This window comes from Luteimonas sp. A611 (assembly GCF_054072715.1).
In genome coordinates, this window is sequence record NZ_JBSVRP010000001.1 from 169,475 (window position 1) to 395,572 (window position 226,098).

191 protein-coding genes and 3 pseudogenes (1 of these 194 running past the window's edge) are annotated in these 226,098 nt (G+C 68.5%); 89 read left to right on the plus strand and 105 right to left on the minus strand.

Annotation, left to right across the window (positions count from 1 at the left end; genetic code table 11):
* Positions 1–138: 138 nt before the first annotated feature.
* Positions 139–744 carry a ribosome biogenesis GTP-binding protein YihA/YsxC gene (gene yihA, locus ACW5EG_RS00745; RefSeq protein ID WP_457016646.1) on the plus strand — a complete coding sequence of 202 codons (606 nt, stop codon included), beginning with the start codon at positions 139–141 and terminating at the stop codon, positions 742–744.
* Positions 745–823: 79 nt separating this feature from the next.
* On the plus strand, positions 824–1,396 hold the full coding sequence (locus tag ACW5EG_RS00750; RefSeq protein WP_457020576.1) for a hypothetical protein: 573 nt from the start codon (positions 824–826) through the stop codon (positions 1,394–1,396).
* Here the strand turns inward: ACW5EG_RS00750 and ACW5EG_RS00755 are convergent, their stop codons facing one another.
* Positions 1,397–2,092, minus strand: coding sequence for a VIT1/CCC1 transporter family protein (locus ACW5EG_RS00755; protein WP_457020577.1), 696 nt, complete (start codon positions 2,090–2,092; stop codon positions 1,397–1,399).
* Positions 2,093–2,367: 275 nt separating this feature from the next.
* On the opposite strand from ACW5EG_RS00755, the gene ACW5EG_RS00760 reads away from it, so the two are divergent.
* The 6 genes from ACW5EG_RS00760 (at position 2,368) to ACW5EG_RS00785 (ending at position 11,190) form a co-directional block, all read left to right on the plus strand.
* Entirely contained in the window at positions 2,368–3,732 is a 1,365-nt protein-coding gene (locus ACW5EG_RS00760) for a glutamate--cysteine ligase (protein ID WP_457020578.1), read from the plus strand.
* A 430-nt stretch (positions 3,733–4,162) separates the two neighbouring features.
* Positions 4,163–6,880: a phosphoenolpyruvate carboxylase gene (ppc, locus tag ACW5EG_RS00765; RefSeq protein WP_457016652.1), complete on the plus strand. Its 2,718-nt coding sequence runs from the start codon at positions 4,163–4,165 to the stop codon at positions 6,878–6,880.
* A 374-nt stretch (positions 6,881–7,254) separates the two neighbouring features.
* Positions 7,255–7,887, plus strand: coding sequence for a glutathione S-transferase family protein (locus ACW5EG_RS00770; RefSeq protein WP_457020579.1), 633 nt, complete (start codon positions 7,255–7,257; stop codon positions 7,885–7,887).
* 223 nt (positions 7,888–8,110) lie between these two features.
* Positions 8,111–9,223, plus strand: a complete 1,113-nt coding sequence (locus ACW5EG_RS00775) for a type 1 glutamine amidotransferase domain-containing protein (protein ID WP_457020580.1) — start codon at positions 8,111–8,113, stop codon at positions 9,221–9,223.
* A gap of 3 nt (positions 9,224–9,226) precedes the next feature.
* Positions 9,227–9,916 (plus strand): response regulator transcription factor, encoded by a 690-nt coding sequence (locus tag ACW5EG_RS00780; protein WP_457020581.1) that lies wholly within the window; start codon positions 9,227–9,229, stop codon positions 9,914–9,916.
* Positions 9,913–11,190, plus strand: coding sequence for a sensor histidine kinase (locus tag ACW5EG_RS00785; RefSeq protein ID WP_457020582.1), 1,278 nt, complete (start codon positions 9,913–9,915; stop codon positions 11,188–11,190). Before ACW5EG_RS00780 ends, ACW5EG_RS00785 begins: the two co-directional genes overlap by 4 nt.
* On the opposite strand, the gene ACW5EG_RS00790 is transcribed toward ACW5EG_RS00785, so the two are convergent.
* On the minus strand, positions 11,191–12,069 hold the full coding sequence (locus tag ACW5EG_RS00790) for an alpha/beta hydrolase (RefSeq protein ID WP_457020583.1): 879 nt from the start codon (positions 12,067–12,069) through the stop codon (positions 11,191–11,193).
* A 158-nt stretch (positions 12,070–12,227) separates the two neighbouring features.
* Here ACW5EG_RS00790 and frmR point away from each other — a divergent pair, with 158 nt between their 5' ends.
* The 5 genes from frmR (at position 12,228) to ACW5EG_RS00815 (ending at position 17,128) form a co-directional block, all read left to right on the plus strand.
* Positions 12,228–12,503, plus strand: coding sequence for a formaldehyde-responsive transcriptional repressor FrmR (frmR, locus tag ACW5EG_RS00795; protein WP_457020584.1), 276 nt, complete (start codon positions 12,228–12,230; stop codon positions 12,501–12,503).
* Positions 12,504–12,570: 67 nt separating this feature from the next.
* Positions 12,571–13,680 (plus strand): S-(hydroxymethyl)glutathione dehydrogenase/class III alcohol dehydrogenase, encoded by a 1,110-nt coding sequence (locus tag ACW5EG_RS00800; RefSeq protein ID WP_457016663.1) that lies wholly within the window; start codon positions 12,571–12,573, stop codon positions 13,678–13,680.
* 10 nt (positions 13,681–13,690) lie between these two features.
* The gene (locus tag ACW5EG_RS00805) at positions 13,691–14,377 is read left to right on the plus strand and encodes an NAD(P)H-binding protein (RefSeq protein ID WP_457021379.1); all 687 of its coding nucleotides are present in this window, start codon (positions 13,691–13,693) and stop codon (positions 14,375–14,377) included.
* A gap of 44 nt (positions 14,378–14,421) precedes the next feature.
* A complete protein-coding gene (gene fghA, locus ACW5EG_RS00810; RefSeq protein WP_457020585.1) occupies positions 14,422–15,252 on the plus strand; it encodes an S-formylglutathione hydrolase in 831 nt (276 codons plus the stop codon).
* Positions 15,253–15,337: 85 nt separating this feature from the next.
* Complete coding sequence (locus ACW5EG_RS00815; RefSeq protein WP_457020586.1) at positions 15,338–17,128, plus strand: methyl-accepting chemotaxis protein; 1,791 nt, start codon at positions 15,338–15,340, stop codon at positions 17,126–17,128.
* Positions 17,129–17,213: 85 nt separating this feature from the next.
* On the opposite strand, the gene ACW5EG_RS00820 is transcribed toward ACW5EG_RS00815, so the two are convergent.
* The 5 genes from ACW5EG_RS00820 to ACW5EG_RS00840 all read right to left on the minus strand — a co-directional run bounded on the left by ACW5EG_RS00820 (position 17,214) and on the right by ACW5EG_RS00840 (position 22,299).
* A complete protein-coding gene (locus tag ACW5EG_RS00820) occupies positions 17,214–17,924 on the minus strand; it encodes a Dph6-related ATP pyrophosphatase (RefSeq protein WP_457020587.1) in 711 nt (236 codons plus the stop codon).
* 46 nt (positions 17,925–17,970) lie between these two features.
* Positions 17,971–18,312, minus strand: a complete 342-nt coding sequence (locus tag ACW5EG_RS00825) for a hypothetical protein (RefSeq protein WP_457016671.1) — start codon at positions 18,310–18,312, stop codon at positions 17,971–17,973.
* A gap of 61 nt (positions 18,313–18,373) precedes the next feature.
* Positions 18,374–19,315, minus strand: coding sequence for a DegV family protein (locus ACW5EG_RS00830; protein WP_457020588.1), 942 nt, complete (start codon positions 19,313–19,315; stop codon positions 18,374–18,376).
* Between the two features lie 162 nt (positions 19,316–19,477).
* Positions 19,478–20,776, minus strand: coding sequence for an amidohydrolase family protein (locus ACW5EG_RS00835; RefSeq protein WP_457020589.1), 1,299 nt, complete (start codon positions 20,774–20,776; stop codon positions 19,478–19,480).
* 143 nt (positions 20,777–20,919) lie between these two features.
* The gene (locus tag ACW5EG_RS00840) at positions 20,920–22,299 is read right to left on the minus strand and encodes an amidohydrolase family protein (protein ID WP_457020590.1); all 1,380 of its coding nucleotides are present in this window, start codon (positions 22,297–22,299) and stop codon (positions 20,920–20,922) included.
* A gap of 122 nt (positions 22,300–22,421) precedes the next feature.
* Between ACW5EG_RS00840 and ACW5EG_RS00845 the strand changes: the two genes are divergently transcribed.
* Positions 22,422–23,198: an AMP nucleosidase gene (locus ACW5EG_RS00845; protein ID WP_457016677.1), complete on the plus strand. Its 777-nt coding sequence runs from the start codon at positions 22,422–22,424 to the stop codon at positions 23,196–23,198.
* A gap of 50 nt (positions 23,199–23,248) precedes the next feature.
* Positions 23,249–23,794, plus strand: a complete 546-nt coding sequence (locus tag ACW5EG_RS00850; RefSeq protein ID WP_457020591.1) for a DUF924 family protein — start codon at positions 23,249–23,251, stop codon at positions 23,792–23,794.
* A 24-nt stretch (positions 23,795–23,818) separates the two neighbouring features.
* On the opposite strand, the gene grxD is transcribed toward ACW5EG_RS00850, so the two are convergent.
* Positions 23,819–24,745, minus strand: coding sequence for a Grx4 family monothiol glutaredoxin (grxD, locus tag ACW5EG_RS00855; protein WP_457016680.1), 927 nt, complete (start codon positions 24,743–24,745; stop codon positions 23,819–23,821).
* A 99-nt stretch (positions 24,746–24,844) separates the two neighbouring features.
* On the opposite strand from grxD, the gene ACW5EG_RS00860 reads away from it, so the two are divergent.
* Positions 24,845–25,618, plus strand: a complete 774-nt coding sequence (locus ACW5EG_RS00860) for a polysaccharide deacetylase family protein (RefSeq protein WP_457020592.1) — start codon at positions 24,845–24,847, stop codon at positions 25,616–25,618.
* A gap of 272 nt (positions 25,619–25,890) precedes the next feature.
* Here the strand turns inward: ACW5EG_RS00860 and ACW5EG_RS00865 are convergent, their stop codons facing one another.
* From ACW5EG_RS00865 to ACW5EG_RS00875, 3 genes are all read right to left on the minus strand, one after another.
* Positions 25,891–26,598 carry a methyltransferase domain-containing protein gene (locus tag ACW5EG_RS00865; protein WP_457016682.1) on the minus strand — a complete coding sequence of 236 codons (708 nt, stop codon included), beginning with the start codon at positions 26,596–26,598 and terminating at the stop codon, positions 25,891–25,893.
* Complete coding sequence (locus ACW5EG_RS00870; RefSeq protein ID WP_457020593.1) at positions 26,591–27,214, minus strand: SGNH/GDSL hydrolase family protein; 624 nt, start codon at positions 27,212–27,214, stop codon at positions 26,591–26,593. The genes ACW5EG_RS00865 and ACW5EG_RS00870 overlap by 8 nt, the downstream gene beginning before the upstream one ends.
* Positions 27,215–27,362: 148 nt before the next feature.
* Entirely contained in the window at positions 27,363–28,631 is a 1,269-nt protein-coding gene (locus tag ACW5EG_RS00875; protein ID WP_457020594.1) for an aminotransferase class I/II-fold pyridoxal phosphate-dependent enzyme, read from the minus strand.
* 178 nt (positions 28,632–28,809) lie between these two features.
* On the opposite strand from ACW5EG_RS00875, the gene rsgA reads away from it, so the two are divergent.
* From rsgA to ACW5EG_RS00890, 3 genes are all read left to right on the plus strand, one after another.
* Positions 28,810–29,832, plus strand: coding sequence for a ribosome small subunit-dependent GTPase A (gene rsgA / locus ACW5EG_RS00880; protein ID WP_457020595.1), 1,023 nt, complete (start codon positions 28,810–28,812; stop codon positions 29,830–29,832).
* A gap of 76 nt (positions 29,833–29,908) precedes the next feature.
* A complete protein-coding gene (locus ACW5EG_RS00885) occupies positions 29,909–31,147 on the plus strand; it encodes a flavohemoglobin expression-modulating QEGLA motif protein (protein WP_457020596.1) in 1,239 nt (412 codons plus the stop codon).
* Between the two features lie 139 nt (positions 31,148–31,286).
* Positions 31,287–33,605: an NADP-dependent malic enzyme gene (locus tag ACW5EG_RS00890; RefSeq protein ID WP_457020597.1), complete on the plus strand. Its 2,319-nt coding sequence runs from the start codon at positions 31,287–31,289 to the stop codon at positions 33,603–33,605.
* Positions 33,606–33,765: 160 nt separating this feature from the next.
* On the opposite strand, the gene ACW5EG_RS00895 is transcribed toward ACW5EG_RS00890, so the two are convergent.
* The 3 genes from ACW5EG_RS00895 to ACW5EG_RS00905 are packed head-to-tail and all read right to left on the minus strand — an operon-like array spanning position 33,766 to position 36,427.
* Entirely contained in the window at positions 33,766–34,179 is a 414-nt protein-coding gene (locus ACW5EG_RS00895) for a response regulator (RefSeq protein WP_457020598.1), read from the minus strand.
* Between the two features lie 5 nt (positions 34,180–34,184).
* A complete protein-coding gene (locus tag ACW5EG_RS00900) occupies positions 34,185–34,625 on the minus strand; it encodes a response regulator (RefSeq protein ID WP_457016692.1) in 441 nt (146 codons plus the stop codon).
* Positions 34,622–36,427 (minus strand): sensor histidine kinase, encoded by a 1,806-nt coding sequence (locus ACW5EG_RS00905; protein ID WP_457020599.1) that lies wholly within the window; start codon positions 36,425–36,427, stop codon positions 34,622–34,624. Before ACW5EG_RS00905 ends, ACW5EG_RS00900 begins: the two co-directional genes overlap by 4 nt.
* A 407-nt stretch (positions 36,428–36,834) precedes the next feature.
* Between ACW5EG_RS00905 and aceE the strand changes: the two genes are divergently transcribed.
* The 4 genes from aceE (at position 36,835) to ACW5EG_RS00925 (ending at position 42,684) form a co-directional block, all read left to right on the plus strand.
* The gene (gene aceE, locus ACW5EG_RS00910) at positions 36,835–39,528 is read left to right on the plus strand and encodes a pyruvate dehydrogenase (acetyl-transferring), homodimeric type (protein WP_457020600.1); all 2,694 of its coding nucleotides are present in this window, start codon (positions 36,835–36,837) and stop codon (positions 39,526–39,528) included.
* Between the two features lie 292 nt (positions 39,529–39,820).
* On the plus strand, positions 39,821–40,813 hold the full coding sequence (locus ACW5EG_RS00915; RefSeq protein ID WP_457020601.1) for a hypothetical protein: 993 nt from the start codon (positions 39,821–39,823) through the stop codon (positions 40,811–40,813).
* Positions 40,810–41,976 (plus strand): hypothetical protein, encoded by a 1,167-nt coding sequence (locus ACW5EG_RS00920; RefSeq protein WP_457020602.1) that lies wholly within the window; start codon positions 40,810–40,812, stop codon positions 41,974–41,976. Before ACW5EG_RS00915 ends, ACW5EG_RS00920 begins: the two co-directional genes overlap by 4 nt.
* A 30-nt stretch (positions 41,977–42,006) precedes the next feature.
* Positions 42,007–42,684, plus strand: a complete 678-nt coding sequence (locus tag ACW5EG_RS00925) for a hypothetical protein (protein WP_457020603.1) — start codon at positions 42,007–42,009, stop codon at positions 42,682–42,684.
* Between the two features lie 256 nt (positions 42,685–42,940).
* Here ACW5EG_RS00925 and ACW5EG_RS00930 read toward each other — a convergent pair whose 3' ends face one another.
* The 6 genes from ACW5EG_RS00930 to ACW5EG_RS00955 all read right to left on the minus strand — a co-directional run bounded on the left by ACW5EG_RS00930 (position 42,941) and on the right by ACW5EG_RS00955 (position 48,992).
* Positions 42,941–43,792 carry a DUF3883 domain-containing protein gene (locus ACW5EG_RS00930; protein ID WP_457020604.1) on the minus strand — a complete coding sequence of 284 codons (852 nt, stop codon included), beginning with the start codon at positions 43,790–43,792 and terminating at the stop codon, positions 42,941–42,943.
* 571 nt (positions 43,793–44,363) lie between these two features.
* Positions 44,364–45,734, minus strand: coding sequence for an argonaute/piwi family protein (locus ACW5EG_RS00935; RefSeq protein ID WP_457020605.1), 1,371 nt, complete (start codon positions 45,732–45,734; stop codon positions 44,364–44,366).
* Positions 45,735–45,780: 46 nt separating this feature from the next.
* Positions 45,781–47,562 (minus strand): SIR2 family NAD-dependent protein deacylase, encoded by a 1,782-nt coding sequence (locus ACW5EG_RS00940; RefSeq protein ID WP_457020606.1) that lies wholly within the window; start codon positions 47,560–47,562, stop codon positions 45,781–45,783.
* Positions 47,563–47,838: 276 nt separating this feature from the next.
* The gene (locus ACW5EG_RS00945) at positions 47,839–48,036 is read right to left on the minus strand and encodes a carbon storage regulator (protein WP_457020607.1); all 198 of its coding nucleotides are present in this window, start codon (positions 48,034–48,036) and stop codon (positions 47,839–47,841) included.
* A gap of 286 nt (positions 48,037–48,322) precedes the next feature.
* Positions 48,323–48,586 (minus strand): helix-turn-helix domain-containing protein, encoded by a 264-nt coding sequence (locus tag ACW5EG_RS00950; protein WP_457016720.1) that lies wholly within the window; start codon positions 48,584–48,586, stop codon positions 48,323–48,325.
* Between the two features lie 148 nt (positions 48,587–48,734).
* Complete coding sequence (locus ACW5EG_RS00955) at positions 48,735–48,992, minus strand: helix-turn-helix domain-containing protein (protein WP_457020608.1); 258 nt, start codon at positions 48,990–48,992, stop codon at positions 48,735–48,737.
* Positions 48,993–49,384: 392 nt separating this feature from the next.
* Between ACW5EG_RS00955 and ACW5EG_RS00960 the strand changes: the two genes are divergently transcribed.
* Positions 49,385–51,832: a TonB-dependent receptor plug domain-containing protein gene (locus tag ACW5EG_RS00960; RefSeq protein WP_457020609.1), complete on the plus strand. Its 2,448-nt coding sequence runs from the start codon at positions 49,385–49,387 to the stop codon at positions 51,830–51,832.
* A gap of 65 nt (positions 51,833–51,897) precedes the next feature.
* Positions 51,898–54,345 (plus strand): prolyl oligopeptidase family serine peptidase, encoded by a 2,448-nt coding sequence (locus ACW5EG_RS00965; protein WP_457020610.1) that lies wholly within the window; start codon positions 51,898–51,900, stop codon positions 54,343–54,345.
* Positions 54,346–54,351: 6 nt separating this feature from the next.
* On the opposite strand, the gene ACW5EG_RS00970 is transcribed toward ACW5EG_RS00965, so the two are convergent.
* The 8 genes and pseudogenes from ACW5EG_RS00970 to ACW5EG_RS01005 form a co-directional block, all read right to left on the minus strand.
* Positions 54,352–56,130 (minus strand): asparagine synthase-related protein, encoded by a 1,779-nt coding sequence (locus tag ACW5EG_RS00970; protein WP_457020611.1) that lies wholly within the window; start codon positions 56,128–56,130, stop codon positions 54,352–54,354.
* Positions 56,130–56,747 carry a lasso peptide biosynthesis B2 protein gene (locus ACW5EG_RS00975; protein WP_457020612.1) on the minus strand — a complete coding sequence of 206 codons (618 nt, stop codon included), beginning with the start codon at positions 56,745–56,747 and terminating at the stop codon, positions 56,130–56,132. The genes ACW5EG_RS00970 and ACW5EG_RS00975 overlap by 1 nt, the downstream gene beginning before the upstream one ends.
* A 112-nt stretch (positions 56,748–56,859) precedes the next feature.
* Positions 56,860–57,006: a benenodin family lasso peptide gene (locus tag ACW5EG_RS00980; protein WP_457016730.1), complete on the minus strand. Its 147-nt coding sequence runs from the start codon at positions 57,004–57,006 to the stop codon at positions 56,860–56,862.
* Between the two features lie 198 nt (positions 57,007–57,204).
* Positions 57,205–57,855: a GntR family transcriptional regulator gene (locus ACW5EG_RS00985; RefSeq protein ID WP_457016732.1), complete on the minus strand. Its 651-nt coding sequence runs from the start codon at positions 57,853–57,855 to the stop codon at positions 57,205–57,207.
* A gap of 92 nt (positions 57,856–57,947) precedes the next feature.
* Positions 57,948–58,124 carry an integrase core domain-containing protein gene (locus tag ACW5EG_RS00990; RefSeq protein WP_457016734.1) on the minus strand — a complete coding sequence of 59 codons (177 nt, stop codon included), beginning with the start codon at positions 58,122–58,124 and terminating at the stop codon, positions 57,948–57,950.
* A 13-nt stretch (positions 58,125–58,137) separates the two neighbouring features.
* Positions 58,138–58,389 (minus strand): annotated as a pseudogene (locus ACW5EG_RS00995) (transposase); the annotation flags it as partial.
* A gap of 323 nt (positions 58,390–58,712) precedes the next feature.
* A complete protein-coding gene (locus ACW5EG_RS01000) occupies positions 58,713–59,297 on the minus strand; it encodes a hypothetical protein (protein WP_457016736.1) in 585 nt (194 codons plus the stop codon).
* Between the two features lie 16 nt (positions 59,298–59,313).
* Positions 59,314–63,186, minus strand: a complete 3,873-nt coding sequence (locus ACW5EG_RS01005) for an RHS repeat-associated core domain-containing protein (RefSeq protein WP_457016738.1) — start codon at positions 63,184–63,186, stop codon at positions 59,314–59,316.
* A gap of 722 nt (positions 63,187–63,908) precedes the next feature.
* Here ACW5EG_RS01005 and ACW5EG_RS01010 point away from each other — a divergent pair.
* Positions 63,909–64,272, plus strand: a pseudogene (locus ACW5EG_RS01010) (transposase); the annotation flags it as partial.
* Between the two features lie 38 nt (positions 64,273–64,310).
* On the opposite strand, the gene ACW5EG_RS01015 reads toward ACW5EG_RS01010, so the two are convergent.
* The 3 genes from ACW5EG_RS01015 to ACW5EG_RS01025 form a co-directional block, all read right to left on the minus strand.
* Entirely contained in the window at positions 64,311–64,637 is a 327-nt protein-coding gene (locus tag ACW5EG_RS01015; RefSeq protein WP_457016740.1) for a hypothetical protein, read from the minus strand.
* Positions 64,638–64,951: 314 nt separating this feature from the next.
* Positions 64,952–66,313 carry a Fic family protein gene (locus ACW5EG_RS01020; protein ID WP_457020613.1) on the minus strand — a complete coding sequence of 454 codons (1,362 nt, stop codon included), beginning with the start codon at positions 66,311–66,313 and terminating at the stop codon, positions 64,952–64,954.
* Between the two features lie 149 nt (positions 66,314–66,462).
* Positions 66,463–67,179 carry a DUF3883 domain-containing protein gene (locus tag ACW5EG_RS01025; RefSeq protein WP_457020614.1) on the minus strand — a complete coding sequence of 239 codons (717 nt, stop codon included), beginning with the start codon at positions 67,177–67,179 and terminating at the stop codon, positions 66,463–66,465.
* A gap of 138 nt (positions 67,180–67,317) precedes the next feature.
* Here ACW5EG_RS01025 and ACW5EG_RS01030 point away from each other — a divergent pair, with 138 nt between their 5' ends.
* Positions 67,318–68,745 (plus strand): serine hydrolase domain-containing protein, encoded by a 1,428-nt coding sequence (locus ACW5EG_RS01030; RefSeq protein WP_457020615.1) that lies wholly within the window; start codon positions 67,318–67,320, stop codon positions 68,743–68,745.
* A gap of 93 nt (positions 68,746–68,838) precedes the next feature.
* Here ACW5EG_RS01030 and ACW5EG_RS01035 read toward each other — a convergent pair whose 3' ends face one another.
* The 5 genes from ACW5EG_RS01035 to ACW5EG_RS01055 form a co-directional block, all read right to left on the minus strand.
* Complete coding sequence (locus ACW5EG_RS01035) at positions 68,839–69,426, minus strand: hypothetical protein (RefSeq protein ID WP_457020616.1); 588 nt, start codon at positions 69,424–69,426, stop codon at positions 68,839–68,841.
* A 420-nt stretch (positions 69,427–69,846) separates the two neighbouring features.
* Entirely contained in the window at positions 69,847–70,677 is an 831-nt protein-coding gene (locus ACW5EG_RS01040; protein ID WP_457020617.1) for a hypothetical protein, read from the minus strand.
* A 451-nt stretch (positions 70,678–71,128) separates the two neighbouring features.
* Positions 71,129–71,362, minus strand: a complete 234-nt coding sequence (locus tag ACW5EG_RS01045; protein WP_457016751.1) for a hypothetical protein — start codon at positions 71,360–71,362, stop codon at positions 71,129–71,131.
* Positions 71,363–71,393: 31 nt separating this feature from the next.
* The gene (locus ACW5EG_RS01050; protein ID WP_457020618.1) at positions 71,394–72,530 is read right to left on the minus strand and encodes an ATP-binding protein; all 1,137 of its coding nucleotides are present in this window, start codon (positions 72,528–72,530) and stop codon (positions 71,394–71,396) included.
* A gap of 73 nt (positions 72,531–72,603) precedes the next feature.
* Positions 72,604–73,473, minus strand: coding sequence for a class I SAM-dependent methyltransferase (locus ACW5EG_RS01055; RefSeq protein WP_457020619.1), 870 nt, complete (start codon positions 73,471–73,473; stop codon positions 72,604–72,606).
* A 92-nt stretch (positions 73,474–73,565) separates the two neighbouring features.
* On the opposite strand from ACW5EG_RS01055, the gene ACW5EG_RS01060 reads away from it, so the two are divergent.
* Complete coding sequence (locus ACW5EG_RS01060; RefSeq protein ID WP_457020620.1) at positions 73,566–73,784, plus strand: DUF4287 domain-containing protein; 219 nt, start codon at positions 73,566–73,568, stop codon at positions 73,782–73,784.
* A gap of 35 nt (positions 73,785–73,819) precedes the next feature.
* On the opposite strand, the gene ACW5EG_RS01065 is transcribed toward ACW5EG_RS01060, so the two are convergent.
* From ACW5EG_RS01065 to ACW5EG_RS01075, 3 genes are read right to left on the minus strand one after another with little or no spacing between them, the layout of a single operon-like run.
* Positions 73,820–74,188 (minus strand): J domain-containing protein, encoded by a 369-nt coding sequence (locus ACW5EG_RS01065; RefSeq protein WP_457020621.1) that lies wholly within the window; start codon positions 74,186–74,188, stop codon positions 73,820–73,822.
* A complete protein-coding gene (locus ACW5EG_RS01070) occupies positions 74,188–74,910 on the minus strand; it encodes a hypothetical protein (protein ID WP_457020622.1) in 723 nt (240 codons plus the stop codon). The genes ACW5EG_RS01065 and ACW5EG_RS01070 overlap by 1 nt, the downstream gene beginning before the upstream one ends.
* Positions 74,907–75,767 (minus strand): DUF2167 domain-containing protein, encoded by an 861-nt coding sequence (locus ACW5EG_RS01075; protein ID WP_457016760.1) that lies wholly within the window; start codon positions 75,765–75,767, stop codon positions 74,907–74,909. The genes ACW5EG_RS01070 and ACW5EG_RS01075 overlap by 4 nt, the downstream gene beginning before the upstream one ends.
* A 316-nt stretch (positions 75,768–76,083) precedes the next feature.
* Here ACW5EG_RS01075 and ACW5EG_RS01080 point away from each other — a divergent pair, with 316 nt between their 5' ends.
* From ACW5EG_RS01080 to ACW5EG_RS01095, 4 genes are all read left to right on the plus strand, one after another.
* Positions 76,084–76,893 (plus strand): hypothetical protein, encoded by an 810-nt coding sequence (locus ACW5EG_RS01080; RefSeq protein WP_457020623.1) that lies wholly within the window; start codon positions 76,084–76,086, stop codon positions 76,891–76,893.
* A 96-nt stretch (positions 76,894–76,989) separates the two neighbouring features.
* Complete coding sequence (locus tag ACW5EG_RS01085; RefSeq protein ID WP_457020624.1) at positions 76,990–77,661, plus strand: SDR family oxidoreductase; 672 nt, start codon at positions 76,990–76,992, stop codon at positions 77,659–77,661.
* Positions 77,662–77,843: 182 nt separating this feature from the next.
* Positions 77,844–78,902, plus strand: a complete 1,059-nt coding sequence (locus ACW5EG_RS01090; protein ID WP_457020625.1) for a hypothetical protein — start codon at positions 77,844–77,846, stop codon at positions 78,900–78,902.
* Positions 78,899–80,320: a hypothetical protein gene (locus ACW5EG_RS01095; protein ID WP_457020626.1), complete on the plus strand. Its 1,422-nt coding sequence runs from the start codon at positions 78,899–78,901 to the stop codon at positions 80,318–80,320. Before ACW5EG_RS01090 ends, ACW5EG_RS01095 begins: the two co-directional genes overlap by 4 nt.
* 63 nt (positions 80,321–80,383) lie before the next feature.
* Here the strand turns inward: ACW5EG_RS01095 and ACW5EG_RS01100 are convergent, their stop codons facing one another.
* The 3 genes from ACW5EG_RS01100 to ACW5EG_RS01110 all read right to left on the minus strand — a co-directional run bounded on the left by ACW5EG_RS01100 (position 80,384) and on the right by ACW5EG_RS01110 (position 82,335).
* A complete protein-coding gene (locus ACW5EG_RS01100) occupies positions 80,384–81,169 on the minus strand; it encodes a hypothetical protein (protein WP_457020627.1) in 786 nt (261 codons plus the stop codon).
* 14 nt (positions 81,170–81,183) lie between these two features.
* The gene (locus tag ACW5EG_RS01105; RefSeq protein ID WP_457016773.1) at positions 81,184–81,399 is read right to left on the minus strand and encodes a hypothetical protein; all 216 of its coding nucleotides are present in this window, start codon (positions 81,397–81,399) and stop codon (positions 81,184–81,186) included.
* 174 nt (positions 81,400–81,573) lie between these two features.
* Complete coding sequence (locus tag ACW5EG_RS01110; RefSeq protein WP_457020628.1) at positions 81,574–82,335, minus strand: hypothetical protein; 762 nt, start codon at positions 82,333–82,335, stop codon at positions 81,574–81,576.
* Between the two features lie 273 nt (positions 82,336–82,608).
* On the opposite strand from ACW5EG_RS01110, the gene ACW5EG_RS01115 reads away from it, so the two are divergent.
* A complete protein-coding gene (locus ACW5EG_RS01115; RefSeq protein ID WP_457016777.1) occupies positions 82,609–83,001 on the plus strand; it encodes a hypothetical protein in 393 nt (130 codons plus the stop codon).
* A 48-nt stretch (positions 83,002–83,049) separates the two neighbouring features.
* Here ACW5EG_RS01115 and ACW5EG_RS01120 read toward each other — a convergent pair whose 3' ends face one another.
* Both ACW5EG_RS01120 and ACW5EG_RS01125 read right to left on the minus strand, forming a co-directional pair.
* A complete protein-coding gene (locus ACW5EG_RS01120) occupies positions 83,050–85,311 on the minus strand; it encodes an HzsA-related protein (RefSeq protein WP_457020629.1) in 2,262 nt (753 codons plus the stop codon).
* A gap of 342 nt (positions 85,312–85,653) precedes the next feature.
* Positions 85,654–86,091: a VOC family protein gene (locus ACW5EG_RS01125; protein WP_457020630.1), complete on the minus strand. Its 438-nt coding sequence runs from the start codon at positions 86,089–86,091 to the stop codon at positions 85,654–85,656.
* Between the two features lie 340 nt (positions 86,092–86,431).
* Here ACW5EG_RS01125 and ACW5EG_RS01130 point away from each other — a divergent pair, with 340 nt between their 5' ends.
* The gene (locus ACW5EG_RS01130) at positions 86,432–88,570 is read left to right on the plus strand and encodes a M48 family metalloprotease (protein ID WP_457020631.1); all 2,139 of its coding nucleotides are present in this window, start codon (positions 86,432–86,434) and stop codon (positions 88,568–88,570) included.
* A gap of 316 nt (positions 88,571–88,886) precedes the next feature.
* Here the strand turns inward: ACW5EG_RS01130 and ACW5EG_RS01135 are convergent, their stop codons facing one another.
* Positions 88,887–90,089 (minus strand): serine hydrolase domain-containing protein, encoded by a 1,203-nt coding sequence (locus ACW5EG_RS01135; RefSeq protein WP_457020632.1) that lies wholly within the window; start codon positions 90,087–90,089, stop codon positions 88,887–88,889.
* A 458-nt stretch (positions 90,090–90,547) separates the two neighbouring features.
* On the opposite strand from ACW5EG_RS01135, the gene ACW5EG_RS01140 reads away from it, so the two are divergent.
* Together ACW5EG_RS01140 and ACW5EG_RS01145 are read left to right on the plus strand one after the other, a co-directional pair.
* Entirely contained in the window at positions 90,548–94,150 is a 3,603-nt protein-coding gene (locus ACW5EG_RS01140) for an alpha-1,6-glucosidase domain-containing protein (RefSeq protein WP_457020633.1), read from the plus strand.
* An 81-nt stretch (positions 94,151–94,231) separates the two neighbouring features.
* Positions 94,232–96,193, plus strand: a complete 1,962-nt coding sequence (locus ACW5EG_RS01145) for an alpha/beta hydrolase family protein (RefSeq protein WP_457020634.1) — start codon at positions 94,232–94,234, stop codon at positions 96,191–96,193.
* An 83-nt stretch (positions 96,194–96,276) separates the two neighbouring features.
* Here ACW5EG_RS01145 and ACW5EG_RS01150 read toward each other — a convergent pair whose 3' ends face one another.
* The 5 genes from ACW5EG_RS01150 to ACW5EG_RS01170 all read right to left on the minus strand — a co-directional run bounded on the left by ACW5EG_RS01150 (position 96,277) and on the right by ACW5EG_RS01170 (position 98,556).
* Complete coding sequence (locus ACW5EG_RS01150) at positions 96,277–96,672, minus strand: YciI family protein (protein ID WP_457020635.1); 396 nt, start codon at positions 96,670–96,672, stop codon at positions 96,277–96,279.
* 22 nt (positions 96,673–96,694) lie between these two features.
* A complete protein-coding gene (gene msrB, locus ACW5EG_RS01155; RefSeq protein WP_457020636.1) occupies positions 96,695–97,162 on the minus strand; it encodes a peptide-methionine (R)-S-oxide reductase MsrB in 468 nt (155 codons plus the stop codon).
* Positions 97,163–97,308: 146 nt separating this feature from the next.
* Positions 97,309–97,557 carry a DUF3297 family protein gene (locus ACW5EG_RS01160; RefSeq protein ID WP_457016789.1) on the minus strand — a complete coding sequence of 83 codons (249 nt, stop codon included), beginning with the start codon at positions 97,555–97,557 and terminating at the stop codon, positions 97,309–97,311.
* Positions 97,558–97,604: 47 nt separating this feature from the next.
* Positions 97,605–97,889 (minus strand): DUF4031 domain-containing protein, encoded by a 285-nt coding sequence (locus ACW5EG_RS01165; protein ID WP_457016791.1) that lies wholly within the window; start codon positions 97,887–97,889, stop codon positions 97,605–97,607.
* A gap of 100 nt (positions 97,890–97,989) precedes the next feature.
* Positions 97,990–98,556, minus strand: coding sequence for a DUF3016 domain-containing protein (locus tag ACW5EG_RS01170; RefSeq protein WP_457016793.1), 567 nt, complete (start codon positions 98,554–98,556; stop codon positions 97,990–97,992).
* Between the two features lie 146 nt (positions 98,557–98,702).
* On the opposite strand from ACW5EG_RS01170, the gene ACW5EG_RS01175 reads away from it, so the two are divergent.
* The 4 genes from ACW5EG_RS01175 to ACW5EG_RS01190 all read left to right on the plus strand — a co-directional run bounded on the left by ACW5EG_RS01175 (position 98,703) and on the right by ACW5EG_RS01190 (position 103,634).
* Positions 98,703–99,665 (plus strand): L,D-transpeptidase family protein, encoded by a 963-nt coding sequence (locus ACW5EG_RS01175; RefSeq protein ID WP_457020637.1) that lies wholly within the window; start codon positions 98,703–98,705, stop codon positions 99,663–99,665.
* 10 nt (positions 99,666–99,675) lie between these two features.
* A complete protein-coding gene (locus ACW5EG_RS01180; RefSeq protein WP_457020638.1) occupies positions 99,676–100,380 on the plus strand; it encodes a M23 family metallopeptidase in 705 nt (234 codons plus the stop codon).
* 93 nt (positions 100,381–100,473) lie between these two features.
* The gene (locus tag ACW5EG_RS01185; RefSeq protein ID WP_457020639.1) at positions 100,474–101,391 is read left to right on the plus strand and encodes an ankyrin repeat domain-containing protein; all 918 of its coding nucleotides are present in this window, start codon (positions 100,474–100,476) and stop codon (positions 101,389–101,391) included.
* Between the two features lie 29 nt (positions 101,392–101,420).
* Positions 101,421–103,634, plus strand: coding sequence for a hypothetical protein (locus tag ACW5EG_RS01190; protein ID WP_457020640.1), 2,214 nt, complete (start codon positions 101,421–101,423; stop codon positions 103,632–103,634).
* Positions 103,635–103,724: 90 nt separating this feature from the next.
* On the opposite strand, the gene ACW5EG_RS01195 is transcribed toward ACW5EG_RS01190, so the two are convergent.
* The gene (locus ACW5EG_RS01195) at positions 103,725–104,357 is read right to left on the minus strand and encodes an arylesterase (RefSeq protein WP_457016803.1); all 633 of its coding nucleotides are present in this window, start codon (positions 104,355–104,357) and stop codon (positions 103,725–103,727) included.
* Between the two features lie 243 nt (positions 104,358–104,600).
* Here ACW5EG_RS01195 and ACW5EG_RS01200 point away from each other — a divergent pair, with 243 nt between their 5' ends.
* The 3 genes from ACW5EG_RS01200 to ACW5EG_RS01210 are packed head-to-tail and all read left to right on the plus strand — an operon-like array spanning position 104,601 to position 108,106.
* The gene (locus tag ACW5EG_RS01200) at positions 104,601–105,332 is read left to right on the plus strand and encodes an ABC transporter ATP-binding protein (RefSeq protein ID WP_457016804.1); all 732 of its coding nucleotides are present in this window, start codon (positions 104,601–104,603) and stop codon (positions 105,330–105,332) included.
* 8 nt (positions 105,333–105,340) lie between these two features.
* On the plus strand, positions 105,341–107,866 hold the full coding sequence (locus ACW5EG_RS01205) for an ABC transporter permease (protein WP_457020641.1): 2,526 nt from the start codon (positions 105,341–105,343) through the stop codon (positions 107,864–107,866).
* 15 nt (positions 107,867–107,881) lie between these two features.
* Positions 107,882–108,106 (plus strand): RNA-binding S4 domain-containing protein, encoded by a 225-nt coding sequence (locus ACW5EG_RS01210; protein WP_457016808.1) that lies wholly within the window; start codon positions 107,882–107,884, stop codon positions 108,104–108,106.
* A 188-nt stretch (positions 108,107–108,294) separates the two neighbouring features.
* On the opposite strand, the gene fabB is transcribed toward ACW5EG_RS01210, so the two are convergent.
* The 3 genes from fabB to ACW5EG_RS01225 form a co-directional block, all read right to left on the minus strand.
* Positions 108,295–109,521 (minus strand): beta-ketoacyl-ACP synthase I, encoded by a 1,227-nt coding sequence (gene fabB / locus ACW5EG_RS01215; RefSeq protein WP_457021380.1) that lies wholly within the window; start codon positions 109,519–109,521, stop codon positions 108,295–108,297.
* 2 nt (positions 109,522–109,523) lie between these two features.
* The gene (gene fabA / locus ACW5EG_RS01220) at positions 109,524–110,033 is read right to left on the minus strand and encodes a 3-hydroxyacyl-[acyl-carrier-protein] dehydratase FabA (protein ID WP_457016811.1); all 510 of its coding nucleotides are present in this window, start codon (positions 110,031–110,033) and stop codon (positions 109,524–109,526) included.
* Between the two features lie 171 nt (positions 110,034–110,204).
* Positions 110,205–110,531 (minus strand): DUF6249 domain-containing protein, encoded by a 327-nt coding sequence (locus ACW5EG_RS01225; RefSeq protein ID WP_457016813.1) that lies wholly within the window; start codon positions 110,529–110,531, stop codon positions 110,205–110,207.
* Between the two features lie 142 nt (positions 110,532–110,673).
* Between ACW5EG_RS01225 and ACW5EG_RS01230 the strand changes: the two genes are divergently transcribed.
* The gene (locus ACW5EG_RS01230) at positions 110,674–111,273 is read left to right on the plus strand and encodes an RNA polymerase sigma factor (RefSeq protein WP_457020642.1); all 600 of its coding nucleotides are present in this window, start codon (positions 110,674–110,676) and stop codon (positions 111,271–111,273) included.
* Positions 111,270–111,713: a hypothetical protein gene (locus tag ACW5EG_RS01235; protein WP_457020643.1), complete on the plus strand. Its 444-nt coding sequence runs from the start codon at positions 111,270–111,272 to the stop codon at positions 111,711–111,713. The genes ACW5EG_RS01230 and ACW5EG_RS01235 overlap by 4 nt, the downstream gene beginning before the upstream one ends.
* A gap of 183 nt (positions 111,714–111,896) precedes the next feature.
* Here the strand turns inward: ACW5EG_RS01235 and ACW5EG_RS01240 are convergent, their stop codons facing one another.
* Positions 111,897–112,154, minus strand: coding sequence for a hypothetical protein (locus ACW5EG_RS01240; protein ID WP_457016819.1), 258 nt, complete (start codon positions 112,152–112,154; stop codon positions 111,897–111,899).
* Between the two features lie 132 nt (positions 112,155–112,286).
* On the opposite strand from ACW5EG_RS01240, the gene ACW5EG_RS01245 reads away from it, so the two are divergent.
* From ACW5EG_RS01245 to ACW5EG_RS01255, 3 genes are read left to right on the plus strand one after another with little or no spacing between them, the layout of a single operon-like run.
* Complete coding sequence (locus ACW5EG_RS01245) at positions 112,287–113,318, plus strand: class I SAM-dependent methyltransferase (RefSeq protein ID WP_457021381.1); 1,032 nt, start codon at positions 112,287–112,289, stop codon at positions 113,316–113,318.
* Positions 113,319–113,329: 11 nt separating this feature from the next.
* Positions 113,330–114,040, plus strand: coding sequence for a pseudouridine synthase (locus ACW5EG_RS01250; protein WP_457021382.1), 711 nt, complete (start codon positions 113,330–113,332; stop codon positions 114,038–114,040).
* Positions 114,037–114,735, plus strand: a complete 699-nt coding sequence (locus ACW5EG_RS01255; protein WP_457016821.1) for an HAD family hydrolase — start codon at positions 114,037–114,039, stop codon at positions 114,733–114,735. The genes ACW5EG_RS01250 and ACW5EG_RS01255 overlap by 4 nt, the downstream gene beginning before the upstream one ends.
* Positions 114,736–114,784: 49 nt before the next feature.
* Here ACW5EG_RS01255 and ACW5EG_RS01260 read toward each other — a convergent pair whose 3' ends face one another.
* Together ACW5EG_RS01260 and ACW5EG_RS01265 are read right to left on the minus strand one after the other, a co-directional pair.
* Entirely contained in the window at positions 114,785–115,369 is a 585-nt protein-coding gene (locus ACW5EG_RS01260; RefSeq protein WP_457020644.1) for a DUF1415 domain-containing protein, read from the minus strand.
* Positions 115,362–115,844, minus strand: coding sequence for a YajQ family cyclic di-GMP-binding protein (locus tag ACW5EG_RS01265; protein WP_457020645.1), 483 nt, complete (start codon positions 115,842–115,844; stop codon positions 115,362–115,364). The genes ACW5EG_RS01260 and ACW5EG_RS01265 overlap by 8 nt, the downstream gene beginning before the upstream one ends.
* A 233-nt stretch (positions 115,845–116,077) precedes the next feature.
* Here ACW5EG_RS01265 and ACW5EG_RS01270 point away from each other — a divergent pair, with 233 nt between their 5' ends.
* From ACW5EG_RS01270 to ACW5EG_RS01285, 4 genes are read left to right on the plus strand one after another with little or no spacing between them, the layout of a single operon-like run.
* On the plus strand, positions 116,078–117,190 hold the full coding sequence (locus ACW5EG_RS01270) for a prephenate dehydrogenase (protein WP_457020646.1): 1,113 nt from the start codon (positions 116,078–116,080) through the stop codon (positions 117,188–117,190).
* A gap of 51 nt (positions 117,191–117,241) precedes the next feature.
* Positions 117,242–118,282, plus strand: a complete 1,041-nt coding sequence (locus tag ACW5EG_RS01275) for an NAD(P)-dependent alcohol dehydrogenase (RefSeq protein ID WP_457016826.1) — start codon at positions 117,242–117,244, stop codon at positions 118,280–118,282.
* Positions 118,282–119,193, plus strand: a complete 912-nt coding sequence (locus ACW5EG_RS01280; RefSeq protein ID WP_457016827.1) for a DMT family transporter — start codon at positions 118,282–118,284, stop codon at positions 119,191–119,193. Before ACW5EG_RS01275 ends, ACW5EG_RS01280 begins: the two co-directional genes overlap by 1 nt.
* A 10-nt stretch (positions 119,194–119,203) precedes the next feature.
* The gene (locus ACW5EG_RS01285; RefSeq protein ID WP_457016829.1) at positions 119,204–119,755 is read left to right on the plus strand and encodes a DUF1453 domain-containing protein; all 552 of its coding nucleotides are present in this window, start codon (positions 119,204–119,206) and stop codon (positions 119,753–119,755) included.
* Positions 119,756–119,886: 131 nt separating this feature from the next.
* On the opposite strand, the gene ACW5EG_RS01290 is transcribed toward ACW5EG_RS01285, so the two are convergent.
* The gene (locus ACW5EG_RS01290; RefSeq protein ID WP_457016830.1) at positions 119,887–120,504 is read right to left on the minus strand and encodes an OmpW/AlkL family protein; all 618 of its coding nucleotides are present in this window, start codon (positions 120,502–120,504) and stop codon (positions 119,887–119,889) included.
* A gap of 373 nt (positions 120,505–120,877) precedes the next feature.
* On the opposite strand from ACW5EG_RS01290, the pseudogene aceF reads away from it, so the two are divergent.
* The 11 genes and pseudogenes from aceF to ACW5EG_RS01345 form a co-directional block, all read left to right on the plus strand.
* Positions 120,878–122,416, plus strand: a pseudogene (aceF, locus tag ACW5EG_RS01295) (dihydrolipoyllysine-residue acetyltransferase); the annotation flags it as partial.
* Between the two features lie 98 nt (positions 122,417–122,514).
* The gene (gene lpdA, locus ACW5EG_RS01300) at positions 122,515–124,683 is read left to right on the plus strand and encodes a dihydrolipoyl dehydrogenase (protein WP_457020647.1); all 2,169 of its coding nucleotides are present in this window, start codon (positions 122,515–122,517) and stop codon (positions 124,681–124,683) included.
* Positions 124,684–125,527: 844 nt separating this feature from the next.
* Positions 125,528–125,839, plus strand: a complete 312-nt coding sequence (locus tag ACW5EG_RS01305) for a hypothetical protein (RefSeq protein ID WP_457016833.1) — start codon at positions 125,528–125,530, stop codon at positions 125,837–125,839.
* A gap of 35 nt (positions 125,840–125,874) precedes the next feature.
* Positions 125,875–126,675, plus strand: coding sequence for a F0F1 ATP synthase subunit A (atpB, locus tag ACW5EG_RS01310; protein WP_457018370.1), 801 nt, complete (start codon positions 125,875–125,877; stop codon positions 126,673–126,675).
* Positions 126,676–126,739: 64 nt separating this feature from the next.
* Entirely contained in the window at positions 126,740–127,021 is a 282-nt protein-coding gene (gene atpE / locus ACW5EG_RS01315) for a F0F1 ATP synthase subunit C (RefSeq protein ID WP_013534007.1), read from the plus strand.
* Between the two features lie 116 nt (positions 127,022–127,137).
* Positions 127,138–127,623, plus strand: a complete 486-nt coding sequence (locus tag ACW5EG_RS01320; RefSeq protein ID WP_457016835.1) for a F0F1 ATP synthase subunit B — start codon at positions 127,138–127,140, stop codon at positions 127,621–127,623.
* A gap of 4 nt (positions 127,624–127,627) precedes the next feature.
* Positions 127,628–128,155 (plus strand): F0F1 ATP synthase subunit delta, encoded by a 528-nt coding sequence (locus ACW5EG_RS01325; protein ID WP_457020648.1) that lies wholly within the window; start codon positions 127,628–127,630, stop codon positions 128,153–128,155.
* A gap of 141 nt (positions 128,156–128,296) precedes the next feature.
* Positions 128,297–129,862 (plus strand): F0F1 ATP synthase subunit alpha, encoded by a 1,566-nt coding sequence (gene atpA / locus ACW5EG_RS01330; RefSeq protein WP_457020649.1) that lies wholly within the window; start codon positions 128,297–128,299, stop codon positions 129,860–129,862.
* Between the two features lie 92 nt (positions 129,863–129,954).
* Positions 129,955–130,818, plus strand: coding sequence for a F0F1 ATP synthase subunit gamma (gene atpG, locus ACW5EG_RS01335; protein ID WP_457016841.1), 864 nt, complete (start codon positions 129,955–129,957; stop codon positions 130,816–130,818).
* A gap of 78 nt (positions 130,819–130,896) precedes the next feature.
* Positions 130,897–132,300: a F0F1 ATP synthase subunit beta gene (gene atpD, locus ACW5EG_RS01340; RefSeq protein ID WP_457016843.1), complete on the plus strand. Its 1,404-nt coding sequence runs from the start codon at positions 130,897–130,899 to the stop codon at positions 132,298–132,300.
* A 42-nt stretch (positions 132,301–132,342) separates the two neighbouring features.
* Entirely contained in the window at positions 132,343–132,765 is a 423-nt protein-coding gene (locus ACW5EG_RS01345) for a F0F1 ATP synthase subunit epsilon (RefSeq protein WP_457016844.1), read from the plus strand.
* Positions 132,766–132,862: 97 nt separating this feature from the next.
* Here ACW5EG_RS01345 and ACW5EG_RS01350 read toward each other — a convergent pair whose 3' ends face one another.
* On the minus strand, positions 132,863–133,246 hold the full coding sequence (locus tag ACW5EG_RS01350) for a GtrA family protein (RefSeq protein WP_457016846.1): 384 nt from the start codon (positions 133,244–133,246) through the stop codon (positions 132,863–132,865).
* 199 nt (positions 133,247–133,445) lie between these two features.
* On the opposite strand from ACW5EG_RS01350, the gene glmU reads away from it, so the two are divergent.
* A complete protein-coding gene (glmU, locus tag ACW5EG_RS01355) occupies positions 133,446–134,813 on the plus strand; it encodes a bifunctional UDP-N-acetylglucosamine diphosphorylase/glucosamine-1-phosphate N-acetyltransferase GlmU (RefSeq protein ID WP_457016848.1) in 1,368 nt (455 codons plus the stop codon).
* A gap of 150 nt (positions 134,814–134,963) precedes the next feature.
* On the opposite strand, the gene ACW5EG_RS01360 is transcribed toward glmU, so the two are convergent.
* The 7 genes from ACW5EG_RS01360 to ACW5EG_RS01390 form a co-directional block, all read right to left on the minus strand.
* The gene (locus ACW5EG_RS01360; protein ID WP_457020650.1) at positions 134,964–136,286 is read right to left on the minus strand and encodes a sensor histidine kinase; all 1,323 of its coding nucleotides are present in this window, start codon (positions 136,284–136,286) and stop codon (positions 134,964–134,966) included.
* Positions 136,287–136,299: 13 nt separating this feature from the next.
* Entirely contained in the window at positions 136,300–137,634 is a 1,335-nt protein-coding gene (locus ACW5EG_RS01365; RefSeq protein WP_457020651.1) for a sigma-54-dependent transcriptional regulator, read from the minus strand.
* Between the two features lie 138 nt (positions 137,635–137,772).
* A complete protein-coding gene (locus tag ACW5EG_RS01370; protein ID WP_457020652.1) occupies positions 137,773–139,005 on the minus strand; it encodes an ABC transporter permease in 1,233 nt (410 codons plus the stop codon).
* A gap of 24 nt (positions 139,006–139,029) precedes the next feature.
* Positions 139,030–140,331: an ABC transporter permease gene (locus ACW5EG_RS01375; RefSeq protein ID WP_457016854.1), complete on the minus strand. Its 1,302-nt coding sequence runs from the start codon at positions 140,329–140,331 to the stop codon at positions 139,030–139,032.
* A 50-nt stretch (positions 140,332–140,381) separates the two neighbouring features.
* Positions 140,382–141,107, minus strand: coding sequence for an ABC transporter ATP-binding protein (locus ACW5EG_RS01380; RefSeq protein ID WP_457016856.1), 726 nt, complete (start codon positions 141,105–141,107; stop codon positions 140,382–140,384).
* 107 nt (positions 141,108–141,214) lie between these two features.
* Complete coding sequence (locus ACW5EG_RS01385) at positions 141,215–141,427, minus strand: hypothetical protein (RefSeq protein ID WP_457016858.1); 213 nt, start codon at positions 141,425–141,427, stop codon at positions 141,215–141,217.
* Between the two features lies 1 nt (position 141,428).
* On the minus strand, positions 141,429–142,724 hold the full coding sequence (locus tag ACW5EG_RS01390) for an efflux RND transporter periplasmic adaptor subunit (RefSeq protein ID WP_457020653.1): 1,296 nt from the start codon (positions 142,722–142,724) through the stop codon (positions 141,429–141,431).
* Positions 142,725–142,904: 180 nt separating this feature from the next.
* Here ACW5EG_RS01390 and glmS point away from each other — a divergent pair, with 180 nt between their 5' ends.
* Entirely contained in the window at positions 142,905–144,734 is a 1,830-nt protein-coding gene (gene glmS / locus ACW5EG_RS01395) for a glutamine--fructose-6-phosphate transaminase (isomerizing) (RefSeq protein ID WP_457020654.1), read from the plus strand.
* Positions 144,735–144,903: 169 nt separating this feature from the next.
* Here glmS and ACW5EG_RS01400 read toward each other — a convergent pair whose 3' ends face one another.
* Positions 144,904–145,143, minus strand: coding sequence for a hypothetical protein (locus ACW5EG_RS01400; RefSeq protein WP_457016864.1), 240 nt, complete (start codon positions 145,141–145,143; stop codon positions 144,904–144,906).
* 232 nt (positions 145,144–145,375) lie between these two features.
* Between ACW5EG_RS01400 and ACW5EG_RS01405 the strand changes: the two genes are divergently transcribed.
* The gene (locus tag ACW5EG_RS01405; RefSeq protein WP_457020655.1) at positions 145,376–147,442 is read left to right on the plus strand and encodes a TonB-dependent copper receptor; all 2,067 of its coding nucleotides are present in this window, start codon (positions 145,376–145,378) and stop codon (positions 147,440–147,442) included.
* Between the two features lie 177 nt (positions 147,443–147,619).
* Here ACW5EG_RS01405 and pdxK read toward each other — a convergent pair whose 3' ends face one another.
* The 5 genes from pdxK to ACW5EG_RS01430 are packed head-to-tail and all read right to left on the minus strand — an operon-like array spanning position 147,620 to position 153,151.
* On the minus strand, positions 147,620–148,498 hold the full coding sequence (pdxK, locus tag ACW5EG_RS01410) for a pyridoxine/pyridoxal/pyridoxamine kinase (protein ID WP_457020656.1): 879 nt from the start codon (positions 148,496–148,498) through the stop codon (positions 147,620–147,622).
* The gene (locus ACW5EG_RS01415; protein ID WP_457016869.1) at positions 148,495–149,265 is read right to left on the minus strand and encodes a YggS family pyridoxal phosphate-dependent enzyme; all 771 of its coding nucleotides are present in this window, start codon (positions 149,263–149,265) and stop codon (positions 148,495–148,497) included. The genes pdxK and ACW5EG_RS01415 overlap by 4 nt, the downstream gene beginning before the upstream one ends.
* Positions 149,266–149,272: 7 nt before the next feature.
* Positions 149,273–150,202, minus strand: a complete 930-nt coding sequence (hemF, locus tag ACW5EG_RS01420) for an oxygen-dependent coproporphyrinogen oxidase (protein WP_457016871.1) — start codon at positions 150,200–150,202, stop codon at positions 149,273–149,275.
* 44 nt (positions 150,203–150,246) lie between these two features.
* Positions 150,247–150,738 carry a hypothetical protein gene (locus ACW5EG_RS01425; protein ID WP_457016873.1) on the minus strand — a complete coding sequence of 164 codons (492 nt, stop codon included), beginning with the start codon at positions 150,736–150,738 and terminating at the stop codon, positions 150,247–150,249.
* A 40-nt stretch (positions 150,739–150,778) separates the two neighbouring features.
* Positions 150,779–153,151 carry a S9 family peptidase gene (locus tag ACW5EG_RS01430; RefSeq protein ID WP_457016875.1) on the minus strand — a complete coding sequence of 791 codons (2,373 nt, stop codon included), beginning with the start codon at positions 153,149–153,151 and terminating at the stop codon, positions 150,779–150,781.
* A 181-nt stretch (positions 153,152–153,332) separates the two neighbouring features.
* On the opposite strand from ACW5EG_RS01430, the gene ACW5EG_RS01435 reads away from it, so the two are divergent.
* The 3 genes from ACW5EG_RS01435 (at position 153,333) to ACW5EG_RS01445 (ending at position 157,944) form a co-directional block, all read left to right on the plus strand.
* The gene (locus ACW5EG_RS01435; RefSeq protein ID WP_457016877.1) at positions 153,333–153,605 is read left to right on the plus strand and encodes a YcgL domain-containing protein; all 273 of its coding nucleotides are present in this window, start codon (positions 153,333–153,335) and stop codon (positions 153,603–153,605) included.
* A complete protein-coding gene (locus ACW5EG_RS01440; RefSeq protein WP_457020657.1) occupies positions 153,598–156,891 on the plus strand; it encodes an ankyrin repeat domain-containing protein in 3,294 nt (1,097 codons plus the stop codon). The genes ACW5EG_RS01435 and ACW5EG_RS01440 overlap by 8 nt, the downstream gene beginning before the upstream one ends.
* Positions 156,892–157,038: 147 nt before the next feature.
* The gene (locus ACW5EG_RS01445) at positions 157,039–157,944 is read left to right on the plus strand and encodes an energy transducer TonB (protein ID WP_457020658.1); all 906 of its coding nucleotides are present in this window, start codon (positions 157,039–157,041) and stop codon (positions 157,942–157,944) included.
* A gap of 269 nt (positions 157,945–158,213) precedes the next feature.
* Here ACW5EG_RS01445 and rho read toward each other — a convergent pair whose 3' ends face one another.
* Entirely contained in the window at positions 158,214–160,004 is a 1,791-nt protein-coding gene (gene rho / locus ACW5EG_RS01450) for a transcription termination factor Rho (RefSeq protein ID WP_457021383.1), read from the minus strand.
* A 363-nt stretch (positions 160,005–160,367) separates the two neighbouring features.
* The gene (gene trxA / locus ACW5EG_RS01455; protein WP_457016882.1) at positions 160,368–160,694 is read right to left on the minus strand and encodes a thioredoxin TrxA; all 327 of its coding nucleotides are present in this window, start codon (positions 160,692–160,694) and stop codon (positions 160,368–160,370) included.
* A 357-nt stretch (positions 160,695–161,051) separates the two neighbouring features.
* Between trxA and rhlB the strand changes: the two genes are divergently transcribed.
* From rhlB to ung, 5 genes are all read left to right on the plus strand, one after another.
* The gene (rhlB, locus tag ACW5EG_RS01460) at positions 161,052–162,860 is read left to right on the plus strand and encodes an ATP-dependent RNA helicase RhlB (protein WP_457020659.1); all 1,809 of its coding nucleotides are present in this window, start codon (positions 161,052–161,054) and stop codon (positions 162,858–162,860) included.
* Between the two features lie 155 nt (positions 162,861–163,015).
* A complete protein-coding gene (gene ftsE, locus ACW5EG_RS01465) occupies positions 163,016–163,705 on the plus strand; it encodes a cell division ATP-binding protein FtsE (protein ID WP_457016886.1) in 690 nt (229 codons plus the stop codon).
* Entirely contained in the window at positions 163,698–164,645 is a 948-nt protein-coding gene (gene ftsX / locus ACW5EG_RS01470; protein ID WP_457020660.1) for a permease-like cell division protein FtsX, read from the plus strand. The genes ftsE and ftsX overlap by 8 nt, the downstream gene beginning before the upstream one ends.
* Positions 164,646–164,649: 4 nt before the next feature.
* Positions 164,650–165,495, plus strand: a complete 846-nt coding sequence (locus tag ACW5EG_RS01475) for a response regulator (protein ID WP_457020661.1) — start codon at positions 164,650–164,652, stop codon at positions 165,493–165,495.
* Positions 165,492–166,190 (plus strand): uracil-DNA glycosylase, encoded by a 699-nt coding sequence (gene ung / locus ACW5EG_RS01480; protein WP_457020662.1) that lies wholly within the window; start codon positions 165,492–165,494, stop codon positions 166,188–166,190. Before ACW5EG_RS01475 ends, ung begins: the two co-directional genes overlap by 4 nt.
* 51 nt (positions 166,191–166,241) lie before the next feature.
* Here the strand turns inward: ung and ACW5EG_RS01485 are convergent, their stop codons facing one another.
* The 9 genes from ACW5EG_RS01485 to cutA all read right to left on the minus strand — a co-directional run bounded on the left by ACW5EG_RS01485 (position 166,242) and on the right by cutA (position 175,565).
* Positions 166,242–167,225 carry a copper resistance protein B gene (locus ACW5EG_RS01485; RefSeq protein WP_457020663.1) on the minus strand — a complete coding sequence of 328 codons (984 nt, stop codon included), beginning with the start codon at positions 167,223–167,225 and terminating at the stop codon, positions 166,242–166,244.
* On the minus strand, positions 167,222–169,042 hold the full coding sequence (locus tag ACW5EG_RS01490) for a copper resistance system multicopper oxidase (protein ID WP_457020664.1): 1,821 nt from the start codon (positions 169,040–169,042) through the stop codon (positions 167,222–167,224). The genes ACW5EG_RS01485 and ACW5EG_RS01490 overlap by 4 nt, the downstream gene beginning before the upstream one ends.
* Before the next feature lie 124 nt (positions 169,043–169,166).
* On the minus strand, positions 169,167–169,556 hold the full coding sequence (locus tag ACW5EG_RS01495) for a CopL family metal-binding regulatory protein (protein WP_457020665.1): 390 nt from the start codon (positions 169,554–169,556) through the stop codon (positions 169,167–169,169).
* Positions 169,557–169,679: 123 nt separating this feature from the next.
* Positions 169,680–171,047, minus strand: a complete 1,368-nt coding sequence (gene accC, locus ACW5EG_RS01500; protein ID WP_457020666.1) for an acetyl-CoA carboxylase biotin carboxylase subunit — start codon at positions 171,045–171,047, stop codon at positions 169,680–169,682.
* Between the two features lie 90 nt (positions 171,048–171,137).
* Complete coding sequence (gene accB, locus ACW5EG_RS01505) at positions 171,138–171,623, minus strand: acetyl-CoA carboxylase biotin carboxyl carrier protein (RefSeq protein ID WP_457020667.1); 486 nt, start codon at positions 171,621–171,623, stop codon at positions 171,138–171,140.
* A gap of 40 nt (positions 171,624–171,663) precedes the next feature.
* Positions 171,664–172,110 carry a type II 3-dehydroquinate dehydratase gene (gene aroQ / locus ACW5EG_RS01510; RefSeq protein WP_457018372.1) on the minus strand — a complete coding sequence of 149 codons (447 nt, stop codon included), beginning with the start codon at positions 172,108–172,110 and terminating at the stop codon, positions 171,664–171,666.
* 184 nt (positions 172,111–172,294) lie between these two features.
* Complete coding sequence (locus ACW5EG_RS01515; RefSeq protein ID WP_457016903.1) at positions 172,295–172,891, minus strand: TlpA family protein disulfide reductase; 597 nt, start codon at positions 172,889–172,891, stop codon at positions 172,295–172,297.
* Positions 172,888–175,230, minus strand: coding sequence for a protein-disulfide reductase DsbD family protein (locus tag ACW5EG_RS01520; RefSeq protein WP_457021384.1), 2,343 nt, complete (start codon positions 175,228–175,230; stop codon positions 172,888–172,890). The genes ACW5EG_RS01515 and ACW5EG_RS01520 overlap by 4 nt, the downstream gene beginning before the upstream one ends.
* A 5-nt stretch (positions 175,231–175,235) precedes the next feature.
* Positions 175,236–175,565 (minus strand): divalent-cation tolerance protein CutA, encoded by a 330-nt coding sequence (gene cutA / locus ACW5EG_RS01525; RefSeq protein WP_457016904.1) that lies wholly within the window; start codon positions 175,563–175,565, stop codon positions 175,236–175,238.
* A gap of 261 nt (positions 175,566–175,826) precedes the next feature.
* Between cutA and ACW5EG_RS01530 the strand changes: the two genes are divergently transcribed.
* Positions 175,827–176,255 (plus strand): acyloxyacyl hydrolase, encoded by a 429-nt coding sequence (locus tag ACW5EG_RS01530; protein ID WP_457016906.1) that lies wholly within the window; start codon positions 175,827–175,829, stop codon positions 176,253–176,255.
* Between the two features lie 168 nt (positions 176,256–176,423).
* On the opposite strand, the gene alr is transcribed toward ACW5EG_RS01530, so the two are convergent.
* Entirely contained in the window at positions 176,424–177,536 is a 1,113-nt protein-coding gene (gene alr, locus ACW5EG_RS01535) for an alanine racemase (RefSeq protein ID WP_457016907.1), read from the minus strand.
* Positions 177,536–178,819: a D-amino acid dehydrogenase gene (locus tag ACW5EG_RS01540; RefSeq protein WP_457020668.1), complete on the minus strand. Its 1,284-nt coding sequence runs from the start codon at positions 178,817–178,819 to the stop codon at positions 177,536–177,538. Before ACW5EG_RS01540 ends, alr begins: the two co-directional genes overlap by 1 nt.
* A gap of 171 nt (positions 178,820–178,990) precedes the next feature.
* Here ACW5EG_RS01540 and ACW5EG_RS01545 point away from each other — a divergent pair, with 171 nt between their 5' ends.
* The 3 genes from ACW5EG_RS01545 (at position 178,991) to groL (ending at position 181,711) form a co-directional block, all read left to right on the plus strand.
* Positions 178,991–179,464, plus strand: a complete 474-nt coding sequence (locus ACW5EG_RS01545) for an Lrp/AsnC ligand binding domain-containing protein (protein ID WP_457016909.1) — start codon at positions 178,991–178,993, stop codon at positions 179,462–179,464.
* Between the two features lie 253 nt (positions 179,465–179,717).
* A complete protein-coding gene (gene groES / locus ACW5EG_RS01550; RefSeq protein WP_149102601.1) occupies positions 179,718–180,008 on the plus strand; it encodes a co-chaperone GroES in 291 nt (96 codons plus the stop codon).
* A 62-nt stretch (positions 180,009–180,070) separates the two neighbouring features.
* Positions 180,071–181,711 (plus strand): chaperonin GroEL, encoded by a 1,641-nt coding sequence (gene groL / locus ACW5EG_RS01555; RefSeq protein WP_457016910.1) that lies wholly within the window; start codon positions 180,071–180,073, stop codon positions 181,709–181,711.
* A gap of 100 nt (positions 181,712–181,811) precedes the next feature.
* Here groL and ACW5EG_RS01560 read toward each other — a convergent pair whose 3' ends face one another.
* The 11 genes from ACW5EG_RS01560 to ACW5EG_RS01610 all read right to left on the minus strand — a co-directional run bounded on the left by ACW5EG_RS01560 (position 181,812) and on the right by ACW5EG_RS01610 (position 199,296).
* Entirely contained in the window at positions 181,812–183,710 is a 1,899-nt protein-coding gene (locus tag ACW5EG_RS01560; protein WP_457020669.1) for a hypothetical protein, read from the minus strand.
* 163 nt (positions 183,711–183,873) lie between these two features.
* A complete protein-coding gene (locus ACW5EG_RS01565; RefSeq protein WP_457020670.1) occupies positions 183,874–186,738 on the minus strand; it encodes a tetratricopeptide repeat protein in 2,865 nt (954 codons plus the stop codon).
* A 16-nt stretch (positions 186,739–186,754) separates the two neighbouring features.
* Positions 186,755–187,297 carry an ECF-type sigma factor gene (locus tag ACW5EG_RS01570; protein WP_457020671.1) on the minus strand — a complete coding sequence of 181 codons (543 nt, stop codon included), beginning with the start codon at positions 187,295–187,297 and terminating at the stop codon, positions 186,755–186,757.
* A gap of 852 nt (positions 187,298–188,149) precedes the next feature.
* On the minus strand, positions 188,150–191,212 hold the full coding sequence (locus ACW5EG_RS01575) for a PKD domain-containing protein (RefSeq protein WP_457020672.1): 3,063 nt from the start codon (positions 191,210–191,212) through the stop codon (positions 188,150–188,152).
* 49 nt (positions 191,213–191,261) lie between these two features.
* On the minus strand, positions 191,262–191,714 hold the full coding sequence (locus tag ACW5EG_RS01580; RefSeq protein WP_457020673.1) for a hypothetical protein: 453 nt from the start codon (positions 191,712–191,714) through the stop codon (positions 191,262–191,264).
* Positions 191,714–192,067: a hypothetical protein gene (locus ACW5EG_RS01585; protein WP_457016924.1), complete on the minus strand. Its 354-nt coding sequence runs from the start codon at positions 192,065–192,067 to the stop codon at positions 191,714–191,716. Before ACW5EG_RS01585 ends, ACW5EG_RS01580 begins: the two co-directional genes overlap by 1 nt.
* A gap of 37 nt (positions 192,068–192,104) precedes the next feature.
* Positions 192,105–192,866: a carboxypeptidase-like regulatory domain-containing protein gene (locus ACW5EG_RS01590; protein WP_457016925.1), complete on the minus strand. Its 762-nt coding sequence runs from the start codon at positions 192,864–192,866 to the stop codon at positions 192,105–192,107.
* A gap of 115 nt (positions 192,867–192,981) precedes the next feature.
* Complete coding sequence (locus tag ACW5EG_RS01595; protein ID WP_457020674.1) at positions 192,982–194,217, minus strand: hypothetical protein; 1,236 nt, start codon at positions 194,215–194,217, stop codon at positions 192,982–192,984.
* Positions 194,218–194,353: 136 nt separating this feature from the next.
* The gene (locus ACW5EG_RS01600) at positions 194,354–196,003 is read right to left on the minus strand and encodes a hypothetical protein (protein ID WP_457020675.1); all 1,650 of its coding nucleotides are present in this window, start codon (positions 196,001–196,003) and stop codon (positions 194,354–194,356) included.
* 97 nt (positions 196,004–196,100) lie between these two features.
* A complete protein-coding gene (locus ACW5EG_RS01605) occupies positions 196,101–198,704 on the minus strand; it encodes a protein kinase domain-containing protein (protein WP_457020676.1) in 2,604 nt (867 codons plus the stop codon).
* Entirely contained in the window at positions 198,694–199,296 is a 603-nt protein-coding gene (locus ACW5EG_RS01610; RefSeq protein WP_457016933.1) for an ECF-type sigma factor, read from the minus strand. Before ACW5EG_RS01610 ends, ACW5EG_RS01605 begins: the two co-directional genes overlap by 11 nt.
* A 197-nt stretch (positions 199,297–199,493) precedes the next feature.
* Here ACW5EG_RS01610 and ACW5EG_RS01615 point away from each other — a divergent pair, with 197 nt between their 5' ends.
* Both ACW5EG_RS01615 and ACW5EG_RS01620 read left to right on the plus strand, forming a co-directional pair.
* Positions 199,494–201,800 carry a hypothetical protein gene (locus tag ACW5EG_RS01615; RefSeq protein ID WP_457016934.1) on the plus strand — a complete coding sequence of 769 codons (2,307 nt, stop codon included), beginning with the start codon at positions 199,494–199,496 and terminating at the stop codon, positions 201,798–201,800.
* Positions 201,797–202,120 (plus strand): GIY-YIG nuclease family protein, encoded by a 324-nt coding sequence (locus ACW5EG_RS01620; RefSeq protein ID WP_457016936.1) that lies wholly within the window; start codon positions 201,797–201,799, stop codon positions 202,118–202,120. The genes ACW5EG_RS01615 and ACW5EG_RS01620 overlap by 4 nt, the downstream gene beginning before the upstream one ends.
* Positions 202,121–202,335: 215 nt before the next feature.
* On the opposite strand, the gene ACW5EG_RS01625 is transcribed toward ACW5EG_RS01620, so the two are convergent.
* The 3 genes from ACW5EG_RS01625 to ACW5EG_RS01635 are packed head-to-tail and all read right to left on the minus strand — an operon-like array spanning position 202,336 to position 209,764.
* Positions 202,336–205,458 carry an efflux RND transporter permease subunit gene (locus tag ACW5EG_RS01625; RefSeq protein WP_457016937.1) on the minus strand — a complete coding sequence of 1,041 codons (3,123 nt, stop codon included), beginning with the start codon at positions 205,456–205,458 and terminating at the stop codon, positions 202,336–202,338.
* Positions 205,458–208,571 carry a multidrug efflux RND transporter permease subunit gene (locus tag ACW5EG_RS01630; protein ID WP_457020677.1) on the minus strand — a complete coding sequence of 1,038 codons (3,114 nt, stop codon included), beginning with the start codon at positions 208,569–208,571 and terminating at the stop codon, positions 205,458–205,460. Before ACW5EG_RS01630 ends, ACW5EG_RS01625 begins: the two co-directional genes overlap by 1 nt.
* A complete protein-coding gene (locus ACW5EG_RS01635) occupies positions 208,568–209,764 on the minus strand; it encodes an MdtA/MuxA family multidrug efflux RND transporter periplasmic adaptor subunit (RefSeq protein WP_457016940.1) in 1,197 nt (398 codons plus the stop codon). Before ACW5EG_RS01635 ends, ACW5EG_RS01630 begins: the two co-directional genes overlap by 4 nt.
* Positions 209,765–210,150: 386 nt before the next feature.
* Here ACW5EG_RS01635 and ACW5EG_RS01640 point away from each other — a divergent pair, with 386 nt between their 5' ends.
* Positions 210,151–211,257, plus strand: a complete 1,107-nt coding sequence (locus ACW5EG_RS01640; protein WP_457016942.1) for a UDP-N-acetylglucosamine--N-acetylmuramyl-(pentapeptide) pyrophosphoryl-undecaprenol N-acetylglucosamine transferase — start codon at positions 210,151–210,153, stop codon at positions 211,255–211,257.
* A gap of 114 nt (positions 211,258–211,371) precedes the next feature.
* Complete coding sequence (locus tag ACW5EG_RS01645; RefSeq protein WP_457016943.1) at positions 211,372–212,985, plus strand: phytoene desaturase family protein; 1,614 nt, start codon at positions 211,372–211,374, stop codon at positions 212,983–212,985.
* Positions 212,986–213,497: 512 nt separating this feature from the next.
* Here ACW5EG_RS01645 and ACW5EG_RS01650 read toward each other — a convergent pair.
* Positions 213,498–213,815: a hypothetical protein gene (locus tag ACW5EG_RS01650; RefSeq protein ID WP_457020678.1), complete on the minus strand. Its 318-nt coding sequence runs from the start codon at positions 213,813–213,815 to the stop codon at positions 213,498–213,500.
* A gap of 26 nt (positions 213,816–213,841) precedes the next feature.
* Between ACW5EG_RS01650 and glnE the strand changes: the two genes are divergently transcribed.
* The 4 genes from glnE (at position 213,842) to hemC (ending at position 219,385) form a co-directional block, all read left to right on the plus strand.
* A complete protein-coding gene (gene glnE / locus ACW5EG_RS01655) occupies positions 213,842–216,631 on the plus strand; it encodes a bifunctional [glutamate--ammonia ligase]-adenylyl-L-tyrosine phosphorylase/[glutamate--ammonia-ligase] adenylyltransferase (RefSeq protein WP_457020679.1) in 2,790 nt (929 codons plus the stop codon).
* Between the two features lie 281 nt (positions 216,632–216,912).
* Entirely contained in the window at positions 216,913–217,599 is a 687-nt protein-coding gene (locus tag ACW5EG_RS01660) for an alpha/beta hydrolase (protein ID WP_457016945.1), read from the plus strand.
* A 70-nt stretch (positions 217,600–217,669) separates the two neighbouring features.
* Positions 217,670–218,407, plus strand: a complete 738-nt coding sequence (locus tag ACW5EG_RS01665) for a LytR/AlgR family response regulator transcription factor (RefSeq protein WP_457020680.1) — start codon at positions 217,670–217,672, stop codon at positions 218,405–218,407.
* A 63-nt stretch (positions 218,408–218,470) separates the two neighbouring features.
* Positions 218,471–219,385 carry a hydroxymethylbilane synthase gene (gene hemC, locus ACW5EG_RS01670; RefSeq protein WP_457016948.1) on the plus strand — a complete coding sequence of 305 codons (915 nt, stop codon included), beginning with the start codon at positions 218,471–218,473 and terminating at the stop codon, positions 219,383–219,385.
* Between the two features lie 96 nt (positions 219,386–219,481).
* Here hemC and ACW5EG_RS01675 read toward each other — a convergent pair whose 3' ends face one another.
* Positions 219,482–220,168 carry a DUF481 domain-containing protein gene (locus tag ACW5EG_RS01675; RefSeq protein WP_457016950.1) on the minus strand — a complete coding sequence of 229 codons (687 nt, stop codon included), beginning with the start codon at positions 220,166–220,168 and terminating at the stop codon, positions 219,482–219,484.
* A 97-nt stretch (positions 220,169–220,265) separates the two neighbouring features.
* Positions 220,266–222,020 carry an SLC13 family permease gene (locus ACW5EG_RS01680; RefSeq protein WP_457016951.1) on the minus strand — a complete coding sequence of 585 codons (1,755 nt, stop codon included), beginning with the start codon at positions 222,018–222,020 and terminating at the stop codon, positions 220,266–220,268.
* 220 nt (positions 222,021–222,240) lie between these two features.
* On the opposite strand from ACW5EG_RS01680, the gene ACW5EG_RS01685 reads away from it, so the two are divergent.
* The 3 genes from ACW5EG_RS01685 to ACW5EG_RS01695 all read left to right on the plus strand — a co-directional run bounded on the left by ACW5EG_RS01685 (position 222,241) and on the right by ACW5EG_RS01695 (position 224,558).
* A complete protein-coding gene (locus ACW5EG_RS01685) occupies positions 222,241–223,209 on the plus strand; it encodes a helix-turn-helix transcriptional regulator (protein WP_457016952.1) in 969 nt (322 codons plus the stop codon).
* Positions 223,209–224,123: a patatin-like phospholipase family protein gene (locus tag ACW5EG_RS01690; RefSeq protein ID WP_457016954.1), complete on the plus strand. Its 915-nt coding sequence runs from the start codon at positions 223,209–223,211 to the stop codon at positions 224,121–224,123. The genes ACW5EG_RS01685 and ACW5EG_RS01690 overlap by 1 nt, the downstream gene beginning before the upstream one ends.
* Positions 224,124–224,219: 96 nt before the next feature.
* Positions 224,220–224,558, plus strand: a complete 339-nt coding sequence (locus ACW5EG_RS01695) for a hypothetical protein (RefSeq protein ID WP_457016955.1) — start codon at positions 224,220–224,222, stop codon at positions 224,556–224,558.
* A 38-nt stretch (positions 224,559–224,596) separates the two neighbouring features.
* On the opposite strand, the gene rpiA is transcribed toward ACW5EG_RS01695, so the two are convergent.
* The 3 genes from rpiA to ACW5EG_RS01710 form a co-directional block, all read right to left on the minus strand.
* Positions 224,597–225,247 carry a ribose-5-phosphate isomerase RpiA gene (gene rpiA, locus ACW5EG_RS01700; RefSeq protein WP_457016956.1) on the minus strand — a complete coding sequence of 217 codons (651 nt, stop codon included), beginning with the start codon at positions 225,245–225,247 and terminating at the stop codon, positions 224,597–224,599.
* A 147-nt stretch (positions 225,248–225,394) separates the two neighbouring features.
* Positions 225,395–225,862, minus strand: coding sequence for an EVE domain-containing protein (locus ACW5EG_RS01705; RefSeq protein ID WP_457016958.1), 468 nt, complete (start codon positions 225,860–225,862; stop codon positions 225,395–225,397).
* On the minus strand, positions 225,859–226,098 hold the end of the coding sequence (locus ACW5EG_RS01710) for a 5-formyltetrahydrofolate cyclo-ligase (RefSeq protein ID WP_457016960.1). Its footprint extends 342 nt past the window's final position; the window shows 240 of its 582 coding nt (coding positions 343–582); its start codon lies beyond the right edge, outside the window; its stop codon occupies positions 225,859–225,861. The genes ACW5EG_RS01705 and ACW5EG_RS01710 overlap by 4 nt, the downstream gene beginning before the upstream one ends.

Sequence of the window (226,098 nt, forward strand, 5' to 3'; positions counted from 1 at the left end):
GGATCGCGACCGGGCTGCCCCGGTCGCAAGGTCCGCGATTATCGCGGTGCGCCGCGTGGACGGTCAAACCGCCGGTCGGCGGCGCCCGCGGGGCGGCGCCCGTGAGAAGCTATCCCGGCCCAGAGTTCCAGGATTCCGATGTCCAATCCATTCGCGCGCGCCAGCTACCTGCTCGCCGCTCACACCCCAGCCCAACTGCCCCCCGACGGCGGCGCCGAGGTCGCGTTCGCCGGCCGATCCAACGCCGGCAAGTCCAGCGCGCTCAACGCCCTGTGCCAGCAGAACGCGCTGGCGCGGGTGTCCAAGACCCCGGGCCGCACCCAGCAGCTGGTCTATTTCGGACTGCCGCCGCACGAGAACAAGTACCTGGTCGACCTGCCCGGCTACGGCTACGCCAAGGTGCCGCTGGCCCTGCGCGAGCACTGGCAGGCCTTCATCGACCAATGGTTCAAGGACCGGGTCGCGCTGCGCGGGCTGGTGGTGGTGATGGATATCCGCCACCCGCTCAAGGAATACGACCTGCAGATGCTCGGCTTTGCCATGCGCCGCGGGCTGCCGGCGCACGCGCTGCTGACCAAGGCTGACAAGCTCTCGCGCGGTGCTGCCGGCAATACCGTGCAGACCGTGCGCCGCCAGCTGTCGGCCAGCTATGGCGACAGCATCGGCGTGCAGGCGTTCTCGGGAGAGACCAAGGCCGGGGTCGACGAGGCGCGGGCGGTGGTCGCGGGCTGGCTGGAGCTGTAGCGCCGCAAACCTGGCACCCGCGGGCGCCGGAATACGGATGCATGGGGACGGAGGCCTGTCGCCGCCGCGGAGCAATCCCATGATCATCCGCACGACCATCGCGCTGGCAATCCTGCTCGCCGGCGCGCCCGCATTGGCGGCGCCGCCGCCGGAACTGGAAGCCGAACAGGTCAACCTCGACGTCGCGGGCAGCTGGCTGGTCCTGGGCGGCTCGGTCCAGCAGCAACTGGCCCAGTCCTTCGAAGTGGTGCAGGCCGGCTACGTCAGCCACGTGATGGTGCCGATGAGCTGCCAGCCCAAGGCCGACGTGCGCGTCACCCTTGAAAAGACCACCGGCGGGATGCCCGACGGCTCGGTGCTGGCCTATGAAGAGCTGCCCGGCTACCTGTTCGACTCCGTGCCGACTCCCGCGTTGGGAATGCGCATGATCGAGTTCAGCGCGCCGCCCCTGGTCGGTCCAGGGACGTATGCGGTGACGCTGCGGGTGAAGGGAAAGTACGACTGCGGGGTTGTGTCCGGTCCGCACGGCGATCCTTATCCGGCCGCCAAAGCCTGGTTCATCGCCCTGGGCAATCCGCCCGGATGGATCGAGTTGTTCGACGCGGGCGGCACCCGCGACCTGGCCTTCCAGGTGTACCTGCGGCCGCTGTAGTCAGCCGGCCACGTTGAACAGCCGGCCGATCAGACCGGCCGCGACCATCGCCAGCACCCCCCAGAATGCGACCCGCAAGGCGCCGCGCAGCGCCGGGGCGCCGCCGATCCTGGCGGCGATGGTGCCCGAGATGAGCAGCCCGGCCAGGGTCGCGGTGGCGACCACCGGCGGCACCCTGGCGGGCGACGACAGCAGCGCGGCGAGCACGGGCAACGCGGCGCCGGCGCAGAACGCCAGCGCCGACGACCACGCGGCCTGCAGCGGACGTGCGCGCAGCGCTTCGGTGATCCCGAGTTCGTCGCGCGCGTGGGCGGCCAGCGCGTCGTGGTGGGTGAGCTGTTCGGCGACCGTGCGCGCCAGCGCGGGCTCGAGTCCGCGACGGCGGTAGATCGCGGCGAGTTCCTCGAGTTCGGCGGCGGGTTCCTCGTGCAGTTCGCGCAATTCGACCGCGAGGTCGGCGACTTCGGTGTCGGCCTGCGACTGCACCGAGACGTACTCGCCCGCCGCCATCGAGATCGCGCCGGCCACGGTGGCGGCCACGCCGGTGACCAGCACTGTTTCGTGCGGGGCGCCGGCAGCGGCGATGCCCACCACCACGCCCGAGACCGAAACGATGCCGTCGTTGGCGCCGAGCACCGCCGCGCGCAGCCAGCCGACGCGGTGGCTGCGGTGGCGTTCGGGATGGCGGCTGGTCATCGCGCTGCTCGCTCGTATCGTTGCCGGCATTGTGGAACACCGCGCCGGGCGAGGCCGGAATGCGAAGCGCATGCATCCGCATGCGCGTCGCCGCACAGCTTCGGTCCAGCTCGATGATCAGTGGCGCCGAGCGAGCCGACGAAGCCGCGCATCGCGCGCACCGGTGGCGCCCCTGCGTTCCAGTGCCGGAATGCCATGCCGGCTCGCGCCGCTCCATAATGCCGCTCGCGAATGCCGGCACGCCCGGGCTCGCGCCCACAGCCAGAGCGATCCGCATGTCGAGTCCCAGCCACACCGGCGATACCCCGATCACCCATCGCGACCAGCTGGTCGCGGTGCTGGCATCCGGCGAAAAGCCGCTGGCCGACTGGCGCATCGGCACCGAACACGAAAAGTTCGGCTTCCGCCTGGATGACCTGCGCCCGCCGGAGTTCGACGGCGAACGCGGCATCGAGGCGCTGCTGCGGGGGCTGACCCGCTTCGGCTGGGAACCCGTGGACGAGCACGGCAGGATCATCGCGCTGTACAAGGACCGCGCCTCGGTCTCGCTCGAACCTGCCGGCCAGCTGGAGCTGTCGGGCGCGCCGCTGGAGGACATCCACCAGACCTGCCGCGAGGTGCGCAGCCACCTGCACGAGGTCAAGACCGTGGCTGACGAACTGCGGCTGGGCTTCCTCGGCATGGGCTTCCAGCCCAAGTGGCGGCGCGATGACATGCCGTGGATGCCCAAGGGCCGCTACCGGATCATGCGCGACTACATGCCCAAGGTCGGCTCGCTCGGCCTGGACATGATGACCCGCACCTGCACGGTCCAGGTCAACCTGGACTACGGCACCGAAGCGGACATGGTGAAGAAGTTCCGCGTCTCGCTGGCGCTGCAGCCGATCGCCACGGCGCTGTTCGCCGACTCGCCGTTCACCGAGGGCAAGCCCAACGGATTCCTGAGCTACCGCTCGCACATCTGGACCGATACCGATCCCGACCGCACCGGCATGCTCGACTTCGTGTTCGAGGGCGGCTTCGGCTACGAGCGCTACGTCGACTACATGCTCGAAGTGCCGATGTACTTCTCTTACCGGGATGGCGTCTACGTCGATGCGGCCGGCAAGTCCTTCCGCGACTTCATGGCCGGCAGGCTGGACGTGCTGCCCGGCGCGCTGCCGACCATGCGCGACTGGAACGACCACATGACCACCGCCTTCCCGGAAGTGCGGCTGAAGACATTCCTGGAGATGCGCGGCGCCGACGGCGGGCCATGGAACCGGCTGTGCGCGCTGCCGGCGTTCTGGGTCGGGCTGCTGTACGACGATGCCGCGCTCGACGCGGCCTGGGACCTGGTCAAGGACTTCACGCGCGAGGAGCGCCACGCGCTGCGCGACGGCGTGCCGCGCCACGCGCTGAACCTGCCGTTCCGCGGCGGCAGCGTGCGTGAGTTGGCGCGCCAGGCCTTGCGCATTGCCGTCGGCGGCCTGGCCCGTCGCGCGCGCCACAACGAGCGCGGCGAGGACGAGCGCGACTTCCTGTCGCCGCTGTTGGAATTGGTCGAGGCCGGGCAGACGCCGGCCGAGCACAAGCTGGCGCTGTTCCATGGTGAATGGAACGGCGATATCGACCGCGTGTTCCGCGACTTCGCGTACTGAGGGGCTGGCGGGCCGCGGTTTGGGTTGTTCTTCGGTTTGGCGGGCGGTCGCCGGGTGTCTTGGCAGGCCTGGACGTCGTGGGCGCGTCGTTGCCGTTCGCGGCTGAAGCCGCTCCTACGGGATGTTGGTCTGCGTAGGGCGGCTTGAGCCGCGATCGACCACAGGATGTCGGTCTGCGTAGCAGCGGCTTCAGCCGCGAACGGACCACAGGATGTCGCTCCCGTAGGAGCGGCTTCAGCCGCGATCGAACGCCACGCCGCCACGCCGCCCCAGAAGCACCCTTCGATCAATCACGCCGACACAGGCCACGCCGTCCCCACCGGCCCTCACGCAAGAAAGCCCCCGCAGCAAGGTCGCCCGCCGCCTCGCCTGTCGGTTGCCGTCGCAACGGTTGCTGCACTGCGGTACGCATTCCGTTAGTGTTTCGCCGATGAATATTCCAGACGGCCCGCTGCGCGACCAACTCGAGTTCGCCGAAACCGACGTCCTGCTGCGCGACGACGTGCGGCGGCTGGGTGCACTGGTCGGCGAAGTGCTGGCCGAGCAGGGCTCGCCAACGCTGCTGGCCGAGGTCGAAGGCATCCGCCGCGCCGCCATCGCGCGCCGCGAGCAGGGCCTGCCGGTCGATGCGCTGGCCGCGGAGATGGCCAAGGTGCTGCCGGCCGATGCCGAGGCCGTGGTGCGCGCGTTCTCCACCTATTTCGGCGCGATCAACCTGGCCGAGCGCGTGCACCGCATCCGCCGCCGCCGCGACTACGAGCGCATCAGCGAGCTGCCGCAGCCTGGTGGTTTCGAAGCGGTGCTGCGCGACCTGCGCGAGGACGGCGTGACCTTCGAGGAGCTCGAGGCGACGCTGCCGCGGCTGTGGGTCGAGCCTGTGTTCACCGCGCATCCCACCGAGGCGGTGCGGCGGGTGATGCTGGAGAAGGAGCGCGACATCGTCGAGCGCCTGGTCGAGGACATCGACCGCACGCGCACCCCGGTCGAGCGCAGCGCCGACATCGAACGCATCCGCGTCGCGCTCACCGCCGGCTGGCAGACCAGCGACACGCCCGCGCACAAGCCCACCGTGGCCGACGAGGTCGAGCACGTCGGCTACTACCTGGCGCACATGCTCTACCGCATCGTGCCGGTGTACTACGAGGCCTTCGCCGATGCGGTGGAGGCGGTGTACGGGCGGCGCATCTCGCTGCCGCAGGTGCTGCGCTTTGGCACCTGGGTCGGCGGCGACATGGACGGCAACCCCAACGTCAATGCCGACACCGTGCGCGCCGCGCTGGACGCGCAGCGCGCGCAGGCGATCGACCGCTACCGCTCGGACCTGCGCGGTTTGAGCAACCTGCTTACCCAGTCGCTGGGCCGCGTCGACGTCGATGCCGCGGTGACCGCGCGCGCAGACGAATACGTCGCGCTGCTGCCGCAGGCCGCGAAGAGGCTGCGCCCGCGCCTGGCCGACATGCCGTACCGGCGCCTGCTGGACCTGATGAAGGCGCGGCTGTCGATCACCGCCGAATCCAGCGCCAAGGGCTACGCGGGCGCGGACGAGTTCATCGCCGACCTCGAGCTGATCGACGCCAGCCTGCTGCGGCACGGCGGCGAATATGCCGGCCGCTTCACCCTGCAGCGCGTGCTGTGGCGCGCGCGCACCTTCGGTTTCCACCTGGCCGCGCTCGACCTGCGCCAGGATTCGGCCGTGCACGACGCCGCGCTCGCGGACCTGCTTGGCGACGAAGGCTGGGCCGCGCGCGAGGCCGACGACCGGACCTCGCGGCTGCAGGCGCTGCAGGCCGATCCACCGTCGGCGCCGGACGCGCCTGGCGACGTGCTCGCCTCGACCCTGGAAGTGTTCCGTACCGTGCTCGAGCTGCGTCGCACGCACGGCGTGGCCGCCATCGGCCTGTACATCATCAGCATGAGCCGCAGCGCCGCCGACGCACTCGCCGTGCTGGCGCTGGCGCGCGTGGCCGGCTGCGTCGAATCGGGCGCGGTGCCGCTGGACATCTCGCCGCTGTTTGAAACCGTCGACGACCTGCAGGCCGCGTCGGCGGTGATGCGCTCTCTGTTCGAGGACCCGGCCTACCGCGCCCACCTGGCCGCGCGCGGCAACGAGCAGACGGTGATGCTCGGCTATTCCGACAGCGCCAAGGATGGTGGCCTGTTCGCTTCGCGCTGGGCGCTGCAGCGCACCCAGGTGGAGCTGACCGAGCTGGCCAACCAGCATGGCGTGCGCATCATGTTCTTCCACGGCCGCGGCGGTTCGGTGAGCCGCGGCGGTGGCAAGACCGAGCGCGCGATCATGGCCGCGCCGCGCGGTTCGGTGAACGGATCGATGCGCGTCACCGAGCAGGGCGAGGTGATCCACCGCAAGTACGGCATCCGCGCGCTGGCGCTGCGCCACCTCGAGCAGACCACCGGCGCGGTGTTGCGCGCGACCCTGCGCCCGCGTCCGCGCGATCCGCGCGAGGACAGCTGGAAGGAGATCGCCAAGGTCCTGGCCGAGACCTCGCGCGCGCACTACCGCGCGCTGGTGCACGAGCATCCGGATTTCCCCGACTACTTCCGCGCCGCTACCCCGGTGGACGTGATCGAGCGCCTGCAGATCGGCTCGCGGCCCTCGCGCCGGCGCGAGGGCGGCATCGACAACCTGCGCGCGATCCCCTGGGTATTCGCCTGGTCGCAGAACCGCTCCGGCCTCACCGGCTGGTACGGCATCGGCCACGCCCTGCGCCACGGCGTGCAGCGCTACGGCCAGGACGCGATGACCGAGATGGCGCGCGACTGGCCGTTCTTCGCCGCCATGCTCGATGACGTCGAGATGCTGCTGGCCAAGTCCGACCTCGCCATCTTCGAGCGCTACTCGCAGCTCGCCGGCCCGCTGCATGAGGTGTTCCATCCGGGCATCGCCGAGGAGTTCCTGCGCACCTGCGACGCGATCCTGATGCTCAAGCAGCGCGACGCGATTCTTGCCGACGACTACCGCCTGCGCCTGTCGATCCGCCTGCGCAACCCATACGTCGATCCGCTGAGCCTGCTGCAGGTGGAACTGCTGCAGCGCTGGCGCGAAGGCGGCCGCGAGGACGAGGACCTGCTGCGCGGACTGGTGTCGACGGTGAACGGGATTTCTGCCGGGATCCAGAACACAGGTTGACGCTTGCCCAGGTGGCAAGCGGCTGGATCACGCCTGCGGCAGGGGTCGTCCCGGGCCGGGAGTTGCTCCCCGGCTCGGTCAGCCCGCTGCGCGGTCCGGCCCGGCGCAGCGCGCCGGGCGTTCGCACGGACGCGCGGCAGTGCCGCGCATGCGTCCGTGCTCACCCATGGCTGACTCGCCGCCGCAGCGCATCCATGCGCTGCTTTACGCAACCCCGCCCCGGAACGACTATCGCCCAGTCACCGATTTGGTTTCGAAACGGATGACCATCGAAGCATCTCGCCAGATCGATGCGGGGCGGCTGCAGGCACGTCGGCGCGCGGCGAGCGGCGAAGGGGCGTATCGTCGCCAATCTGCCCGTCCGGATGCGCGCCATGAGCACCAGCGAACTCGTGTTCCACACAAACCCGATGTCACGCGGCCGGATCGTGCGCTGGATGCTGGAAGAGCTCGGCGTCGAATACCGCACCGTGGTGCAGGAGTACGCCAAGAGCATGAAGTCGCCGGAGTACCTGGCCATCAACCCGATGGGCAAGGTGCCGGCGCTGCAGCATCGCGGCATGGTGGTCACCGAGGCGGCCGCGATCTGCACCTACCTCGCCGACGCCTTCCCGCAGGCGGGGCTTGCGCCCGCTCTGGACGACCCGCTGCGCGGCACCTACTACCGCTGGCTGTTCTTCGCGGCCGGCCCGGTGGAGGCCGCGGTCACCGCCAAGGCCATGGGCATCCTGGCGCCGCCTGAGAAGGCTGCCATGGCCGGCTACGGCAGCTTCGAGCAGACCGTGGACACGCTGGAACAGGCCGCCGCCTCGGCTTCGCCCTGGCTGCTGGGCGAGCGCTTCAGCGCGGCCGATGTCTACGTCGGCAGCCAGGTCGATTTCGGCCTGGGCTTCAAGTCGATCCCGGAGCGCCCTGCCTTCAGCGCCTGGGCCGAGCGCCTGCGCGGCCGCGAGGCCTACCAGCGCGCGAAAGCGCTGGACGACGCGCTGCTGCCGGCGCGCGGCTGAGATTCGTCTGTCCCGGCGAAGCGTCGCCATGCCCGGGCTCGAGGCAACGCTGAAAAGGTCCGGAGCGCGCTCCCCGTGTCCGAGCCAATGGCTGATCATCCATCTTGACCTGGTTGCCGCACCAGCTGCCGCCGCTGGAAAAACACGCCGATCGGCGCGGATGTTTGAAGCCTGATTCACAGCGCCCGCGCACGATCCACGTCCCCGACCCCGGAGACGCGCCATGAAACAGATCCTCGCGACGCTGCTGGTCCTTGCGGCCGCCGTCCCCCTGCAAGCCCCCGCGGCCCCCGCCGACAAGGTCCTCATCGTGGTAAGCGGCGAAGGCCGCGACGGCGGCAAGACCCGCCCCGGCTACGAGTTCGACGAACTGTCCCAGGCCTGGCTGGTGTTCATGGCCAACGGACTCGACGTGGAGGTTGCCAGCCCGCGCGGCGGCTCCGTCGAAGCCGACAGGTACAACTCCGACGAACCGTTCAATGCCGCGCTGCTGGCCGACGAGGCAGCCATGCGCACGCTGGCCGATACCCGCGCTACCGCCGACCTCGACGCAGGCGATTACGCCGCGGTCTACGTGGTCGGCGGCAAGGGCGCGATGTTCGACCTGCCGAAGGATCCTGCACTGCGCCAGCTGCTGGCCGATGCCTGGGAGGGTGGCGCGGTTGTCGCTGCGGTCTGCCATGGCCCGGCGGCATTGGCAGACGTGCGCCTCGCCGATGGCTCGCTGCTGGTGGACGGGCGCGCGATGACCGGCTTCAGCAACGAGGAAGAGACGGTTTTCGGCAAGAAGTGGGGAAAGGAGTTCCCGTGGCTGCTCGAGACCGCACTGCGCGAGCGCGGTGCGCGCTGGAGCAACGCGCCCCTGATGATGCCGCACCTGGTCGTCGACGGCCGCCTTGTGACCGGCCAGAACCCGTACTCCACCACCGCGGTGGCCGAAGCCGTGGTCCGCGGCACCGGGCGTACGCCGGTGCCGCGCGTGCCGTGGCGGGACGAGGCGACCATGGCGCTGGCCGAACGGCTGCATGCCGGCGATGCCGCCGGCGCGGCGCGGTCGCTCGCCGAGGCTCCCGGCGAGTACAACGTCGAACTGCTCGGGGCGCTGGGCCACTACCAGGGCATGGTCGCCACGACCCCGCAGGCCCGGACCAGGGCCCTGCAGGTGATCGAGCTTGCGATGCCGTACTTCCAGAACCCGGAGATGCAGCTCTCCGCCGCCGGGCTGCACATGAAACTCGGACAGACCGCGCAGGCGCGGGCCCTGGTGCTGCAGGCACTGGAGGCCAAGCCGGGCATGGAGCAGGCTGAGGCCCTCCTGCGGCAGATCGATGGTTGAGCGATGAAAGCGAAGGCCCTTCGCGTGCTGGTGGTCGAGGACAACCCCGCGCTGTGCGGGAACCTCGAGCACCTGTTTGTCCGCGCAGGCTTCGATGCCAGCTTCGCGGGAGACGGCTTGTGCGGCCTGGCGATGGCCCTGGCCGAACCCTTCGACGTGGTGGTGCTGGATGTCGGCCTGCCGGGCCTCGACGGCCTGCAGGTGTGCGGGCAATTGCGCGCCCGCGCCGACCGGCACGTGCCGATCCTGCTGCTGACCGCGCGCGATGCGCTGGAGGACAAACTGCACGGGTTCCAGTCCGGCGCGGACGACTACCTGGTCAAGCCGTTCGCTGGCGACGAACTGGTCGCCCGTTGCCTGGCACTGTCGCATCGCCATCTGACAGGGCGCTCGCACCTGGTCCGCATCGGCACCCTGCAGATCGATCGCCAGACCGGCGAAGTCCAGCGCGCGGGACAGCGCATCGAACTGCACAGGACCAGCCAGCGCATCCTGCTGGCGCTGGCTGACGCCTGGCCACGGACGTTGACGCGCAGCGAGCTGACCCAGCGGCTGTGGGGCGACGATCCCCCCGACTCCGATCCGCTGCGCTCGCACCTCTACCTGCTGCGCCAGGCCCTGGACAAGCCCTTTGCCACGCCGATGCTCAGGACGGTGCACGGCGTCGGCTTCCGGCTGGAGGCCGATGCATGAGGGGCGCGGCGGCGTCGCCTCGGCATCGCCTGCGCAACCGGCTGATGCTCGCGTTCGCGGGATTCACCCTGGCGGTGACGGCGCTGTTCGGCCTGTATGCGGTGGTGTTCGCCTACACGGTCGAGGACATGTTCTTCAGCGGCATGCTGCAGCGCGAGGCCAGCGAGCAGTTGCAGCACCATGCCGGCGCGGGCCGCTGGGCCACGCCGCGCGAATCGTGGATGCGGGTGATCGAGGATGCCGATCGATTGCCGGCCGGAATCGGGGACATCCTGCAGGCCGAGCCCGGTCGCACCGAGTTCGCTGGCCCCGACGGCGCCCACTACCACCTGCGCGAGCTGGATGCGCCGGGCGCGCGGGCATGGCTGGTCGCCGAAGTCAGCGGGCTGCTGGTGGTGCGGCCGCAGCGCGCGGCATTGCTGCAGGTGCTGGCCTGGTCGGCGATCGCAATGGCGACACTGGCGCTGCTGCTGGGTTGGTGGCTGGCGCAGCGGACGACGGCACCGCTGTCGCGGCTGGCCCTGCTCATGGCAGGTACCGCGCCCGATCGTTTGCCCACCGCGTTCGCCTGCGGCTTCCGCGACGACGAGGTGGGACTGCTGGCGCGGCGGCTGGAAGAGCTGGTCGCGCGCATCGGCGCCTTCGTTGCGCGCGAGCGCGAGTTCACGCGCGACGCCAGCCATGAACTGCGCACGCCGCTGGCCGTGATCCGCAGCGCGACCGAACGCCTGGCGGCCGACCCGACGCTGTCATCCGAGGCGCGCGACAGCCTGGCCCATATCCGCCACTCCGCCTCCTGGCTGGAGCAGACCGTCAGCGCCCTGCTTTCGCTGGCGCGGGAAGAAGCGCCGCCGACAGGCGACGTGTCGACGCCCGTGCTGCCGCTGCTTGAACGGGTCGTCGTCGACCAGTCGCCGCTGCTGGGAGACAAGGACATCGTGGTCGATATCGACGTGCCGGCCGGGGCAAGCGCGGCGCTTCCGGCGCCGGCGCTGAACATCCTGCTGTCCAACCTCGTCGGCAACGCCTTCGCGCATACCCACGCGGGACGCATCCTGATCCGTGCCGACGCGGGACGCCTGCGCATCTGCAATCCCGGCGCGCGCATCCGCGACGCCGACCTGCTTCCCTTCATCAAGGCCGAGGCAAGTACCGGTTCCGGGCTGGGCCTGTCGATCGCCATGCGCCTGTGCGACCGCTACGGCATCGATCTGGCGATCGAGGAGGTCGAGCCGGGCCGCGTGGCGGTAAGTCTTCCGCTGCGTGCGGCCTGACTACATCGCGTCGCGGAACAGCCACAGCATCGCGCGACGGTAGGCTTCGCCGATGCTCGCGGCATGGGTGCCCTCGGGCAGCACGATCAGTTCAACGTCCCACGGTGCGTCGCTGCGCTCCCCCCATGTCGCGGCCCACTCCGCCGCGCCGCGCACCCGCGCCTCGGTATCGCGCGCGCCGCTGACGACCACCACGGCCAGGTCATCGCGCCGGTGCGCCGCGGGTGCCGCGAACAGCTGCTCGCGCGCCGGGGCGAACGCGGGGTTGCTGGCGATCCTGGCCTGGAACAGGTCCGGATCCTGCAGCGCCGACCACAGCACGAAGTAGCCGCCGCGCGACTGGCCCACCAGCACGCGACGCGTGGGGTCGGCGCGATAGCGGGTCTCCACTGCGGGCAGCAGCTGTTCGCGCAGGAAATCGTGGAACTGCCGGGCCCCGCCCTGGTCGGGCGCGGTGTCGGCGCCGGCGGCGGTGAAGTCGATGTGGCGCTTGTTGATGGACGGGTCGAAGCCGCCGTACGCGATGCCGACGACGATCGCCTCGGGCAGGCCCTCGTCGTAGCCCAGGAACAGGTGCGTGGCGGCAAGCAGCGGGAACAGGCTGTCGCCGTCGAGCAGGTACACCACCGGCCAGCTGCGGGCCGTATCCGCCTCGTAGCCCTCCGGCAGGCGCACGTAGACGTGGTGGGTGCGGCCGGTCGCCTCGGCGACCAGCGGGAAGTAGCCGCCCCTGAGCGCGGGCAGGTGGTCGAGCGGGACGACGGTGGCTGCAGGCTGGTCCGCACCTGACCCGGCCTGCGTGTCCTGCGCGTGCGCGCACGACAGCCATGCCGCAAGCAGCAGGATCATCACGCCAGGCAACAACGGGTTTCGGGTCATGCGCCGGAGTCTACCGCCGCTGCATGGGTCCGGCGGGCGTGTGCGCCGCGGGCTGAACATGGTTCCCGGGGGGCATGAGGCCCTGCAGCGAAGTCCTCTCACAGGCCGTTTAGCTGCTGACTGGTATACTGCCCCCCACTATATCGGCTGCCCCGCCCGTGCCGCATTCTCCCGAAGAAAAAAAGAAGGTCCTCGCCCGCGTGCGCCGCATCCGCGGCCAGTGCGATGCGCTTGATCGTGCATTGGAAGCCGGCGCCGACTGCGCCCCGGTGCTGCAGCAGATCGCGGCGATCCGCGGCGCGGTCAACGGGCTGATGAGCGAGGTGCTGGAGTCGCACCTGCGCGAGCAGTTCGGGCAGGCGGCGCACGACGACGGGGAGCGTGCCGCGCGCGTCGCCGAGATGACGGGGCTGATCCGCTCGTACCTGAAGTGACCCAACCCACATTGGCCGCGGCCGCGCCGCGACCGTTCAACACAACACCGCATTGCAGGAGCAGACCATGAAAACCCGTGCCGCCGTCGCCTTCGAAGCCGGAAAGCCGCTGCAGATCGTCGAACTCGACCTCGAAGGCCCGAAGCAGGGCGAGGTGCTGGTGAAGATCACCCACACCGCGCTGTGCCATACCGATGCCTTCACCCTGTCGGGCGAAGATCCCGAAGGCGTGTTCCCGGCGGTGCTCGGCCATGAAGGCGCGGGTATCGTGGTGGAGGTGGGCGAGGGCGTCACCAGCGTCAAGCCCGGCGACCACGTGATCCCGCTGTACACCGCCGAATGCGGCGAGTGCCTGTTCTGCAAGAGCGGCAAGACCAACCTGTGCGTCGCGGTGCGCGCAACCCAGGGCAAGGGCGTGATGCCCGATGGCACCACGCGTTTTTCCTACAACGGCGAGCCGGTCTACCACTACATGGGCTGCTCGACCTTCAGCGAGTACACCGTGGTCGCCGAGGTGTCGCTGGCGAAGGTGCACCCGGACGCGAATCCCGAGCACGTCTGCCTGCTCGGCTGCGGCGTGACCACGGGCATCGGCGCGGTGCACAACACGGCGAAGGTGGCCGAGGGCGACACGGTTGCGGTGTTCGGCCTGGGTGCGATCGGTCTTGCGGTGATCCAGGGCGCGAAACAGGCGAAGGCCGGGCGGATCATCGCCATCGACACCAACCCGGACAAGTTCAAGCTCGCGACCGAAATGGGCGCCACCGACTGCGTGAACCCCAGGGACCATGAGCGCCCGATCCAGCAGGTGATCGTCGAGATGACCACCTGGGGCGTGGACCATTCGTTCGAGTGCATCGGCAACGTCCACGTGATGCGCGCCGCGCTCGAGTCCGCCCACCGCGGCTGGGGGCAGAGCGTGATCATCGGCGTGGCCGGCGCGGGGCAGGAGATCAGCACGCGTCCGTTCCAGCTGGTCACCGGACGCAAGTGGCTGGGCACCGCGTTCGGCGGGGTCAAGGGCCGCAGCCAGCTGCCGGGCATGGTCGAGGATGCGATGCGCGGCGACATCCAGCTGGCGCCATTCGTGACCCATACGCTGCCGCTGGAGCGCATCAACGAGGCCTTCGACCTGATGCACGAGGGCAAGTCGATCCGCACCGTCATCCATTACTGACGTGCCGGCCATGCGCACCGGCGAGGACATTGGCCAGGCCGCGGACGGACGCATCGCGCTCGTGGCCGGGGCGAGCGGACTGGTGGGGCGCGCGCTGGTGGCGCGCCTGTGCGCCGACCCCGGCGTGGCGCAGGTGCACGCACTGGTGCGCCGGCCGCTGGCGATGGACGCGCCGAAGCTGCAGGTGCATGTGGTCGCATTCGACCAGCTGCCCACGCTGCCGCGCATGGACGAGGCCTACCTGGCGCTTGGCACCACGATCGTGGTGGCGGGTAGCCGCGAGGCGTTCCGGGCGGTCGACTTCGAGGCCAACCTCGCCGTGGCCCGGGCGGCGCTCGACGCGGGCGTACGTCGCATCGGTCTGGTCAGCGCGATGGGCGCGGATGCGGCCTCGCGCGTGTTCTATAACCGGGTCAAGGGCGAACTCGAGGACGCACTGTCGGCGCTGCCGCTCGACGCGCTGGTGATCGCGCGGCCCTCGCTGCTGCTCGGCGATCGTGACCGCCTCGGCCAGCCGCGGCGTCGCGGCGAGCACCTGGCCGCGAACCTCGACCGCTGGCTGCGGCCGCTGATCCCGGCGCGCCTGCGCGGCATTGCCGCGGAGGACGTGGCGGCGGCGCTGGTCGCCGCACTGACGCGGGCAAGCGGGCGCCAGGTCCTGGATTCCCACCGCATGCAGGGCGCGGCGCGCGGCTGAGCGCGTCCCGCCATTCACGACACGAACCCTTTCCGGAGAAACCCATGGAACGCATCGAACACCGCGCCTGTTTTGGAGGCTGGCAGGACGTCTACCGCCACCGCTCCGAAGTCCTGGGCTGCGACATGACCGTCGGCGTGTACTTCCCGCCGCAGGCTGAGCAGGGCCCCTGCCCGGTGCTGTACTGGCTCTCGGGCCTGACCTGCAATGAGCAGAACTTCATCACCAAGGCGGGCGCGCAGCGCTACGCCGCCGAGCACGGGATCATCCTGGTCGCGCCCGACACCAGCCCGCGCGGCGACGATGTCGCCGACGCCGATGGCTACGACCTGGGCAAGGGCGCCGGCTTCTACCTCAACGCCACCCGCGAGCCGTGGTCGAAGCACTACCGCATGTACGACTACATCGTCGACGAGCTGCCGGCCTGGGTGGAATCCGATCCGACGGCCAGCGACGTGCGCGCGATCAGCGGCCATTCGATGGGCGGCCACGGTGCCCTCACCATCGCGCTGAAGAACCCCGGGCGCTACCGCAGCGTGTCGGCGTTCTCGCCGATCGTCGCGCCAAGCCAGGTGCCGTGGGGCGAAAAGGCCTTCAGCGCCTACCTCGGCGACGACCGCGAAGCCTGGAAGCAATACGACGCGGTGGAGCTGGTGAAGTCCGCGCCGGAGCGGTTGCCGCTGCTGGTCGACCAGGGCGGCGGCGACGAGTTCCTCGACGGCCAGCTGCGCCCGCAGCTGCTGCAGGCTGCCTGCGAAGCCGCCGGCCACCCGCTGAGCCTGCGCATCCGCCCCGGCTACGACCACAGCTACTACTTCATCGCCAGCTTCATCGGCGAGCACGTCGCCCATCACGCGAGGGCGCTGCAGGGCTGACCGGTCCAGCGCGATTCCTCCGCCGGATGCCCTCAAGCGCGGCAGCAGCCGGCCGTTACCGAGCGTGCAACCTCGGGGAGGGAACATGCCCGCGTACGAAGACCCAAGTCTTGACTGCCTGCCGGCATTGCCCGACGCGCCGGTCGCCCTGATCCGGCTCGCGGGCGATGGTCGCGTGCGGGCGCTCAACCGCGCCGCCATCGACCTGCTCGACCTGGCCGGTGCCGACCCCGAAGCGCTGTCGTGCAGCTGCATCTGGGGCTTGGCGACTGATGACCTCGCCGGCGACGAAGGCGTGTGGGTGGCGCCGGGCGCCGATCCTGCACGCCGGGTCTGCTACCAGCTCGATCGCGACAGCGGCGGCTGGCTGCTGTCCCTGCCCGATGCCGAAACCGCGGCGCTGTGGCGCGAACGCGCGGCGCCCGTGGTCGTCGCGGCCTCCAGCGACGGTGCCGACCGGGCCGCGCAGCTGCTGGCCCGGGTCGGTGACCGACTCGCCGCCTGCGAACTGGACCTGGCCCTGGACGCCGCGGACGCGCAACTGCCCGAAGCGCGCCGCCTGGCCGCAGGCTTCGGCAACCTCGCCGAGGCGATCCGCCAGGCCGTCGCGCTGTCGCTGCAGGTGGCGGCCGACGTGCCGCACGTGGTCGCCGAAAACGACGAGCTGGTGCGCCAGTCACAGGCCCAGGTCGACGCGCTGGACACCGTGGTGGCCTCGACCCGCGACCTGCTGGCCGGCCTCGACGGCCTCGGCGATGACCTGCGCACCGTCATCACGGTGGCGGCCAGCGCCGACGACAGCGCCCGCGAGGGCGCGGCCGCCGCACGCGCGCTGGCCGAGGCCATGGCGGCGGTGCAGAAGAGTTCGGCGCGCGCCAACGACGTCATCGAAGTCATCGACATGGTGGCGTTCCAGACCAACATCCTGTCGATCAACGCCAGCATCGAAGCCGCCCACGCCGGCCCCGCCGGGCGCGGTTTCGCGGTGGTCGCGACCGAGATCCGGCGGCTGGCCGAACGCGCCGCCGAAGCCGCGCGCGACGTGCGCCGGATCATCGGCGAGAACGGCGAGGCGCTGGGCGAAGGCGCCGCCTCCGCGCGCCGCACCGAGCAGGTGCTGGGCGGCATCGGCGGCCTGCTGGCGCGCGCCAGTGCGGCCATCGACACCGTCGCCGGCGGCATCGCCCAGCAGGGCGAGGCGATCGCCGACATCGATCGCGCGGTCGGCAAGGTCGCCGAACTCGGCCGCAGCAACCTCGAGCACGCCGCCAAGGTCGCCGAGCGCAGCGAAGCGCTTGGCGCCGGCGCCGGCGCGCTGCACGACTGCGTCGGCCTGTTCCGGCTGCCGCCCGATCCGCTGCGCGAACCGCGTCATGCGCGCGTGCTGCAGCTGGCGCGCGAGACGTCCGAAGCCATCGGCGCGAGCTTCGAGGAGGCGCTCGCGCAGGCCTGGATCGAAGATGGAGAGCTGTTCTCGCGCGACTACACCGCGATCCCGGGCGTGGAGCCGGCCAAGTACGAAACCGCCTTCGATGCGCTCTGCGACGAACTGCTGCCGCCGCTGCAGGAGCCGGTGGCCAGCGCCCATCCGTGGATCGTGTTCGCGATCAGCGCCAACCCCGACGGCTACGTGCCCACCCACAACGACCGCTTCTGCCAGCCGCTGACCGGCGACCGCGCCCGCGACCTGGTCGGCAACCGCACCAAGCGCATTTTCTCCGACCGCGTGGGCAGCAGCGTCGGTGCGCATACCGATCCCTACCGGCTGCAGGTGTACCGCCGCGACACCGGCCAGATCGTGTTCGACATGTCGGTGCCGGTGTTCGTCAACGGCCGCCACTGGGGCGGGTTCCGCGTGGGTTACACCCTGGACTGACCACGGGATCCGTCCGCCGGGGGAGGTTGCCGGTCGCGCGCATGCCGCGTTCGACTACCTGCGCAGGCGCTGCGACGCGAGTGCGTCAACCGGGTTCTGAGCGGGCGGCAGTTGCGCCGGACAGCAGGAAATCGGTGACGGCGAAGCGCCCGTCGCGGAGCCAGGTCGCGCCGGGCGACAGCGCCAGCGGCGCGTCGAACATGGGGCCGTCGTGGACGCAGGTGTGGAACTCGCCGTTCTCGCCGCAGGGGTCCACGCCGTCGGGCAGGGCGGCCAGCAGCGCGGCGTCGAACGGGCGCCCGGCAAAGCCGGCATCGAGCTGGTCCGTGTCCACGCAGCACAGCGACGCGCGCAGTCCGCCGCGCAGCATTTCGCGCGCCAGCGCTCCGGTCTCGCTGCCGAACAGCGGCGTCTCGATCCGCCAGCCGATCTGCGCCATCTGCGCTTCGCGCCAGGCGCGGATGTCGGCCAGCAGCAGGTCGCCGAAGGCGACGGTGTCCACGCCAGGCCAGCGCGCGGCCGCGCTCGCCAATGCCTGCGCCATCCGCGCCACGTACTCCGCGTTGCCGACCGGTTCGCGCAGGTCGACTTCGAACAGCGGCAACCCGGCCGCCAGCGCCTGCGCGCGCAACACCTCGCCGGCCACGCCCTGCATCGTGGCGCGGCCGTCTGCAGCCGACACCGTTGCCAGCAGGCCGACCACGTCCACGTCCGCGCGCTGGCGCAGGACGTGCAGCGTCCAGGCTGCGTCCTTGCCGCCGCTCCAGGCGAGAAGCATCTGTTGCCGCGACGCCATCAGCGGCCGCCGATCAGGCAACACCGCAGCGAAGCGCTGGCCGCGTTCAGGGCGTGCGCACGTCGCGCAGTTCCCAGGCGCTGCCGGCCAGCAGGCGCATGCGGTGCTTGAACACCGGGCCGGGGATCGCGGTGTCGGCGACCAGGTCGATATGCAGGTCGTGCGGCAGGCCTTGCACCACCGCCGACGCATCGGTGACGCCGAGTGCGGGGTCGATCGCATCGGGATCGTCCTGCGTGGCCCGCCAGCGCTGGAACAGCGCATCGCCGCGCAGGGCGTCCTGCAGCTCCTGCGCCATGCCTTCGGCGCCATGCGAGTGGAAAGCAAACTCCCCCGAGGCGCGCACGCGCTCGGGATCGGGCAGGCGGATCATGTAGCGGACGGACATGGGCGCTCCCGTGTGTAGGGGCAGGCCAGACTAGCAGCGTCGCGTCGAGGCTGCGTCGTGGTCAGGCGAACGCGTGCGGCTCGGCGGCAAGGCCGACGCAGACCGCGCCCTTGCCCACGTTGACCATGCCGGTCAGGCTCATCACGGCTTCGAACACCTCGATGCCGTGATCGGCGCAGGCGCTGCGCAGCGCCTCGTAGCCGGGCATCGCGCGCATCTCGTCGAGCTCGCCGCCGTAGCACAGGCATAGCGTGGGGGTGAGCAGGCCGGCCTCGACCCGGCGCGCGGCGAACTCGAACAGCGCACGCACGGCCGGATCGAAGCCCTTGATCTTGGCCACCGGGCCGGTGTCGCCGCGCCAGCCGCGCAGCACCGGCTTGATGTCGAGCGCGGTGCCCAGCGCGGCGCTCAGCAGCCCGACGCTGCGGTCGCCCTTGTGCCGGGCGCGGTTGCGGATGTAGTACAGGTCGCGCGGCACCAGGTAGCCATAGGTATGCAGGGCCAGGTGCTCCAGGCGCCCGCGGATCCGGCCCGGTCCTTCGCCGGCGGCGCGTAGTCGCACCGCTTCGACCGGCAGCACGCCCTGCGCCGAAAACAGGTTCTGCGTGTCGATCACGCGCAGCGCGAACGGGGTTGCGTGCCCGGCCGCGGCGCGCACCGGCCTGTATTCGTTGAGGATCGCGTAGCTGGCCTGGCGCGCGTTCTCGAAGATCGGGCTGCGCGTGCTGGTGACGGTGATGCAGAACACGTGGTCGTAGTCGACCACCAGCCGCTGCAGGAACAGGTCGCGGATCTGCTCGACGCTGAAGGGGATGGTCTCGGCGCTCGCGCCGCGCTCGGCGATGTGCGCGTGCAGGAAGGCCAGGGTGTCGGCCTCGTCGCGGTAGTCGACCTGCAGGTCGTCACCGATGCGGACCGAGATCGGCAGGATCTCGACCTCGTGGGCCTTGAGGAAATCGACCGGCAGGTCGCAGGCCGAGTCGACGACGATTCCGATGCGCATGAAGCCTCCCGGGGGCCGTGCCCCGTCAGCGGTCGCACCGCATTGTGGCGCTTGCGGCGGCCTGAAGAGTGAAACAAGCGTCGCATCCAGCCCGCGGTCGTCGCCGGCGGGCTGTGCGGTGCCAGGACCCGCGCCGGATGCCCGGCGCAGACTCGGCTTGGCTCAGTCGATCCTGGCCGGATAGGCGCGCGGCAGGGCGCCGGACTCCGCATCAGGTTCGGCGCGCAGGTAGCGGTCGCGCAGTTCTGTCTGGCGCGAGCGCATCGGGATCGACCGTCCGCCCAGCCACACCTGCCGTGCGGTATGCGCCACGTCGAGCGGGTCGCCGGTCCACAGCACCAGGTCGGCGGTCTGCCCGACCGCGATCGTGCCCAACCGGTCGCCCGCGCCGAAGGCCTGCGCCGGCACTCGCGTCAGTCCGGCCAGGGCCGCGTCCCAGGGCAGACCGTTGGCCACCGCGTTGCCGGCCAGCTGGCGCACCTTGCGCGCGTTGTGCGAGGCATCGCCGGACTGGCTGAAGCCCACCCGCACGCCGGCTGCGTGCAGCCGCGCAGCGTTCTCCAGGGTCGCACCGAGGCGGTCGAAGTTGCCCGGCAGGTTGGCCAGGGTGTCCACGAACACCGGCACGTCGGCGGCGGCCAGCTGCGGACCCAGCTTCCAGGCCTCGGCCCCGCCGGAAATCGCGATGCGGACCCGGTGCTCCTGCGACCAGCGCAGCAGCTGGCGGATGTCGGCGGCGCGGTCGATCTCGACCACCACGCGCCCGCCGTTGCCCAGGTAGCGGCCAAGCGTGGCGCGGCCGGCCGGGGTGAGCAGGGCGAAGTTCGAATCAGCCGGAATGCGGCCGCGGGCTTCTTCGACCAGTTGGTCGAGCAGCATCCACTGCCCGGCGCGCGATGCGCCGCTGAGCCTGGAGGCATTGGCCCCGAGCGACACGAACAGCACCTTCGGGCCCGCGGGATCGGGGCTGCCGTCCAGCCGCACCAGTGCGCCCTGGCCGCCGATGAGCGACCCGCCCGGCGTGGTGCCGGCGCTGAGCAGGGTGAAGCCGATGCCCTCCACGCGCGCAACCGGCAGCAGGATCGACTCGGGGTTGTAGGCCAGGGTGACGTCGAACTCGGGGCGAACGCGCATGTCCTTCGCGTTCTCGCCCAGCGCCAGCGAGGCGTCGCGGGTCGAAGCCTCGCCCGAGACCTCCTCGATGCCGATGCCGGTGATGCCGCCGAAGAACGCTGGCGTCAGCGGCTGGCCCTGTGCATCGACCACCTGCGCCGAACCGGCCGCCAGGCCGGTGCCGACCGCAGCGATGCGCCCGTTCTGCACCAGCACGTCGGCGCCCTGCAGCGTGCCGCGCTCGGTGGCGGTGTGCACGGTGGCATTGCGGATCAGTAGGTCCTGCGCAGCGACCGGGCCGACGATAGCGACCGCGAGCAGGGACACGAGCCCCGCCTTGGCCGTCATCCCAGCGAACGCTGGGATCCACCTTGACTTCAATGTCGACATGGCAGGCATAGGGGCTGAAGAGCAAATGGATGACCAGCCTTTCAGGCTGTTGCAAAGCGTTTCCAGCGTGCGCTGGGATGACGAGCGCAAGCGACGCCCGCTCATCGCACACCTCCCTGCGCCGTCGGCTGCCCCAGCATGAAGTCCGTCACCGGCTGCAGCGATCGATCGTTGCGGTCGTAGACGCGCGCGCCGTCGATCCAGACCTGTTCGGCCTGCGCGTACACGCTGAAGGGATTGCCGTTCCACAGCACCACGTCGCCCATCTTGCCGGCCTCCAGCGTGCCGGTGACGCCCTGCACGCCGAGTGACTTCGCCGCGTTCTGCGTGAGCCAGCGGATCGCATGCTCGGGCGCGATCTCGAGCCCTGCGCGGCGCGCGTTCGCCATCACCTTGGCCGCCTCCTGGTTGAGCCGCTGGATGCCCTCGTCCGAATCCGAATGCACGATCGCGCAGCCGCCCGGCGCGCGGTCGACGATCGCGATGTTCTCCTGGATGCCATCGAAGGCCTCCATCTTGAAGCCCCACCAGTCGGCCCACAGCGCGCCGCACACGCCTTCGGCGCCGAGCCGGTCGGCCAGCTTGTAGGCCTCCACGCCGTGGTGGAACGCGGCGATCCTGAAGTCGAACTCCCTGGCCAGGTCCAGCATCTGCGCCATCTCGTCGGCGCGGTAGCAGTGGATGTGCACCAGGATCTCGCCCGACATCGCGCCGGCCAGCGTTTCGAGCTTGAGGTCGCGTTTGGTGGCGCCGTCCTTCTCGCGCTTGCGCGCGTAGTCCTGCGCGTCGATGAAGGCCGCACGGTAGCCGGCCACGTTGCCCATGCGCGTGGACGGGCCGCCCTTCTGGCCGTAGACGCGCTTGGGGTTCTCGCCGCAGGCCATCTTCAGCCCGTGCGGCGCGTCCGGGAACTTCATCCCCTGGGCGGTGGTGGCCGCCACGTTCTTGAGCGTCACCCCGCGGCCGCCGACCAGGTTGGCCGAACCGGGCAGGATCTGCAGTGAGGTCACGCCGCCGGCCAGCGCCGCGCCGAAACCCGGATCCTGCGGCCACACCGAATGCTCGGCCCAGACCTGTGCGGTGACGGGCGCAGTGGCCTCGTTGCCATCGCTGTGCGCGCTGGCGCCGGGGCTGGGATACACGCCCAGGTGCGAGTGCACGTCGATCAGGCCCGGCGTCACCCACTTGCCGCTGCCGTCGACGCGAATCGCGTCGGCACCCGCCGACAGGCCGCTGCCGACCTGCGCCACCTTGCCGTCCTGCAGCAGCACGTCGGCGTTGTCGAGGCGGCGGCCGTCACCGGTGAGCACGGTCGCGCCGCTGATCAGCACCGGCGCCGAAGCGATCGCGCGATAGGTGCTGGCGTAGGCGTCGCCGCCGGGCTGCGCGCCGCTGGACTGCGGCGGCGGATCGCCGGTGGCGGTGCTTGCGCAGCCGGCGAGCAGGGCTGCGCACAGCGCGGCGGTCAGGGGACGGATCATGGCGGCCTTTCATCGGATGAACCGGCCGACGGTACCCGCTCGCCGGGGCCCCGCCAAGCGGCCGAAAGTCATGCTGCGTGACACAATCGGCGCGAAACCTGCGCGGCAACCGGAGGCCATGCATGAAGGAAAAGGTGGACATCGTCCAGAACTGGCTGCCGCGCTACACCGGCGTGCCGCTTGCCGAGTTCGGCCAGCACATCCTGCTGACCAATTTCGGCGGCTACCTCGGCCACTTCAGTCGCATGACCGGCGCGTCGGTGGTTGGCCTCGACCGGCCGATGCCCAGCGCCACCGCCGACGGCATCACCATGATCAACTTCGGCATGGGCAGCCCCAACGCGGCCACCATGATGGACCTGCTGTCCGCAATCGCGCCCAAGGCGGCGCTGTTCCTGGGCAAGTGCGGCGGCCTGAAGCGCAAAAACCAGCTCGGCGACCTGGTGCTGCCGATCGCGGCGATCCGCGGCGAAGGCACCTCCGACGACTACCTGCCGGCGGAAGTCCCGGCGTTGCCCGCGTTTGCGCTGCAGCGCGCTGTTTCCACCATGATCCGCGACCTCGGGCACGACTACTGGACCGGCACGGTGTACACCACCAATCGCCGCGTCTGGGAACACGACGACGCCTTCAAGGAGCGGCTGCGCGCAATGCGCTGCATGGCCATCGACATGGAGACCGCGACGATCTTCGCCGCCGGCTTTGCCAACCGCATCCCCTCCGGCGCGCTGCTGCTGGTGAGCGACCAGCCGATGATCCCGGAAGGGGTCAAGACCGAGGCCTCGGATGCGAAGGTCAGCGCGGAATATGTCGAGCGCCACATCCAGATCGGGATCGAGGCCTTGCGCCTGATCCGCCGCCACGGAAAGTCGGTGCGGCACCTGAGGTTTGACGAGTAGCCCGGGCGGCCGGAAAGCGAACCAGGCGCCGCGAGCGCTAAGATGGCGGCATGGACGAACAACCCGACATCCAGCAGGTCACCGGCTTCTGGCGAGAGGCCGGATACGCGAAGTGGTTCAACGGCGGCACGGCGTTCGATGCGCAATGCCGCGAACGCTTCACCGATGCGCATTTCGCCGCCGCGCGGCGCGAGTGCGAGGCCTGGATGGACAGCGCTGACGGCGCGCTGGCGCTGCTGATCCTGCTCGACCAGATCCCGCGCAACATCTTCCGCGGCAGCGGGCATTCCTTCGCAACCGATCCGTTGGCCCTGCACTACGCCACGCGCGCCGTTGACGCCGGCTTCGACCAGGAAGTGGACGCCGGGGCGCGCGCTTTCATGTACATGCCCTTCGAGCATTCCGAAGCGATGGAAGACCAGCATCGCGCAGTCGCCCTGTTCACGGCGATGGGCGAGCCGGGTTACATCGGCTATGCGCAAAGGCACCTGGACGTGATCGAACGCTTCGGCCGCTTCCCGCACCGCAACCGCGCGCTGGGCCGGATCAGCACACCCGACGAGCAGGCCTGGCTCGACGCCGGCGGCGGGTTCTGAGGGGCCGGCAACGCGCCGGCAGGCTCAGTACTTCGGGATTGACGGGTCCACCGTATCCGACCAGGCGCCGATGCCACCCGCCACGTTGTGCACATTGCGGAAGCCCATCAGGCGGAATTCCTCGGCATCGCGGCCGCTGCGACCGCCGCCGTGGCACATGAACGCGATCGCCGCGTCCTTGGGCAGCGCCTCGACCTCGGCGCGCCCCGCGTCGAAGGTCATGAACGCCACCGGCACCGACGCGATCGCACGCTCTTCCGGCGGACGCACGTCGACCAGGGTCATCTCGCCTGCGCGCACCCGCGCTTCGACCTCGCCCGGGCTGGTCTGCGACACCGGTGGTGGTGCGTTCGGGTTCTCGATCACCAGGCCCTTGCCGCGCATGTCGTCGGCAAAGTCGATGGTCAGGCCTTCGGCGCGGCGCGCGCCGGCCAGGTCGAACTGCACGCGCACGCCTTCGACCTCGGATAACACGGCGTCGGCGTCCGCAGGACCCAGGTTCAGGCGGGTGCGGAAGTTGCGGTCCACGTCCACCTGCAGCACCACCTCGCCGCCGGCATCGTCGATCGCCTGGCGGATCATCTTCAGCGCGGTGGGCGTGATCGTGATCGACGGCGGCGTGCGGTCCGGCGCGGGCAGGCCCAGCGCGGTATGCAGCTCGCCGCTGTTGACCATCTGCGCGATGATGTCGCTGCCGCCGACCAGCTCGCCGTTCACGTACAGCTGCGGGATCGTCGGCCAGTCGCCGTAGGCCTTGATGCCTTCGCGGATCTCGGCGTCGGCCAGCACGTTCACGTGCGCATAGTCGGCGCCCAGCGCGTCCAGCGCCGATATCGCCTTGGCCGAGAATCCGCACTGTGGCGCGGCCGGCACGCCCTTCATGAACAGCACGGCGCGGTTGGCCTGCAGCAGCGAGTCGATGCGGGTGCGCAGGGCGGGGTCAAGGGACATGGCGGCGATCCTTGGAGCGGGCCTGCCATGGTACCGCGATCGTCCGTGGACGGCCTGCAACACGGCGTTGCGCGCGGCGCGCGGTGGCATCATCCACGCATGGAAATCCTGCACCGTCCCCCACGCCGGCCGCACGCCTGGCTGCCGCTGCTGCTGCTGTCGCAGCTGCTGGTGGCCTGGGCCTGGTGGCGCTGGGGCTGGGCCGTGGGGCTGCCGCTGATGCTGGCCACGCATGCGCTGGCCTGGTGGGGCGTGCTGGCGCCAAATTCGCCGCTGTACGGGCCGGTGCTGTCGCGGCTGCCGTCGCAGGTACGCGAGGTCTGGCTGACGATCGACGACGGCCCTTCCGACGACACGGTGGAGGTGCTCGACCTGCTCGATGCGCACGCTGCGAAGGCGACCTTCTTCCTGGTCGGCGACCGCGCCGCGGCGCGCCCGGAACTGGTGCGCGAGATCGCGCGGCGCGGGCACGACATCGGCAACCACAGCCGCTCGCATCCGCAGGCCTGGTTCTGGGCGCTGGGGCCGCGGCGGATGCGCGCGGAGATCTTCGACGCGCAGCGCCAGCTTGCCGAGGCGACCGGACAGGCGCCGCGCTGGTTCCGCGCCGTGGTCGGGCATGCCAACCCGTTCGTATCGGCGCCGTTGCGCGATGCGGGGCTGGCGCGGGTGGCGTGGAGCGCGCGCGGCTTCGACGCGGTGCACAGCGACGTGGGGCGGGTGGTGTCCAGCATCGAGCGTGACCTGGCGCCTGGCGCGATCGTGCTCCTGCACGAAGGCGCGCCGCATGGGCGCAGCGTCGAGATGATCGGCGGGCTGCTGCAGCGGCTGGATGCGCTGGGGTACCGGGCCGTGGTGCCGCGCGGCGTGTAGGGGCGCGTTGTCGACGTGGTGTCGCGCGGGGCGGATGGATCACGGTTGCGTAGGTCGCGTTCGCGGCTGAAGCCGCTCCTACAGAAGCCACGGTTCACGCCCCTCCTTGTAGGAGCGGCTTCAGCCGCGATCACCGCGCCCAGTAGGCACCGTTCCCGCTCCTTGCAGGAGCGGCCTCAGCCGCGATCACCGCGTCCAGTAGGCACCGTTCCCGCTCTTTGTAGGAGCGGCTTCAGCCGCGATCACCGCGTCAGCCGCCGCACCCGCCCAGCTCAGCCCCGAGCCTCCGGCAACCTCGCCACCACCAGCCAGTTGTTGAACGGCGTGTTGCCGAACCACGGGCGGATGTCCACCGCCAGGCCGGCCACGTCGAACCGTGCGCGCAGTTCATCCACGGTCGGGTAGTGCTTGGGTCGGTCGGGCATCCAGCCGGTCAGCGCGGCAAAGCGGTCGCCGGCGCGGGTGCGGCGGATGCGGGCGCCGCCGTCGTCGAGCGCGGCGCGCATGACCAGGACCGCGCCCGGCGCGAGCATTGCGATCGCGGCATCGAGCAGGGTCGCCTGCTGCTCGCGGGTGAGGAACTGCAGCACGTCCAGGATCGCCACGCTGCCCGAATGCGGCGGATAGCCACTTGCCAGGTCGACCACGTCAAAGCGCGTGTCGGCCAGGCCGGACTGGCTGGCGATGCGGCGCGCGCGCTCGATCTTGGGCGCATCGATGTCCACGCCGACATAGGGCATCGCCTGTCCGTCCACGCGCAGCGCATGCGCGAGCAGGCCGAGTCCGCAGCCCAGGTCGAGCAGCGGCGCGCTGCAGCCGCGCAGCGCATCGAGCACGCCCGGGTACAGCGGGTCGGTGCGCAGCTTGATCAGGGTGTAGTAGTAGTCGTAGCGGTTGCCGAGGGCGTGCGCCGGCAGGAAGGCGCGCGCAATTCCCTTTGCGGTTGCGGCATCGAGCGGCCGCAGGGTCTGGTCAGTCATGCGCGGACAGTAACCGACGCGCCACGGGCAGCGCCAGACGCGTCCACTGCGCGTACATCGCCGCGGACGGATGCAGGCCATCGGCGGCCAGCATCATCGGCTCGGCGCCGCGTGCGCGGCTGACCGGCGTGATGTCGACGAAGGCGATGCCGCGCGCCTTGCACAGCGCCCGCGCGGCTGCGTTGTGGCCGTCGAGTTCACGCGCGATGGTCGCGCGGTCGCGCCCGGTGCCGGCCGCGAATGGCGTCACGCCCCAGTCTGGGATCGACAGCACCAGCACGCGGTCCGCGCGATCGCCGGCAAGGACGGTGGCGCGTGCGAGCAGGGCATCGAACTCCCCGCGATAGTTGGCCAGCGCGCGACCCCGGTACTGGTTGTTGACGCCGACCAGCAGGCTCACGAAACCGAAGCGACCCAGCGGCGCGGCCGCATCGATCGCCACCGACAGTTCGTCCGTGGTCCAGCCGGTGGTGGCGATGATCCGCGGATCGGCCAGCGCGATGCCCCCCTCGCGCAGCGCCGCGGCAAGCTGCAGCGGCCAGCGCCCGGCCTCGTCGATGCCTTCACCGATGGTGTAACTGTCGCCGAGGGCGAGCCAGGAAATCGCGTCCGTCATCGTGTCCGTCATCGGTCCCTGGAAGAATCTTTTTTGCCACGGATTACGCGGATTACGCGGATCAACGCGAATCAAGCCAAGTACATATCCGCGTTCATCCGCGTAATCCGCGGCAAAAAAAGCCGTCCGCCCCTCAGCGTCGCCACCCTCACGCCGCCGGCTGCGCCTTCTTCTTCAGCGGCACGACTTTGCGGTTGGCCACGGCGCGGCGCTCCAGCACGCGGTCGATGCGTGCGAACACCTCGACCAGCATCTCCGGCTGCGGCAGCAGGGTGACGCGGAAGTGGTTGCGGTAGGGCACGTTGAAGCTGGTGCCCGGCACGATCAGCAGGTCCTCGGTTTCCATCAGCTCCAGCGCGAAGCCGTGGTCGTCGAAACCCTGCGCGGCGTCGCCGACCACGCCCGGGAACGCGTACAGCGCGCCGGCAGGTGCAACCAGCTCAAGGTGTTCGCTGGCCGCGCAGGCCTCGATCACCGCGCGTCGCGCTTCGTACAGGCGTCCGCCCGGCGAGCACAGCGGGGTGATGGTGTCGGCGCCGGTCAGCGCGGCCTCGATCGCGAACTGCCCCGGCACGTTGGCGCACAGGCGCAGCGCGCCGAGCAGGTCCATGGCGTTGCGGAACGCGGTGCTGCGCGCCGGATCGCCCGACAGCACCGCCCAGCCCACGCGCCAGCCGCAGGCGCGATGCACCTTGCTCAGGCCGCCGAAGGACAGGCAGGGCACGTCGCCGGCCAGCGGCGCGACCGGCACGAAGGTGTTGCCGTCGTAGAGGATGCTGTCGTAGATCTCGTCGCACAGCAGCAGCACGTTGTGCTTCGCGGCGATCGCGACGATGCGTTCGAGCAACTCGCGCGGATAGCTGGCGCCGGTCGGGTTGTTCGGGTTGATCAGCACGATGGCGCGGGTGCGCGCGGACACCAGCGCCTCCATCTCGACCGGGTCGGGCAGGAAACCGCTGCCTTCGTGGCACCGGTAGAAGACCGGGCGCCCGTCGTTGAGGATGGTGGCCGCCGACCACAGCGGATAGTCGGGCGAGGGCACCAGCACTTCGTCGCCGGGATTGAGCAGGGCGCGCAGCGAGATGTCGATCAGCTCGCTCACGCCGTTGCCGATGAATACGCGCTCGGCCGAGGCCCAGGGTGTGCCGCGCGCGACGTGGTGCGCGGCGATTGCCTCGCGCGCTTCCGGCAGGCCCTGCTGGTGGGTGTAGGGATCGGTGTGGTGGATGTGGTCGGCGATCGCGCGCTGCAGGTGCTCAGGCGCGCGGAAGCCGAAGGCGCCCGGATTGCCGATGTTGAGCTTGATCAGGCTGTGGCCCTGACCCTCGAGCTCGCGGGCGCGCCGGGCGAGTTCTCCGCGGATTTCGTAGCGGACTTCGGACAGGCGTTCGCGGGTGGGCAGGCTGGGAGCGGACATCGGAGCGGCACAAAGGCGGCGGGAGGCCGCGCGAAACGTCGGATCATACGCCGCTGCGGCGGTAGAATCGCGCCATGCACACCATGCCCGCACGCGTTTGAACCCCGTCACCAGTGCGCTGCGTGCCATCGGCTGGCCCTTTGCCGGCAGGCCGGGGCCGGGACCCTGGGCGGAGCTGATGGATGCCCACCCGCAGGCACAGCCGGCGCGGGTGATCGAACAGCACCGCAGCGGCTACGTGGTTGCCGATGCAACCGACCGCGCCTTCACCGTCGAATCCCCGCCCGAGTGGCAGCGCCCGCCCGGCTACCGCAAGGGCAAGGTCGCGCCCGAAGCGCGCGCGGTGGTTGGCGACTGGGTGCTGGTCGAGGACGGCAGCATCGTCGCCATGTTGCCCAGGCACAGCGCGATCAAGCGCGGCGCCGCCGGCGAGCATTACCGCCAGCAGCTGATCGCCGCCAACATCGACGTGGTGCTGGTGGTGTGCGGGCTGGACGGGGATTTCAATCCGCGCCGCATCGAGCGCTACCTGCTGCTGGTCCAGGCCGACGGCGTGACGCCGGTGGTGGTGCTGACCAAGGCCGACTGTCCCGGCGCCGACGCCGATGCCGCGCTGGCGGCGCTGTCGGTCGTGGCGGGGCAGGGCGTGGCCGTGCTCGCGGTCAACGCGCGCGATCCGGACAGCGTGCGCGCGCTTGATCGGTACCTGCCGGCAGGCGCGACCGCGGTGCTGGTGGGATCGTCGGGTGCCGGCAAGTCGACGCTGACCAATTCCCTGCTCGGCGTGGAGAAGATGAAGACCGCCGCGGTGCGTGAGTCCGACGCGCGCGGCCGCCACACCACCACCTATCGCGCCCTGATCCCGCTGCCGTCCGGCGCCTGCCTGATCGACACGCCGGGCATGCGCGAGCTCAAGCCGACCGGCGAGGAAGGTCTGGCCGACGGCGGCTTCGGCGAGATCGAGGCGCTGGCCGAGCAGTGCCGCTTCCGCGATTGCAGCCACGAACGCGAGCCCGGCTGCGCGCTGCAGGCGGCGCTGGCGGCCGGCACGCTCGATCGCGGCCGGCTGGGCAACTACCTCAAGCTGCGCGACGAGGTGGCGGTGGCGGCGGAGCGGCTGGCCTCGCGGCTGGCGCAAAAGGCCGAGGTGCGCCCGGGCAAGCCGGCGACGCGGCGTGACGGGAAGCCGCGCAGGCCCTGAGCGCGTCCACGGCGCTGTTCCGGCCTGCGCCACCATTTTCCGCTAGCGTGTGCGCACCCTTCCGGGGATCACGCAAATGCCCGACTCCATCGCCCACCACGCCGCCCTCGACGCGCGCATGGTCCGCGCCGCGCGCGGCCTGCGCGTGCTGGCGCTGGCCAGCTGGCCGGCCGCGGTGCAGCGGACGTTCCTGGCCGACCTGGCGCGCGGCGTGGAGCGCATGCCCCGGTTCGAGTACGCGGCCCACGATTTCAGCGACGTCCGGCACGAGCTGGACGCGATCGTCGCGGCCGCGGACCCGGGCCACCCGCTGGGCGCCTACCTGATCGATTCGGCACGGCACTGGCAGCTGGCGGCGCGCATGCTCGAAACGCTGGGAACGCGGGAAGCTGGCGCGCTGTCGGTGATGCTCTACGGACATCCCGGCGACCCGCTGCCGGGCGGCACCATCACCACGCGCGAGGCGGCGCGCCACTTCATCGGCATCGCCGACGAACTGGACCGCGAACTGCTCGCGCCCGAAGAGCAGGTGCCGATCTCGGCCACCGCCCTGCAGCTGCAGCTGCAGAACCAGCTGGACGCCTTCTTCGGCGGCCGCGTGGTGACGGTGGAGCTGGATCCGGAGCTGATCGCCAAGGCGGCCGCCGGCGCCTACCGCATCCGCCTGCGCGACGGCGCCGCGTTCAGCGACTACGACCGCGCGCAGCTGCTGCACCACGAGGCGCTGGTGCATTCGCTGACCGCGCTCAACGGCCGCGAACAGACCGTGTTGCCGAGCCTGGCGATGTCCTCACCGCGGATCACCGCCACCCAGGAAGGCCTGGCGGTGCTCGCCGAACAGATCACCGGCAGCATCGACATCGAGCGCATGAAACGTGTGAGCCTGCGCACCGAGGCGATCGCGATGGCGCTGGACGGCGCCGATTTCCTGCAGGTGTTCGGCTGGTTCCGCGACGCGGGGCAGGATGCGGCGGAAAGCTTCGCCTCGGCCCAGCGTGTGTTCCGCGGCGTGCCGCTGGGCGGCGGTGCCGCCTTCGCCAAGGACACCGTCTACCTGCGCGGCCTCGTCGAGGTGCACACCTTCTTCCGCCAGGCGCTGCGCGAAGGCCGCTTGCGCCAGTGCCGGCGCCTGTTCGCCGGCAAGATGACCCTGGACGATGTGACGCGCCTGGACCCCTTGTTCGAAGCCGGCGTGCTCGCCCCGCCGCGCTGGCTGCCCGACTGGGTCGCACGCGCCAACGGCCTGGCCGGGCAACTGGCGTTCTCGCTGTTCGCCAACCGGATCAGGCTGGACCGGCTGCCGGATCACAGCTGAGCCGGGCCGGCCTGCGCTGCCGCCGCTGCGAGCCTGGGGGCGCCTCGCGGCCGGGTTCCGCAGCCCCGCCGCGGCGATCAGCCAAGATCGGTCGCGAGCGTGGGGCTAGAATCAAGCTTCAGTCCACGGCCTGCCCATGATGTCCGACGAAAAGCCCAGCAACTCCGAAAACGCCCAGGCCTTCCGCCAATCCGCCCTCGACTACCACCGCGTGGAGCCGCGCGGCAAGATCAAGGTGATGGCGACCAAGCCGATGCTGACCCAGCGCGACCTGGCGCTGGCGTACTCGCCGGGCGTGGCCTATGCCTGCGAAGAAATCGCGGCCGATCCGTCCAAGGCCAGCGACTACACCGCGCGCGGCAACCTGGTGGCGGTGATCTCCAACGGCACCGCGGTGCTGGGCCTGGGCGACATCGGCCCGCTCGCCGGCAAGCCGGTGATGGAGGGCAAGGGCGTGCTGTTCCAGAAATTCGCCGGCATCGACGTGTTCGACATCGAGATCGACGAGAAGGACCCCGACAAGCTGGTCGAGATCATCGCCAGCCTCGAACCCACCTTCGGCGGCATCAACCTCGAGGACATCAAGGCGCCCGAGTGCTTCATCGTCGAGCGCAAGCTGCGCGAGCGGCTGAAGATCCCGGTCTTCCACGACGACCAGCACGGCACCGCGATCATCGTCGGCGCGGCGGTGGTCAATGCGCTGGAGATTGCCGGCAAGAAGATCGAGGACGTGAAACTCGCCACCACCGGCGCGGGCGCGGCCGGCATCGCCTGCCTGGACATGCTGGTGGCGCTGGGACTGAAGCCCGAGAACATCACCGCCTTTGATCGCGGCGGCGTGATCCACACCAGCCGCGACGACCTGGATGAGGCCAAGCGCCGCTACGCGCGCGACACCCCGCACCGCACCCTGGCGCAGATGGTCGAGGGCGCGGACGTCTTCCTGGGCCTGTCGGCCGGCGGCATCCTCAAGCCGGAGATGGTCGCGACGATGGCGGACAACCCGATCATCCTCGCCCTGGCCAATCCCTACCCGGAGATCCTGCCCGAAGAAGCGCGCGCGATCCGTCCGGACGCGATCATCGCCACCGGCCGCTCCGACTTCCCCAACCAGGTCAACAACGCGCTCTGCTTCCCCTACATCTTCCGTGGCGCGCTGGACGTGGGCGCGACCGGCATCAACGAGGCGATGAAGCTGGCCTGCGTGCACGCGATCGCGGCACTGGCCAAGAGCGAGGCCAGCGACTTGGGCGCGGCCTACGGCGAGGAGATTCCCTGCTTCGGCCGCGACTACATCATCCCGCGCCCGTTCGACCCGCGCCTGCTGACCATCGTGGCCATCGCGGTGGCGCAGGCGGCGATGGACACCGGCGTGGCCACGCGTCCGATCGAGGACATGGCGGCGTATCGCGAGAAGCTCGCGCAGTTCCACCACCGCACCGCGCTGGTGATGCGCCCGCTGTACGACCGCGCCCGCGCCGACCGCCAGCGCGTGGTCTATGCCGAAGGCGAGAACGAGACCGTGCTGCGCGGCGTGCAGACCGTGGTCGACGAAGGCCTGGCCCATCCGATCCTGATCGGGCGCCCGGACGTGATCCAATCGCGCATCGAGCGCCTGGGCCTGCGCCTGCGCGCGGGCGTGGACTTCGAGATCACCAACCAGGACGACGACCCGCGCTTCCACGAATACTGGACCCACTACCACCAGCTCACCGAGCGCCGTGGCGTGACGCCCGAAGCGGCCAAGAGCCTGCTGCGCTCGCGCACCACGCTGATCGCGGCGGTGATGGTCGATCGCGGCGAAGCCGATGCGATGATCACCGGGCTGGTGGGCCGCTTCCACAAGAAGCTGGGCTACATCCGCAGCGTGTTCGAACTCGATCCTGGCGTGCAGAGCACCTCGGCCATGACCGGCGTGATCAACGACCGCGGGCTGTGGTTCTTCCTCGACACGCACGTGCAGAACGATCCCACGCCAGAGCAGATCGCCGAGAGCACCATCCAGGCGGCCTACCGGCTCAAGCTGTTCGGGATCGAGCCCAAGATCGCGCTGCTCTCGCACTCCAACTTCGGCAGCCACGACGACTGCAGCGCACGCAAGATGCGCCAGGCGCTGCAGATCCTGCGCAAGCGCGCACCCAAGCTGGAAGTGGACGGCGAGATGATGGCCGACACCGCCTGGGACGAGGACTTCCGCCGCCGCATCTTCCCCAACAGCACGCTGGAAGGGCGCGCCAACCTGTTCGTGATGCCCAACCTGGACGCGGCCAACATCACCTACAACATGGTGCGGGTGATGACCGACGGCGTGGCGCTTGGCCCGATCCTGATGGGCGTGAGCAAGCCCGCGCACGTGCTGACCACCGCCTCGCGCCCGCGCCGCGTGGTCAACATGACCGCGATCGCCGCGGTCGAATCGCAGATCCGCAAGCAGCGACTGGCCGAACGAGGCAGTTGAGGCGCGCGGAGTCCGGCGCCTGATCTTCTCCCTCCTCCGCTTGCGGGGAAGGGCCGGGGTGGGGGCGAAACCGGTGGCGTGGTCTTGCAGTGGCCTGGCTCGCGTCGAGCGCCCCCATCCCAGCCTTCCCCGCAAGCGGGGGAAGGAGCAAAGTCCGTCTTCAGGCGTCCGGCACCGTGGCGCGGCCCGTCATCAGCAGCCTGCGCAGCAACGCCGGCAGCGCATCCAGGTCGTCCTTGAGCAGCAGGCCGTCCGCAGGCGGCGGGTTGTCACCCGGCGCCGTGCCGCCGGTCACGAAGACGAAGGGCAGGGCCGGATCGTGGGCGCGGGCCAGCGCAAATGCTTCCGCGCCCGAATAGCCCGGCAGGTTGACGTCCGACACCACCACCTGCGGCGCGAACTCCCGCAGCGCCTGCTCCACCCCCGCTGCGGTACACGCGCGCCTGCACTCGACGACCAGCCCACCCTTGCGCAACGCGTACTCGGCAAGCTCCGCGTCATCGGCCGAGTCGTCGACCAGCAGCACGCGCCACGCCATGCCAGGTCCTGCATCCTGCACGGACCACGCGGCCATGCCGGTCAGTCCAGCGCTGGCGGTTCGTTGAGCACGGCCCAGAAGCGGCCAAGCGTGCGCACCGCATCGAAGAACTGGGCCACGTCCACCGGCTTGACCACGTAGGCGTTGACCCCGAGGTCCCAGCTCACCGCCAGGTCGTTTTCCTCGCGCGAGGACGAGAGCACCACGATCGGCAGGGCCTTGAAGCGGTCGTCCCCGCGCAGCTCGGTCAGCACTTCCAGCCCGTCCATGCGCGGCATCTTGATGTCCAGCAGCAGCACCGCCGGATCGCCTTCGGCGCGGTCGGCCCACTTGCCGCGCCGGTGCAGGTAGTCCAGCACTTCCACCCCGTCCTCGACATGGACGATCGGGTTGGCCAGGTGCGCCTCGCGCAGCGCGTCGATCGCCATCTCGGCGTCGTGCGGACTGTCTTCGGCCAGCAGGATGGTGCGCAGTTCGGTCATGGCTTGTTCTCGTTGGATGCGGGGATGTCGCCTGCGCCTGGCAGCGTGACATGGAAGGTAGCGCCCTGGCCCGGCGCGGATTCGGCGCTGATGCGGCCGCCGTGCCGCGTCAGCACCCGGCGCACGCTGGCCAGGCCGATGCCCGTGCCCGGGAACTCGCTGGGCGCGTGCAGGCGCTGGAATACGCCAAACAGCTTGTTCGCGTACTTCATGTCGAAGCCGGCGCCGTTGTCGCGCACGGTGAAGTGGTGCGCATCGTCGTCGCCGCGGCGATAGGCGACCTCGATCTGCGCCGGCTCGCTGCCGCGGCTGTACTTGACCGCGTTGCCCAGCAGGTTCAGCCACACCTGGCGCAGCATGTTCTCGTCACCCACCACCACCGGCAGCGGGGCGACGTGCCATTCGATCGCGTGGCCGGGCGAGTCGGTCGCGTTGTTGGCGTCGAGCATGGCCAGGGTCTCGGAGGCCAGCGACTGCATGTCCACCGTCTGCAGGCGCAGCGCGCTGCGGCCCAGCCGCGAATACACCAGCAGGTCGTCGATCAGCGCCGACATGCGCTGCGCCGAGGACACCATCACCTCGATGTAGTGGCGGGTCTTCTCGTCCGCGCCGTCGCCAAGGTGCCGGCCGAGCTTGTCGCCGAAGCCGGCGATGTGGCGCAGCGGCGCGCGCAGGTCGTGCGAGACCGAATAGCTGAAGGCCTCCAGCTCGCGGTTGACGTCCGAGACCTGCTCGACCTTGCCCTCGAGCTGGCGGTTGAGCTCGCGGATCTGGCGGTCGCTGGCCTTCTGCACGCTGACGTCGCTGGCGGTCACCAGCGCCACCGAGTCCTCGCTGTCGGGCAGCGGCATGCGCCGGGCATTGATCATCATCGTGCGCTCGACCCCGTCGGCCGTGAGCTGCACCTGCTCGAAGTCCCACAGCTCGCGGCCACGGCCCAGCACGTCGGCCAGGCGGCGCAGCATGCGCTCGTCCTGCCACGCGCCATCGCCGATCTCGGCCAGCGGCATGCCGCGCGCGTCGTCCTCGACGCCGAACAGTTCGGCGAAGGCAGCGTTGTGCATCACCACCCGCTGCTGGTGGTCGATCGCCACGATCGGCTCGCGCACCGTGTCGAGCACCACGCCGGCGCGCGCGCTGGCGCGCATCGCGTCGGTCTCGGCGCGCAGGCGGTGGGCGATCTGGCGTCCGGAATAGACGAGCACCCCCCCCAGCAGCAGCAGCTGGCAGCTCATCGCCACCCAGGCCGCGGTGCGCGCGCGCTCGACCACGCGGTCCGCGCGCGCCTGGCGCTCGGCCAGCAGCGTCTGTTCGGCCTGGACGATCCCGGCGATCAGCGCCTGGATCGGATAGCGCGCCACCATCTCGTCGATATCGGCGATGGTGGTGTCCGTGCCCTGGTCGATGATGTGGTCGGCCTGGGCCTTGCGCAGCAGCACATGGGTCTGCAGGCCGCCGATGCGCAGCTGCTGTTCGGGATTGTCGCGCGTCATCTCCTGCAACTGCTGCAGCAGCGGCAGGATCTGCCCCCGGCTGTCGGCGACACGCCTGCGCAGGGCCTCGTTGTCCACGCCGCCGGCCAGCGACAGCGCGCCCGCCTCCAGGTTGCGCATGTGCGAGGCCAGGGTCTGCACCGTGATCTCGACCCGCTGGGTGTGCGCCACTGCCTGCCATGCGTCGTCGGCGTTCTGCGTGGCCTGCCGCAGCAGCACGAACGGCGAGACGATGATCAGCGCGACCAGCAGGCCGAGCGCGATCAGGCGCCAGTTCGACAGCGGGGTTGGAAGGGCAGGGTTCGGCATCGCTCGGGGACAGGTGGGCCGGTCGGGACGCAGGGAACCCCGGCGCCGAGCGGCCCCCGAATCCCCTGCACACCCGGCGATCATTGCCGACCCGGTGGAAAGAGGGCAAGCGGGACGCCGGGAGTTCAACAACCGCCCATCCTTTCGCAGCGGATGTGTACGGGATGCGAAGGAGTCCCGCAGCCCGTCTGGCGGAGCCGGCTTCCGGTGGCCTCCCGTGTCGGTCCGGACAGCCCTTGCCGCAGCGCGAACCCCGGCCCCGCGCGCCCCGAAGGTTGCTTTCGCAACTGCTTCCGCGCCGCGCTCCGCCGCCTGCCCGCGTCCCGGGCCGCGCCGCCGCCCCTGCTAGAATCGGCGGTCCTACCCCACGACTATTGCGCGGCCAGGGGCCGCGGCGGAGCAAGGCGATGAACTGGCTGACCGACGTGCTGCAGAACGACCCCGATCCCACCGAAACCCGGGAGTGGATCGAATCGCTCAAGGCGGTCATCGACCACGGCGGGCCCGAGCGCGCCCACCAGCTGCTGCAGGACATGGTCGAACTGACCCGCCGCGCCGGCGCCCACCTGCCGTTCGCGCCGACCACCGAGTACATCAACACCATCCCGACCCATCTGGAGCCCAAGATCCCGGGCGACCAGACCCTGGAGTGGCGGATCCGCTCGATCATCCGCTGGAACGCGATGGCGATGGTGGTGCGCGCCAACCGCAAGCCCGGCGACCTGGGCGGCCACATCGCCAGCTTCGCCAGCTCTGCCACGCTCTACGACGTGGGCTTCAACCACTTCTTCCGCGGCCCCGAAGGCGACCACCCGGGTGATCTCATCGCCCCGCAGGGCCACAGCTCGCCGGGCATCTACGCGCGCGCCTTCCTCGAAGGCCGGCTCAGCGAATCGCAGATCGACAACTTCCGCATGGAGGTCGACGGCCGCGGCATCTCCTCGTATCCGCACCCCTGGCTGATGCCCGACTTCTGGCAGGTGCCCACCGTGTCGATGGGCCTGGGCCCGATCGCCGCGATCTACCAGGCGCGCAACTGGAAGTACCTCGAATCGCGCGGCCTGCTGCCCAAGTCCGACCGCAAGGTGTGGTGCTTCCTGGGTGACGGCGAAACCGACGAGCCCGAGAGCCTGGGCGCGCTGTCGATCGCCGGCCGCGAAGGCCTGGACAACCTGGTGTTCGTCGTCAACTGCAACCTGCAGCGCCTGGACGGCCCGGTGCGCGGCAACGGCAAGATCATCCAGGAGCTGGAGAGCCAGTTCCGCGGCGCCGGCTGGAACGTGGTCAAGACCATCTGGGGCAGCTACTGGGATCCGCTGCTGGCCAAGGACAGCCAGGGCCTGCTCAAGAAGCTGATGATGGAAACCGTCGACGGCGAGTACCAGAACTGCAAGGCCTTCGGCGGCGCCTACACGCGCGAGAACTTCTTCGGCAAGTACCCGGAGACTGCGGCGATGGTTGCCAGCCTCTCCGACGAGGACATCTGGCGCCTCAACCGCGGCGGCCACGACCCGCACAAGGTCTATGCGGCCTACACCAACGCCATGCAAACCAAGGGCCAGCCCACGGTCATCCTGGCCAAGACGGTGAAGGGCTACGGCCTGGGCAGCGCCGGCGAAGCGCTCAACCCCACCCACAACACCAAGAAGCTCGACGACGATGCGGTGCGCGCATTCCGCGACCGCTTCAAGATCCCGGTCGACGACGAGCTGCTCAAGGACGGCAACATCCCGTTCTACCACCCCGGCGAGAAGTCCGACGAAGTGCAGTACCTGCTCGAGCGCCGCCGCGCGCTGGGCGGCTTCGTGCCGCAGCGCCGCCGCAAGGCCGACGAGTCGCTCACCGCACCCAAGCTCGAAGTGTTCGAGCGCCTGATGAAGAGCACCGGCGAGCGCGAGATGAGCACCACGATGGCCTTCGTGCAGTCGCTCAACATCATCCTGCGCGACAAGCAGGTCGGCCCGCGCGTGGTGCCCATCGTCGCAGACGAGGCGCGCACCTTCGGCATGGAAGGCCTGTTCCGCCAGATCGGCATCTACGCGCCGGAAGGCCAGAAGTACAAGCCGGTCGACCGCGACCAGCTGATGTACTACCGCGAGGACAGCACCGGACAGGTGCTGCAGGAAGGCATCACCGAGGCCGGCGCCTTCGCCTCGTGGATGGCCAGCGCCACCAGCTACTCCACCAACAACCTGCAGCTGCTGCCGTTCTACATCTACTACTCGATGTTCGGCTTCCAGCGCGTGGGCGACGCCGCCTGGCAGGCGGCCGACATGCGCGCGCGCGGCTTCCTGCTCGGCGGCACCGCTGGCCGCACCACGCTCAACGGCGAGGGCCTGCAGCACGAGGACGGCCACAGCCACCTGCTGTCGGGCGCCATCCCCAACTGCCGCAGCTACGACCCCAGCTTTGCCGGTGAGGTCGCGGTGATCCTGCAGCACGGCATGCTGCGCATGATCGAAGAGCAGCGCGACGAGTACTACTACATCACCCTGATGAACGAGAACTACAGCCACCCCGAGCTGCCCGAAGGCGCGGCCGAGGGTGTCATCAAGGGCATGTACCTGCTCAAGGACGCCGGCGCCAAGCCCAAGAAGGGCGAGCTGCGCGTGCAGCTGATGGGCAGCGGCACCATCCTGCGCGAGGCCATTGCCGCGGCCGAGCTGCTGGACAAGGACTTCGGCGTGACCAGCGATATCTGGTCCTGCCCCAGCTTCACCGAACTGCGCCGCGACGGCTACGACGCCGAACGCTGGAACCGCATGCACCCCGAGGACAAGCCGCGCAAGGCCCACGTCACGCAGTGCATCGAGTCCCGCCCCGCCGGCCCGGTGATTGCCGCCACCGACTACGTGCGCAATTTCACCGACCAGATCCGCGGCTTCATCCCGCGCACCTACACCGTACTCGGCACCGACGGCTTCGGCCGCTCGGATACGCGCGCGAATCTGCGCCGCCACTTCGAGGTGGACCGTTACTACATCGCCCACGCGGCGATCGACGCGTTGGCGAAGGACGGGAAGATGACGCCGAAGGACGCGGCGCGGGCGATCAAGCTTTACAAGCTGGATCAGGAGAAGCCGAATCCGCTGGGGGTTTGAGGGTGGAACTTGGTGCTACATGCAGGGCATGAAGTGAGAGAAAGGCGGCCGAATGGCCGCCTTTTTCTCATGTTCGAGGCGGGTGTGCCGGAAGAGCGCGGCGAGAGTGCGTTTCTTGTACGCCATACGCCAGAGCCTTTCCAGTGCCACGCCTGGTATACAGGCATCTCGATGACTTAGACCGAAAAGTGCCGAATATCACATCAGCAGGGTAATACCGTGCCGACGACTACCGTCGCCGCTGCGAAATCTTGATACAAATACACACTGAACAACTCAGGGGCTAATTGGGATGGGTGGGGAGACCGGAAAGATTGCTGAGATTGCCAAGAAAGTGGCTGACGAGATTTTTGGCGTGTTCGGATGGAATCTCATCTTGCCCGCAGATCAGAACTGGAACTGCGTAGATAGTGCGCACAGCGTGTCGAAGCACCCAACGGATGTAGTTTTCCGGTATGAGCATCCGTATCGCGCATGCACGGTGCATCTGAATGTGGACCTGAAAAGTTACGCTAAAGGAAGCATCACAAGTTCTACTGTGCATGGCGCGCTGCTTAGTCTGTCGAAAGCAACCTCATGTGCAGGCCTCAGTCCTGAATGGCAAGCGTTGTATGCAAGCCCTGATACAAGCTTGGATATTGCCGGTTTACTCTTTGTCTACAATCACGACGGCGCCTATGACAAAGACTTTTCCTCGATCCTCGCGCAAGCCGATACGGACAGAATTCCAATTAATTCAAGGACGACGCTGCATGTGATGAGTCCGCAGCAGATCGCATATCTGGCGACTGTTGCGCACGATATAACGAATCTCAGGGGGAAGGCGGCGCTCCCTTTCGCGGGCGATCAGTTCTGGTTTTTTTATCCGGATCTAATTGGAGAGCACGCCAGGACTGTGCAATCAAAATGCGCGGCAATAGAAACGCTGCAAGGGCCGCTAATAGTCTGTAGGTACATCGATCCGAAGTCCGTCGGAGGATCTGGGGATGCCGCGCTCGTATATTATAATCGACGCGGGGAAACGGTCGACGAGTTCAAGTACCTAATAGATTACCTGTTCCGTTACCAGATCTTGATGCAGTGCGACAGTGTGTTAATAAGGATGCCGTCAGCAAGCCCTACCGCATCTGCGATCTTTCAGAGAGCCGTCGAGGCCTATGCCGACGAATATTATCAGTCGAATGAGTTGCGTGAGCGGTTGGCGAAGATCAGAGTAGATCTAGTAACAAATATTGTGACGTCGTTCAGCCAAGTAGATCTCGGTATGGAGCGCAATGCGGCATGAGCAAGAGTACATATTTTGCTGATGACAAGGACATTCTAGATCTTCTCGAAACGGCAAAGCGAAAGCTACCGATCGGGCTTCTCCGTCAGTTCTTGCTGAGGCGCGGGATGCTGGTGTCCGGCGATACTGATCGCGCGGAACTCCAACGAAAAATTGCCATGTGGACACTCGATTTAGAGGATCTGAACTGGATCTTGGAGAAGGCGGCAGCTGAAGATAGGTCCGAAAAATTCACGTCATCACAGGTTTCTGGCTCCTTCACAAAAGAGCAAGTAGCTACGGCTATAGACAAAGTGAAGGAGCAACGCTCGGCCAAGCATAATGAGGCTCACGTTCTTCAATCCAGCGGGACTGAAACCATCGCCGTCTCAGTCGGTTACACGGAGCTAGATCCCGGGAAGATGCGGCTGCGGCAGAAGCGCAAAAGGGAGGGCGGGCTGACGATCCATTTGTCGCCGAGCGGACTCTCCGTGCGACATGAGTCCAATCAGAGGATGGAGTCGGTTGCGCGCGCCGTACTTGATGAACTCGCCAAGCAAGGGGAAACGGTCGTCCCGAAGAAAGTTGAGCTGACCCATCTGCCTTCACCAGCAACCCGGACTCAGTTCTTCCTTAATCTTATTGACGCAATACCAGGGTTCCGACTGGTCGACGTAACAAAGGTTGTAGTACATCGGCCCAGTGTTGGGGGCCAGGAGGAAGGGGGTGAAGGGGAGGAGGGTGAGACCCTTCGGGACGACGGCGGCTTCATTGAGCAGGATGCAGATGAGGCTAGTCTTCTAGCGAGCCGAGTCCGTGGTGCGATCCTGAAGGGGGAGGCGCTGATTGCTAGTAGGGAGTTCCAAATGCTTAGGGAGGAGTTTTACTTGTGTGGCCTTGAGTGGACTGCGCAGCAAGATGGGGAGACTGGGATTCTCGCAATGTTCGAGGCCGGATTCGAAGATGCGAAGGCGTGCAAGGGTTTCAGCTATCGCGCTAAGGGCGTGTATGAGCGGAGAAGGCGAGGGTCGGCATCCTCATTCGTCTCGGCAAGGCGGGCTTGCTCCCCTGCAGAAAATTCAGGTTTTGTTAGGCTTCTGGAGAACGCTGCCCTTAGCGCCTTGGACAAAACGGAGGGCGGGAGTCAGGCTGAAAGTGCTGCGCCGGAACAAGGGGTTGCATAAGTCGTCTTAGACTAGGGGAGCAGTGTGGACATGGCGACACGCCTCAAACTTTACTCTTGGACGCTGAGCAAAGGGTTGTTTGCGCGCTTTAGCTCAAGCCTGCTGCAGGATAGTTACGCTGATGCTGCCGGCAGCGGATTCATTGTTGAGAGTGCGCGGCCCGACGAGGTAAGAGGGGTCTTCCTTCAGAAAGTAATTTACGCGGATGATGTTCTATCCTCGGACGGAACTTTTGTGACGGTGGATAGAGTGGGGTTCCAGCGCACAAAGTTTATCGCGGCCCCAGGGCACGGCGGTCTTGTTCTACTTGATGCGCCGAGAAAAACCAGTGACTTCCTGATGAGGGTTTCTCAGCACGCGCAGTACGAAGTTGCGATCTCACAGTGCTCGATCGATCTAAAGAGAGTCAAGAAGGTCCTTGAGGGTGGTTTCGGTCGTGCAGATGTTAGATCGGTGCGCCTATCTGATGTACGGATTGATACGGACGCGTCTGCGGAAGTTGGTTTGACGGACAAATCCGATGCGCTTCGCAAGGCGGACGAGGTCTTCGCCAATTTTCAGCGGACGTTGTCCAGGATCGACATGGTATTCCGTGATCAACGTAATCTGAAAATTGTCGTAACTAGGTCTGGAAGTGTAGTGCTACAGAATATTTCGAATGACGCCATTGGGAAAGCCATCACTCTGTTGAAGCACGCAGTTGTTTGACTGGAGAAAAGCGGAAGAAAAGGGGTCAGGTTGGAGTGACCCTAGTTTTTCGGACAGTGGACCTAGGGCACATACCCCAGGCGATTGAGCCGCTCTTCGTACTGAGCCGACGGAGAAGGTGCGGCGGAGAAGGTGGCAGGGACAATTTTCGCGGTGTACACGAAGAGCGGGCCGATCTTTCTCGCAGAGCCGACGACGCGGTCACTTGCAATGGACGTGGGCGCCGAGCGTTGGTGCTGCCCGCATCGCCTGGACCCTAACCAGCGAGTTGGGCCAGGAAGGTGGTCGCGTCGAGACGGCAGTGCGACTCGATCGCCCCGGCCAGGTTGAAGACACGCGGCCGTTTACGGAAGTCGAAGACGCGATATAGCTGGTAGTGCTCGGCGTCCGCGTTGGAGCGGGCCAATTCGTTGCGTGATACGAAGAAGGGCGTGAGTTCGCCGAAAGCGGTTGTCTTCACCTCGATCAGGCGTTTCCGCCCATCCGTCTCAAACGACAACACGTCGAACCCTAGTCCGTCACCTTGCGTCTCCGACACGTGCTCGATGCGCTTGGCAAGCGTCTTGTGGCCAGCGGCGTACAGTCGTTGGGATTCGAGTTTCATGACGAACAGTTCGCCCGCATTGCCGAGGGATCGATTGCGTGCTTCACGCGCGAGGTAGTCCCTGCGCGCGGGTGAGAACCGGGGCGCGTACTCGGGCGGCGCTTCCTTAAGCTGCGTAGGCTTGGGCTTGGAAACCCAGGCGGTGTCACCAATCACTGCTTCGGCTACAGCAGCCGGTCGCGTCACGGCGTGTTCCGCCGCAGCCTGCAGGGCGGGGCGCATGCGCAGCTGCGCCTCGATCACCTCCAGCAGCAACAGTTGATAGTTCGCCAAAGCCTTGTAACCGCTGACGGTCGGCCACTGCAGTTCCTGCATCACGGCACTGACGTTTCGGAACTTGTATTCGACCGAGGCCTTGCTGCGCCCATCCAGCTTTTGCATCAGGGACTGGATACGGGCCGACTTGTTGAACTGCTGGCCGTTGAGCTCCAGTTCGAGCATCTGCAGGTATTCGGCAACGCATGCCTCGACCTCCAGCCGGGACCAGTCTTCGCCTGTCGCCACTTGTGATCTCCCCTTGGCGCGTCGCCGCCAGGGTATCGGGCGGGCGCCCGGCTGACCAGGGATGATGGAAAAATGTCTCAGGGATAAAATTCTTTCGCTCCGACGTCAACCTCGGCAGGAGGGCCCGCTTCTTGAACGTGCGCGGGAGGGCAGCTCCGCGAAGGCGCACAATGTTTGCCGGGAGCGTGCCGGCGGGCCCCGGCGGGCCAACGCCACTGCGGAACTACGGGCAGCGCAACGACAGGTGGCCGATCCTGCTCGAAGGCGAACTCACGGTCCGCGACGCGGACTGGTGAGGTGCCGCAGTCTGGAGTCGGTTGGCGACAAATGCAGGCAGGGTGGCGGAAAAACGCGCCGGAACATCGGCAGTTCGGTGTTGCCGGAAGATCACGCTCCAGAGGTCCTCGCCGCTGCCCTCGCTTGTCCGACGCTACGTTGCGTTGCTTCGGAGACAGGAACCGGTCAGTGGTGACGGACGTTGCAGCGCGACCGGCTTTCCGCTGACAGCCGTAAGTATGGCCATGGCGGCTTCCGACCCGACCCGAAGCGGACATTCGTCGTTGAATCAGCACTACATGAACATCCGATAGTCGTAGACGTCGTTGACGATATCGGCTGACTGTTTCACCACCTCGGCGAATACCTGCGAGTACACCAGTGTTACCGGCAGTGTCTTGTACAGCGTGTTGTTGTTCCAATCGACCTTTGTGAGGGCAAGAATGCTCGCACATGTCGCGTGCCACCCCCCACTGCCGGAGAATCGGCGCAGCATGATCGGACTGGGGAGGGGTTTGAGCGGCGCTTCTTTAAAAACCGGCTGATTGGGCTTCTGCTGATTGATGCCCTGGACGGATCCTTGTGTCCAAAGCAGACACTCATTCTCGGTTAGCGGCTGGTAAAGGCCACGATCAACGGAATATCCGGCAGGCGCTGGCTTCTTGTTCCACTTGTTCGGGCCATCAATCTTCAGTCCATACCAATTGCTTCCGCGCACGATCTGAACTAGTTCAATCTCCATCCTTGACCCGAAGGCATCGAACGCGCCTTGAATCTCGTCTTCGGTGAAGTGCGTGGTCTTATGAACATAGATCTTCCTTGGCAAGCGTCCATTGTGCGAGTTCTGATAAAGCAGCAGGCTCTTCGATAGCACTGATTGCATCTCTTGACACGTCAAGTAAGGATTGCCCTTGCGGTCAGTCTCGTACTCGCGCGTATCATAGGCAATGAACTCAAAGCCTGTTCCGTCGGGATCGAAAACCTGGCTGCAACAGGTGCTGTACTCTGTGCCATTCTCAAGTGTCTTGATGGCGTAGCTGAGTCCGATATAAGCCTCGTCTTTGTCCCAGTCAGCGAGCTTCCAGGGAATTCCGTTTGCCTTTGCATAGAGGGCGACGCTCAATCCCCATGCGACCTGCGCGCGGCACGTGCGCTCGAACATAGTGTCGTTGAGGATCTGGATCGGAATGTTGAGTGGTGCGACCTTAGCTTTGATTCTGTCGTGAAGATTGAAGCCTTCGTACAGATAGGACGCCTTCCACGCGGCAGGCAGATAGATGACTAGCACGTCAAACGTATGCTTGAGTTTTTGCAGCGGAAGGATTGCCTGCAAGATCAAGTCGACCAGACCATTACCGTTGCCCGCAGCAGCCACGGCGTTGCACTCATTCGGCGTGGGAATACGCAGAGATTCCGTCGGCGGTACAAGTTGGGCCCGAAAGACTTTCTCAAATCCCTCATATGCGATGTAGTAATTGAAAGCTTCGCGGACCTGCTGTTTGTTCATCAATTCGCTTGCCACCGCATCGAGCTTCGGAAGAAGAGCTCTTGGCGCTAGGTAAGCAAGTCGGATCACTTTCGGCGCTCCGATGTCGAGACTGTAGGGACCATGGTCGGTCAGTCCGCGCAGCGGATGAGCGTGAGTCTTTCCGTCCGCGAAGAGCAAGCGCGGCTCCGGGAGAATGGAACTGGCTGGCAGCGCGCTTGGATCGTTAGACATATTTGTCACTCGTTCTGCTGAACGCTGAGCGCATGCTAATTTGAAATTGCGCGGGATTTGCGGAGCTCTTGTACGCGGTGACCTTGGCGTCCCCTCTCCCGACACCCCCGAGAAGAATCTCGATCCAAGCGCTCAGAAGTTCGGACGCCTGCTTGTTATATCGTCGTATCTTCTTGCTATAGAGAAAGCCAGTGGCTTCTTCGCGCATCTTCATTGGAGAAATCCAAACATCAGGCCGAAGGAGCAGCCACAACTTACCGTTCCGCTCTTCAACCTTCAGCGATACGGCTTCTGCCCAATAGACATCTTTCAGACCAAGAACTTGGCCATTAACGACGCCGCTTTGCAACCTGCCGCCCCGATCTGTCCAAGAAAGCGCGTCTCGCAATGGTTTCAAGGCTTCGCTGTCGGATTTCTTGTGGCTAGTGATCGCATACCAGGTATTGCGCTGCTTGCGCAGCACTAGAGGCCCATCGGAAACCAATGCTGTCGCAACGGTTTGCTCCACCATCGACTTAAAGTAAGTCGAGGCGTCGATCGTGCGGACCAGATCTTCGATCTCGAATGACGAAACTGACTTCACCCGGTCGGGCTCATATACCTTGGCGAGCTCTTCGCCATCTCCCCAGAAAAGTACGCGATCCGTGTAACAGGCCGAGCAGGGAAGTTGCCTTTCGAACAAGAGGCCCTTCAGCTTTCCAATATCCAAAGCTCCGTCATACTCGATTGCGCCGCAGAAACGCGGAAATCCGGTAATCTGAAGCGCGTTCGTTCGAAGCATTGGATACGCGGTGCCGACATGAGGCAGCGGAATATTTACTGGTTTGGTCGTGGCACTCCTGACTTTGCTGTCAATGGCTGGGTCCTTCTTGGCGACCAATCGCCAGATTTTCGCCAGCATCTCGTCGAACGTGCCGGTCTCGACGATCCCGCCCTTAACGCCCTTGCTGCGTGCATAGTCCATTAGTTCACGTACTGGCGCTTCGGCCAGAGAAATCCGCGGGACGGTCCAGTACAAGCCATGCGGAAAGGAATTGTTCTGTTCGATGGCTTCGCGGAACATCGCCATCACGTTGCCATCGCGCCCACTGTATCCGCTGACGACCATTCCGAAGCGAACAGCGGCGGCTACAAGGCACTTCTGAATTTCACGATCGTTGTGTAGCAGATCCTCGGTGAGGTTCTTCACGCTCTGATACCGAAAGTCGCCGTGAACCTTCGCGTAGAACGGGAATTTCTCGACGTTTAAAGCCTCAACCGCGGCGTAAGAGCCATCAAGATGGAAGGTTGTTAGATTATTGCCTGAGATTTCGGCATAAGCGGATTCGACAACCTCGTCAAAATTTGTTGTGAAGATGATCCTGGCAAGGCCGAGATGCAGGAGTGCGGCTAGTGCACGGTGACCGATCGTCGAGGACGATTTCTCTGTCGCAAGTGCTTTGTTGAGATACCTCTGCTGCGCTGCGTAGTCTTTCCCGAAAAGTAACTCGAAATAGAAGGAATATTCGGCCGGATGCCAAAGTGGTGGGAAGCCTTTGCTGTCCATATACGTCTGTATGCGGGCTTGGACAGCTCGATTGCTCACGTCGTGCGCCACAACTTCTTGATTTTCTTGGGCGCAGTAGTAGCGAAGCTTAAGATCCCAGGATAGGTCCGTTGCGGTCGGAAGGCCGGAACTACGTGACGCCCCTGCTCCGAGAAACCACATCAAATGCTGCCCGTCTTGAGCGACATGTTGGCGGAAGTCGACTTCCTTGATCTCTGGTGCCGGCATTGCGAGCTGTACCTTCTCGTATGACTGTCCCAGCTATACGAGAAAACTCCAGGGGCTGCAAGCGCCTCCGGTAGCAGCTGAAGATGGGCCTCAATGCGGCACCGGATCACGAACGTGGATAGTTCCAGACCCGTCGATGCCTTTGGCCGTCTGCTTCTGGCCGAAACAGGTTATTGGTCGTCCATCTCAAGTGCCTGAGCCTTGAGCGTTCGAGATGGGGACGCGGTGCCGATCCATAGGTAACAGGCCGCTAGCAGCTGGCTGGCGAGAAGAACCTCACTCAGCGGCGAGCTTGCTCGAGTGTTCCTCGCCCCGTCCCTCATGAGTAGAGAGGAGCTCTTCGCGTAGGACAAGGACGCTGGGCGGTGCATCGATTCCGATCCGCACGTTGTCATCTGTGGCTGAGCTGACGAGCAACCGGATGCTGTCGCCGATATGGATCGCTTCGCCGTCTCGACGCGTCAGAATAAGCATGACCGCTCCATGGTCCACGAGGCCTACTGAGTGTAGCGATACAGTGAGGAAAATCCAGATGGTGGGAAGAGCTGCTGGTAGCAGCCGACTTCGCAGCTATGAAGCCCGAGATGGAGGCGCCTAGCGGTCCGCGGAGAGGAAGAGGATGCCCCGGCCCAGCTTTGCCGCTTGCTCAAGGCGGCCGCCTTCTTACTGCTGAGCGGCATCCGTTGCCGGTGCGAAGGCCGTGCTGCCGAGGCAGTTTCACTATGACGATTGGGCGCGTCCACGTAAGTCGGCGCGTTCCCTACCTCTTCGTAGGAATAGTCCTAATCGGGGGCTGAAGTAGCTCAATGATGTCCACGTCTAGAGCTTCTGCTAGTCGCTCCAGGCCCTCGATCGAGATATTGGTCACCGATCGCTCGAGCTGTGATACGTACGTGCGGTGAAACTCCGCTACCTCGGCTAGCTGTTCCTGACTCAGCTCCCGAGCCTTGCGCAGCCGGCGAACATTAGCGGCAACCCGCTCGCGGGCGGTAGGCAGTTGCGACCGGGAAGGCTTGGAAGGCATGCCTTCCAGCCTGATCGTCTACCGGGTAAGGTTCTACAGATTATAAATCTACTGTTTATAACTCTACCAATATCGTTTGTAGCTGAGCTAGTGAGCCAAAAGTGAGGGCAGGAGTGCTTCGTCCTGCACGAACAACGAAAGGATCGCCTCAGTCCTCCGCCGATGGGGCCACGACGAACAGCTCGGCGACATCCACCCCGAAGATCTGAGCGAATCGATCGAGTCGATCGATGGAGATGTTGGTTCTGCCGCGCTCCAGCTGGGACACGTAGGTCCGGTGGCACTCCGCCATCTCTCCAAGTTTCTCTTGGCTCACTCCGCCCTCCATCGCTTCTCGTAGGCGGCGAACGTTGCCGCCGACTCGGATGCGGACTTCGGAAGGGGGCGGTGGCGAGGGCTCGGCCATACGCCCAGCCTGTGCCTCTACCGGCTTGCAATCTACAGCATATAAGTCTACTGTTTATTACTCTCGTTCTGGGCGATGAGCAGGCGCGGGGAGGTTGTGACGCCCGCAAGTTGGAGGGATGAGGCCCTTAGGTCGGCGGGGAAACGTCGGCGGTTGTCCGGAGATGCATGGTGGAGAACGAACATCTAGCAGTATCGGCCTGCGTGGCCATGGTGCATTGTGGTGCGGGGCGTGCCGAGCCGGCCCCAGCGGCTCTCGTGCGTGGGGGCGCAAGGGCTCAAAGACCTTCGAGCGTCGAACTTGAGCGCCTTCGACCCGGAAGCTCCAGCCTGAGAGTAGTGGCGACAGCGGTCTTCGCCGCAACTGTTGTCTTGCTTGTCCCGTACAGCGGGATGGCGCAAGACGCCCACGCGCTAGAACAGGCTGAGACCTACAAGCGTCCTGCCGGACTCCTGGCTGCGTCTCTTGATGCACTCTCTCGGCAGGCCGGGGTGCGAACCGATGCGTCTTCCGAGCTGGTCGATCCGCCGGACACGGGGGCCGAGCAGGGCGATCCGCCCGTGCCAACCAGCCAGTGGGCCGCGCCTTCGAGCGAATCCTCTACCACGGACCTCGAGCAGGTCACCGTCACCGGCACCCGCATCCGCGGCGGCACCTCGCCCTCGCCGGTGATCACCATCGGCGCCGAGCGCATCCGCGAAGAAGGCTTCGCCGACCTGGGCGAGGTGATCCGCAGCGTGCCGCAGAACTTCAGCGGCGGCCAGAATCCGGGAGTCACTCCGTTCTCGGTCTCAGGGGCGGGGGTCCAGAACACCAATCTGACCGGGGGCTCGGCGCTGAACCTGCGGGGCTTGGGGCCCGATGCATCGCTGACCCTGCTCAACGGGCGGCGCATGGCATACGGGGGCATCTCGCAGGCCATCGACATCAGCGCGATCCCGGTGGAAGCGGTCCAGCGGATCGAGATCGTTGCCGATGGCGCGTCGGCCATCTACGGGTCCGATGCGGTCGGCGGGGTCGCCAACGTCATCCTGCGCCCCGACTTCGACGGGGTCTCGCTGGGTGCGCGCGCCGGGACGGCCACCGGCGGGGGCATGGGCGCGCACGAATACAACGCCGTGGCCGGCGGCAACTGGTCGGGTGGCGGGCTGATGGTCGCCTACAAGGACGTGTCGACGGACCCGATCCACGCGCGCCAGCGGGACTACACCGGCTTCCTGCACGAGGCCTGGACGCTCTATCCGCAAAGCGACCTGCGCAGCGGCCTGGTCAGTGTGCACCAGTCGTTGGGCGATTCCGTCGAGCTGCACCTGGAAGCGCTGGGCACCAGGCGTTCGCAGATGTACAGCGCCCACAACAGCCTGGGCAACCAGAGGATCGTAGCGACCCCCGAGTCGACGACATCCCTCGTGGCGCCCGGCATGAACCTGTTCCTGCCGAACGACTGGGAGCTGTCCCTCTCGGCGGCACGGACCCGCGACAGCCTGGAGCACGCCCAGTCGATCCAGCTGCTTGCAACGGGCGACGTGTTTCCGATCCGATTCTGTTACTGCAACGAAGGCCGGGTGTACGAAGCCGGGGCGGAGGGGCCGGTGTTCTCCTTGCCCGGGGGGCAGGCACGGTTGGCGGTAGGCGCCGGCCACAGGGAGACGAGCTTCCGCGAGTACGACCACCTTGCGAACCAGCCCGTCATCGACGGCCGGGAGCGGAGCCGCTTCGCCTATGCGGAGATGCACCTGCCGCTGCTGGGACCGGCGCCCGACATCGACAGTGCACGTCGGCTGGAGCTGACCCTCGCTGCACGCGCCGAAGACTACGACAGCTTCGGTGATGTCACGACGCCCAAAGTCGGCCTGATCTACACCCCTGGCCGGAACGTCACCCTGTCGACGTCCTGGGGAAGGTCCTTCAAGGCGCCCACGCTGTTCCAACTGTTCCGGAGCGAGTTCGTCCTCTACGAGTCCGCGGTCGGGGCGGGCGGCTCGGGGTTTCCGGAAGACGCGACGGTACTGAGCCTTGCTGGAGGCAACCCCGCCCTGGCGCCGGAGCGTGCCCGGACATGGACCGCCTCCCTCGCATTCCATCCCGCGGGCATGCCCGGGCTGGAGGCGGGCGTGACCTGGTGGGCCATCGACTATGACAGCCGGGTTGTCGAACCCATTCCTTACCCGGCGCAGGCATTGAGCGACCCCGCGAACGCCGAGTTCGTCCGCTACTTTCCGACCGAGGCGGAGCAGGCCGCGCTCATTGCGCGCGACAGCGACGGTCTGCTCACGAACCTGGTCGGCACACCGTACGACCCGGGTACGGTTGTGGCGATCGTGCGGTCCCACTTCCACAACGCGGCCGGGCAACGGATCAGGGGGCTTGACCTGTCCGGGTCGTATCGCTTCGACGTGGCGGGCGGGCAGCTGGGCCTGCGCGGGTCGGCAACCTGGCTGGACAGCACGCAACGGATCGCCACCACCGAGACCGACCTCGCTGGAACCCTGTTCCATCCGCCCAAGGTCACGGGACGCATCGGCGCGGTGTGGGAGAGGGGGCGCCTGGTCGCCTCGGCGTTCGCGAACTACAAGGGCGGTGTGCTGAACGTGGTCGCAGGCGAGAAGACGTCGTCGTTCACCACCTTCGATACCACGTTGCGCTACGCAATCCCCTCGGGGGCGGCACGCGACCGCCAGCGGTGGGACTTCTCGCTGTCGGTGCAGAACGCGCTGGACCGGCCGCCGCCGCTGCACGACACCGGCGCCGTGACGGCATTTGCCGTGCCGCCTTACGACGCGACGAACTACTCCGCAATCGGTCGCTACATCGACCTGTCGATATCGAAGCACTGGTGATGTGCGCATCGAGTCATGTAGCGGGTGGCCCCGCCGGCTGGGCCGGCCCCAAGAGACAGATCCCCATGAGACGGTTCTTTCGCAGTTCGCTCGCGACTCTAGTGGTGATGGCTGCGTCCTGTGGCGCCAGCGCGGCGCTTCCCGAAGGAAAGCGGCTGCTCTCGCTTGACGACATGCTCCAGCGTTCCGAGGTCGAGGGCGCGGTTCTCGCGCCCGATGGGTCGGGACTGGCGGTCCAGGTGACCCGACCCCTCTCCGCTCCCGGCGTCCACGCGGGTGCGGCACGATCAGGCGTCCAGCCCAGGGGCGACATCTGGCTGTTCGACGAGGATCTTGCGGCGCCCACGAAGCTGCCGGCCGATGACCTGTGGGTCTGGGCGCCCGCCTTTTCGCCGTCAGGCAGCCGGCTGGCCGCGCTGTACGCGGATGCCGATGGCAGGGTAGGGGTGATGGTCTGGGATCTCGCGGCCCGCCGGCCGGTGAAGTGGGGGAGCATCGACGTTGATGTGAACGTCTTGCTCAGAACGCACGGCGCACCGGACATGAAGCCTTCGGGATGGGCGCTGCGGACGCGCGCCTTCGTATGGATCGACGACCAGACCGTGCTGCTCGTCGACCGCAACGGAGTGCCGCAGCAATACGGGCTCGCGCCCGCGACGGCCGCCACGACGTACGCGGCGCTCCGGGGGCGGACCAAGGCTGGTCAGCCGTCCATTCGAGTATGGAACGACCAGTCTCCGACGGAGGGAGTATCGAACAGGTTGCTGTCGCTCGACGTCAGGACGGGGAAGACAGTCGTGCACTACGAGGGCGATGTGCGTGGCGTGTCGCTGTCCCCGGACGGCGCGCGGGCCGCACTGCTGGTGGCAACACGTCACCTGAAACCCGCGCCCGGCGCGATGGAGCCGCCGCTTCGCTCTTGGCACCTCTACGACGATGCAGTGGAACTGAAGCTAATCGTGCAGCCGCTCGCGAACCGCGACCCGGGGATGCACGTCCAAGGCATCCGCATGGCTGGGCCCGCGTCGGACAGCCGGCTGCCGTTGTGGTCTGACGATGGAAGGCGAATTGCCCTGGCGGGTAGGGCGTCCTACACGAGTCGAACGGCCAGCGGTGATGATGTGGCCTGGGAGATTGATGCCGACACGCAGCACGCCAGGCATTTGCCGGCGCGCTCGGCGCTGGACGCCGAACTGATTGCAAGCCTGCTGGTGGGCAGTGGCGAGTGTGTCGATCGTCTGATCGATACGCGGCCGTCGCTCGTCTCCGACAACGACCTCATGCCGCTCGGACAGGTGCCAGGGAAAGTCTGGCGGTTCGCCGATGGCCGGCATCTCGTCTGGTCAGAGAACACGGTGCAGGTTGTCGACTGCGATGGTACGACGCGTCTGCCCGGAGAGTTCGACTTCGTCTACGCTGCCGACGTTGCCGGACGTGCGCCACGCTTCATCCTGTTCCGCCAGGACCAGCACTTCGGTCTCGGCTTTGCCGACGGAAAGCATGTCCTCAAGCGCATCCCGAGGCCCCCTTATGCTCAATTGCTGGTGGCCGGGGCCGGCGGTAGCACGCTGTACCTGAGTAATGATGCGGCAGGTACCTCGCTCCATTTGCTCGGGCGAGGTCCCGGGGCCATGACCGTCACCCCATTCAACCGGCACATGGGCGCGATCGCTGTTCCCGAGGCGCGAGAGATATCGCATGAGCTTGATGGCAAGACGCTGACGGGCATTCTGCGCCTGCCTCCCGGTCGACGGGACGGAGATCGACACCCCGTGGTGCTGACGGCGTATCCGGGGTATGTGCCGGGCATGGAGGACGGCTCACACCGCGGCGTCAACTCTAACGATCTGGTCTATGGGCCGTTCCAGCATCTGCTCTCGAAGGGATTCGCCGTGTTCGTGGTGCCGTTCCCGGTTGACTACTATGCGCTGCCGGAAGCCGGGCCGCTGCAGATGGCTGTCGACACCGTGACGCCTTGGCTTGCGGTGCTTGAGCGGCAGCCGGAAATCCTCAGCGGCGAATATGCTTTTTGGGGACATTCGAACGCCGGATATGTCGGTCTCGCGCTTGCAGCGAGGACGGACACGTTCAAGGCGATTGCCGTCTCCTCGACATTCCCGGACCTGCACTGGACGTTGGACGCGGGCCTCGAGTTCACCGCGCTGCAAAGCGGCGGTAACGTGATGCAGGTGCGTCGCATGGTGTACGAGCACGAATCCCAGCCCTACGCCATAGGCGCGCCGCCCTGGCAAGCGCAGGACCAGTGGATCAGCAACAGCCCCGTCTACAATCTGGAACACGCCACCACACCGATGCTGCTGCTCGTGGGGGAGTTCGATTTCGGCACGTCGCGGCCCATGGAACGTGTCTACTCCATCCTGTACGGCAAGGGTGTGCCCGCGGAGCTGGCCATGTACTGGGGCGAGGCGCATGTCATCGCCAGCCCCGGCAATGTCACCGACGCTTGGACGCGGACGGAGCAGTTCTTCTCGAGGTATCTGCGCAAGCAGTGAGGGAGGCTAGGATATTGGAAGGATTGCGCGCGGGCTCGAAGCAGAGCGATGGCGGATCCAGTTTTCGATCATGCACAGTTCGAAAATTCTGGTGAAAGAATCGTCGCGTGGAAGCGGGGGTGTCGCGAAGAACCGGACCAGGGCGTCGCCATCCAGCAGGCCGCGCGCCTGCAGTTCACCAGACAGCAGGTAGTCGCGCATCTGGTCCTTGCTTCTGCGGTAGACGCCTCCCAGATAGGCGATAAAAGTGCCTTTGCTTCGCCGGTTCAGGACATCAGCGGGCAGGAGGTCTTGAAACGCCGACCGGGCGATGGCCCGGTTGCATCCACCGGCGATCCACATCCAACTGGGTACCTTGAGACAGGCCTCTACCACCGGCTGGCTCAGCAAAGGCATCCGCAGACGGCGTCCAGCTCCGCGTGGCACGGATTCCCTGAATAGTTGATTGGTGGCAAGGCCAAATATTCTCTCCCGGTCGCCTGGCAATGCGTCTGCGGGCGCGTCGAGCCAGGGGTGGGGCTCGATGGTCGGGGCGCTGAACGCCGGGCCGAGGAAAGAGAGGTCCTCCTTGAGGGGCGGTGCTGGTGCTCGGCGCATCTTTGATAGGGCCAGGCGGCCCGCCTTCCAGAAGGTGCACCCGTGCAGCGCGGCAAGATCGTGCACTGCGGCAATCCCCGCGCCCATGCCAAGTTCCCTGAATGCGTCGACAGCGGGCGCAGCGGTACTGAAGTTGTCGAAGACGGCGTCGCCGCCGCCACCCGAGAAGCACGCTGCAATTTCACTGCGGTCGCATACCGCCGCCACCCGGTCTGCTATGGCGTTCTGCAGCGCCCCGAGCCTGGGTGTCAGCAAGTGGGAAGGCGGATCGAACTGAAATCGCACGTCCTCGAACTGCAGGTGCTCGGCTGTCAGCTCGCTACCAAGCGCTTGGGCGATCTGCACGGCATAGGATCGTTCGTCTGCGCCACGCACGGGGGTGACAAGCGTGCAGCAAGAAACGCGCGCAGCTGAGCCCCGCAGGCAGACTCCGACGATAGAGGAGTCCAGCCCCCCAGAGACCTCCAGGAGAATGGCCTCCTCCATGCTGGCCAGTGACCGGACCGAGACGCACACAGCGCCGCGGACATCTGCGGCCGCCTCGGCCGCACGGGAATGCCGTTGAGCTGCATCGACAAACTTCCATGGCGACCATGCGGTTTCCACCGCGACATGCTTCCCAACGACGATTCTGGAGCCGGGCAGGAGCTCGCGGACTCCGGAAAGGCCGGTACGTGCCATCTTCTCGTGCGGATAGGCGAGGCAAAGCTCGATGAATGTCCAGTCGACCTGCTCGGAGTAGAGACCAAGCTGGGTCGGGAACGAGATATCTGAAGTGATGAAGCCTGCGCCATCATTGAGCGCGTAGAAGCACGGCAGGTCGCCCGAGGGAGAAGGGCTGCGCATGACGCTGAGCCCACCATCTGCCTTGGCATCGGGCTGAAGGAGCAGGTAATGTCCCCACAGGTTGTCGATGACGTCTCGCCGGATCTCGAAGTCCATGGTCATGGCGGACCACCTGTTGTTGTCCGTGACCAGAGTTCCGTCCCGCGCAAACACGTGCCCGATGAGCGTGCCACCGTCCGGTAATTCGATGACGGGCATCTGCCTGCTCACGTAGAGCCGGACGCGCCTGGGCGCCGCGACTGCCCGCATCTCCATCGCAGCGAGCCGTTCTTCGGAGATCGACCACGCCGCGCTGCTGTAGCACCCGGCCCCATCGATCAGTGCCAGGTAGTGGAGATCCATCAGATCACCAGAATCGGCGTGTAAGTCGACACATTCCCGATCGTGTCGTTCAAGAGCGTTTGGCTGAACTGGGCCCAGCAGTGTGCCGCGAAGGGATCGGTGGTCACGCCGAAGACGATGTCGGCATGCAGGCCTCGCACCGCGAGGAACTTCACCAGCGCGATCGAGTCGAGAAGACAGCGCGTTTCCAGTGGTACGTACTTTCTCGCTCTGCGAAATATGCGGGCCGCATCGAACACCTCTAGCGCCTGATCGTCTATCGACCCGGCGGACATGGGCGGCTCGGGTTGCCGATTTGCTGCGAGCGTTTGTAACGTCTGCTTCAGGCCAATCATCTTCAGCTGCAGTTTTGTCCACAGCACGATCGCTGGCACCTCCAGGTTCACAAATAACGACCTTGGTGCCGGGGGAGCGTGCATTTCCAACACACTTTGCGTTGGTGGCGAGATCGCCAGGGATGAGGCGTGGCTGCTGATGGCTGGAGTGATGACAAGAAGGCCGGCCTTGATCAGCCGTTCCATCTCGGCTCTTGAGCACTGACGCTGACTCAGGCTCGCGATGAATGCCTGTTCCAGTTCAGGCTGGAGCCGGAAGTAGCGATCCTTGCCGATGTCCAAGAAGATGAGACGTCCGTCGACATCACAGAACGACAAATCTTGGTGCGGTTGGAGCGGCATCTTGAACCCCCCACAAGAAAAGAGCGCACCCCTCGGGGTGCGCTCCAACTGCTCACTCTTCGGAGATGCCGACGGGCGTATTGCTCCCGACGGGTTCGAAGCCGGGACGAGGTCCGTGCGTCTCGACGCTGGCCACGCCGAGGTCAATCACGCCTTCCGGCGCATCCTTTGGTGCGTTCGTGTTGTTCGTCTTGTTCATGTCGATCTCCTGCGATTGCGCCATGGCCATCCCATGGCCGGTGCAGCGTAGAGACCGGAGTTCTTGATTCTCAAATGATTATTGCTTGATCACCTGATAATTAAGGATAACTGTGACGCAGCTCATCGATGCGATGGCGCACGGATGCATCTGTACCCCCGAAGCGGTCAATGCGGGCGTGATGCGCAGCCCGATGCGTCAGCTTCGTTGCAGTTCCTGTGACTTGCGGTTCAACAATGCAACGATGCAGGGCACCAGCTGCTTGCGCCGTTCGTGATACCTGGTCAGCGCCGGCCGCAGGGCGTCGATGTCGCGATGCTGCCAGTGCCGGATCAGCTCTGACAGCTCTTCGAACGCGTTCGACAGCAAGGTTTGCTTGTGGCGACGGACCGGCGCGAGGCAGTCGTTGACGCGCCGGACGGTCCTATGCAGCGGGCCGTGCCCAGTCGCGCAGGCGACCGCGTCGAACAGGTGCCAGGTGCGTTTCACCACGTCGTCGCCGGGCGCGATATCCACGTCCCGAACGTCCTCGTGCGTCCGCTGCGGGAAGCCGACCTCGCATGCCATCAGCAGCAGCCGCTGCATCCAATCGTAAAGTTCGTGCAGCGAAACTTCGGTGGGCAGCGGTACGTGCAGCCCGTCGCGCCCGTGGTCGGCGATCAGGTCTTCACCGACCAGGCGGTAAAGCGCGTAGCGCACGGGTGTGGGGCTGGTGTTGAACTCGGCGGCGATGGTCGTCGGATCGATCCGCTGTCCGGGCATGTAACGCCCGGCCTGCAGTGCCCGCCGTATCTGGCGGTACAGGAATGCACTCTTGGAAGAGTATGCAGCGCTCATGGCGGACTCCATGTCTGCGTTGGGCTTCGTCCTTGGTGGCGATATTACATGCTGCGGGGCCGCGGAGGTAACTCCCCCATTTTTAGCAGTCGCCAAAAGTGGAGCTATGCGGCAAGGGTCAATTGACCAGCCGTTCGCCTGTTGAGAGCCTGCATCGGTGTAATGCCGCCGAGCGCCATGTTCGGGCGCTCATGGTTGTCAGTCCATAGCCAGCGTGTGGCCTTGTCCTGCACCTGCTCAATGGTTTCGAACAGGGTGCGGGCCAGCCAGCCGTAGCGCACAGTGCGGTTGTAGCAGGGCTTCCTTCAGCAAGTCGGCGCTGAGCTGGGCGTCGGCGTACATCTTCTTCAGCCGCCGGTTCTCCTCCTCCAGCTCCTTCATCCGGGCCACCATGGACACCTCCATGCCGCCGAACTTGCTGCGCCACTTGTAGAACGTCGCCGAGCTGATGCCGTGTTCCCGGCACAGCTCCGGCACGGGCGTACCGGCCTCGGTCTGCTTGAGCACGGCAATGATCTGGCTATCGGTGAAACGGGACTTCTTCATGGAACCTCCTCGGGAAAGGGTACGAGAAAATTCCACTTCTGGGGTCAGCTAACCTGTGGGGGGGGTACCCCGGGGTGAAGAGTCATGCGGTTTGATGGTGCGAGTCACGACCCGACCTTCTCCGCGGCTTTCCCGACGCGATCGCCAACCCCAAGAGGCTCGGCGCCTGTCCTTGTTTGCGCACTGCACGGATCTTGTAGGGGCCCGGCGCGGCCATCTGATCGGCCTTGTCTTCGTCCTCAACGTAGATCGCGTGCGCGGCGTGGTGCGTCTTGGCGCCGCGAGGGGCCAGGGTGAACCGGCCCAAATATAACCATAGGCGTTCAATCGTTGAACGGGTGCGCTTCCTCGAAAGGCGTATCGCCAACACTTGGTTTTCCTTCCCATGCGCCGAGCGAATCGTATTGCGTCCAATTGGCTCGCAGAGTTCTCTGTATTCGCACAGGTTCACACTCTCCAGGCCAATCCAGCGGGCTTTTCATCTCGACGACCACGTCTAGCGAGGCTTCCATGGCATCCACCTCTACTGACAGGACCTCAATGCTCCCCGTGATGGCAGCTCCATAACAGCCTTTCTTGCCCGCGAACGCGCTGGAACCGTTGCTGTAGAACACGCTTGCGGTATCACCCGGAAGGCTGAAAACGTCACCAGAGCTCACGTCTTTCGGTAGCACGATCGTGATCTTTGAGAACCTGCTGCCATCCACCTTTCGTGATGGAGTGAACTCACGAATGGCAATCGCGGTCATCTCACCGGGGCGAAGTCGATGGCAAGCAAACTGGAGCTGTCGGCTATCGACATCCAAGCAACTGTCTGCGTCCGTTGAAACATCTTTGACAGCCAAGAACGTTGTCTGACCCGCCGCTGCGCACGACACCGCGAACAGTGCAGGTGCAAATGCAAGCATGGCAGTTCTGATGCGTTTACTTGTTGCATCCACAGGGACCGTCCTTAATAGAAGAAGCTTGATTGGAAGTGCGTCGCTCGGCCTCTTTCCAGACCTCGGAATGCCGCCCAGAGTGCCTGTCTCCGCGACCGGACGTCACGCCCCACGTACGGTGCAAGACTTCATGGACAATCGTGTCGTACAAGTCAACTCTCTGTGCGTGCGTGAGTGGCTCCAAATACTGGCTGTCGAGATACAGCGTTCTCGTGAAGGCGTTATACATGCCGGAAGCGCCCCCAAGATCTTTGACTACCGGATCACGATTTGGAAATTTAAGGTCCGTCTCTGTCGCTTTGGCGTGTGAATAAAGGCAATCAATATCTTGTTGCGTCAATCCAAACGGATCAATACGTGATATCGGATTCCCCCCGACATAGGCATACGTATTTAGACCGCCGTCAATCCCGATCGGATCGCTCTCTAGATACCTTCCCGTCCGCGGGTTGTATGTTCTGTGATAGTTGTACCAGAGCCCTGTCTCGCCGTCGTAGAACTGCCCTGGGAATCCCAGGTTCAGACCTCCGATGCTATCTAAGGTCACAGTTCGATCGAACGCAAAATTACTTGCCCTCCAGACAACAGCTTTCGCGCTGTTCGTTACGACCTCCGGCCTTCCTAGGTGGTCAGCATGAATCATAAGTAGTGTTGAGCCTCTGACACGTGCTATCGGAGTGCCACCAAGCCAGATGTAGTGAGACCATCCGCCTTGGTGCTCGCCTAGCATCTGCCCGGTTGGACCATACGTGAAAAAGTGGTTTCCCCCTGTACCGACTTTCTTGTAGACCCGCTGACCGAGTCCGTTAACTGAATATGTCGTGGTCGTGCCCGACTTCGTCGCCGTCGTCAGTCGGCCGAACGGGGTGTAGGTGAAAGTAGCGCCCTCGCCGGTCCGTGTATTGCCGTTCAGATCATACGTGTAGCTTGCCGCACGCGAGCCCGTAATGGCAGTGAGCCGATTGTTGGTTGACGCCGTTGTGTATGTGTCGGTAGCACCGGCCCAGGTGTGGGTAGTTCTGTTGTTATTAGGATCCCAGGTGAAACCTTGGTTCGCTCCGCTCGCTGTCACTGTTGTCAGCCGTGACAGCGCATCGAAAGAGTAAGCCTGGGTGAGCGCTGTGTTCGTGTGATTGGTGATCTTGCCGATCTCGTCTCTGAGCGTGTACTCGTAGGTCAAGCGATGCAGGAAGCCGCTTCCATTCTTGGTGTTCAGTTCCGTGGCGCGGCCGTCCAGGTCGTAGGCTGCGCTGTGCACCAGACCATTACCCCAATCCCAGCCATTCGTTGGCCCGTGGGGGTGATACTTCACGTTCGTTGCCACATTGCGAGCGACTCCATCGATGGTGACCGTCACCGCCGCCAGCTTGCCGGCGGTGTAGCCGTAACCCACACCGACACTGCCCGGATAGCCCATTCCTGTGAGTCGGCCGATGGTATCGTACGTATAGGCATACGCAGCAGAACCTCCTGCCGGCAGGGCGCTTGCCTGACTGGCAAGCTGACCAGATGGTCCGTAGGTGTAGCTGACACTTCCTGACGGATCCAAGACTTGGCAGAGCTTTCCCTTGCCATTTGTGCAGGTGTCATACACCCACGTCAAAGTCTGTGCGCCTGCAACTGCCGTCTTCCTTCGGCCGGTACCATCGTACGTGTAGGAGACCCTACTGCCGTCGTTTCGAGTGGTTTCGGTCAGCAGTCCGCTGGCGACGTAGACGTTTGAGGTCGTTCCTGTGTCAGGGCTGACCTGGCTCCACGCTTGTCCCAGGCCGTCCTTGATAAAGCTAGTAGTTCTGCCCCGTGGATCAGTCACACTCACCAAATGATCAGCTGAGTCATACGCATACCTCGTAACGCCACCCATAGGGTCCTTGATCTCAATCGGCCGATCATAGATGTCGTAGGTATGCTCTGTGACCTTGTTCAACGCGTCGGTGATTGTTTTAACCTTTCCGTTCGGCGTATAGGAGTACCTGAGGTTCTGGCCATTGTTGCCTCTGACAGCTCTTATTCGACCAAGCTCGTCGTAGTCAAAGTACGATCTACGCGTCACACCACTCGTGGTCCCGAGAGTCGGGGGTGTCGACGACACACCAACGCGCTCCTGCGTGATGTTGGAAGCAAGGTCCCGAGAAAGCAGTCGATAGATGTATTGGCCTGAGACATCGACTTCATACTCACCCATGAGGCGGCGCGCATTGTCGTAGATATACTTGGTCTGTATGCCATCTGGACGTGTAACGGAGTCCAGCAGCCCGGAGGTCGCGTAGACGTAAGTTGTGTCCGCAGCAGCAGTTCCGTTCGGGTATGTACGCACCCGCGTAGTCCGCCCACGAGCGTCGTAAGAGTAGTCGGAAATTTCGCCGTTGGCTCCGATCACACGACCTGGCTGCCCAAGCCCGTTAAAACTTTGATAGGCAACGGTATGGCCCAGTCGATTGCTTACTCCCTGCAGTTCACCCTTCACTGTATAAGTGTATGTGAGTCGGTCGATCGGACCGTCCACAACCATCGTCTTAACCAATCCATTTGAGTGGAGCGTGTAAGTGTAGGTCGTAGTTCTAGTCTGGTTTGCGGCGCCGTTGGCGCTTAGGTTCTTGACGGACGCTGACTCGATTCGTCCATTGGCTGTGTACGTATACGAGCGCTCCCACTGATTCGGCAGCGTTTCCTTCATTAGACGAGCGCCACTCCAAGTATTCGACGTTACGCGAAGCATCGAAGTCCCAATGCCTTCAGTAACGCTTAGCACCTTACGGGCACTGTTAAAGCTGATATTGGAGCGCATTCCACCATTATCAACGGTCTGCAATGCCTGGCGGGCAGGGTCAACAAAGCTTTGCGAGCTCAACGTTGCGCCACAATGTGTGCTGGCATGCCCCTCCACCTTGGTAACCATGCCGGAGTTGACGGTGTAAGTAGTTAGCTTTCCTAACGGATTGGTCTCAACAACCTTAGAAATACTTAGCGAAGTGCCGGTGTCGATCTTGGTATACACGTATGTGTGCTTATCCACTCCACCCGCGTGTTCCCCGCTCAAGGTGTCACCTACTCCGTTATACGTAAACGTCGAGTATCTTACGCCGTTGTACGATAAGCCATCCAGGACGCGACCCCCAACGCCCTTGGGCGAAAAGTGGTATGTCACCACGGTCGCGGGGGTTTCCGGATAGGTCAAATTAAGACCGGTCGAAGATTCCGCCGCTCGATAGACATTGCCTGCGGGGTCAGTCATCGTCGAGAGACGACCCGTGGACCAAGCAAATTGAACTGTTCGGCCGTTGCTATGGGTGACACGCTGTAAATACGTGCCGGTGCCGTCGTACGCATACACCCAGCGGATACCCTGTGGATTTGTCTCCTCCGTAACAAACCCGTTCACGGAGTATTTTTCTACGGATTCATTAGTTTTTAGCGTCCATCCGCCGCTAAAGCTCCCTTCCAAAACGCCTATTCCGGCGGCTGGGAATACTACCCACGCGGCGCCGTCAGGCCGAAATGCAATGACCCGTTTTAGGGTCTTGCCGGCGCTCTGGCAAGTGCTTCCTGGTTCGGCCGCACATCTTGTTCCGTTCGTGAACTCGAAGAATAGTTTCTTATCGAAACTGCTGACAAGGTTTTGGCCGAATATGCCGCGCTGGAGAGATTTTCCATTCCAAGCCAATCGTCCATAAAGCCCCATCTCTTCGGGTGTTTCAAATAGTTCGACCGCTTCAATCTTGTTTCCGGTCGAAACTCTGACTGGGTTACCTGTACTCTCGTTACAGTTCTCACCGGAGCCTAAGGCATCTGTGTTGGCGGTGGGATACTGTGCGTAATTGGATGGATATGTTGGCCCGTTTTGGGGAACACCCATAGATGGGCGATATGTGAAGTTCCCATGGACGTCCTCGCTAGTCGGAGGGCGCTCTCCCCTCACCACGACTGGATCGAGAGTACGTGGACCAGTAACCGATACTCGGCCTAGATCCGTTGGTGATTGAGCCCAGCTGGCGGTGGGGGAGAGGAGCACCAGTGATGCAAGGGCGGTGGTCGCCGCCTTAGGTAGACCGCTACCAATCGTGATCTGCATGAGAACAATCCCTGTAGTTGTTGAATATACGGCTTGTACTGAGGGCCCAGCGCGATGGGTCGCGGTCAGGCGACGGACCAGTCCTACAGTTCGTAAAACAGATCGGGCAACAGGCAAGAGCTGCTTTTGAACCCTTGGCGATCAAAGAACTAGGCGACAGTCTTTCCGGTGAACCGAATGCTGCTGTCATCGAACAAGGTCACAAGCTCGGGACTCGGCGTCGACCATGTTCGAAGTTGTGCGCATGCCAAAGAACGCTACGGCAAGATGTCGCGGCGCATTGCTCTGCATGGAGAGTGATCAATCGCCAATCAACTGGCGGGCGCGAGGAAGCGCAGAGGGCCTACCTCGAGTCGTGTTCATATCTTTGTCCCCCGGTCGTCCGTGACTTTCCCCAATCGTTACTTACTGCCCAAGTAGGCACGTGTCAAGGGGGGTAATCCCCCCCCACAGGTTAGCTGGCCCCAGAAGTGGAATTTTCTCCTACCCTTTCCCGAGGAGGTTCCATGAAGAAGTCCCGCTTCACCGACAGCCAGATCATCGCCGTACTCAAGCAGGCCGAGGCCGGTACGCCCGTGCCGGAGCTGCGCCGGGAACAGGCATCAGCTCGGCGACGTTCTACAAGTGGCGCAGCAAGTTCGGCGGCATGGAGGTGTCCATGGTGGCCCGGATGAAGGAGCTGGAGGAGGAGGGCCGGCGGCTGAAGAAGATGTACGCCGACACCCAGCTCAGCGCTGACCTGTTGAAGGAAGCGCTGTCAAAAAATGGGTGGGGCCATCTCAACGCCGGGAGATGGCCAGAACAGCAGTGGAAGGCGGACGCACGAGCAGCCGGCATCCCTGCCAGACCTTCGCGCTCAGTGAGACCTGCTAGCGATACCAGGCCAAAGTCTGGCCAACTGCCCTGAGTCACTTTGACACAAGATGCTCGGCTATCGCCTGGAACGCTGGAATCGAAGTGGGATCGATCAGGGGGTTCTGTGCCTTGGGGAAGGATGCGAAGCGCACGATCACCATCTGTGCCGTGAAATCCACATAGATCGTTTGCCCGTGAACACCCCTGGCTGCGATGACTTCGTGATCGCCCGGGTACACCCACCACTGGCTGGTGTAACTGCCGCCTGTCAGCGCGGGATAGTTGGTTCCGAACTTGGCCGGGTCGCCGCCTGCGCGGATCTGACGCACGGTTTCTGCGGGGAACAGCCGCTTGCCGTTGATGACGCCCTCGTTGAGCATCAATAGCCCGAGCCGGCCGAGGTCGCGGAGGCCCGCACTGAGGCCACCGCCGGCGTAAGGCGTGCCTTTGGAGCGTAACGGGGCAGCGTAACGGGGCCAGGTTTACTTCCCGTGGAAAAGGCGCGGAAAAGGTGCTATGGACATCGTCTGCAAGCGGGGCCGAATGGACTACTTGACTGGCGACTACCGCCTGGCGGGCGGAAGCGGAGCGACACGTCCCGCTGTCCCTTCTCCCGCTCGCTGCAGAGGGCGCCGAGGGCGAATGAGGGAAAAGCAGAAGGCGCGGCCATTGGCCCCTTCTGCTACTGCGGGTCTCACTGTGAGGCCAGCCATTCTCGGAATCGGGATGGCCTGACCCGATAGCGCGCGATGTTGCCTTCATGCAACTGGTTCAACTCGTTGACGACCAGCGCGACGACGTCATCGATATCGTCCGGGTCGGCCAATGTTCCCACACGCTCGCGGATTCCTGCGATGTCGCTGCGTGCAATGTCGGCATCGATGATGTCCGCCACCAGCAACTGCAACAGATCTCGATGCTTCAGTCTCAGCGGGTCCGGCGTCGGCAAGGAATCGCGGAGGATCGTATAGCGCTGGCACGAGCGTTCGTACGCCCATGCAAAAACGTCGCGCAGCAGGTCCACGCGATTGAGCTCGTAGACGCCTAGCGTGCCCTCCACGTAGAGCGCTTCCGGCACATCGACGAAGGACAGCGGCGCCAGGTTGTGGCGGATCAGCGGGATGTTCGCAGCCAGGCGCGATGTGCGCTTGTTGACGTCATCGAACGGCTGCAGGTACGGAAGCTGCACCATCGCGAAGAATGCCTGCTCGAATGGATCTTCGATCGCACTCGCCTTGGCAAGCAGTGTGTCGAAGTGTTCGGAGATCAACTGTGGGATTGCCAGCGGCAGGTAGACAGATCCCGAGATCGCCACTTCGATTTGCCGCAGGCGACCACCGGCGCCCGGATCGGGCAGCAGGTTGTCCGCCAGCAAGGCATGCAGGTTCTGCAGCGTATAGCGGTTGAAGTCGATCTCCGCGGCTTGGTCCACCAGCATTTCGATGGCGGCCTTGTGGTTGAGGATCATCTGCGCCTCCAGCTGATTCTTGCCTGCGGCGGCCACGCCGAACTGGATCAGGTTCTGGGTGTCGAGCCGGCTGTAGGTATTGCCCTCCAGGCGGCTGGAGGCCCAGGACAGATCGATCAGCAAACGGTCGAGTACCTGGCGGGCATAGGTGCCTGCCGGCCGACCTTCCACGGCAGGGCGGCCGAGCTTGTGCAGGTGTGCACGCAAGGCTGGCGACAGGTAAGCCGTTTCGTTGGGCTGGTAGCGCTCCAGGAGTTCCGGGCGGTAGCCAACGGGGGTGCGCCGTGTCAAAGGCTGACGAACATGGTCGCGAACCTGCACGGCCCCACTGCTGAGGGGGATGCCGTGATCGTGAGCCTCTGCTTCCCGTAGCGGCCGATCCGTCGAACTGGCGTAGTACTTGCGCGCCCGCGCGTTTCCTTCGGCTCGCAGTTGCCCTTGGTCCACCAGTGCAGCGACGTGCCGCTGAAGGTTCCGGCGCGGCACCAGGGGAAATGCAGCCTGCAATGCCTCCATGCCCATGCCGTCCGACCTGGCGGCAATTGCTTCGAGCAGGCTGGTCCTGTTGACGGAAGGATTTCGCGCCATTTCTGACTCCCGGGAATCGCGCCAAATGTGGCGCGATTTAACCAAACTCTGGCGCGATATGCAAAAGTTTGGCGCGATTCAGGCGGTGAACTGGCGTGATCCTGTCGTCGAGGCGCGATCGGCCATCGAGGAGGCAAGCTGCCGGGACCTCAGGATTTCGTCGTGTTCGCCGGCATCTGGTCCCGGATCAGGAGAGGCCGGACTGACTTGTCAGCATTCAAGTGCGCGAGGTAGTTCGTAGGATCCAGCCGACACCAAGTCGGAATGGCGCCCGGCAGGTTGAATACGCGAGGACGCTCGCGGAAATCGAACACGCGATAGAGCTGGTAGCGCTCCGCATCGGTGGTCGAGCGCGCCAGTTCACCGCGCGAGACGAAGAACGGCGTCAGTTCACCGAAGGCTGTCGTCTTGACCTCGATCAGGCGCTCGCGGTCCTGCTGGACGCCGCGCGACGTTACGCCGCGGATCCCGATGCCAGGGGCTGCATGGTGCTGGAGGGCCTTGGCTGTGCCGATGCCCGCTGCGCCGCAGGCTCGCATTACATGGCGGCCGAGGATGCGATCCGCCAGTTTGTCGCGCGCCGCCATCCCGGGCAGGCCGATCGCTTGACCGACGACGATGGCGGGACTCTCTGCGAAGGCGCGACAGGGCGTCAGTGCGCAGCGTTTCACGGCCGTGGCCCGGCTTGCCGGGGATGCGATTGCGCACACGCTCGAAGAGCCGGCCCGGTCTTGACGGCGACAAAGGGACGGCGGGAATCGAAAGGAGAACGCGATGATCTGTTGCCCCCGCTCGACGCTGCTGGCACTCGCCACCGTTGCGTTGCTCGCGGCCTGCGCGCCCGCCACCGTGCGCGCGAAGGCCATTGCCGGTTCCCGCCGGATACGGTGGTGACCGCGCTGGATGCACTGCGACTTCGCCGGGTCCGGGTACCGGTGACGTCGACTGCAACCGACGAAGCCTCAGCCGCATCCGCTTCCACTGACTCCTCCAGAGCTGCCGCCATGCCCCGTGCCTTCGCCCTGCTCATCGCCTGTTGCCTGCCGCTGACTCTGCTGGCGCAATCGCCCCCTGCGCCGACGGCTAATGCCGCGCCGCCATCCGAATCGGCCGTTGATCCCGCACGGCTGGCGCTGGATGCCTGGCTGGCGGCGTTCAACACCGGCGAACGCGGGCCGCTGGACGCCTATCGCGACCGTTGGAATCCGGAGATGGACGTGGACCGGATGCTGGAGTTCCACGCCGAGACGGGTGGGTTCCGGCTGGTGCGCCACGAGCCGTCGGAACCGGGCGAGGCCCGCGCGTTGCTGCAGGAGATGGAATCCGACACGGTCGCGCGCATGGAGATGGCGGTGGCGCCGGGCGAGCCGGCACGACTCGAGATCCGCACGATCGATCCGCCCGAGGACCTGCGCGTGGCACGCATGACGGCGTCCGGTGCCATCGATGCTCTCGTGGCGAAGGCCGATGCACAGGCGGCGAAGAACGCGTTCTCCGGTGCACTGCTGATCGCCAATGGCGATGACGTCCTGCTGCACCGTGCCTGGAGCCGGGCCGGCGCCCCCGCGAACGCATCGATCACGCTGGACACGAAGTTCCGCATCGGCTCGATGAACAAGATGTTCACCGCCGTCGCCACGCTGCAACTGGTGCAGGTCGGAAAGTTGTCGCTGGACGGCACGGTGGGCGAGTACCTGCCCGACTATCCGAACGCGGAGATCGCGAAGGTGACGATCCGGCAGTTGCTGACGCACTCGGGCGGGACCGGGGATTTCTTCGGGCCCGAGTTCGACGCGCAACGCCTGTCGCTCCGGACGCACGACGACTATGTGCGCCTGTTCGGTGCGCGCGCACCGACGCATCCGCCCGGTGCGGAGCAGCGCTATTCGAACTATGGCTTCCTGTTGCTCGGCGCGATCATCGAGCAGGCCAGCGGACAGTCGTACTACGACTACATCGACACGCACGTGTTCGCGCCCGCCGGCATGCAGGGCAGCGGGTCATTGCCCGAGGACGTGGCCGTGCCGGGCCGCGCGACCGCCTACATGCGCAAGGACGGCGCCTGGACCGATGCGGCCGACACCTTGCCGTATCGTGGCACGGCCGCTGGCGGCGGCTACAGCACGGCCGGCGATCTGCTGAAGTTCGCGCGCGCCCTGCTTGCGGGCAAGTTGCTGTCGCCGGCACTGCTGGCCGAAGCCACGCGCAACCAGACCCCGTGGTACGGGTACGGATTCATGTCGCGAGAACAGGACGGCGTGCGCATGTTCGGTCACGGCGGTGGCGCGCCGGGCATGAACGGCGACCTCCGCATCTATCCGGCGCAAGGCTTCGTGGTAGTGGGATTGGCGAACATGGATCCGCCTGCCGCCAATCGCCTTGTCGACTACTACCTGCTGCGCAGGCCACTGCCGGCGACGCCTGCACAGTAGCCAGAGAATGGGCCATTGGGGGCAGGCGAGCCCTCGTGTTCTGCACGGAAAGCAGGGTCAGGTGCATTTCCTCAGGGCAACAGTGCGGCAACCTCATCCATTGATGTGGCAGTAGAGATCGTAACTCTCGATGCGGCCCACTGCATTGATGGCCTCGAGGATATCGGCGCGGGCGAGGAAGGCCTGCTTCGACGCGCGCTCGCGGACCTGGACCGGCAACGGTTCCGGCAGTCGGCAGTCCTGGGCCCACTCCAGCGCCTGCGAGCGCTTCTCGTCCGATGCGAGCAGGTCGCGCATCAGCGTCGACGCAGTGTCCTGCTGCCCGGCCCAGAGCAGGCTTTCCAGGTAGCGGATCGGGGCGTCCTCGACAAGCGTGGACAACTCCTCCAATGCGGCCGCGGCTGCGGCATGGTCGCCGAGCTGGAGCGCGGCGCAGTGGCGGATGCCGGCACGCACCGCCCGGCCGTATCCGCTCATGCCGTCCTCTCCGGCCACAGCCGCCGCGGCGAGTGCCGCTTCGGCGCGGCCACGGTCGCATTCCAGGCTGCCGAGGTTGAGTGCCTGGCTGACGTTGGCCTGACCGTTCTCACCCAACCGGCTCGCGCGGCGCAGTTCGTCGACAGCTTCCTCGATGTGGCCCATCCGCCACAGCGCCAGGGATTTTTGGTTCATCTGCGGCAAGGGTGTCAGGGACAATTTCCACCCACGCGGCGATCGACACGCTGGCGAAGAACGGGAAGATGACGGCGCGCGCGGTCGTTACCTGAGCGGAGCATCACCGTCATGTCATGGATGGGTGACGCGATGAATCCGTGCTTGAGGTAGAACGCTTTTGCCGGGTCATCGATCGCATGGCAGAGCAGCGCCCGGGCGCCGACCTGCTCGCAGGCCTGCAGTGCCGTAGCACCGCGTCCTTGAGCAGGCCCCGGCCGATCCCCTGGCCAGCCCTGTCCATGTGCACGGGGGTGAACCCCCCGCGCTTCGCCGTTCCGTCGCCGGGAATGGGGGCCCGCGAACCGCGCGCCATGCTAACAGGCCGCAGGGAGGGCCTCGACCGTTTCCGCTGTGACCGAGGCGCGCTCGAGGCGCGCGCGCGGCCACTCAATACCGGTACATCACGCCCACGCGGATGCCGCTGTTGCGGAAGTCCAGGCGGCCGCTGAAGGAGTCCCGGTCGGCATGCGCATCGATGTTGCTCAGGGTGTAGTCCAGCATCACGCCCACGCGCTCCCAGGGGTGCCATTCGGCACCCAGCCGCACATAGGTCACGTCGCCGTCGATGCCGTTGATCTCGGTGGAGAACCAGCCGGCATCGGCGGAGATGCGCCAGTCCTCGGCCGGCGTCCAGCGCCAACTGGCGCCCAGCGTCGGTGCCGGCAGGTCCGCGCGCACGGTTTCCTCGAACGAGTTGCTGCCGACCGGCTGCCCGTCCGCGCCCAGTTCCAGTGCCACGCCCAGCTCCATCCGGTACCAGGTCAGGCCCAGGCGAGGTCCCAGTGCCCAGTTCTCGCTCGACATGCCCCACCAGGTGTAATACGCCTCGAGGCGGTCCACTTCGTAGTTTCCGCGGATCGTGGCTGAGGCCTGGTACACCGTGTCGTCGAACACGATGTCGCGATCGAGCCGGTGACTGGCCTCGGCGTCGGTGGTGTAGTACGACAGGCCGATTTCGTGGCGGTCGAAAGGACGCCACGACAGGCCGGCGAAGGCGATCGTGTTGTCCTTGTCCATGCCCAGATCGCGGCCCAGGTCGATGCTCGTGCCGTCCAGCAGGTCGCCGTCGGCGCGCACTTCTGTGTCGAAGCGCGAGACATAGCCGCCGATGGTGATATTGAAGGTGTCCAGCGGCTCGACCGCCGCGGCGGTGGCCGGCAACCCGCCCAGCACGGCCAGCAGCAGCACCGATTTCCTGCAACGCAATGCGTGCGGCATGGGAGTCTCGTGATCAATGAGGAGCCGCGGCGCCGGCCGGCAAGATCTACGGATCGGAATTGCAGGGCGACTATACGCCCGATCCGGAGCCGCAGACGGCCGGCGCTCCCGCTCCCGGTACGCGCGGCCGGCGACCGTGCGAACGTGCCTGACGGGGGCGGCTACCTGCCCCGTTCGCATCACGCCGAGAACGGGGTCAGGTTCTAAGGTATCCCCACGTTCTCAAGCCGGCGCGACCATCTGGTTGAGCACTGCCGGTGGCAATGATCGCAGCCGATCCAGCCATTGGGATACGGGCTCCATGGGCCAGCGTCTGACCATGCGGCAAGGGTGTCTGGGTCGAAAAGGTGCCAGGGCCAATTTCCTTGCTCTGGGGAAATTGGCCGCTAGATTGCCTGCTACTCAAAACTGGGGAGACGTTGCCGCCAGCCCACAGTCTTCGCCGACAGCATCAGGCGCCAAACGCGCCGTCGATGGTGTGCATCGCCCAGCCGAAGCGCTGCAGCAGGCGGACAAGGCCCTTTACGAAGCCAAGGCGAAAGGGCGCAACGCGACGGTGCTGAATCAGGGCGATGGACAGGCAGCTGCCGCGCCGCAGTCGACGGCGTGCGTGGGGAGCAGTACGGACGATGCGGCGCCGGCTTCTGGACTCACGCAGCCGGGCTTGGCCACGCAGTTGGTGCATGCGTCCATGCCAGTTGCCGAAACAGGCCTGGCTAGGTTGCGACCTCTGCCGTCGGTGCCGACGGCAACCGCATGGTGAAGCTGGTGCTGTCGCTGATGGAACGCACGGTGACTTCGCCGCCGTGCGCCTTGACCACCTCGCTGACGACAAACAGGCCCAGCCCCAGGCCGGAATGGTCGCCGGGGATGTCTGCCGAGGCGCCCCGCCGCAGTGGATCGAACATCGTGGCCAGCAGGGCGGGCGGAATCGCAGCGCCGTGGTTTTCCACGGTCAGCAGCGTGTTGTCTCCTTCCTGCGCCAGCACAACCGAAACGCTGCCGGGCGCCGTGCCGTGCTTGATTGCGTTGTTCACGAGGTTGGCGAGGGATTCGCGGACGCGCGATGCGTCGACGCAGGCGCGCGCGCTGTCGGGCGCCTGGAAGTCGATGCTGGCCTCGGGCCATGCCAGACGCAGCATCTCGATCTCGTCGCGAAGCTCTGCGGCAACATCGGTGTCCGCGCGGCTGATGCGGACGCCGGAGCCGAGCGTGGTGTGGCTGAAATCCAACAGATCGTCCAGCAGCCGGGCCAGCCGCTCGCCACTCATGGCCAGCAGCGAGGCGAGGCGGGTCGTGGACGGGTTCTCGGTCGCCTTCGTCAGCAGGCCGGAGGCCAGCAGGATGGTCGTCACCGGCCCGCGCAGGTCATGGCCAAGGACACCGAGGAAGATGTTGCGCCAGGTTTCCACTTCCGCGGCGTAGTGGGCCACCGATTCGGCGATGGCCTGGTCGATCGCCTGGTTGAATCGCTGCATGTCCTCGAACGCTTCCGCACTCACTCCCTCGCGTGAACTCCACAGGCGCAGCACGGCCGCGCGCAGCACGCGGTATTCGGCCATCAGGTGCTCGATGCTGAAGCCCGACCTCGCCCGCAGCTGCCCATGCCACTGGGCGGGTGACTTGGGCGAAGACTCCGACGTGTCGCTGAGGCCTTCGGCCTTCTCGCGCTCTTCCTGCGCGGTCTGGCTGCTCCGCAGGTCGGCCACGATGATCTCGAGGATCTGCGGGATATGGTCGCGCAAGGTTGCGCTGTCGAGCGTGACCCGGCCCGTGAGCTGGGAGCCGGCAAAGGCCTCGGCCTCATCGACGATGGCTTCCGAGTTGCGTTCTATGTAATCGGCCAGCCGCATCATTCGCTCCCTGGTCCCCGTGGCACGGGCCCATTCCGGACAACAGTAATCCAACGCCAAAAGTTTGCGTGACTCACCGCCGCTGCGCCAGCACCCCGTCGAGCGCCAGCCGGGTGTGGAAGCCGGCCTTTTCCAGCCGCCTGGAGACCTCGCGCGGGACGTCGCGCCCGCTGGTGAGCTTGTTCGGGCTGCCGGTGTAGTGGAACAGCTTGCCGCCCTTGCGCAACACGCGCGTGAGCTGGTCGTAGAAGACCTGCGAATACAGCTCGCCCGCAATGCCGAAGCGGGGCGGATCGTGCAGGATCGCGTCGAAGCTGGCGTCCGCCAGGCGCGCGATCTCCTGCGCCACGTCGCCATGCTGCAACTGCAGCCGTCCAGCGTGCGCAGGCGCACCCGGATCCGGCGACCAGGGGTTGAGCGTGCGCAGCCACAGCACGTCCTCGCTCTTCTCGAACGAGACGATCTCCGCCGCGCCGGCCTCCAGGCAGCAGGCCGCGAAATAGCCGAGCCCGCCGCAGGTATCGAGCACGCGGCGCCCGCGCGGGTCGATCAGCGCGACCTTGGCTCGTGCGTCCTCGAACGGTGACACCTTCGCGGTCGGCAGCATCTTGATGCCGTCGATCTCGAAGGTCGGCGCGCCCCAGCCGGTGGGCACCAGCTTGTACAGCGCGCGCCCGTAGCGCGACGCGGCGACGAAGGCCTCGCCATCCCAGTAGTGGATGCTGCGGTCCTTGAGCCGTTCCGGATAGGGGAAGTCGCGGTCCTGCCAGCGCCAGTGCGTCGGCGCGAGGGCGGCCTGCGTGGTGCTGCGCCCCAGGTCCAGCGAACCGGTCCATGCGCCTGCGCCAGCATCGCGCGCTGCGCACAGCGCGTCGGCAACGTCTCGGGTCAGCAGGGGTCCGGTGGCGTGCGGCACGGGCGGGGCATCGACGGGGCGTGTCATCGTAACCGCTGCCGAGCCACGCGGGACGCGCATGTCGAATTCCGCGCGCGCCGACCGTCGTCCCGATGCCATCACCCGCAATGGAGCCGCCCATGGGCGCAGCCGCGAAAGTCACCGGTCCCGCTTCGTACTTCCCCGCCATCGAGAAGGCCTACGGGCAGCCGGTCGCGCACTGGCTTGGGTTGCTCGACCAGGCCGGGGGCCTCAAGCACATGGAGCAGGTCGCCCTGCTCAGGAACGCGCATGGCCTGGGCCATGGCCATGCCAATGCGCTGGTCGCCTGGCACCGTAGTCGGAGTGGCGGGGCATGAAACTGCTGTACAGCCGCAATCCAAACTTCCGCATGTCACTCGCGCTCGCCCGACCGTGTGCGCTGATGCAGGTGCCGCATCGCCTGGTCGCAGGCGGCATTGATCTCCGCGGTCCGTTCGCTGGCCAGCATGCGGATCTCTTCGGCCATCATTGCCACGCGATCGGGATGGTATTCGGCGATGCGACGCCGGTACGCGGCAGTGATCTGCGCCTCGTCGGCGTCCATGGCCAGCCCGAGCACCTCCGTCCAGTGCCGGGCGCCAATGTCGACGACATACGGCGCCTCCGACTCAGGGATGTCGCCCGGTTCCGCGTCGGACGAGGGCTTCGGCGTCGACAGGAACGCGCTGACCAGCCAGTAGCCGAGCGCCAGCCCGCTTGCGGCGACGAGGATCTCGAGCATCACCGCAGCAGCCCGGCGACGCGCGCGCGGGCGCTGGCCAGCCCGGCACCGCGGTCGCCAGCAGCGTCGTCGGCCAAGGCGAAAAGGTCCAGTCGTGCATCGATCGAGGCCTGCAGGCGCTGGCGCTCGCGATCAGGCAGCTGTGATGCCGCAAAGGCAACCGGATCGCCACGGAAGCCGCGCATCGCGCACAGCCGGCGATAGAGATTGATCGCGTGCGGCGGGCACAGCAGCGCTTCCATCGCAAGCCCGCCGAGCTGGCGTCGCGAGATCTGCACTGTCGCGCGGCGTAACGCGAGATAGGCCAGCATGCCGATGATCAGCAGCCAGGTCGCTGCCAATGCGGCCAGCAGCTGCAGCGGATCGCGCGGGCCCAGCAACAGCCAGGGGATGACGCCCAGCAGGACCACGCCGGTCAGCGTGCACCCGAGCCGGACCGGCCACAGCATGCGTGCGTAGCGTGCGAGTTCGGCAGGAGTTTCCGCCGCGAGCACGCCCGTATGCAGCCAGCTTGCCCGCAACCGCGTGCGCATCGGCAGCAGCGGATTCGGAATCGAAAGAAAGCGCCCGCGCAGTTCGAGCCCGGTGCCCGTCGACACGCGCCAGCCACGGTCGTGGCCTTCCACCAGCACCTCGTCGAAGTGCAGCAGCAGCGCCGAGTCCTGCAGGTACAGCGCGACCAGCGCGACGGCCAGCAGGACCTCGGCCTCCAGCAGGTTCACTTGCGCGAGCTGTCCTTGCCGCCAAACAGCTTGCGGATCGCGACGCCAACGCCGAGCACGCCCACGATCAGCAGCTTCCAGAACTTGGCCAGGGCGATGCCGATTGCCGCCAGCCAGCCCTTCTTCGAGGCAACCGCCGCCGCGCCACCGGTGATGAGGGCGGCGAGGCCGATCTCGGCCACATGATCGCCCGGTCGGAACTCGCCGTAGCCTTCGCCTGCGACATAGGTGTAGCCCGGCACCAGCGCCTTGAAGTCCGCGATCGCGGGCTGCAGGTCTTCCGGATCCGCAGCGACGGTCACCTCCATCACGCCGCGGCGACCGAGCAGCCGCGTGTTGTAGTTGACCACCTTCGAGCCGGACGATTCGCTCTCGAGCAGGATCGCCCATGCAAGCGCCCGGATCTGCTGGTCGTACTGCGGCTTGGCCGACCAGCCCACGAGCTTCAGCGTGTCCCAGCCGCGACTGCGACGCTCCTCGTTGCCGTGTTCGAGTCCCGTGCGGATGCTGGACAGGACGTCATCCGGGTCCAGGGTCTCGTCGTCGTTGACGTAGCCGATGTCGCTGAAGCTGAAGAACGCGATCCAATCAAAATCGTCCGGCGCCAGCACGTACTCATCGACTTGGGTCGGCGGGTTCTCGAGGATCTCGTTGAAGCGCCGCGTCGCGGCCGCGTCGAGGAAGGCATAGCCCTCGGGCACCTTGATCGTCGCGCGATCGCCGATCTTCCCGAGGGTGGGCCCGTGCTGCCAGGGCAGCTGTGCGACGGGATCGTCCCCTTCCTGTGCGACGGCCGACGCCATCGGCAACAGGCAGGCAGCAACGACCATGCAGACCGCAAGCATGAGGCGCGTCATTCCGGTGTCCTTGGATTCAAGTGGCGACCCCGACTCCCCGATGGGCCGCGTGCATCCCCCTGCGGCCGTAGCGGCCCGGGCCGGAATCCTACCGGGCGCGGCTCGATCATAGTGGGTCTCGCGGGGCGGGCAAGTGCTGGGCACGGGGAAATCGAAATCACTCACCGGCTCCCAGGCACAGCCCGGGTTGGCGGCAGTCGATGGACGGTTTGGCTTCGCCAAGGACAGGGTCGTTTGCTACAAGTCCTGAGCGGATGTCCGCCCCGGTCGCGGCGCCGCGTTGATTCGGGCACAGGGATTCACCGGAGTCGCGCTCATGACGCCGTCCGACCTGCAGCGCCTCCTGGCCGCCGCCGGCTATTACACCGGTGCCATCGACGGCGATATCGGTCTCAAAAGCCTGACCGCCATCGAGGCGATCCTGACCACGCACGCAGCCGACTGCGTCTCCAACCCGTCGGCGTGGTCGGCCAGGCGCAGGATGATCGGCGCCGGCCAACTGGTGCTCAGCCACGCGGGGCACGCGCCCGGCGCCATCGACGGCTACGCCGGCAACCAGACCGCCGGCGCCTTGCTGGAGTGGAACCACCGCCAGACCTATGGCCACGACCTGGTGCTGGACGCGACGCCCACCGGGCCGGCCACCGACAGCGACTTCCCGAAGCAGTCCGGGTGCAACGGCTACTACGGCAAGCCGGGACCGGCGGTCGAGCGGCAGCTGGTGATGGTCGATCTGCCTTTCACCATGCGCCTGGACTGGAACCTGCCCAGGCAGGTCACGCGTGTGCAGCTGCACGCACGTTGCGCCGACAGTGCCCGGGCGGCGATGAAGGAGATCCTGCGCAAGTACGGTGCGGAGGAGCTGCGGCGGCTGGGTCTGGACCGGCACGCGGGCACCTACAACCATCGCCGCATGCGCGGAGGCACGGCGTGGTCGATGCATGCCTACGGCTGCGCGTGGGACTTTCATGCGGGGCCGAACGGATTGACCACGCGTTGTCCGCAGGCGCTGTTCTGCGGACGCGAGTACCGCAAGTTCTTCGACATCTGGGAGGCGCACGGCTGGATCTCGCTTGGCCGCGCCATCGGCCGCGACTGGATGCACGTGCAGGCGGCGAGGCTCTGATCGCGGGCGACGGCCTGCGACACGCGGTCGGGAGCAAGCACGCGCGCGTCGCGGGGCGGGTTCTAGAATGGCCCGCCCCCACTTCCGGTTGCCACCATGTCCACCTATCTGATCACGGGCGCCAATCGCGGCATTGGCCTGTCCCTGGCGCAGCAGCTCACCGCGCGTGGCGACGATGTCATCGCCGTATGCCGCCAGACCAGCGCGGCGCTGGCCGCGACCAATGCACAGGTCATCGACGGCGTGGATGTGTCTGACGCGCGCGCGGTGGCTGCATTGCCGGGCAGGCTGGGGGAACGCCGCATCGATGGGCTCGTGCTCAATGCCGGCATCTTCACCAACGAGAAGCTCGACGCGCTGGACGAGGATGCGTTCGCACGCATGCAGCGCCAGTTCGAAGTGAACACGCTCGGCCCATTGCGTGTGGCCGCGGCACTGCAAGACCATCTGGCGCAGGGCGCGAAGATCGGCATCATCACCAGCCGCATGGGCTCGGTGGCCGACAACGGCTCGGGCGCGTACTACGGCTATCGCGCATCCAAGGCGGCGGTGAACGCCATCGGCAAGTCGCTGGCGATGGACCTCGCGCCGCGCGGCATCTCCGTAGTCCTGCTGCACCCGGGCCGCGTGGCCACCGACATGCTGGGCGGGGAGGGCGACATCGGCCCGGACGAAGCCGCCGCCAACCTCCTCGCGCGCATGGACACACTGACGCTCGCGGACACGGGCAGTTTCTGGCATGCCGATGGGACGCCGCTGCCCTGGTAGTTGGGACAGGGCCGAGGCTGGAAGCCGCGCCCCGGACACGAGTCGCGTCGAAGGGCCGCGGGTGAGCGGCTGTCATCCTGGTCTTTCCACGCAACGGCTGCGATCTGCCGCGGCACGGCTTCTTGACTTGGGCCTGTTGACGGGTTTTCATCGCCCAACGCTAGGAAAAGGATGCCCTCGCGATGACCAGCGCTCTGACGCTCATCTCCCGTTCCGGCCGGATTGTCCTCGCCGCCGCGCTCGCACTTGCTGCGCTGACCGCCGCCTGCGGGGAACTGCCGTCGGCGCCCCCTGCCAATCAGGCACCGCCCTCGTCCGGCGATACGCCTCCGCAAGCGGCGCTTGATCCGGCGCCAACAGACGCTTCCGCTTACTTCGCGATCGAGGAGGCGCTAGGCGCGGAATGCGACGAAAAGTGGATCAGTGAGCCGCCCCTGCAGGATGCCGCCTGTTACGGGATGCTGCCAGAACACGTCGCCTCCTTCATTCGCGCGATTCCGGACGGGCACCCGTACCTCAGTGCGGAGCAGCGGGAGGAGGCGGCGGGGACCAAGCAGGTGTTTCGTGCGGTGAGGGGATACGGGGTCCGTCCTGATTTCACCGTGGGCATCGAGAACTTCGGATCATTCTGGATCCGGTCCTTTGAGGGACCGGGTCCGGACAGCACCGTCTTCATGGTGTATGGGCCGGACTGCATCCTCAACTGGAACGCACCGCGGGACGTCGAATGCGTAGCCGGGGCTCCGGCGACAGTGCGTGAGTTCCGCTTGTATCGCGTGCAGAACGGTCATCCACCCGTAGATGTGACGGCAGGGATTGCACCACCGCCGCCGACGTTGTCGGTCGACGAGCAGCATCGATATGGGATCTATCTGCGCCCAGCGGACGAAGGACCCGCGCTGGATACGGACATCGGGCTGGATATCTCGCGCCTCGCTCGTGTTCCCGTTATGCGATGGGTGCTCAGACCCGTGCAGGAGGGGGAGCACGAGACGCCAGGCATGCCTGCATCGGATCCACGTGCTTTCCTGGACTTCGATTGGCGCGAACATGCAGCCCACTTCGGATTCATGGTGTGGACGGGCGAACGTTTCGAACTGCGTAAGCTCGTCCCTCCGGATCTCTGGCCATGCAGGTCGGTCCAGGCCGCGCGGCATCTGTGCGGGTTTGGCTATGAGAGTGGGTTAGATCGATACCTCAATTCCGGGGGCGACCAAGCTGCCGCGGAACGGCCGATATGACCAACCCCCATCCAGTAGCGCCGACGGAAATCGATATCCGCGTGAGTGCTGACCTGGTGGTAGGGCGGTTGCGTCAAGGTGCGCACGCAGATGCGTTCAGGATTCTCGAGGACGCACGTGGGAACGAGCGGCCTGTGGTGCAAGAGGCCCTGGATCGGTACGTCGTGGCGGGGGCAGCAGCGGAAATTTCGCAATTTGGTACGACTGGCGATCTCGCGACAGAGCACCTGGCTGTCGTCCATCGGCTGCAGTCGGCGACAGCTGCGCCACGGATGCCCGCATACAGCAGGAGTGCGGGCGAGCCAAACGAATTCGTGAGCATGACGGCATCGCAGACTTACGACGTCTACGCCAGTATTGCGGACGTGCGAGGCGACCAGACCGCCCGAGACGCCCTTCGGCTTAATGCTCACAGCGTACTGTTGGCTCTCCGACGCGAGAACTCCACTTTGGCGTCGGGAGATGGTGCAGGTCGCACCGGGACAGGTGTCTACAACGACCAGATTATTGTCCTGATACGGGGCCCTGAGGGCGAACGTGCTGTTCTTGTCAGCGATCGCGCGAATACCGAACCGACGGCACAGTACTCGCACCATGCCGGCAGCGATGGCAGGCGGCCGTTTTCTGGACCGGGCGGGCGTGAGGAGGTTCGCCAGTTCCCACCTAGCCCGGGCTACGAGGCCGTTACGCGGCCGAGGAAAATCGAGGGTATAGACGCAAACGGCGATTCGATGGACGACCTGGGCCGGATCCGGCAGGGCACCTTGGAAATGGTGACGGCGCCCCACAACAACCCTCGCATTGCGGGCACCAATGTGGCGTTCCGGCCCTCCCCGGGCCAAGCTGTCGGGGATCGTGCCAGCGGACGGATAGAACGCGATACGAACGCCGACGGCTATTTCACTCCGGCAGATCCAAATGGCATTCAGGACTTGAACACCAGCTTCAAGATCCACAGCGGCTCACGGCACAACACCGATTCCGCGGGATGCTTGACCATCCATCCAGCGGATTACCACGGTTTTATTCAAGCTGCCTCCAACAATCCTGAACAGAACAGTTGGCAGCTCGTTCTGACCTCAACGGAAGGCGGTCTGTTCCACAACGTGGAAGTCGGGGGTGACGCGCCGCAGCCCGGTGCCCAACCGCAGGCGCCAGCGCCTGTTGAGCGACCTGCGGACTATCAGGGCGGTGTCTCGGAGCCGTCAGGTCCGTTCGAAGATCCCCGCCTCAACCGCTACTACGCCGCGGTACTGGCCGGAGATAGCGCGATGGCGGACAGGATTGCCTTGGGATTCTCCTTTCGCGCGCCGGAGCTTGCTGTGCAGTCGTCGGACCATGACCCCGCGAGGCTTGCGGCACCGAATGAGGCGCACGCGGCATCGGCACAGCGGGAGGCGCCGGGCCTACAGATGTAGGTTTCCTTGCCAGGCGACGACCCGCTCGAACTTCCGTGGAGCGTTGGTCCGGCCGCTACCAGTTCAGCGTCGCAGGATGGAGCCACGACCCTCCGCAGGTACCCAGCCGCCCGGGTTGCGAAGCCGCAGCATCGTCGTCTGCGCCACCAGCACGATGGCGACCAGCACGGCGATCCACGCCGAGGTATCCGCACCGGCAAGTTCATGCCCGGACTGGCGCAGGTACACCGCGACCAGCGCCCACAGCGCGGCGGCCGCATAGACCAGGTTGCCGCGCATGCGGTGGTTCAGCGCCAGCAGCACGACTGCGGCTACCGCATACAGCCCGAGCGACCACGGCAGCTGGCGGTCGACGGGCAGCAGTTGGTAGGCAACGATCACCTGCGCCAGATTGAGGAAGGCAGCCAGCGTCAGCCAGCCCGCGTGCAGCGAAAGCGGCAGCCATGCCCAGGCCCATTGCCCATTGGTCGGCGCAGGGTCACGCGACAGCTGCACGGCGCAGTACGCCAGGCACGCGAGCGCGCCGAAGATCACCGCCAGGCACAGCCAGAACAGCTCCTGCGAGAACAACGGCATCCAGATCGTGGTGAGGAAGAATCCGGCCGCTGCCCAGGGCGCGATCCGTTTCACCGTGACGTCGCCCTTGCGCTCCCTGGTCATCTGCCAGCCGGCGTAGGCGAGGTCGAACAGGAAGATCAGGCCCCAGATCGAGAATGCGTAGCCCGCCGCGACCAGCAGGGTTGGATAGCGGCCGGAAATCTCGCCCTGGTCCGGCCCGAACGCACCGGTGTTGGACAGCCACGCCACGATGGGCATGGCCAGCGCGGTAAGCAGGACAAGCAGCCGCATGGCGGGCTCCGTTCTCACTCTTCGCCGAAGCTGCGGCTTGCGTGCGCGGCGGGGCGCACCGGTTCGGAAATGTCGATCTGTTCGCCGACCAGGATCGGGTCGCCATGCGGGGCGGTGCGCGAGCCCTCGTCACGCTGCGGGTAGACGGCGGAGGTTTGCTGATGACGCTGCCAGGCGCGGTAGGCGATGAAGCCTATGGTGCCGATGGCGATGAGTTTGGTGAGGGACATGGCGACCTCTGTTGCGTGCGGTGGGAGGGGCGACAGGTTGTCCGAGCGGCGGTGATCCGGGTGTGACTGCAGCACGGTGCACCAGCTGCTTTCGCTGAGTTCTTTGCGAGTCCACGCAGCACCAATGAAAAGGCCCCCGAATGGGGGCCTCCTCTTGCCGCGTGTAGGACAGGCTCAGCGGCCGTCGCGGTCCGCATCACCCGGGAGGCGATGCTCGACGCGGTGCCAGGCGTCCTTCACCGCTTCCTTGGCTTCATGCCACGACAGGCGCGACTCGCCCTTGGCACGCTCCCAGCCCTGCTCGAGTCGCGATTCGGTGTCCGAATCCCAGTTCGAGGCCGCCGACAGGCTGCGCGCCTGCGTGCCGTAGCGGTAGGCCGGGCGGTAGTCCTGGTAGTCGAAGTCCTGACTGTAGTACGACGCCTTGTCGTAGTTCTCGCCGAAGTGCTGGTCGGTGGCCTCGTAGGCGCCAAAGGTGCGGTCGGTGCGATCCCAGGCATCGCGCACGGCGGGCTGTGCCTGCTCCCAGTCCAGCGTCGACTGGCCGCGGGTCTGGTCCCAGCGCGACTTCAGCTCGGTTTCCGCATCGTTCCAGTTGCGCTGGCCGCTCTCGTTGCGCTGCTCGGTGCCGAGGCGATAGGCCGGAGCGTAGTCGCGGTCGAAGTCCGCGTCGGCGCGGTAGTACTCGCGCCCGGTCGCATCCTGGCGCCAGTATTCGACCTCGGCGGTGGGATCGACGCGTTCGGCGATCGCTTTGCCGCCCGAGGCGCCGCCGACGGCGCCGATGCCACCGCCGATCAGGGTGCCGAGCGGACCGAAGAAGCTGCCGATCGCTGCGCCGGCGATGGCACCGGCGGTGCCGCCCGTGGCCACGCCGACGGGGTGGGAGCCGGGTGCTCCGGTGATTGGATCGGGGTTCTGGTCATGCTTGTTCATTGCGCGGCTCCGGGGGGGGGGGGTGGTGTCCCGGGATCATGCGTGGCGGCGCGTAGTCGGCCCGTGGAGGCGGCGTCGCGGCGGGCTTAACGAGGCCGTGATGGGTGGGTGATCTAGGATGGGAACCCGTGCGGACAGTCAGGAGGACGGCATGGCTGCGACGATTGCAGTGTGGTCTGGCACATATGCCGATGGCGGATACGGGCCTTGCGCCATCGATACGCGCCACGCTCGCGGATGTGCGCGACGCGCCTGCTGCCGGAGGGCAGGGCCATGACCGACTTCCACATCACGTTGCGCCGTGAGGCCGGCGAACTGCAGGCGCACGTCGCCGGGCCCAATACGCGCGAGAACACCTTCGGCTACTGGCGGGCGATCACCGATGCGCTGCAGGCGCAGCCGGCGGGCTTGCTGCTGCTGGTCGATGAACTCGAAGGTCCGTCGCTGGAGGCGGACGACTGGCGCGCGCTGGTGCTGGAGTTCGGACCACGCCTCGGCCGGCTGCGGGTGGCCCACGTCAAGCCGCACGGGCTGGGGACGGTGGAGCACTGCATGCTCTCGGCGATCGGTTCGGGCCTGGAAGCGCAGGTCTTCGCCGACGTGCACGCTGCTGGTCTATGGCTGCGCTACGGCCACTCCGCAGGCGCGGTGAACGACCCGGGCTGAGCGCGCCGCCGATGCATTGGCGGCGCCTCGGGTGGTTGCCCTGGTTCCTCAGCCGCCGCGCGTGAGCGGCGCGGAGCCGTTGCGTCGGGCGGGGATGTTGCCCGACTGGGTCTGTTTCCAATGCCGCATCAGCTCGCGCAGCGCCTCGGGCTTGGCCTGGGAAGGCGCGCTGCCGGCCTGGTTCCTGGCGTTCTCGCCGTGGCAGCCGCTGCAGGTGCGGATCTCGCCTGGCTGCAGGGTCACCCAGACACGCTCGCGCACGATCGCTTCGCCTGCGGCGTCGGTGGTCTGCCAGGTCAGCGCGCGGCTGGCCGGCACGAATGCCGCCGACGATCCGTCGCGCGCGATCGTGACGCTGCCGGCAGGCCCCGAGGCATTCGCGGGATTGCCGCGCAGCGCAGCTGGCTGGGCCAGCACCCGGCGTCCCTGCTTGAAGCTGTCGTAGGCGCGCACCTGGTTGCCCTGGAACACCTGGAAATGCGAGATGTCGTACAGGCGGCCATTGCCATTGACCGTCTTCGCGCCGCCCGGCACCTGCAGGTTGTAGGGCTGCTGGCGGTCGGCCTGGTCGCGGCTGGTCTGGTTGCGCACGACGATGAGCGCCAGGCCCTGCGCGCGCAGCCACAGGCGCAGGCTGGTTTCGTCCACCTGCTCCTCGGCCAGCACCGCGCGCTCGGGCGCGGTCAGCGTCAGCGTGGGCGACGGTGGCGGCGTGCGCGCCACCACTTCGGCCGGGTCGACCTCCCACAGCGGGCCGCTGTAGGACGCCTGCGAGCCGGGCGTCCACCACGACACCGTCTTGCTGATGCCACTGGTGAGCGCGGTGCCGGGCGTCAGCAACCCGCTGGCGTTGGAGTCCAGCGTGCGCAGACGCAGCTCGATCCCCGACGAGAACGCCGAGCTCGGCGTGTGGCTGGCGACGACGGCACCGTTGCTGGTCGGCAGCGGATTGCGGTAGCGGCCGCCGCTGGCCGATGCCACGGTGATCGTCATCTGGTTGGCGGCCAGATTCGGCGCGCCGGACACGCGCATGATCCGGCCCGAGCTGCCTTCGGCGAACTCGTTGGCGTGGATGCCGTACAGCGTGCCCGGCGCACGCGGGTCCTCGCGCAGGTGGAACAGCCCCGAGTCGATGTCGATCTCGGTGCGGTTGGCCCGCAGCGTGGTGCCCACGGTGTCGATCAAGGCGTTGTCTGCGGCGAACGAACGCAGGATGTAGTTGAACGAAAGCTCGTGCCGGCCGATGTGGTTGAGCGTGAGCTCGTCGGTGCCGTCCTGGTTGATCTGCCAGGGCGTGAACAGGTTGTAGGTAAAGGCGTTGATGCGCCCGTAGTTGGCGGTGGCCATGCCCTCGAGCGTTTCGGGAAAGCTTTCGGCGCGACCGGACAGCTTGGCGGCGTTGGCCGCTTCGCTCGCGAAGTTGACCGCGCCGAAGACATCCAGGCCCTGCTGGTCGCGCTGCAGGTGGTCCCAGCGGGTGAAGATCACCCGGCCATAGCTGTCGATGCTCGGGCTGAAAGCGCCGCTGGGTGTGTGGTTGAGGATGCGCAGCGCGCCCGATGCGGGCTCCAGGCTGTAGATGCCGGTGATCGTCGGCGTGCTCTCGTACTCGTCCAGCTGCGGATACAGGTGCGCCTCGCCGCCGCGCGGGCGATCGGAGGTGAACAGGATGCGGTCATCGCTGGCATACAGCGGCGAGACGTTGTTGTAGGCGGACTGGTTGGCGACCTTGGTGATGCGCGCCGTCTGGCCGCGGGCCAGGCCGGTGACTTCGTAGAGCTGCCACCTGGCATTGGTGTTCACGTGCTGGCGCGGCGGAGCGCCCACGACCATGCTGAAGACTGCCTTGTTGCCGCTCCAGTGCACGGTCGGTTCGCGCACGGCGATGGCGTTCGCGCCCTGCAGCCCATCCATGCCGTAGCCGCCTTCGCGGGTGAGGTTGCGCAAGGTGCCGTCGGGATAGCGGATCATCAGGTCGCCGCCACGCGGCACCGCGTTGATGTCGGGCAGGTGGTTGGCGAAGGTCGACATGCGGCTGGCGAAGGGGTCGCTGCTGCCGTTGCCGCTGATCGGCACCTGGGTGACGAACAGGATCGGGTTCTGCACGGTTGCGGCCTTGGCGGCCGCCGAGGCGGTGCTGCGGGCCACGGGCGCTGCCACCTGCGTGGTGGCGCTGCTGGCTGTCTTGGCCAGCGGGTCGGAGTCGTCTTGGGGAACCTGCACGCCGCAGCCTGCGAGCAACGTGGATGCCGCCAGCGCGAGGCCGATCCGGATTCCGTTCCGGTGGGAGGAGGGGAACCGCTTGCTCATGTAAGGTCTGCCGGAGATCAGGAAAGGCGGGCAGCGTCGACCAGTGGCCCTGGCGCGGGGACAAGTGTCCCCGCCGACCTTGGCCGAACGGGCGCTGCGTTTACGTTTTGGATCCCCTTGGGCAAGGATTCTTGGGTTTTACCGCCTAACTGCAGGCTGAACAGCTGAAATACGGCGGTTTTTTGCTCTGCTTTGGTGACGTTTCTCACAGATTCGGGCTTGCATTGCGCGAATGTCGGGCCGTGGCGGTCTCACCGTTGCTCGCGGGTTCAGCCCTGACGGTGCAGCGGGCGATCAAAGCCGCAGCACCGCCACCGTGGCGAGCCAGCCCACCCCCCGCGCTCATCCCCGGAACCGCGTCGCGCCCTCGTAGCTGATCATCCACTGGACCTCGAAGCGGTCGCTGACGATGCCGTACAGCTCGGCCCACTCCGTCGCTTGCAGCGGCATGGTGACCTCGCCTCCGGCCGCGAGGCCGTCGAACAGCCGCCTGGCCTCCACCGCATCGTCCGGCGCCAGCGTGATGTAGCTGTTGTTGCCGATGCGCAGGGTGCTGCTGCCACCGCAGCCTGCATCGGTGCCCATCAGCATGGCCGGTCCGATCGGCAACGCGATATGGGCGATGCCGTCGGCGGCGTCGGCGGGTAGCCCCATGTTGTCGGGGAAGTCGCTGTAGCGCAGCACCATCGCGAACTCGCCACCAAACACGGAGCGATAGAACTCGAAGGCCTCGAGCGTGTTGCCGGGGAAGTTGAGATACGGATTGACGGCCTGGACCATGTGGGTCTCCTTGAGCGGGACATGCGTGCGAAGCTGCACGCTACAGCGACGAACGACGCCGCCGCGGATCGACATGGCATCGTCGCGTCGCCGGACGTGCGGTCCATGACCGCCGTGCGGTGCAGGATCCAGCCGGGCGGCGGCGCGGACAGTCGCGCAACCGGCATCTTCGAAGCGGCACCCGGATGGCAGGAATGGTGCAACCGGGATTGTGTATCCTCGGCCGGCGCGACGCCGCAGGGGGCTGTGGAGCGTCGCGCCTCCGACGGAATGCCGCACGCCGCGGAGCAGGAGCAATCAAGCGCAACGTGCCCGGCCTCCCGGCGCACGCAGGGATCTCATGGACACGATGGTCATGCCGGCGACCGCCACCACGCAGTCGCCCACGGGATTGATGCACGCGCTGGCGCCGGGATCGGTGCCGCGACCGGCGCGCCGCCCGCTGTACACGCTGCTGCTGTGGCTGGTGGCGCTGCTGTCGTGCCTGCTGCCGTTGGTGTACTTCGGCTTCGTCGCGGCGCTGGCGTGGCTGGGCTATGTCTACTACGCCGAGTGGGCGCCGCGCGAGATCAGCGGCTGGGCGATGCTGGCCTGGTCGGTGCCCGGCTTCGTGCTGGGGGTGCTGATCCTGTTCCTGCTCAAGCCGCTGTTCGCGCCGCGTGCGAGCGAGCCGGATCCGCTCAGGCTGCCGGCGCAGGAATCGGCATTCCGCGACGCCGTGCTGGCGCTGTGCCGCGCGGTTGGCGTGGCGCCGCCGCGCGAAATCCATCTCAGCCACAGCGTCAATGCCTGGGTGCAGTTCAGCCCCGGCCCCGGCGGGCTGGTGGGCGGGGCGAGGACGTTGGCCATTGGCCTGCCGCTGGTCGCCGGCATGACCGCGCGCCAGCTGGTGGGCGTGCTTGCCCACGAGTTCGGCCACTTCGCGCAGCGTGGCGGCATGCGCGCCGCGCACGTGATCAACCACGTCAACCGCTGGCTCGAATCGCGCGCCTACCATCGCGACGAGTGGGACGAGCGCCTGCAGCGCTGGCTCGACGGCGACGCGGACGACGAGGGCGATGGTGGCAACCTGTTCCAGCTCATGTGCGCCGTTACCCAGTTCTGCCTCGGGCTGACGCGCGTGTTCCTGCGCGGCCTGTTCCAGGTCAGCTTCCGGATGAGTCGCTGGCTGTCGCAGGAGATGGAGTTCGACGCCGACCGCTACGAGGTCGCGGTGGCCGGCAGCGACACCTTCGCCACCACCGCGCTGCGCCTGCGCGCGCTGTCGCAGGCGATGCACGAGGTGGAGGCGATCAACCGCAAGGCCTGGCGCGAAGGCAGCCTGGTGGCAGACCTGCCGGCCGCCGCCGCGCTGCGGTTGGGGCAGTGGCGCGCGGAGGACTGGCAGGCGATCGAATGCATGCTCGACAACGACGACGAGACCCGCTTCTGGGATTCGCACCCGGCCGATCAGGCGCGCATCGCCAATGCGATGGCGCAGCCGGTGGCGGGCATGTTCGTCGACGAGCGCCCCGCGTCCGCGCTGTTCGCCGATTTCCCGGCGCTCAGCCGACAGGTGACCGAGCACTACTACCGCGAGATGGGGCTGGAGTTCGGCGCGCGCAGCCTTGTCGAGCCTGCGCAGCTGCTCGGCATGGGCCAGCTGCCCGATGCACTGGCGCAGGGCTGGAAGCGCTTCGCCAACGGCATGCTCGGCACGGTGCCGCTGCTGGACCCGGGCGAGGGCGCGCTGCTGCCGGCGGCCGGCTTCGACTGGCAGGGCTGCGTGGACGAACTGCGCAGGCTGGGGCCGGACGCGGCCGACCTGTGGCCGCGCCTGGACCGTGTCCGTTCGCGCGCGGACGAGCTCGAGCTGTGGGTGCGGCTGGTCGACCTGGGCGTCGATTTCACGATGCCGGATGGGTCCGATCCCGATCCGGGCGCGCTGCGCGAGCAGCTGGGTCAGTGCCGCAACGGTGGCTCGGCCGACCGCAAGCTGGCCACGCGCATCCTCGCGCTGTTTGCGCGACGCTACCAGTTGGCCGTCGCCGCGCTGACCGGGGCAGCGCAAACGCAGGCGCAGGCCAGGCTGGCGCTGCTGCAGGCGCTGCACGAGGCATGGCCGAAGCTCGAGCGCCTGCTGTCGGGGGGTCGCGTCTGCCTGCGCCTGCAGGGCGGCATGGGACGGGACGCCGACGATCTGCGCGTGCGCGTCTATGCGATGGCCGAGCAGTACCGGCAGGAGTTCGACACGCTGATGGCAAAGCTCGATGGCATCGCGCTGGCCGATGGCGCCGCGCTGGGACGGCATCTGCGCAGCCGTTGTGGCCGCATGTCGTCGGCCGGCGGCGATCCGTTCGCCTTCATCCACGTCACCGGTCCGGTGGAGGACGCCTTCCTCGAGCTGTACCAGCGTGAGCTCGCGGAGCTCGCGCTGCTGGCCGACGCCGCCGAGCGTGAACACGGAATCCGGCCGATCCGGCTGTTCCAGGCGCGGTGAGCCAGGCCGGCATCGCACTGCGCAGGTAGCCAACCCTGCGCGTTGCATCGCGCGGTCGGGTGCCTGTCATCTCGAACGCAGTGGGAGATCCCGCCTTCGGAGTCCAGATCCCTCACTGCGTTCGGGATGACAGTCTGCAGGTGCCGGACGAAGCGCGGGACCATCCCGTATGGCGGCGTCCCCCGGATCCTGTCATCTCGAACGCCATGCGGATCAAGCCGCAGCCGCAGTCGCGCGGACCCTCCGGATCCTGTCATCTCGAACGCAGTGAGAGATCTCCGTCGCGGAAGGCCGGCCCTGCGACCTTCGCAAACCGTCACTCCCCGCGCGCCAGCCGCTCCTCCACCGCGCTGAAGGCCGAACGCGTGCCGTCGCGACCCTCCGCCACCCCCGTGGCGAAATAGACCACGCCGGTGCCGGCCTCGCGGTCGATCCACAGTCCCGAGCGCAGCCCATAGGCCGAGCCGCTGTGGCCAACCCGCGCGATGCCGTCGCCGAAGGGATCGTCGCCGCATCCCGGCCGCGGCGTGGCCAGCGTCTGCGTGGCCATGCCATAGCGACAGAAGAACGCCAGTCCCTGCCCGTCGCCGGTGTCCTCCTCATGGCCGATGCCGTTGCCCGGCGCGTACTGCCACAGCGGCGAGAGCAGGCTGCGCACCGAACCGGGCGACAGCAGCCGCACCCCATCGACCTCGCCTTCGCCAAGCAGCAACCGGCCGATCTTCGCCAGCTCGCGCGCGGAGATGCGCAGCCCGCCCTGCGGCGAGAACAGCGCGCCGTTGGCGCCCGCGCGCCACTGCGACAGGTCGCAGCTGGCGCCTTCCGCGGTGATCACCGCGCACCCGGGTGTGCTGCCGCGATGGTCGTCGCGCAGCGGCGTTCGAGCCTCGTCGTACAGCACCACCGCACGCGCAGCCGTTGCTTCGTCACAGGCCGCCCAGTTGTAGCAGCCGGCGATGCCGAGCGGCTGCAGCACCAGCCGCTGCATCAGCAGGTCGAAGCGTTCGCCCGTCGCGCGTTCCATGACCATCGCGACCAGCGGAAAGCCGAGGTTGGCATAGCGGAAGAAACTGCCCGGTGCGTGTTCGGCATCCCAGGCGCGCGGATCGTCGAGCAATGTGCGCAGCTCGCCGCCAAGCGGCACCTGCCAGTAGCCGGCGGCATCGGTGAGTCCGGCCCGGTGCGAGAGCAGCATGCGCAGGGTGACCGGCACATCGGGCCATTGCGGATGGCGCAGGCTCCAGCCAAGCGCGTCGGACACATCGGCATCGAGGTCCAGGCGCCCGTCCTCGACCAGGCGCAGCACGCCGATCGCGACCACCAGCTTCGAGATCGACGCCACGCGCACCGGGTCGTCCGCGGTGACCGCACGATGGGCTGCGATGTCGGCGAACCCTTCGGCACGGGACGCGGTGATTCCATCGCGGTCGAAGACCACGCGCACGCTGGCAACGGGTTCGGCCGAGCAGGCGATGCCTGCACAGAGATTCAGGAGCAGCAGCCACGGTGCCAGTCGCATGGAACAGTTCTCCCGTCCTGGGGACGATGGTGCAGCGGGACGTCGATGCATGCCCAGGCCATGGTAATCGGCGATCGCCCGACGGTCACGGCAACCGCTGCGCAAGCGCCACCTGCGCATCCAGGCGCGAACACGCCAAACATGCCTGTGCACGCCCGCGCCGCGCACTCCGTCGTCGACACGCCAGCTCCGCGCAAGCCCGGCGCACAATCGTGCTGCGCCGCAACGCCGTCGGCCATGCCGGCACGCGCGAACGCGTCCTGGTTCGCGAAAGCAGGCGCCGATACAGCGCAACGCCGCAGCCTGCATCGCACATCAGCAGTGAATACGTATGCATCCGCCGCGCGATGTATTGCCGTTACCTGCACCTGCACGCACAGTCGAGTGCTGCCGCGATGCGTTGCGGCAATGCGCAGGGCAACACTGTCCGCGCCCACCTGCCGATACGCGGAGCCGCCATGCGAAACCCAGCCGCCGCCTGCCTGCGCGCCCTGCGCGTCCTGCTCGTGTTCGTCGCGTTTGCAGGGCTCGCCGCCTGCGACGAACCGCTGGCCGCGCCCGGTCCGCAGCCGGAAGCGCCGCTGCCCGTGCCGCCGCTGCCTGCCGGCGGCGATGCCAGCGCCGCCGCGATCTGCGAGGCGCCACATGCGACCGTGCTGGTGCCCGTGCCCGCGGCGCCGGCAACCAGCGCCCGCGACGTGCGCGTGCACTACAACCGGCCCGATGGCGCCTACCTCGACTGGGGACTGCACGTCTGGCAGGTCGACGCGGATGGCCAGTACCTCGCCGACTACCCGGGCGTGGCCTGGGACGCGCCGCTGCCACGCTCGGGCACCGATGCGTACGGGGCGTACTTCGACATCCAGGCCGCGGCCTTCACCCATCCCGCAGCGGCCGGTTTCGGCTTCATCGTGCATCCGCCGGGGCAGGGCGGCGACCCGGGCGTCGATCGCAGCTGGCAGTTCGCCGATGGCGATGCGTTCTGGCTGCGTTCGGGCGATGCGACGGTGTATCGAAACAACCCGCTCGCCGCCACGCCCGACATCGCCACCGTGCGCGTGCACTATCGCCGTTACGACAACGCGTATGCGCACTGGGGCCTGCACCTTTGGGACGGCAGTGGCATCGACGTCTCGCGCCTGCCGGGCCTGGTGCTCGGCGACTGGGGCAATCCGGTCGCGCTGTCGGCGATGCCCAACTACACCGCGTCCGCCGACGGTTCCGAGGTGACTTTCGACCTGCCCGTGCTCAACCCGCAGGGCGATGTCGCGCGCACCCATGTGGACTTCGTGCTGCACGGCATGCCGTCCAATCCGGACGGCGGGATCGACAACAAGGATGGCTGGAACGCCGACATCCGCATCAGCTTCGCCGCACTGCAGGTGGCCGGTCGCAGCGGCGATGCCTGGCTGGTACAGCAGGAGCCGCGCGCGTTCACCGCGCCGCCGGACCTGGGCCGTACCTCGACCACGGACGCGCGTGCGGTGTGGCTGTCGCAGCGGCTGCTGCAGTGGCCGCGTACCGACACCACGGGCCGCTTCCGCCTCCACCATTCGGCTGAAGGCCGCATCGTCGCGCGCCGGGGCGCGTCCGTCGCCGGCGCGGACGGCGTGCTGACGCTGTCGGTGGCGCAGGACGTGCCCGCCGATGTGGCCGATCGCTTCCGTTGGGTCGGCGCCGGTGCCGTGCTCGCGGTCGATCCGGCCGACGAAGCGCTGCTGGCCGCGCTGGTGCGCCGTCAGCTGGTGCTGGTGCAGGAAGACGACCAGGGCCGCGTGTTGTCGGCCACCACCGCGCAACTGCCCGGCTATCTCGACGTGCGCTACGCCGCGGCCGACGGTCTCGACGACCTGGGCGTGCAACTCGACCGCGGCCAGGCGCGCTTCCGGCTGTGGGCGCCGACTGCGCAGCGCGTCTGGCTGTGCGGCTATCGCGGGCGTGCCGGCGCGCCGGTGCTGGCGGAGATGGCGTTCGATCCGGTCACGGGCAGCTGGTCCGCCGCCCGCAGCGACCTGCGTGCCGGCGACCACTACCGCTATGCGGTGCAGGTGTTCGTGCGCGGCGTGGGCCTGGTGCGCAACCTGGTCACCGACCCCTACTCGATCAGCCTCGACGCCGATTCGCAGCGCAGCTACATCGAAGACCTGTCCTCGCCGAGGCTTGCGCCTTCGGGCTGGGCGCGCGACCGGACGCCGGACGTGGTGCACGCGCAGGAAGACATGTCGATCTACGAACTGCATGTGCGCGACTTCTCGATCAACGACGCCAGCGTGCGCGCGCCGCTGCGCGGCAAGTACCTCGCCTTCGCCCAGCACAAGAGCGATGGCATGCGCCACCTGCGCGCGCTGTCCGAGGCGGGACTGACCGATGTCCACCTGCTGCCGGTCTTCGACTTCGCCAGCGTGCCCGAAGCCGGCTGCGTGACGCCCCATGTGCCCGATGCGGCGCCCGATTCCGACGCGCAACAGGCTGCCGTGGCCGCAAGCCGCGGCAGCGACTGCTTCAACTGGGGCTACGACCCGTGGCACTTCAATGCGCCCGAGGGCAGCTACGCCTCCGACGCCTCCGACGGCGCCGCCCGCGTGCGCGAGTTCCGGGCGATGGTGATGGCCCTGCACGGAGCCGGTCTGCGCGTGGGCATGGACGTGGTCTACAACCACACCAGTGCCTCGGGGCAGGCCCCGAAGTCGGTGCTCGACCGCATCGTCCCCGGTTACTACCACCGTCTTGACAGCGAAGGCCGCATCGAGCGCTCCACCTGCTGCGAGAACACCGCCACCGAGCATCTGATGATGGGCAAGCTCATGATCGACTCGGTGAAGCTGTGGGCCACGCAGTACCGCGTCGATTCGTTCCGCTTCGACCTGATGGGCCACCAGCCGCGCGCCGTGATGGAGCGGCTGCAGGACGAGGTGAACGCGGCGGTCGGGCGGCCGGTGCAGCTGATCGGCGAAGGCTGGAACTTCGGTGAGGTCGCCAACGGCGCGCGCTTTGAACAGGCCTCGCAGCTCTCGCTCAACGGCAGCGGCATCGGCACCTTCAGCGATCGGGCCCGCGACCATGCGCGCGGTGGTTCCGGCTTCGACAGCGGCCAGGACCTGCTGCGCAGCCAGGGCTGGCTCAACGGTCTGCACTACGACGACAACGGCAGCGGCGGCAACCATCCCCGCAGCGCGTTGCTGTGGTCGGCCGACATGATCCGGGTCGGGCTTGCGGGATCGATCCGAAGCTATCGGCTGCAGACCCACTGGGACGAAGTGCTCCGGCTCGAACAGCTCGACTACAACGGGCAGCCGGCCGGCTACGTGGTCGATCCGCAGGAAGTGGTGAACTACGTCGACAACCACGACAACCCGACCCTGTTCGACACCAACGTCTACAAGCTGCCGCGCAGCACCAGCCGCGAGGACCGCGCGCGCGTGCAGGTGCTGGGCGCGGCGATCACCGCCTTCAGCCAGGGCGTGGCCTATTTCCACGCCGGCATCGACACCCTGCGCAGCAAGTCGCTGGACCGCAACAGTTACGACAGCGGCGACTGGTTCAACGCCGTGGACTGGACCTACCGCAGCAACAATTTCGGCGTCGGCCTGCCGATGCAGTCCGACAACGGGGACAACTGGCCGGTCATGGCGCCGCTGCTGGCCGATCAGGGGATCGTGCCGATGGCGGCCGACATCCGCTGGACCCGCGATGCCTTCCGCGACCTGGTGCGCATCCGCGCATCGTCAAGCCTGTTTCGCATGCGCACCGCCGACGAGATCCGCCAGCGCCTGCGCTTCCACAACACCGGCAGCGCGCAGGAGCCGACCGTTCTGGTGGCGCACCTGGACGGGCGCGGCTACGCAGGCGCGGGCTTCCGCGAACTGGTCTACCTGGTCAACGTCGACAAGCGCGCCCACACCATCGCGGTGCCCGCCGAGGCCGGCAAGCGCTACCAACTGCATCCGGTGCACCGCGCCCGCGACGCGGCAGACCGCCGCGCCGCGGCCGCGGGCTACGATCAGGCGAGCGGCGGTTTCCAGGTCCCGGCCCGCACCGCAGTGGTGTTCGTGGTGCCCTGAGTACGGCGGTCGTGGCGGCCGGCCGGTCCGCGCGCTAGGATCGGCGCGGGGCGGCGCCCGTCGGCGCGCGGGGGCGGGGACATGCAGGCAGGGACGGCGTTCGCATGGCGGCTGGCCGCCACCACTCTGGTCGCGTTGGCGTGGTGGCCGGCGCGCGCGCAGATCGACCTCACGCCCTACGTCAAGCGCGACCGCTACGAGACGATCAAGATTTCGCCGGATGGCAGGCACCTGGCCGCCACCGTGCCGCTGGAGGACCGGACGGTGCTGGTGGTGGTGGACCGCGCAAGCCAGAAGGTCGTGAGCGGCGGCATGGGCGTGCCCGACTCGGCGGTCTGGGACTTCTGGTGGGCCGACGACGAGCGCATCGTCATTTCCATGGCGCAGAGTTTCGGCAGCAAGGATCCGCTGTACGCCACTGGCGAACTGCATGCGCTGGAACTCGACGGCAAGCGGGTCAGGCGGCTGGTCGGTCGTGCGCCGGTGGTGGGCTTCGTCCAGCAGATCGGCCCTGGCGAGCCACAGGAAGTGGCCACGGTCATCGACCCGATGTCCGACGAGCCGGGCGCGGTGCTGGTCGCCACCTGGCTACCGGGCACCACGCCCAGGACCCAGATCGAGCGCCTCAACCTCGGCTCGGGCCGGCGCACGCTCGTGGCCTCGGCACCGGTGCGCCGTGCCGATTTCACGCTCGACCCGTCGGGCGCAGTGCGCTTCGCCGATGGTCTGGACGATCAGAACTACCGCGAGCTGTACTACCGCGAAAGCGCTGACGCGCCGTGGCGGCTGGTCAACGATTCGGAGCTGAGCGGCTTCATCGCCACGCCGCTGGGGATGGCTGCAGACGGCGTCACCGCGTACGTGCAGGTCACCAAAGGCGACGGGCCTGACGTGATCGAGGCCTGGGACATGCGCACCCTTGCGCGCACGCCGCTGCTGCACGATCCAGTGGTCGATCCCGACGCGATCCTCTACGACGTCGACGGGCGCACGCCGGTTGGCGCGCGCTACATGGACGACGGCATCCGCCTGCGCTTCTTCGACGAGGACTCGGCGATGGCACGGCGTTACCGGATGCTGGAACGCGCCTTCCCGGGCTCCGGGCTGCAGATCACCTCGACCACCGCGGACGGCTGGCTGGCGCTTGTGCGCATCTGGAGCGACCGCGACGCCGGCCAGTACCTGCTGTTCGACACGCAGGCCAGGACCGCCGACGGCGTGTTCGCGCGCCTGGCCTGGTTCGCGCCGGAGAAGATGGCGGCCGCACGCAAGATCGAACTGAAGGCGCGCGATGGCTTGGCACTGCACGGGTACCTCACCCGCCCGCAGGGAGCGACGGAGGCGCCGCTGCCGATGGTGGTGCTGCCGCACGGCGGCCCCTTCGGCATCCACGATGCCTGGGACTTCGACCTCGACACCCATTTGCTTGCTGCAGCGGGCTATGCGGTATTGCGCCTGAACTATCGCGGCTCGGGCAACTACGGCCGCAGCTATTTGTTGCAGGGCGCGCAGGAGTGGGGTGGCACGATGCAGGACGACCTCACCGATGCCACCCGCTGGGCGATCGACCAGGGCATCGCTGATCCGGCGCGCATCTGCATCGTCGGCGCCAGCTATGGCGGCTACGCGGCGCTGATGGGCGTGGCGAAGGAGCCGGATCTTTATCGCTGCGCCGCGGGCTATGTCGGTGTCTACGACCTGCCGGCGCTGCACGCCGACCGCGCGCGCTCGGCGACGTGGATGCGGCACTGGGCCAATGACTGGATGGGCGAGCGCAGTACGCTGGCGGCACGCTCGCCGGTGAACCTGGCCGAGCGGATCAAGGTGCCCGTGTTTCTCGCTGCTGGCGGGGCCGACCACATCGCACCGATTTCGCACAGCCGCCGCATGCAGCGCGCGCTGGAGGCGGCAGGCGTGCCGGTGCAGACGCTTTATATCGACAGCGAGGGCCACGGTTTCCGCAAGGAGGAACACCGGCGGCGCTACTACGCGCAGCTACTGGGCTTCCTCGCGCAACATCTGGGGGGCGCGACCGGCGAGTGAAGCTCGGCCGTACGCCTGGTGCGGGCAGGCGTGCGCCGCTGCTCGCTGTTTGCGCTGCCCGGATGGCTCGCCTGCGCCGCCGCTCAGGCGGCGGCCGGGCGCGATGCGGCCCCGACCCGCTGCCTGACCGCGGCGACGTCGCGCACCGGGCGCACCTCGATGCAGCCGGTCTGCGCCCAGGGCAGTTCCTCGGCCATGCGGATCGCGTCCTCCAGGCTGTTGGCCTCGACCAGGTTGAAGCCGGCCAGCAGCTCCTTGGTTTCGGCGAAGGGGCCGTCGACCACACTCACCTTGCCGCCGCGACGACGCACCGACTTCGCGGTGCGTGCGGGTTCGAGCTGCTGGAAACCAAGCAGCGTGCCTTCGTCCTGCAGCGCGTCGGCGCGCTCCAGGCAGTGGCGCATGCGCCGGTCGAACTCGCCCTCGGGCAGCGCCTCGAGCAAAGTTTCATCGACGTAGACCAGCAGCAGGTACTGCATCGGATCCTCCGGTGCGTGGATGTCAGGCGGCGGGGGCCGCCTCGTTGTCGCCGCGGCGCAGCGGGTCGGGTAGCGGCGTGCTTTCGTCCACGAAGCCCAGCGACGCCGAATTGATGCAGTGGCGCTCGTGCGTGGGCGGCGGGCCGTCGGGAAACACGTGGCCAAGATGGATGCCGCAGCGCGCGCAGACCTCTTCGACGCGGACCATGCCGTGGCTGGCGTCGCGCACGTAGCGGATGTGCGCCGGTGCATAGGGCGCGAAGAAGCTCGGCCAGCCCGTGCCCGAATCGAACTTGGCGCCGGAGCGGAACAGCGGCAGCCCGCACAGGCGGCAGGCGTAGACCCCTTCGCGCTTGTTGTCCAGGAACACGCCGCAGAACGGCGCCTCGGTGCCATGCGACAGCAGCACGCGGCGTTCGGACTCGTCCAGGCCGGCTTCCAGCGTGGCGCGCTGCGCGGGGTCGGGCGGGGTCAGGTCGAATCCGGACACGGGCGGACTCCTTGCGAGTCTGGGGTTCTGGAGTTTGCCAGCTTGCCGTCGCGGCCGCGCGCGCGATCGTTAGCCTGCGCTCACGCCCACAGTGCGCGAAACGACATGCGCGAGCGATGCGGGCATGCAGGGTGGGACGGCGTGGGTTATTCGGCTTGCGGCAACTGGTACCAGGCTTCGACTTCGCCCTTGAGCTTGATCGTCAGCGGCTGGCCGCGGCGGTCCAGGGCCTTGCCGGCGGCGACGCGGATCCAGCCTTCGCTGATGCAGTACTCCTCCACGTCGCGCCGCTCCACGCCCTTGAAGCGGATGCCGATGCCGCGGCCAAGCGAGGCTTCGTCGTAGTGCGGGCTGCGCGGATCGTTGCAGAGGCGGTCGGGAGGCGTTTCGGACATGGCGAGGTGCGGCTGATCGGGTGTGGCCAGCGATTGTAGCGGACCGGTCACGGCGCCTCGCCCCGGCCTTGCGCCCTGGCGCGTGCGATCACCGCCCGTACCAGGGCGCGGTCGTGGTGCCGCGAGATCGGTTGCGCCCCCAGCGCGATTGCCAGCTCGCGCAGTTCAGCGGTGACGTCGTAGTGGGCGCCGCTGGTCCTGTTTTGGAAAGCGTGGCGCGGCATGCCCAGGCGTGCGGCGAAGGCGTGCAGCTCGTCGAGCGTGTCGGCCATCAGGTGCGCCCAGCGCCTGCCGCGCCACAGGGTCACCGCGTCGTCGACGTAGACGGTCATCCGGCGGCGGCTCCTGGGCGTGTCGACAGCGCATCTTCGCGCCATACGGCGTGTCGCCACCGGTGCAGTGTCGATGCCCCACGCGCGGCGTGTGGCCCGCTCAGTGGATCGCGACCTCGGACCTGCGCAGTTCGTCGCGCACCCAGCCGTCGATCATGCGCTTCTCGTAGTACAGGTTGTCGTGACTGGCCGCGTTGCCGCCGCCCATCAGGAAGCCGGTATCGCGCATCTCGCGGCTGCCCTCGGCGATCAGCTGCCCGTCGGCTCCGTAGTGCTTGAATTGCAGCGCCATCGACGGCGGATAGTGGTCGCGCACGAAGCGCACGTCCTGCATGTTCATGCCGCGCCAGGGCTCATAGCGGCCGGCGCGATTGAGGTCGGTGATCGTCACCTCCAGCCGCTCGCCTTCGGGCAGGCGCTTTTCGGCGGAGTCGCGCATGTGTTCGGCCAGCTGTTCGACCCAGCTGCCTTGGGCGGCGCGCCAGCGGTTGCCGCTGAACTTGAGGTCGGTGAAGTTGGACGGGTCGGTCCATTGCACCTGTACCGGGCCTTCGGCCGGCAGGCTGCGCGGGGCCTCGGGGTCGGTGACGTTGCGGGATTTGGCGGTGACGGTGGCGGTCGCCAGCAGGACGACGACCAGCAAGAGCAGGCGTGCGAAACGACTCATGGCTAGGCTCCGGTTTGAACGCTACGAGTCTGCGCTCGCCGGGCTTAACCGTGCGCGACCCCGGGCGGCCGCGCATGCGTTCACGTCACGCAGTCAGGCGGCCACGCAATGATGCGGCCCGACTTCCGCTGCCTGGACCTCTCCGCATGAGCCCACTGCTTTCACCCTTCGTCGCCCTGGCGCTGTGCCTGGCCGCCACCTGCGCCCATGCCGCCGACGATGCCGCTGCCGGCCATACCCCCGAGGCGGTCAACGCCGCCACCGGCGCCGGCCAGGCCGCGCTGCTGCGCGCGCAGGTGCTGCTGGAGCGCGCGCGCTTTTCTCCCGGCGAGATCGACGGTGGCGCCGGCACCAACACCAGCCGCGCGATTGCGGCCTTCCAGCGCGCCAAGGATCTCGAACCCAGCGGCGAACTGGACGAGGCGACCTGGCAGGCGCTGGCCGCGGATGCGGCACCCGCGCTGGTCACCTACACGCTTACGGCCGAGGACGTGGCCGGTCCGTTCCCGAAGATTCCCGAAGACACGATGGAGAAGGCCGATCTTGACGCACTGGGCTACACCTCGGTGGAGGAGGCGCTGGGCGAGAAGTTCCACGCTGCCCCGCAGCTGATCGCGCAGCTCAATCCCGGCAAGCCGCTGAAGGCCGGGACCGGGCTGGTCGTGCCCAACCTCGCCGACCTGGCGCCGCTGGCGCCGGCCGCAACCGTGGTGGTCGACAAGTCCGACTCGGTGCTGCGCCTGCAGGACGATGCCGGCAAGGTCTATGCGCAGTTCCCCGCCTCCACCGGCAGCGAACACGATCCGCTGCCGATCGGCGAATGGACCGTCAAGTCCGTCGCCGAAGATCCGACCTTCCACTACAACCCCGAGCTGTTCTGGGATGCCGACCCCTCGCACGCCAAGGCGACCCTGGCTGCGGGGCCGAACAACCCCGTTGGCAGCGTCTGGATCGACTTGTCCAAACCGCACTACGGCATCCACGGCACGCCCGAGCCGGCCCAGGTCGGCAAGACCCAGTCGCACGGCTGCATCCGCCTGACCAACTGGGCCGCGCGCACGCTCGCGGGCGCGGTCAAGGCCGGCACGCGCGTGCTGCTGGAAGAGTGAGGCGCAATCCGTGCGCTGGCTGACGGTCGGTGTGCTGCTGTTGCTGCTGGCGAATGTCGGCTGGTGGCTGCTGCGCGGCGATGGCGGAGCGTCGTGGCAGCGCAGCGCGACGCCGGTGGCGACGACGGCGGATCCGGCCCCGACGGCGGATCCGGCCCCGACAGCGGAGTCGGCAGACGCGCCACCCGCGGCACACCATGCCGCGCTGCCGCCTCCGCTTGCCGGAACCAGTGAACCCGCAGCGCTACCCGTTCCAATTGCCCCTGCAACCGACCCGGCCGGCCTGCTCGTGCCCGTGCAGGGCATGCAGGCGGACGATCTGTACGACACCTTCGGCGACGCCCGCGGCAGCGAGCGCAGCCACGAGGCGCTGGACATCATGGCCCCGGCCGGCACGCCGGTGCTGGCGGTGGCGGACGGCCACGTCGAAAAGCTGTTCGACAGCGATCGCGGTGGTCTGACCATCTACCAGTTCGAACCCTCCGGCCGCTGGTGCTACTACTACGCCCACCTGCAGGCCTACGCCCCCGGCCTGGCCGAGGGCGCGCCGCTGAAGCGCGGCCAGGTGATCGGCTACGTCGGCAGCACCGGCAACGCCGACCCGGCCGCGCCGCATCTGCACTTCGCCGTGTTCGCGCTCACGCCCGAGCGGCAGTGGTGGACTGGCGCACCGCTCAATCCCTATCCATTGCTGACCGGAAAGTCCGCGGACTGAAGCCGGCCCACGCCGCGTGGCCCGCCGCGGTCGATTGGGCTAATCTGCAACCGTCACCCGACGGTATACGACGCCATGGAAGGAGTCCCAGGGATGGAAATCCGTGCCCCCATCGGGCCGACCGCAGGTCTGCCGCGCCCCGGCATCCACCTGCCGCTTTACTGGCTGGTATTGGCCTGTCTGCTGCTGTCGGCCTGCAATCCCGACCTGTTGGCCGCCGCGCGCCAGTCGCAACAGCAGGCCGCACTGGAAGAAGCCTTTCCCGATCCGAAGGCGCAGGCGCTGGCAATCGCCGCCGAGCACGGGGATGCGGCCCGGATCAGTCGGCTGATGCGCGACGACAGGGTTGATCCCGACACCATTTTCAGCAGCCCCAAGGGGCGCATCCCGCTGCTGGCCTGGCCGATCATCACCGGCAGTCCGGAAGGTTTGCGCGCGATGCTCGAAGCCGGCGCGGATCCGAACGTGAAAAGGCCCTTCCCCAGCGATCGCGGCGAACGCTACTACCCGAACGCCATGGTCTGGGCCGCCCAGCACAATGACCCCGTTTACCTCGAGATCCTGCTCGACCACGGCGGCGACCCCAACACCCGCAACACCAACGACGAGGCGCTGCTGTTCCACGCCTACATCCACCAGAACCAGTGGCGCAACGTGCAGCTGCTGGTGGAGCGGGGGGCGGATGTGAATGCGAACGTTTCGGTCGGTCGCACCATACTCAACCTGTATGCATCCAGAGGTGGCTTTCAGATGGTGCATTGGTTGCTGGAACGAGGCGCAGACCCGACGCTGGACTACGTGCGGAACGATCCGGTCAGTGCACCGGATTCGCATTCCATCGAGGCGGTCTTCTGGCATCCCGGAAATCCGGATGACCCGACATGGCAGCGTGAATGCCAACGTTGGCTGCTTTCTCGTGGGCACGCTCGCCCCCCGATGCCGGAGCATTACCGGCTTATGCGGCAGCGTCTTGGATTTCCGCACGAGGAAGAGAAGATCACCCTGCTTTGAAGTGACTAGCTGACAAGGAATGTCACACGATGAACCGCCACGACGCGCAACGGTTTCTGATGCAGCAGCTCAGGGAAGATGGCGATCCGCGGGAGCAGCAAGCCAAGGAACTCGAAGCTCTGTACCACGCCCGTGAAATGGCGGGGTTGTCGGAAGATGCGTACAGCGCAGCTCTAGGACAGGGCGTACCCCCACGTGGCTGGGCACGCGCCAGTGAGAGGCCGGAACTTGTCCGGGCGCTTCTCTCTGGAAGCGAGCTCACCGACGACGAGCTGCGTGACCTGCTGAAGCCTGACCGGTCCGGTTTCCGTGCCGAGATCTACATTCCAGATCCCGACGTGCTTGTTCAGGGATACAAGCCCACCCTTGCGTTCAAAGGCTCGGCTGGCGAGGTCATCGCGTCGGATGGCTCGCGTCGGGATACAACTGCGGAAGACTTCCTCGGCAATAATTTCCCGCAATCCATCGGCATGGCGACCGAGTATTACGATCGTGGCATGGATCTCGCGATGTTTCTGAAACAGCAGGGTCTGGACTTCGACATCACGGGTCATAGCCTCGCGGGCGGTACTGCGTCCGCCGCTTCCGCCGTAACCGGCATGCGCGCGGTGACGTTCAACGCCGCTGGCTTGCACCGGGAAACGGTTGTCCGTTTCGCAAGCCAGAACAATGGCATGCTCGTCTACGACACCAACCAGACCGTCACCGCCTGGCAGGTCCAGGGCGACCTGCTCAACGATGGCATCCAGGGAGACCTCGCCAACCTCGGCGTGCTGGAGCGCCACCGGTTGGCGGGGCTGCTCTCTGACACGGCTGCGGTGATGCGCAAGGTGCCCGAAGCGAGGCAGATGCTGAACACGCAGCTGATGGCCGGGATCCCGGAATCCTCGCATCCGGCGATCCAGAGCTTCCTCGACCGGCTCGAGAAAGGCGACGGCGCCGCACTGCTGCGCGACCTGCCGCAGGCGGCCGGCGTGCGCAAGCCGCCGCTGGTCGCGATGCAGGCCGGTGAGGCCGGTCCCGTCCCGCGCGACTACGCGGCATCGGTGGGCGAACTGCATCGCCTCGCGGGTCCGCTGCTGAACGTGGTGGCGAGCGCGGCGCGCGGCGCCGACGCCGGAAGCACCGCTGGCCAGGTGGCAGCGTTTGGTGGCCGCATCGCCAACACCGGCCTGGACCTGGCCGGAGACGGCACGGCGTCGGCGCTGGGCCATGCCGGAACCTTTGCCGCGCAGGGCTACGGGCTGGCCGGCGTGACGGTGGAGCACGGCACGCGTGCGATGGGCGAAGTGGCCGCACGCTGGCGCGAGACTGCCGCGGCCACCGAAGCCGGTGCGCATCGCGCGCACGGCTGGCTGCAGGAGCAGTACGCCGGCGCGACGGCATCGGGTTCGCGCGTGCTGGGCGCCGTGGCCGGCCTAGTGTCGCCCCAGTTGCAGCGTGATCTGGAAACCCGGGCCGAGCAGCAGGAAGCACAGGGCCGCGAACTGCTGGCGCAGTCCCGCGCGGAGGCGGCGCAGGCGCTGCAGCAGGGACGCGGCTCCGCTGGCGCGATCCGGCTCGGGGCAGGGTCCATCGGCGCGGCCCTGCATGACGACATCGCGCGCGTCGGTGAGCGCGCACGCGAGCGAGTGGGCGCGGCCGCCACGGGAGTGGACGCGACGCTCGACGGAGTGGGCGACCGCGTAGCGGGCGTCACGTCGCGTGCACCGCTTGCAGGCGCCACGGTGGGCGGAACGACGGGGCTGCTGGTTGGCGCGGCAGTGTCGTATCAACCGGGCACGCCGTGGACCGCGTACAGCGTGCAGGGCACGGTGGAACTCGCCAGGCAGGCAGGGCCGGCGATGCACGAATCGCTGCAGCGCCACGGCATGGCCAGCGCGGTGATCCCGAGCCTGGACGGCGAGATCGCGCGCCAGGAGGAGGCCGCGCGGGCGCTGCTGCGTGCGCAGGAACGCGAGCGCTCCGCCGACGACCGGCAGCTCGCGCCCGCACAGGCCGATCGGCCCTTGCTGTACATGGGCGAGTCGGGGCGCGCGCTGGACCGGTTCATGGACGCAGTGCAGTCGGGCGATGGGGCGCGTATCTCCGCGGCATCCGCGGCGCTGCTGGATACGAAGCAGGCGCAGGACTGGCTGGAGGCGGGGCGGACGCAGCTGGAGGAGCAGCCCTGGGGGCTTGCGCCGGTTGCGGGGCAGGTGGCGGAAGGGAGCCCGGTGGTGGACGCGGCGCTTGCGCGGTAGGTCGCCGGTAGGTGGTTTGTTGATCGCGGCTGAAGCCGCTCCTACAGGGGGCGGCGGGAGTGGCGTCAGGCAAGGTGGCGCACCTGGTCCTCAGCGCAGCAGTGGTTCCAGTGCCGGCCACACGTGTTCGAGCAGCTTGTGCTGCGCTTCGACGGTGGGATGCAGGTTGTCGTCCTGGTAGGCGCTGCGGTCGAGCGCGATCGGGTCGAGCAGGAATGGCAGCAGGGCGGTATCGAACAGGTCGGCCAGTTCGCGGTAGTTGCGCTCGAAGCCGCGCGTGTAGTCCGCGCCGAGGTTCGGCGGCATGCGCATGCCGACCAGCAGTACCCTGGCCCCGACGTGCTGCGAGGCGCCGATCATGCGCGCCAGGTTGCGCCGTGCCTCGCGCAGCGGCAGGCCGCGCAGGCCGTCGTTTGCGCCCAGCGCGATGACGACCACGTCCGGCTGGTGGCGCAGCACTTCGCCGACGATGCGCGACGAGCCGCCGGCCGTGGTCTCACCGCTGATGCTGGCGTTCACCACGCGCCAGCCGGGCCGCTCGCGCGCCAGCCGCTCGCCCAGCAGTGACACCCAGCCTTCGTGCGCGGCCATGCCGTAGCCGGCCGAGAGCGAATCGCCCATCACCAGCACCGTGCGCGGCTGTTGTGCGCTGTCCGGCGCCTTCGGCTGCGCGAACGCCGGCAGCAGCGCGAGCAGCAGCAGTAAACCGATGGCCCATTGCATCGAACGACGTCCGACCGCATAAGGAGTGCTGGTGCGAGCCGGCATCGAGTCGTGCCGGGACGCCCGCGTCATCGCCCGGAACCTGGCAGGAATGCCGGCCGACCCGCGCTGCGGGCTGTCGAAGGGCAACCCCCGCGCTCGCGGGAAGGATGGCCTGGCCGGTACCGCGAACTGTTGCATCGAAACTCCCTGGCCGTCGTGCGCATCGCGCCTGCGGTCCACGATAACCAAACCGGAATGAACATGGCCGACGCTCCAGCGCCCCACGCCGCCGCCGACCTCGCCGCCCACGCGCTCGCGCCCGCCCTGCGCGTGCAGGACCTGGGCAAGCGCGTGGCGCTGCCTTCCGGCCCGCTGACCATCCTCGACGAGGTCGCCTTTGAAATCGCGCGCGGCGAAGTGGTGGCCATCGTCGGCGCCTCGGGTTCGGGCAAGAGCACCCTGCTGTCGCTGCTGGCCGGGCTGGACACGCCTTCGGCCGGCAGCGTCTCGCTGGACGGCGAGGCGATCTCCGCGCTGGACGAGGATGGGCGCGCGCGGGTACGCGGCGAGAAGGTCGGCTTCGTGTTCCAGAACTTCCAGCTGCTGCCCTCGCTGACCGCGCTGGAGAACGTGATGCTGCCGCTGGAGCTGCGCGGCGATGCCGATGCCGAGGCGCCGGCGCGCGCGATGCTGGGCAAGGTCGGGCTGGGCGAGCGCCTGGACCACTACCCCAGGCAGCTGTCGGGCGGCGAGCAGCAGCGCGTGGCACTGGCGCGCGCGTTCGTGACGAAGCCCTCGCTGCTGTTCGCCGACGAGCCCACCGGCAACCTCGACACGCATACCGGGCAGGCGATCATCGAGCTGCTGTTCGCGATGAATGGCGACGCCGGCACCACCTTGGTGCTGGTGACGCACGACGACCACCTGGCCGCGCGCTGCCACCGCACGCTGCGGCTCGACAGCGGTCGGCTCGTCGCCGACGAACGCGGCTGAGCGGGCGCATGAGGACCCTCACGCTCGCCTGGCGCCAGCTGCGCCGCGACATCAAGGCCGGCGACATCCGCATCCTGTTCGCCGCGCTGGTGCTGGCGGTGGTGGCGGTCACATCGGTGGGTTTCGTCACCGACCGCGCCGGGCGCGCGCTGGCGATGGAGGCCAACCGCCTGCTCGGCGGCGACGCGCTGGTGCGCGGCGATGCGCCGATCACCGGCGCGATCGACGAGGCCGCCAATGCGCCCGGCCTGCAGCGCACGCAGACGGTCGAACTCGACAGCATGATCCGCGTCGGCAGCGGCGCCGACGCGCAGCTGCGGCTGGGCGACCTGCGTGCGCTGGGCGAAGGCTTCCCGCTGCGCGGCAGCTTCCGCATCGCCGATGCCGATGGCACGGAGCGCGATGCCGCCGCGGTGCCAGATTCCGGCACGCTGTGGCTCAGTCGCGCCGGCGCGGACACGCTGGGCGCACGCATCGGCGACAGCGTCGGCATCGGCACGCGCGAGTTGCGTTTGGCCGCGCTGGTGATGCAGGAGCCCGACGCCTCGATCGACTACTTCAACGTCGCGCCCAAGGCCTTCCTCAACCTCGCCGACCTCGCCTCGACCGGACTGGTGCAGGAAGGCAGCCGCATCCGCTACCGGCTGGTGGTGGCCGGCGACGCCGCCGCGGTGGAGCGCTTCACCGCCACGGCAAACACCAACCTGGCCCGCGGCCAGCGCATCGAGACGATCACCGATGCGCGTCCGGAAGTGCGCTCGGCGCTCGATCGTGCCGGCCGCTTCCTGGGCCTCGCCGCGCTGGTTTCGGTGGTGCTGGCGGCCGTTGCGGTCGCGATGGCCGCGCGCCGGCACAGCGAGCGGCATCTGTCGGGCGTGGCTGTGATGCGTTGCCTGGGCGCGCAGCAGCGCACCCTGGTCGGGATTCATGTCGGCGAGCTGCTGCTGCTCGGGCTGATCGCCTGCACCGTGGGAGTGGCGATCTCGTTCGCGCTGCAGTGGTCGGTGGCGGGCTGGCTGGGGCAGGCGCTCAAGGTCGACATCCCGCCAGCCAGCGTGTGGCCGGCGCTGCACGGCTACGGCGTGGGCCTGGTGGTGCTGCTGGCCTTCGGTGCGCCGCCGGTGCTGGCGCTGCGGCGGGTGCCCGCGCTGCGGGTGCTGCGCCGCGATCTCGACGGCGCCGAGCCTTCGGCATGGATCGTCGCGCTGGCCGGGCTGGGCGGGCTGGCCGCGCTGCTGTGGTGGCAGGCCGGATCGGCCACGCTGGCCACCGCGATGCTGGTCGGCATCGCGGCGACGCTGGCGGTGCTGGCGCTGATGGCCTGGGGCTTGATCCTCGTGGTGCGGCGCCTGCGCGGGCAGCTGCGCGGCGCGCTGCGCTACGGGCTGGCCAACGTCAGCCGCCGTGCCGGCACCTCGATCGCGCAGGTCAGCGCGCTGGGGCTGGGCTTGATGGCGCTGCTGCTGCTCACCTTCGTGCGCACCGACCTGCTCGACCGCTGGCAGCTGGCGCTGGCGCAGGACGCGCCCAACCGCTTCGTCATCAACGTGCAGTCCGACCAGATCGGGCCGGTGCGCGAGTTTGTCGCCGCGCGCGGCGTGGCCGAACCGGTGCTGTTCCCGATGGTGCGCGCACGCCTTGTGCAGCACAACGGCAGCGCCGTGAGCGGCGCCGACTACGCCGATCGGACCGGCGATGCCGAAGAAGACCGGCAGTCGCAGCGGCGCGCCGAGCGCGAGTTCAACCTGTCGATGGCCGATGCCCTGCGCGACGACAACAAGGTCACCGCCGGCACGTTCTGGAAGGCCACGCCGGCAACGCCCGAGCTGTCGGTGGAGGAGAACTTCGCCAACGGGCTGGGCTGGAAGATCGGCGACCGCATCGCCTTCGACATCGCCGGCCAGCGCTTCGAAGCGCCGGTCACCAGCCTGCGCAGCGTGGAGTGGGAGAGCTTCCAGCCCAACTTCTTCGTGCTCGCCTCGCCCGGTGCGCTCGACGGTTATCCGGCCAGCCACATCACCGCGCTGCAGGTGCCGCCCGAACAGGCACGCTTCACCGCCGAACTGGTGCAGGCATTCCCCAACCTGTCGGTGATCGACGTCGATGCGGTGCTGGCGCAGGTGCGCTCGACCGCCGACCAGGTCTCGACGGTGGTGCAGGTGGTGTTCTGGTTCTCGCTGCTGGCCGGCGTGCTGGTGCTGCTGGCGGCGGTGAGCGCCAGCCAGGACGAGCGCTTGCTCGAAGGCGGCGTGATGCGCGCGCTGGGCGGCCGCCGCGGCCAGCTGCGCATGGCGCAGGTCTCGGAGTTCGCGGCGATCGGGCTGCTGTCGGGGCTGGTGGCGGCGATCGCGGCATCGATACTGTCGGGCGTGATCGCGGTGCAGGTGTTCGACCTGCCGTGGCGCATGAACTGGATGCTGGCGGTGGTGGGCGGCGCGCTGGGCGTGCTGGTCACCCTGTTGGCGGGGCTGTTCGCCACGCGGCGGGTGCTCGATGCGCCGCCGTCGGCGACACTGCGGGAACTGCAGGGCTAGGCCGGGGAACGATCGATGGATGAAGAGACATTCGAACTCGAAGGCGAATTCGTCGAGCTCAATCAGTTGCTCAAGCTGTGCGGCGTGGTCGACAGCGGCGGCGCGGGCAAGGCGATGGTCGCCAGCGGCGCGGTGCGTGTCGATGGTGCGGTGGAACTGCGCAAGACCTGCAAGATCCGCGCGGGGCAGGTGGTGGAGACCGACGGCCTGCGGATCGTGGTGAGGGACGCCGGCTCGTGACGGTCGGGCGGCTGCGGCGAGCCGCCAGCGCGATCAGGCGTGGGCAGCGGGCGCGATCGGGCTAGGTTGTCATCCCGAGCGCAGCGAGGGATCTGCTCGCGCTGCGTTGCCATGAAGGCAGATCCCTCGCTGCGCTCGGGATGACAGGACACGCGGCAGCCGGGCGCTGCCATCGCGTCCCCGGCCGCTCAGCCTTCCCAGCGGCGCAGCACCAGGCTGGCGTTGGTGCCGCCGAAGCCGAAGCTGTTGGACAGCACCGTCCGCAGCTCGGCGTCGCGGCTTTCGCGTACCAGCGGCAGGTCGGCCGCTTCCGGGTCGACGTTGTCGACGTTGATCGAGCCGGCGATGAAGCCCTGCTGCAGCATCAGCAGGCAGAAGATCGCCTCGTGCACGCTGGTCGCGCCCAGCGAGTGGCCGGTGAGCGACTTGGTCGACGAGAACGGTGGCACGGCGTCGCCGAACACCGCGCGCATCGCCCGCAGCTCGGCGACATCGCCGACCGGGGTCGAGGTGCCGTGCGTGTTGACGTAGTCGATGCCGCCATCCAGGCCTTCGATCGCCAGGTGCATGCAGGCGATGGCGCCTTCGCCCGAGGGCGCGACCATGTCCTCGCCGTCGGAGCTGGCGCCAAAGCCCACCAGTTCGCCCAGAATCGTGGCGCCGCGCGCCTGCGCGTGCTCCAGGCTCTCGAGTACCAGCGCACCGCCGCCGCCGGCGATGACGAAGCCGTCGCGGTCGGCGTCGTAGGCGCGCGATGCGCGCTCCGGGGTGTCGTTGAACCTGGTCGACAGCGCGCCCATGCCGTCGAACAGCATGGCCATGCCCCAGCTGGACTCCTCGCCGCCGCCGGCGAACACCACGTCCTGCAGGCCGGCCTGGATCTGCTGCGCGGCCACGCCGATGCAATGCGCCGAGGTCGCGCAGGCCGACGAAATCGAGTAGTTCAGGCCCTTGATGCCGAACGCCGTGGCCAGGCAGGCCGAGACGGTCGAACTCATCGTGCGGGTCACCTGATACGGGCCGACGCGGCGAATGCCGCGTTCGCGCAGGGTGTCGGCCGATTCGATCTGGTTGGTCGGCGAACCGCCGCCCGAACCCATGATCAGGCCGCTGCGTGGATGCGACACCTGCGCCTCGTCCAGCCCGGACTGCGCGATCGCGTCGCGCAGCGCCAGGTAGGCGTAGGCCGCCGCGTCGCCCATGAAGCGGCGTAGCTTGCGGTCGATCAGCGCCTCCAGGTCGACCTGCGGCATGCCAGAGACTTGGCTGCGCAGGCCCTTGTCGGCGAACCCCTGGTCGAAACGGATGCCCGATCGCCCCTCGCGCAGCGCGCTGGTGACGGTATCCAGGTCATTGCCCAGGCACGAGACGATGCCCGCCCCGGTGATCACCACGCGACGTGGGCCCAGCGCCATGCTCATGCCTCGACTTTCCTCTGGAACAGGCCCACGCGCAGGTCGTTGGCCGTGTAGATTTCGGTGCCGTCGCAGTACATGCGCGCGTCGGCGATGGCCAGGATCAGCTTGCGGCGGATCACCCGCTTGATGTCGATCTCGTAGCGCACCAGCTTTGCGTCCGGCCCCACTTCACCCGTGAACTTCACCTCGCCGGCGCCCAGCGCGCGGCCGCGGCCGGGCAGCTTCTGCCAGGTGAGGTAGAAGCCGATCAGCTGCCACATGGCATCCAGGCCGAGGCAGCCGGGCATCACCGGGTCGCCGCTGAAGTGGCACTGGAAGAACCACAGGTCCGGGCGAACGTCGAGTTCGGCCTCGATCCGGCCGAGCCCGTGGGCGCCGCCGTCGTCGTCGATATGGGTGATGCGGTCGAACATCAGCATCGGCGGCAGCGGCAGGCGGCCGCTGCCGGGGCCAAAGAGCGTGCCCTCGCCGGAGGCGATCAGCTGGTCGTAGTTGAAAGAGTCCTTCATCGGGCGGGGTATCGCTCACGCTGCGCGGGACGGTGAAGTATCGCGGAAATGCGCTGCGAACGGCACCCGCAGGGCGGGTCGGATTGTCCGGGGGCCAGGCCTGCGCCCTGCGTGGAGGCGGGGCAATCGCCGCCGGTGCCCGCCGCAGGGGGCTCCGGCGGTGGTCGTCGGCTACTTCGCCCGCCGCGCCAGGTAGTAGGCCGCCAGGTTGCCGGCGCCGGTCGCCGCCAGCAGGATCGCGAACAGGCCGGGCGAGGCGTCTTCCCAGGAGAAGGCCTCGAGCAGGCCGAACCCGACCGCCAGTGCGACCAGGATCACGCCCCAGCGCAGGGAGGCCTGGCGGCGGCGCGTTTCCTCGCCGTCGATGATTGTGCGCAGCATCTCTTCCGAGCCGTTGGACTGGACCATCTGCTTGCGCGCCCGGGCATCGACCACGGCCTTGATCGCCAGGTAGATGCAGATGAACAGGGTGATGGGGATGAAGACTTCGATTTCCATGACGGGGATCCTGTGGTTGGGTGGCGCACGTGTGGTCTCGGCAACAGGGATACGGGCTGCCCCGCCGCGGTTGCAGGCCGCGTGTGCACCCCGCCTTTCCGGCCTTGCAACCGTCCGGGCGGCGGGCGTATCCCTGTTGTCGATGCTCGACTCCCCCCACACCACCGATCCGCTCGCCGCCGACCGGGCCCTGGCCGCGGCCGTGCTCGCCGGCGCGCCCGGCGCGTTCGAACGGCTGGTGCGCGACTACCAGGGCCTGTGCTGGCACGTGATCGACCGCATGGTCCGTCACCCCGACGACACCCGCGAGCTGTGCCAGGAGGCCTTCCTGCGGGTGCACCAGGCGCTGCACCAGTACCGCGGCGAGAGCGCGCTGAAATCGTGGATCGCGCAGGTCGCCTATTCGGTGGCCAGGCGGCACCTGGAGAAAAAGCGCATCCCGATCGCCGAGTCGCCCGCCGGCGATGACGGCCCGTCGCTGGTCGAAAGCGTCGGCGACGGCTTCGATCTGGAGGGCGCGACCGCCGACGAGGAGGTTGTGGGTCTGCTGCACGCGGCGATTGGCCAGCTGCCGCCGCTGCAGCGCACCCTGCTGACGCTGTATCACCTGGAAGAGATGCCGATCGGCGAGATTTCACAGGTGACAGGGATCGCCGAAGGCACGATCAAGAGCCATCTGTTCCGCAGCCGCAGGCAACTGCGTGGCCTGCTGGAGTCGACCATGGGAGTTTTCGCCGCATGAACAAGCATCCATCCCGCCCCGCCGATCCGGCACCTGTCGACGAGCGCGAGTGGCTTGCCCAGGAGCAGGCCCTGTCGATGCCGTCGGGCCGGCGCGCCGATGCCCTGCTGGCGCGCGCCCTGCGCAGCCTGCCGGCGTCGCGGCCACCGCCCGGCTTTGCCGCGGAGGTGGCGCGGCTGGCGGCGGCCGGCCCGCATCAGGCGAGCGCGGTTGATGCGCGGCTGGAGCGGCTTATGCTCAACGTCCTGCTGGGCCTGCTCGCGCTGGCTTCGATCGGCGCGGCGGCCTGGTACGGCAATCAGTGGTGGGCGCTGGCCAGCCAGGCGCTGGGCGCAGGCGCCGCGCAATGGGCGCTGCTGGGCGCGGCTTGCCTGCTGCTGTCCTGGCTGCCCGAGGCCGCGCGGCGCGTGCACGGCGACCGGCCACCCGAGACCGCCTAGGACCAGCGGGACCCGGTGCGGTTTGTCATTTCGAACGCAGTGAGAAGCGCTTTACAACGGCGAAGCTGGTCAATCTCTGAAAAATCAAGATCATAAGATTTCTCGCTACGCTCGAAATGACAGTTCTTGTAAGCGTTAGCCCAAATGGCGGCGGCAGTCAGCCGCGCGGGGGCTGTCCCGCCTTCAGTCCACGGTCTGCAATTCCACCTCGAAGCGTCGCGCGTAGTCGCGTTCCTCGCTGACCCGCATCACCTCGGCACGATCAAAATCCGGCGCGCCGTAGACCGCGCACGCCACGCCCGCATCGTTGCGTCCCACTGCCTGCAGCCGGTAGCGGGACTGGCCACTGCCGGTCTCGGGCGGGTAATGCATCGGCGGCTCGCTGCCGTCGATGTCGAGCTCGCCATTGTCGATAACCCCGCCAACGAACAGTGCACGCATGGCGCCTCCTCCTGTCATGTGCCTGCCCGCAGACTGCGGGCAGGGATGTTCCCGTGCGGTCAAGACCGCGTGTGGCGGGCGTTCCCGCTTGCCCTGCGGTCGGCCCGCTAGAATCGTGCCCCGTCCCGCACCCTGACCGCAATGACCGATCCCGCCCTCGATGCCCTGATGCTGCCCTTTGCCGGCGGACTGTTGCCCTGGCCCGGGGACGGCGCGCTGTTCCTGCGTGCCCGTAGCGGGCCGGCCCTGCATGCGCATGCGCCGCGCAGCCTGGTGTGCGAGCAGTCGTTCCGGCCCGAACACGACGCGCTGGAGCGCGCGGGCTTTCCCACCAGGGCGGCGGGAGAGGACAGCTTCCCCCTGGTCCTGCTGCTGCCCCCGCGCCAGCGCGAGGAGGCACGCGCGCTGCTGGCCCACGCGCTGGCCCGCACCGCGCCCGGCGGCAGCATCGTCGCGGCTATGCCCAACGATGCCGGCGCCCGCTCGGGCCAGGCCGACTTCGAGGCCCTGCTGGGCAGCGCCTCGGTGCAGAGCAAGCACAAATGCCGGGTGTTCTGGGCGAAGGTCGACCGGGCCGATTCCGCACTGGCCGCTGCCTGGCGTGGGCTGGACGCGCCGCGGCCGATTCTGGGCGGCCCCCATCTCAGCCGTCCGGGCGTCTTCGCCTGGGACCGGGTCGATCGGGCATCGGCCCTGTTGGCGCGGCACCTGCCGCCGACGCTTGCCGGCCACGGTGCCGACCTGGGTGCCGGCTGGGGCTACCTGTCGGCACAGGTGCTCGAGCGCTGCCCGGGCGTGACCGCGCTCGACGTGATCGAGGCCGAGCTGCGTGCGCTGGACTGCGCGAAGGCCAACCTGGCCGCGCATGCGCCGCGTGTCGCGCTGGACTACCTGTGGCGCGACGTCACCGCCGGACTGCCGCACCGCTACGACTTCGTGGTCAGCAATCCACCGTTCCATGCCCTGCGCGGCGAGCCGCGGCCCTCGATCGGCCGGGCCTTCATCGACGCGGCCGCCGACGCCCTGCGGCCCGGCGGCGCGCTGTGGCTGGTGGCCAACCGGCAGCTGCCCTACGAGGAGATCCTCGCGTCCCGGTTCACGCAAGCCCGCGAGGTCGCGCAGGAAGGCGGCTTCAAGGTGATCACGGCGGTGAGGGGGCGATGAGCACAAGCGCGGTGAAGCTGCTCCGGTACCTTGCCAACCTCGGCTACGGCAGTCGCCGCGAGGTGCAGTGGATGTTCGGAGAGGGGCGCGTCACCGACCCCGCCGGCGAGGTGCTGTACGCCGACGACCGGGTCCCGCACGACAGCGTCCGCATCGACGGCGAGCCGCTCGATCCTGCCCCGGGCATGGTGCTGATGCTGCACAAGCCGGTCGGCTGCACCTGCTCGGCGAAGGGCCCCGGCCGCCTGGTCTATGACCTGCTGCCGCCGCGCTTGCGCCTGCGCGACCCGACGCTCTCCACCGTCGGCCGGCTCGACCGCGACACCAGCGGCCTGCTGCTGATGACCGACGACGGCAAGCTGCTGCACCGGATCATTTCGCCGAAGTCGAACCTGGCCAAGACCTACGAGGCCAGGCTGGCCGCGCCGCTGCGCGGCGACGAGGCGGCGCTGTTCGCCAGTGGCACGCTGATGCTGGAGGGGGAAAAGACGCCGCTGCGGCCGGCCATGCTTGAGGTCGTCGACGCCAGCCACGCACGGCTGACGATCACCGAGGGTCGCTACCACCAGGTGCGGCGCATGTTCGCGGCGGTGGGCAACCACGTCGACGCGCTGCACCGCTCGCGCGTCGGCGGGCTGGAGCTTGGCGATCTGGCGGAAGGAAAGTGGCGATTGCTCGATGCCGTCGACCTCGCGCGGCTGTTCGGCACGCAGGCATCGTGAGCGCGGTCGAACCGCTGCCGTTCTGGCCCGACGCGGTGGTGTTCGACATGGACGGGCTGATGCTCGACAGCGAGCGCGCGATCACCGACTGCATGGCGCGCGCCGCAGCCGAGGCCGGGCACGTTCTTCCGCAGTCACTGTGGCTAGGGCTGGTGGGCACCGGCGAGGCGGCGTGCCGGGAAATCCTGAGGCAGCGACTGGGCGCCGCTGCGGCCGACGCGATGCTCGCGCATGCCGACACGCTGTACGACGTGGTGGTCGATGCCGGCATGCCGCATCGCCCGGGCATCGTGGAGCTGCTGGACTGGCTGGAGCAGCGCGACGTGCCGCGCGCGGTCGCGACCTCCACCGCGCGGCCGCTGGCCCTGCGCAAGCTGCGACGGGCCGGCCTGCTCGACCGCTTCCACGCGATCTGCACCAGCAGCGACGTCGCCCGGCCCAAGCCGGCGCCGGATGTCTACCTTCTGGCGGCAGCCCAACTTGAGGTCGATCCCGCGCGCTGTCTCGTGCTCGAGGACTCGCCCACCGGCGTGCGTGCCGCGCTGGCGGCAGGGATGATCCCGGTGCAGGTGCCGGACATGGTCGAGCCCGACGATGCCGTGCGCGCGCTGGGCCACCGCATCGTCGCGTCGCTGGCCGACGCGCAGCGCCTGCTGGAAGAAGCCAGTTCACTGATACCCACGCCGGACCGGTAGCGGGCGCGCCTGGCGACCGTGCGGCGAGCGGTCGCGGCTGAAGCCGCGCCTACGGGGTGCCGGGAGGCGCGGCGTTTTCGGGGTCTTCCAGCAGCGCACGCCAGCCTTCGAAGCCCAGCGCGCGCACGCTGGCGATGTTGCGTTCGATGATCGCGTCCGGATCGGGGTAGGCCTCCACCGCGCGGTCCACGCTGGCCTCGCGCAGCAGGTGCAGGATCGGGTACGGCGCGCGGTTGGTCAGGTTCTCGACGTCGTCCGGCGCGCTGTCGGCGAACTGGTAGTCGGGGTGGAAGCTGGCCACCTGCAGCACGCCGTCGAGCTTCAGCGCCTCGACCAGCGCGTCGGCATCGCCGAGGAACTCGTTGTAGGCCAGGAAATCGTCCAGCACCTGCGGATGCACCAGCAGGGTGGTGTCGGTGGCTTCGGCCGGCGTGTCGCGCAGCAGGGCCAGCTCCTCGCCCAGTTGCTCGAGCAGGGCGCGCTCGGTGCTGGCGTCGCTGACCACGATGCGCACCTGGTCCCTGGCGTACACCGCCTTGGCGAAGGGGCACAGGTTCAGGCCGATCACCGCGCGCTCGAGCCAGCGGCGGACCTCGCGCTCGACCTGCGCGGCGTCGGGCGCGGACTCAGTCACGGAAGTTGTCGAACTGCAGCGGAAGCTCGAAGTCCTCGCCGCGCAGCAGCGCCATCGCGGCCTGCAGGTCGTCGCGCTTCTTGCCGATGACGCGCAGCTTGTCGCCGTTGATCTGGCTGTCGACCTTGAGCTTGGCGTCCTTGAGCTTGCCCTGGATCTTCTTGGCCAGCTCGCGCTCGATGCCCTGGCGCACGGTCACCTTCTGGCGCGCGCCGGCGACGTTGGTGTCGATGTCGCCAAACTCCAGGCAGCGCGCGTCGATCTTCCGCGCGACCAGGCGCGCGCGCAGGATGTCGGTCATCTGCTGCAGCTGGAACTCGCTGGGCGCGGACTGGGTGATCACCGCGTCCTCGCGCTCGAACGTCGCCTCCACGCCCTTGAAGTCGAAGCGGGTGGACAGCTCGCGGTTGGCCTGGTCGACGGCGTTGATCAGCTCGTGGGTGTCGACTTCGGAAACGATATCGAAGGAGGGCATGGCAATCCGGAATGTGTTGGGGAGTCGGGCATGACCCTTGTTGTCATCCCGAGCGCAGCGAGGGATCTGCTTCGACATGCGACCGGTGCAGATCCCTCGCCGCGCTCGGGATGACACCACGTGGTTGCGTGCCGCTGGACGCTAGGTTACCCCACGGTTGCGCCAGCAACGGATGCGCGCGCGCCTGCCAGCCCGTAACGTGTCGCGCTTCCGGCACTGACACCCCTCGACGCGTGACCCCATCCCCCACCATCGCCATCGTCGGCAGCGCCGGCACCTACGGCCGCTGGCTGCGCGGCTTCTTCGAACGGCGCATGGGCCTGCGCGTGCTGGGCCACGACCCCGGCGACCCGGGCAGCGATGCGCCCGAAGTGCTGGTCGAACAGGCCGACGTGCTGCTGTTCGCCACGCCGATCCGGGTGACCGCGGCGGTGATCGACGATTACGTGCGCCGCTCGGCGGGACGCGAGGCCGGCCGCCTGTGGCTGGACGTCACCTCGATCAAGCAGGGCGCGGTCGAGGCGATGTTGCGCTCGCGCGCCGAAGTGGCCGGGCTGCACCCGATGACCGCGCCGCCCAAGGCGCCGACGCTCAAGGGCCGGGTGGTGGTGGTGTGCGAGGCGCGCGTGGAGCGCTGGCGGCCGTGGCTGCAGGGCATGCTGGACGCGCTGGAAGGCGAATGCGTGCGGGCCAGCGCCGAGGGTCACGACCGGATGATGGCGCTGGTGCAGGCGATGGTGCACGCCTCGCACCTGGCCCAGGCCGGCGTGCTGGGCGAGTACGCGCAGGAGCTGGGCGGGCTGCAGGCGATCATGCCGTTCCGCTCCGCCTCGTTCGAGCTCGATGCCGCCATCGCCGCGCGGATCCTGTCGCTCAACCCGGCGATCTACGAAGAGATCCAGTTCGGCAACCGGCACGCGGCCGAGATGCTGGACCGGCTGCTGGCGCAGCTGGCGGAACTGCGCGACCTGGTGCGCCAGGGCGACGATTCGGCGCGGGCACGCTTCCGCGAACGCTTCCTGCACAGTCGCGACGTGTTTGGCGAACAGGCCCTGGCCGATGGCAACTACGCCTACGAACGGGTCGGCTACCTGCTGGCCGACCTGGTGACCAGGCGCTACGCCAGCGTGCACCTGCCGCAGGACCGGCCGGGCTCGCTGCGCAGCCTGCTGCACGTGTTCGAGCGCCACGGGGTCAGCCTGGAGTCGATCCATTCCTCGCGCACCCCGGGCGGCGAAGTGCACTTCCGGATCGGCTTCGTCCGCGATACCGATCCGGCCGCCCTGATCGCGGCGGTGGCCGAGATCGACGCCGATGGGCTCGGTCACGTGCTCGAGGCCGGCTGAAAGACACACGGATGCGGCATCATCACGGTTTCCGCCGATAGCGAGACCCCCATGATCCCCGCCTATGCTGCCCAGGCCGCCGGTTCGCCGCTGGCGCCCTTCGCGATCGAGCGCCGCGCGCCCGGCCCGCGCGACGTGCAGATCGACATCCTCTACTGCGGCGTCTGCCATACCGATATCCACCAGGCGCGCGACGAGTGGGGCGGCGCGATCTTCCCGATGGTGCCGGGCCACGAGATCATCGGCCGCGTGTCGGCGGTTGGCGCGCAGGCCGACCGGTACCAGGTCGGCGACGCGGTCGGCGTGGGCTGTTTCATCGACTCCTGCCGCGCCTGCCCGCAGTGCCGCGGCGGCCAGGAGCAGTACTGCGACGAAGGCATGACCGCCACCTACAACTCGCACGAGCGCAGCAGCGGCGCGCCGACCTACGGCGGCTATTCCACCCGCATCGTGGTCGACCAGGACTACGTGCTGCGCATTCCCGATGGCATCCCGCTCGACCGCGCCGCGCCGCTGCTGTGCGCGGGCGTGACCACGTGGTCGCCGCTGCGTCACTTCGGCGTGGTCGCCGGGCACCGGGTGGCGGTGATGGGACTTGGCGGGCTGGGCCACATGGCGGTGAAGCTGGCGGTGGCGATGGGCGCCGAGGTCACCGTGCTGTCCACCAGCGAGTCCAAGCGCGCCGATGCGCTGGCGCTGGGCGCGCAGGATTTCGCCACCACCGGCGATGGCCGCGCGTTCAAGAGCCATGCGCGCCAGTTCGACCTGATCATCGACACGGTCTCGGCGCCGCACGACTACAACGCCTGCCTGAGCCTGCTCAGGGTCGACGGCACCCTGGTGCTGCTGGGCATCCCCGAGCCCTCGCTGGTGTCGGCGTTCCCGCTTGTGTCCAAGCGCCGCCGCATCGCCGGCTCGATGATCGGCAGCATCGCCGAGACCCAGCAGATGCTGGAGTTCTGCGCCGTGCACGGCATCGCGGCGGACATCGAGCTGATCGCCGTGGACCAGGTCAACGAGGCCTACGAGCGCATGCTGCGCGGCGACGTGCGCTACCGCTTCGTGATCGACACGGCCACGCTGCGCGGCTGATGCCGGGGTCCCCCGGCCTGCATCCAGGCAAGGCGGCGGCGTGGATGCTCGCCGCCGGGGTGCTGTTCGCCTTCATGGACGCGGGCATGAAGTGGCTGGCTGCCGACTATCCGCCGTTCCAGGTGGCGGTCCTGCGCAGCATCTCGGCGCTGCCGCTGGTGGTGCTGTGGATCCTGGCGCGCGGCCGTGCCCATACCCTGCTGCGCGTGCACTGGCCGCTGCACCTGCTGCGTGGCGTGATGGGTCTGGTCATGATCGCCGGCTTCGTCTACGGACTGGCGCGGATGCCGCTTTCGACCGCGTACACGATCGTGTTCGTGGCGCCGCTGATGATCACCGCGCTGGCGGTGCCGCTGCTGGGCGAAAAGGTCGGCCCACGCCGCTGGGCCGCGATCGCGGTCGGACTGGCCGGCGTGCTGGTGGTGCTGCGCCCGACCGGTGCGGGAGTTGCCACCACCGCCGGCCTGGTCGTGGTGCTGGCGGCGCTCTGCTATTCGGTCGCCGCGGTCACCGTGCGCAAGCTGGCCTTGCGCGACAGCCCCGAGGCGATGGTGTTCTGGTTCCTGGTGCTGATGGCGGTGTTCGCCGGTGCGATCGCGGCCTTCGACTGGCGGCCGGTGCAGGCCGGCCACCTGTGGGTGATCGCGCTGATCGGGCTGACCGGCGCGCTCGGCCAGGTCGCGCTGACCCATGCCTTCCGCTTCGGCGAGGCCAGCCAGATCGCGCCGCTCGAATATGCCGCGCTGATCTGGGTGGTGCTGATCGACCTGGCCGTGTGGGGGACCCTGCCCGACGCGATGACCTGGCTGGGCGCGGCGATCATCGTTGCCAGCGGCCTGTACCTGATCCGCCGCGAGCGCGTGGTGGGCGCCGCGCACGATCCCGGCACCGCGCAGACCCCGCCGCCCTGATGCCGCGTCCATGCCCCTGCTGCTGATCCCCGCGCTGCTGCTGTGCTTCCTGGCCTTGGTGCTGCTGCTGTGGCCGCTGGGGCTGTGGCAGCGCTATCGCGCCGGCCGTTCGCGCAGGCGGGCGCGGCCGGCCTGGGTGACGTTCAACGCGGCCGGGCTGATGCTGTCGTCGGCGCTGTTGCTGGCGGGCGCGGCGTTTGCCGGGATCTGGATCGAGGGCGCCGCCTGGAACGCCGGCGCCGGCCTGCTGGCGGGGCTGGTGACCGGTGCGGCGGGGCTGTGGCTGGCGCGGTTCGAGGCCGGCAACGGGCAACTGCACTACACCGCCAATGCCTGGCTCGTGCTTGGGTTGACGCTGCTGGTCGCGGCGCGCGTGGCGCTGGCGGCGTGGCAGGCCTGGCATCGCGCCTTTGAAGGCATGCCTGCGCCGGTTCCGTGGCCATGGCTGGCGCAGCCGGCCAGCCTGTGGGCGATGGGCGGGCTGCTGCTCGGCTACCACCTGGCGTTCGCGCTGGGGCTGCGGCGCAAGCTGCGCAGGCTGGGGATGCTGCGGCGGGGCTGAACTTTGCCCGATCCGGTGGTGGTGGAGGGGGCGTTTGCCCGGCCACGTCCGCGGCGGCAACGCCGCACGCCGGAAACGACAACGGACCCTTTCGGGTCCGTTGCCTTGGTGCTGTCACAGGGTTCGCGGGATCAGAAGCGGGCGCCGATACCGAAGCCGACGGTCCACGGGTCGAAGCTGACGTCGCGCTCGACGGTCTGGCCGGCGACCTTCACGTCCGCATCGCCGTCCAGGTAGCGCGCGTCGAGGCGGGCGAACCAGGTCGGGTTGATGTTGATGTCCACGCCGGCGGTGCCGATCGCGCCCTTGGGCGTGGTCATGCTGACGTGTTCACCGCTGCCGATCGACTCGTTGCTGATGTTGGTCTGGTGGTAGCCCAGGCCCAGGAACGGGCGGAAGGTGTTGTCGGCCGCGCCGAAGTGGTACTGGCCGCTCAGCGCGAGCGGCTGCGACTCGACCGTGCCGAGGTTGCCGGCATCGCTGCGCACGCGATGGTTGAACTTGTCGGCCGCGCCCCAGAGCTCGACGCCGATGTTGTCGTTGACGTGCCAGGTGGCGCTCAGGGTCGGGGCGACGTCGCCGCGGACCTCGGCGCCCAGGGGATCGGCATCGGGCTCCAGGATGGTGGCGCTGCCGACCACGGAAAAACGCTTGCCGGATGCGGTGTCGCCATCCTGCGCAAAGGCGGTCGGGGCGACCAGGAGGGCGGTGATGGCGGCGGCAAGGCCGTAAAGACGCATGGACTGCATGGGGGAACTCCTCAGTGGTTGTTGTAAGTGCGCGCCCTTGAGGTGGGCGGCGCCTACCGTAGGCAGCCGGGGATGAACACGCGCCGTTGCACGGGGTGGACGCGCGGGCGTCGTCTGGCTGCTGTTCATCGCGGTGATCGACGCGTCCGCGATGCGCTTCGAAGCCGGATTCCACCGGAAGCGCGCAGCCATGCGCCGCGTGCGCTGCGCTTGCCGGTGCAGGCGCCGCGATGCACAGGCCGGATGTGAACGCCTGAGGCTGCGGCGGCTGTCGACCGGATGAGGGGTGATGCGCACGTTGCAGGCGAAACCATGCGCGGGGGCGTGACGCAGGAGCGACCGTGCGCAGGCGTATCGTGGCCGCGCCAGAACCGCGCTAGTTCCGATACACGCTGCAAACGCCGCTGTTTCCCGCGCGCCGCTCGCGTTGCCGCAGGCCCGGCCGGACTTCGGGACTGCGCAGCGATTGGCGGTCGGCGAGCCATGCCGCCACAATAGGAATCCCCTTGCGCCTGGAGAGGGCCGGATGGCCGACCTCAAAGAATCACGCGTCCCCGATATCGGCGGCTACGACGATGTCCCCGTCATCGAAGTGCTGGTCGCGGTGGGCGACACGGTCGCGAAGGACCAGGGCCTGGTCACGCTGGAGTCCGACAAGGCGACGATGGAAGTGCCGTCCGCCCACGCCGGCGTGGTGAAGGAGCTGAAGGTCAAGGTCGGCGACACCATCTCCGAAGGAGGCGTCGTTGCAGTGATCGAAGCCGCAAGTGCTGGCGACGACGCTGCGCAGCCTGCGCCGAAGCCCGCCGCCCCGGCCGCCGAAGTGCCGGTGCCTGCGCGCGCGAAGGAGCCCGATCCGGTGGTCGAACCGGTTGCCGTCGGCGGTCGTCCGGACCGCATTGCCCAGGCCTCGATCGACGCCCAGGCAAGCCACGCGCCTGCGCCCGGCCAGCCGCCGGTCCGGTTCGATGCCGACGCGCTGATTCCCGGCAAGGTGCCCTACGCCAGTCCCGCGGTGCGCCTGTTCGCACGCGAGCTGGGCGTGGACCTGTTCCAGGTCACCGGGTCGGAGAAGGGCGGGCGGATCACGAAGGAAGACGTGCAGAAGTACGTCAAGGGCGCGATGGCGGGCGGTAAGACTGCACCCGGCGCGGCTGCCGGAGGTGGCACGGGCCTGAATCTGCTGGCCTGGCCGAAGGTGGACTTCTCGAAGTTCGGCGAGATCGAGGAAAAGCCGCTGTCGCGGATCCAGAAGATCTCCGGCGCCAACCTCGCGCGCAACTGGGCGATGATTCCGCACGTCACCCAGCACGACGATGCCGACGTCACCGGGCTCGAGGCGCTGCGCGTCGCACTGAACAAGGAAAACGAGAAGGCGGGCATCAAGCTCACCATGCTCGCCTTCCTGATCAAGGCCAGCGCCAACGCGCTGCAGAAGTTCCCCGACTTCAATGCCTCGCTCGACGCCAGCGGCGAGACGCTCACGCTCAAGAAGTATTTCCACATCGGCTTCGCCGCCGATACGCCCAACGGCCTGGTGGTGCCGGTGGTCCGCGACGTCGACAAGAAGGGCGTGATCGAGATCGCGCAGGAAACCGGCGAACTGGCCAGGAAGGCCCGTGACGGCAAGCTCGGCCCGGCCCAGATGTCCGGCGGCTGTTTCTCGATCAGCTCGCTGGGCGGGATCGGCGGCACCGCGTTCACGCCGATCGTCAACGCGCCGGAGGTGGCCATCCTCGGCGTCTCCAAGTCGGAGATGAAGCCGGTCTGGGACGGCGCGCAGTTCCAGCCGCGGCTGATCCTGCCGCTGTCGCTGAGCTACGACCACCGCGTGATCGATGGCGCTGCCGCAGCCCGCTTCACCGCATACCTCGCGCAGCTGCTCGCGGACATGCGCCGGGTGCTGCTGTAGCACCGGCGCGGGCGCGGCCGGGCGCAGTCGACCCGGCCTGCGGCATCCACATTGCGCGATGAGGCGGGCCACGACCCGCCCGACCAGAGGAACAGAGCATGGCGAACACGGTTGAAGTGAAGGTGCCCGACATCGGCGGCTACGACGATGTGCCGGTGATCGAGGTGCTGGTCGCGGTCGGCGACACGGTGGCGAAGGACCAGGGCCTGGTGACGCTGGAGTCGGACAAGGCCTCGATGGAAGTGCCGTCCTCGCACGCCGGCGTGGTGAAGGAGCTGAAGGTCAAGCTCGGCGACAACGTGTCGGAAGGCAGCGTGGTTGTGGTGCTGGATGTTGATGACGCCGCAGCTGCACCTCCCCCGCTTGCGGGGGAGGTCGGCGCGCGCAGCGCGCCGGGTGGGGACAAGGCCGTCGCCGCGTCGCCCCCACCCCAGCCCGCCCCCGCAAGCGGGGGAGGGAGCAATGAAGCGGGCAGCGCTGGCGGCTCCGGCTCTGGCTCCGGCGCGGTGGTCGAAGCCACCGTCCCCGACATCGGCGGCTACGACGACGTGCCGGTGATCGAGGTGCTGGTCGCCGTGGGCGACACCGTGGCCCGCGACCAGGGCCTGGTGACGCTGGAATCGGACAAGGCGACGATGGAAGTGCCGGCCTCGCACGCCGGCGTGATCAAGGAGCTCCGGGTCAAGGTGGGCGACACGCTCTCCGAAGGCGCGGTGGTCGCGCTGATCCAGACCGATACCGCGGCGCCGGGCAGCCAGAAAGTGGCGCCGGGCAGCCGTCCGCCGGTTGCGACCTCGCATCGCGCGCCGGTCGAGCCGGCGCTGCCGGCGGCCGCGCCGAGCGGACGCAAGGCTGACGTCGAATGCGCCGTGGTGGTGCTGGGCGCGGGCCCGGGCGGCTACACGGCCGCGTTCCGCGCCGCCGACCTCGGGCTCGACGCGGTGCTGATCGAGCGCTATCCCGCGCTTGGCGGCGTCTGCCTCAACGTCGGCTGCATCCCGTCCAAGGCGCTGCTGCACGCCGCCGACGTGATCGACCAGGCCAGCCACGCCGGCGAGTTCGGCGTCGAGTTCGGCAAGCCGAAGATCAACATCGACGGCCTGCGCGGCTACAAGGACAAGGTCGTCGGCCAGCTCACCAAGGGCCTGGCCGGCATGGCCAAGCAGCGCAAGGTGCGGGTGCTGCAGGGCGTCGGGAAATTCGTTTCGGCCAACGAGCTGGAGATCACCGGCGACGACGGCAAGACCCAGCTGCTGCGCTTCGAGCAGTGCATCATCGCCGCCGGTTCGCAGGCGCTGAAGCTGCCGGGCTTCCCCTGGGACGATCCGCGGATCATGGATTCCACCGATGCGCTCGACCTTGCAGACGTACCGAAGAGGCTGCTCGTGGTCGGCGGCGGCATCATCGGGCTGGAGATGGCGACGGTGTATCGCGGCCTCGGCAGCGAGGTCACCGTGGTCGAGCTGGCCGACCAGCTGATGCCGGGCGCCGACAAGGACCTGGTCAAGCCGCTGGCGGACCGGCTGAAGAAGCAGGGCGTCTCCACCCACCTCAAGACCAGGGTGGTGGATGCCAAGGCCGGCAAGAAGGGCATCGAGGTCAGCTTCGACGGCGAAAACATTCCCGAGGGCAAGCTCTTCGATCGCGTGCTGGTCGCGGTCGGTCGCGCGCCCAACGGCGGCAGGATCGACGCGGACAAGGCCGGCGTGCGCGTCACCGATCGCGGCTTCATCGACGTCGACGTGCAGATGCGCACCAACGTGCCGCACATCTTCGCCATCGGCGACATCGTTGGCCAGCCGATGCTGGCGCACAAGGCGACGCACGAGGGCAAGCTGGCGGCGGAAGTCGCCTCGGGCGCGAAGAAGGAGTGGGTGGCGCGGGTGATCCCGTCGGTGGCCTACACCGATCCGGAAATCGCCTGGGTCGGCGTGACCGAAACCGAGGCCCGGGCCAAAGGGCTGAAGGTTGGCGTGGGCAAGTTCCCGTGGGCGGCCAGCGGCCGCGCGATCGGGCTGGGGCGCACCGAAGGCTTCACCAAGCTGGTGTTCGACGAAGCCACGCACCGCGTGATCGGCGCGGGCATTGTCGGCGTGCACGCAGGCGAGCTGATCGCCGAGGCTGCGCTCGCGATCGAGATGGGCTGCGAGGTCGAGGACATCGGCCACACCATCCATCCGCATCCGACCCTGAGCGAATCGGTGGCAATGGCGGCCGAGGTCTACGACGGCACCATCACCGACCTGTACCTGCCCAAGAAGAAGTAGCGCACCCCGGACGTGCCCGCAGGCCGCCGCGGCGGACCCGTCAGGTCAGGCTAAAGCGGAGCGGGAAATGGGAGGTTCTTCTCCCATTCAAGGGTTCGGCCGGGTTGCACGCGACTGGATCAGGCCTGCGGCCGGGAGTCGTCCCGAGCCGGGGGTTGCTCCCCGGCTCGGTCAGCCATCCATGGCTGACTCGCCGCCGCAGCGCATCCATGCGCTGCTTTCCGCAACCCCCAGCCCGGAACGACCATCGGCTAGTCACTATCGTGGCTTCGGCACCGCTGGCGATCGAGACATCGCAGCAGGAGCAGCGGGAGCCGCGTCCTGGCGGCCGGGGATCGCGAAAAGCAAAACATGGATGTTTTGCGCGCGAGTCAGGGCAGGAAGCCCTGACCGAGCGGAAAGCGATCCCCGGCCGACAGGGCGTGGCGTCGGTCCGAAGACCCGACGTGGCGCTTCTTCTTGTTGCATCCAGCTCCCGCGCTTGGGAGAAGGCCCATTAGAAAGCCCCGGCAGGGCCGGGGCTTGGGGGCCCGGAGGATCGACGAGGTGATCACGGGCCTGCAGGGATGGACCCGGCCAGTCCGGACAAGTTCCCCGGGGGAGCGTCACCTGGGATGCCGGTCACCATCCGGTGGGTCGGGGGCCCCGCAAAGGCACACCGTGGACCCGTCTTCAGGTTGTGCGCTGCAACACGTTGCCGTTCAAATGCTGCCCTTGCTATAATTTTGCGGCTTTGCCGGGCCGATTCACTTTTCGGCCGACCCTCCGACGACCAGAGGCACGGGCTTTGCGCGATCCCATCTCCGCTCACCGGCGCGCACTCGCGCAGGCAGTGGTGCCCCAGGTGATCGCGACGGCCCTGGCTGCGGTCGCCGCCCTGCTGCTGCGGGGCGGGGCGTGGTCGCTGGGGGTGCTGGCAGGTGGGGTCGCGATCATCGCCGGCGGCTGGCTGTCCACGCGCCTGGCGCTGGGCGGCGGTGTCGGCCCCGGGACCACCGCGCTGCTGCGGATCCTGGCTGGCGTGGTGGTGAAGTGGATGGTGGTGTTCGCCGTGCTGTTGGCGGCGGTGGCATGGGCCGGCTGGCCGCCGGTGGCGGTGTTGGCGGGAACCCTTGTCGCGTTGGTCGCCCAGATCGTGGCGTTGGCGCGGCGTTGATCCAGAGCAGTGTCATCAACAGGATGAGTCGAGACATGGCGGGCGAGTCGGAAATGACCCCAACCAGCTACATCCAGCACCACCTGCAGAACCTCACCTCGCCGGTCGGCGAGGGTGGCGGCTTCTTCACGATCCACGTGGACACGCTGGTGGGCTCGGTGACGATGGGCCTGTTCATGGTGTTCATCTTCTGGCTGGCCACGCGCAAGGCCACGGCCGGCGTGCCCGGCAAGTGGCAGGCGCTGGTCGAGATGATGCTCGAGTTCGTCGACCGCCAGGCGCGCGACACCTACCACGGGACCAGCAAGCTGGTGACGCCGATCGCGATCACCCTGTTCTTCTGGATCCTGATGATGAACATGCTCAAGTTCATCCCGGCCGATTTCATCGCCAAGCCGCTCGAGCTGCTGGGCGTGCCCTACTGGAAGCCGGTGCCGACCGCCGACGTGAACGCCACGCTCGGCATGTCGATCAGCGTGTTCTTCCTGATGCTGTTCTTCGCGCTGCGCGCCAAGGGCCTGGGCGGCTTCACCAAGGAGTTCCTGGTCGCGCCGTTCGGCAAGTGGATGATGCCGTTCAACCTCATCCTCAACATCGTCGAATGGGTGAGCAAGCCGATTTCGCTGGCGATGCGACTGTTCGGCAACATGTTCGGCGGCGAGATCGTGTTCCTGCTGATCTGGGTGCTCGGTGGCGCCGGCCTGCTCGGCCTGCTCGGCAGCGCCGTGTTCGGCCTGGGCTGGATGATCTTCCACCTGCTGGTGGTCCCGCTGCAGGCCTTCATCTTCATGATGCTGTCGATCGTCTACCTGAGCCTGTCGGAAGACGCGCACTAGAGTTCCGCTTTTCGCCCCACTTGAATCCTTCACCCTTACCAAGCTCGTTGTTTCGGAGAAAACCATGGAAACCGCACTGACCGCCCTCGCTTCCGTCCAGGCTTCGACCGTCCTGGCCATCGGCATCATGATCGGCCTGGCCGCGCTCGGCGCCGGTCTGGGCCTGGCCATCATGGCCGGCAAGTTCCTCGAGTCGGCCGCGCGCCAGCCCGAGCTGATCCCCGTCCTGCAGGTCCGCATGTTCATCACCGCCGGCCTGATCGACGCCGCGTTCATCATCTCGGTGGCGGTCGGCCTGCTGTTCGCCTTTGCCAGCCCGTTCCTGGTGGGCGGCCTGGCCCCGTAACTGTCGGTTTTCCGAACCGATGGCGCCTCCGGACGGGCTTCGCGGCCCGCCTGGCGGCATTTGGGTAGCCCCGGTCATACGACCGGCGGCGCCCTGAGTACAGGCAGAGCGCATCAATGAACCTCAATCTGACCCTAGTCGCCCAGGCACTGGCTTTCGCAGGCCTGATCTGGCTGATTGCCAGCAAGATCTGGCCGCCGCTGCTTGCGGCAATCGAAGAGCGCCAGAAGAAGATCGCCGAAGGCCTCGCGGCTGCCGACCACGCGCAGAAGAATCTTGCGCAGGCCGACGAACAGGTCGCCGCTGAACTCAAGGTGGCCCGCGCCAAGGCCAACGAGATCATCGAGCACGCACACCAGCGCGCCAACCAGATCGTCGATGCGGCCAAGGCCGAAGCGCTGGTCGAAGCGGCGCGCCTGAAGGCGGCGACCGATGGCGAGATCCAGGCGGCCACCACGCGTGCCCGCGAGGATCTGCGCCGGCAAGTCTCGTCGCTGGCCGTTGCCGGTGCCGAGAAGCTGCTGCGCCGCGAGATCGACGCCAGCGCCCACAAGGCGCTGCTGGACGAACTGGCCATGCAGCTGACGGACGAGGCGGCCTGACCCCATGAGCAAGGCCCTCACGCTTGCCCGGCCCTACGCACGTGCGGCCTTCATGCTCGCGCGTGACGCCGGCGCGCTTGCGGCATGGTCGCAGGCACTCGGCTTCGCCGCGCGCGTGGCGGTCGATCCGCAGGCCTCGGCGCTGCTCGCCCATCCGGCGCTGTTGCGCGCGCAGGCGGTTGGCCTGCTGGCGCCCGACGGCGTTGCACCGGTGTTCGGCGACTACCTGGCGCTGCTGGCGGACAATCGTCGGCTGGGCCTGCTGCCGGAGATCGCGGGACTGTTCGAGGAGCAGCGCGCCGAGGCCGAGCACATCGTCAAAGCCAAGGTGACATCGGCGACGGCGCTGCCGGCGGCGGAGCTCGAAGGCATCCGGGCGGCGTTGCGCAAGCGCTTCGGCCGCGAGATCGAGATCGAGGAAGCGGTCGACGAGGACCTGATCGGCGGCGCGGTGATCGCAGCCGGCGACGTGGTCATCGACGGATCGCTGCGCGGCAAGCTGGCGCGCCTGCAGTCGGCGTTGGCGCATTGAATCGGTGATCGGCGATTGCTGATGCGTGACCGGGGCGGGCGTCGATCGCTCCGTCCCGACCACCAGTCGACAGCCACCGATCACGAACAAACATAGAAATCCGAATGCCGCAGGCGGCGGCAGACGACCAGGAACCGAACAATGGCAACCACCACGCTCAACCCGTCCGAAATCAGCGAGCTCATCAAGAGCCGCATCGAGAACGTCAAGCTGTCCGCGGAAGCGCGCAACGAAGGCACGGTGACGTCCGTGGCCGACGGCATCGTGCGCATCTACGGCCTGGCCGATGCGATGCAGGGCGAGATGATCGAGCTGCCCGCCGCCGAGGGTGGCACGCCCACCTACGCGCTGGCGCTGAACCTGGAGCGCGATTCGGTCGGCGCGGTGGTGCTGGGCGACTACGAGCACCTGCGCGAAGGCGACGTGGCCAAGACCACCGGCCAGATCCTGTCGGTGCCGATCGGGCCGGAGCTGCTCGGCCGCGTGGTCAACGCGCTGGGCGAGCCGATCGACGGCAAGGGCCCGATCGACGCCCAGCTGACCGCACCGGTCGAGCGCGTGGCGCCGGGCGTGATCTGGCGCAAGTCGGTCGACCAGCCGGTGCAGACGGGCTACAAGTCGGTCGACGCGATGATCCCGATCGGCCGTGGCCAGCGCGAGTTGATCATCGGCGACCGCCAGACCGGCAAGACCGCGATGGCCATCGACGCGGTGATCAACCAGAAGTCCACCGGCATCAAGTGCGTGTATGTCGCGATCGGCCAGAAGGCCTCGACCGTGGCCAACATCGTGCGCAAGCTCGAAGAGAACGGCGCGCTGGCGCATACCATCGTGGTCGCCGCGACCGCGTCCGAATCGGCCGCGATGCAGTACGTCTCGGCGTACTCGGGCTGCACCATGGGCGAGTACTTCATGGACCGCGGCCAGGACGCGCTGATCGTCTATGACGACCTGTCCAAGCAGGCCGTCGCCTACCGCCAGATCTCGCTGCTGCTCAAGCGCCCGCCGGGCCGCGAAGCCTATCCCGGCGACGTGTTCTACCTGCACAGCCGCCTGCTCGAGCGCGCCGCGCGCGTGTCGGTCGACTACGTCGAGAAGTTCACCAATGGCGAGGTCAAGGGCAAGACCGGCTCGCTGACCGCGCTGCCGATCATCGAGACCCAGGCCGGCGACGTGTCCGCGTTCGTGCCCACCAACGTGATCTCGATCACCGACGGCCAGATCTTCCTCGAGACCGACCTGTTCAACGCCGGCATCCGCCCGGCCGTGAACGCCGGCATCTCGGTGTCGCGCGTGGGTGGCGCGGCGCAGACCAAGATCATCAAGAAGCTCTCCGGCGGCATCCGTATCGCGCTGGCGCAGTACCGCGAGCTGGCGGCATTCGCCCAGTTCGCCTCGGACCTGGACGATGCGACCCGCAAGCAGCTCGAGCGCGGCCAGCGCGTCACCGAGCTGATGAAGCAGAAGCAGTACCAGCCGATGTCGATCGCCTACCAGGCGCTGTCGATCTACGCGGTCGACAAGGGCTACATGGACGATGTGCCGGTCGGCAAGATCCTGGCGTTCGAAGAGGCGCTGCACGCGCACTTCGCCAACACCCAGGGCGAGCTGGTCGGGCAGGTCGATGCCAGCGGCAACTGGAACGACGAAATCGAAGCGGCCTACAAGGGCGGCGTCGAGGAATTCAAGAAGACCGGCAGCTGGTAAGACCGATGCTGCAGGCGGGCCGCTGGCCCGCGGTGGCGTGAACCCAAACGTGGCGAAAGGCGGGCAATGGCCCGCCCTACCGGGAAGATGAGATGGCAGGCGGCAGGGAAATCAAGACCAAGATCAAGAGCGTGCAGAACACCCGCAAGGTGACGCGCGCGCTGGAGATGGTCTCGGCCTCGAAGATCCGCAAGGCGCAGGAACGCATGCGCGCCTCGCGTCCGTATGCGCGGGCGATGAAGCAGATCATCGGCCACCTCGCGCAGGCGAACACCGAGTTCCAGCATCCCTATCTGATCGAGCGCGGTCAGGTCAGGCGCGTGGGCTACGTCATCGTCTCGTCCGATCGCGGCCTGGCCGGCGGCCTGAACAACAACCTGTTCCGCAAGCTGCTGGTCGAGATCCGGCAGTGGCAGGACAAGGGCGTCGAGGTCGACGTGGTGACCATCGGCCAGAAGGCGGCGGTGTTCTTCCGCCGGCTGAAGGTGAACATGCTGGCCAGCGTCGCGCACCTGGGCGACCAGCCCGAGCTCGAGCAGCTGGTTGGCGTGGTCCAGGTCATGCTGGAAGCGTATGACGCGGGCAAGGTCGACAAGGTGTTCCTGGCCTACAACGACTTCGTCAACACCATGACCCAGCGCGCGGCGTTCGATCAGCTGGTGCCGCTGCCGGCGGCGGAAGCTTCGGTTGCCAAGCACGACTGGGACTACATCTACGAACCCGACGCCGAGGGCGTGCTGAGCCACGTGCTGTCGCGCTACGTCGAATCGCTGGTGTATCAGGCGGTGATGGAGAACGTGGCGTCCGAGCACGCGGCGCGCATGGTCGCGATGAAGTCGGCCAGCGACAACGCCACCAAGATGATCGACACGCTGAACCTGGTCTACAACAAGGCCCGGCAGGCGGCGATCACCCAGGAAATTTCCGAGATCGTCGGCGGTGCGGCCGCGGTGTGATCCGTTAACCGCGACGGCACCGATTCGCGGCTGAAGCCGCTCCTACAAAAAGCATTCGAGAGTTCAGAGGAAACGAACATGAGTCAGGGCAAGATCGTTCAGATCATCGGCGCCGTCGTCGACGTGGAGTTCCCGCGCGGCGAAGTGCCGAAGATATACGACGCGCTGAAGGTGCAGAACACCGAGATCACGCTCGAGGTGCAGCAGCAGCTCGGCGACGGCGTCGTGCGCACGATCGCGCTCGGCTCCACCGACGGCCTCAAGCGCAACCTGGTGGCCGAGAACACCGGCCGCGCGATCTCGGTGCCGGTAGGCCTGGGCACGCTGGGCCGGATCATGGACGTGCTGGGCCGCCCGATCGACGAGGCCGGCCCGGTCAAGGCCGACACGACGTGGGAAATCCACCGCGCCGCGCCGTCCTACGAGGACCAGTCCTCGACCACCGAGCTGCTGGAAACCGGCATCAAGGTCATCGACCTGATGTGTCCGTTCGCCAAGGGCGGCAAGGTCGGCCTGTTCGGCGGCGCCGGCGTGGGCAAGACGGTCAACATGATGGAACTGATCAACAACATCGCGACCGAGCATTCGGGCCTGTCGGTGTTCGCCGGCGTGGGCGAGCGGACCCGCGAAGGCAACGACTTCTACCACGAGATGCAGGAGTCGGGCGTCGTCAACGTCGAAGAGCCCGAGAAGTCGAAGGTGGCGATGGTCTACGGCCAGATGAACGAGCCGCCGGGCAACCGCCTGCGCGTCGCGCTGACCGGCCTGACCATGGCCGAGTACTTCCGCGACGACGGCCGCGACGTGCTGCTGTTCATCGACAACATCTACCGCTACACGCTGGCCGGTACCGAAGTGTCGGCGCTGCTGGGCCGCATGCCGTCGGCGGTGGGCTACCAGCCCACCCTGGCCGAGGAAATGGGCGTGCTGCAGGAGCGCATCACCTCGACCAAGGCCGGCTCGATCACCTCGATCCAGGCCGTGTACGTGCCCGCGGACGACCTGACCGACCCGTCGCCGGCGACCACCTTCGCCCATCTCGACGCCACCGTCGTGCTGTCGCGAAACATCGCTTCGCTGGGTATCTACCCGGCGGTCGATCCGCTCGACTCGACCTCGCGCCAGCTCGACCCGAACGTGATCGGCCACGAGCACTACGACACCGCGCGCCGGGTGCAGTCGACGCTGCAGAAGTACAAGGAGCTCAAGGACATCATCGCGATTCTGGGCATGGACGAGCTGTCGGAAGAGGACAAGCAGGCCGTGTCGCGCGCGCGCAAGATCGAGCGCTTCTTCTCGCAGCCGTTCCACGTGGCCGAGGTGTTCACCGGTTCGCCGGGCAAGTACGTCTCGCTGAAGGAAACGATCCGCGGCTTCAAGGGCATCGTCGACGGCGAGTTCGACCATCTGCCGGAGCAGGCTTTCTACATGGTCGGCACCATCGACGAGGCGGTCGAGAAGGCGAAGAAGATCTCCGCGTAAGCGGAAATCCTCTGAGACTCCCGGGTTAAAGCGAGCGAAACCATGAGCACCATCCGTTGTGACATCGTCAGCGCCGAGGCAGAGATCTTCCAGGGTGAGGCCACGCTCGTGGTCGCCACCGGCGAGATGGGAGAGCTCGGCATCGCGCCGCGCCATGCGCCGCTGATCACGCGGCTCAAGCCCGGCAAGGTCGTGGTGACCCAGGCCGACGGCACCCAGCTGGACTTCGCCATCGGTGGCGGCATCCTCGAGGTGCAGCCGCAGGTGGTGACGATCCTGGCCGACACCGCGATCCGCGCCGACGAGATCAACGAGGCCAAGGTGCGCGCGGCCAAGGAAGAGGCCGAGCGCGTGCTCGCCGGTCGCGGCGAGGCGATGGAAGTGGCCGAGGCGCAGCAGAAGCTGGCCGAGGTGATGGCCCAGCTCTCGGCGCTCGAGCGCCTGCGCAAGAACCTCAAGCACTGACGTCGGCGTACGCCACGCATGACTGGAATGCCGGCCTCGCGCCGGCGTTTTTACGGGTGCAACGCGTGGCGACGACGGCCAAGCGGCCGCCGCTGCGTCAGCGCCGATAGATCCAGTGCCGCGAGATCACGAAGCCGACCAGCCCCAGGACGACTTCCACCACGGGCTTGGCCAGCCACGCCCACTTGAGGCCGAGCATGTCGTCGATCATGCCAACGGCCAGGGTGCTGGCCGCGGTGGTGCACAGCCACATCACGGCGAAGCGCTGGAGCTGCACGCGGCCCAGCGTGCTGCCGTCGCCGGCAAAGGTGAACTTGCCGTTGAGCCAGAAGCCGAGCATGGCGCCGCTGATGCGGCCGGTGATGTTGGCCGGTTCGATCAGCATGCCCATGTGCGACAGCCACACCGTCACGCCCCAGTCGAGCAGCCACTGCAGGCCGCCGATCACGAGGTAGTGGCTGCCCTGGCGGCGCAGGCTCACGCTCCGGGCTCCGGTTGCGGCGATGTCGTGGGGGCGGTCATCGTCGCCAAGCGTAGCGGCTCCACGGTCGAGAGGACATCCTGCGGCCCGCGTGGCAGCCGACATCCGCGGAGGGGTCACGTTCCCGCAGGCCACGGCTCGTTCTCCGCGCCGGCGCCAACCGCCTTAGAATTCCCGGTCCGGATCTGATGGAAGTCCCATGACCAGCCCCCTTCACGTCGTCATCCTCGCTGCCGGCGAGGGCAAGCGCATGAAGTCGTCCCTGCCCAAGGTGCTGCAGCAGATCGCGGGCCGGCCGATGCTCGGCCACGTGATCGCGACCGCGCGCGCGCTCCAGCCCGCAGGCATCCACGTGGTCCATGGCCACGGCGGCGACCAGGTGCAGGCCGCGTTCGCCGAACACTCCGACCTGCTCTGGGCCGAGCAGGCGCAGCAGCTTGGCACGGGCCACGCCGTGCAGCAGGCGATGCCCGAAGTGCCCGACGATGCGCGCGTGCTGGTGATGTATGGCGATGCGCCGCTGTTCACCAACGATACGCTGCGCCGGCTGCTGTCCGCCAAGGGCCGCCTGGCGCTGTTGGCCACCGAACTCGAGGATCCGACCGGATACGGCCGCATCGTGCGCGATGCGCAGGGCCACGTGGCCGCCGTGGTCGAGGAAAAGGACGCCAGCGACGAACAGCGCACGATCGGCTTGGTCAACACTGGCGTGATCGCCGCCGACGCCACTGCGCTCAAGGAGTGGCTGGGGCGCCTGTCCAACGACAATGCGCAGGGCGAGTACTACCTCACCGACGTGGCTGGCATGGCCGCGGCGGACTTCACCGCGGCCGAGCTGGTGATCGTCGCCGATCCGCGCGAGACCGAGGGGGCGAATGATCCCTGGCAGCTGGCGCAGCTCGAGCGCGCCTTCCAGCTGCGCGCCGTGCGTGCGCTGTGCCTGCAGGGCGCGCGGGTGGCTGATCCGGCGCGCATCGACATCCGCGGCGAGGTGATCGTCGGCCGCGACGTGGTGATCGACGTGGACGTGGTGTTCGAGGGCCGCGTGGAGCTGGGCGACGGCGTGCGCATCGGCCCGTTTGCGCGGCTCAAGGACGTGGTGCTCGGTGCCGGCTCCGAGGTGCGCGCGCACTGCGACCTGGAGGGCGCGCGTGCGGAAGGCGCGGTCACCATCGGTCCGTTCGCGCGCCTGCGCCCGGGCACCGTGCTCGCCGATGGCGTGCATGTGGGCAACTTCGTCGAGACCAAGAACACGCAGCTGGGCGTGGGCAGCAAGGCCAACCACCTGGCCTATCTCGGCGACGCGGTGGTCGGTGCGAAGGTGAACATCGGCGCGGGCACGATCACCTGCAACTACGACGGCGCGAACAAGTCGACCACGACCATCGGCGATGGGGCATTCATCGGTTCCAACGCATCGCTGGTCGCGCCGGTGACGATCGGCGAAGGCGCGACCATCGGCGCGGGCTCCGTGATCGGCATGGACGCCGCGCCCGGCAAGCTCACGGTGGCGCGGGCGAGGCAGGTGACGATCGAGGGTTGGGTGCGGCCGGTGAAGAAGTCTTAGCGGCGCCGCGCGTGATGCAGGGCGCACTTCATGCGACTGCGTCGTTTGTGCGGGACGGCTTCAGCCGCGAACAGGGTCGCCGCCCGATGATTGGGGTCCGTTGCGGCTCCAGTGCGTCGCGCGTGGGGACGCGTTCTTCCCGCAAGCTGCTCAGGGTTGCGTTTGGCCCGGCAATACCATCGACACGCACAGTCCTCCGCCGTCGCGGTTGAGCAGGGCGATGCGGCCGCCGTGGGCCTCGGCGATCTCGCGCGCCAGTGCCAGGCCCAGGCCGGTGCCGCTGCGCTTGGTCGAGTAGAACGGCAGCAGGGCGTTGGCCAGCACCGCCTCGTTCATGCCGCTGCCGCGGTCGAGCACGTCGATGCGCCAGCCCTCGGCAGTGCGGCGCACCGCCAGCGCGACATCGTCGTGCCCGGTGCCCGATTCATGCGCGTTCTTGAGCAGGTTGAGCAGCGCCTGTTCCATCTGCGCCGGATCGAAGCGCAGGATCTCTTCCGGGATCGCCCCCTCGATCGCGAACCCGATCTGGGTGCGAAGCTTCTCCACGAAGCGGGCCAGCTGCACCGGTTCGCCGCGCGGCGCCGGCAGCTTGGCGAAGCGCGCATAGTCGCGCAGGAAGTCTTCGAGATGGCGCGCGCGTTCCTCGATCGTGGCGAGCGCGATCGGCAGCTTTTCGTACTGGCCGCGACGCAGCAGCTCGGCGCCCGAATGCGCCAGCGAGGCGATCGGCGCCAGCGAATTGTTGAGTTCGTGGCTGATCACCCGGATCACCTTCTTCCAGGTCTGCACTTCCTGGCGTCGCAGCTCGGCCGTCATCTGGCGCAGCAGGATCAGCTCGTGGCGACGCCCGTTGAGGCGGAACATGCGCCGCGCCAGGTGGTAGATGTCCTCCTGGTCCTCGTCGCCCACGGTGAACATGCCATCGCCGCCGCGGGCAAAGGCTTCGCCCACCGCAGCCGGGGCCTGTTCGAGCAGCGCGTCGAGCGAATGGCCCTCGAGCTTGCGCCCGTCGCCCAGCAACCGCCGGGCGGCGAGGTTGCCCAGCACGACGCGTCGCGCCGGATCCAGCAGCAGCATCGCCACGGGCGTGTTCTGCACCATCGTGTCGAGCAGCAGTTCGCGCTGCACCAGCGCATGGCGCTGCTCGCGCAGGACGTCGCCAAGCTCGTTGTGCGAACGCACCAGCTCGATCAGGTCGGCATGCCGGTCCCAGTGGATGCCGAAGCTGAAATCGCCGTCGCGGTAGGCGGCCACAGTGCCAGTGAGCGCGCGCAGCAGGGCGCGGATCGGGGCGAAGGTGCGCCAGACGATGAGCGCGGTGATGCCGCCGATGAGCGCGGCTGCGATCGTGGCCGCAGCCCAGGGCGGTAGCCACTGGCCCAGCCAGGCGGTGGACGCGGCAACGGCGGTGATCGACGCCAGGATCAGCGCCAGCAGCTTCAGCGACAGGGGCAGGGCGCGAAGGCGGCGCATGTCCGGTCGCGGCTCAGCCGCGTGGGATGCCGTAGCGGTCCAGGCGCCGGTACAGCGCCTGGCGCGACAGCCCCAGCTCGGCTGCCGCCTGCGCCAGCACACCGCGACTGCGCGCCAGCGCCGCCTCGATGCTGGCCCGGTCCGGCTCGTCGCCGTGCACCGGGTTGATGGCCGACGGGGCCAGACCCAGCGCCTCGGCCTCGATCCGCTCGCCCGACAGCAGCGCCGCGCGCTGGACCGCATTGCGCAGCTCGCGCACATTGCCCGGCCAGGCGTGCTGCAGCAGGGCGCGCTCGGCGCGCTCGGCGAACTGTTTGCCGTCCGGCAGGAAATGCCGGGCCAGCGGCAGGATGTCGCGCGGCCGCCGTGCCAGCGCAGCCAGCCGCACTTCAATGCCGTTGAGCCGGTAGTAGAGGTCTTCGCGGAACTGGCCCTGCGCGATCAGCGCGGGCAGGTCGGCATTGGTCGCGCTGACCACGCGCACCTTGACCTGGCGTTCCTGGTGCCCGCCCAGGCGCTGGAAGCGCCCGGTCTCCAGCACGCGCAGCAGCTTGACCTGGCCGGCCGGCGGCAGCGTGCCGATCTCGTCGAGAAACAGCGTGCCGCCATCGGCCGCTTCGAACTTGCCCGCGCGCGCCTTGTTGCCCGCGCCGGTGTAGGCACCGGCTTCGGCGCCAAACAGTTCGGCTTCGATCAGATCATGCGGCAGTGCGCCGCAGTTCACTGCGATGAAGGGGCCGGGCCGCGCCCTGGAGTTGTAGTGGATGATCTCCGCGATCTTCTCCTTGCCGCTGCCGTTGGGGCCGGTGACCAGCACCGGCAGCTCGGAGCGCGCCACCTGCAGCGCCAGCCGCAGCGTGGCTTCGCTGCTGCTGTCGGCGTAGACCAGGCCGCGCAGGTCGTGCTCGTGCTCCAGCGCGCTGCGCCGGCGGCGTTCGTCGGCATTGCGCTGGAACAGCTCGCGACGCGTCTCGGCCAGCTCCAGCAGGTTGTTCACGCTGGCGATCAGCTTGTGGTCGTCCCAGGGCTTGCCGATGTAGTCGGCGGCGCCGGCCTTGACCAGGTCCACCGCCGACTCCAGCCGCGTCCACGCGGTGAGCAGGATCACCGGCATGTCCGGATGCTGCGCGCGGATCTGACGGAACAGCGCCACGCCCTCGTCGCCGGAGGTGGTGTCGGCGTGGAAGTTCATGTCCTGGATCACCAGGTCGATGCCGCCACGCTGCAACAGCGCCAGGCCAGCGTCCGGGGTTTCGGCGCGCAGCACGTCGATCTCGTGCAGCGAGAACAGCAGCTCCAGTGCGGTGCCGACGGACGGGTTGTCGTCAATGACCAGGACGGTGGGCATGGGGCAGGGCGTCGGGAGTTCGTATCGTCAGCAAAGCGTAACCGGTTCTCCCGTCATCCCCGCTTTTGCGGGGATGACGGACTCCGCAGGCCTGCGGTGGATTTCCACATTGCGGGGTCGACAGTCGGGACGGCCTGCTCACACGCTTCTGGTGGCGATGGCCGGCGGCACCGCGGCTGCGCGGCGCGCCGGCCCCAGCACCGACACCTGGCCCAGCAGCCACAGCGCGAGCGCGCCCAGCGGCAGGTAGTACAGCGGCAGGCGCGCCAGCTCGTATTGGCTCATCAGCAGCTGGTTGATGCCGTAGGCGGCGACCATGCCCAGCACGATGCCGATGGTCGCGAGCAGGAAATTCTCGGTCTGGAAATAGCGCAGGATCTGCCCCCTGGTCGCGCCCAGCGCGCGGCGCACGCCGATCTGCTTGGTCCGCTGTTGCACCCAAAAACTGGCCAGGCCCACGATGCCCAGCGAGGTGATGAACAGCAGCCCCAGGCAGACGATCCCCAGCAGCCAGGCCATCGCCTTGGGCGCCTGGTAGAACTCCTCGCGCAAGGCCTGCATGGTCTTGGTGTTCTCCTCCAGCACGATGCGCTGGGGGCCGCTGGCGCGCAGGGTCTTGACGGCGGCGTCCAGGATCTCGTCGCGCCGTTCGGGCGAGGTGCGGATCACGTAGTTGCCACCGACCGCGTAGGTCGGCCGGATCGGAAAGACCATGCTGTACTCGCGGGCCTCGGGGCCGCCCTGCAGGCTGGGCCGCACCAGGTGTTCGACCAGGCCGACGATGCGGATCGGCTCGTCGCCCCAGCTGTAGATCGTCTTGCCGACCGCGTCCTCGCCCGGGAACAGCCGCTCGGCCATCGTACGGGTGATGACTGCGCCGGGAATGCTTACCGGCCCCTCGGCACGGTCCACGGCTTCGAACTCCAGGTACTCGTCGGGCTGGAACCAGCGTCCGGCCACCAGGCGCAGGCCCAGCGTGTCCAGGAACTGATCGTCGGCCATGTACACCGTGGCGGCGAGGTTGGCCTGCGCCTGGTCCGGACTCAGTCGCACGCCGCTGTTCCAGGACGAGTTCGTGAAAGGCACCTGGTTGAGCACGGTGGCGGCGGTGACGCCGGGCATGCCGCGCAGCGCGGCCAGGTCGGTGCGGGTCTGCGCGGCCGCGTTGTCGTCGTTGCCGATGCCGGTGATCTGCACGCGCACCAGTTCGTCCTCGGCCAGTCCACTGGGTTCGTTCACGAAGGTAATGCGCTCGCCGATCATGAAAAGGGCGTTGCAGATGATCGCGCAGGTGAGCGCGATCTCCAGCACGATCAGGGTCGCGGCGGTCTTGTGCCGCATCAGCGTGGAGAGGATGGGACGGATTTCCATGGCTGTCTCCGGGAAGGCGGCAGGCTACTGCGACTTGAGCTGCAGCGCGGGGGTGATCTGCATCGCGCGCCAGGCGGGCAGGACCCCGGCGAACAGGCTGGCGACGATGGCGAGAAGGAACGTGGTCAGGAGCATGCCCAGGTCCAGGTGCGCGAGCTCCGCGTAACTGTCCGGCTGCTGGCGCACGGCCCACAGTCCGAGCAGCGCCAACCCCAGGCCCAGGACCCCGCCGGCCAGGCCGATGGTGCCCGCCTCGACCAGGCACTGTTTGAAGATTTCCGCGCGCGATGCACCCAGCGCGCGGCGCACGCCGATCTCGCTGCTGCGGCGCAGGAACTTGGCCAGCAGCAGCCCGACAGTATTGAGCAGGCACACCAGCAGGAAGCCGAAGCCCAGCCACAGCTGCAACACCACGTCGTTGGGCACCACACGGTTGAAGTCCAGCCACTCCATCACGCTGCGCAGGCGCACGTTGGTCGGACGCTCGTAGCGACCCGCCGTGCGCTGTTGCTCGGAGTAGCTGGTCAGGTAGTCGTGGTAGGCCTTGCGCTTGTCGTCCGACCCCAGCTCCACCCAGTACTGGATCCAGGCGCAGGGCACGTTGAGCGCGGTGCTGTCGCCACGCGAATCGCCCCAGCAGTTCATGTTGCCGTTGCGGCCCATCTCCAGGTCGCGCGAGGTCGAGAACGGCAGGAACACATCCTCCAGTTCACCGTAGCGATCGCTGTTCAGGTCGTAGAAGCGCGGGGTGGGGCGCCAGTCGTCGATCACGCCGATCACGGTGAAATCGGTCTGGTCCAGGCGCAGGTGCTTGCCGACGCTGTTGGCGCTGCCGAACACGCGTTCGTTGAGGTCGCTCGAGATCACCACCACCCGCGCACGCGACTCGTCATCGGCCTGCGACCAGCCGTTGCCGTGCAGGAACGGGACCTGGAACATGGGGAAGAAGTCGGTGCTGGCGTAGCGCGCATCGGAGAGGAAGGGGGTCAGGTCGGCGCGGTCGGGCGTCACCGACACGCCGCCGCCGGTCATCATCGCCTGGCGGTCTCCGCGCTTCTCGCGCAGCAGGGTTTCCGCGTCGGTACGGGTGACCTGCTCGTTGGGCTCGCCGCCGGGGGTGTAGCCCTGCATGCCCTCCGGATCGAGCTGCACGTAATGCAGCTGGCCGCTCTTGCCGGGAATGGGATCTCCCGACAGCACGCGGAACACGGTCAGCGTGGTCATGCACGCGCCGATGCCCAGCGCGATCGCCAGCACCATCAGCGCGGTGAGCACGCGATTGCGGCGAAAGCTGCGCAGCGCGAGGGTGAAGTAGTAGCTGAACATGGGAGCCTCCGGAGGCGGGCGTCGGTCGTGCTGTGTTTGCTGGAGGAGGCTTACGCCGTCTGGATTTCGCCGCGGGCCGCGTTCGCGGCGCGGGCCAGCCCCGGTTCGATCGACAGGTCGGTCGCCATGCCGTCGACGATGTGCACGTTGCGCTGCGCGCGCGCCGCCAGCTCCGGGTCGTGGGTCACCATCACGATGGTCGTGCCGCGCGAGTTGATGTCCTCCAGCAGCTCCAGCACGCTGCGCGCCATCTGCGAGTCCAGGTTGCCGGTGGGTTCGTCGGCCAGCAGCAGCCGCGGCGAACCGGCCAGGGCGCGCGCGATCGCGGCGCGCTGCTGCTGTCCGCCGGACAGTTCGGCCGGGTAGTGCTTCATGCGCGAGCCCAGCCCGACCTGCGACAGCGCCTCCTCGATGCGCAGCCGGCGCTCGTTGCCGGGCATGCCGCGGTAGCGCAGCGGCACCTCGCAATTGTCGAACAGGTTCAGGTCGGGGATCAGGTTGAAGCTCTGGAAGATGAAGCCGATCTTTTCGTTGCGCAGGCGCGAGCGCTGGTTGTCGTTGAGCCCTTTCACGTCGACGCCATCGAGGTGGTACTCGCCGCCGGTGAAGGTTTCCAGCAGGCCGGCGATGTTGAGGAAGGTGGTCTTGCCCGACCCCGACGGCCCGGTGACGGCGACGAACTCGCCGTCGCCCACATGCAGGTCGAGCGAACGCAGGGCATGGGTTTCGACGAGTTCGGTGCGGTAGACCTTGGTGACCTGGCGCATGTCGAGCATGACGGGTTCCTTCGAAGCGCGGCTGGGAGGATGGAGAAGGTCATCCCGCCGCGTTGCGCCCGGAGAGAGAGTCGGGCGCGCCGGGGCGGGATGGAAAACGGGTGCGCTCAGCGGATGCCAAAACGGGCGGGAAGCGCCGAGCGTGCCGCGTAGGCGTGCGCTGCCGGCCTGCGACGGCGTTCGCCGTTGGCGGCGGTGCAGCTCGCGGTATCGCGCGCTGCGTCGAAGGCGTACAGCTCATGCAGGCGCAGCGGCACGGCGTCGGCCAACTGCTGCGCGGTCCAGTGCAGGCGGGAAGGGAAGTAGGCGAAGGTGTCCATGTCATTGTCCCGAGATGCGGACGCGGTCCGCGTTGGCGAACTGGTCGGTGCCGGAGACGACGATGCGCTCGCCCTCCCGCAGGCCCGACACGATTTCCACTGCATTGAGGCTGCTGGTGCCGGCCTGGATCGGGCGGCGCACGGCGCTGCTGCCGTCGACCACCCAGGCGGCGCGGCCGCCATCCTGCTCCAGGAACGGTCCACGCTCCACCATCAGCACGTTCTCGCGCGTGTCCAGCACGATGCGTGCGGACAGGCGCTGGTTCTGGCGCAGGTTGGGCGGCTGCTGGCCATCGTCGAAGCGCAGGCGCGCGGTGACCTCGCCGCTGACCACTTCCGGCGAGACCGCCGAGACCAGCGCTGCGTAACGATTGCCTGTACTGGTGACCTGCGCCGGCACGCCGATGGCGAGGTCGCGGGCGAAGCTCTCCGGCACCCGGATCTCGACCTCGAACACGCTCAGGTCGATCACGCCCAGCACCGGCGCGTTGATCGCCACGTTGGTGCCCTGCGCAACCTGCACCTGGCCGACCTGGCCGTCGAATGGCGCGCGCAGGGTCAGCGCGTCGACCTGGCGCTGCAGTTCGGCCACCACCGCCTGCTGGCGGTCGGCCAGCAGGCGCTTGTTGCGTGCGTCGATGCCGGCGCCCTGGCCCTGCAGCGAGAAATCCCGGTGCGAGGCGGCCAGGCCGAGCTCGGCCTTCTTCAGCCCGTCGAGCGCGCGGTCGTACTCGTTCTTCGATACCGCGCCGCCCTCGAAGGCGCGCTGGTAGCGCTCGACGTCGCGCTGCGCGGCGGTGTGGTCGATCTGGGCCTGGTCGAGCAGCTTCTGCGCCTCCGAGCGGGTCAGCTGCGCGTCGAGCACGGCGCGGTTGGCTTCGCCTTCCAGGCTGGCCAGGGTCGATTCCTCCTGCACCAGGCGGCTGCGCAGTTCCGGGCTGTCGATGACGGCAAGCTCCTGGCCGGCCTTGACCACGTCGCCGGCCACGACCTTGAGCGACACGGTGCCACCGGCGATCGCGTAGAGGGTGGGGCTGTTGGCGGTGATCACGCGCCCGTCCGCCGACAGGTCGCGCACCAGATCGCCGCGCGTCACCTCGGCGATGCGAATCCGCGAAGCGTCGTAGGACGAGGCACCCGAAGCCCAGCCGCTGGCCACCCACGCCACCAGCGCCGCGACCGCGAGCGCGCCGCCGCCGGCCAGCAGCCAGCGACGGGGCAGCCGACCCAGGCCAGTGGGCCCGGCCAATGCCTGATCCTGTGCGGAGGTGTCGCGGATGCGGGCTTGCGTGTCCATGTCTGGATCTGGATGCGGAGAGGTCTTCCGTGGTTGCACGCAATCTGCGTGCCAACATCCAACTGTCTGATTTGAAAACGGAATGCAGGCATGGAAAGCGTCCGGCCGGACACCGCGCGTGTCCGGCCGGACGCTGCTTTCCCGTACACTTGCCGGACACACGCGAGGAGAAACGGATACATGTGCGGCATCGTTGGCGCGATCGCGGATCGCGATGTGGTACCGGTCCTGATCGAAGGGCTCAAGCGTCTGGAATACCGCGGCTACGACTCCGCCGGCATCGCCCTGGTCTCCGAGGGAGAGGTGCGTCGCGTGCGCCGGACCGGTCGGGTCGTGGAGATGGAGGCGGCCGCGCAGGACGAGGATGTGCAGGCCATGCTCGGCATCGGCCACACACGCTGGGCCACCCACGGCGGGGTCACCGAATCCAACGCCCATCCGCACATCAGCCACGGCGTGGCGCTGGTGCACAACGGCATCATCGAGAACCACGAGCAGCAGCGCGAACGCCTGCAGCAGCTGGGCTACACCTTCGAATCGCAGACCGATACCGAGGTCATCGCGCACCTGATCCACCACTACATCAAGGCCGGCGACGACCTGCTCGGCGCACTGCAGCGTGCGGTCAAGGAGCTGCATGGCGCCTATGCGCTGGCCGTGGTCAGCCGCAAGGAGCCCGAGCGCATGGTGGTCGCGCGCATGGGCTGCCCGCTGCTGGTGGGCCTGGGCGAGGGCGAGAACTTCGTGGCGTCGGACGTCTCGGCGATCCTGCAGGCCACGCGCCGAGTCATCTTCCTTGAGGAAGGCGACACCGCCGAGATCACCCGCGATGCGGTGCGCGTGTTCGATGCGCAGGACGCCCAGGTCGAGCGCGACGTGCACCTGTCGGATGTCTCGTTGGCCTCGCTGGAGCTGGGCCCGTACCGCCACTTCATGCAGAAGGAGATCCACGAGCAGCCGCGTGCCATCGGCGACACGCTCGAGGCAATCATCGATGCCAACGGCTTCGAGCCCGAGCTGTTCGGCAAGGATGCGCAGGACGTGCTGCGCGGGGTCGAGGGCGTGCAGATCCTCGCCTGCGGCACCAGCTTCTACGCCGGCTCGGTGGCGCGCTACTGGATCGAGGCGATCAGCGGCCTGCCCTGCAGCGTCGAGATCGCCAGCGAATACCGCTACCGCAAGGCGGTGGCCAATCCCGCGTACCTGATCGTCACCATCTCCCAGTCGGGCGAAACACTCGACACGATGGAGGCGCTCAAGTACGCCAAATCACTGGGCCACGAGCGCACGCTGTCGATCTGCAACGTGCCCGAGAGCGCGATCCCGCGCGCCAGCCGGCTGGTGTTCTACACCCGCGCCGGCGCCGAGATCGGCGTGGCATCGACCAAGGCCTTCACCACCCAGCTGGTGGGCCTGTTCGCGCTTGCCGCGACGCTGGCCAAGTTGAATGGGCGGCTGGAGGCAGACCAGGAAGCCGAGTACGTCGAGGCGCTGCGCCACCTGCCCGGCAGCATCCAGCACGCGCTCAACCTCGAACCGCAGATCGCCTTGTGGGCCGAACGTTTCGCGCCCAGGAACCACGCGCTGTTCCTCGGCCGCGGCGTGCACTACCCGATCGCGCTGGAAGGCGCGCTCAAGCTCAAGGAAATCTCCTACATCCACGCCGAGGCCTATCCGGCGGGCGAACTCAAGCACGGCCCGCTGGCGCTGGTGGACGCGGCCATGCCGGTGGTGGTGATCGCGCCGAATGACGGCCTGCTGGAAAAGGTGAAGTCGAACATGCAGGAAGTGCGCGCGCGCGGCGGCGAGCTGTTCGTGTTCACCGATGCCGACAGCAACTTCAGCGAGTCCGAAGGCGTGCACGTGATCCGCACCCCGCGCCACGTCGGCGTGCTCAGCCCGATCGTGCACACCATCCCGGTGCAGCTGCTGGCGTACCACACCGCGCTGGCGCGCGGCACGGACGTGGACAAGCCGCGCAACCTGGCCAAGTCGGTGACGGTGGAGTAGGCGGCCCGACTGCGATGCAGTGGCAGCCGGCGGTTTTCGCTCCCAAGCAGGGCGAGCCAGCCGTCCATGACAGCCGGCGACTGTCATTTCGACCGCAGGGAGAAATCTCCCCGACCGGGCTGCTGAACGCCCAGCAGCCCGTTACAGCGAACCGCGAAGCACCCTGCCGCTAGCCGCCGCAGCCACCGCAACAGGTCGACGGCTGCCGCTCGATCGCGCTTTCCGGCACGGCGATGCCTGCGCGCGCCAGGCCTGCGGCGATGTCGCCTTCTTCCAGCGCCGTGGAGATGCGCAGCTTGCGGCTGAGCACGTCGAAGTCGGCGATGGCTGCCGGATCCTGCGACTGAAGCTGCTGCTCGAGTGCGGCCAGGTCGATGCGGCCGGTGTCCAGCTGTACGTCGAATTGCATGGTGGTCTCCTAGGGATACGGGCGGTATCGCGCCGCCGGGCCGCAACCGGCAATGCCGACCGCTGCGCCAGCATGCGCGCACGCGCGGTTCCGTGCCTTGACCTGCATCAGCCTGCGCGCACTGCGCACGCAGGGCCTGACGCAGGTCAAGACGCTCCGGGATCCGGACATTTTGTCCATTCCCGCGGGTACGGATTGGCGCTGCAATGGCGCCATGAACGGAGGATCCGAGATGAGAAGCAAGCTGTTGTACCTGGGCGTGGCGGCGGTACTTGCACAGCTCGCCGCAGGCGGCGCGTGGGCGGCGAACGATGCGGCGGCGCCTGTCGACGAACGCGTGGTCAACCTCGACGCGCTGGTGGTCGTGGGCGTGGCCCCGGTGGCCTCGCTGACATGGGTGACCGATCCGCGCGTGCCGCGCCAGCCGGTGCCGGCCAGCGATGGCGCCGACTACCTCAAGACCGTGCCGGGGTTCGCCACGCTGCGCAGCGGTGGCACCAACGGCGATCCGGTGCTGCGCGGGCAGTTCGGTTCGCGCCTGAACCTGCTGGCCGGCGACGGCGCGCTGATGGGTGCATGCCCTTCGCGCATGGACAACGCGATGTCCTACGTCTCGCCGGAAACCTATGACCGGCTGACCATCGTCAAGGGTCCGCAGACGGTGCTGTGGGGCGGCGGCGCGTCGGCGGGCACGGTGCGCTTCGAGCGCGAAATCCCCTATTTCGACGAGGCCGGCCTGCGCCTGGACGGCAGCGCGATGTTCGGCAGCCACGGCCGCAACGACCAGGTGGTCAACGCCCTGGCCGGCAATCCGCAGATGTATGCGCGGCTCACCGCCAACCGCTCGGAGTCCGATGACTACGCCGATGGCGCGGGCCGGCGCGTGCCCTCGGCCTGGGACAAGTGGAATGCGGACGCGGCCATCGGCTGGACACCGGATCCCGACACCGTGCTGGAGGCCAGCGTCGGCACCGGCGACGGACAGGCGCGCTACGCCGGGCGCGGCATGGACGGTTCGCAGTTCGACCGCACCAGCTACGGCCTGCGCTTCGAGAAGAAGAACATGGAAGGCACGTTGCGCGAGGTCACGGCCAACGTCTATTACAACGATGTCGACCACGTGATGGACAACTACACGCTGCGCGATCCCGACCCCGACAGCTCGATGCCCATGCCGATGGCGAGCAACGTTGCACACCGCACAAGCGGTGGGCGCGCCGCGTTCGGCTTCGGTGGCGAACACTGGGAGCTCACCGCGGGCATGGACGCACGCGGCAGCCGCCATGCGCGCCGCAGCGCGATGGGACGCGACCAGTACCTGGCGCAGCCGTGGACGGTGGACGCACGCTTCCGCCAGACTGGCGCCTTCGCCGAACTGCACTGGCACCTGGACGGGCGCAACCACCTGATCGCCGGCGCGCGCGTTGATCGTGCCGAAGCCGAGGACCGGCGCGCGGTCACGAGCGGCATGATGCCGATGCCCAACCCGACCGCGGGGCAAACGCGCGCAGAGACGCTGCCCTCGGCCTTCGTGCGTTTCGAACAGGACATCGACGGCAAGCCGCTGCGCTGGTACGCCGGCGTCGGCCACACCCAGCGCATGCCCGACTACTGGGAGCTGTTCTCCCCCAACCGCGGTCCCGATGGTGCAGTCAACGCCTTCGCCGGCCTGCAACCCGAGCGCACCACCCAGCTCGATGTCGGCATGCGCTACGCAGGCAAGCGCGTCGATGCCTGGGTTTCGGCCTATGCCGGGCGCATGCAGGACTACATCGCGTTCGACTACATGACCGGCGCGATGGGGGCGAGCACGCGCGCGCGCAACGCCGACGCCGACATCCGTGGCGGCGAGGCGGGCATCGAGTGGCGCGCGATGGAGCACTGGAAGCTCGGCGGCACGCTGGCCTATTCCCGGGGTGAGCTGTCGGACAGCGGCCAGGCCCTGCCGCAGATGCCGCCGTTGGAGGCGCGACTGAACGCGGGCTACGACAACGGCACATGGTCGGCCGGGGCGCTGCTGCGCGCGGTGGCCGCGCAGGACCGGGTCAGCCCCTCGCTGGGCAACGTGGTCGGCCGCGACCTCGGGCCGAGCAGCGGATTCAGCGTGTTCTCGCTCAACGGCGCCTATCGCTTCAGCGACCGGGTGCGCCTGGCGGCCGGCATCGACAACCTGTTCGACCGCGACTACGCCGAGCACCTCAACCTCGCCGGCAACAGCGCCTTCGGCTATCCCGCCGATCCCACCCGGATCCACGAGCCGGGTCGCACGGCGTGGGTGAAGCTCAACGTCGAGTTCTGATCCGCCGTCGGGACGGCCCATGCTCCCTCCCCCGCCTGCGGGGGAGGGGGTCGGGGTGGGGGCAAACCGCAGCGTCGATGCGTCCGCGCCTCCGGCGCGCCTTTCACCTCGAAGCGCATGAGCCGCGCAGACGGGGAAAGGAAAGTCCGCGCCAATCCATCGCGGCTGAAGCCGCTCCTACGGGGGCATGGGTTGGTCGAGGTTGCGGGCGATTTCCCGCGGCAGCGCCAGCTCCTGCCAGCCTTGCGCCTGCACGTGCTGCAGGATCGCGACGACATCGCTGCAGGCGCGTCGCACGGCATCGGCCAGCGGCAGACCGGACAGCGCGCGGCCCGCGAGGAGTGCGGCAAACAGGTCGCCGCCGCCCTTGACCGCGTGCGGCACCTGCGCGTGTTCGACGGTTTCGTGTCCTTGCGCGGTCACCACCAGCACCTGCATCCGCCCCGGTGCGCAGGCGCGTGGCGCGGCGCTGGTCACCGCCACCCAGCGCGTGCATCCGCCCAGCAGGCCTGCGGCGGCGTCCGCGCAGTGCGCAAGCGTGGGCAGCGTGCGGCCGCACAGCTGTTCGAGTTCGAAATGATTCGGCGTCAGCCCGTCCGCGCAGGGCAGCAGGTGCTCGCGCCAGACCGGCAGCAGGGCAGGATCGGTGTAGCTGCCGGTGTCGTGGTCGCCGATCACCGGATCGATCTGCACCACGAGCGCGGGATTGATCTCGCGCATGCGTCGCAGCCAGCGCGCCAGCGCAAGGCCCTGCTGCGGCGAGCCCATGTAGCCGACCAGCACGCAGCGCGCACGCGTCGCGACCTCGCGTGCCTCCAGGTCATCGAGCAGGCCTTCGAACCAGTCCTGCGGCAGCGGCCCGCCGTGCATCGTCGGGTAGTGGGGTGTATTGCCCAGCACCACGGTCGGCACCGGCGCCACGTGGAGGCCCAGTGCCTGCAGCACTGGCACGGCGATCGAGTTGCCGACCGCGCCGTAGGAGACCTGCGACTGCACCGATACCACGTCGACCAGGCGCGCACCCGCAGTGGGTGAGAACAGGGCGTCGCCGCTCATCGAGTGTCGCCCGCCCCGCCTGGATTGCCCGCGAAACCAGGCCAGTAGGCGCTGTCGGGCGTGGGCCGGCCGCCGAAGATCGCGGTGCCCACGCGCACCGTGGTCGCGCCTTCGGCAATGGCGAGTTCGAAGTCGCCGGACATGCCCATCGACAGTTCGTCCATCGCGATGCCCTCTGGCGCATCCTGGCGTAGGCGATCGCGCAGCTCGCGCAGGCGCACGAAGCAGGGGCGCACCCGCGCCTGGTCCTCGGAGAACAGCGCCAGCGTCATCAGCCCGCGCACGCGCAGCGATGAAAATGCCGGCAGCTGTTTCACGAAGGCGTCGACCTCCTCCGGCGCCAGCCCGAACTTGGTCGCCTCGCCGGAGGTGTTGACCTGCACCAGCACGTCCAGCGCGCGCCCCTGCTTCTGCAGCTGCGCATCCAGCGCCTCGGCCACGCGCAGGCTGTCGAGCGCCTGGAATTCGCTGGCGAAACGCGCTGCGTACTTGGCCTTGTTGGTCTGCAGGTGGCCGATCAGCACCCAGCGCAGGTCGGCCAGGTCGGACATCGCCTCCCACTTTCCCATCGCCTCCTGCACCTTGTTCTCGCCCAGTTCACGCAGGCCGATGCCATGGGCCAGGCGCAGCCGCGCCGCGTCGACGGTCTTGCTGACCGGCAGCAGGCGCACCTCGCCCGGATCGCGCCCCGCGGCGCGGCAGGCCGCGTCGATGCGTGTACGGATGGTGTCGAGGTTGGCCTGCAGCTGCGCGGCGGAAGCGTCCATGGCGACCTCAGGTCCCCGCCAGCCAGTCGCGTGGCACCAGATAGTCGTGCAGGCGCGCTTCGATGCTGCCGGGTTCGGGCGCGTAGCCGTACTCCCAGCGCACCAGCGGCGGCAGGCTCATCAGGATCGATTCGGCGCGGCCACCGCTCTGCAGGCCGAAGTGGGTGCCGCGGTCGTAGACCAGGTTGAATTCGACGTAGCGGCCGCGCCGGTAGAGCTGGAACTCGCGCTCGCGTTCCCCGTAAGGAGTGTCCTTGCGGCGTTCGACGATCGGCAGGTAGGCGTCGAGAAAACCGTCGCCGACCGCGCGCAGGTAGCCGAAATCCTGCTCCATGTCGTCCTGCAGGTCGTCGAAGAACAGCCCGCCCACGCCGCGCGTCTCATTGCGATGCTTGAGAAAGAAGTACTCGTCGCACCAGCGCTTGTGCGCCTCATAGCGGGCTTGCGCGCCGAACGGCTCGCACAGCGCGCGCGCGGTGCGATGCCAGTGCTGCACGTCCTCGTCAACGGGATAGAACGGGGTCAGGTCGAAGCCGCCGCCAAACCACCAGGCCACGGTTTGGCCATCGCGCTGCGCCCGGAAGTGGCGCACGTTGGCATGCGTGGTCGGCAGGTGCGGATTGCGCGGATGGAACACCAGCGACACGCCCACCGCGCGCCAGGAAGCGCCGACGAGTTCCGGGCGGGCGGCCGTGGCCGACGGCGGCAGGGTGCTGCCGGACACGTCGGAAAAGCCGATGCCGGCCTGCTCGAACACCGCGCCATCGCGCAGCACGCGGGTGCGGCCGCCGCCGCGCAGGGTGGTGCTGGCGTCGTCGGGATCGCGCTGCCAGGCGTCCTCGAAGAAGCGTGCGCTGCCGTCGGCGGTTTCGATCGCGGCGCAGATGCGGTCCTGCAGGCCGGTGAGGTAGTCGCGGATGTCGTCGAATCGGTCCATGCCGCCATTCTAGGCGGCGCCGGTGTGCGCGGCGTTGCGCTGGATCAGGCGCCCGGTGTCGCGGGCGCGCGCCAGGCCTGCAGGCGAATGTCCAGGCGGCGGGCCAGCTCGCCGGCGTCGAGGCGGTAGGTGTCGGGCAACGCGCCGTGGAAACCGCTGACACGGCGGTTGATCCGGTGCAGCCGCTCGCCACCGCGCTCGCATTCGACGAAGTCGAATCCCACGAGGCGCTGCATCCCGACCCGGGTTTCGCCAAAGCGCGCCACCTCGGCCCAGCGGATCCGCGAGCGGCGCAGTAGCGACACCATCTCGAAACCGTCCGCGTCCAGCAGCAGCCGGCTGCCGCCTGGCAGCAGGTTGAGCAAGGCGACCGCTGCACACAGCCCGAAGAACACGATGCAGCCCCAGGCCAGCACCGGATGCGTGGGCATGATGATGCCGCCGATCCACACCAGGCCGGCCGAGGCCGCGCCCATCGCCAGCCACTTCAGCGGCGAAGGGCGCAGGATCTCCGTGCCTGGTGACGGCGCGCTCATGTCGCTGGCAGTTGCTGCTGCCTCCGTTGCCGCGAGGCGCTCACTTCAGCGTGCGCTCGAACAGCTCCAGGATCCGCCGGTACTGGTCGTACCACGAGTCGGCATGCACGTAGCCGTGCCGCTCCATCGGGTAACTCGCCAGCTCCCATTTGTCCTTGCGCAGCTCGATCAGGCGCTGCGCCAGCACCACCGAGTCGCGGTAGAACACGTTGTCGTCGATCATGCCGTGCGCGATCAGCAGGTGGCCCTGCAGGCCTTCGGCGTACTCGATCGGCGAGGACACGCGGTAGGCCTCGGGGTCGATGTCGGGCGTGTTGAGGATGTTGGCGGTGTAGTCGTGGTTGTACTGGGTCCAGTCGGTGACCGGACGCAGCGCGGCGCCGGCCTTGAACTTGTCCGGCTCGCGGAACAGCGCCATGAAGCTCATGAAGCCGCCGTAGCTGCCGCCGTAGATGCCGACGCGTTCGCGGTCGGCCTGCTGGTGCTCGACCAGCCAGTCGATGCCGTCCAGGTAGTCCTCGAGTTCCGGCTGGCCCATGTTGCGGTAGATCGCGGTGCGCCAGTCGCGGCCGTAGCCTTCGGATGCGCGGAAGTCCAGGTCCAGCACGATGTAGCCGCGCTGCACCAGCAGGTTGTGGAACATCTGTTCGCGGAAGTAGTTCGGATACCGGTCGCTGACGTTCTGCAGGTAGCCCGCGCCGTGCACGAACAGCGCCACCGGGTATTTGCGCCCGGGCTCCATCGTCGCCGGGCCGTAGTACTTGCCCCAGATCGTGCCGGCGCCGTGCTTCGACGGCACCTGCACGTACTGCGGCTGCAGGAACTCGTAGGCGCGGTATTCGGCGCTGCGCGTGTCGGTGAGCGTGCGCAGGTTGCCGCCGTCGGCATCGACCACCGCCAGCTGCGGCGGCACGTAGCTCGACGAATGGCGCAGCAGCAGGCGCGCGCCATCGGGCGAGGCTACGAAATCCTCGACGCCGCCGAGCTGGGTCAGCTCCGCCACATCGCCGCCGGCCGCGGGCACGGTGCACAGCTCGTAGTCGCCCGGGCGGGCGCGGTTGCAGGTGAAGTGGAAGCGTGCGCCGTCCGGCGCCAGCACCGGCTGCGAGACTTCCCAGCGGCCCGAGGTCAGCGCGCTCGCGCGGCCACGACCGGCATCGACCGTGTACAGGTGCGCATGCCCGCTTTCCTCGGACACGAACCACAGCCTGCGCTGGTCGGGCAGCCAGCCGAACTCGTTGAAGCTCCAGTTGATCCAGGCCGGGTCGGTGAGGCGGTGGCGCGACTGCGGCTCGCCGCCTTCCGGCTGCAGCGTTGCCAGCCAGCGGTCCTTGTTGTCGATCGAATGCAGCATCAGCGCGAGGAAGCGCGAGTCCGCGCTCCACAGCAGCCCGTCCTCGTCGTCCTCCAGCCGCAGCGCGCGCGCGCCCTTGAGCGGCTCCTTGCCGGCGGCCTTACGCAGCGTCGCCAGCGGATCGTCGCCGATGCCCGGAAGCGCGCCGGTCGAAAGTTCGCGACGCGAGCCGTCGCGCATGTCGACCAGCCAGAAGGTCTGCGCGCGCGGCAGGTTGCGGCCGACGCGGGTGCGTACGTCCTCGAACTCCTCGTAGCCCGATTCGGTGACGTACTTCGGCATCTTGCCGGCCTGTCCGCGCTCGTCGGACTTGCGCTCGGCCGCCACCGCCAGCCAGCGCCCGTCGGGCGAAAGCGAGGTCGCGGCGATTTCCACGTCCTTGCCCAGGAACACAGGCGCGGGCGCGCGGGTGGGGTCTGCGCGACGCAGTTCGGCATCGCGGTTGCGCTGGGTCTCGCGTCGCTCGCGCTCGGTGCGCAGCGTCTCGACCAGGCGCAGCTGGTTCTCGCGCAGCAGGTCGGGCTTGGGCGCCGCCGCAGGGTCGTCCTCGGCCTTGGGCGAGGCGGCGTGGGTGGTGGCGCCGTCGGCCGCGCTCCAGCGGAACCAGTCGTGGCCGCTGCGCCAGAGCAGGGCACCGTCGCTTGACCAGCGCGGGTTGGCTTCGGTCGCTTCGCTGCGGGTGAGCTGGGTCAGCGCGCCATTGCGCAGGTCGCGCACGAACACGTCGCCGTTGCGCACGAAGGCCATGCGCGTGCGCTGCGCATCGAGTACCGGCCGCGCGGCGTCGATGCCGGCGCGCGAGGGGCCGTCGACGATGCGCGCCTGTCCGCCGGCGATGTCCTGCAGGTAGACGTCGCGGATGCCGTTGCCTTCGCGCTTGAGCGGGTAGTAGGCGTGGCGGCCGTCCCACGACCACCAGGCCTGTTCGACCGTCGGCCCGATCCAGTCCGGATCGGCCATGATCCGGTCCAGCGTGAGCGGCGGCGCAGGCTGCGCCTGGGCGAGTGCGGCGGCGCTGGCGAGCAGCAGGCAGGACAGCAATGGCGCGGATCGATGCATTTGCACGTGCACGGGAAGCGGGAATTGCGACAGCCTAGCAGTCGCTTCCGGCGTGGCATCTGCCGACGGTCATGCTCCGCGGGCGGGCGCGGGCCGCACGCGCATCGCCGCCTGAACACCGCGACGTTCCCCGCAGGGCCGATTTACCGCACAATTCCGCGACCTGTGACACCGCGCGGACATGCACGCCTACGTCTACAAAAGCCAGCGCCGGGCCGATACCTTTGTCTACCTGGCCGCCCACGATGATTTCGACCGTCTGCCCGAACCGCTGCGTGCCCGGCTGGGTGCGCTGCAGTTCGTGCTGGACGTGGCGCTGGTGCCCGGCCGCCGGCTGGCGCGTGGCAATGCGGACGAAGTGCGCGACAACCTGGCGCTGCATGGCTTCCACCTGCAGTTCCCGGCCGACGCGCACGCCGACCCGATGAGCGAGGACTGGGGCACCGATGCCTGAGGCCCCGCGGATCCCACCCCTGCGACAACGACGCGTCCCCGCGGCTGCCGCCGCCTTTGGCCTGGCCCTGGTGCTGGCCACCGGCTTTGGCGGCATCGTCGCGCTGCTGGCCGCACTGCTGGCCCAGCCCGCGCTGGCGCTGGCGGTGCGCGGCTGGCGCATGGACCTGCCCGCCGGGCGCGACGCCCTGCTGCGCGATGCGCGGGCGCTGCTGTCGCTGTGGACGGGTGGCCTGCTGGCGGCCGTGGTGCTGGTCGGCTGGCCGCTGGTGGAACTGCTGCGCAGCAACGGCCTGGGCGTTGTGCTGGCGCTGAGCGCGATGGCCGGCCTGTGTGTGCTCGGCCTGTGGCGCACCTGGCCGCTGTGGCACGGGCTGGAGCGCGAGGGCGGCAGCGTCGTCCGCCACTGGCAGGCGCTGGCAAAGCGCGACGCCTCGGGCTGGCACGGCGCCGCCGCCGCCGCCTGCGTGGCCGCGATCCTGGCCTGCATCGTGCTCCTGGCCTGGCCACAGCTGCTGACCGACACGGCGCGCTGGTCGCTGGCTCTGGTTTCGGCGCTGGCATGGCCGCTGCTGCACCTGCTGCTGCAGCGCCTGCCGGCCCCGATCGAAGCGGCGCGCCCGATTCCGGTGGTGGAAATGGACGGCGAGGCTACAAGCCTGCCGTCGTCGGTGCTGGACGGCGACCTCGACCGCGCGCTGTATGCCGCCGCGCGCGCTGGCCGCGTCGACCAGGCCCTGGCGCTGGTCGAGGCCGGTGCCGACGTGCGCGCGCTGCCGCTGGACGAGGATCGCGACCAGCGCGGCCTGCCGGTGCTGGCCGCGGTGCTGCCCGACCTGCGCCTGCTGCGCCTGCTGATCGCCCGCGGCGTCGACCTCAACGCCGCGCATGCGGGCCTGACTCCCCTGCTGGCCGCCACCCGCGACAGCTGGCACGGTCGCCCCGAGGCGGTGATGACCCTGCTGGCCAACGGCGCCGATCCGCGCAACGCCGACCGCGACGGCAACACCCCGCTGCACCACGCCGCGCGCAGCTCCGATCCAGGCGTCGCGGCGCTGCTGCGCGATGCCGGCTGTGCGCTGGACGTGGCCAACCACGAGGGCATGACCCCGCTGGGTGTGGCCTGCGCCGCAGGCAACTGGCGGCTTGCGCGGTTCCTGCTCGAACGCGGCGCCAGCCCGGCGATCGAGGACGGCACCCCGGCGCTGGTGGCGGCGGCCGGTGGCGACGAGGATGATCCGGCGGCCGTGCAGCTGCTGCTCCGGCACAAGGCGCGGGTCGACGCGCGCGACCGCGACGCCCGCACCGCGCTGCACGTCGCCGCTTTCCAGGGCCATGCCGGAATCGTCGCCGCGCTGCTGGACGCGGGGGCGGACGTGCATGCGCGCGACGCTGCCGGCGCCACGCCGCTGCTGGAAGCGGCGCGCGGTGGCGCCGCCAGCGTCTTCGAGGCCCTGCTCGGCGCCAAGGCCGATCCAATGGCGGTCGACGCGCAGGACCGCAACGCACTGCTGCTGGCCTGCCTGGCCGACGCGCCGTCGTCTGCCCTGGTGGGGCGCCTGCTGGAACTCGGCCTCGACCCGCAGGCCACGGCACGCGACGGCAGGCGCGCAACCGAAGTCGCGGCCGAGGCGGGCCGCTGGCGCCTGGTCGCAATGCTCGATCCGGACTACGCGCTGCCGGCCAGCGTGCGGCCCGATGCCGGCGAGGCGCCGCCCGAGCAGCGCTCGCCGCTGCTGCTGCTGCGGGAAGGCCTGGACGCAGGCCGCCACGATGACCTGGAGCGCGTCGCCGCGCTGGTGCCGCCGGCCGAGCTCGGCGGCCTGCTGACCTGCGTCGACGATCTCCCGACGCCGGCCCGCATCGACTGGCTCGCCGCCCAGGGCGCCGACCTCGAGGTCCGCGACGCGTCGGGCGAAACCGCTGTCTTCCGCCTGCTCACACGCGGCCCGGCCGCGTTGCCCGCGCTGCAGGCCCTGCTCGGCCACGGCGCCTCGCCGGCCGGCCGCGGCGGGCTGGCCCGGTTCCTTGCCGCCTGCGTCGCCGGCGACCAGGCCGGCCGCGCGCTGGAGCAGTGCGCGCTGGACCTGCTCGAGCGCGGCGCCGACCCGTTCGCGGCCTCGCCAGCCGGCGATCCGCCGCTGTCGCTGGCCGTGCACCTGGGCTGGGACCGGCTGATCGAGCGCCTGCTGGTGATCGGCGTCGACGCCGACGCCCGTGATGCGCGCGGCATGACCGCACTGCACCTGGCCGCGGCGCTGGCGCGGGAGGACGTGCTCAAGACCCTGGTGCGCCATGGCGCGGCAGTCGACGTGCGCGCACAGGACGGGCAAACGCCGCTGGGCGTGGCCCTGGCCAGCGGGCGGCGCGACTTGGCCGACTGGCTGGACTGGCGCGACTGGCCCTTGCCGCGGCGCGTGCTGCAGCCGTCCGACCTGCCTGCCGCCGCCATGGCCGGCGATGCCGACGCGGTCCGCCGCCTGATCGAACTTGGCCTGCCGGTCGACGCGGTCGACGCGCAGGGCTGCACCGGCCTGCTGCGTGCCTGCGGCGGCGGCCATCGCGCCGTGGTCGAGCTGCTGCTGTCGCGTGGCGCCAATCCGCAGCACGTCGCCCACACCGGCGCCACACCGCTGTCGGCGGCGGTCAGCATGCGCCACGGCGAGCTGGTCGACCGCCTGCTTGCCGCCAACGCCAGGCTCGAACAGCGCCTGCCCGGTGAAGTCACCGTGCTGATGCTGGCCGCCGCGCTCGGCCTGCCGGACCTGTGCGCCAAGCTGATGACCGCCGGCGCCAACGTCCACGCCACCGACGCCCAGGGCCTGACCCCGCTGCACTGCGCGGCGCTGTACGGCTTCACCGCGCGTGACCGCACGCGCCTGGTGGCCCTGTTCGACACCCTGCTGCTGGCCGGCGCCGAGGTCGACGCCTTGGCCGCCGGTGGCGTCACCCCGCTGCTGCTGCTGCTCGGCGCCCGCGCCGAACCCGGCACCGCCTGCGACGAGGATGTGCTGCTGGCGGTGCTCGAACACCTGCTCGACGAAGGCGCCATGCTCGATGCACGCGATCCGCGCGGCTTCGGCCCGCTACACCTGTCGGCGCTGCACGGCCTGCTGCTGCTCACCCGGCGCCTGCTGCGTGCCGGCGCCGACCCCGAGGCCCGCGACGCCCTCAACCGCACCCCGCGCGAGATCGCGGTGATGCGCGGCTTCGTCGATGTCGCGCACGAATACGTCCCATCCCCGGCCGGCGTGTCGATGGCGCGGTTCCTGCGCGACCGCGGCTGAAGGCACCGCCCGGACCTCTCCACTTGCGGGCGTGCGGGGGCGGGATCTACAGTCCGCCGGCAGTGCCCGAGCGGCCCGGGTAACTGCGCCGGGGCCGCGCTGCGGCGATCCGGCCTCGACGCCGCACCAGGGAGCGGGGACATGCGGATGAGACGCCATTTGTGCGGGTGCGTGCTGATGCTGTGGTTCGTGGCGGGTGCGGTGCACGCTGCCGGCGCGGCCGAGGCGCGCAGGCAGGTCGAGGCGAGCATGCTGGTGACCGGACGGGTCACCATCACGCTCGAGGGCACCGTCAGCGACTGGACCATCGACCAGCGGAACAAGCTGCCGCCGGCGGTCGCGAACGTGATCGATGCCGCCGCGCCAGGTTGGCGTTTCGAGCCGATCCTGGTCGACGGCAAGCCGGCACACGGCAGCGCCAGGATGAGCCTGCTGATGCTGGCCGAACGGGTCGACGCCCGGCGGTTCCGGGTGACGATCCGCAGCGGCTACTTCGGGCGCGAGGCGGTCCTGATGGCCGCACGCCATTCCGCGGAGCGTTCGGGCGCGGCGACGCGGGACGAGAGCGATCAACTGTCGTCGATCGAGATGAAGCCACCGGAGTATCCGGTGCAGGCGCGCTATGCCGGTGCGCATGGCGTGGTCTACGTCGTTGTCCGGGTGGACCGGTCCGGCCGGGTGCAGGACGCCGTGGCGGAGATGGTGAACCTGCGGGTGCTGGGCACCGAGCGGGAGATGGTGCAGATGCGCGAGCTGCTGGCGAAGTCGGCCCTGGTGGCCGCGCGCAAATGGACCTTCCAGCCGCCCACCCGGGGCGAGTGGGCCGACCAGGAGAGCTGGTCGGCGCGGGTTCCGGTCGACTACAGGTTTTCCGACGACGGCGAGCCCGGCTACGGGCAGTGGCAGTCCTACGTGGCCGGCCCGCGCAATCCGATCCCCTGGGAAATGGAGGGCCTGGAAGGTTTCGATATCGCACCGGATGCGCTGGTGGCGGGCGTGGTGCACCAGGTCGGGACGGGGTTGAAGCTGCTGGTTCCGCTGGAAGGCGGCTGAGCCACGTCACGCACCGGGCTTTGTCGCCCCGCCAGCATCTGCAGCTGACGCGCGCCGCGCTTGGGCCCCCGCGCCGACGAGTGCAATGGCCGGGAGCGGCGGACGGCCCGATGGTCGCGCATCGACGGACATCCATCCCGCGTGCCTGTCCGACTGAAGGGCGCCAGTGAAACGCGGGCCGGGTTTGCGGGCGCGGCATCGCGTGCAGGACCCGAGAAAACGAAAAGCCCGCAGGGCGGGCTCTTCGTCATCGCGGTCCGGTGCGGGCCTCAGCGCTTCATCGAAGCGAAGAACTCGTCGTTGGACTTGGTGCTCTTCATCTTGTCGAGCAGGAATTCCATCGCCGCGATCTCGTCCATGGGATGCAGCAGCTTGCGCAGGATCCAGATGCGCTGGAGCATGTCGGGCTCGATCAGATAGTCCTCGCGGCGGGTGCCGGAGAGGTTGACCGCGATCGCCGGGTACACGCGCTTTTCGGCGATGCGGCGGTCCAGGTGGACTTCCGAGTTGCCGGTGCCCTTGAACTCCTCGTAGATCACCTTGTCCATCGCGCTGCCGGTGTCGACCAGGGCGGTGGCGATGATGGTCAGCGAACCGCCTTCCTCGACGTTGCGCGCCGCGCCGAAGAAACGCTTCGGACGATGCAGCGCATTGGCGTCGACGCCGCCGGTCAGCACCTTGCCCGACGACGGCACCACGTTGTTGTAGGCGCGGGCCAGGCGGGTGATCGAGTCGAGCAGGATCACCACGTCCTTCTTGTGCTCGACCAGGCGCTTGGCGCGCTCGATCACCATTTCGGCGACCTGCACGTGGCGCGCGGCCGGCTCGTCGAAGGTGGAGCTGACCACTTCGCCGCGCACGGTGCGCTGCATCTCGGTCACTTCCTCGGGCCGCTCGTCCACCAGCAGCACGATCATGTGCACGTCCGGGTGGTTGCTGGTGATCGCGGTGGCGATCTGCTGCATCAGCATGGTCTTGCCGGCCTTGGGCGGCGAGACGATCAGGGCGCGCTGGCCCTTGCCCTGCGGCGCCATCAGGTCGAGGATGCGGCCCGCGATGTCCTCGGTGGACCCGTCGCCGCGCTCGAGCTTGAAGCGCTTGCGCGGGAACAGCGGGGTCAGGTTCTCGAACAGCACCTTGCCCTTGCTGGCCTCCGGCGGCTCGCCGTTGATCGTGTCGACCACGTTGAGCGCGAAGTAGCGCTCGCCGTCCTTCGGCCAGCGGATGCGGCCGGACAGGTGGTCGCCGGTGCGCAGGTTGAAGCGGCGGATCTGGCTGGGCGAGATGTAGGTGTCGTCCGGGCCGGCGAGGTAGCTCGCCTCGGCGCCGCGCAGGAAGCCGAAGCCGTCGGGCAGGATTTCCAGCACGCCGTCGGCCTGCACGCCCTCGTTGGTGCGGGTGAGCACCTTGAGCAGGGCGAAGATCACGTCCTGCTTGCGCGCGCGGGCCACGCCTTCATGGATGTTGAGCAGTTCGGCGATGTCGAACAGCTTGTGCGCGGGCATCCGCTTGAGCTCGCCCAGCGAATACTGGGGGAAGCCTTCGGGGATGTTCGGCGGCGGCATGCGGTTGGCCTGCTCGTGGCCGTTGCCGCCGTCGTCCTGCGGCAGGCCGCCGTCGCGTGGGCGGTCACCGCGCGGGCGATCGTCACCGCGCTGGCGATCGCGGCGATTGCGGAAGCGGTCGCGCTTGCTGGTGCCCTGTGCATTGGCCTGGTTGCCGCCGTTGCCGCCGCGGTTGTCCTGCTGGGGCTGGCGCTGGCCTTGGCCGGAATCCGAGGACTGGCTCTCGCCGCCGCTCTGCGTGGGCTGGGCGCCACCGCCCTGTGCGGGCTGGCTGGACTGGCTGGGCTGCGAGGGCTGGGAGGGCTGGGAGGGCTGGGAGGGCTGACTCGGCTGGCCTTCCGGGGTCTCGCTTCGCGCAGGCTGCCTGGCCGCAGCCGGTTCCGGCGCAGCGGGCCTGGGCTCGGCGGGCGCCGGGGTCGACTCGAACAGCGTCGGCGCGTCGGCGTCGGCGGATTTAGCGGGCTTCTTGGTGGCGCGCGAAGCGGTCTTGCGCACGCGCTTGACGGCGGTATCGCCGGCGTCGGGGGTTTGGTCGGACAAGTGAGAGTTCCTCGCTCGGTGCGAGCGCCCTGAAGCGGGCGGGATGGTGAGGGGAGTCGTGCAGACGGGGTGCGGCGCCCAATTCAACGCCGGATGCGGCCAAACTAACACCAGACGGCGGACGTCGGCAAGCGGTCTGGCAGGACCTCGTTCATGCGCGCCGGCTGGCGACGCATCGGGTGATGGGCGGAGGGTGGGTCCACCGGGCAGGCCAGAGGGGCGCACGGCCCAGGGGCAACGGCCAGGCTCCTGCATGCGGAGCGGGCCCGCGGCCGCCAGTGGGCAGACGCGGACGCGGGCCGATTCAGACGGTCCTGGTCAGACCGCCTTGTCGATCATCTGCGCCAGCTGCGGCTTGCCGACGGCGCCGATCTGGGTCGCCTGCACCTGGCCGTCCTTGAACAGCAGCAGCATCGGGATCGAGCGGACGTGGTACTTGAGGGCGGTGGCGCGGTTCTCGTCCACGTTGACCTTGGCGATCTTCACCTTGCCGGCGTACTCGCTGGCCAGCTCGTCCAGGGCGGGGGCGATCATCTTGCACGGCCCGCACCAGGGCGCCCAGAAATCGACCAGCACCGGCTCGGCGGACTGCAGCACGGTGGCATCGAAATCGGCGTCGGTGGCATGGATGACGTGTTCGCTCACGGAAAGGCTCCTGGGGTAGGGGGCGGGCCAGCAGGGCGGCCGCGGATGGATGCTAAACTTGGGCGATTCGCGGCCCGAATCAAGGCCACCGTACGGAAAACCCCGGTCGCCCCACGCGGCCATGGTCCGCGAGTCTCCGGGAACCGCGCCTGACGGCGTCATCCCGTTTCCCAGGCAGTCTGCGATGCGGGCGCCGCCCACGCAAGCACCAGAGCGTGTCATGCAGCTTGAACGTATTCCCTGCCCGTTTGGGTCGCCGCAAAGCGGCGAATCGCCCCGCATTGCGGCGACCCAAGCGGACCGGGAGTCGCTTCGGAGCACACGGCATGCGCTGGCGCCGCACACAAGATCCCATACATGAGCGATAAGCCACTTACCGACATCACCTTCTCCTCCTTCGATCTCCATCCGCGGCTGCAGGCCGGGCTCGAGACCGCAGGCTTCACGCGCCTCACGCCGATCCAGGCGCTGACCCTCCCGGTCGCACTGCCCGGGGGCGATGTCGCTGGCCAGGCCCAGACCGGCACGGGCAAGACGCTGGCCTTCCTGGTGGCGGTGATGAACCGCCTGCTGACGCGCCCGGCGCTGGCCGACCGCAAGCCCGAGGACCCGCGCGCGCTGATCCTGGCGCCCACCCGCGAACTTGCGATCCAGATCCACAAGGACGCGGTGAAGTTCGGCCCCGAGCTGGGCCTGCGCTTCGCCCTGGTCTACGGCGGCGTCGACTACGACAAGCAGCGCCAGCTGCTGCAGGAGGGCGTGGACGTCATCATCGCCACCCCGGGCCGGCTGATCGACTACGTCAAGCAGCACAAGGTGGTCAGCCTCCACGCCTGCGAGATCTGCGTGCTGGACGAGGCCGACCGCATGTTCGACCTCGGCTTCATCAAGGACATCCGCTTCCTGCTGCGGCGCATGCCGGTGCGCACCGAGCGCCAGACGCTGCTGTTCTCGGCCACGCTGAGCCATCGCGTGCTCGAGCTCGCCTACGAGCACATGAACGAGCCGCAGAAAATGGTGGTCGAGACCGAGACCATCACCGCCGCGCTGGTGCGCCAGAAGCTCTACTACCCCTCCGACGAAGAGAAGCTGCCGCTGCTGCTGGGCCTGCTCTCGCGCGGCGAGGGTGCCCGCACCTTGGTGTTTGTGAACACCAAGGTGTTCGTCGAGCGCGTGGCCCGTGCGCTGGAACGCGCTGGCTACCGCGTGGGCGTGCTGTCGGGCGACGTGCCGCAGAAGAAGCGCGAGTCGCTGCTGAAGAAGTTCCAGGCCGGCCAGCTCGAGATCCTGGTCGCCACCGACGTCGCCGCCCGCGGCCTGCACATCGATGGCGTGAAGTACGTCTACAACTACGACCTGCCGTTCGATGCCGAAGACTACGTGCACCGCATCGGCCGCACCGCGCGGCTGGGCGAAGAGGGCGACGCGATCAGCTTCGCCTGCGAGCGCTACGCGATCGGCCTGCCGGACATCGAGGCCTTCATCGAGCAGAGGATTCCGTCCGAGCCGGTGACGCCGGAGCTGCTGGTGCCGCAGCCGCGCACGCCGCGGGCCGGTGCCGCTGTCGAGGCGGCTGACAACGAGGACGGCGACAGCATCAACGAGATCTACCGCGAGGTGCGCGAGGCGCGCGCGGTCGAGGATGCCAAGCGCGGCGGTGGCCGCGGTGGTCGCAGTGGCGCAGGCGGCCCGGCCGGTGCCCGTGGGCCACGTGCCGGCGCCGCTGGCGGCGAGCGCGCCCGGCCTCCCCGCCAGCCGCGGGTGAAGCCCGAGGGCGAACCGGTTGCCGTTGCCGGACCAGCGTCGGTGAGTGAGTCCGCGCCGGTCGTGGCTGCTGCGCCGGATGAGGCGGTGGCCAAGCCGGTGATCGATGTCGCCGCCACGGTGGCCGCGGCCATGCCGGATGAGTCGCGTCCCCCGCGCAAGCGCCGTCGGCGTCGTGGCGGCAAGCGCCTCGCCGGTGCCGAAGACACGGCGACCAATGGCAATGGGCAGGACAACCCCGGCCAGCCCAAGGCGCGCGAAGCCAGGCCGGCGCCTGCGGCGCGTCCGCAGTCCGGCTCGCGACAGGCCGACGCATCGACCGCGCAGGAACCATCGCTGTTCTCGCGCATCGGCACGCGGCTGCGCAAGCTCGTCACCCGCGCACCGCACAACCAGCATTGAGTGACGCGGCCTGCCGGCGCGTGCGCGCCGGCAGGCTCTCGCGCGCCGGATGACGGAGCGCGCGGTCCCGCTTCGGCGGCAGCCCTTCGGCTTCGATTGCAAAGGCCGCAGTGGGTCCGATTCGGCCCGTGCGAGTTCTGCGATACTCCCTCGCCATGGTCGTCCTGCGTTTTGACAGCGTCAGCAAGCAGTACTCCGGTGGGCGCGTTGCGCTTGCCGAGGTCAGTTTCGACGTGGCCGCCGGCGAGATGCTGTTCCTCACCGGGCACTCGGGCGCCGGCAAGAGCACCCTGCTCAAGCTGATCCACCTCGCCGAGCGGCCCAGCCGCGGCGCGGTGCTGTTCAACGACCGCAACCTGCTCAAGATGCGCGGGCGGCGCGTGGCGCTGCACCGGCGCGAGGTCGGCGTGGTGTTCCAGGATCACCGCCTGCTCACCGACCGCAGCGTGTTCGACAACATCGCGCTGCCGCTGATCCTGCGTGGCCTGCGCCGCGGCGAGATCGGCAAGCGCGTGCGCAACGTGCTTGAACGGCTGGGCCTGGGCGACCGCGAGCGCGCGCTGCCCACGCAGCTGTCGGCCGGCGAGCAGCAGCGCGTGGGCATCGCCCGCGCCGTCGTGGCCGAGCCGCGGCTGCTGGTTGCCGACGAACCCACCGGCAACCTCGACCCGACCCTGTCGTCGGAGATCATGGCGCTGTTCGCCTCGCTGCCCGAGCGCGGCACCAGCGTGCTGGTGGCCAGCCACGACCTCGGCCTGGTCAAGCGCATGCGCAAGCGCGTGCTGGTGCTCGACCACGGGCGCCTGGTCGACGACATCGCGCCCGAGGACCTGGCCGATGAGTGAGGCCAACGTGCGCGGCGCCGGCTCCGCGTCGCAGGTCGGGACCTGGTTCGACCATCATTCCTACAGCCTTGTCGCCAGCCTGGGGCGCGTGTTCCGCAAGCCGTGGGCGGCGCTGCTGACCGTGTCGGTGATGGCGCTGGCGCTGGCCCTGCCGCTGGGACTGTGGCTGGTGCTGGGCAATGTCGAACGGCTGGCGGGCAACGTCGAACGCTCGCGCGAAATCAGCGTGTTCCTCAAGCAGGATGTCGATGCCGCGCGCGCTGGCGCGCTGGCGGATGAGCTGCGTGCGCGTGCCAACATCGGCGGCGTGGTCCATGTCACCCCGGGCCAGGGGCTTGCCTCGCTGCGCGAAGGTGGCGCGCTGGCGGGCATCGTCGACGCGGTGGGCGAGGACAATCCGCTGCCGCACGTGCTGGTGGTGACGCCGGCGGGCGACGAGCTGATGGTGGCCACGTCGCTGGAGCAGCTGCCCGAGGCCGAGCTGGTGCAGCACGACGTGCAGTGGCGCGAGCGCCTCGACACCTGGCTGCGCTTCGGCACGCGCGTGTCGTGGGTGCTGGCGGCGTTGCTGGGGCTGGGCGCGCTGCTGGTGGTGGGCAATACGGTGCGCCTGGACATCCAGTCGCGGCGCGAGGAGATCGGCGTGCTGCAGCTGCTCGGCGCCACCGACGGCTTCATCCGGCGGCCGTTCCTGTACCTGGGCGCGTGGTACGGCGTGGCGTCCGGCGGCCTGGCGCTCGCGCTGCTGGCCACGGCCGGACTGGCGCTGCGCGAACCCCTGGCCGGGCTGGCCGCCAGCTACGGCAGCAGCTTCGCGCTGTCCGCGATCAACCCGCCGTGGGCGCTCGCCGTGATCGGCGGTTCGACCCTGCTCGGCTGGCTCGGCGCGGGTCTCGTGGCCGGCCATTTCCTGCGCCAGACGCGCCCCACCGGAATCTGAGCGCATGATCCAGCACGACCTTCGACACCTCGAATCCGACAGCCCGCGTGTACTGGTCGTCGACGGCTCCAGGCTGGTACGCAAGCTGATCCATGCAGTGCTGGTGAAGGAGCTGCCGGGCGTGCAGGTGGTCGAGGGCGGCAGCCTGGCCGATGCGCGCGCGCTGCTGGCCGGCGAGCCGATCGACCTGGTCACCACCGCGCTGGTACTGCCCGATGGCGACGGCCTGCAGGTCGCGCGCGCGGTGCGCGAGGCCGACAGCCAGCGCTACGTGCCGGTGATCGTGATCTCCGGCGACGTGCAGTCGCACCTGGAGGACCGGCGCTTCACCGAGGACGTCACCGACTATTTCGACAAGGCGCTGGGCCACAACGCGCTGGCTGCCTTCATCCGCGGCTACGTGCAGCCGCAGCCGATCCCCGACGCGCACGTGCTCTACATCGAGGACAGCCGCACGGTGGCGGTGGCGATCCGGCGCATGCTCGAGGCGCACCAGATGCGCGTTACCCACGTCACCACCGCCGAGGATGCGATCGCCTACCTCGAAGCCTATGCCGGCACCGAGGGTGCGCCCGGCGCCGACCTGGTGTTGACCGACCTCTACCTCAAGGGCGAGCTCGACGGCCGCGACGTGTTGAACAAGGTGCGCAACGGCCTGGGCTACGGCAAGCGGCGGCTGCCGGTGCTGGTGATGACCGGCGACGACAACCGCGCCAACCAGGCCACGTTGCTGCGCCACGGCGCCAACGACCTGGTGCTCAAGCCGATCGAGGAACGCCTGCTGGCGACCAAGGCGCTGTTCCAGCTGCGGCTGTCGCGCCTGCCGACGTCGCCCGCGCAGCAGCCATGAGCGAAGCCGAAGTGCAGCTGGAGCCTTCCTGGAAGGCGCGCGTGGGCGACTGGTTCGCGCGCGAGGACATGCAGTCGCTGTCGGCCTTCCTGCGCCAGCGCAAGGCGGCCGGCGTGCGCATCTATCCGCCTGGGCCGCGGATCTTCGCGGCGTTCGAGGCCACGCCGTTCGAGGCGGTGAAGGTGGTCGTGCTTGGCCAGGATCCCTACCACGGCCCTGGCCAGGCGCATGGGCTGTGCTTCGCGGTGCCGCCGGGCGTGCCGGTGCCGCCGTCGCTGCGGAACATGTACAAGGAACTGGAGCGCGACCTGGGCATCGCGCCGCCCGACCACGGCTGGCTGATGCCGTGGGCGCGCCAGGGCGTGCTGCTGCTCAACGCGGTGCTGACCGTCGAGGAAGGCCGCGCCGGCTCTCACCAGGGCAAGGGCTGGGAAGGTTTCACCGACCATGTGGTCGACGTGCTCAACCGCGAGCGCGAAGGCCTGGTGTTCATGCTCTGGGGCAGCTACGCGCAGGCCAAGGGCAAGGTCATCGACACGCAGCGCCACCGCGTGCTGCGCACGACGCACCCGTCGCCGCTGTCAGCGCATCGCGGCTTTCTGGGCTGCGGCCATTTTTCGGCCGCCAATCAATACCTCACGCGCCGCGGCGTGACCCCGATCGACTGGGCACTGCCGCCGCTCGCGGCGCTGTAGGAGCGGCTTCAGCCGCGATGGATGTCGACGACCCGATGCACCGTCGACTGCCTAGAACCAGAACCGCACGCCCGCCACCAGCCGCGTATCGCGCGCGGCCTCGCCGGCGTCTTCGTGATACCGCGCGGTGCGACCGAAGCTGCGCTCGTGCGCGATGCCGAGGTAGGGCGCGAACCTGCGCGTGAGCTCGTAGCGCAGGCGCAAGCCGGCCTCCGCTTTCGACAGGCCGCTGCCGGTGAGTCGCGCCGGGTCGTCACTGGAATGCAGCTCCAGCTCCAGCAGCGGCTGCAGGACCAGCCGGTTGCTGAAGCGCATGTCGTACTCGGCCTCGAGCTTGGCGGCGACACCGCCGCCGTCGCCGACATACGCCAGCGCCGAGACCTCGAACATGTACGGCGCGATCCCCTGCACGCCAAACGCCGCGCGTGTACGAGACGTCCCCGGATCGAAGTCATGGCGCACGCCGGCAACGGCGTCCCACCAGCGTGCGACCGCGCGTGACCAGCGAAGCTCGGCATTCGCCGAGCTGGTCCTGCCGGCGCTGCGGCTGCCGCTGCTGCGCAGCCAGACGCGATGGATGTCGCCTCCGGTCGATGCGCTGCCTTCCCAGGCCTGGCCGCTGGCATCGTCGCCATCCCAGGCTTCGAAGCGGTTGAAGGTCACCCGCGTGTAGGTCGCAGGGCCGTGTTCCATGTGGTCCTGCGACAGCATGGGGAACGCGGCGGCGCGGTTGGCGTCGGTCAGCGCGGGGATGGGATCGCGCGGTGCCTGCTCACCGGGGGCGCCAGGCGTGCAGTGGCCCATCGCCGCGTGTTCGGGGGTGCAGCCGTGCGCGGCATGTGCCTGTGGTGCAGACGTATTCGCTGGCGATCGGCAATGCCCCATCGCAGCGTGTTCCGGCGAGCATGTGGAAGCGGCTTCCGCCGCCTGCGGACGCACATGTTGCTGCGGCGGATGCGCGTGCTGCGCGAGTGCGCTGCAGGGCAGGCCGAGCGCCAGCAGCAGGCCTGCCGTGCGGTAGTGATGCCGGCTCATGCGCCTTCCTCCACGCGCACTTCGCGCATCATCCCCGCGTCCATGTGATAGAGCAGGTGGCAGTGGTAGGCCCAGCGGCCGAGCGCGTCGGCACGCACGCGGTAGCTGCGCCTGGTGCCGGGCGGCATGTCGATGGTGTGCTTGCGCACCATGAAGTTGCCGTCGGCATCCTCGAGGTCGCTCCACATCCCGTGCAGGTGGATCGGGTGCTGCATCATCGTGTCGTTGACCAGCACGATGCGCATGCGCTCGCCGTAGTTCAGGCGCAGCGGTTCGGCGCTGGCGAAGGGGATGCCGTCGAAGGACCAGGCAAACTTCTCCATGTGGCCGGTCAGGTGCAGCTCGACGGTGCGGCCCGGGTCGCGGCCGTCGGGATCATCGAACACGCTCTTCAGGTCGGCGTAGGTCAGCACCCGGCGACCGTTGTCGCGCAGGCCGATGCCCGGATCGTCGAGCTTGGGCGCCGGCGCCATGGTCTGCATGTCGACCAGCGGGTTGCCCGATTCGCTGGCCGGATGCGACTGCATGCCGCCGCCGTCGCCAAGTCCGGCGTGCGCGTCATGCGCGGATGGCGCGTGCATGGTGGCGCCGCAGCCGCCCTCGGCCGCCATCTTCGCGCCGCAGCCGCCTTCCATGCCCTTGTGCGCGCCGTGTCCGCCGTGGCCCATGTCGTCCATCGTCAGCCGCGGTCGCGGATCGAGCGCAGGCACAGGTGCCTGCAGCCCCGCGCGCAGCGCCAGCGTGCCGCGCGCGTGGCCGGTGCGGCCCATGTCCTGGGCGAAGATGGTCCAGGCGTCCTGGCCGGACGGCTCGACGATCACGTCGTAGGTTTCGGCAGCGCCCATGCGCAGCTCGTCCACGCTCACCGGGTGCACGTACTGGCCGTCGGCGGCGACCACGGTCATCTTCAAACCCGGGATGCGCACGTCGAAATGCGTCATCGCCGAGGCGTTGATCAGGCGCAGCAGCACCTTTTCGCCGGGACGGAATTCGCCGGTCCAGTTGCCGGCCGGGGTAACGCCGTTCATCAGGTAGGTGTAGGTGTGCGCGTTGACGTCGGACAGGTCGCTGGGCGTCATCCGCATCGCGCCCCAGGCCCTGCGGTCGGCGAGCGTGGCGGCCAGTCCGTCGCGGCGCGCGTCGCGGAAGAAGTCGGCGACGGTGGGCTTGTACCAGTTGTCGTGGTGCGGTGCCTTCTTCAGGCGTGCGAACAGGGCTTCCGGGGCGAGGTCGGTCCAGTCCGACAGCAGCACCACGTGCTCGCGGTCCCAGTGGTAGGGCGCCGGCTCGCGCGGATCGACGATGATCGCGCCGTACAGCCCGGCCTGCTCCTGGTGCAGGGAATGGCTGTGGTACCAGTAGCTGCCGGACTGCTTGAGCGTGAAGCGATACAGGTACGACTCGCCGGGCATGATGCCGTCGAAGCTCATGCCCGGCACGCCATCCATGTTCGAGGGCAGCAGGATGCCGTGCCAGTGGATCGAGGTCGGCACGCCGCGCAGGTGGTTGCTCACGCGCAGGGTCACGGTGTCGCCCTCGCGCCAGCGCAGCAGCGGCGCGGGCAGGCTGCCGTTGACGGTGATCGCGGGTCGCGCGCGGCCGGTGAAGTCGACCACCGAGGTGCCGATGTCGAGCTGGAAGCCGGTGCCGGACAGGACGTTGCCGGGCCGCGCATGGAGGCTGTCGCGTGCATGCGCGGGCACGCGTAGCGCGCCCGTGGCCAGCGCCGCGCCGCCCAGCAGCAGGCCCTGCACGAATCGCCTGCGGGCAGGCGAGGGCTTCGTCGCCGCGTCGAGGTGGGGACTGGTATGGATCATGGTGTGCTCCACGGCGGACACGCTGCAGCGTCCGCACGTTGATCGAATCGGGAAGGCCAGGACGCGCGGCCGGGTGTGGGCACGCGCATGTTCCGGGCCGCCATGGCGGCGGCGATCAGGGCGATCAGGCGATGGGTGGACGCAGCAGCGGCGCGGCGTGCACGGCGTCGACCTGGGCGTCTGCGACCAGGGCAGGCAGCCAGGCGATGCGGCAATCCGCCAGCAGTGGCGCGGCCGGGACCACGGCGATGCCGTGCTGCAAGCACAGGTCGAGGCAACGTTCGAGACAATTCTCGTCAGGCGTCGGCGCAACCGGCTCGGGCGCCATGTCGGCCGCGTTGCGCATGGTGTGGCAGTCGGCGTCGGCGGGGCGAGGTGTCGCCTCGTCTCCGCCGGCCACCGCGGCCTGCGCACCGGCTTGCGTCATCGCCAGGTGCGTCGCCGCGACCGCCGGGCCGAGGGTGTCGACCAGCAGGCACAGGCACAGCAGCAGACGGAGCAGGGGTCGCAGCACGGTGGCGTGGCGGGGGCGCCTGGAAACGGTCGCAGCAGGATAGCGCAGCGTGCCGCACGGCTCCGCGCGGCGGGGACAGCGGAGCCGCGTGCGCTGCCGGCGCGGTGCATTCGCCGACCGGCCTCAGCCGATCGACAGCGCCTTGTCCTTGCGCTCGGCCAGGCGTTTTTCGAGGTAGTGGATGTTCTGGCCACCGGCCTGGAAACCGGCGTCGGCCATGATCCGCTGCTGCAGCGGGATGTTGGTGCGGATGCCGTCCACCACCATCTCGCTCAGCGCCACGCGCATGCGCGCGATCGCCTGGTCGCGGTCGGCGCCGTGCACGATCAGCTTGCCGATCATCGAGTCGTAGTTGGGCGGGACCGTGTAGCCCTCGTAGATGTGCGAGTCCACGCGCACGCCCGGGCCGCCGGGCGAGTGGAAGTGCTGGATCAGGCCGGGCGAGGGCAGGAAGGTGTCCGGGTCCTCGGCGTTGATGCGGCATTCGATCGAATGACCGCGCAGCACCACGTCCTCCTGGCGGATCGAGAGCTTCTCCCCGGAGGCGATCTTGAGCTGCTCGCGGATCAGGTCGATGCCGGTCACCAGTTCGGTCACCGGATGCTCCACCTGGATGCGGGTGTTCATCTCGATGAAGTAGAAGCGGCCGTCCTCGTACAGGAACTCGAACGTGCCCGCGCCGCGGTAGCCGATGCGGATGCAGGCTTCCACGCAGACGCGGCCGATCTCCACGCGCTGCGCCTCGCTGATGCCCGGTGCCGGCGCTTCCTCGACCACCTTCTGGTGGCGTCGCTGCATCGAGCAGTCGCGCTCGCCGAGGTGGATGGCGCCGCCCTGGCCGTCGGCCAGCACCTGGATCTCCACGTGGCGCGGGTTTTCCAGGAACTTCTCCATGTAGACCATGTCGTTGCCGAACGCGGCCTTGGCCTCGGTCTTGGTCGTGGTCACGGCATTGGCGAGCGCGGCTTCGGTATGCACCACGCGCATGCCGCGGCCGCCGCCGCCGCCGGCGGCCTTGACGATGACCGGGTAGCCGATCTCCGCGGCGATCTTCTGGTTGGTCGGGACGTCGTCGCCCAGCGGGCCGCCGCTGCCGGGCACGCAGGGCACGCCCGCCTCCTTCATCGCGCGGATCGCCTCGACCTTGTCGCCCATCAGGCGGATGGTCTCAGGCCTGGGGCCGATGAAGATGAAGCCCGACTGCTCCACGCGTTCGGCGAAGTCGGCGTTCTCGCTGAGGAAGCCGTAGCCGGGATGGATCGCCTGCGCGTCGGTGACTTCGGCCGCGGAGATGATCGCGGGCATGTCGAGGTAGCTGCGGTTGGACGGCGCCGGACCGATGCAGACCGATTCGTCGGCCATCGCCACGTGCTTGAGGTTGCGGTCGACGGTGGAATGCACCGCGACCGTGCGGATGCCCAGCGCGTGGCAGGCGCGCAGGATGCGCAGCGCGATCTCGCCGCGGTTGGCGATGACTACTTTATCGAGCATGTTCTGGTCTCAGTCGTTCGACGCACGGCCCGCCGGCCTGCAGGCCGGCGGGCGTTCGCAGGCTCGCGCCAGTGGCGCGCGAAAGCCTGCTCACCCGATCACGAACAGCGGCTGGTCGAACTCGACCGGCTGTCCGCTCTCGCAGACGATGGCGAGCACGGTGCCCGAGGTGTCGGCTTCGATCGGGTTGAACATCTTCATCGCCTCGATGATGCCCAGCGTCTCGCCGGCCTTGACCGCCTGCCCGACGGTGACGAAGGCCGGCTTGTCCGGCGCCGGCGAGGCATAGTAGGTGCCGACCATCGGTGACTTCACCACGTGGCCGTCGGGCAGCCCGCTGCCGGCCGGTTCGGGCGCGGGGCGGCCGCCGGTGGAGGCGTCGACCGGAGACAGCATCGGCATCACCGGCTCGCGGTAGCCGGCCTGCGCGACGGGCGCCTGGGCGTAGACCATCGGCGGGCCGGCGCTGCTGCCGCGCGACAGGCGAACGGATTCCTCGCCTTCCTTGATCTCGATTTCGGCGAGGTTCGACTCTTCGAGCAACTCGATGAGCTTCTTGAGCTTGCGCAGGTCCATGGATGGCCTCTGGTGGAATACCGGTGTTGCGGAAAGTGGCTCAGGCGGCCGGCGCCAGGCGGCGCAGCGCGGCATCGAGCGCGTAACGGTAGCTGTCGGCACCGAAGCCGCAGACCACGCCCACCGCCTTGTCGCTGAGGTAGCTGTGCTGGCGGAAGGGCTCGCGGGCGTGGGGATTGGACAGGTGGATCTCGATGAACGGGATCGCCACCGCCGCCAGCGCGTCGCGGATCGCCACGCTGGTGTGGGTGAAGGCGGCCGGGTTGATCAGGATGAAGACGGTCCCGTCGCCGCGCGCGGCCTGGATGCGATCGACCAACACGTGCTCGGCGTTGGACTGCAGGCTTTCCAGCGCGTGGCCCGCCTCGGTCGCACGGGCCTGCAGGTCGGCGTCGATATCGGCCAGGGTGGCGTGGCCATAGACCTCCGGCTCGCGGCTGCCGAGCAGGTTGAGGTTGGGGCCGTGCAGGAGCAGCAGCTGGGCCATCGGTCGAACGGATCGGGACAAGGCGCGCAGTCTGGGGGATGTCGCGGATGCTGTCCAGTTCGCCGAAGTTTGCCGGACTTAAGCGGTTGTTGGAGTAGGCACTCCAGATTCGTGCCGCCTGCGGGAGGCGTCCGCAGCCTTGCCTGCGCGATGTCTTTTTGGATCACGCGCGTTCGCGCAGGCCTCAGGGCGCTGCCCAGCGGTCGATCTCGCCATCCTCGAACGGCCCGATCCTTTGCTTGAGCAGGCGCCCGTCGGCCGAGACCAGGATCGAATAAGGCAGCACACCCTTGGGATTGCCCAGGCGCACGCCCGCGTCGGACGGTCCCGGTGCGTCGATTGCCTGCGGGTAGCCGACCGGAATCTGCTGCAGGAACTCGCGCACCGCCTGCGGGTCGTCCAGCGCCAGGCCGAGGACCTGCACGCCGCTGTCGCCCTGGGCGCGGGCATAGCGGTCGAGCTCGGGCATTTCCTTGATGCAGGGGCCGCACCAGCTGGCCCAGATGTTGACCAGCAGCGGGCGGCCGCTGAAGTCGTCGGGCAGCTGGAACGCGGGGCCATCGAGGCCGGCGACCTGCACGGCCGGCAGCGCCGCGCCGCGACGGGCGACGGTGACGCCCTCCGGTGCGGGCGTATTGGCGGTGAGCGCGTCGTTGAGCACGCGCTGGCCGAACTCGCTGCCCAGCAACGGGCCCGGCCCGGTGGCGAACATGCCGACCACCACGCCCAGCGCACCGGCTGCGGCGGCGACCAGCACGATCTTCATCGGCGTGAGCTTCATGGCGCCGCGCGCCGCAGTGCCGCGGTCACGATGTCATCGCTCAGCAGCGCAGGCAGGACCTCGCCTTCGCCGCCGCCGCGCGGATAGATCACGTACAACGGCACGCCCACCGCCTTGTGCCGGTCGAGGAAGGCGGCGATGGCCGGATCGGCGTTGGTGTAGTCGCCAAGCAGGTAGGCGGCATCGGCCTGCGCCAGCGCGTCGCGGAACACGGGCTGCGACAGCACCCGGCGTTCGTTGGCCTTGCAGGTCACGCACCAGTCGGCGGTCATGTTGACGAAGACGACGCGGCCTTCGGCGCGCAGCGCCTGCAGGCGTTCGGGCGTCCACGCTTCGCGTCCCTCGGATGCGGCCTGCGCCGCGCGCTGCGGCGGCGGTAGTGAGCCCACCTTCCACACCGGCAGCAGCGCGGCCGCCGCCAGCGCCAGCGCCAGCACGCGCCCGGCCATGCCGCCGGTCCAGCGCCTGCGCTCATGCCACCACAGCGCCAGCGCCAGCACGGCCAGGCCGACGGCCACCAGCGCCATCGCGTCCACGCCGCGCTGCTTGCCCAGCACCCACAGCAGCCAGATCGCAGTCAGGTACATCGGGAAGGCCAGCACCTGCTTGAGCGTTTCCATCCACGCGCCCGGCCTGGGCAGGCGGTCGGCCAGCGCCGGGATGAAGCCGATCAGCAGGAACGGCAGCGCCAGGCCCAGGCCCAGCATCAGGAACACCGCCAGCGCCATCCACGGCGATGCGGTGAAGGCGAACGCCAGCGCGCCGCCCATGAACGGCGCGATGCAGGGGCTGGCGACCACGCAGGCCAGCACGCCGGTGAAGAAGTCGCCGGCCGGCCCGGTGCGGGAGGCGAGCGCCTGACCCACGTTGCCGATCCCGCCGCCAAGCGTGAATACGCCCGAGAGGCTCAGCCCGACCGCGAACATCAGGTACACCAGCGCGGCGACGAACCACGGCTGCTGCAGCTGGAAGCCCCAGCCCAGCGCCTGTCCGCCCGCGCGCAGGGCCAGCACCAGCGCGCCGATCGCGGCGAACGCGACCAGCACGCCGGCGGTGTACCAGAGCGCGTGGCTGCGCGCATGGGCGCGGCTCTCGCCGCTCTGCGCCACGCCCAGCACCTTGAGCGACAGGATCGGCAGCACGCAGGGCATCAGGTTGAGCACCAGCCCGCCGAGCAGGGCCAGCAGCAGCGCGCCCAGCGCACCACCGGCCGGCAGGGCGCTTGGGGGAAGCGCGGTGCGCGCGGCGTTGTCGGCGGAAGCATCGGGGGTGGGGTCAGAGTCACTTTCCCCACCGGGCACGTTGGGCGCCTCGATCCCCTCGGGGGAAAGTGACTCTGACCCCGGGGCCACGCCGATCCTTTCGGCGGAAAGTGACTCTGACCCCAGCGCGGCTTTTTCGATTTCGCCCGTCGGCAGCGCCACCTCGACCGTGCGCGTCATCGGCGGGTAGCAGATGCCCTCGTCCTGGCAGCCCTGGAAGGTCGCGGTGAGCTGCACGGTCGCGGCATCGGCGACCGTGCGCCGCAGCGGCAACGGCACGTCGACCTGGTCGAAATAGACCACCACCTCGCCGAAGTGCTCGTCGCGATGCGCCACGCCCGGCGGCCAGCGCGGCGTGCCGGCGGCGATACCGTCATGCCCGTCGAGGCGGAAGCTGCTGCGGTCGCGATACAGGTAATAGCCGCGCGCGGGCGTGAAGCGCAGCAGCAGGGTGTTGCCGTCGCCGGCAATGGCCTCGAAGCCGAACGCCTGCTCGGGCGGCAGCGGCAGCGGTTGCGCCGCGCCGCTGCCATCGACCCCGAGCTGTGCTGCGCCGGCGCCAGGCGCGCCCGCCAGGCTGCGCCCGAGTGCGGCGAACCCGGAGTCGCCCGCTGCATCCGCCGTGCCAACGGCGGCATCTGCGGGCAGGGCGACCTTCAGCGTGCGCGTCTGCGGCGGATAGCAGATGCCCAGGTCCGCGCAGCCCTGGTACTTGACCTGCAGGCTCACGTCCCGGGCGCCGTCGGCGGCGGCACCGGTGAGCACCGCGACAAGCTGGCCCCGATACGTTTCGACCTCGCCGAAGAACTCGTCGGTATGCCGCTTGCCCGGCGGCAGCTGCAGTGGATTGGCCTCGAAGCCACCTTCGACCACCTGCACCGCGGTGCGGTGGCGATACAGGTAGTAGCCCTCGGCGATCGCCCAGTCGATCTCGATTCGGCCCGGCGCGGTCGCGCGTGCCTGCAGCGCGAAGGCCTGGTCGACCGGCAGCAGCTGGCTCTGGTCGATGGCGGCGTTGGCGGGCAGCGCGACGGCCAGCAGCGCGAGCGCAGCGACGCGGACCAGCAGCCCGGTCAGTCGGTTCACTCTTCGGCTCCAGGGCGGGTCGCGTCTGCGATCCAGGCCAGGTAGCCCGGCAGTCCGCCGGCGATATCGACCGCGATCAGTTCGGGAAGTTCGTAGGGGTGAAGTTCGACCACGCGGGCGGTGAGCGCCTGCAGGCGGTCCCGGGTGGACTTGATGATCAGCAGCACCTCGCTGGCGCGCTCCACGCGGCCTTGCCAACGGTAGACCGAGTCCACGCCCGGCAGCACGTTCACGCAGGCAGCGAGCCGTTCGTCGACCAGCGTCTCGGCGATGCGCGCGGCGGTCGCGGCATCGGGGCAGGTACACAGGCAGGCGAGCGCGGTCACGGTGGCGACGGTCCGGAATCGGGGGCAGATAGGGTATCCGAGGTGCCGGCGTGGTGCCGGAGACGGGTGAGGAGTGAGGTCGGAGCGGCAGGCGATCCGCCGCGTCGGTGGCGCAACGCAGCGTGTCGACTGGCGCATCGCTTGTTCATGCCGTCGGTTTTATCCTTGCCCGCCCCACAGGGTCCTCCCTTCCCAATGTCGCGATTGTCGCGTGTCGTGCTGTGCCGGTTCGCTGTCCTGCTGCTGCCCATCCTCTGCGGCATGAGCGCCGCGGCTGCCGCCCAGGTTGAAGTTGGCGCCGGTATGTCGTTCACCCGTGGCAACGAGGACACGCCGGTCGCGGCGGTGGCCTGGCTGCCCGAATGGCGCGAGTTCCGTGGCGGCACCCTGCACTGGGAAGTTGGCGCGATGCACCTGCGCGGCCGCAGCGACTCGGCCTACGACAACGGCGACGACGTCACCATCGTCCACGGCGGCCTGCGCTACGAGCGGCCCAGCGGGCTGGTCGCCGGTGTCGGGGTGGGCGTGCAGGAGGGGTGGACCGAGGCGCTGTCTGGCGATCCCCAGTTCATCAGCACGCTGGGCTGGCGCTGGGGCCGTTTCTCGCTGCTGGCCCGGCACATCTCCAACGCCAGCCTGCACGAGCCCAACGACGGCGAGACGATGCTGCAGGGGGCCTGGCGGTTCTAGGGCGCTGGGCGTCCCATCATCTCGACAAACATTCCTGTCACCCCGCATTCCTGTCATCTCGACCGAAGGGAGAGATCTTGCGTGGGCCTGCGTTGGCGTCGGCTTGTGCGGCGGCGCGGAGTGGATTTCTCCCTCCGGTCGAAATGACAGACAGTGCCGCGTCACGCGTCATCCCGCGGCGTCTTCGGGCGGGCGCTCCTGTTGCGGTCCGACGTAACGCCGCGGCACGCGCTTGAGCCCGGTCAGCAGGCGGTAGGGGCTGTTGCCGCTGCGCGCGGCGACCTCGGCGACCGGCAGCCGGGGTCCCCACAGTTCGACGATGCTGCCCAGGCCGGCCTGCGGGTGGTCGGTCAGATCGATGGTGAGCATGTCCATCGACACGCGGCCGATCAGTTCGCCGGGCCGGCCGTCGATCACCACCGGCGTGCCCGAGGTGGCGTACTGCGGATAGCCGTCGGCGTAACCGGCGGCAACCACGCCCACGCGCGTGGGCCGGGTGGTGATGAAGGTGCCGGCGTAGCCGATCGGCTCGCCGGCGGCCAGTTCGCGCACCGCGATCACCTTTGATTCGAGCGTCATCACCGCGCGCAGCGCCACGGCTTCGGCGCGCGGCGCGTCGAGCATGTGCGAGCCGTAGAGCATCAGGCCCGGCCGCACCCAGCCGCCGCGCGTTGCGGGCCAGGCCATCAGCGCAGCCGAATTGGCCAGGCTGACGGGCGTACCCGCCGGCAATTGCGCGAGCGCTGCGTCGAAGCTGGCAAGTTGCTGGCCAGTGCTGGCGTGCGAAAGTTCGTCGGCGCGCGAGAAGTGGCTCATCGCGATCATCGTGTCGATCCAGGGCAGGGCGCGCAGCCGCCGCCATGCATCCACGTATTCGCCTGGCGCGAGCCCCAGCCGGTGCATGCCCGAGTCGAGCTTCAGCCACACCTGCCAGGGCCGGGATGCGCGATGCGTTTGGAGCAGGTCGACCTGCCAGGGCGAGGCCACCACCGTCCACAGCTCGTGCCGTTCGATCAACGCCAGTTCGGCCGCGTCGAAGAAACCTTCCAGCAGCAGGATCGGTGTGCGGATGCCGGACTCGCGCAGCTCCAGCGCCTCTTCGATGCAGGCCACGCCGAAGGCGTCGGCCTCGCCCTCGAGCGCGCGCGCGCAGGCGACGGCGCCATGGCCGTAGGCGTCCGCCTTGACCACCGCCAGCGCCCTGCCGCCGCCGAGCGCACGCGCGTGGCGATAGTTGTGGCGCAGCGCGTCCAGGTCGATGGTGGCGCGCGAGGGGCGCATCAGCGCAGGCCCTTCGGGTTGGGCCAGGGGCGGTCGTAGCGCGAGATGTCCAGGCCCTCGGTATCGATTGCCGGCGCGTGGCCGTCGATCAGGTCGGCGAGGTAGCGCGCCGAGCCGCAGGCCATGGTCCAGCCCAGGGTGCCGTGGCCGGTGTTGAGCCAGAGGTTGCGGTATTTCGTCGCGCCCACCACCGGCGGGCCGTCGGGCGTGGACGGGCGCAGGCCGCTCCAGAAGTCCGCGCGCGACAGGTCACCGCCGTGCGGGTACAGGCTGCGCACCACCATTTCGAGCGTCTCGCGCCGGCGCTGCGGCAGCGACAGGTCGTAGCCCGCCACCTCGGCCATGCCGCCCACGCGGATGCGGTCGTCGAAGCGGGTGATCGCCACCTTGTAGCTCTCGTCGAGCACGGTCGAATGCGGCGCCATTTCCGGCCGCGTGATCGGGATGGTCAGCGAGTAGCCCTTGAGCGGGTAGACCGGCAGGCGGACGCCGACCGGCGCCAGCAGCCGTGGCGACCAGCTGCCCAACGCCAGCACGTAGCGGTCGGCGGCCTCGACGCGGCCGTCGATGCGCACGCCCGACAGCCGATCGCCATCGGCCAGCAGCGCCTCCACGTCGCTGCCGTGGCGGAACTCCACGCCCGCGTCGACGGCAAGCGCCGCCAGCCGGGTGGTGAACAGATGGCAGTCGCCGGTCTCGTCGCCGGGCAATCGCAACGCGCCTGCCAGCGTGTCGCGGACCTGTGCGAGCGCAGGCTCGGCGCGCACGATGCCGTCGCGGTCGAGCAGCTCGTAGCGCACGCCGTATTCGCGCAGCACGGCGATGTCGCGCGCCGCGGCGTCGAGCTGGGCGTGGGTGCGGAACAGCTGGGTGGTGCCGAGCGTGCGCTGTTCGTACTCGATGCCGGTGGCCACGCGCAGTTCGGCCAGGCAGTCGCGGCTGTATTCAGCCAGCCGCACCATCCGCGCCTTGCTCACCGCGTAGCGCGGATGGGTGCAGTTGCGCAGCATCGCCCACAGCCAGCGGTACTGTGCCGGGTCGCTGGTGGGTTTGATCGCCAGCGGCGCGTGGCGCGACAGCAGCCACTTCACCGCCTTGAGCGGGATGCCAGGCGCCGGCCACGGCGAGGCATAGCCCGGCGAGACCTGGCCGGCATTGGCGAAGCTGGCTTCCATCGCCGGCCCGTCGCTGCGGTCGACCACCACCACCTCGTGGCCCTGCTGGCGCAGGTACCAGGCGCTGGTTACGCCAATCACGCCGGAACCCAGGATCAGGATGCGCATCGCCTTGCTCGCTCGCGGCAGGCCGGAAGGAGTCGGGTCCATCCGGGGGTGGGTCGAAGGTGGTCACGGGGCGGAATTCCACCAGTATAAGAGCGGGAAGGCAGCGGAATTTTCCAAGATTCAGTCGGATGGCAGTTAATATTCCTGCAAAGACCGCCCCCGACAGTGCCAATGAAACGCAGGGAACTCGACCGCGTCGACCGCCGCATCCTGCGCATCCTGCAGCAGGAGGGGCGCATCGCCTTCACCGAACTCGGCGAGCGCGTGGGCCTGTCGACCACGCCCTGCACCGAGCGCGTGCGCCGGCTCGAGCGCGACGGCGTGATCACCGGCTACCACGCCCGTGTAGCGCCCGCCGCGGTCCAGGCCAGCCTGCTGGTGTTCGTCGAGATCAGCCTGGCCTACAAGTCCGGCGACATCTTCGAGGAATTCCGCCGCGCCGCGCTCAAGCTGCCGAACGTGCTGGAATGCCACCTGGTGTCGGGGGATTTCGACTACCTGATCAAGGCGCGGATCTCGGAAATGGCGTCCTACCGCAAGCTGCTCGGCAGCACCCTGCTGACCCTGCCGCACGTACGCGAATCCAAGAGCTACATCGTCATGGAAGAGGTGAAGGAGACGCTGGAGCTGCCGGTCGGGGACTGAGTTTGCGTGGCTCCGGCGGCCCCCATCCCAACCCTTCCCCCGCGAGCAGGGGAGGGTTGGGATGGGGGCAAGCCGAAACCGCGAAAAGAAATCCACACCCTGCCCCTTGAAAGCGCCGGCTACCCCCCTCATCTTCCGATCACCTCCCGGCCCGTCCGGGATTTTCGCGCCCGCGTTGCTGGCAGTCGCCCTTGGCGAGTGCTAACATCGCCGCCCCTTTACCTGTCCAATCAATCACTTGCGAGGGTTGAAAATGAGCAACATCAAGCCGCTGTACGACCGCGTGGTCATCAAGCGTATGGAAGAAGAGAAGCTGTCGGCCGGCGGCATCGTGATCCCGGACTCGGCCACCGAAAAGCCGATCAAGGGTGAAGTCGTCGCCGTCGGCGAGGGCAAGGTGCTCGACAACGGCAGCGTGCGCGCGCCCAAGGTCAAGGCCGGCGACAAGGTGCTGTTCGGCAAGTACAGCGGCACCGAGGTCAAGCTCGACGGCACCGAATACCTCGTGGTGAAGGAAGACGACATCTTCGCGATCCTCGGCTGATCGCGGCGTCTTTCGCCAGCCCTTTCCACATTCCCACTATCCAGACATCGAGGTAATCAGCCATGGCTGCCAAGGAAATCCGTTTCGGTGAAGACGCGCGCGCCAAGATGGTGCGCGGCGTCAACATTCTCGCCAATGCCGTCAAGGCAACCCTCGGCCCGAAGGGCCGCAACGTCGTGCTCGAGAAGAGCTACGGCGCGCCGACCATCACCAAGGACGGCGTCTCCGTCGCCAAGGAAATCGAACTGGCCGACAAGTTCGAGAACATGGGCGCGCAGATGCTGAAGGAAGTCGCGTCCAAGACCTCCGACAACGCCGGTGACGGCACCACCACCGCCACCGTGCTGGCGCAGGCGCTGATCCGCGAAGGTGCCAAGGCGGTCGCCGCCGGCATGAACCCGATGGACCTCAAGCGCGGCATCGACCAGGCCGTCAAGGCCGCGGTGCAGGAGCTGAAGAACATCTCCAAGCCCACCGCCGACGACAAGGCGATCGCCCAGGTCGGCACGATCTCGGCCAACTCCGACGAGTCGATCGGTACCATCATCGCCGACGCGATGAAGAAGGTCGGCAAGGAAGGCGTGATCACCGTTGAAGAGGGCTCGGGCCTGGACAACGAGCTCGACGTCGTCGAGGGCATGCAGTTCGACCGCGGCTACCTGTCGCCGTACTTCATCAACAACCAGCAGTCGATGTCGGCCGACCTGGATGACCCGTTCATCCTCCTGCACGACAAGAAGATCTCCAACGTGCGTGACCTGCTGCCCGTGCTCGAAGGCGTGGCCAAGGCCGGCAAGCCGCTGCTGATCGTGGCCGAAGAGGTTGAAGGCGAAGCGCTGGCGACCCTGGTGGTCAACACCATCCGCGGCATCGTCAAGGTCGTGGCCGTCAAGGCCCCGGGCTTCGGCGACCGTCGCAAGGCGATGCTCGAAGACATGGCCGTGCTGACCGGCGGCACCGTGATCTCCGAGGAAGTCGGCCTGCAGCTCGAGAAGGCGACCATCGCCGACCTCGGCCGCGCCAAGAAGGTGCAGGTCTCCAAGGAGAACACCACCATCATCGACGGCGCCGGCGAGACCGGTGGCATCGAGGCGCGCATCAAGCAGATCAAGGCGCAGATCGAAGAGACCTCTTCGGACTACGACCGCGAGAAGCTGCAGGAGCGCGTGGCCAAGCTGGCCGGCGGCGTCGCGGTGATCAAGGTCGGTGCCTCGACCGAGATCGAGATGAAGGAAAAGAAGGCCCGCGTCGAAGACGCCCTGCACGCCACGCGCGCTGCGGTGGAAGAAGGCGTGGTCCCGGGCGGCGGCGTGGCCCTGGTGCGCGCGCTGCAGGCCATCGGCGAGCTCAAGGGTGCCAACGAAGACCAGAACCACGGCATCGTGATCGCCCTGCGTGCAATGGAAGCCCCGCTGCGCGAGATCGTCACCAACTGCGGTGAAGAGCCGTCGGTGGTGCTGAACAAGGTCAAGGACGGCACCGGCAACTACGGCTACAACGCGCAGACCGGCGAGTACGGCGACATGATCGCGTTCGGCATCCTGGATCCGACCAAGGTCACCCGTTCGGCGCTGCAGAACGCAGCCTCGATCGCCGGCCTGATGATCACCACCGAAGCGATGGTGGCGGAGCTTCCCAAGAAGGAAGAGCCGGCCATGGGCGGCGGCGGTGGCATGGGCGGCATGGGCGGCATGGATTTCTGATCCAGCGCCAACCGTTCCACTGCGACACGAAAAACCCCGCCGCGAGGCGGGGTTTTTCTTTGCGCGACGTGGACTCACGCAACCCTGGCCGCGTTCGTGCTCAGGCCAGCCGGTTGTAGCGCAGCACGATCTCGTAGCGGCTTTCCTCGTCGTCGCTGACGTACTCGCGCAGTTCGCGGTATTGCTGGGCGACCTTCTCCAGCGGTGTCACCTTCACCTTGATGCCGCCGGCCGTCGTGTACTGGCGCGGCGGCGGCAGCGGGAAGTTGAGGCTGGTCAGGGCCACCAGCTCGCCGATGGTCGGGCCGATCGCGTCCTCGATGATCAGGTCGGCCGGCGCCCACAACGCGACGAACAGGATGATGGCCAGTGCGATGGCGACCGCGATCGCGGCGGCGATTGCGCCGGCCACGCCCATGGCGACCAGCTTTGTCGCGATCGCCCCGGCTTCCTTGAGATGGTCCTTGATGAAGTCAATCACGTCCTTCATGACCTCGATGAAGGCCTCGGTGAAGCTGTCGATCTGTTTCTCGAACGCCTCCTCGCCGTCCACCTCGAAACCCAGGATCGAGACCGCACCGCCGAGGATCGGTTGCGAGTGCGAGAACAGCAGATGCTCCATCGCGCGCGACTCGCCGCTGTCGACGTCGCCGAAGCGGATCGGGTTGCCGCCATTGGGCGACTGCGGAGCGCTCGCGCTGAGATCGGGGAACAGCGCCGCGGCCAGGATCTTGATGCCGACTTCGTCCGAACCCCACGAGGCCGGTGCGGTTTCCCTGCGCGCATGCAGGGTTTCGCTGGTGATCTGGAAGCGCGCGGTTGCTGGCGGTACCACCATGACGCGCTGGCCGTTGGAGAACAGCGTCTGCCCCCATCCCGGGTCGCCGCCGTCGTTGGGCACCATCACCTGGAAATCGTACAGGCCGGGCGGCAGGTCGTCGGGCAGGCGGAAGCTGAGGCGGTCGTGCACCCGACAGTCGATGATCGGCACCTCGACCCCGTCGATGGTCTCGGCCAGTGGGGTTTGTTCGTCGCCGCGCACGTGCGCATCGACATCGCGCACGATGCTGAAGGTCGCCACGTCGGTGAGGCGTACCTTCGTCTCGACGCTGGAGAAGTTCACGCCTTCCAGCATCACCGCGCGCCCGGCCTCGATCTCCTGCACGCGCAGGCACACCTCGCCATTGGAGCTGCCCGGGCAGTCGGTGGTCTGCACTTCGCAGACCTGGACGGGCTGGCCGCCCTCGAGGATCACATGGCAGCGCTGCTGTACTTCCTCCGGGGTGTAGTCGCCGGTGCCCAGCGTGGGCAGGAATTCGCCGGTGCGCAGGGCGTTGACGCGGCACACGCGAACCTGGGTGGGCGGGAATTCGCCGCCCGGGAACGGTTGCGTGCGGCGCAGTCCGGGACGCTCTTCGAGGGCGCCGTCCGGGTCGCCGAACAGCTGCAGGCCGACGTTGGCCACCAGTTCCGTGGCCACGGCCTGGGCCAGGACGTCGACGGTGAGCGGCTGGTCGGGATCGCGCGGCACCTCGCTGGAGAACAGGCGGTCGCGCTCACCGGGCGCAAGCGTGTCGAAGGACGCCAGCGAACAGGACAGGACGCGGCGCAGGTCCGGGGTCAGCCGGCCGAGGGTGGCGAAGGCGCGTTGCTCGAGGACATTGGCGGCAGGCTTGCCGGCCAGCTGGCGGCGCGCGAGATGGAAGAAGGTCGCGCCGAGTGCGCTGGGCACGCGGGTGTTGCCCAGCAGCGTGTCCAGCTTGCGGCGACGGCTCTGCTTGGGCTTGCCGCCAAGCGAGGCCGGGACACAGGCGCCGGGCGCGGTGGGTGGGCAGGTGTGGTCAGCGGCGGGAGGAGAGGACTCGCCGCAATCGCAGGGCGCCGAGCAGTTGTAGATGTTGACGTCGCCGCGGCTGTCGATGTGGATATCGATCCTGCAGTCGGAACTGGCGGGCTGGGGGGCTGGGGTAGGGTTGGTGGGTTTGCGGTGCGCGTCCATGGGGGTCCTGTGTGAATCCTGGAGGGGTCGGGCACGGCCGTGGACGTCGTTCCACGAGGCCCTCGCAGCCGTGCAATACACAAGAGCGTCGCGGCGGACCGGATTGCGACATTGCCGTCGTGGCCCCGCGCCGCAGCCCGCGCGCGATGCGCGGAGATGCGGTCTAGAGCAGCCGCCGTGCCTGCTTCCGCCACGGGTGGCGCCCGGGCAGCCACCCGTCCATGGCCTGCAGCGCAGCGCCGGCATGGCGGCGCGCCTCGGCGCTGCGGCGGGCACCGTGCTCGAGTTCGGCCAGCGTCAGCAGCAGTTGCGCGCGCAGGTAATGCCTCGGCGGCAGATGCATGCGCTCGGCCAGGGCCAGGCCTGCGTGCAGGGCCTGGCGTGCACCGTCGGTGTCCCCCCGCTGCAGCCTGACCCGGGCGAGCGTCTCGAACCAGCCGGCGGCGTCATGGCGCAGCCCGGCCGGTCCGTGCAGGGCGCTGGTGGCCGCCACGAGTTCGCGTTCGGCCGCGGCCCAATCGGATCCAGCCGCCAGGACCAGTCCCAGCAGGTGGCGCGCGCTGGCCTGCAGCGGCACGTCGTCCACGGGCACACGCTGACGCAGGCGCTCGACCCGGGCGTGGATCGCCTGGACGGTCGCGACGGCGTCAGGCGGCGCGTCCGCGGGTATGTCGGCGGCGTTTGGCAGCATCAGTCGCGCCAGCTGCAGTTCCGCTTCGATCCGGCGGGCGTGTCCCCCGGGCAGCGTTGCGGACAAAACCTGCGTGGCTTGGCGCGCCGTCGCCAGCGCCTGTTCGCGATCCCCCCGCAGTTCCTGCAGGCGCGCCAGCTGGTGCAGGGTGTAGCCATGGCCGGGCGCCTGGCCCAGCCCGAGCACGTCGCCCAGCGCCAGCGCGGCGCGCAGCGAGCGCTCGCCCTGGTCGAGCTGGCCCAGCCGCAGTTGCAGCGTACCGAGGTTGTGCAGGCGCGGTGCGGCACCGGCGTTGGGGGCGGAGAACACGCGCCGGTCGATGGCTACGGCTTCGTCGAACAGGCGTCCGGCTTCGGCGTGCTGGCCCAGGTCGAACAGGGTGACGCCCAGGTTGCTCAGCCGGCGCGCGGTTTCTTCATGCACGTTGCCATGGGTGCGCCGCGCCATTGCCAGTGCGCGTCGCTGCCAGTGCTCGGCTTCCTGCAGCCGGTGCGCCCGCGAGTAGGCGGTGCCGAGCGCGCCATAGCTGGCAACCAGCAGTTCGTGCTCGGCCGGCAGGCGCGCCGTGCGCAGCGCCAGGGCCGCGCGATAGTCGGCCAGCGCCTGCGCGTGGCGGGCGGTTTCGCTGTAGGCCAGGGCACGGCGGTGCAGGGTCATGGCGGTGTCGAGTCCGTGCGGCTCGCGTGCCTGCTGGATCGCGAGCGCTTCTTCGAACAGACGCAGCGCCGCGGCATGATGCTTGAGGCTGAGTTCGAGCTGGCCGAGCTGGCTCAGCGCCGTGCCCAGCGTGGCGTGCTGCTTGGCCGGCAGTTGGCGCGCGGCGTCGACGGCTTCGGTCAGCAGGCTGCGTGCCTGCGCGTACTGCGACAGCCGGTCGTGGATGCGGCCGATCACCACCAGCATGTCGACCCGCACCGCCGGCGCATGGTGCATGCCGTCGCGGCTGCGTTCGGCGGCGCGCCGCAACAGCGTCGCCGTGTCGGGCAAGGCGCTGCGCGCCATGCCGGGCTGTTCGTTCTCGAACAGCTGCACCAGCAGGTCGCGCACCGCCACCGCGCGCTGCGTCTGCTCTTCGGCCGCTTGCGCCTGCAGCCGCGCTTCGCGTGCCTGCCACAGCGCGGCACCGGTACTGGCGAGCAGGCCGAGTGCGAAGACGACGGCCAGGGTCACGGCGCTGCGGTGGCGCCGCACGAACTTGCGCGCGCGGTACCCGGGCGAGGGCGGATGCGCTGCCACCGGCAGGGCGTCGAGGTGACGGCTGATGTCATCGGCCAGTGCGCCGGCTGAGGGGTAGCGACGCGCGGGTTCGGGCGCCAGTGCGCGCAGCAGGATGTTGTCCAGGTCGCCGCGCAGCGCGTGGTGCAGCGCGGCGCGCGGCAGCGGCAGGTGCGCCGGGTCCACGCCGGTGTCGTACGCCAGGCAGGACGGCCGCCTCGACGCGTCGCCGTCGGGTCGCCTGCACAGCAGCAGTTCGTGCAGCAGCACGCCGAGCGCGTACACGTCGGTGGCGGTGGAGACCGGGCCGCCGGCGTACTGCTCGGGCGCGGCGTAGCCCGGCGTGAGCGCTGCCGCGCCGGCGATGGTGGCGCCATCGTCCTCGTCGAGCAGCTTGGCGATGCCGAAGTCGAGCAGCTTCACCTCACCCTCGGCGGTGACGAGGATGTTGGAGGGCTTGATGTCGCGATGCACGATGAGCTGCCTGTGCGCGGCGGCGACCGCGCCGCAGACCACGACGAACAGCCGCAGGCGCGCGCGCAGGTCGAGCCGTTGCTCGAAGGCATGGCGGGTGATCGGCACGCCGTCGACACATTCCATCACCAGGAAGGGAATGCCGGCCGCGGTGACGCCGCCGTCGACCAGGCGCGCGATGTTGGGGTGGGACAGCAGGGCGAGGGTGCGCCGCTCGCGGCGGAACAGGCGCTGCTCCACGTCCGAGTACAGGCCGCGACGCAGCAGTTTGACGGCCACCTGCTGGGCGAAGTCGGCGCCCTCCCGCTCGGCCAGGAAGACCGTGGCCATGCCGCCCTGGCCCAGCAGCCGGACCAGGCGGAACCGGCCGATGCGCTGTCCGACCATGCCTGCCACGGCGGCATCGGCATCGCTGCCTGCGCAGGTGCCCAGGCGTGCGGCGCGCTCGGTGACCGGGAGGTCGAGCGCGCCGTCGACGCCCGCGTCGGCGGCCAGCAGGCGCTGCAGCGCGGCGCGTTCGGCTGCGTCGGCCGCGTGCCGGTCCAGCCAGGCCGCACGCGCGTCGTCGGGCACCTCCAGCGCGGCTTCGAACAAGCGCCGCAGGCGCATGCCGCCCGCAGGCGTCTCGTGGCTGTGCACGGGCGTCATGCGAGGGCACTCCCGCTCAGGCCAGCAGGTCGTGCAGGAAGGCGCGGGCGAAGCGCCAATCGCGATCGACCGTGCGCCGCGCGAGCCCCAGCGTCTCCGCCACCTGTTCCAGCGTCAGTCCGGCGAAATAACGCAGTTCCACCGTGTGCGCGGCGCGCGGGTCGATCTCGGCCAGGCGGTTCAGCGCTGCGTCCAGCGACATCATCTCCTCGGCGCTGGCGATCGCCAGCTGCGACTGGCCATCCGACGTCACCAGGGTGGTCCAGCCCGCGCCGTTGGCCTGTCGCCGCAGCCGCGCGCGGGCACGGTCGCAGAGCAGATGGCGGATGGCGCAGGCGGCGTAGGCGAAGAATTGCCCCGGGCGGGTGAACTCCAGCGCCGGGTTCGCGCTGACCCGCAGATACAGCTCGTGCACCAGCGCAGTCGTGTTGAGCGTGGCACCATCGGACGGGTGGCGTTGGCGATGCGCCAGGGCGCAAAGCTGTCCGTAGACCTCACCGAACAAGGCGTCGATGGGTAAGGGCGGGGCGGTGGATACTTCAGCGAGTTGGGCGGGCATGACGGGTCTCGACGCGAAGACGGCCGGATTCCCCTGCTGCATGTGCTGTCAACGGCAGGAAGGGCGCGGCCCGGCCGTTTGATCGCGAGTGCCGCCCGTCCCGATCGCGTGGGAGAGAGCGCATCAGCGGCGCAGCAATCCACGCAGCACGCTCTTGGCCGCGCCCCTGGCGGTTTCCTTGGCGGTGGGCTTGGTCGCGTCGCGCACGGCGTCGTTGCCGATCGCCCAGTCCGGCCATCGGCATCGCGGTGGACTTGTTGCGCACGCGCACCGTCCAGGCCGGCTGCCACCCGCGCGGGGCATGGGCGGCATGGATTTCTGATCGCGCCGCGATGCAATGAAGGTGCGGGTTGATCCCGCGCGCCGCAGCGCGCCGGGACAACGACCTGGCCAGGCCTTGGCCGCACCAGACACGAAGAACCCCGCCGCGAGGCGGGGTTTTTCTTGGTTCTTCGCCCATTCGAGGGGGAGTCGGCCGGATTGCAAGCGAATGGATCTGGCCTGCGGTCGGGGTCGCGACACGCAAAAACATGGATATTTTGCGCGCGATCCTGGCGTTCAGCTGTGGGAGCGCGCTTGCGCGCGAAGGCGTTCGCGACCAAGGTCGCTCCCACAGAGGGAAGGGGGACGACGCAACGACCCTGACCGGGCGAAAAGCGATCCCCGGTCGACAGGGCGCGGCGTCCAATCGAAGCCGCGTGGACTTGCAGCAACCTTGCCCGCCTTCTCCCTCTATTGGGAGAAGAACCTTTTTCTTTCTTGCGGCGGCGGCTTGCGGGGCGCGATCGACGCTGGTGGCACAGGCGGGCTGGCCTTGCGGTCGCTACGACGCTCGAACCAGCTGACGCAGCCTCAGTCCACCACGTCGAAATGCCAGTCCACCGTGATCGTGCCGAGGTTGTCCTCGCCCAGGTTGCGGGAGACGCCGTCGTCCTCGCTCACCCAATTGGTTTTCTGGCGACTGTTGTCTTCGATCTGGCTGCGCGACAGCACCGGGAACGTCCCGGAGCCCTGGATCGAACTGTTCGAGGTCACCACGCCCTCGCCCCAGACGGAGTTGATCCACATGTGGCCCTGGTACGACTCCGATCCCTTGATCCAGTTCCAGCGCTCGCCCGAACCCTTGGTCTGCCCCTGCAGGTGGAACTCGTAGCTGCAGTCGTTGGTGTCGAGGGTCAAGGTGAGTGACGAGCCGTCCTCGGTCATGCGCGGCTCCTGGCGCTGCATGGGCCCGGTGCCGTTGAAGGTGTTGATGCCGAGCAGGTTGCCTTTCGAATCGTACCCACGCGACGACAGACTGAGGTTGGCGGACCCTTGCGGCAACGGACTGTAGTACTGCACCAGATGATCGGCACCCCGCCATTGGCGCCGCGTGCGTTCGTGCATGTCCGCGCCGAGGCGGACGTCCATGCTGTACTTGATGTGGGAGGTCCCGGACTCATTCCAGGCGTCGCGCTTCTGGTTGTAGGACACGGTGCCGGTCCATGTCTTGTGCTTGAGCAGGTCTTCGTCGCAGGTGCCTGGTTCGGCGACCGACACAGGTGCGGTCTTGGTGTCCCTGGCGTTGCCGTCGATGAGTGTCAGCATCGGCACGAAACTGCCACGGCGTTCGAAGCGATGCTCGGCTTGCGTCGTTGCGAGGCAATCGTCGAAGGTCTGTTTTTCCGAGCCGTCGCCGGGATCGAGTTCACAGGCCGGTGCCTCGCGGTCCGATGGCCACGGGATGTGCCAGGTGAACCATGCATCCAGCGGCGCGTTGCCGGTCGCCGGCTCGCCACGGAACGTCCATTCGGTGGTGACCTCGGTCTTGCCTTCGGCCTTGTTGCCATCGAGGCGGATCGTCGGCTCGTAGGAGCCGGCGGTGTCGGCTTCCAGTCGCGACGTGTACAGGTAGGTGTGTTCGAAGGTGTTGATCTCGGTGCAGTCGGCAATGCGTTCGGGCTGCGAGCCGTCGCCGAAGTCCAGCGTGCACGGGATCGGCTCGCCGTCCTCTTTGGCCAGCAGCCGCCATGTGAACTCGACATCCAGGGGCGGATGGCCCTGCCGGGGGGATGCCTTGAACTCGATGTCCACGGCGATCTTCTTCGAGCTCTCCGGCATGTCTTCGCCGAAGGCGCCGCCGCTCCACGCGCAGCCCCAGCACAGGGTGTTGTCCAGCAGCATCTTGCTGCGGTCGCCGGGTCCGCGCGGCATGACGCGCACCGTAGCCTGCCCGGCCCGCTCGCCACGCCATTCCAGTTCCGGTTCCTGAGTGGACAACACCTGTTCGTCGTAGCTGAACAGACTCAGTAGATCGTCGCTGGCCACTTCGACCGGGCCCCACTGCATGGCCGGCATGGTGAACACACCGGGATTGAGCGCGTTCTCGACCCCCGGCATGGCCCCGCCGAACTCGCGCAACACCGCCAGGTAGATGTCGACGGCGTAATCGAAGACCTGGAACACCTTGTTCTGGAAGAGCTGGTCGATCTTGGGCAGGCCGATGATGGATTTGACCAGGTCGACAAGGTCATTGAGCGTGATCGTCTGCGGATGGTTGCGGGCTTCCACCATCAGCCGCGTGCGGGTGGTTTCGTGGGTCCGGATGAGTGGCGTGGCGACTTCCAGCTCGAACCGGCTCAGGCTGGCCGGCAACAGCGAAGGCGCGATCTTCTCGATCACGAGGTTGGCCACGCTCAGCAGGGCGCTGATCACCTTGTGCACGGGAACGGACTTGCCGGCAATCTTCACCACGTCGCTGTTCAGGCCATAGGCGCCCATGGACAGCCCGACGCCGGTGGCATAGGTATCGGCGGTCGGTTTCACGAACTCCTGCGAGAAAAGGGTGAGCAGGCCGTGGACCTGCATCAGGCAGGCGATCTCGACGTCCTTCCCGGTTTCCCTGCACTTGGGAACGCCGGGATCCGGGGGAAGCCAGCCTTGCATGGACAGCAACATCGGGAATGCGGCGCCCGCGGGAATTGTGGTGCCGCCCGCCGCCGCGGCTGGCGGCGCTTCGAATACCGCGGCGCGTGCCTGCAGATAGGCGGCCGCGCCACTGGCCGCAAGCAGGGCGTCGGTCAGTTCGAGATCGACGGGCCCGCCTTCGAGCAGCGGCGAGGTGCCGGCCAGCACCGCGGCAAGCGAATGGTCGCCTTCACTCACCAGTGCACGCAGCATCGCGATGACCGCGCGGCGGTGCGCGGTTTCGGATTCGTCCTGCACCGGCAGCGCTTCGAAGATGCGCGCATAGGCCGCCGTGATCGTCTCCAGCGACTGCTGCACCTGCACCGTGGTGCCCGGCGCGCGCGGGAGTTCGGTGACCCGGAGTCCGCTTCCGCTGGTGGCGATCGGCCGGCCGTTGCGACGTACTTCCACCACCTGCGCCTGCGCCAGCGCGACCGGCCAGCCATCGGGCCCCAGTTGCAGCGGCACCAAGGCCTGCAGGCGTCCATCGGGCAAGCGTTCGGCGATGGCTGGCTGGTCGCCGATCCATACCTCGAAGGTGTCGTTTGCGGCAACGGCCAGGCCGTCCAGAAGCACCGGCGCCCCAGGTGACGCTTCGGCCGGCGACAGCGTCAACCGCACCGGTTCGGCGGGCGTGCCCGATACGTCCGCGCTGGCGATGGCAGCGCCGGGCGCCGTTTCTGTTCCCATGTCGCCAGGCGTGCGCCACATCAACACCGCGATCGCGATCGCGACGACAGCCGCGATGCCCCCGACCACGGCGCGCCGATGCGGCAACCACAGGTACAGCCGCCGCAATGCCGGGAAGGCCGTGTCGCGCAGCCAACGCCAAAGTGCGGGAATCGCACGCAGGAAGACGAACCGCGCGATGGCCGCCAGCAGCGCGAGCAGGTGCTTGCCCAGCCACAGCAGGCCCTTGCCCGTCTGAATCGCGATGCGCCTGAAGGTGTGTTTCCAGTCCGTGGTCATGTCGAGGGTTCGCAAGAAATAAGGAGGGGCGCCAGGCGCGCAGGGCAGCTCAGCGGGTTTCGTAGGACAGTTGGCCTGCGAGGCCTTCGACCTCGCCCTGCGGGTGGAAGACGAGGTGGAAGTCCCGGTTGCGCAGGCCCAGGTGCAGGGTGCTGTCCAGGGTGGCCGGCGCGTCGGGGCCGACGACGATCTCCGCGACCGTGCCGGTCCTGTTGCGCTGAGCGATCCGCGCCGTGCCCCGTGTGACCGTGAAGCGCCCCTGCACCACGACATCGCGCCGCTTTGTGTCGAGCTGGAAGCGGGCCGAGGTTTGCTGGTCGAACTTCGCGATGGCGACCGTGCAGTCCTTCTTCGCGGCAATGTTGCCGAACTTCGCGCCCGAGCAACTGGTCACTGCGGCATGCGCGGGTGCCTCGCAGGCGGAGGTTGCAAGGGCCAGCGACGCCGAGCCGAACACGGCCAGCCACCGGCGCCTGGTTGCCGCGCGGATGTCGTTGCGCATCATCTGGAGGTGACCTTGAGGCGCTCGACCTTGCCGGAGGCTGGAACGTCGCAGCTGTCCTGGTTGGAGAAACCGGACACGGGCATGTTCTCGTTCCCGGCGTTGGTGCCGGCGGCCATCTCGTGGCAGGCAGCACCGACCATCTCGCCGCCGTTCCCGCAGCCGATGACCAGGTCCCAACAGGCCTGGAAGCTGCCGTTGCCGCCGGTGCGCTGGATCCGGCAGTCGACGCCGTGGGGGCCGGGCGTGGCGCAGTCCACGCGGGCCGCATCGAGGTCGGTGACGGTGCATGCGGCCAGCAACAGGCCCGCGGCAGCCAGGGCGCTGGCCCGGGCGATCGAGTGCGGTTTCATGTGTGTTTTCCCCTGCTGGGTGTGGTCATGTGCAAATTCATTGGCCAATGACGATGGATGCCGAGATCCTGATGGTGCTGTTGGACTTGGGCAGGAAATCCAGTTGGAACGCCGACTCGAAATCGCCTTTCGTATGCCAGTTCTGGATCTTCAGCGGGCGCGGGCCGTCGTCGCCTTCCAGCGTTGCGGTCACCACATAGCGACCGATCGGGACGTCTTCGATCTGGTAGTGATCCACCCAGTAGTGGTCGCCCATCCGCAGTCGAAGCGTCTTTCCCGGCGAACCGTCGATCAGCGGACCGTTGGGCGTCAGGGTCAGTTCGATGGTTTCCATGTCCTCGTAGAAGCCGATGTCCGTGCTCAGCTGGATGAAGCCGCCGTAATAGCCGTACTCGTTGTCGGGCGTGCGCCCCTCCAGCTTCCAGGTGAAGTTGCGGACAACGCCTTCCTCATTGAAGGAATCGTTGTGGTCCGGATCCAGTTCCAGGGCGTAGGTCTTTCCGTTGTACGTCTTCCTGAAAGTGGCGTCCGCCTTCCACGCGCCGGGCTGTACCTTGATTCGGTAGCTGCCGTCGTCGCGGGTCGTGCCGTCGATGTAGGAGGCGTAGAAGACGGCGTTGTCCAGCAGGACCTTCGCTCCTGCGATCGGCTCGCCATGGGTGTCCACGACGCGTCCCGTGGCATAGCCTCTTTCCGTCGCCGGGCGGTCGCTTGCGTCGCAGGCGGTCATGCCCGACAGCAGCAAGCCCGACAGGAACAAACCTGCCAGGGCCATCGTTGCTTTTGTCTTGTTGTGCATGATTCGGGTGTGGGAAACCATTTGGATGAGTGAATGGGCCGCGACATCCGGTTTCGCGCCCGATGTCCGGCAGTCTTCGACGGTCGCGCGGTGTCTCGTGGCGATGACGGGCGTGTCAGCGACCGAGCAGGCCGCGCAGCAGTCCTTTCGCCGCGTCCTTGGCCGTCGGTTTCACGGCGTCCGTGGCGGTGCCGGGCGCGGAGGCACCCAGCCCGGGCATCAGCATCGCGGTGGACTTGGTGCGCACGCGCACGCTTCCGTCGGGCCGCGCGAGGGTGCGGTCGTTGCCGTAGGCGATCATCTGCAGCATCGGCGTGCCGTTGCCGTTGCCGGCGAACACGCCCGGCGGGATCCGGCAGCTGCGCGCGTCGGCGCCCATCAGGGTGCGCTTGCCGGTCCACTGCGAGATCAGGTTCTCGGGCAGGAAGTCCATCAGCTCCTGTCCTGCGTAGCCGTCCTCCGAGCTGCTCCACATCACGATCGTCTCGCCGTCCGCGGCGGTGCCGTGAATGAAATAGGCGCGGGCGCCGTCGACCGCGTCCCAGCTCAGGGTGTGACCCCGGGCCGCGTCGCCCTCGCTGCGCAGCTTGAGCTCGGGCAGGAAGTCGTGGTCGCGATCGAGTTCGAATTGCAGCGATGCCGGCAGCGCCTCGCTGGTCACGGTGTGGCTGCCGACCAGCGAGGCCTTGCCGCCGACAGCCTTGCGCGCGGAGGGGTTGGGCCAGAGCGCGAAGCGCGGAGCGGACGCGATGCCCGCCTGCGGCACCTGACGCGGGACCATCGCACGGCCTGCCGTCACCGGTTTGCCGTTGCGCACGGTGACGGTGAATTCGGACGGCTGCCCGGCGCGCACCTGTTCGCCGCAACCCCAGTAATAGCGAATGCGGAACGTGCCGTCGCCGGCCTGGCCGACGGCGGTGTGCGCGGTCGCGTCGCTGGTCGCGGAGGATGCGTTGCCGGGAGGCAGCAGGTCGATGCTGTCGCCCAGTTGCAGGCCCTTGGGCACGGCTTGGCGCGCAGGCGTACCGGGCGCGGCACGATTGTGCAGCGCGACGTCCATGTAGCGACCGGGCATGCCGGGGTACCGGGCCATGCCGTAGCTGGCGTTGGCGCCGCCCATGGCGCCGGACAGGCGCCCGAGCGCGCCGAGCCCCGGCATGCCGGGCATGGTGTGGGTGGCGACGTCGATATGGAGCTCGGTCTGTGCCGCCTGCGCGGAAGCAGGCAGAGCGGCGACGGACAGCGCAAGCGCCAAGGCCGACGCGGCGGGAAGATGGGAAACATGCATGATCGTGCCCTTGCAGGAGAACAGGCCTGACGGCGACCCGGCCGGCCCGGTGCGTCCGGGCATGTCATCCACGAGAAAGCGGGGCGTCGACTGACAGGTGCGCGGCAAGGCAACGCTGCTGCCCGTGGCGAGCGGGCATGCGGGGAGGGCGCAGGCTCAGCGTGGCGTGTGTGGCGGAGCGGGCCGGCCGTGGTCGGTGTCAGGGCGCGGGCTGCGGGGTGTGGCGCAGCGTGGCGGTGCCCTTGTCCTGGAAGGTGTGCGCCTCGGACACCTGCTTCTGGCCCGTCCATTCGGCCGTGGCGAAGATTTCGCCGCCTTGCGTGGTCCAGCCGTCGATTTTCATGCTGCGGCTGTTGCCGTCGCCATGGAGGAGAAGATAGTTGGAGACTGCATTTGTCGTGGGCCCCGCATATTGGTTGGGTTTCCCATGGCAAGAACCGCCGGATTGATTGTTCAACGGTTCGGCGGGCAGTTCGATTTCCATTCCGGTCACCTCGAAGCTGCCGCCACCCTCGTCGAGGGAGGCCGGTTCCACGACGACGTCCATCTTGAGAAACAGGCCGGCGCCGTTCCAGCCCGAAACCACGGCGGGAGTGCAGTTCCCGACGGCGCGAACCTCGGTGTCCCGGGATGTCATCGGCCCGCTGGAAGGAGCGAACGGAAGGTCGTGGTGCTCGCCAAGCAGCCGGTCGAGCTCGAGGGCAACCTCGGCGGTGAAGTCGGCCCCGTCCATGAACACCATCCCATCCCCTTCGGTGACATGGGTGAGCGTCGAATCGATTTTCAGGTCCAGGTCGAAGTGCAGGCATCCCTCGACCTGCTTCTTCATTTTTTCGAGAACCGGTGAATTGTCGATGCCAAACAACATGAGCTGCCTATCGAACCCCAGATAGGCCGGGGCGATGCGGTGGACGATGTGCTCGTTCACGCACATCTGGTATTCCTCGTCCATGCACTTGGGGGCGACGGTGTTCTCAAGCAGCTCGGCGGCCTGGTTGAGTGCTCCTCCTTCCTCTTCGTATCCGAGCAGTTCGCGCTGACGTGCATAGTCGAGCACGGTCATGATGGCCGAGCGCCCGGCCGCGCAGCTCTGGCCCGCGGCCTCCAGACGCGGGATGACGACTTCCTGGTCCATCTGCTCGAAGTACGGATCGAGCAGCGCATTGAGATTCACGGGTTCGCCGCGCAATTCGGCCTGCTGGGCCTCTTGCAGGACGGCTCGCATTTCGCTGGCGATCCGTTCTTCCGCCGAACCGCCGATCCGTTTGCGCGCCTCTTCCACATCGCCCATTAATCCCTTGGCTGCGCCATAGCCACTGAAGTGCGGCACCACGATCGCGATGCCTTCCGCCTTGAGCACCGGCTCGGCGAACACCAGCCGGGAATCCGAATAGGCATAGAGGATCTGCTCGCCGGCGGGGATGGGCACGGCCGGCTTGATGGCGAGCGTGGCCGGCACATCGAACACCAGGCCGGAAGGTTGCAGGTCCACGGTGACGTCGGTGCCCTTGCCGAATGGCAGCCCATCCAGCTTGATGACTGGCGTCATGGTGATCTGCGTGACCTGACGCAGGGAGTTGGCCGGAACGGTCAGGGTGAAGACGGTGCCGTCGGCAGTGGTCGCGCTGATGCTGCCGCCGGCGTAGCCGATGGTCTCGGTGATGGCGTGCGCTTCGTCCAGCGTCGGGGTGACCCGGATCGCATCCTCGTAGCCGCCGAGTTGGACCGGGCCGCCACCGCCACCCTTGCCAGGCGTGCAGCCGGCCAGCAGGCCCGCGACGCAGAGCACCGTGGCGATGACCGGCATGGCCCGGCAGGCCGCGGCGTGAAACAGGAGGCGGATCTGCATGGTCGTGCCCTTGCGCGTTGAATGGCCGGGCGGCGGCCCGCCCGGACCCGGTGCATCCGGGTACATCATCAACGTGATCAGGCGGCGGGAACTGACACTAGGGCAAGGCCAGGCAGAGGTCTGGCGCTGGGGACGCCAGGCAGGAGGCGAGGGGTTGGTCGTCGGCGTGGTCGCCGAGCGTGGCGACCAGTGCCGTCGGATCGGCGCCATCCAGGTGCGTGGCCAGCACCGACAACATCCACGGGCGCATCCAGTGGTTCAAGATGCCATCGGGCCGGTGCTGCTCGCGCAGTTCCGCTGCAATCTTCGATGCGCCCGCGTGGTCGCCGCGCAGCAGCAGGATCTCGGCGCCGGCGAGCGTATGTTCCATCGGCGGCGACATGCCGTCGGGCAGCGGGCATCGTGAGAGTTCGTGCGCGGCGACATCTATGTCGCCGGCGCGCAGATGGATCGAGGCGGCCAGCCCGCAGGCGGCGATGGCATCGGGGTGGGTCTCGCGCTTCCCGAGGGCGAACAGCGCGTTCGCGCGTTGGAGGTCTTCGAGCGCGCCGCGATGTTGACCCAGCGCTCCGCGCACGTAGGCGCGGCCGCGTATGCAGCGCTCCGTACCAATGCCCTTGTTGCCGCTGTCGATCAGGAGCGCGTTGCCGGTGTCGAACAGCGGCAGGGCCTCCTCGAAGCGTCCACGCTGCTGCAGGTACAAGGCCAGGTTGCAGCGGGTCATCGCCTTGAGTTCGACCGGGCGCTGGCGCGTTCGGTCGGCAACGGCAACAGCCTCCCTGGCCAGTGCTTCGGCACGCTCGAACATGCCGAGGCTGCGGAAGGTATGGGTGACGTCGGTCAGGGTGAAGGCGTAGCCGCCGCTGTCGTCGTCATAGATCTTGCGTGCGATGCGCAGGCGCTCTTCCTGGATCGGCAGCCGGACCCCGGGGTCGTGGCCCGGCGTGGCGAGTGCAATCGAAAGGCCGTTCAGCGCGTTGAGGTGGCGCAGCGAGTCTTCGAGTTCGGTGCCCTTGATTTCGTCGATGACGGCGCGGAACAGCGTCGCGGCCTGGGTCGGTTCCTCGGTCAGCAGGGTTTCCCCCAGCGAGATCCGGGCGCGAATGCGTTCGTTGGGCGGCGCGTCCCACCGTGCGTTGAGCGCCACGGTGCGCTCGATGTGTTCGCGCGCGGCCTTGCGGTCGCCCCGCTGCCGGGCGATGCGGCCCAGTTCCCAGTGCGCGCGCGAAAGCTCGCTCGCGGCGTTCCGTTCGTGCGGGGCAAGCAGGCGCAGCGCTTCCTTCAGGTCGGCTTCGGCGTCGTCGATGGCATCGAGGTTCGCGCGCACCGTGCCGGTCAGCAGCAGCACGTCGGCGGCGGCCAGTGGATCGCTGGAGGCAAGCGTTTCGCGCGCGTCGCGTGCGCTGGCGTCGACGATCTCCAGCGCATCGGGAACGCGGCCTTGCGCCGGGCGCGTGGAAATGAAGGCGTTGCCGAGAAAGTCGCGGACTGCTTCGGCACGCTGCGCCCGGTCGTGCGCATGTCCGGCTTCGCGTCGCGCGACGTCGGCCTGCCAGAGTGTCGCCCCCGCGCCCGCGCCGAGGGTGACGGCCAGCAGGCCCGCAGCCGCAACCCCGACCCTGTTGCGCAGCATGAACTTGCGCAGCCGGTAACCCGGCTTCGGCTTCTGCGCCAGCACCGGGTGGCCGTCGAGCCAGCGGTGCAGGTCGTCGGCCAGCGCCCCGGCGGACGGGTAGCGCTGCTCCGGCTCCTCGGCCAGGGCCTTGAGCAGGACCCGGTCGAGATCGTTCTTCAGCGGGACGTAGTGGCGGTGGTAGGTATCGTCGGCATTGCGTACCAGCAGCGAGGGTCGGGTGGTGTCGGTGCCGTCCGTCGCTGCCTGCGGCGTGCGGCCGGTCAGCAGCCGGTGCAGCAGCGCGCCCAGTCCGTAGACATCGACCGCCGTGCTCGGCGGATCGCCGCGCAACTGTTCGGGCGCGGCATAGCCGGGCGTGAGCGCGCGCCACAGGGTCTGCGTGCGTTCGCCCTCGACGTCGGTGAACTGGCCGATGCCGAAGTCGAGCAGGCGCACGTGTCCGCCCGCTTCCACCAGCACGTTGGACGGCTTGAGGTCGCGATGGACCACCAGGCTGCGGTGCGCCCAGGCCACCGCGCTGCAGACCTGCAGCGAGAGCTGCACGATCGCGCGCGCATCCAGCGCATGCGTATCGCACCAGCGGTCGATGCGCTCGCCCTCCACCAGCGGCATCGCCAGCCAGCAGGTGCCGTCCTCGGCCACGCCCGAATCGACCAGGGCGGTGATGTGGGGATGGTTGAGCCGGGCGAGGATCTCGGCCTCGCGCCGGAAACGTTCGCGCCCGTGCGCGCCGAGTGCCCCGAGGGTCAGGACCTTGAGCGCGGCCTGCTGTCGCGCCATGCCCTGGGTGCGCCAGCCGCGGTAGACCACGGCCATGCCGCCACGCCCGAGTTCGTCGTCCAGGGTCCAGTCGCCGAGGCGGCAACCGGCCAGGTTGCCCGCCCCCGGATCGAGCGAGGCCTTGGGATGACGATGCGCGGCGATCAACTTCTCGAGTCGTCGCCGCACCGGCGGTTCGGGCTGCTGCGCGGCAAGCCAGGCGTCGCGCTGGTCGTCGGGCAGGTCCAGCCAGTGGTCGAACAGCGCATCGGCCGCCTGCCAGTGCGCCAGTTGCTCAGGCTCCATCGCGATCCTCGTCCAGCATCGCCTGCAGGAAAGCACGCGCGCGTTCCCATTCGCGATAGACGGTGCGTTCCGAGCATTCGAGCACGCGGGCGATCTCGGCGAATTCGAGCCCGGCAAACCAGCGCAGCTCGACGATCTGGCGACGCTGCGGACTGATCGCCTCCAGCGCGTCCAGGCCCTGGTCCAGCGCAAGGACGTCGGTCGGCACCGGTGGCGCGCCGGGAATCGCATCGTCCAGGCTCACCAGGAGGTGCTCGCCGCCGCGCTTGACGGTGGCGTGCTGGCGCACGTGTTCGACCAGGATCCAGCGCATCGCGCGCGCCGAGGCAGCGAAAAAATGCTGGCGGTCGGCCAGCGGGAGCGCGGCGCCCTGGCTGATGCGCAGGTACAGCTCATGCACCAGCATGGTCGGGGTGAACGTGGATTCGCGGCCAGAAATGCGCGAATTGGCCAGTCGCCGGAGCTCGGGATACAGGGCCTCGAACACGGCACCGATCAGCGCGGGTTCGCCACTGCGTGCGCGCACCAGCAATTGCGTGATTTCGCTGTCCGCCACAGCCCGCCCCGATGGATCCACGGCCGACGCTAGCACCCGCTCCGGGGATGCGCAAACCGGCGCGCGCTTCGGGCCGGACAAGGCGCGATGTGCGCAGGGGCGCCGGCAAGCGCCGCCACTGCAAGCCGGCATGGTGCTGGCGCAGTGGCGGTGGCATCGGGTTTTTCCTGCATCGCGGTGCGCCGTGGCGCCTGCCGCTGCGCAGCGACGCCCGCTTCGGGCATCCTTTGCGCATGGATACGTCCCCTTCCGGCTGGGCTCGCCTGCGACGCTACACGTTGGCGCTCGCGGTGGCGTTGCTTGCCGTGTACGCGCTGTACCTCGTCGCGGGCAATGTGTTCCTGCGCTCGGACCTGGCGCGCGAGCTGGTCGGTCGCAAGCCCGGGACCTTCCGCATGGACTGGTCTTCGGCGCATACGCTGTGGCCGGGACGCGTCACCCTGGGCGATGTGCGGATGCAGGGGCAGGCCCGGCGCACGCAGTGGAGCGCGCAGGCAGGTCAGGTGCGCGGACGGATCGCGCTGTGGCCGCTGCTGCGCCGGGAAGTCCGCGTGCCCTGGCTAGAGGCCGAAGCGGTCACCGGTACGGTCGCCCGCGTCGACGAGGAGCTGCCACGACCGACCGGTGCGGTCTCTCGCGTCGACGTCGAACTGCCGCGACCGGTCGATGCGGTCGCTCCCGTCGACGTGGAGCTTCCACGGCCGACAGGTGCGGTGGCTCGCGCCGGCGTGGAATTGGCGCGGGCGGAGCCGCATGCCAGCGGCTGGACCTTGCGCATGGACCGTATCGCCAGCGACAGCGTGACAGGCGCCGACCTGTTCGGTTGGCACATCACCGGGAAGGGACGCGCCGAGGTGGGTTTCTCCAAGCAGTTCCGCGGTGGTTCGCTCGAGCTGTTCCCGTCCATGGCGCATTTCGAAAGCGCCAGCGTGCAGCGCGATGGCGGACAGTGGCTGGGCGATGCGCGCATCGACGCAGGGTTCGCCCTGGCCCCGCACCTGTCCAGCGCGCATCCCGGGCTGGGCAAGCTGCCCCTGCTTAGTGCCACGCTCGATCTGCAGGCAAGCACGGTCGCGCTGCAGGCGGTGCTTGGCGAGGACGGTCACTACCGGTTCGACGCAGTGCCCGGCATCGGCCGCCTCGAGGCGAAGCTGGCCCTGGACGACGGCGCGCTGCGCGAGGGCGATCGCCTGCGCGTGCATGCACCGCTGCGCTTCGTGGATGCGCAGGGCACCGCGCACGACAGCGCGCTGGACTTGACGCTCGATGTCGATCAATCCCTGCACCTGCGCGCGCAGGTGCCGCAGCAGCCCGGCCACGACACCTGGCTGGCAGCCGACCTGCGCATGCCCGGCACTGCGCTGCCGCTGCAGGACGCGCGCCAGCGACTGATGCAGTCAACCAGCACCGCGCGCGGACGCTGGCACGTGCCGTCGCTGGGCGGCCTGCTGGCGCTGTTCACCCAGGCCGACTGGCTGGCGCTGGATGGCAGTGGCACGGTCGAGGCGGACCTGCAGCTGGCCGATGGCCGCCTCGCCACCGGCAGCCGCCTGCACGTGCGCGAGGTGGAGGCGCGCGCCGATGTGCTCGGCAACCGCTTCAGCGGGCGCGCCCGCGCCGATGCCGTGATCGAGGCGGGCGAGGATGGAGTGCCGCGCTCGCGCGTGTCGCTGGCGATGGAGCGCTTCGACGCTGCGCCCGGCAGCACGCCGCAGCGGCCCTGGGTGTACGGCAACGACCTGCGCGTGGACGTGGAGTCCGACGCGCAGCTCGATCGCATGCGCGAGTCCCTGCAGGCGCGCGTGCGTTTCCAGAACGCGAGCGTCCCGGAGCTGGCGATGTTCAATCCCTACCTGCCCAATGATCGCGTCCGCTTTGCCGGTGGCAGCGGTCGCCTCAGCGGCGACCTGCGCGTGAATGGCGAGGGCGAGGTCGGCGAGGGCACGTTGCGCGTCGATGCGCGCAAGGCGCGGCTGTCGGTGGCGGGCCTGGCGCTCGACGGCGATGTGGTGATCGACGGGCGACTGCGTCGCGGCAGCCTGCAGCAGGGCAATTTCCACCTCGGCGGCACGCAGCTGCGCCTGCGCAACGTCGGCTTCCGCGAACGCGGCGGCCATGCGCGCCGCGGCTGGTGGGCCACGGTCGACCTGCAGGACGGACACGTGGCCTGGAGGCAGCCAGCCACCGCCGGGGGCAAGCTGCGCGCGCGCATGAAGGACCTGGATTTCCTGCTGGCAATGTTCGCCGACCGTGCCGACTATCCGGCCTGGATCGGTCGCGTCGTCGATGCCGGCGAGGTCAGCCTCGACGGTCGCTGGCTGTGGCAGGGCGACAAGCTGGTGCTCGACCGCATGCATGCGGCCAACCAGCGTTTCCAGGTCGACGCGCGGATGCGCCTGCAGGGCCAGCGGCGGCAGGGGGATCTTTACGCCAGGTGGGGCGTGCTGGGCGTGGGCGTCGAACTGACGGGCGAGCGCCCGAAGCTGCACCTGCGCAACGCGCGCGAGTGGTACGACGGCCGCCCGCATCTGCTGCCATGAGTGCGTGGGCGAACACCTGGTGGCTGTACCTGCTCGAATGCGGCGACGGCAGCTGGTACGCCGGCATCAGCAACGATCTCGACGCACGCCTGCGCGCGCATGCGGCGGGCAAGGGCGCGCGCTACACACGGGGCCGCGCGCCGCTGCGCCTGATCGCCAGTCGCGTTTATCCGGACCGGGCGACGGCGTCGCGTGCGGAGTGGCAACTGAAGCAGCTGCCGAAGGCGCGCAAGCTGGCGTTTTTCGAAGTGGAAGCCGATGTCGAAGCCGATGTGGAGGTCGACGTCGGTGTCGAAGCGGGGACCATCCCGAATTGCTGAGCCCAGAATCCCGTCATCCCGGCGAAAGCCGGGATCCATCTGCTCCTGACGTTTGACGCCCACTTCGGAAAATGGATGACCAGCCTTTCAGGCTGTTGTAAAGCGCTTCCGGCTTTCGCCGGGATGACGGCACTCGAAATGCCGCGGTGATTCACATGCCGCGTCGGCGCAGATGCCTCGTCGGCGCAAACGCCGCGTCAGCGCGGATGCCGCAATCAGCGGCCCTCCGCGGCAGTCCCCGGCTCGGCCTTCGCTCCGCGCGCGAACTTCGCGCGCATCCGCGCCAGCACCAGGAACGCTGCCGGCGTGGTGTACAGCGTCAGCCACTGGCTCACCAGCAGGCCGCCGACGATGGCCAGGCCCAGCGGGCGGCGCATTTCCCAGCCTTCGCCGCTCGACAGCACCAGCGGCAGCATGCCGAGCAGGGCGGCGAGCGAGGTCATCAGGATCGGGCGGAAGCGCAGCCTGGCCGCTTCCAGCATCGCAGCGTCCGCGGACAGGCCCCGTTCGCGCTGCGCGGCGAGCGCGAAGTCGACCATCAGGATGGTGTTCTTCATCACCACGCCGACCAGCAGGAACAGGCCCAGCAGCGAGATCAGGTCGAGCGCGCCGCCGAACAGCAGCAGCGCCAGCAGCGCGCCGATACCGGCTGATGGCAGGATCGACAGGATCGCCAGCGGCTGGATGTAGCTCTCGTACAGCACGCCCAGCACCAGGTAGACCGCCAGCACCGCGCCCAGAATCATCCACAGCTGGCGCTCGCGCATCTCCTGCAGGCTGCCGGCCTCCTCGCCCAGCCGCGCCTGCACCTCGTTGGGCAGCATGATCTGCGCCATCGCCTGGTCGATCGCCTCGACCGCCTCGCCCAGGGTGACCTCCGGCGCCAGCGCGAAGCTGACCCGGGTCGAGACGAACTGCTCGCGATGCTGGATGCGGTCGGGCGCCATGCCGTACTCCCAGCGGGCGAAGGCCGACAGCGGCACGCGTTGCCCGTCGCCGCCGATCGCGAACACCTGGTCGAGCGTCTCGGGCGTCTGCGTGTGGCGCGGATCGAGTTCCATCACCACGCGGTACTGGTTGAGGCTGTCGTAGAGCGTGGCCACCTGGCGCTGGCTGAAGGAGTTGTTGAGCACGGTGCCGATGGTGCGCATGTCCACGCCCAGCTGCGCGGCGGCGCTGCGGTCGATCTCCAGCGCGACCTGGCGCATGCCCTCGTCGCCGCCCGACTCCACGTCCACCAGCTGCGGCAGCGCCTCGAGCGCGTCGCGGATGCGCGGCGTCCACGCGCGCAGCGGCGCGCTGTCGTCGGCGAGCAGCTGCAGCTCGTAGTTGCCCTCGCCGCTGCCGCCACCGCCGCCGATGCGGATGTCCTGGTCCACCCACAGCCAAAGGTTGCCGCCGGGCAGCCTGGGCAGGTCCTCGCGCAGCCGGTCGATCACCTCGCGGCTGGACACGCCGCGCTCGGACAGCGGCTTCATCTGGATCATCACGTAGCCGTTGTTCACGCCGGTGCCACCGCCGAGGTAACCGGAGATCTCCTCGATCGCCGGGTCCGCCAGCAGGTACTCGCGATAGGTCTGGATCTTGGGCTGCATCACCTGGAACGACAGGCCGTCGTCGCCGCGCGCGAAGCCGCGCAGCTGGCCGGTGTCCTGCTCGGGCACGGTGCCCTTGGGCACCTTGGCGAACAGGAAGGCGTTGAACACGATGGCGCCGAGCAGGATCAGCAGCGCCACCGTGGTGTGCCGCAGCGTGCCGCGGAGTGAGCGCAGGTACAGGTCGCGCAGGCGATCGGAGACATGCGTGCCCAGGCGCTGCCACTTGGGCACGTCGGCGGTGCGGCGGTGGCCACCGAGCAGGCGCGCGCACAGCGTCGGCGTCAGGCTCAGCGACACCAGCAGCGAGACCGTCATCGCCGCGACCAGGGTCAGCGAGAACTCGCGGAACAGGCGCTCGACGAAGTCGTCCAGGAACAGGATCGAGACGAACACCACGCCCAGCGCGATGTTCATCGACAGCAGGGTGACGCCGACCTCGCCGGCGCCGCGCATCGCCGCGTCCCAGGGCTTGAGCCCGTTGTCGATATGGCGCGAGATGTTCTCCAGCACCACGATCGCATCGTCCACCACCAGCACCGCGGCCACGATCAGCGCCATCAGCGACATGGTGTTGAGCGAGAAGCCGGCCAGCCAGATGATCGCCAGCGCGCCGCACAGCGAGACCGGGATGGCCAGCGTCGGCACCAGCGCCGCGCGCCAGCTGCCCAGGAACGCCAGCACCACCAGCACCACCAGCGCGATGGCGAGCAACAGGGTGGTCTCGGCCTCTCCCAGGGTGGCGCGGATCACCGGCGAGCGGTCCATCACTAGCGTCATGTCGATGCCGGCCGGCAGCAGCGCCTGCAGCGCGTCCATCTGCGCGTGGATCGCGTCGACCGTGCGGATGATGTTGGCCCCGGGCTGGCGGCTGACCACCAGCAGCACCGCGTCGCGGTCGTTGTGGAAGCCGGCGGCATAGCGGTTCTCGGTGCCTTCGTTGACCTCGGCCACGTCGCGCAGGTGCACCGGGCGGCCGTTGCGCCAGGCGACGATCAGGCCGCGGTACTGGTCGGCGCTGCGCAGCTGCAGGCTGGCCTCGATCTGCCACTGGCGCTCGCCGCGCACCACGTGGCCGAGCGGACGCAGCGCGTTGGCGCTGCGGATCGCGCCGGCCACTTCGTCCAGGGCGATGCCGTACTGGTTGAGCGCATTCGGGTTGAGCGACACGCGCACCGCCGGCAGCGAACTGCCGCCGGCCTCGACCTGGCCGACGCCGGGGATCTGCGCGATCTTCTGCGCGATGATCGTCGAGGCGACGTCGTAGACCTGGCCCGGCGTGTGCGTGGCCGAACTCAGCGCCAGCGCCAGGATCGGCGCCTGCGAGGGATTGATCTTGCGGTACTGCGGCATGCCCGGCATGCCCGCCGGCAGCTGCGCGCGCGCGGCATTGAGCGCGGCCTGCACTTCGCGCGCGGCCTCGTCGACGTTGCGGTCGAGGCTGAACTGCAGGTCGATGCGGGTAGTGCCCTGGCCGCTGCTCGAGCTGATCCGGGTGATGCCGGGGATGGTGCCGAGCGCGCGCTCCAGCGGCGTGGCCACGGTGGCGGCCATCGACTCGGGGCTGGCGCCGGGCAGCGAGGCGCTGACCTGGATCGCCGGATAGTCGATCTGCGGCAGCGGCGCCACCGGCAGCATCCGGTAGGCGAGCATGCCCGCCAGCACCACCGCGACCGCCAGCAGGATCGTCGCGACCGGCCGCTCGATGAAGATGCGCGAAAGGTTGAGGCGCTGCGTGTCCATCAGCCCGCGGCCGGTTCGCCCGCGATCCCGGCAGATGCCTTGCCGTGCACCAGCCGGTCGAAGAACAGGTAGATCACCGGCGTCGTGAACAGGGTCAGCACCTGGCTCACCAGCAGCCCGCCGACCATCACCAGGCCCAGCGGCTGGCGCAGCTCGGCGCCCGAGCCGCTGGCCAGCATCATCGGGATGGCGGCGAACAGCGCCGCCAGCGTGGTCATCAGGATCGGCCGGAAGCGAAGCAGCGCGGCGCGGTGGATCGCCTGCTGCGGCGACAGGCCCTGTTCGCGCTCGGCCTCAAGCGCGAAGTCGACCATCATGATGCCGTTCTTCTTCACCAGCCCGATCAGCAGGATGATGCCGATCACCGCGATCAGGTCCAGGCTGCGCCCGGTCAGCAGCAGCGCGGCCAGCGCACCGACCGTGGCCGAGGGCAGGGTGGACAGGATCGTCACCGGGTGGATGAAGCTCTCGTAGAGCACCCCCAGCACGATGTACATCACCAGCACCGCGGCCAGCACCAGCCACAGCGTGCTCGAGAGCGAGTTGCGGAACGCCTGCGCGCCGCCCTGCAGCCGCAACTCGACCGATGTCGGCAAGCCGATCGCATCGCGCGCAGCCTCGATCTGCTCCACCGCCTCGCCCAGCGACGCGCCCGGCGCGAGGTTGAACGACACCATCGCCGCCGGAAACTGGCCGATATGGCTCACCAGCAGCGGCGCGGTGCGCGTGGACACGCGCGCGATACCCGACAGCGGCGTCTGTCCGCCGTCGGCCGTGGCCACGTAGATGCGTTCGATCGCCTCCGGCCCCAGCTGGAACTGCGCGTCGGCCTCGAGCACCACGCGGTACTGGTTGGACTGGGTGAAGATGGTCGAGATCTGGCGCTGGCCGAAGGCGTCGTACAGCGCGTCGGCGACATCTGAGGCCTGCACGCCCAGGCGCGCGGCGGCGTCGCGGTCGATGTCCACCCAGGCCTGCAGGCCGTCGTCCTGCAGGTCGCCGGCCACGTCGGCGAGCGCGCCGGTGCCGCGCAGGTGCTCGATCATGCGCGGCGCCCACGCAGACAGCGCGGCCTGGTCGGGGCTGGTCAACGCGAACTGGTATTGGCCGCGGCTCACCCGGTCCTCGATGCCCAGCTCCTGCACCGGCTGCAGGAACAGCGCGATGCCCGGCACCTGCGTCGCGCGCGCCTGCATCCGCTCGATGATCGCGTGCGCGCCGGCATCGCGCTGCGCATGCGGCTTGAGCTCGATCAGCAGGCGTCCGGTGTTGAGGGTGGGATTGTTGCCGTCCACGCCGATGAACGAGGACAGCGAGGCCACGTCCGGATCCTCGAGGATCGCATCGGCCAGCGCCTGCTGACGCTGCGCCATCGCCTGGAACGAAATCGAAGCCGGCGCCTGGCTGATGCCCTGGATCAGGCCCGCGTCCTGCGAGGGGAAGAAGCCCTTGGGCACGGCCAGGTACAGCAGCGCGGTCAGCACCAGGGTGGCGACGGTGATGCCGAGCATCAGCGGCTGCCGCGCCAGGGTCCAGTGCAGGGCGCGGTCGTAGGCGGCGATCACGCGGTCGAACATGTCGCCTTCCGCGCCGGCGGCCTGGGCATCGTCGCCCTCGGCGACGCCGTGGTCGCGGCCGGCCTTGAGGAAGCGCGCGCACAGCATCGGCGTGAGCGTGAGCGAGACCACCAGCGAGATCGCGATGGCGACCGCCAGCGTGATCGCGAACTCGTGGAACAGCCGGCCGACCACGTCGCCCATGAACAGCAGCGGGATCAGCACCGCGATCAGCGAAACGGTGAGCGAGATCAGGGTGAAGCCGATCTGGCGCGCGCCGTCGAGTGCAGCCTGCAGCCGGCTCTTGCCCTGCTCCATGTGGCGCGCGACGTTCTCCAGCATCACGATCGCGTCGTCGACCACGAAGCCGGTGGCGATGGTCAGCGCCATCAGGGTGAGGTTGTTGAGCGAGAAGCCGGCCAGCAGCATGAAGCCGAAGGTCGACACCAGCGACAGCGGCACCGCCAGGCTGGGGATGATCGTGGCCGGGATGGTGCGCAGGAACACGAACGTCACCAGCACCACCAGGCCGATCGCCATCAGCAGCTCGTGCTGCACGCCCTTGATCGAGGCGCGGATCGATTCGGTGCGGTCGCTGAGCACGGTCACCTCGACCGCGGCCGGCATCGCCGCGCGCAGCCGTGGCAGCAGCTCGTGGATGCCGTCGACCACCTCGATCACGTTGGCGCCCGGCTGGCGCTGGATGTTGACCAGGATCGCCGGCGTATCACCCGACCAGGCGGCGAGCTGACGGTTCTCGGCCCCCTGTTCGACGCTGGCCACCTCGCCCAGGCGCAGCGGCGCGCCGTCGCGGAAGCTGATGACCAGGTCGCGGTATTCCTGCGCCGAACGCATCTGGTCGTTGGCGTCGAGCATGATCGCGCGGGTCGGGCCGTCGAAGCTGCCCTTGGGCATGTTGACGTTGGCCGCGGCGATCGCGGCGCGGATCTGGTCCATGCCCACGCCGGCCGAGGCCAGCGCCGACGGGTTGACCTGGATGCGCACCGCGGGGCGCTGGCCGCCGGCGATGCTCACCAGGCCCACGCCCGACAGCTGCGACAGGCGCTGCGCCATGCGCGTATCGACCAGGTCGTAGACCTCGGGCAGGGCCAGCGTCGGCGAGGTGATCGCCAGGGTGAGGATCGGCGTGTCGGCCGGGTTGACCTTGCGGTACACCGGCGGCATCGGCAGGTCGTTGGGCAGGAAGCTGCTTGCGCTGTTGATCGCCGCCTGCACCTCCTGCTCGGCCACGCCCAGGTCGACTTCGAGCGCGAACTGCAGCGTGATCACCGATGCGCCGCCGGAGCTGGTCGACGACATCTGGTTGAGGCCGGGGATCTGGCCCAGCCGCCGCTCCAGCGGCGCGGTCACCGCGCTGGTGGTGACGGTGGGGCTGGCGCCGGGATACAGCGTGAGCACCTGGATGATCGGGTAGTCGACCTGCGGCAGCGCCGCGACCGGCAGCAGACGGTAGGCGAACAGGCCCGACAGCAGCAGCGCCAGCATCAGCAGCGTGGTCGCCACCGGCCGCAGGATGAACGGGCGCGAGAGGTTCATGCGGCGGGCCCGGCGTCCTGCGAGGGTGTGGTTTCATCGCCTGAGACGTCGGTCTCGACGACCTCGACCTTGGCGCCTTCGCTCAGGCGATCGATGCCTTCGAGCACCACGCGATCGCCGGCCTCGAGCCCCTCGAGCACGGCCACGCGGCCTTCGCTGCCCGCGCCCAGCACCACCGGCCGCACGCTGGCGGTGTCGTCGTCGTTGACCAGGTAGACATAGGTGCCCTGGTTGCCGAACTGCACCGCGGCGTCCGGGATCACCAGCGTCTCGTCGTCGTCCAGTTGCAGGCGCGCATTGACGAACTGGTTGGGGAACAGCGCGCCGTCGGCGTTGTCGAACAGGGCGCGCAGGCGCAGCGTGCCGGTCTCGGTGTCGATGCGGTTGTCGATGCTCGACAGCCGGCCGCTGGCGAGCACGTGGCGCTCGCTGCGGTCCCAGGCCTGCACCGGCAGCGCCGGGTTGCTGCGCGCGGCCTCGATCACCGAAGGCAGCACGTTTTCCGGCACCGAGAACAGCACGCTGATCGGACGCATCTGCGCGATGCTCGCGATGCCATCTTCGTCGCCGCTGCCCACCAGGTTGCCGGCGTCCACCGTGCGCAGGCCGACGCGGCCCGCCACCGGCGCCACGATGCGGGTGTACTGCAGCTGCAGCCTGGCCTCGTCGACCGCTGCCTGGTCGATCTCGCGGCGGCCCTCGAACTGGCGCACCTGCGCCTGCAGGTTGGCCACGTCCTGCGCCGACACGTACGCGCCTTGTGCCAGGTCGCGATAGCGCTGCAGCTGGATGCGCGCATTTTCCAGCTCGGCCAGGTTCTGCTTCTGCTGGCCCTGCGCCTGCGCAAGCTGGATGCGGAAGGATGCGGGGTCGATCTCGGCCAGCAGCGCGCCGGCTTCGACGTGCTGGCCTTCCTCGAACACCACGCGCAGCAGTTCGCCGTCCACGCGCGGGCGCACGGTCACCGACTTCAGCGGCGTCACCGTGCCCAACGCCTTGAGCTGGACGGCGAGCTGCTCGCGCGCGGCCACCACCACGCGCACCGGCGTCGGCGGGCGCTCGCCGTCGCGCCAGCCGCCGCGCCCGCCCTGGGGCGCGGGTTCGTCGCTGCCGAAGCCGCGCCACAGCAGCAGACCGGCAACGAGTACGGCAACGACGATGAGGACGGGTCTGGCGAGGCCTTTGAGGTTCATCCGGTATTCCGAAGGGCAGCGAAGCGACCGGCCGCCGGGGCGGTCGGGGGCAAAGGGGGAGGTAACGCATGCGCGGGCGAATGGATGACAGCGGCGCGATGCGAGGGCCGTCATGGTACAGACCGGACCGTGGCGGCCCCATGTCGAAAGTCATGGGGTGGCGCCGGATTCCGGTAGCAATCGACTTGGCCGCAGGCGCTCGCGTGGATGTGCTGCGCGGCTGTTGCAAATGACAGCAACGCGCGAGCGCCGCCGACGGCGCATGTGGGCGATGTCATCCGGACGTCATCAAGCGACCGGCAAGCGTCGCACGCCGGCTCTGCGCGGTATGGCGCAATGCACGATCCCTCTATAGTGCGCCGTTGCGCAGGTCACACCGATCGCCGATGCCTTCTTCCAAACCCGCCCGATCCACCATCGCCCTTGCCGCCGGCGGCACCGGCGGCCACCTGTTTCCGGCCGAAGCGCTGGCGCGAGAACTCATGGCGCGCGGGCACGACGTGGTGATCCATACCGAGCGTCGCGGCGCGCAGTACGCACAGGCGCTGGCCGGGATCCCGCACGTGGTGTTGCCGGCCAGCTCGCTCGAGGGTGGCGTCGCGGCAAAGGCCAGCGCGGCGCTGAGCATCCTGCGCGGCGTGCTGGCCTCGCGCACGGACCTGAAGCGGCGTGGCGCCGCGCTGATGGTCGGCTTTGGCGGCTATCCCAGCTTTGCGCCGGCGCTCGCAGCCCGGAGCCTGGGGCTGCCGCTGCTGCTGCACGAACAGGCCACGCGGCTGAGCAAGGCCAATGCGCAGCTGCTGCGCTTCGCCGCGGGACTGGCGACCTCGTTCCCGGTCGTGGCCGGCGCCGAGCGCTTCGATGCTTCGAAGATCGTCGAGACAGGCAATCCGGTGCGGCAGGCGATCCTGGCGGCGCGCGGCGACTATCCGGCCTTCGATGCGCAGGGGCCGCTGCGGCTGCTGGTGGTTGGCGGCAGCCAGAGTGCGGCGGTGTTCGGTCGGGTGGTGCCGCCGGCGCTGGCACTGCTGCCCGAACCCTTGCGCGCGCGCCTGCAGCTGTCGCTGCAGTACCGCGGCGAGGATGCCGACACGCTGGTCGCGCAGCTGCGCGACATCGGCATCGACGCCAGCGTGCGCCCGTTCTTCGACGACATGGGCGAGCGTCTGCGCGACGCGCATCTGGTCGTGACCCGCGCCGGCGCCACCACCGCGGCCGACCTGCTCACCATCGGCCGTCCCGCGATCTTCGTGCCCCTGCCGCACGGTGGCGCGCGCGAAGAGCAGCGGCGCAACGCGCAGACCCTGGCCGAAGCCGGCGTTGGCTGGCACATCCCGGAGGCCGAGCTGAGTCCGGACGTATTGGCCACGGCGCTGCGCGAGGCCTTCGAATCGCCCACGCGCCTGCCCGACGCCGCACGCGCGGCCGCGGCGCTCGGTCGCCCGGACGCGGCCAAGCGCCTGGCCGACGCGGTCGAACGCCTGCTGCGGTAGAAGTCCGGCCGCAACCGTTGTCATCTCGACCGGAGGGAGAGATGACAGCTGCAGCACCCTACGCCCGCAGCGCGCACTCGTAGAATGGTGACGGCAGGCAACCTGGGGAAGGCAGTGCAGCAGGCAACGGACGTCCTGATCATCGGCGGCGGCCACAACGGCCTGGTGTGCGCGGCCTACCTGGCCGCGGCCGGATTGAAGGTCACGGTGCTCGAACGACGTGGCGTGGTCGGTGGCGCGGCGGTGACCGAGGAATTCCACCCGGGCTTCCGCAACTCCACCGCCAGCTACACCGTCAGCCTGCTCAACCCGAAGGTGATCCGCGAACTGCGCCTGGCGCAGCACGGCCTGCGGGTGGTGGAGCGCCCGTTCGCCAACTTCCTGCCGCTGCCCGGCGGCCGCGCGTTCCGCCTGGGCGACGGCCACACCGCCGCATCGCTGCGGGCCTCGTCGGCGCGCGACATCGAGCGGCTCGTCGATTACGGCGCGATGCTCGATCGGATCGTGGTCGTGCTGCGCGAACTCATGCAGCGTACGCCGCCCAACGTCGGCGACCGGCTCTCGCTGGGCGACTGGCTGGCCTCGTACGACGTGGCCAGGCGCCTCGGGCACCTGGACCTGCGCGGCCGCCGCGACCTGCTCGACCTGTTCACCAAATCCGCCGGCGAACTGCTCGACCACTGGTTCGAATCCGAACCACTGAAGGCCGCGCTGGGCTGGGATTCGGTGGTCGGCAACTTCGCCAGCCCGTATACGCCCGGCAGCGCATACGTGCTGCTGCACCACGTGTTCGGCGAAACCAACGGCAAGCCCGGCGTGTGGGGGCATGCGATCGGCGGCATGGGCGCGATCACGCAGGCGATCGCGGCCGAGTGCGCGGCGCGTGGCGTGCAGGTGCACAGCGGCCAGGCCGTGGAGCGCGTGCTGGTGGAGCGCGGCCGCGCGGTCGGCGTGGCGCTGGCCGACGGCCGCGAACTGCGCGCCGGCACGGTGGTGTCCAACCTCAACCCGAAGCTGCTGTACACGCGGCTGGTCGCGCGCGAGCACCTCGACGACGACACCGCGCAGCGCATCGCCCGCTATCGCTGCGGTTCGGGCACGTTCCGCATGAACGTCGCGCTGTCGGAGCTGCCCGACTTTATCGCTGCGCCCGGCACGCAGCTGCAGCCGCACCACCAGAGCGGGATCCTGGTCGGCCCATCGCTGCAGTATTTCGAGAACGCCTATTTCGACGCGAAATCGAAGTCGCACAACCCGGGCTGGGCGCGCGCGCCGATCGTCGAACTGGTGATCTCGTCCACGCTCGACGACACGCTGGCGCCACCCGGGCAGCACGTCGCGAGCCTGTTCTGCCAGCACGTGCATCCCGAGGTCGACGGCGGCTGGGACGCGCACCGCGACACCGTGGCCAGGCTGATGATCGACACCGTCGACGCAGTTGCCCCCAACTTCGCCCGCAGCGTGCTGGGCTGGCACGCGCTGTCGCCGCTGGACCTGGAGCGTGAGTTCGGCCTGGTCGGCGGCGACATCTTCCATGGCGCGCTCGGGTTGGACCAGATGTTCAGCGCCCGCCCGCTGCTGGGGCAGGGCAACTATCGCGGCGCGTTGCCGGGCCTGTACCTGTGCGGCTCGGGCACGCATCCAGGCGGCGGCGTCACCGGCCTGCCAGGGCGCAATGCCGCACGCGAAATCCTGCGCGACCTGCGGCGCGGACCGCGTCCGGAGTGAAATTTCCGCCGTTGCCGCCACCGTCCGGGCGCGCGCGCCGCTTGGGGGACAGGGGCGACAGAGCGGCAATACCGCATGGTTGCGCGGTTGTAAACGTTACCAGCGCGCTTCGCCTGTGGTGCACCCGCGCACCGCGTTACTAAACCCGGCGGTATCGTTTTGCGGTGCAGCGTGCAAGCGTCCTAACGAATCGTTCACGATGGCCCCGCACCCGACGTGGGGGAGGGAGCAAAGCCCGCTGGCAGGCAACTGCCAGCGGGCTTTTTATTTGTTCTTCTCCCATTTGAGGGGAGTCGGCCGCATTGCAGGCGACTGGATCAGGCCTGCGGCCGGGGCCGTTCCGGGCCGGGGGTTGCTTCTCGGCTCGGTCAGCCATTCATGGCTGACTCGCCGCCGCAACCCAGCCCGAAACGACCATCGCCCAGTCGACAGGGCGCGGCGTCTACTCGAGCCCGCGCGAGGGGTCCAGCAACCGTGACCGCCTTCCCCCTCGATTGGGAGAAGAATCCTTTTTAATTGTTCTGACCTTCAACTGCCGTCGTTCCTGCGAACGCATTGAATCCATGCTCGTCCGGCAACGTCAAAACGGATGACCAGCCTTTCAGGCTGTTGTAAAGCGCTTCCGGCTTGCGCCGGGATGACGAACTTGTCGTCCGCGGGATGATGGCTTTGTCCGCCGGAGTGACGAGCTTCCTTGGCAGGATGCCGGGCTGCTCCGCAGGCCTGCGGCAGGGACTGCTTCCCCCACGTCCCTGGCGATGACATGCCGACGATGGCGACGCCGCTATGTCCAGTTCGCCGAACAGGATCAAAACGACAGGGCGCCTCATCGCGGTCCTCCTGCCACAATCGCCGCATGGATGACGCACGCTCCCAGTCCGATGCGATAGCCGACCGCGCGCTTGCGCGCTTCCCTGCGCTGGCCGATGACGGCACGCTGCGTGAACGCCTGTGGCGCGTTGCGATGGCCAGCGACTTCGCGGTCGACGTGCTGGTGCAGCAGCCGGCGCTGCTGGCGCAGCTGGCCCAGGACGACGGCGCGCAGCCGCTGCCGCAGCCGGTGCTCGAAGCGGAGCGTCGCGACGACTGGCCGCGGCTGCTGCGGCGCTATCGCCGTGCCGAATCCACGCGCCTGGTCTGGCGCGACGTGCTCGGATTGGACGATGTCGACACCACCCTCGTCGGCACCACGCGCCTGGCCGAAGACTGCCTGGCCCTTGCCCTGGAGGCGCTCGAGCGCGACTTCGCCAGCCGCCATGGCGTGGTCCGCGATAGCGAGGGCCAGCTTGTGCGCTTGGTCGTGTTCGGCATGGGCAAGCTGGGCGGCAGCGAGCTCAACTTCAGCTCCGACATCGATCTGGTTTACGCCTACGAACACGGCGGCGAGAGCGATGGCGGCCGCCCGCTGGCCGCCGAGGACTACTTTGCGCGCCTCGGCCAGCAGCTGGGCAGGCTGCTCGACGAGGTCACCGTCGACGGCTTCTGCCACCGCGTCGACCTGCGGCTGCGTCCTTTCGGCAACGCGGGCCGGGTTGCGATGAGCTTTGCGGCGCTGGAGATGTACTTCCAGCGCGAGGGCCGCGACTGGGAGCGCTACGCCTGGCAGAAGGCGCGACCGGTGGCCGGGGACGTGGAGGCGGGACACCGGTTCCTGGACACGCTGCGCCCCTTCGTCTACCGGCGCTACCTCGACTTCGGCGCGCTCGACGGCCTGCGCGGGATGAAGTCGATGATCGCGGCCGAGGTCGCGCGCAAGGAGCTGGCCGACGACGTCAAGCGCGGCCCGGGCGGCATCCGCGAGATCGAGTTCCTCGCCCAGGCCCTGCAGCTGATCCGCGGCGGACGCGAACCGGCGCTGCAGCAGCCGCGGCTGCTGCCGGCGCTGGCGGCGCTGCGCGAGGCTGGCCAGGTCAGCGAGGACACCGCCGCCTGCCTCGCCGACGACTACCGCTTCCTGCGCCGGCTGGAGAACCGTCTGCAGATGCTGCGCGACGAGCAGACCCATGTGCTGCCGGCCGCCGCGGTCGATCGCGACCGGCTTGCGCGCGGTCTCGGCCACGCGCACTGGGACGAACTGTTCGTGGAGATCGAGCGGCGCCGCGAACGCGTCTCCAACGAGTTCGACGCGCTGCTCTCCCAGCGCGGCCGGCAGCCGGCCGTGGATCACGACATCGCCGCGTACTGGCGTGCGCTGCCCGAGGCCAGCGACTCGGCGGTGCTGGCGCAGGCCGGGTTCGGCGATGCCGCGAACGTGGACGCGGCCCTGCGCGATTTCGCGCGCTCGCCCAGCGTGCGCGAGCTGTCCGACGCCACGCGTGCGCGGCTCGATCGGGTGATGCCGGTGCTGCTGCAGGCGTCGGTGCCGGCCACGCAGCCGCTGCAGGCGATCCGGCGCCTGCTCGCCCTGCTGCACAACATCCTGCGGCGCGCCAGCTACCTCGCCCTGCTCGACGAGCATCCGCCGGCGCTGGCGCGGGTGGTGGACCTGGTCACGCGCAGCGCGTTGCTGGCCGAGCGGCTGGCCGCGCATCCGCTGCTGCTCGACGAACTGCTCGATGCCCGCGCTGAAGGCCCGCTTCCGAGGCGCGAGCTGTTCGCCGAAGCCTGTGGCCCGGCGCAGGAGGACGACACCGAATCGGCGCTGTTCGCGCTCAACGAAATCCGCCAGCAGCTCAGCTTCCGCATCGCGCTGGCCACGCTCGACCGGCGCCAGCCCGCACAGGACAGCACCCGCCAGCTTGCCTGGCTGGCCGACGGCCTGGTAGAGGCCGTGCTGGCGCTTGCGCGGCGCGAGCTCGAGACCGCGCATGGCGGCATCGCGGGCGGCGGCTTCGCCGTGCTCGGCTACGGCAGCCTCGGCGGTGAGGAGCTGGGCTTCGGCTCCGACCTCGACCTGGTGTTCCTGTATGACGCACCCGCCGATGCGCAGTCCGATGGGCCGCGTCCGCTGGATGCGCCGCGCTGGTTCGCGCGGCTGGCGCAGAAGATCGTGGCCCTGCTCGGTGCGGTCACCGGCGCCGGGCGGCTGTACGACATCGACGTGCGCCTGCGCCCGGACGGCGGCAAGGGCCTGCTGGTCTCGACCCTGTCCAGCTATGGCGACTACCAGCGCGAACGCGCGTGGACCTGGGAGCACCAGGCGCTGGTGCGCGCACGCTGCGTGGCCGGTGATCCCGAACTTGCGGCGGCGTTCGAAAGCGTGCGTGCCGCCACCCTGGCGCGGGTGCGCGAGCAGGAGGTTCTGCGTGCGGATGTGGTTTCGATGCGCGCGCGCATGCGCGCCGAACTCGACCGCGGCGGCGATGGCCTGTTCGACCTCAAGCAGGGCGAAGGCGGGCTGGTCGACCTGGAATTCCTGCTGCAGTACCTGGTGCTGCGCGAGGCCCACGCCCATCCGGCCCTGCTGGCACCGCGTGCGACGCCGCTGCTGGTGGACGCGCTGGCGCAGGCCGGCGTGCTGGACGCGCAGGGCGCAGCGGCGCTGTGCGATGCGCACGCGCTGTTCGTGGCAGCCGGACTGGACTGCACGCTCGACCGGCGCACCCGGATCGTGCCGGTGGATGCCGCACTCGAGGCTGCGCGCGACGCCATCCGCGTGGCCTGGCGGCAACATGGCTTGGAAGAGCAATCGGGCGCGGAAGGCTGAGTCCGCAGCTTGGAGTCGAGGACCGACCAGCTTCGTCGTCCTGAGGCAACGCTAAAAAACTGCGGTTTGTCGTTCCGAACGCAGTGAGAAGCGCTTTACAACGGCGAAGCCGGTCAATCCCCAAAAATCAGAAGCCTAGATTTCTCGCTACGCTCGAAATGACAATTTTTCAGCGTCGCCTTGAAGCGACTCTCCTGCGCTCGAGTGACCGACGGACACGCCACGCTGGCCGCGCGACCGGCGCGGTATAGTGCGCCGCTGCATCGACGGGGACGAACACGATGGCCGAAGGCGGGCTGCAGTTGCTGGATACGATCGAGCGCGAAACCGGCGCCGATCCCGCGTGGAGCGTGCTGTGGCTGCACGGTCTTGGCGCCGACGGCAACGACTTCGTGTCGATCCTGCCGGAGCTGGTGCGAGGCGACTGGCCGGCGATGCGCTTCGTGTTCCCGCATGCGCCGGTGCGCGCGGTGACGATCAACAACGGCGCGCGCATGCGCGCCTGGTACGACATCCGCGACTTCGACCTGGCCAACCGCGCCGACGAAACCGGCGTGACCGAGTCCATCGCCCAGGTCACGGCGCTGATCGACCGCGAGATCGCGCGCGGCATTCCTGCCTCACGCATCTTCCTGGCGGGTTTCTCGCAGGGTGGCGCGATCACCCTCGCCGCGGGCCTGCGCCGCAGCGAGCCGCTGGCCGGGCTGGTCGGCCTGTCGACCTACCTGCCCGGCGCCGCCAGCGCCGCTGCGGCCCTGGTCGAAGCGGCGAAGGCGCAGCCGCTGTTCATGGCCCACGGCACCGCCGATCCGGTCGTGCCCTTTGCCGCAGGCGAGCAGAGCGCGGCATGGATGCGCCAGCACGGCTTCGAGGTCGCCTTCCATCGCTACCCGATGCCGCACTCGGTCTGCATCGAAGAGATCCGCGACCTCGGCGACTGGATCGGCAACAGGCTCGCGGCCGGCTGAGCCACGGGTTTGGCCGTTGGCGGGGCTGCGGCTACCATGCGGTGACACGTTGCCAGGACTGGATGCCCCGGTGAAGATCGTGATTGCCGACGACGAACCCCTCGCCCGCGAGCGCCTGCGCATGCTGCTGGCCGCGCTGACCGACGTCGAGGTGGTGGCCGAAGTCGGTGACGGGCACCAGACCCTGCACGCCTGCGCCGAGCACGATCCGGACCTGGTCCTGCTCGATATCGCCATGCCGGGCATCGACGGGCTCGAGGTGGCGCGACACCTGCAGGCGTTCGAGCCACGCCCGGTGGTGGTGTTCTGCACCGCCTACGATGCGCACGCGCTGTCGGCCTTCGATGCCGAAGCGGCCGACTACCTGGTCAAGCCGGTGCGCGCCGAACGCCTGGCGTCGGCGCTGCAGCGCGCGCGCATGCTCACCGCCGGGCGCCACGGCACGAACGGCGCCGACATCGACACAGTCGGTGCGCGTCGCACCCACCTGTGCGCGCGGCTGCGCGGCAGCCTGCGGCTGATCCCGGTGGAGGACGTGCGTTACCTGCAGGCCGAAGAGAAATACGTCGTGGTCCACCACGCGCGCGGCGAGGACCTGATCGAGGAATCGCTGAAGTCGCTGGAGGACGAGTTCGGCGACCGCTTCGTGCGCATCCACCGCAACTGCCTGGTGGCGCGCCATGAGCTGGTCGAGCTGCGGCGCGGGCTGGACGGCCACGTCCATGCCATCCTGCGCCACGGCGACCGACCGCTCGAGGTCAGCCGGCGCTGCGTGGCGCAGCTGCGCGACACGATCCGCAACCTGTAGGCGTTCCGGCGGCGCCAGGACACGGCTCGCCGCTGTGTGGTGCGGCGGGGGATAATGCGGCCCATGGACCTGCTCCGCATCGCCACCCGCAAGAGCCCGCTTGCCCTGTGGCAGACCGAACACGTGGCTGCGCGCCTGCGCCAGGCGCACCCGGGCCTGGAGGTCGCGCTGGTGCCGCTGAGCACCCGCGGCGACGAAGTGCTCGACCGTTCGCTGGCCGCGATCGGCGGCAAGGGCCTGTTCCTCAAGGAGCTGGAAGTGGCGATGCAGCGCGGCGAAGCCGACTGCGCGGTGCATTCGCTCAAGGACGTGCCGATGGAGCTCGAACCGGGCTTCGTCCTGCCGGCGATCCTGGAGCGCGCCGATCCCTCCGATGCCTTCGTCAGCAACCGCTACCACGGCATCGACGACCTGCCCGAAGGCGCCTGCGTCGGCACCTCGTCGCTGCGGCGCCAGGCCCAGCTGCGCGCGCGCCGCCCCGACCTGCGCCTGCGCGACCTGCGCGGCAACGTCAACACGCGCCTGGGCCGGCTGGATGCGGACGAATACGACGCGATCGTGCTGGCCTGCGCCGGCCTGCTGCGGCTCGGCCTGGACGCGCGCATCCGCTCCCGCCTGCTCGCGCCGCAGTGGCTGCCCGCGCCCGCGCAGGGCGCGATCGCGGTCGAGGGCCGCGACGACGACCCCGTCGTGCAGCGACTGCTGTCCGTCCTCGATGACGCGCCGACGCGGCGCTGCGTCGAAGCCGAGCGCGCCATGAACCGGGCCCTGCACGGCAGCTGCCACGTCCCGGTAGCGGCGTTTGCCGAGAAGATCGACGGAGACCGGCTGCAGCTGCAGGGCATGGTCGGCGACGCCGCGACCGGCCGCATCCTGCGCGCGCAGGCCAGTGGCGACGATCCCGGCGCGCTGGGCGAGCAAGTCGCCCGCCGCCTGCTCGCCGACGGCGCCGGCGCCCTGCTGGCGCCACACACCTGATTTATTCAATCCTGGCTGAAGCCTCCGCTCCAGTAGGAGCGGCTTCAGCCGCGACCGCCAACAAAGCGCCCGGATCCCCCCGGCACCGCCCCAGCCCTAGAACGCGTACCGAAACCGCACCGACCCCTCCCGGTCGGTATGCCCCTGGCCGCCATTGCCCGCGGTGTCGTGGCGCAGCTCGAAATCGCCCAGCAGCGACCACTGCGGGGCCAGGTCCAGGTCCACGCCGATGGTCTGGCGCAGGTAGGCGTTCTCGCGTCCGCGCTCGACCCGGACCTGCTGGTTCAATGAACCGAACTCCCCCAGCCGCTGCGACAGACGCAGTTGCCCCATCGCCACCGGTCCCTGCGCGGCGGTGCCGTAGTTGGCGTAGGGCTGCAGGCGGTAGCCCGTGCCGAGCTCCAGCTGCACGCGGGTCTGCGAATTGCGCACCGCTTCCATCCCGTAGCGCGCATCGACCAGGGCCGCGCCGCCGCTGGAATCGAACCAGTCGCGGCGCGAAGCAGGCGAGTGCAGGCCGATGAAGCGGCGCGTGGCCAGGCGCGGCAGCCGCTGCGGCCTGATCGCCTCGAATGCGCCGGGCGCCTGCGCCCGCTCCAGCGTACGAGCGGGGCGGCTCGCCTGCTGCCACTCGGCGTCGGGACAGACCAGGCGCAGGCAGGGTTGGCGCAGCGACACCCGCCCGGAGGCGACCGCCAGCGCCGCCGGCTGGCCTGGCGCTTCGGGCAGGGGTTGCATGAACACGGGCAGGCCGACCACGGCCAGCCACCAGCTGGCGAGCATCCAGGTTCTCCACGGATGGAAACGATTACCCGCCCATTGTCCGCAAGCTGCGCCTCATATTCCTGAATAAAGCGTCACCCGCGCCGCGTGGAGACGCTCAGAACGGGAAAAAGCGCGGAATCAGCAGGATCGCCGCGGTGCAGAACACGATGTTCAGCGGCAGGCCCATGCGCACGAAATCCGAGAACCGGTAGCCGCCGGCGGTGAAGACCATGGTGTTGGTCTGGTAGCTGATCGGCGTGGCGAAGCTGGTCGAGGCGGCGAAGGCCACGGCCACCAGCAGTGGCTTGGGGTCGATGCCCATCGACTCGGCGGCGGCCAGCGCGATCGGCACCACCAGCACGGCCGAGGCGTTGTTGCTCATGAACTCGGTGGCGATCGAGGTCATCAGGTAGATCGCGGCCAGCGCCGCCAGCGGCCCGAAGCCGCCCAGGCTGCTGATCATGAAGTCGGCCGCCAGGGTGGCGCCGCCGGACTTCTGCAGGGCGATGCCCAGCGGCAGGATCCCGGCCAGCAGCAAGATCACCCGCCAGTCGATCGCGCGGTAGGCCTCGTCGGGTTCGATCAGGCCCGACACCAGCAGCGTCGCGCAGCCCAGCAGCGCCGCTTCCACGATCGACATCCAGCCCAGCGCCGCGACCAGGATCGTGGACACCATCACCAGCACCGACAGCGTCGCGCGCAGCACGTCGACCTTGGCCTGCTTGCGCGCGCCGAGCACGATCATGCCCTTGTCGGCGCGCAGGTCGTCGATCGCCTTTTCCGGGGCGTCCAGCAACAGCACGTCGCCGAGGTTGAGCTGCACCTGGTCGAGCGGCCTGCGCACATCCAGCAGGCGCCGGTGGATGCCGTGCACCCGCGCCCGGTACATGTGGCCGAAGCGCATGCCCGCCAGCGTATGCCCGATCAGGTGCGAGCCCGGCGACACCATGACCTCGACCTGAACCCGCTCGGCGTTGATGTCGCCGTCCAGGTCACGCGCGACGTGGTCGAACTTCAGTTTGCGCGCCTTGCGCACCGCGCCGATGCGCTTCCACTCGCCACGCAGCAGCAGCCGGTCGCCGGCCCGCACCTCGGCCTCGCCGCCATAGACCGGACGGCCGTTGCGCAGGATCTCCAGCACCACCACGTCATCGATGCTCTCCGGCACCACCTGGCTGCGGCGCAATCCGATCGCGCTCGACTCTTCGGGCACCAGCAGCTCGGCGACGTAACGGCCGACGTGCTCGTGCTCCTCGGTGCCGGGCACGCCGCGGTCGGGCAGCAGCCAGCGTCCGACCGTCATCAGGTACAGCATGCAGATGCCGACGAAGACGATGCCCAGCGGCGCGAACTCGAACAGGGTGAAGCCCACGCCGATCGCGTCGCGCGCCATCGCGTCGACCAACAGGTTGGTCGACGTGCCGATCAGGGTGCAGACGCCCGCGGCCTGCGACATGTACGACAGCGGGATCAGGAACTTCGAGGGTGCCCAGCGGTTGGCGGTGCTGGCCGCCAGCACCAGTGGCAGGAACACCGCCACGGTGGCGGTGTTGTTGACGAACGCCGCCACGCACGAGACCAGCACCAGCATCACCAGCAGGAACAGCCACTGCGAGCGGATCCGCGACAGCACCTCGCCGATCGCCGCCACCGCGCCGTTGCGCTGCAGCGCCGCGCTCAGCACGAACATCGCCGCGACCATGATCGTGGCCTGGCTGCTGAAGCCCGACAGGCCCTCGGGAACCGTGAGTACCCCGGTCACCACCAGCGCGGTCATCACCAGCAGCGCGACCACGTCCACGCGCAGCCGTTCGGTGACGAACAGGTAGATCGCGCCGACCAGGATCGCCAGCGTCAGCCACAGGGCCATGCGCTCTCCCTGTGGACGCGCGCAAGGACCGCACGGATGCCCGTGCGCGTCGTGTGCGCCAGTGGTGGTCTGGTTGTCCTGCAGGCCATGTCCGGCCGCGTTCCCCGCAAAATTCGCCGCACATGGTGCGGCCCGTGCCCCGATGCTGCAAATCCGGGTTGGCCCCCGGACGGGTCCCGGCCCGGCGCCAAGCGGCGTCGGACAGCGCATAATCGCCCGCATGGACCGATACGAACGCATCCTGTCCCTGCACCGCATCCTCAAGACATCGCGCTATCCGGTGACGGTTGCGCGCCTGCAGGAGGAGCTCGAATGCTCCCGCGCCACCGTCTACCGCGACCTCGCCTTCCTGCGTGACGCGCTGATGGCCCCGGTGGCCGGCGACGGCGAGGCCGGCTTCCGCTACGACAGCGAGGAAGGCGGCCGCTTCGAGCTGCCGGGCCTGTGGCTCAATTCCGACGAGCTGCACGCGCTGCTGGCTGCCCAGCAGCTGCTCTCGCGCAGCAGCGGCGGCATCCTGTCCAGCGCGCTGGCGCCGCTGCAGTCCCGCATCGACAAGCTGCTCGACGAGCATTCGACCGGCAAGCACTGGCCGGTCGAGCGCGTACGCGTGATCCCGCACCGCGGGCGGCGCATGGACGAGCACGTGTTCCGCAACGTCTGTTCGGCGGTGCTGCAGCGCAGGCAGCTGTCGTTCGACTACCGCGCGCGCTCCACCGACGAGAAGACCCGGCGCACCGTCTCGCCGCAGCGCATCACCCACTACCGCGACAACTGGTACATGGATGCCTGGGACCAGGAGCGCGAGGCGCTGCGCAGCTTTTCGGTCGACCGCATCGCCACCGCGCGCGTGCTCGACGCCGAGGCCCGCGACATCGACGAGGCCGCGCTCGACACCCACCTGGCCGGCAGCTACGGCATCTTCTCCGGCCCGGCCAAGGGCGTGGCGACGATCATGTTCAGCGCCAAGGCCGCGCGCTGGGTGGCCGACGAACACTGGCATTCGCAGCAGCAGGGGCGCCTGCTGCCGGACGGGCGCTACGAGCTCAAGCTGCCCTACAGCGCCTCGCGCGAACTGCTGATGGACGTGCTGCACTACGGCGCCGACGCCGAGATCATGGCGCCGCCGGCATTGCGCGAACAGGCCAAGTCGCTGCTGCAGCTGGCGCTGTCGAATTACGAACGGTGATGTCGGCAGTCCCTGCAGCTGGCGCGCCCGCGCAGGCCGGGCGCGAGCGCATCGCGCTGGCGCTGGGCGCGGGCGGCGCGCGCGGGCTGGCGCAGATCGGCGTGATCGAGGTGCTGGAGGAGCGCGGCTTGGTCATCGACGCGGTGTCCGGCTCGTCCAGCGGCGCGCTGGTGGGCGGCATCTTCGCGGCCGGCAGGCTGCGTGCATTCGACGAGCGCCTGCGCAGCATGTCGCGCATCGATTTCCTGCGTCTGCTCGACCCGGGCTGGCGCCGTTCGGGCGTGCTGCGCGGTCAGCGCCTGGTCGACACCATGCGCCAGGTGGTGGGCGACCCGCTGATCGAGACGCTGCCGGTGGAGTTCACCGCGGTCGCGGTCGACCTGGAACGCCAGCGCGAGGTGTGGATTCGCGAGGGCCGGCTGTGGGACGCGCTGCGCGCCTCGTTCGCGATCCCGGGACTGTTCACGCCGCACCGGATCAACGGCCGCGCCCTGGTCGACGGCGGCCTGCTGGCGCCGCTGCCGATCACGGCGACCCGGCTGTCGGATGCGCACCGGCTGGTCGCGGTCGACATGCACGGCTGGCCCAAGCGCCCGCCGGGCGAGCCGGCGCAGCCGCAGGCCGGAGCCGATGGTTCGACCATCACCGCGCGCGTTGGCGATTGGCTGGAGCGCGCGGTCTCGGGTGACACCTCGGGCGACGCACTGCGCATGGGCCTGCCGGAGATCATGGCGCGCTCGCTGGATACGATGCAGGCGCAGATCGCGCGCGTGCAGCTGGCGCTGGATCCACCGGAGCTGCTGATCCGCATCCCGCGCGATGTCTGCCAGTTCTACGAGTTCTGGCGCGCGGGCGAAGTGATCGACGTGGGCCGCGCGGTGGCGACCCGGGCGCTGGACGCGGCCGGCTACTGAGGCCCGGTCCCGGCGGCGGCCGCATCCGCCCCGGCACGGTCGCAGCCCCTGAGATGTGCCCGCGGGAAGCTGCGCTCCACCCCTGGAGCCACCGCCATGACAGCATCCCCAATGCCGCGCAGGACCACCGCCGATCCGCTGCGCAGCGTCGAAGCGGCGCTGCTGGGCACGCTGTTCCTCGGCCTGGTCGCCATGCTGTCGCTGCCCGCTGCCATCGCAGGTCCCGGCTGGATACCGCTATGGCTGGTGGCCGCGCCGGCCGCGGCGCTGGTCACCTCCTTCGCGCTGCGTCTGCGGCGGCGCGATGGCGCCCATGCCCACATCGCGCCAACCGTCGTGCCGCGACGCCGCTCTGCCATGGCGGTGGCCACGCGGCGGCGTGGCGTCCATCCGCGGCGTGCGGGGCGACTGCTGGCGGCCTTCGTGCTGCGCTGAGCAACTTCGTGCGGATGGGACCAGGAACGTCCCCCGCCTCAGCGCAGGACCAGCGGCGCCTCCCCGCCGACGATCACGACGTCAGCGCCGCGTCGCGCGAACAGGCCGACGCAGACCACGCCCGGGATCTGGTTGAGCTCGCGCTCGAGCGCGACCGGATCGGTGATGCGCAGGTTGTGGATGTCGAGCACGGCGTTGCCGTTGTCGGTGACCACGCCCTCGCGCCACACCGGCTGGCCGCCGGTCTGCGCCAGGATCTCGCGCGCCACCAGGCTGCGCGCCATCGGGATCACCTCGACCGGCAGCGGGAAGCGGCCGAGCACGTCGACCTGCTTGGCCGCATCGATGATGCAGACGAAGCGCGCGCTGGCCTCGGCGATGATCTTCTCGCGCGTGAGCGCCGCGCCGCCGCCCTTGATCAGCCGCCCCTGCGGGTCGCATTCGTCGGCGCCGTCGACGTACAACTGCAGCGGCCCGGTGGTGTTGAGCTCGAGCACCTCGATGCCGAGGCCACGCAGCTGCCGCGTGCTCTGCTCCGAGCTCGACACCGCGCCGGCAATGCGGTGGCGGATCCTGCCCAGCGCATCGATGAAGCAGGCCACGGTCGAGCCGGTGCCGACGCCGACGATCATGCCGTCCTCGACGAATTCAATGGCCTTTTCGCCGGCCAGGCGCTTGTGTTCGGACATGTGTTTGCTGAACCGTGAATAGGAAATCAGGAATCGGAAGTGTGCGTCGGGAATGAAACTGTCATCCCGACCGCAGGGATGGATCTGCGTCCGGATCGCGCCGCAATCCGCGCCAGCGATCCAAGTGGCAATGAGCGTCGGCGGGCCCTACTCCAGCGACAGCAGCAGCTTCCACTGCGCCGCCGTCACCGGCAGCACCGACAGTCGCGAACCCTTGCGGATCAGCGCGAACTCCTCGCCAAGCCCTTCGGCGTGCGCGCGGATCTCGTCAAGCGCGATCCCGCGCTCCAGTTTGCGCACGAAGCCCACGTCCACCAGGTCCCAGCGCGGCTGTTCGCGCGTGGCCTTTTCATCGAAGTACTTCGACTTCTTCTGGAACTGGGTCGGATCCGGATACGCCGTGCTCACCACTTCGGCAATGCCGTAGATGCCGGGCACGGCGGTATTGGAGTGGTAGAACAGCACGCCGTCGCCAAGCTGCATCTGGCGCATGAAGTTGCGCGCCTGGTAGTTGCGCACTCCGGTCCAGGGTTCGGTGCGCACGCGCTGGAGGTCGTCGATCGAGAAGTCCGAAGGCTCGGATTTCATCAGCCAGTAGCGTTTGCGGGGACTCATGGGCTCACCAGGAACGTATCGGATTCGGTGCAGACCGCGTCGAGCGGGATATCCCAGGCCGCGGCCATGATCGCGTCGGCCTGCTGCACGGAAAACGCGGCGCCGACCAGATGGGGCGGCGCAGGCTGGTCCACGCGCGCCGCGAAACTGCGATCGTACCAGCCACCGCCCATGCCCAGCCGGTGCCCGGCCGCGTCGAACGCGACCACCGGCGCGACCACGAGATCGAGCTGGTC

What these genes read in the sequence shown, in the direction of transcription:
- ACW5EG_RS01475 (WP_457020661.1), top strand. Translation starts at nt 164,650, where the DNA reads ATGATCCAGCACGACCTTCGACACCTCGAATCCGACAGCCCGCGTGTA.
- ACW5EG_RS01160 (WP_457016789.1), bottom strand. Translation starts at nt 97,557, where the DNA reads ATGTCCGAAACGCCTCCCGACCGCCTCTGCAACGATCCGCGCAGCCCG.
- ACW5EG_RS00920 (WP_457020602.1), top strand. Translation starts at nt 40,810, where the DNA reads ATGAGCAAGAGTACATATTTTGCTGATGACAAGGACATTCTAGATCTT.
- ACW5EG_RS01705 (WP_457016958.1), bottom strand. Translation starts at nt 225,862, where the DNA reads ATGAGTCCCCGCAAACGCTACTGGCTGATGAAATCCGAGCCTTCGGAC.
- ACW5EG_RS01485 (WP_457020663.1), bottom strand. Translation starts at nt 167,225, where the DNA reads ATGAGCCGGCATCACTACCGCACGGCAGGCCTGCTGCTGGCGCTCGGC.
- ACW5EG_RS00780 (WP_457020581.1), top strand. Translation starts at nt 9,227, where the DNA reads ATGAAAGCGAAGGCCCTTCGCGTGCTGGTGGTCGAGGACAACCCCGCG.
- ACW5EG_RS01020 (WP_457020613.1), bottom strand. Translation starts at nt 66,313, where the DNA reads ATGGCGCGAAATCCTTCCGTCAACAGGACCAGCCTGCTCGAAGCAATT.
- ACW5EG_RS00805 (WP_457021379.1), top strand. Translation starts at nt 13,691, where the DNA reads ATGCGCACCGGCGAGGACATTGGCCAGGCCGCGGACGGACGCATCGCG.
- ACW5EG_RS01285 (WP_457016829.1), top strand. Translation starts at nt 119,204, where the DNA reads ATGCCCCTGCTGCTGATCCCCGCGCTGCTGCTGTGCTTCCTGGCCTTG.
- glmS (WP_457020654.1), top strand. Translation starts at nt 142,905, where the DNA reads ATGTGCGGCATCGTTGGCGCGATCGCGGATCGCGATGTGGTACCGGTC.
- ACW5EG_RS01185 (WP_457020639.1), top strand. Translation starts at nt 100,474, where the DNA reads ATGGAAATCCGTGCCCCCATCGGGCCGACCGCAGGTCTGCCGCGCCCC.
- ACW5EG_RS01385 (WP_457016858.1), bottom strand. Translation starts at nt 141,427, where the DNA reads ATGGACACCTTCGCCTACTTCCCTTCCCGCCTGCACTGGACCGCGCAG.
- ACW5EG_RS00755 (WP_457020577.1), bottom strand. Translation starts at nt 2,092, where the DNA reads ATGACCAGCCGCCATCCCGAACGCCACCGCAGCCACCGCGTCGGCTGG.
- ACW5EG_RS00940 (WP_457020606.1), bottom strand. Translation starts at nt 47,562, where the DNA reads ATGCCGGCACCAGAGATCAAGGAAGTCGACTTCCGCCAACATGTCGCT.
- ACW5EG_RS01210 (WP_457016808.1), top strand. Translation starts at nt 107,882, where the DNA reads ATGGATGAAGAGACATTCGAACTCGAAGGCGAATTCGTCGAGCTCAAT.
- ACW5EG_RS00750 (WP_457020576.1), top strand. Translation starts at nt 824, where the DNA reads ATGATCATCCGCACGACCATCGCGCTGGCAATCCTGCTCGCCGGCGCG.
- ACW5EG_RS01690 (WP_457016954.1), top strand. Translation starts at nt 223,209, where the DNA reads ATGTCGGCAGTCCCTGCAGCTGGCGCGCCCGCGCAGGCCGGGCGCGAG.
- accB (WP_457020667.1), bottom strand. Translation starts at nt 171,623, where the DNA reads ATGGACCTGCGCAAGCTCAAGAAGCTCATCGAGTTGCTCGAAGAGTCG.
- ACW5EG_RS01530 (WP_457016906.1), top strand. Translation starts at nt 175,827, where the DNA reads ATGAGCGCCGCGGCTGCCGCCCAGGTTGAAGTTGGCGCCGGTATGTCG.
- ACW5EG_RS01235 (WP_457020643.1), top strand. Translation starts at nt 111,270, where the DNA reads ATGAACAAGCATCCATCCCGCCCCGCCGATCCGGCACCTGTCGACGAG.
- ACW5EG_RS01680 (WP_457016951.1), bottom strand. Translation starts at nt 222,020, where the DNA reads ATGGCCCTGTGGCTGACGCTGGCGATCCTGGTCGGCGCGATCTACCTG.
- ACW5EG_RS01055 (WP_457020619.1), bottom strand. Translation starts at nt 73,473, where the DNA reads ATGACACGCCCCGTCGATGCCCCGCCCGTGCCGCACGCCACCGGACCC.
- ACW5EG_RS01590 (WP_457016925.1), bottom strand. Translation starts at nt 192,866, where the DNA reads ATGCACAACAAGACAAAAGCAACGATGGCCCTGGCAGGTTTGTTCCTG.
- ACW5EG_RS00970 (WP_457020611.1), bottom strand. Translation starts at nt 56,130, where the DNA reads ATGGATCTCCACTACCTGGCACTGATCGATGGGGCCGGGTGCTACAGC.
- ACW5EG_RS00895 (WP_457020598.1), bottom strand. Translation starts at nt 34,179, where the DNA reads ATGGCCGCGTGGTCCGTGCAGGATGCAGGACCTGGCATGGCGTGGCGC.
- ACW5EG_RS00775 (WP_457020580.1), top strand. Translation starts at nt 8,111, where the DNA reads ATGAAACAGATCCTCGCGACGCTGCTGGTCCTTGCGGCCGCCGTCCCC.
- ACW5EG_RS01585 (WP_457016924.1), bottom strand. Translation starts at nt 192,067, where the DNA reads ATGAAACCGCACTCGATCGCCCGGGCCAGCGCCCTGGCTGCCGCGGGC.
- atpG (WP_457016841.1), top strand. Translation starts at nt 129,955, where the DNA reads ATGGCAGGCGGCAGGGAAATCAAGACCAAGATCAAGAGCGTGCAGAAC.
- ACW5EG_RS01540 (WP_457020668.1), bottom strand. Translation starts at nt 178,819, where the DNA reads ATGCGCATCCTGATCCTGGGTTCCGGCGTGATTGGCGTAACCAGCGCC.
- ACW5EG_RS01050 (WP_457020618.1), bottom strand. Translation starts at nt 72,530, where the DNA reads ATGCGGCTGGCCGATTACATAGAACGCAACTCGGAAGCCATCGTCGAT.
- ACW5EG_RS00955 (WP_457020608.1), bottom strand. Translation starts at nt 48,992, where the DNA reads ATGGCCGAGCCCTCGCCACCGCCCCCTTCCGAAGTCCGCATCCGAGTC.
- accC (WP_457020666.1), bottom strand. Translation starts at nt 171,047, where the DNA reads ATGCTCGATAAAGTAGTCATCGCCAACCGCGGCGAGATCGCGCTGCGC.
- atpA (WP_457020649.1), top strand. Translation starts at nt 128,297, where the DNA reads ATGGCAACCACCACGCTCAACCCGTCCGAAATCAGCGAGCTCATCAAG.
- ACW5EG_RS01560 (WP_457020669.1), bottom strand. Translation starts at nt 183,710, where the DNA reads ATGGACGCGCACCGCAAACCCACCAACCCTACCCCAGCCCCCCAGCCC.
- ACW5EG_RS01660 (WP_457016945.1), top strand. Translation starts at nt 216,913, where the DNA reads ATGGCCGAAGGCGGGCTGCAGTTGCTGGATACGATCGAGCGCGAAACC.
- ACW5EG_RS01390 (WP_457020653.1), bottom strand. Translation starts at nt 142,724, where the DNA reads ATGGACACGCAAGCCCGCATCCGCGACACCTCCGCACAGGATCAGGCA.
- ACW5EG_RS01095 (WP_457020626.1), top strand. Translation starts at nt 78,899, where the DNA reads ATGACCAACCCCCATCCAGTAGCGCCGACGGAAATCGATATCCGCGTG.
- ACW5EG_RS01545 (WP_457016909.1), top strand. Translation starts at nt 178,991, where the DNA reads ATGAAACGCAGGGAACTCGACCGCGTCGACCGCCGCATCCTGCGCATC.
- ACW5EG_RS01225 (WP_457016813.1), bottom strand. Translation starts at nt 110,531, where the DNA reads ATGGAAATCGAAGTCTTCATCCCCATCACCCTGTTCATCTGCATCTAC.
- ACW5EG_RS01060 (WP_457020620.1), top strand. Translation starts at nt 73,566, where the DNA reads ATGGGCGCAGCCGCGAAAGTCACCGGTCCCGCTTCGTACTTCCCCGCC.
- ACW5EG_RS01000 (WP_457016736.1), bottom strand. Translation starts at nt 59,297, where the DNA reads ATGCTTGCATTTGCACCTGCACTGTTCGCGGTGTCGTGCGCAGCGGCG.
- ACW5EG_RS01080 (WP_457020623.1), top strand. Translation starts at nt 76,084, where the DNA reads ATGACGCCGTCCGACCTGCAGCGCCTCCTGGCCGCCGCCGGCTATTAC.
- ACW5EG_RS01630 (WP_457020677.1), bottom strand. Translation starts at nt 208,571, where the DNA reads ATGAACCTCTCGCGCCCGTTCATCCTGCGGCCGGTGGCGACCACGCTG.
- ACW5EG_RS01065 (WP_457020621.1), bottom strand. Translation starts at nt 74,188, where the DNA reads ATGCTCGAGATCCTCGTCGCCGCAAGCGGGCTGGCGCTCGGCTACTGG.
- ACW5EG_RS01370 (WP_457020652.1), bottom strand. Translation starts at nt 139,005, where the DNA reads ATGGAAATCCGTCCCATCCTCTCCACGCTGATGCGGCACAAGACCGCC.
- ACW5EG_RS00915 (WP_457020601.1), top strand. Translation starts at nt 39,821, where the DNA reads ATGGGTGGGGAGACCGGAAAGATTGCTGAGATTGCCAAGAAAGTGGCT.
- ACW5EG_RS01275 (WP_457016826.1), top strand. Translation starts at nt 117,242, where the DNA reads ATGATCCCCGCCTATGCTGCCCAGGCCGCCGGTTCGCCGCTGGCGCCC.
- ACW5EG_RS00820 (WP_457020587.1), bottom strand. Translation starts at nt 17,924, where the DNA reads ATGGCGTCGCGGCAACAGATGCTTCTCGCCTGGAGCGGCGGCAAGGAC.
- ACW5EG_RS00885 (WP_457020596.1), top strand. Translation starts at nt 29,909, where the DNA reads ATGCCCGACTCCATCGCCCACCACGCCGCCCTCGACGCGCGCATGGTC.
- ACW5EG_RS01570 (WP_457020671.1), bottom strand. Translation starts at nt 187,297, where the DNA reads ATGCCCGCCCAACTCGCTGAAGTATCCACCGCCCCGCCCTTACCCATC.
- ACW5EG_RS01025 (WP_457020614.1), bottom strand. Translation starts at nt 67,179, where the DNA reads ATGGCCTTCGCGCGCACGGTGGCGGGCGCGCAGGCCGCGAGCAACGCA.
- ACW5EG_RS00985 (WP_457016732.1), bottom strand. Translation starts at nt 57,855, where the DNA reads ATGGAGTCCGCCATGAGCGCTGCATACTCTTCCAAGAGTGCATTCCTG.
- ACW5EG_RS01605 (WP_457020676.1), bottom strand. Translation starts at nt 198,704, where the DNA reads ATGGAGCCTGAGCAACTGGCGCACTGGCAGGCGGCCGATGCGCTGTTC.
- ACW5EG_RS00875 (WP_457020594.1), bottom strand. Translation starts at nt 28,631, where the DNA reads ATGTCCGCTCCCAGCCTGCCCACCCGCGAACGCCTGTCCGAAGTCCGC.
- ACW5EG_RS00825 (WP_457016671.1), bottom strand. Translation starts at nt 18,312, where the DNA reads ATGTCCGTCCGCTACATGATCCGCCTGCCCGATCCCGAGCGCGTGCGC.
- ACW5EG_RS01280 (WP_457016827.1), top strand. Translation starts at nt 118,282, where the DNA reads ATGCCGGGGTCCCCCGGCCTGCATCCAGGCAAGGCGGCGGCGTGGATG.
- ACW5EG_RS01230 (WP_457020642.1), top strand. Translation starts at nt 110,674, where the DNA reads ATGCTCGACTCCCCCCACACCACCGATCCGCTCGCCGCCGACCGGGCC.
- ACW5EG_RS00905 (WP_457020599.1), bottom strand. Translation starts at nt 36,427, where the DNA reads ATGCCGAACCCTGCCCTTCCAACCCCGCTGTCGAACTGGCGCCTGATC.
- ACW5EG_RS01170 (WP_457016793.1), bottom strand. Translation starts at nt 98,556, where the DNA reads ATGAGTCGTTTCGCACGCCTGCTCTTGCTGGTCGTCGTCCTGCTGGCG.
- ACW5EG_RS01615 (WP_457016934.1), top strand. Translation starts at nt 199,494, where the DNA reads ATGGATACGTCCCCTTCCGGCTGGGCTCGCCTGCGACGCTACACGTTG.
- ACW5EG_RS00800 (WP_457016663.1), top strand. Translation starts at nt 12,571, where the DNA reads ATGAAAACCCGTGCCGCCGTCGCCTTCGAAGCCGGAAAGCCGCTGCAG.
- ACW5EG_RS01435 (WP_457016877.1), top strand. Translation starts at nt 153,333, where the DNA reads ATGCACGCCTACGTCTACAAAAGCCAGCGCCGGGCCGATACCTTTGTC.
- fabA (WP_457016811.1), bottom strand. Translation starts at nt 110,033, where the DNA reads ATGAAGGACTCTTTCAACTACGACCAGCTGATCGCCTCCGGCGAGGGC.
- hemF (WP_457016871.1), bottom strand. Translation starts at nt 150,202, where the DNA reads ATGGACCGATTCGACGACATCCGCGACTACCTCACCGGCCTGCAGGAC.
- ACW5EG_RS00900 (WP_457016692.1), bottom strand. Translation starts at nt 34,625, where the DNA reads ATGACCGAACTGCGCACCATCCTGCTGGCCGAAGACAGTCCGCACGAC.
- ACW5EG_RS01580 (WP_457020673.1), bottom strand. Translation starts at nt 191,714, where the DNA reads ATGCGCAACGACATCCGCGCGGCAACCAGGCGCCGGTGGCTGGCCGTG.
- ACW5EG_RS01400 (WP_457016864.1), bottom strand. Translation starts at nt 145,143, where the DNA reads ATGCAATTCGACGTACAGCTGGACACCGGCCGCATCGACCTGGCCGCA.
- glnE (WP_457020679.1), top strand. Translation starts at nt 213,842, where the DNA reads ATGGATGACGCACGCTCCCAGTCCGATGCGATAGCCGACCGCGCGCTT.
- ACW5EG_RS00770 (WP_457020579.1), top strand. Translation starts at nt 7,255, where the DNA reads ATGAGCACCAGCGAACTCGTGTTCCACACAAACCCGATGTCACGCGGC.
- ACW5EG_RS01575 (WP_457020672.1), bottom strand. Translation starts at nt 191,212, where the DNA reads ATGACCACGGACTGGAAACACACCTTCAGGCGCATCGCGATTCAGACG.
- ACW5EG_RS01145 (WP_457020634.1), top strand. Translation starts at nt 94,232, where the DNA reads ATGCAGGCAGGGACGGCGTTCGCATGGCGGCTGGCCGCCACCACTCTG.
- fabB (WP_457021380.1), bottom strand. Translation starts at nt 109,521, where the DNA reads ATGGCGCTGGGCCCACGTCGCGTGGTGATCACCGGGGCGGGCATCGTC.
- ACW5EG_RS00860 (WP_457020592.1), top strand. Translation starts at nt 24,845, where the DNA reads ATGGAAATCCTGCACCGTCCCCCACGCCGGCCGCACGCCTGGCTGCCG.
- ACW5EG_RS01265 (WP_457020645.1), bottom strand. Translation starts at nt 115,844, where the DNA reads ATGCCCTCCTTCGATATCGTTTCCGAAGTCGACACCCACGAGCTGATC.
- ACW5EG_RS01100 (WP_457020627.1), bottom strand. Translation starts at nt 81,169, where the DNA reads ATGCGGCTGCTTGTCCTGCTTACCGCGCTGGCCATGCCCATCGTGGCG.
- ACW5EG_RS01625 (WP_457016937.1), bottom strand. Translation starts at nt 205,458, where the DNA reads ATGGACACGCAGCGCCTCAACCTTTCGCGCATCTTCATCGAGCGGCCG.
- ACW5EG_RS01085 (WP_457020624.1), top strand. Translation starts at nt 76,990, where the DNA reads ATGTCCACCTATCTGATCACGGGCGCCAATCGCGGCATTGGCCTGTCC.
- rsgA (WP_457020595.1), top strand. Translation starts at nt 28,810, where the DNA reads ATGGATGCCCACCCGCAGGCACAGCCGGCGCGGGTGATCGAACAGCAC.
- ACW5EG_RS00835 (WP_457020589.1), bottom strand. Translation starts at nt 20,776, where the DNA reads ATGACGGCCAAGGCGGGGCTCGTGTCCCTGCTCGCGGTCGCTATCGTC.
- aroQ (WP_457018372.1), bottom strand. Translation starts at nt 172,110, where the DNA reads ATGGCCCAGCTGCTGCTCCTGCACGGCCCCAACCTCAACCTGCTCGGC.
- groES (WP_149102601.1), top strand. Translation starts at nt 179,718, where the DNA reads ATGAGCAACATCAAGCCGCTGTACGACCGCGTGGTCATCAAGCGTATG.
- ACW5EG_RS01040 (WP_457020617.1), bottom strand. Translation starts at nt 70,677, where the DNA reads ATGCCGCACGCATTGCGTTGCAGGAAATCGGTGCTGCTGCTGGCCGTG.
- ACW5EG_RS01685 (WP_457016952.1), top strand. Translation starts at nt 222,241, where the DNA reads ATGGACCGATACGAACGCATCCTGTCCCTGCACCGCATCCTCAAGACA.
- ACW5EG_RS01650 (WP_457020678.1), bottom strand. Translation starts at nt 213,815, where the DNA reads ATGAGGCGCCCTGTCGTTTTGATCCTGTTCGGCGAACTGGACATAGCG.
- ACW5EG_RS00790 (WP_457020583.1), bottom strand. Translation starts at nt 12,069, where the DNA reads ATGACCCGAAACCCGTTGTTGCCTGGCGTGATGATCCTGCTGCTTGCG.
- ACW5EG_RS01290 (WP_457016830.1), bottom strand. Translation starts at nt 120,504, where the DNA reads ATGCAGTCCATGCGTCTTTACGGCCTTGCCGCCGCCATCACCGCCCTC.
- ACW5EG_RS00980 (WP_457016730.1), bottom strand. Translation starts at nt 57,006, where the DNA reads ATGAACAAGACGAACAACACGAACGCACCAAAGGATGCGCCGGAAGGC.
- ung (WP_457020662.1), top strand. Translation starts at nt 165,492, where the DNA reads ATGAGCGAAGCCGAAGTGCAGCTGGAGCCTTCCTGGAAGGCGCGCGTG.
- ACW5EG_RS01360 (WP_457020650.1), bottom strand. Translation starts at nt 136,286, where the DNA reads ATGCGCCGCCTTCGCGCCCTGCCCCTGTCGCTGAAGCTGCTGGCGCTG.
- ACW5EG_RS01405 (WP_457020655.1), top strand. Translation starts at nt 145,376, where the DNA reads ATGAGAAGCAAGCTGTTGTACCTGGGCGTGGCGGCGGTACTTGCACAG.
- ACW5EG_RS01130 (WP_457020631.1), top strand. Translation starts at nt 86,432, where the DNA reads ATGGACACGATGGTCATGCCGGCGACCGCCACCACGCAGTCGCCCACG.
- ACW5EG_RS01430 (WP_457016875.1), bottom strand. Translation starts at nt 153,151, where the DNA reads ATGCATCGATCCGCGCCATTGCTGTCCTGCCTGCTGCTCGCCAGCGCC.
- groL (WP_457016910.1), top strand. Translation starts at nt 180,071, where the DNA reads ATGGCTGCCAAGGAAATCCGTTTCGGTGAAGACGCGCGCGCCAAGATG.
- ACW5EG_RS00950 (WP_457016720.1), bottom strand. Translation starts at nt 48,586, where the DNA reads ATGCCTTCCAAGCCTTCCCGGTCGCAACTGCCTACCGCCCGCGAGCGG.
- rpiA (WP_457016956.1), bottom strand. Translation starts at nt 225,247, where the DNA reads ATGTCCGAACACAAGCGCCTGGCCGGCGAAAAGGCCATTGAATTCGTC.
- ACW5EG_RS01115 (WP_457016777.1), top strand. Translation starts at nt 82,609, where the DNA reads ATGACCGACTTCCACATCACGTTGCGCCGTGAGGCCGGCGAACTGCAG.
- ACW5EG_RS01320 (WP_457016835.1), top strand. Translation starts at nt 127,138, where the DNA reads ATGAACCTCAATCTGACCCTAGTCGCCCAGGCACTGGCTTTCGCAGGC.
- ACW5EG_RS01600 (WP_457020675.1), bottom strand. Translation starts at nt 196,003, where the DNA reads ATGCAGATCCGCCTCCTGTTTCACGCCGCGGCCTGCCGGGCCATGCCG.
- ACW5EG_RS01200 (WP_457016804.1), top strand. Translation starts at nt 104,601, where the DNA reads ATGGCCGACGCTCCAGCGCCCCACGCCGCCGCCGACCTCGCCGCCCAC.
- ACW5EG_RS01110 (WP_457020628.1), bottom strand. Translation starts at nt 82,335, where the DNA reads ATGAACAAGCATGACCAGAACCCCGATCCAATCACCGGAGCACCCGGC.
- ACW5EG_RS00845 (WP_457016677.1), top strand. Translation starts at nt 22,422, where the DNA reads ATGAAGGAAAAGGTGGACATCGTCCAGAACTGGCTGCCGCGCTACACC.
- ACW5EG_RS01380 (WP_457016856.1), bottom strand. Translation starts at nt 141,107, where the DNA reads ATGCTCGACATGCGCCAGGTCACCAAGGTCTACCGCACCGAACTCGTC.
- ftsX (WP_457020660.1), top strand. Translation starts at nt 163,698, where the DNA reads ATGAGTGAGGCCAACGTGCGCGGCGCCGGCTCCGCGTCGCAGGTCGGG.
- ACW5EG_RS01695 (WP_457016955.1), top strand. Translation starts at nt 224,220, where the DNA reads ATGACAGCATCCCCAATGCCGCGCAGGACCACCGCCGATCCGCTGCGC.
- ACW5EG_RS01190 (WP_457020640.1), top strand. Translation starts at nt 101,421, where the DNA reads ATGAACCGCCACGACGCGCAACGGTTTCTGATGCAGCAGCTCAGGGAA.
- fghA (WP_457020585.1), top strand. Translation starts at nt 14,422, where the DNA reads ATGGAACGCATCGAACACCGCGCCTGTTTTGGAGGCTGGCAGGACGTC.
- atpB (WP_457018370.1), top strand. Translation starts at nt 125,875, where the DNA reads ATGGCGGGCGAGTCGGAAATGACCCCAACCAGCTACATCCAGCACCAC.
- ACW5EG_RS00965 (WP_457020610.1), top strand. Translation starts at nt 51,898, where the DNA reads ATGAGACGGTTCTTTCGCAGTTCGCTCGCGACTCTAGTGGTGATGGCT.
- ACW5EG_RS01425 (WP_457016873.1), bottom strand. Translation starts at nt 150,738, where the DNA reads ATGAGCGCGCCGTCACCAGGCACGGAGATCCTGCGCCCTTCGCCGCTG.
- ACW5EG_RS00815 (WP_457020586.1), top strand. Translation starts at nt 15,338, where the DNA reads ATGCCCGCGTACGAAGACCCAAGTCTTGACTGCCTGCCGGCATTGCCC.
- ACW5EG_RS01635 (WP_457016940.1), bottom strand. Translation starts at nt 209,764, where the DNA reads ATGAACCTCAAAGGCCTCGCCAGACCCGTCCTCATCGTCGTTGCCGTA.
- ACW5EG_RS01150 (WP_457020635.1), bottom strand. Translation starts at nt 96,672, where the DNA reads ATGCAGTACCTGCTGCTGGTCTACGTCGATGAAACTTTGCTCGAGGCG.
- ACW5EG_RS00960 (WP_457020609.1), top strand. Translation starts at nt 49,385, where the DNA reads ATGGCGCAAGACGCCCACGCGCTAGAACAGGCTGAGACCTACAAGCGT.
- ACW5EG_RS01120 (WP_457020629.1), bottom strand. Translation starts at nt 85,311, where the DNA reads ATGAGCAAGCGGTTCCCCTCCTCCCACCGGAACGGAATCCGGATCGGC.
- aceE (WP_457020600.1), top strand. Translation starts at nt 36,835, where the DNA reads ATGAACTGGCTGACCGACGTGCTGCAGAACGACCCCGATCCCACCGAA.
- glmU (WP_457016848.1), top strand. Translation starts at nt 133,446, where the DNA reads ATGACCAGCCCCCTTCACGTCGTCATCCTCGCTGCCGGCGAGGGCAAG.
- ACW5EG_RS01515 (WP_457016903.1), bottom strand. Translation starts at nt 172,891, where the DNA reads ATGAAGCTCACGCCGATGAAGATCGTGCTGGTCGCCGCCGCAGCCGGT.
- ftsE (WP_457016886.1), top strand. Translation starts at nt 163,016, where the DNA reads ATGGTCGTCCTGCGTTTTGACAGCGTCAGCAAGCAGTACTCCGGTGGG.
- ACW5EG_RS01165 (WP_457016791.1), bottom strand. Translation starts at nt 97,889, where the DNA reads ATGACCGTCTACGTCGACGACGCGGTGACCCTGTGGCGCGGCAGGCGC.
- ACW5EG_RS00830 (WP_457020588.1), bottom strand. Translation starts at nt 19,315, where the DNA reads ATGCGCATCGGAATCGTCGTCGACTCGGCCTGCGACCTGCCGGTCGAT.
- ACW5EG_RS01565 (WP_457020670.1), bottom strand. Translation starts at nt 186,738, where the DNA reads ATGACGCCCGTGCACAGCCACGAGACGCCTGCGGGCGGCATGCGCCTG.
- hemC (WP_457016948.1), top strand. Translation starts at nt 218,471, where the DNA reads ATGGACCTGCTCCGCATCGCCACCCGCAAGAGCCCGCTTGCCCTGTGG.
- ACW5EG_RS01030 (WP_457020615.1), top strand. Translation starts at nt 67,318, where the DNA reads ATGCCCCGTGCCTTCGCCCTGCTCATCGCCTGTTGCCTGCCGCTGACT.
- pdxK (WP_457020656.1), bottom strand. Translation starts at nt 148,498, where the DNA reads ATGAGCGGCGACGCCCTGTTCTCACCCACTGCGGGTGCGCGCCTGGTC.
- ACW5EG_RS01620 (WP_457016936.1), top strand. Translation starts at nt 201,797, where the DNA reads ATGAGTGCGTGGGCGAACACCTGGTGGCTGTACCTGCTCGAATGCGGC.
- ACW5EG_RS00865 (WP_457016682.1), bottom strand. Translation starts at nt 26,598, where the DNA reads ATGACTGACCAGACCCTGCGGCCGCTCGATGCCGCAACCGCAAAGGGA.
- ACW5EG_RS01175 (WP_457020637.1), top strand. Translation starts at nt 98,703, where the DNA reads ATGAGCCCACTGCTTTCACCCTTCGTCGCCCTGGCGCTGTGCCTGGCC.
- lpdA (WP_457020647.1), top strand. Translation starts at nt 122,515, where the DNA reads ATGGCGAACACGGTTGAAGTGAAGGTGCCCGACATCGGCGGCTACGAC.
- ACW5EG_RS01640 (WP_457016942.1), top strand. Translation starts at nt 210,151, where the DNA reads ATGCCTTCTTCCAAACCCGCCCGATCCACCATCGCCCTTGCCGCCGGC.
- ACW5EG_RS00945 (WP_457020607.1), bottom strand. Translation starts at nt 48,036, where the DNA reads ATGCTTATTCTGACGCGTCGAGACGGCGAAGCGATCCATATCGGCGAC.
- ACW5EG_RS01325 (WP_457020648.1), top strand. Translation starts at nt 127,628, where the DNA reads ATGAGCAAGGCCCTCACGCTTGCCCGGCCCTACGCACGTGCGGCCTTC.
- ACW5EG_RS00850 (WP_457020591.1), top strand. Translation starts at nt 23,249, where the DNA reads ATGGACGAACAACCCGACATCCAGCAGGTCACCGGCTTCTGGCGAGAG.
- ACW5EG_RS01345 (WP_457016844.1), top strand. Translation starts at nt 132,343, where the DNA reads ATGAGCACCATCCGTTGTGACATCGTCAGCGCCGAGGCAGAGATCTTC.
- ACW5EG_RS00785 (WP_457020582.1), top strand. Translation starts at nt 9,913, where the DNA reads ATGAGGGGCGCGGCGGCGTCGCCTCGGCATCGCCTGCGCAACCGGCTG.
- ppc (WP_457016652.1), top strand. Translation starts at nt 4,163, where the DNA reads ATGAATATTCCAGACGGCCCGCTGCGCGACCAACTCGAGTTCGCCGAA.
- grxD (WP_457016680.1), bottom strand. Translation starts at nt 24,745, where the DNA reads ATGTCCCTTGACCCCGCCCTGCGCACCCGCATCGACTCGCTGCTGCAG.
- ACW5EG_RS01490 (WP_457020664.1), bottom strand. Translation starts at nt 169,042, where the DNA reads ATGATCCATACCAGTCCCCACCTCGACGCGGCGACGAAGCCCTCGCCT.
- ACW5EG_RS00840 (WP_457020590.1), bottom strand. Translation starts at nt 22,299, where the DNA reads ATGATCCGTCCCCTGACCGCCGCGCTGTGCGCAGCCCTGCTCGCCGGC.
- ACW5EG_RS01005 (WP_457016738.1), bottom strand. Translation starts at nt 63,186, where the DNA reads ATGGGTGTTCCCCAAAACGGGCCAACATATCCATCCAATTACGCACAG.
- ACW5EG_RS00870 (WP_457020593.1), bottom strand. Translation starts at nt 27,214, where the DNA reads ATGACGGACGCGATTTCCTGGCTCGCCCTCGGCGACAGTTACACCATC.
- ACW5EG_RS01075 (WP_457016760.1), bottom strand. Translation starts at nt 75,767, where the DNA reads ATGACGCGCCTCATGCTTGCGGTCTGCATGGTCGTTGCTGCCTGCCTG.
- alr (WP_457016907.1), bottom strand. Translation starts at nt 177,536, where the DNA reads ATGCGCCCCTCGCGCGCCACCATCGACCTGGACGCGCTGCGCCACAAC.
- ACW5EG_RS00890 (WP_457020597.1), top strand. Translation starts at nt 31,287, where the DNA reads ATGTCCGACGAAAAGCCCAGCAACTCCGAAAACGCCCAGGCCTTCCGC.
- ACW5EG_RS01140 (WP_457020633.1), top strand. Translation starts at nt 90,548, where the DNA reads ATGCGAAACCCAGCCGCCGCCTGCCTGCGCGCCCTGCGCGTCCTGCTC.
- atpE (WP_013534007.1), top strand. Translation starts at nt 126,740, where the DNA reads ATGGAAACCGCACTGACCGCCCTCGCTTCCGTCCAGGCTTCGACCGTC.
- ACW5EG_RS01240 (WP_457016819.1), bottom strand. Translation starts at nt 112,154, where the DNA reads ATGCGTGCACTGTTCGTTGGCGGGGTTATCGACAATGGCGAGCTCGAC.
- ACW5EG_RS01445 (WP_457020658.1), top strand. Translation starts at nt 157,039, where the DNA reads ATGAGACGCCATTTGTGCGGGTGCGTGCTGATGCTGTGGTTCGTGGCG.
- ACW5EG_RS01365 (WP_457020651.1), bottom strand. Translation starts at nt 137,634, where the DNA reads ATGCCCACCGTCCTGGTCATTGACGACAACCCGTCCGTCGGCACCGCA.
- ACW5EG_RS01195 (WP_457016803.1), bottom strand. Translation starts at nt 104,357, where the DNA reads ATGCAATGGGCCATCGGTTTACTGCTGCTGCTCGCGCTGCTGCCGGCG.
- ACW5EG_RS01015 (WP_457016740.1), bottom strand. Translation starts at nt 64,637, where the DNA reads ATGCTCAACGAGGGCGTCATCAACGGCAAGCGGCTGTTCCCCGCAGAA.
- ACW5EG_RS01440 (WP_457020657.1), top strand. Translation starts at nt 153,598, where the DNA reads ATGCCTGAGGCCCCGCGGATCCCACCCCTGCGACAACGACGCGTCCCC.
- atpD (WP_457016843.1), top strand. Translation starts at nt 130,897, where the DNA reads ATGAGTCAGGGCAAGATCGTTCAGATCATCGGCGCCGTCGTCGACGTG.
- ACW5EG_RS01415 (WP_457016869.1), bottom strand. Translation starts at nt 149,265, where the DNA reads ATGGACGCTTCCGCCGCGCAGCTGCAGGCCAACCTCGACACCATCCGT.
- ACW5EG_RS00925 (WP_457020603.1), top strand. Translation starts at nt 42,007, where the DNA reads ATGGCGACACGCCTCAAACTTTACTCTTGGACGCTGAGCAAAGGGTTG.
- ACW5EG_RS00760 (WP_457020578.1), top strand. Translation starts at nt 2,368, where the DNA reads ATGTCGAGTCCCAGCCACACCGGCGATACCCCGATCACCCATCGCGAC.
- ACW5EG_RS01205 (WP_457020641.1), top strand. Translation starts at nt 105,341, where the DNA reads ATGAGGACCCTCACGCTCGCCTGGCGCCAGCTGCGCCGCGACATCAAG.
- ACW5EG_RS01045 (WP_457016751.1), bottom strand. Translation starts at nt 71,362, where the DNA reads ATGCACCAACTGCGTGGCCAAGCCCGGCTGCGTGAGTCCAGAAGCCGG.
- yihA (WP_457016646.1), top strand. Translation starts at nt 139, where the DNA reads ATGTCCAATCCATTCGCGCGCGCCAGCTACCTGCTCGCCGCTCACACC.
- ACW5EG_RS01125 (WP_457020630.1), bottom strand. Translation starts at nt 86,091, where the DNA reads ATGGTCCAGGCCGTCAATCCGTATCTCAACTTCCCCGGCAACACGCTC.
- ACW5EG_RS01375 (WP_457016854.1), bottom strand. Translation starts at nt 140,331, where the DNA reads ATGTTCAGCTACTACTTCACCCTCGCGCTGCGCAGCTTTCGCCGCAAT.
- ACW5EG_RS01090 (WP_457020625.1), top strand. Translation starts at nt 77,844, where the DNA reads ATGACCAGCGCTCTGACGCTCATCTCCCGTTCCGGCCGGATTGTCCTC.
- ACW5EG_RS01595 (WP_457020674.1), bottom strand. Translation starts at nt 194,217, where the DNA reads ATGCCCGGACGCACCGGGCCGGCCGGGTCGCCGTCAGGCCTGTTCTCC.
- ACW5EG_RS01135 (WP_457020632.1), bottom strand. Translation starts at nt 90,089, where the DNA reads ATGCGACTGGCACCGTGGCTGCTGCTCCTGAATCTCTGTGCAGGCATC.
- ACW5EG_RS01675 (WP_457016950.1), bottom strand. Translation starts at nt 220,168, where the DNA reads ATGCTCGCCAGCTGGTGGCTGGCCGTGGTCGGCCTGCCCGTGTTCATG.
- rhlB (WP_457020659.1), top strand. Translation starts at nt 161,052, where the DNA reads ATGAGCGATAAGCCACTTACCGACATCACCTTCTCCTCCTTCGATCTC.
- ACW5EG_RS01105 (WP_457016773.1), bottom strand. Translation starts at nt 81,399, where the DNA reads ATGTCCCTCACCAAACTCATCGCCATCGGCACCATAGGCTTCATCGCC.